This window comes from Pseudomonas sp. GW821-FHT11G12, from assembly GCF_058808055.1.
The window spans coordinates 1-226829 of record NZ_JBXARH010000011.1; the positions used below are offsets into that span (position 1 = coordinate 1).

The following is a 226829-nucleotide window of genomic DNA, read 5'->3' on the forward strand; positions in this document are numbered from 1 at the left end:
GCGGTAGTTCAGTCGGTTAGAATACCGGCCTGTCACGCCGGGGGTCGCGGGTTCGAGTCCCGTCCGCTGCGCCATATCTGTTTCAAGGACCACTGAACGCCTTGAAACACCGAAAGCAACCTTTGGTTGATTCGGAATCGATAGCAAAGACCCTGGTCGAAAGACCGGGGTTTTTTGTGTCTGAAATTTGACCTCTCCAAAACTCCTCTTTTTGTTGTCCAGCAACGAGCGCAGCTGTGGCTCGTTCGATGCCGCCGGACAGTCTCCGCTGCGTCCATGGGTCGCTGCGATGCGATGTCGCATTGATTTTTGATTCTTTAGTCAGATTTTTGTAACTGGTTGTTTGCTGCGAGCGCAGAAACCTTTAAAGTTAACCTTTCGGTCAGCTTTGCACTGTCATCACGTCCTTTGTTTAGCCAAAAAGGGCTTCTGCAAGACTCGAGATTCCCAGTAGATAACCAGAAGGGCGGATCCATAACCGCCCAGAGGATGATCCATGTCCAACCGTGAAATATCCCGGCGCTCGTTCCTTCAGGGCGGGCTGGTGGCGGGTGTGAGCGTTACGCTCACGCCGCTCAGCAGTCAGGCGCTGGCTGCCTTGATGGAAAACAGCGTGACCGTGCCGTCCGAGCAGTGGCTCGGCAACAACGGCAAGGCGCGCCAGCGTAACGATGCCTTGTCCAAGGTCTGCGGCAGCAAGGTGTTTGCCCGCGACATCCGCTCCAAGGACATGCCGGGCTGGCCCCAGCAGCAAGGCCACGCCATGTTGCTGAAAACCATCAAGGCCGACCGAATCTACGATGGCTATGACCTGTCGTGGCTCGGCGCCGATTTGCAGCCTGATCGCATCGTCACCGCTGCCGACCTGGACAAGGACGGCATCGTATTCCCGGAAGAGCACGCTCCGGATCCGTTGCTGCCTGAGGGCAAGGTGCCGATGTTCATCGGTCACCCGGTCGCGATCCTGATCTGGAACGATTTCGAGCGTTTCCGCCAGGCCAAAAACAAACTCAAATTCAATGACAAAGCGATTCGTTACGGTGCGAAAGTGCCGTTCTACGAAGGCGATCCCTATGGCAGTTTCCGCTACGTGCGCGTCGGCGGCCCGACCTCGGCAGATGAAGACGAGTTCGCCAGCCTCAAGGATTCGATCCTGTTTCCGATGCTGAAAAACCGTCGCCCGGTGTGGAATTCCCAGCCGAACCTGCACGGCAACCTGACCGAGCGCGGCCTGTTCTACGCCGATCGCATGAAGAAAGAGATCGACACCCCACCGGACAACTGGCTGGTGTTCGACGAGCGTTACAAGACCCCGTCGATCGAGCCTGCCGCGATGGAGCCGGACAACGGCAACGGCTGGTACGACCCTGCGACCAAGACCTTGCATTTCGTTGTCGCCACCCAGTGCCCGCTGGAGGCTGCAACCGAGACCGCGAAGATGATCTCGCCGTCGCGCTTCGGCCTAGCTAACCTGAACATGCACCCGGGTTACACCGTCGGTTACGGCTCCAAGGACCACAACATTTTCGTCTACTACGCGGCCCTGGCGGCGTTGTATGGCGCGGGTGTGCCGATTCGCCTGGCCAACGACCGCTACGAGCAGTTCCAGAGCGGCATCAAGCGTCACCCGTTCGACATTCGTTACCAGTTGGCGGTGGACAAGACCGACCACAGCTTCAAGATTTTCCGCGCCGAAATGAGCGTCGATGGTGGCGGTCGGATCAACTACAGCCCGTCGGTGGCTGCGGTTGGCGCAACGGCGGCTCAGTCGATCTACTACATGCCGCAGAACGATCTGCAAGTTACCGCCTATCACTCCCGCGGGGTTGAAGCGGGTTCGATGCGCGGCTACGGCACGCTGCAGAGCATGGCTTCCACCGAAATGATGGTCGACGAAATCGCCGACCGCCTCGGTGTCGACGCCATCGATCTGCGCCGCAAGAACGCGCTGCGTTCCGGGATGAAAAACACCCAGGGCGCGATCCCGGCCGGTGCGTTGCGCCTGCACGAGATTCTCGACAAGGCTTCGCTGCACGAAGTCTGGAAGAACCGCGACGCGATCAAGAAACAGCGTGAAGCGGCGGATCCGGACAACTGGTATGGCGTGGGTTTCGCCATTTGCCAGAAAGACTTCGGCACCGGTTCCGAAGCGCCGATGGCCAGTATCGAATTCACCGCTGAAGGGCGCATTTCCCTGCGCCATATCGGCATCGAGATTGGTACCGGCATGTCCACTTCGCAAGCCCTGGTGGTCGCTGATTTCCTCGGCAGCCCGGCGCACGACGTGAAGACCGGCGAGACCGAATGGAAGGAAATGCAGCTGGTCACCGCCGGCAACCCTTACATTATGAGTCAGGCCGAGCAGGACAACTTCCTGCGCAACCCCCGTTGGGTCGGCAAACTGGCGTCGGCCTCGTCCGCGACCAACTCCGCCTATTACTTCAGCCATGCCACCCGTGAAGCGGCGCGCGTGCTGTTCAACCACGGTTTGTGGCCGGCGGCGCTGGAGATCTGGCGTCAGGGCCCGTACGGCGGCCAGGCCAACCCCTATGTGGTGCGTCGCGAAGATGCGCATTGGGTCGACGGCAAACTCACCGCCAACGGCATGCAGCCGCTCAGCTTCGAGGAACTGGCCAAACGCGCTCACGAGCGCGGTCTGGTCACGGCTGCCACGGTTCATGGTTTCAACCGCTGGAGTTGGGCTGAGGCCGAATACAGCATCGACGGCGTGCGCGAGCGTCTGCCGCTCGACGGTCTGGCCGTGAAGTACGGTGATGGCGCCCCGAAAGCCAAGAAAGCGCAGATGACCAGCGACGGTTTCCATCTGCTGGATCGGCAGAACATCGCCTATCCGGTGGTTCAACTGAACAACGCCGCTGTGACTTACTACAGTCCGGTCGCAACGCTGGTCGAGTTGAAGGTCAACAAAGGTTCGGCAGAAGTCGAAGTGCTCAACCATCACTCGTGGCTGGAGTGCGGTCGGGTGCTGGTCGAAGAGTTGGTCCGTGGCCAGCTCGAAGGCGGGATCGCCATGGGCATCGGCCACGCCTTGATGGAAGAGATGCCGCTGTACGAAGGCGGGCCGGGGGAGGGTGACTGGAACTTCAACCGTTATCGCCTGCCGATGGCGCGCCATGTGGCGGTGTGGAAGCAGACGTCGGAAATCCTGCCGCCGCTGTCCCCGAGCGACCCGTCCAAAGGCATCGCCGAAGTGGTGATGATCCCGGTGGTCGGTGCCATCGGTAACGCCGTGGCCCACGCCATCGGTAAACGTGTTCGCGATCTGCCAATCACTGCTGCGCGCATCAAGGAGGCCCTCAATGGCTAACCGTCCGCTTCAACTGACCCTCAACGGTCAAACCGTCGGCCCGGTGGACATCCCTGATGACCTGCCGATGATCGATTACCTGCACGAATACAAAAACCTCACCGGTTCGCGCCTGGGCTGCGGCCAGGGCATCTGCCACGCCTGCGTGGTGATCGTCGACAACCCGGACGGCACCAGCGAAGAAGTGCGTACCTGCATCACCGGCGCGCATTACTTCGAGGGCAAGAAAGTCCGCACCATCGAAGGCCACGCCAAGCGTGACGAGCAAGGCCAGGTCACCGAGCTGAACCCGATCCAGCAGCGTTTCGTCGACGAATTCGCCTTCCAGTGCAGCTACTGCGCACCGGGCTTCGTCAACGCCGCGACCGTGCTGGTGGAAAAGCTGCAACGCCAGCCAATCGTCAAAAGCAAACTGGAACAAGTCATCGAGGACAGCCTCGGCCATCACGTCTGCCGTTGCACCGGGTACGTGCGTTACTACAACGCCACCCGCAACGTGCTGACCGATCTCGGCCTGGTCAAGGAGGGTTAAGCATGAAGCAATTACTGACCCGCCTGACCCTGGCGGTCGGGCTGGCTGTGCCTGTGTTGGCGGTGCACGCGGATGATCAGGTCAAGCGCGGCGAATACCTCGCCCGTGCGGCCGACTGCATGGCGTGCCACACGGCGCCCGGCGGCGCGCCGTTTGCTGGCGGCCTGCCGATCGTCTCGCCGTTCGGCACGATCTACGGCACCAACATCACGCCGAGCAAAGAGCACGGCATCGGTCTGTACAACGATGACGAGTTTTTCGCTGCGCTGACTGAAGGCAAGCGTCGTGATGGCGCCAACCTGTACCCGGCGATGCCGTACACCTCGTATCACTTGATGCCGCGTGCGGATTCGGATGCGATTCACGCGTATCTGAAAACCATCGAGCCGATCGAGCGCGCCGCGCCAGTGACGAGTCTGAGCTTTCCGTTCAACGTGCGTCCGGGTCTGATCGGCTGGAACATGATGTACGGCAAAGCCTTGAAGCTGGAGCCGGCCGAAGGCAAAAGCGACGCCTGGAAGCGCGGCCAGTACATGGTCGAAGTGCTCGGCCATTGCGGCGAATGCCATACACCACGCGGCTTGCCGGGTGCGATGCAACTGGACAAGCGCCTGACCGGCGGCATCCTCAACGGCTATCTGGCACCGAGCCTGCTGGCGACGGATCTGGCGGCACGCGGCTGGAACCATCAGGACCTGAGCACGTTCCTCAAGCACGGCATGAGCGCTCAGGGCACGATGTTCAACGAAATGTTCCCGGTGTTCCACAACAGCACCCAGGGCCTGAATGATCCGGATCTGGCGGCGATGGCAACATTCCTGCTCGGCGACAAGCCGCCAGCAGCGAAAGAGCTGGCCGAAGTGCCGGTGGAAAAACTCAGTGCCAGCGCTCAACGCGGTCGTCAGGAATACTTGAACGTCTGCGCCGGCTGTCACGCGGCTGGTGGCGAAGGCAAACCGCACATCGCGGTGGCCATGCGCGGCAACACCACGCTGCGTCTGGAAGACCCGCGCAACCTGTTGCGAGTGATCGAGGATGGCATCGGCGAACAGAAATTCGCCGGGTTCGAACACATGCAGCCGATGCCCGGTTTTGCCGACAAGCTCAGTGCCGAACAATTGACCGATCTGCTGAACTACCTGCGTCAGGGTTGGGGTGGTCAGTCTGCTGAATTGGCGGTGGGCGATGTGCAGAAGCTCAAGGCTGACGCACCGTCCATCGAGCACAAGGCGCACTGATCATGCAGCATCTCGATCTGCAGGTTGTGCGGCGGGCGCTGGAGTGGTCGATAGCGGGGCAGCGCATCTGGCTCTGCACCGTGCTGACCACCTACGGCTCGGCGCCTCGCGCGCCGGGTTCGCTGCTGGCGGTGAACGACGACGGACAGTGGATCGGGTCGCTGTCCGGTGGCTGCGTCGAGGAAGATTTTCTCGAGCGTGTCGCCGAAGGTGCATTTCTCGATGCGATCAACGTGGTGCGCTATGGCGAAGGTGACGATCCGCGCTCGCGGGTCAGCCTGCCGTGTGGCGGCATTCTCGATGTACTGGTAGAGAAATTTGACGCCGACTGCGATGTGCAGGCGCATCTGCGTGAGCTTGAATCGGCGTTGCTGGGTCAGCGCCGGTTGATTCGCGAGGTCGACCTGGCCACTGGCGCGCGCAGCGTGTTTGCAGATCGCGAGCAAGGTGCGCGGATCGAGCGTGAAATCGACCGGGTACGGATCCGTATCGGTGCTGCTCAGCGTTTGTTGCTGGCCGGCTATTCCAGCGTGGCGCAGGCGTGTGCGGAGTTCGCGGTGGGTCTCGGTTTCGAGGTGATTCTCTGCGACCCGCGTGAGGAGGTGCTGGAAGGTGTGGTGCTCAATGGCGTGGAGATTCGCCGGCAATTGCCGTCGGTGTTCATCGCCGATGGTGGTTGCCACCGTGATACGGCGGTGGTGGCGTTGACCCATGATCCGCGTATCGACGATCTGGCGATGATGGAGGCCGTGCGCACCGAGGCTTTCTATATTGGTGTAATGGGCTCGCAGCAGACGTCGCAGAAGCGCTTCGAGCGATTGCGCCGGATTGGCGGGTTGGGGGAGGGCGAGCTGGCGCGGATTCATGCGCCGATCGGCCTTAACCTCGGCAGCAAAACCCCCTCGGAAATTGCCTTGGCGGTACTGGCGGATATCCTGCGGATTCGTAGCGGGATTGCGCGAGACCAGCTGTAATCCGTTGTTGGATGTAAAAAGGGCCGCTTTTCAGCGGCCCTTTTTTTGCGCATTAGAAACCGAGCTTGTCGCGCAGTCCGTAATACCAGGCGCCCAGTGCGGCAAACGGTGTGCGCAGCAATTGCCCGCCGGGGAACGGGTAGTGCGGCAGGTCGGCAAACGCATCGAAGCGTTCGGCCTGTCCTCGCAGCGCCTCGGCCAGTACCTTGCCGGCCAGGTGCGTGTAGGTCACGCCATGGCCGCTGCAGCCTTGGGAGTAATAGATGTTGTCGCCCAGGCGTCCGACCTGAGGTAGGCGCGACAGGGTCAGCAGAAAATTGCCGGTCCAGGCGTAGTCGATTTTCACGTCCTTGAGTTGCGGGAAGGCCTTGAGCATTTTCGGGCGGATGATCGCTTCGATGTTCGCCGGATCCCGGGCGCCGTAAACCACGCCGCCGCCGAAGATCAGGCGCTTGTCGCCAGTAAGGCGGTAGTAATCGAGCAAGTAGTTGCAGTCTTCGACGCAGTAATCCTGCGGTAACAGGGTTTTGGCCAGTTCATCACCGAGCGGTTCGGTGGTGATGACTTGAGTGCCGCACGGCATCGATTTGGCTGCCAGTTCCGGCACCAGATTGCCGAGATAGGCGTTGCCGGCCACGATGATGAATTTGGCCCTGACCTTGCCCTGTGGCGTATGCACGACCGGGTTGGCGCCTCGTTCGATACGCACCGCAGGCGACTGCTCATAAATGGTGCCGCCGAGGGACTCCACGGCGGCGGCTTCGCCCAGCGCCAAGTTGAGCGGGTGGATGTGGCCGCCGCTCATGTCGAGCATGCCGCCGACGTATTGATCGCAGGCCACCACTTCGCGGATGCGGCGCTGATCGAGCAGTTCAAGCTGGGTGTGCCCGAAGCGTTCCCACAAGCGTTTCTGCGCTTCCAGGTGGCCCATCTGCTTGGCTGTGATTGCCGCGAATACACCGCCGTCCTTCAGGTCGCACTGGATGTTGTACTTGCTGACGCGATCACGAATGATCCGGCCGCCCTCGAATGCCATTTGCCCGAGCAATTGAGCCTGCTTTGGGCCAACGCTGCGCTCGATCACGTCAATGTCACGACTGTAGCTGTTGACGATTTGCCCGCCATTGCGCCCCGACGCGCCGAAACCGACTTTGGCGGCTTCCAGCACGGTCACGCGAAAACCGTTCTCCAGCAGGAACAGGGCCGAGGAAAGTCCCGTATAACCAGCGCCAATCACGCAGACATCCGTCTCCACATCATCTTGCAGGGCAGGGCGTGGTGGTACGGCGTTGGCCGACGCCGCGTAATAAGACTCTGGGTAAGGGGTGTTCGCCATCCTGCAGCCTCTGTTTAATATATTTTACGAGTGCGACGATCCTACCCGAGTTGAAAAACCTCCGCCAGCCACCGGGAAATCTTCTTGCGGCGGGGCGAAATTAAATATTTTGCATATTCATAGGGTTAGGTGAAAAAAAGGTGTTGACACCCCTCCGGAATTCCGTAGAATGCCGCCTCACAGCAGGCACGTAGCTCAGTTGGTTAGAGCACCACCTTGACATGGTGGGGGTCGTTGGTTCGAGTCCAATCGCGCCTACCAAACAAAATCCGCTCTGCTGGGCGGTCTAGAAGGGCTCACCGAAAGGTGGGCCCTTTTTTGTTGTCTGTCGTTTCTTCAGAACGTTCACAAAGTATCGGGTTCGTTCACACTGGGCAATGTGAACGCCTAAAGCGGATGATTTTGTGGCGGTTATACTTGATAACTGAATGTGCGATGTCATATCCGATATAAGCACATTGCCTCCACTCAGCATGCCTAGCTTGAGCCGGTATCCTCCGCATCTAGGTGAATGACACGGAACGCGGGAACATTCAGTAGGGCTTTTGGGATTTGTCCTACAGCCATTGCTCGAGCTTCCCGCTAGCGTCGACGCTGCCAAGCTACTGGCTGAGACTTTTCACAACGACTCAAGGATGATCAATGATTTCCTCTGCACGATTGGGTGACAAGCATGTCTGCCCAATGCCAGGTCATGGCACCACCCCGATTGCCTCAGCTAGTGGCGACGTGAATATCAACTTCATGGGTTCTGCACGTGTTGGCGATACCTGTGGGTGTGGCGCTGTTATCACTACCGGGTTTCCCTCGATTCAAGTGAACGGGCGGCCTATGGCCCATTAGGGCAGTCCCACAAGCCATGGCGGAACAATCATCACCGGATCAGGCGATGTCGGTGGTGGATTTGTAATGGGGGACGCAGGCGGTGCAACAATCATCAACTTCATGGCGCTGGGAGCTTTCCGGCCAGATGGCTCAGTGGACGATGAGAAGATGGCGACCTTATTATCTGACCCTAAGCTCAAGGAGAAAGCCTTAGCGGCGAACGCCTTGGTAGGCTCTAAAGCAGCCTCGGCGGAACCGAAAGCAAAGACACAGCCAGAGACTAAGCCCGCCGCTTGTAATGATCCAGACAGGATGGAAGAACCGGCGAGCTACATTGCTGGCGAGATGAATCGCAACATTCACGATCCGGCAGTCCTCAAGATGAAACAGCTGCTGAGCTACGACGTTGCAGCAGAGACCCGCAAACAAATGGACTTGCCTTGGTATGCACAGATTGGAACTACAAGCCCTCAAGCGATAGGGGCTGCAAATGGTGCGGCTGCTATGGCCATTTGGACGGAGCGAGTTGGACAGAATCGCCCTTGGGATCACAAACCTATCCTGCTCAAACTCTTTGGTGGGGTTTGGTACAAGCAAGGAGCCCACGACTACTTTTACGACATCTGGTCGAACGTCCACTACGGATATGTCGGTATGGCTGGCGGTCTGTCTGAAAGCGCTCTTTCAGACGGTGCGGGCGTTGAGCAATTTGCCTCGGACTCCATACGGAAGGCGAAAGAGAAGTTTGTAGAAGTGCTGACGCAACAGACGCCTGAAAAACCACTTCCCGGCCCACACCGCTCAGGGAATGTTGAGGGGCTACGCGCCTTTGATGATGCTCCTGACCGAATATCGATTCAGATAGGTGTGCAGCTTTTCAAGGAGCACCCAAATGGAGGCATCACAGCCAAAATGGTGATGGAAAAAGTTTTGGCAGTGGCACCAACGGAATGGGGAGACGGCATACGTGAGCATAAATGTGAAACCAACTAGATACCGGCGAATCTCTGTTGTCCTCTTCCTGATGCTCTCACCGTTTGCATTTTGGTATGTCGCAACGCCCACTGTAACAGTTCACTATTCAAAGGAAGCCACAGAGAATCTTGGAGTCGTTTGGAATACAGAGAACAGGATCTACAGAAGTGGTCGTGGAGGCCTGTACCCCGGCGAAACCTCAATGGACTTCGGCCACATATTTCCAGACGAAGGCTTTTTTATGGAGTTCTACTGGTGGGGGAAAAAGACTCGCAACCATTGCGTCAACATCACCCCAAAATGGCCGACGACGCATATCTACCTTGATGCGAACGGCGACATTGATAGAAGCGAAGACAGCGGCACGAATACTGATCGCTTGAAGCAGTGCATTACGGACAAGGCGAAACCATAAGCTGATATTTCCAGAACCTAACCCCGCCGTTTCGGGATGTTGCACAGTGTGGGAGCTGTCTGCGTGCCAATCTAAAAATCATTTGGTGGTCCGCCCACACCAAAGGACTGTCATCCTGCTCGGCGGTTAAACTGAAGGTGTGAGCGAGCGAAGTGAGTCTGCCGTAATCGCTCCAGCCAGTTCCTGGCCCCCGCCAAACACAGGACTTGATGCAGGCGAAAAAGATGGTGAGAGAGTTGGTCTCGATCTACAACCACGAGCGTCCGCACCTGTCTTTGAAATACAAAACGCCCGATGCAACGCATCGGGCGTTGGGGTGAAAAAGGTGTAAACCTATTTCAGGACTAGACACTGCGATTTGCAAAGCGCCGCCTCGAGCGTCAGCTCGGAGCACATCTTTATGTGCTCCACCGCCTTATTCGTTTTCATCATTTTGGTTGTCGGCCGCGGTAGGCGAGGCCGACGATTAGCGCATGGCTAGTATTTTTCTGGGCATGTGAAGCCCCAGCCATTTATGACCAAGTCCTTTATTTCTTCGCCGGTCGTCGAGATGACCAGGCACCTATTGTTTTTTTTGTAATTGAATTCGCAGTACTGCACCCCTTGTGTGCATCGCTCTACCTCTACCACGCCTCTTCTTTTGAGCAGGATCTCAGTGCCAATTAGCTCTGTCTCGTTTGTGATATATGGTTTCCAGCCATGATTGATCAGCTCTTTTCGAGCACTTAAAAAAGACATTCCCTTTGTGATGGGTACATCCGTTGCGTTTGCAAATGAGCTTACGCAGCAAAGGATCATGCAGGAAATACGATGTGGCTTCATTTCGTGACACCGCAAAACTTTCTATAGATGGTTGACGCCTCGTCATATGGCATACGCCGCTGGCTTGGTCGAGGGTAAGTGGAAATGCTTCCCTGCGCTCGACTGTCTTGTGTGTCGTGGTTTCGAGATCACCTTCGACGATTGGATCAATTGCATGGACAACTCGAAGTATTTCAGTAGCGGTCAAATCCTGAGTGTGGGGTATAAAGCCAGCTAAACCCATTGCTTCAATACCCTACGTCTTCCATGCAGGCAGCGCCATCTTCACTGCTTTGGCTCTTTGGTGGTTTCTTTCGAGCCGCTTGAGCTGGCTGAATCCTTGTCGGTTTCATGCGACTCGGCTCCGGAGTTTGACCCGGATGCTTCTTCACCTTTTTTGTCAGCCTTGTCTTCTTTGGAATCTGATCCACCTTGGTTCACTCCGGGAATGGCGGCAGGTGGTACGGCAGATCCGGCAATGGAGACGATAGGGCTCGCCGACAAAAGACCAGCAAAGGCTAGTGCTGCGATTTTTCTGTTCATCGACCAATCCTCAGTTCAGGGTATCTGCTTGTTGGAGGGGTGGGCGAGATGAGCGTGCGGCTTGGGTGACGGGCGGCTAAAAGGGTTTGCTTGCTGGCGATGGTTTTTCCACAAAGCCATACGGTGAGCCAGATCCTGGCAGACCATAAAAATAATGTGGATATTGAATGGCTTACGATTTTATTGAACCAACCGGTTATCAAAAATACGTTGTTACATAATGAAAATATCAGTAATATCCGCCCCGCGTTCACCACCACGGTTTATGCATTTTTAAATCCCAAGCTTCCATCAGCTGCTTGGGATTTTTTTTGCCTGCGATTTACCTCTCCCCAGGCTTTCGTCCTGCCGACTCCCTCAACCCGAGTGCCTTTCTGGCGCGGCATCGGGCAAGTCCACACTTTTTCGACTACTACTGTCTGGCCGATTTTTCATCTCAGTCTGACGGGGGTTCATCGATGCTGTTTCATTGGTTTCTTGCTGCGGTTCATCTGCTGGCATTTGCCCTGGGGTTCTGGGCCGTCCTGACACGCGGAACGGCATTCAGCCGCCTGGCTGCCGGGGCTGGTGAGGTTCGGCGGGTTCTGCTCGCTGACAACCTATGGGGGATATCTGCGCTGGTGCTGCTGATCACAGGTGGCATGCGAGCTTTTGGCGGTTATGAAAAGGGCGCCGATTACTATCTGCATCAGCCGCTGTTCCATTTGAAGATGACGCTGTTTGTGCTGATTCTGCTTCTGGAGCTCGCACCGATGATTACGTTGATCAAATGGCGCGTCGGTCAGGCGCGCGGAACGCCCCTCGACACTGGGCGGGCCAAGGTGTTTGCACGAATCAGTCATGCCGAAGCGCTGTTGCTGGTTCTGATGGTGATAGCAGCCACCGGGATGGCGCGTGGGGTGACGTTCGGCTAGGCGGGCGCGATTCCCTGCTTTTATTCGGAAACGTCCGACAGCCAGCCATTGAAATGATGGTTAGTATCGGTTGCGAAGAAGGGGGGAGGGAGTTGCAGCAGGAGGGGAAATAGCCTGCGCCGTCACCAATGAGGTGGGGGGATGGCAATACGGCGCTCGGATCTTTAGCCAGTCATTACGCGAAGGTGAACGGACTGGCTACTGACTGCGGCAGGGCTCAGGGGGTTTGTGGCTTGTCCGGTGCGGTCAGGCCAGCCTGAATGCGCTGGTAGATCTCTTCGCGGTGTACGGCAACGTTCTTTGGCGCGTTGATGCCGATGCGAACCTGTTGGCCGCTTACGCCGAGGATGGTGATCGTAATGTCATCACCAATGTTTATGCTTTCACCGACTTTGCGGGTGAGTATCAGCATGGTCTTCTCCTTGATTGCTTTGTAGGGCACCTGATTCAGACAGTGCAGAGGTCGGTGGTACGTATAGATTAGTGCGAAGTCTCACGGTTTGGGTGCCTCTTTCTGACGCGCAGATGCGGCATTAATTCCCAGCGCGTAACTATACAGGTGCTGCATTCATCAATCTCGTTGTTTTGTGCCCATTTTGCGGGGCTCTGAAAGTATTCGCGAATGTTAAGATCTCCCTTTCGAGAATTCAGAGGGAAGCGTTGTGCGCAAATTGGTCTGGGTAGTCGCAGCACTGGCATTGGCGGGATGTGGTGAAGGCAAGAGCGTGGATGCGCAAAAACCAAAATCGGTAGCGGTGGCAGCGCCGGCAGCCGTGTCCGGGCCGCAGTGGGATCTGGAGGTGCGCGGTGAAACGCCTCAGGCTGTCAGTGATCTTAGCGGGTGGTTGATCGAGCATGCGTTTATCGCCAATGTCATCAAGGATGCCAGCGGAAAAACCCGGATCCTGCTGGGGCCATTCAATTCCAAGGCCGAAGCCGATGCGAAACAGGCTGATGTGAATGCGGCGCTGATCAAGGCGAAAAAGCAGAACATCGAGACGCTGGTGATCGAACGTACCGCAGCGCAATAAGCATTCCTTTCAGCGGAGCTGACTAAAGGGAGTCCGGTGTGATTCGTTTTTACAGGAGTCACCGAAGATTCTCAGAAGGAGCTCCGCATGGCCTCCGCCAACCCCTACAAGTTGTTCGACGTCGTTTTACGTCACAAGCGTCAGCTGAGCCCGCATCTCATGCGGATTACGCTCGCCAGCCCGGCTGTTGCCGAGATGGCAACCTGGGCGCCTGATCAGCGCGTCAAACTGTTTTTCCCGGCTTCGGACGGTTCGCCAGCCCGGCTCTCTCAGGGTGAGGGTTGGTACGCTCGTTTCCGCTCAATGCTGGCGGATCGGCGCCCGGCGATGCGCACCTATACCATTCGTCATTTGCGTGCCGATCAGGGCGAAGTCGACATCGACTTTGTACTGCATGGCGAAACCGGGCCGGCTTCGCGCTGGGCTCTTCGGGCGCAGCCGGGCGAGTCGATGCAGATTCTGGCGCCCGATAGCCGGTTCTCGGCCGAAGAGGCGGGTGGCTTTGAATGGAAGCCTCCGCAAACCCTCCAGCAGCTTTTGCTGGTCGCCGACTCAACGGCATTGCCCGCCGCGATGGGGATTCTCGAGGAGTTGGCAGCGCTTGCACAACCACCCCAGACTCAAGTGTTCTTCGAGGTCGACAGTGCCCAGGATATGCTTGCAGTCCCGGACTGGCCTGGCCTTTCGGTGCAGTGGTTGATCCGAGAGCAGGCGGGAGCGACGGTTGCCGGGAAGCTGATGGTGGAGGCGGTGCGAAAGGCGGCGCTACCTGTCGATGCATCGATGGTCAATCAGGCTATAGAGCTGGCTGACGTCGATATCGATCAGGAGATTCTCTGGGAAATCGCCGAAACCGCCTCTGACGGTTTCTATGGCTGGGTCGCCGGTGAGTCCGCTGCGGTCATGAATTTGCGCAGATACCTGATCAAGGAGCGCGGTATTCCTCGCGAATCACTCAATCTGATGGGCTACTGGCGTTACAACAAGCCAGGCAGCTAACCACAAAAAAGGCCTCGAGCTTGCAGCACGAGGCCTTTTCTTTTGCGCGAACGATCAGCCGCAGGCTTTCATGTTCACCGGCCCGACAAACTCGTTGCCGCGACCCATCACGCACGCCACGCTCTGATTGCGCTGGCGCTCCCAGTCTTGCACCGGGTACGTCTTGTCCCACGCTTCATACAATTGGCGATCCTGCTTCGACAGGCGCAAGCCATATTGCTTGCTCATGTAGAAATAGGTGCGGGCGATCATGCCGCGAATCGAAGGACGGGGCATGACCTTTTTCGCCTTGAAGTCGATCTGGGTCAGGCAGGAGCCATATTGACCCTTTTCAACGGGTAGCCAGCCGTAACTGAAGTTGCTGCGATCACCATTGACCTCGCCGATGCTGGGTACCAGGTTGTGCAGGTCGGCTTCGGCTTTCTGGTAACTCGGGTCATAGCGCGTGCAATTCTTGCGTCCACCTTCCTGCCAGCACTGGCGCTGATGGCCGAACTCCCAGGCCGGGACAATGTGTTCCCACTCAATGCGGGAGGCGCGCTTGGCATTTTTACGCGGTACATAACCGCAAGCGGCCAGGTCGACCTTGTTGCCTGTGTATTTGCACCCGCAATAAAACTCGGTGGATTGTGGGGCGTACAGCTTCCAGGCGACCTTCTTGGCCTCGTTGAATGTGCGGGGCGCGCCAGCGTGGGCGCCTAGAGAAATGAACAGTAAAAGCAAAGCAAAAAAACGGACAATCATTGAGTCAATCTTCCTTCGGTACAACCCAGAAAATCTGCACGCCACCATCGTCTCGATAGGCGAGGGTGACGTTGTCGTTCTCGTCGATCTCTTCCAGCAGGCGCTCCCACTCATCCATCGGTTCATCCGGGAGACGGAAGATCAGAGCGGCTTTGGCTTTTTGTGCGGTGGGGGAGTTGATGATCTTTTGGACACGCATGCCCATGCGTTCGTAAGCATCGGGAGCATCAGAGGAAGTGGCCACGAGGTTATCCTTATTAAGCTGTACGTGCATACAGTATTTAACTGTAAGCATTTTCGCAACTGCTTAAAAATCAAGAAAATCCTCTGACAGCGGTTTTCCGGTTTTGATGTGGCTCATCCGAAATATTTGTTCAGGAAAGGTGTGAGGTCGGTGTAGGTAATTGCACCACCCGCCAGAGCGGCGAGTGGTGAGAGAAGTGCCCGGTCAGGATGAGACCGGGCGAGGGTGAATCAGTACTCCCAGAACATCCGTTGCAGCTCTTTGCTGTCGTTGGTTTTGGTCAGGGCGACCATCGCCAGGATGCGGGCCTTTTGTGGGTTCAGGTCATGAGCCACGACCCAGTCGTACTTGTCGTCAGGCTGTTCGGCGTTACGCAGAACGAAGCCGCCGGCATTGACGTGGGAAGAACGAATGATCTGAACGCCATCCTTGCGCAGGGCTTGCAGGGCCGGGACGACGCGAGAAGACACCGAGCCGTTGCCGGTGCCGGCGTGGATGATGGCTTTGGCGCCGGATTGAGCCAGGGCTTTGTAGGCGGTGTCGCCGACATTGCCGTAGGAATAGGCGATTTCTACGTCGGGAAGGCTCTTGATGTTCTTGATGTCAAATTCCGAATCCATGGTGTGGCGCTTGGCTGGCAAGCGGAACCAGTAGGACTTGCCTTCGACCACCATGCCCAGCGGGCCCCATGCGCTCTTGAACGCTTCGGTCTTGATGTTGATCATCTTGCTGACGTCGCGGCCGGACTGGATTTCATCGTTCATGGTTACCAGCACGCCCTTGCCGTGGGCTTCTTTGCTGCTGGCGACGGCGACTGCGTTGTACAGGTTGAGCATGCCGTCCGCCGACATGGCGGTGCCTGGGCGCATCGAGCCGACAACGATGATCGGCTTGTCGGTTTTCTCCACCAGGTTCAGGAAGTAGGCGGTTTCTTCCAGGGTGTCGGTGCCGTGGGTGATGACGATGCCATCGACGTCTTTGCTGTCGGCCAGTTCGGATACGCGGCGACCCAGTTGCAGCAGGTTTTCATTGGTGATGCTTTCCGACGCGATCTGCATGACTTGCTCGCCACGCACATTCGCCAGTTTGCTCAGCTCAGGGATGCCGGCGATCAATTGTTCGATACCAACCTTGGCGGCCTGATAGGTAGCGCTGTTGGCCGCACTGGCGCCAGCGCCGGCAATGGTGCCGCCTGTGGCAAGGACCACCACGTTGGCCAGTTTGGTCTGGGTTTCGACTTCTTTTGCCTGAAGGGCGGAGGGCAGGAGCAGCAACAGGGCCAAAGCGCCCGGAACCAATGTGTTGAAAGCAGATTTCATTATTTTTCTCTCTAGTAGTGAGACGGTGCTGGTGCAGGTTCATCTAGATGCGCCCCGGGCCGATCTGAATGCCAGGGGTGCAGGGAGGGAGCAGGATCTGTACCAGCCGTACTTTGCTTTAGAGAAATGTTTAACTTGATGATTTATATCAATATTTTATGAGTTGACGAGTTTCTGGCTGAATCGTTTATCCGGTATTCCGAACAAGGAAGGTTTTCGTGTTCGGCTCTCCGAAAAGGACTACGTCTTTTGCAGGGCAAGTGAGGTTGCCGGATTTGGATTCTCTGCTAAAGAAAGCTTCCCACAGGCCGATGGGTGTTAAAGGAATCTGGAATTGAGGGAGTTCACATGTCACTGACGATCGGTTTTTCAAACCCCGGTGCCGTCACCATCGGCGGCAAAACCGCAGCAACGATCAATGCGATGAGTGAAGCGCAAGCGGATGCTTCAACCGAGGCGCTGGGCACAGAAAAACCAGAGAGCAATCAGGTCAAGACCGGCGGTCCCGCACAAGAAGGCAGCAAGGCTGAAGGGGAAGGCGATAACCTGAGCCTCACCGTCAAGATGTTGCTGAAGCGGATGCAGGAATTACAGAAGCAATTGCAAGAGCAGCAACAGCGACTGGCCGCGGCACAAGCCGCGAGCTATCCGACTCCGGAAGCGAAGTCGCAGGCGGTCATGGCCGTTCAGGGGGAGATCGCTCAAACAAGCGGTGCGCTGTTGGAAGTCTCGGCTGCTCTGGTCAAGGAAATGTCCAAGGGTTCGTCTGGCGGCAACCTGGTCAACACCACGGCTTGAGCATTCAAGGGGCGAATATGCAGATTCGCCCTACAATCAAAACCGATTTCTGATTGTTGACAAATAGGGGCAGGGTTCGCATAGTTCGGTCTACGCAAACGTTTGCGCGGCCTTCGCGATGAGTTGAACTCGTCGTGGAACGCAGCGAAGCTTACGCCAGCGCAAGCGTTGCTCACAATAATCATAAGATCGGAGTGAACTCATGAAGCTGCCATTCGCTGGACGTCTTCTCGCTGTCGCCATGTTGGCTGCCGCATCCGCCGCACTGCCCGTCTCTTCGGCTTTCGCCGAGTCCCCGGAAAAACCAAAAGTCGCACTGGTCATGAAGTCCCTGGCCAACGAATTCTTCCTCACCATGGAAGACGGCGCCAAGGCTTACCAGAAAGAACACTCCGCCGATTTCGACCTGATCTCCAACGGCATCAAGGACGAAACTGACACAGCAGGCCAGACCCGCATCGTCGAGCAGATGATTCTGGCGAAGGTCAATGCACTGGTGATCGCGCCTTCTGACTCCAAGGCCATGGTGCCGGTGATCAAGAAAGCCGTCGATGCCGGTATCACTGTGATCAACATCGACAACCAACTCGATCCGGCTGTCATCAAAAGCAAAAATATCTCCGTACCGTTCGTAGGCCCGGATAACCGCAAGGGTGCACGTCTGGTGGGCGAGTACCTGGCCAAGCAACTGAAGGCCGGTGACGAAGTCGGCATCATCGAGGGCGTTTCCACAACGACCAACGCCCAGCAGCGTACCGCTGGTTTCAAGGATGCGATGGAAGCCGCGCAGATCAAGGTTGTTTCCCTGCAGTCCGGCGATTGGGAAATCGACAAGGGCAACAAAGTAGCCGCGTCGATTCTCAGCGAGTACCCGGACGTCAAGGCACTGCTGGCCGGTAACGACAGCATGGCCGTCGGCGCTGTTTCCGCTGTGCGTGCGGCCGGCAAGGCCGGGCAGGTACAAGTGGTCGGTTACGACAACATCAACGCCATCAAGCCGATGCTGCAGGATGGTCGTGTCCTGGCAACCGCCGATCAGTTCGCCGCCAAACAGGCCGTGTTCGGCATCGAGACCGCGTTGAAAATCATCAAGGGCGAGAAAGTCGACAGTGGCGCCAACGGCGTCATCGAAACCCCGGTCGAGCTGGTCACCAAGAAGTAGTCCTTCGGCGACACAATGGCGCTCGTCCGTCCGGGCGAGCGCATGGAGAGTTTTTATGTCAGTTTCCGCCCCGAACGCTGTCCTCTCGGTCAGCGGTATCGGTAAGACCTATGCGCAGCCGGTGCTCACCGGCATCGACTTGACGCTGATGCGCGGTGAAGTGCTGGCGCTGACCGGCGAGAATGGTGCCGGTAAAAGTACCCTGTCGAAGATCATTGGTGGCCTGGTAACCCCGACCACCGGGCAGATGCAGTTCCAGGGCAAGGAGTATCGCCCCGGTAGCCGTACCCAGGCCGAAGAGCTTGGCGTGCGTATGGTCATGCAAGAACTCAATCTGCTGCCGACCCTTTCGGTGGCGGAAAACCTGTTTCTCGACAACCTGCCGAGCAACGGCGGCTGGATCAGTCGCAAACAACTGCGCAAAGCTGCAATCGAGGCAATGGCTCAGGTCGGCCTGGATGCCATCGACCCGGACACGCTGGTCGGTGAGCTGGGCATCGGTCACCAGCAAATGGTCGAGATTGCGCGCAACCTGATCGGTGATTGCCATGTGCTGATCCTCGACGAGCCGACCGCGATGCTCACCGCTCGCGAAGTCGAAATGCTCTTCGAGCAGATCACCCGGCTGCAGGCGCGCGGCGTTGCGATCATCTACATCTCCCACCGCCTTGAAGAGCTGGCTCGCGTTGCGCAGCGTATCGCCGTGTTGCGTGACGGCAACCTTGTTTGCGTCGAGCCGATGGCCAACTACAACAGCGAGCAACTGGTCACCCTGATGGTCGGTCGCGAACTGGGCGAACACATGGACATGGGCCCGCGCAATATCGGTGCCCCAGCGCTGACGGTCAAAGGCCTCACTCGCTCCGACAAGGTGCGTGATGTGTCCTTCGAAGTGCGCGCGGGTGAGATTTTTGGCATTTCCGGATTGATCGGGGCGGGGCGCACGGAGCTGTTGCGCCTGATCTTCGGCGCCGATCTCGCCGACAGCGGAAGCGTTGCTCTCGGTTCGCCGGCGCAGGTAGTGAGTATCCGCTCGCCGGTCGACGCGGTGCGTAACGGCATTGCCCTGATCACTGAAGACCGAAAGGGTGAAGGCCTGCTACTGAGCCAGTCGATCAGCGCCAACATTGCTCTGGGCAATATGCCGGAAATTTCCAGCGGTGGTTTCGTCAACAATGGTGACGAAATCTCTCTGGCCAAACGGCAGATCGACGCCATGCGCATCCGCAGTTCGAGCCCGACTCAACTCGTATCCGAATTGTCCGGCGGCAACCAGCAGAAAGTGGTGATCGGCCGCTGGCTGGAGCGCGACTGTTCGGTGTTGTTGTTCGATGAGCCGACTCGCGGTATCGACGTCGGTGCCAAGTTCGACATTTATAACCTGCTCGGCGAGTTGACCCGGCAGGGCAAGGCGCTGGTGGTGGTCTCCAGCGACTTGCGCGAGTTGATGCTGATCTGCGACCGCATCGGGGTGCTGTCGGCGGGGCGTCTGATCGACACGTTCGAGCGTGACAGCTGGACCCAGGATGACTTGCTTGCCGCCGCGTTCGCCGGCTACCAAAAACGTGATGCGTTGCTCAACGAAGCAGCGCCTAGGGATCTCCCATGAAAACTGCATCTTCTGCCGGTAAACGTAGTGGCAACTTCTACGGCCTGGGTACTTACCTGGGCCTGGCCGGTGCCTTGCTGGCGATGGTTGCGCTGTTCTCGGTCATGAGCAGCCACTTCCTGTCGTACAACACCTTCAGCACCCTGGCCAACCAGATCCCCGACCTGATGGTGTTGGCGGTGGGCATGACGTTCGTGCTGATCATCGGCGGGATCGACCTGTCGGTGGGTTCGGTGCTGGCGCTTGCGGCATCGACCGTCAGCGTGGCGATTCTGGGCTGGGGCTGGAGTGTCTTGCCGGCTGCGCTGCTTGGCATGGCAGTGGCGGCACTGGCCGGCACGGTGACTGGCTCGATCACGGTCGCCTGGCGAATTCCGTCGTTTATCGTTTCGCTCGGTGTGCTGGAAATGGCCCGGGGCCTGGCCTATCAGATGACCGGTTCGCGTACCGCCTACATCGGTGATTCATTCGCCTGGCTGTCAAACCCGATTGCTTTCGGCATTTCGCCGTCGTTCATCATTGCCTTGCTGGTGATCTTCGTTGCTCAGGCGGTGTTGACCCGGACCGTGTTCGGTCGCTACCTGATCGGTATCGGTACCAATGAGGAAGCGGTGCGGCTGGCGGGCATCAACCCAAAACCGTACAAGATTCTGGTGTTCAGCCTGATGGGGCTGCTGGCCGGCATCGCGGCGCTGTTCCAGATTTCCCGTCTGGAAGCTGCCGACCCGAACGCCGGTTCAGGCCTTGAGCTGCAAGTCATCGCTGCTGTGGTGATTGGCGGTACCAGTCTGATGGGCGGCCGTGGTTCGGTCATCAGTACGTTCTTCGGCGTCTTGATCATCTCCGTGCTGGCGGCCGGTCTGGCGCAGATCGGCGCAACCGAGCCGACCAAGCGCATCATCACCGGCGCAGTGATCGTCATCGCGGTAGTGCTCGATACGTATCGTAGCCAACGCGCAAGCCGGCGGGGCTGAGACATGGCGACGATCAAGGATGTGGCGGCGCTTGCAGGGATTTCCTACACGACCGTCTCCCATGTTGTGAACAACACCCGGCCGGTGAGTCAGGAGGTGCGGCTGAAAGTCGAGGCGGCGATCAAGAGCCTCGACTATGTACCGAGCGCCGTCGCCCGATCGCTGAAGGCCAAGACGACTGCCACCATTGGCTTGCTCGTGCCCAACAGCCTCAACCCGTACTTTGCCGAACTGGCGCGCGGGATCGAGGATTACTGTGAGCGTAATGGCTACTGCGTGATTCTCTGCAACTCCGACGACAATCCGGAAAAACAGCGCAGCTATCTGCGGGTGTTGCTGGAGAAGCGTATCGATGGCTTGATCGTCGCCTCCGCTGGCGGTGACAGTGGTCTGGTGCAGGGGCTGGCCGGGGTGAAGACGCCGATGGTAATCGTTGACCGGGGTCTGGAAGGTGTGGACGCCGATCTCGTGCGCATCGACCATGAATATGGTGCCTATCTGGCAACGAGGCACCTGATCGAGCTTGGACATCGTGATATCGCCACCATTGGCGGTCCGGCGAGCACCAGTGTTGCGCAAATGCGTCAGGCCGGATTTTGCCGTGCCTTGAAAGAGGCGGGTATTGAAGTGCCGCCATCGCGGATGCTGGAAAGCGATTTCACCAGCACGGGCGGCTATAACGCAGCTGCGGCTCTGCTTGAGCGCAGCCCTCCGAGCGCAATCTTTGCCGGCAACGACATGATCGGCATTGGTGTGCTGCGGGCGGCTGCCGAGCGCAATGTGCGCGTGCCCGCGGAGTTGTCGGTGATCGGCTTCGACGATATCCAGATGAGCCGTTACGTGTATCCGGCGCTGACCACTGTTGGTCAGTCGATCCTGCAACTGGGAGAGATGGCGGCAGAAGTGTTGCTGCGAAGAATTGCTACCCCGGATCTGGCCACTGATCAGCGGATCGTGACCCCGAGTATTGTCTTGCGAGAGTCGACTGCGCCGCTGGCTGGCGTGTTTACCGAATATCGCTGAAACCGAATTGATGAGTAGTGATGTATGCCCGCAAATGTAGTGGTAATTGGCAGCCTGAACATGGACCTGGTCACCCGGGCGCCTCGTTTGCCCCGGGGGGGCGAGACACTGATCGGTCATTCGTTCGCCACTGTGTCGGGTGGCAAGGGTGCCAATCAGGCGGTGGCCGCTGCCCGGTTGGGCGCGCAGGTATCGATGATCGGTTGTGTCGGCAATGACGACTATGGCGTGCAATTGCGCGAGGCATTGCTGGCCGAGCAGATCGATTGCCAGGCGGTCAGCGTCGTCGAGGACTCCAGTGGCGTGGCGCTGATTGTGGTCGATGACAACAGTCAGAATGCGATCGTCATCGTCGCCGGGGCCAACGGCTCGATGACGCCAGCGGTGATCGACCAGTTCGACGCGGTGCTGCAGGCGGCGGATGTCATCATTTGTCAGCTGGAAATTCCCGATGCTACCGTCGGTCATGCGCTCAAGCGCGGTCGCGAACTGGGCAAGACAGTGATCCTGAACCCGGCCCCGGCCAGCCGTCCGCTACCGGCAGACTGGTTTGCCTCCATCGACTACCTGATTCCCAATGAAAGCGAGGCTGCCGCCCTCAGCGGTTTGCCGGTGGACTCGCTGCAAAGCGCTGAAAAAGCGGCTGCTCAGCTGATTTCCATGGGCGCCGGCAACGTAATCGTCACGCTGGGTGCTCAGGGAGCATTGTTCGCCAATGGTGCGGGTTACCAGCATTTTCCTGCACCCAAAGTGAAGGCGGTCGATACCACGGCTGCCGGGGATACCTTCGTCGGCGGTTTCGCGGCAGCGCTGGCCGCTGGCAAAACCGAAGCCGAGGCCATTCGTTTTGGTCAGATAGCTGCGGCGCTGTCGGTTACTCGAGCGGGTGCCCAGCCGTCCATTCCTACTTCATCTGACGTACAGGCGTTCAAACCCGCATGAAAAAGACTCCTTTGCTCAATATCGCGCTGTCCCGGCTTGTCGCCTCCCTTGGTCATGGCGACATGGTCGTGATCGGTGACGCCGGCTTGCCCGTGCCGCCGGGCGTCGAGTTGATCGACCTCGCGCTGACCCACGGTGTTCCGGATTTCGTCAGCACCTTGAAGGTCGTGCTCAGCGAAATGCAGGTGGAGAGTCATGTGCTCGCCCAGGAAATCTTCGACAAACAACCCACTGCGCTGGCTTCGCTGGACGCATTGAATGAAGAAGGTGCAATCGGGCGACGCGATCTGCTCAGTCACGAGCAATTCAAGGTTCTCAGCCGACAGGCGCGAGCGATTGTTCGTACAGGCGAATGTCAGCCGTACTGCAACATCGTGCTGGTGGCCGGGGTAACATTTTAATCGGGTTCAGTCCCTTTCAATTTCAAATGCACAAGGAATGCGCCATGCACCGCTATGCTCAAAAAATGCACCAACTGATCCGGAGTCTTCTGCTTTTGTCCGTGATAACCGCGACCGGCGCCCAGGCGGCGGAAAAGATCGATCTGATCATCGACACCGATCCGGGTGCCGATGATGTGGTGGCTCTGTTGTTTGCTCTGGCATCGCCAGAGGAACTGAATATTCGCGCGCTGACCACCGTGGCTGGCAACGTGCGTCTCGACAAGACCTCTCGCAATGCGCGACTGGCCCGTGAGTGGGCAGGGCGCGAAGAGGTGCCGGTCTACGCCGGCGCACCGAAACCGTTGATGCGCACGCCGATCTACGCCGAGAACATCCATGGCAAGGAAGGCCTGTCGGGTGTCACCGTGCACGAACCGAAAAAAGGCCTGGCTGAAGGCAATGCGGTCAACTACCTGATCGACACCCTGAAAAAAGCCAAGCCGCACAGCATCACCATTGCCATGCTTGGGCCACAAACCAACCTGGCACTGGCGCTGATCCAGGAGCCGGAAATCGTTCAGGGCATCAAGGAAGTGGTCATCATGGGCGGCGCCCATTTCAACGGCGGTAACATCACGCCAGTGGCCGAGTTCAACCTGTATGCCGATCCGCAAGCGGCTGAAGTCGTGCTCAAAAGCGGCGTGAAACTGACTTACCTGCCGCTGGATGTGACCCACAAGATCCTCACCAGCGATGCGCGCCTGAAGCAGATCGCGGCGCTGAACAACAATGCGAGCAAGATTGTCGGCGACATCCTCAACGAGTACATCAAGGGCGACATGGAGCACTACGGTATTCCGGGTGGCCCGGTGCACGACGCTACGGTCGTGGCTTACCTGCTCAAACCAGAGCTGTTCACCGGCCGTTCGGTGAACGTGGTGGTCGACAGTCGTGAAGGTCCGACCTTCGGGCAGACCATCGTCGACTGGTATGACGGCCTGAAAGCCCCGAAAAATGCCTTCTGGGTGGAAAATGGTGATGCTCAGGGCTTCTTCGATCTGTTGACCGAACGCCTGAAACGCCTGAAGTAAGCGACAGGCCCGCAGGTGCCAGCCTGCGGGCCTTTATTCTTTCTCGATGTCCGATGTGCCTTTGAAGTCATCCGGATACTTCTCGAACAGCTGTGCGATAAATGATTGCGCGGCTTGCGTTCCCAGTGTCTTGACCAGCAGGTCGATGCTGATCAATGCCAGTTCCTCCGGGCTGCCCGGACTGTAAGAACTGTGCCCTTGTGGCCAGTGGGCCTTGATGTCGGCTGAGATGCTTACGGTCGTCATGATGGGGCTCGGAAGGTCACGGGATTGGAGTCTTGAGTTAACCACTTTGTCCGGCGTTTGGCACTGCGACTTAGGCATGAGCGCAGGGCTATGCGACACTTGGTCGTCTCCGAAAAACCAAGGACTGAGCTGTGCAGATCGATTTGAATTCCCCCGGCGGCCTGACGCTGGACGCTGTGCGTCTGTTGCTGGCTTCAGCCCGTGACGACGAGCACACCCAGTTGCGTGTGACCAAGGGCGGCATTGCCTATATCTCTTCGGGCGTCACGGGTGGTCAGGATATCGACGGGCTGTCGTTTCGCCTGGAAACCTGGGCCAAGGGCTCGGGATACGTGGGCAACGTCGCGGCCAGCGACGAGGTCTGGGTGATGCAGATATTCAATGCGCTCAAGGACAACTGGCCGAACCCGCCCTATGACTACATTGACGTCTACTGAGCGCCGTTCATATTCAGTGACGATTGTGTGATGAAGTATCAGGCGTAGCTCAGGCAAACTCGCCGTTTTTCTGATCGTGGGGCAGGGGAGTGGCGCAAGTCATGAAACCAAACGCTGTATCGGCGGTCGCACGATGTTCGCTCAACTATTGAAAAAAGGAGGCTTCATGCCTTGGAAGCTCGCGTCACTGGGTACTCTGATGGCGGTTGCCATGCTGGCTGGCTGCAACACAACCTCCAGTGAGTCGCAGAAGGATCCCGTGGCGGCCGAAACCGGTCACAGTCGTTGCGAGGCAACAGCTGCAGAGTTCACCGTCGGCAAAAAGGCTTCGCCGGAATTGCTGGAGCAGGCGCGCAAAAAAGCCGGCGCGCAGAATGCCCGGTTCCTCAAGCCTGACGACATGATCACCCTGGAATACCGTTCTGATCGGCTGAACCTCAATACCGACAGCAATCTGGTGATTACCCGGGCCAGCTGCGGCTGAGTCGCACAGGCTTTTGTAGTGCCCATAAAAAACCCCGTCACATGGACGGGGTTTTTTTAGTGCGCCGAGAAATTACTCTGGGCGAACTTGTGCAGCTTGCATACCCTTTTGGCCTTTCTCAGCCACGAAGGAAACGGTCTGGCCTTCTTTCAGGCTTTTGAAACCGTCGGATTCGATAGCTTTGAAGTGTACGAACAGGTCGTCACCGCCACCTTGAGGAGTGATGAAGCCGAAGCCTTTTTCATCGTTGAACCATTTAACGGTGCCGGTTTGGCGATTAGACATGGTGTATCTCCAAGAAACATATATTTTCAGTAGTACTGTGCTGCTCAGGCCAACTGGGCACACCGGAGTATCATAGTCGAAATGTTCGCTTTGGTAGCCCCCCGGACGTGCTGTTTGCTTTCATATTGCGGATGTTTCGACATTCTGAATGGCTACAACCCCCGGTTTCAGCGGCTTTCAGCCGAAACGAAGGGGTGTAAAAAAAGCTATAAAACCTGCGTAAAATATCGGATTCAGGGTCATTTTGACCGATTCCGGCCTGCAGAGCGCCCGCAAATCCCTTCGTCACAGATTATTTCTGCACTCGGCAAACCGAGATTTCTTTCAGTGCGCGCTGGCCCAGCTCGCCGCTTGGCGGGGTGTTCTTGTCCATCAGTTGAGCGATTTCCTGGGAGGTGAATTTCTTCTCCAGAACGTCGGCACCGCAGGTGCAGTGCTGCTTGGCCACGGTCGGGTTGACGCTTTGGCTGGCGGCTTTGGTGCAGTCATTCATGTATTGCTCTTTCACGCCCGCAGGCCAGGCAGCCTGAGCGCTCAGCGGCAGCAGCATTGCCAGGGGAGCCGCGAAGGCGAAAAGTCGGATAAGGCGCATGTCTGAAACTCCTTGGTTTGAGTAATTCGGGGTAATTCTCAGCCCATTTGAGGTTAGTCGTACATCTCAAGTTCACCGCACCGTTAAAATGAGCAATCAGGGGCTGGCTCAATTCGTTCGCCGCTGTGACCGTTCATCTGTGCTAGGATGCCCGACTCGGGCGTTCGCAGGCTCCGGATGACCTTCAGTCCCGGAAGCGGCGGCGTACGAATACTCTGATTTGAATCCCAGTCACTCTGGTTCGGTTTTCCGGTTGGCCGCAAGGCTCCTGCCGCTGTAAGGCAGGCGTTCGTCATTGAATGGCCTGGATCGGATCTTGTACTGGCTCATCCCAACCCACGTGACCTTTGGTAGGGGTCACCACTAGGAGAGGAGGCGCCATGCCAACTATTACTCTTCCCGACGGCAGTCAACGTTCATTCGATCACCCTGTTTCCGTAGCCGAGGTCGCCGCCTCTATCGGTGCAGGCCTGGCCAAGGCCACCCTGGCCGGCAAGGTCAACGGCAAGCTGGTCGACGCCTGCGACATCATCGACAGCGACGCAACGCTGCAAATCATCACGCCAAAGGATGAAGAGGGGCTGGAGATCATTCGCCACTCTTGCGCCCACCTGGTTGGCCATGCGGTCAAGCAGTTGTACCCGACGGCCAAAATGGTCATCGGTCCGGTCATTGACGAAGGCTTCTATTACGACATCGCCTTCGAGCGTCCTTTTACGCCGGACGACATGGCGGCCATCGAACAGCGCATGCAACAGCTGATCGATACCGATTACGACGTCATCAAGAAAGTCACTCCGCGTGCCGAAGTGATCGAAGTGTTCAAGGCTCGCGGCGAAGACTACAAGCTGCGCCTGGTCGAGGACATGCCGAATGAGCAGGCCATGGGCCTGTACTATCACGAAGAATACGTCGACATGTGCCGCGGTCCGCACGTGCCGAACACCCGCTTCCTGAAGTCCTTCAAGTTGACCAAGCTGTCCGGCGCCTACTGGCGCGGTGATGCCAAGAACGAGCAATTGCAGCGCGTTTACGGCACCGCTTGGGCTGACAAGAAGCAGCTGGCTGCCTACATCCAGCGAATCGAAGAAGCTGAAAAGCGCGATCACCGCAAGATCGGCAAGCGCCTGGGCCTGTTCCACACCCAGGAAGAAGCGCCGGGCATGGTGTTCTGGCACCCGAATGGCTGGACTCTGTACCAGGTACTCGAGCAGTACATGCGCAAGGTGCAGCGCGACAACGGCTATCTCGAAATCAAGACGCCGCAAGTCGTTGACCGTAGCCTGTGGGAAAAGTCCGGGCACTGGGCCAACTACGCCGACAACATGTTCACCACTGAGTCGGAAAGCCGCGACTACGCGATCAAGCCAATGAACTGCCCTTGCCACGTGCAGGTGTTCAACCAGGGGCTGAAGAGCTACCGCGAACTGCCGATGCGTCTGGCCGAGTTCGGTGCCTGCCACCGTAACGAGCCGTCGGGTGCGCTGCACGGCATCATGCGTGTACGTGCATTTACCCAGGACGACGCCCACATTTTCTGCACCGAAGAGCAGATGCAGGCCGAATCTGCCGCGTTCATCAAGCTGACCATGGATGTTTACCGCGACTTCGGCTTCACCGACGTCGAGATGAAACTGTCCACTCGTCCGGAAAAACGCGTTGGTTCCGACGAGCTGTGGGATCGCGCCGAAGCTGCTTTGGCCGCGGCCCTTGATAGCGCGGGCCTTCCGTACGATCTGCAGCCGGGCGAGGGCGCATTCTATGGTCCGAAGATCGAATTCTCGCTGAAAGATTGCCTCGGTCGCGTGTGGCAATGTGGTACTTTGCAGCTCGATTTCAACCTGCCAGTGCGTCTTGGTGCCGAATACGTCTCCGAAGACAACAGCCGCAAGCATCCGGTCATGTTGCACCGTGCGATCCTCGGTTCGTTCGAGCGTTTCGTCGGGATTCTGATCGAGCACTACGAAGGTGCATTCCCTGCGTGGCTGGCGCCAACCCAGGCAGTGATCATGAATATCACTGATAAACAGGCAGATTTTGTTGCTCAGGTCGAAAAAACTCTCAACGAAAGCGGGTTTCGTGCCAAGTCTGACTTGAGAAATGAAAAGATCGGCTTTAAAATCCGCGAGCATACTTTGCTCAAGGTTCCATATCTCTTGGTTATTGGGGATAAGGAAGTCGAGATGCAGACTGTCGCTGTGCGTACTCGTGAAGGTGCTGACCTGGGCTCGATGCCCGTCGCCCAGTTCGCTGAGTTTCTCGCGCAAGCGGTTTCCCGGCGTGGTCGCCCAGATTCGGAGTAATTATTATTAAGCGTGAAATGAGACAAGATAAACGAGCTGCACCGAAAGCCCCGATCAACGAGAATATCTCGGCACGCGAGGTTCGGTTAATTGGCGCTGATGGCGAGCAGATTGGCATCGTCTCGATTGATGAAGCGCTTCGTATTGCTGAAGAAGCAAAGCTTGATCTGGTAGAAATCTCTGCAGACGCAGTCCCACCGGTTTGCCGTGTGATGGACTACGGCAAATCGATCTTCGAAAAGAAGAAGCAGATTGCTGCGGCGAAGAAGAACCAGAAGCAGATTCAGGTAAAAGAAATCAAGTTTCGTCCAGGGACGGAGGAAGGGGATTACCAGGTAAAACTGCGCAACCTGGTACGTTTCCTGAGTGACGGGGACAGGGCCAAGGTATCCTTGCGATTCCGCGGCCGTGAGATGGCCCACCAGGAGCTGGGGATGGAACTCCTCAAGCGGGTTGAAGCTGACCTGCTCGAGTACGGTTCGGTCGAACAGCATCCTAAGATGGAAGGACGCCAGCTGATCATGGTCATCGCCCCGAAAAAGAAGAAGTAATCAACAGGGCACGGCAGGCCTTCTGATTATGTTTATCAACTGAATGCGGAGTATCCGAACATGCCAAAGATGAAAACGAAAAGTGGTGCTGCTAAGCGGTTTCTGAAAACTGCTAACGGTATCAAGCACAAGCACGCTTTCAAGAGCCACATCCTGACTAAAATGTCGACCAAGCGTAAGCGTCAACTGCGCGGTAGCAGCTTGCTGCATCCGTCTGACGTGGCAAAAGTCGAGCGCATGCTGCGCCTTCGTTAATTTTAGTCAAGAATAGAGGAAGTAACTCATGGCTCGTGTAAAGCGTGGCGTCATTGCCCGTAAGCGTCACAAAAAAATTCTGAAACTTGCTAAAGGCTACTACGGTGCACGTTCGCGCGTATTCCGTGTTGCCAAGCAAGCGGTAATCAAGGCAGGCCAATACGCCTACCGTGACCGTCGTCAGAAAAAACGTCAGTTCCGCGCTCTGTGGATCGCTCGTATCAACGCTGGTGCTCGTGTTAACGGTCTGTCCTACAGCCGTTTCATCGCTGGCCTGAAAAAAGCGTCCATCGAGATCGACCGTAAGGTTCTGGCTGATCTGGCAGTGAACGAAAAAGCGGTGTTTGCCGCGATTGTCGAGAAAGCTAAAGCCACCTTGGCTTAAGTACCCCCGACAGTCACCCGGCTTCACCTCTGTGGGGTCAGGTGGTAAACGTCATAAATAGGGGAAGAGCCTTCAAGCTCTTCCCCTATTTTGTATCTGGAGTCTGTACATGGAAAACCTGGATGCGCTGGTCTCTCAAGCACTAGAGGCTGTGCAAAGCGCTGAAGATATCAATGCCCTGGAGCAAATCCGGGTTCAATACCTTGGCAAAAAGGGTGAATTGACTCAGGTGATGAAGACCCTGGGGAATTTGCCGGCAGAGGAGCGTCCGCAAGTCGGCGCCCTGATCAACGTTGCCAAGGAACGTGTCACAGGCGTTCTCAATGCGCGCATGGCTCTGTTTGAGGAAGCCGAACTGGCTGCCAAACTGTCCGCCGAGTCCATTGACGTAACCCTGCCGGGCCGTGGCCAGACCTCCGGTGGTCTGCATCCGGTAACCCGGACTCTGGAACGTATCGAACAGTTCTTCACCCGTATCGGCTACGGCATTGCCGAAGGTCCTGAGGTCGAAGACGATTATCACAACTTCGAGGCGCTCAACATCCCAGGCCATCACCCGGCCCGGTCGATGCACGACACCTTCTATTTCAATGCGAACATGCTGTTGCGCACCCATACCTCGCCGGTACAGGTCCGCACCATGGAATCGCAACAGCCGCCGATCCGCATCGTCTGCCCAGGCCGTGTGTATCGCAGCGACTCCGATATCACCCACTCGCCTATGTTCCACCAGGTCGAAGGCCTGCTGGTCGATCGCGACATCAATTTCGCCGACCTGAAAGGGACTATCGAAGAGTTCCTGCGGGTGTTCTTCGAAAAAGAACTGGCGGTGCGTTTCCGTCCTTCCTACTTCCCGTTCACCGAGCCATCCGCTGAAGTCGACATGGAATGCGTGATGTGCAGCGGTAAAGGTTGCCGCGTCTGCAAGCAGACCGGCTGGCTGGAAGTGATGGGCTGCGGCATGGTTCACCCGAATGTGCTGCGCATGTCCGGGATCGATCCGGAAGAGTTCTCGGGCTTTGCCTTCGGCATGGGCGTCGAGCGTCTGGCCATGCTGCGTTACGGCGTGAACGACTTGCGTCTGTTCTTCGACAACGACTTGCGGTTCCTCGCGCAATTTCGCTAGTCGTAACGAATTCTTAGGAGAGCAGGATGAAATTCAGTGAACAATGGCTGCGTGGCTGGGTTAGCCCGCAGGTAAATCGCGACGAGCTGGTTGCTCGTCTGTCGATGGCCGGTCTTGAGGTCGATAGCGTTACGCCGGCCGCCGGTGCATTCAGTGGTGTGGTGGTGGGCGAGGTACTGAGTACCGAGCAGCACCCTGACGCCGACAAGCTGCGTGTTTGCCAGGTCAGCAATGGCACGGAAACTTTCCAGGTCGTGTGCGGTGCGCCAAACGTGCGTCCGGGCCTGAAGATTCCGTTCGCCATGATCGGTGCCGAGCTGCCGGGCGATTTCAAGATCAAGAAAGCCAAGCTGCGTGGCGTCGAGTCCAACGGCATGCTGTGCTCGCAAACCGAGCTGCAGGTCGGTGAAGGTAATGACGGTCTGATGGAACTGCCGGCCGATGCGCCGGTGGGCGAAGATTTCCGTGTTTATCTGGATCTGGAAGACGCCAGCATCGAGGTCGACCTGACCCCGAACCGCGGCGACTGCCTGTCTCTGGCTGGTCTGGCTCGTGAAGTCGGTGCGTTGTACGACGCTCCGGTTACTCGCCCGGTGGTGATGAGCGTTCCGGCGGTGCACGATGAAGTGCGTTCGGTAGAAGTCCTGGCACCCGCTGCCTGCCCGCGTTATCTGGGCCGAGTCATTCGCAACGTGGACCTGTCCAAGCCTACGCCGCTGTGGATGGTTGAGCGTCTGCGTCGCGCCGAAGTTCGTAGCATTGACGCTGCGGTCGACATCACCAACTACGTGATGCTTGAACTGGGTCAACCGCTGCACGCATTCGACCTCGCTGAAATCAACGGCGGCATTCGTGTGCGCATGGCTGAGGAAGGCGAGAAGCTGGTATTGCTCGACGGTCAGGAAGTCAGCCTGCGTAGCGATACGCTGGTAATCGCCGACCACACTCGCGCTCTGGCGATTGCCGGTGTGATGGGTGGCGAGCACAGCGGCGTGTCCGCGACCACTCGTGACGTGTTCCTCGAAAGTGCATTCTTCGATCAGATCGCTGTGGCGGGCAAGGCTCGCTCTTACGGTCTGCACACTGATGCTTCGCACCGCTACGAGCGTGGCGTGGACTGGCAACTGGCCCGTGAAGCCATGGAGCGCGCCACTGGCCTGCTGCTGGAAATCACCGGTGGCGAAGCGGGTCCGATCATCGAGACCGTCATCGAGCAGCACTTGCCGTCGATCGCGCCGATCACTCTGCGCGCTCAGCGCATCACCCAGATGCTGGGCATGGAAATGGATTCGGCCGAAGTCGAGCGTCTGCTCAACGCTTTGGGCCTGAAAGTTTCCGCCGAGGGAGCAGGGCAGTGGCGCGTAGAAGTGCCAAGCCATCGCTTCGATATCAGCCTGGAAGTCGATCTGATCGAAGAGCTGGCGCGTCTGTACGGTTACAACCGTTTGCCGGTTCGTTATCCGCAAGCTCGTTTGGCGCCGCAGGCCAAGGCCGAAGCGCGTAGCGATCTGCCGGAGCTGCGCCGTCTGCTGGTCGCTCGTGGTTATCAGGAAGCGATCACTTACAGCTTCATCGATCCAAAACAGTTTGAGCTGTTCAACCCGGGTGTTGAACCACTGCTGTTGGCGAACCCGATCTCTAATGACATGGCTGCGATGCGTTCGTCGCTGTGGCCGGGTCTGGTCAAGGCGCTGCAGCACAACCTCAATCGTCAGCAGGATCGCGTCCGTCTGTTCGAGAGCGGTCTGCGCTTCGTCGGTCAGTTGGAAGGCCTGAAGCAAGAGCCGATGCTGGCCGGTGTCGTCTGCGGTAGCCGTCTGCCGGAAGGCTGGGCACAAGGTCGCGATACTGTGGACTTCTTCGACGTCAAGGCCGACGTGGAAGCGGTGCTGGGTTTTGCCGGTGCGCTGGATTCCTTCACTTTCACTCCGGGCAAGCACCCGGCGCTGCACCCGGGTCAAACCGCGCGCATCGAGCGTGAAGGGCGTGAAGTCGGCTTTATCGGTGCTATTCACCCTGAGCTGTCGAAATCCCTCGGTCTCGACCGTCCGGTCTTCGTTTTCGAGCTCGTTCTGGCTGAAGTGGCATTGGGCAAAATGCCTAAATTCCACGAGTTGTCGCGCTTTCCTGAAGTACGTCGTGACCTTGCACTGATTGCGCACAAAGACGTTGCAGCCTCGGCTGTACTGGACGTAATCCGTGAAAATGCAGGCGAATGGCTGACAGACCTCAGGCTATTTGACGTGTATCAGGGTAAAGGTATTGATCCTGATAGAAAAAGCCTTGCAGTCGGCTTGACCTGGCAGCATCCATCGCGCACTCTTAATGACGATGAGGTGAATTCGACGACGCAAAATATCCTCACCTCGCTCGAACAAAGGTTGAACGCCACGTTAAGGAAGTGACGTATGGGGGCTTTGACGAAAGCTGAGATGGCGGAACGTCTGTATGAAGAGCTGGGCCTGAACAAGCGGGAAGCCAAGGAATTGGTAGAACTGTTTTTCGAGGAAATCAGGCACGCTCTTGAAGACAACGAGCAGGTCAAATTGTCGGGTTTCGGCAATTTCGACCTTCGGGACAAACGCCAGCGGCCTGGCCGCAACCCGAAAACGGGGGAAGAAATCCCGATCACGGCTCGCCGTGTGGTCACCTTTCGTCCAGGGCAGAAGTTGAAAGCCCGAGTTGAGGCTTATGCTGGAACCAAGTCATAACGACGAACTACCCGTCATCCCGGGCAAACGCTACTTCACCATCGGTGAAGTCAGCGAGCTGTGTGCGGTAAAACCACACGTGCTGCGCTACTGGGAGCAGGAGTTTCCTCAGCTCAACCCCGTCAAACGCCGCGGAAACCGCCGGTATTATCAGCGCCAGGACGTGCTGATGATCCGGCAAATCCGCGCGCTCCTTTACGATCAAGGATTCACCATCGGCGGCGCACGTTTGCGACTGTCCGGTGATGAAGCCAAAGACGACACAACCCAATACAAGCAAATGATCCGCCAGATGATCGCCGAGCTCGAAGATGTTCTGGTGGTTCTCAAGAAATAATTTCCTGCTTTTAAATACTTCCAGTTTTCAAAAGCTTGCGATATATTCTTGAGCGTTCTTCGAGATGAGGAGCGAGTTTCACGCCTAGTCGGGGCGTAGCGCAGTCCGGTAGCGCACTAGCATGGGGTGCTAGGGGTCGAGTGTTCGAATCACTCCGTCCCGACCATATAATTCAATGACTTAGCCCAACTTTAGCGAGTTGGGCTTTTTCATGCGCAGTGACTTTTGTAGGGCGACCCAGTTTCCTCTTTAATAAAATCAGACACTCAAGCCGATCAGCCAGATCGGCTTTTTTGTGCCCCCACAAAACTAGCCAGTGATTTCACTGGCAGACACCCAGCGACGCTCCTCAGCCGCGACCCGAATCGCTGTCGCCAGTCGCTCCACTTCAAATGCCTCCTCGAAATCAGTCCCCGTTTGCCCATTCCCGGCCAACGCCATGATCAGTTCATGCACTTCCAGTGTTTTCAGCTCGTTGTAACCCAGCTGGTGCCCCGGCGCCGGGCTGAATGCTGCGTAGCCGGGCAAGTCCGGTCCGGCCAGTAAACGCTGGAAGCCGCCCTGGCCGGCGCGACACAGGCGTAGCTCGTTCAATCGCTCCTGATCGAACGCCAAGGTGCCTCGGGTGCCGCTGATCTCGAAGCTCAGATGATTCTTGTAGCCATGCTTGAGCCAACTGCTGCTGAAAGTGCCGTGCGCGCCGCTGGCAAAGCGCAACAGCGCTTGGGCCTGATCGTCGACCGCAATGCGGCGTTGTTCCTGGCTGCCGGGCGTGGCCGGGCGCTGGCGATGGACGGTCTGAGAGTCGGCGCACACCGCTTCGACATCGCCCAGCAGGTGGCGCGCCATGGCGAGCAGGTGACTGCCTAGATCCGCCAGGGCTCCACCGGCATGTTCGGGTTCGCAGCGCCACGACCAGGGGGAGGCTGGATCGGCCATGAAATCTTCGCTGAATTCACCTTGAAAGCTGATGATCTCGCCGAGTTCGCCACTCAGGATCAGCTCGCGTGCCAGGCCGATGATCGGATTGTGCTGGTAGTTGTAGCCGACCCGGGTGACGACGCCGGCGTGCTTCGCCGCCACGTGCATCGCATGAGCTTGTTCAAGATTCACCGCCAATGGCTTTTCGCAATACACCGGTTTGCCAGCGGCAAGCGCGGCCATGGCCATCGGGTAGTGCAGGTGATTGGGTGTAGTGATTGCGATCAGGTTGACCTTGGGGTCGTCGATCAATCGCTGCCAATCGCCATGGGCCTGATCGAAGCCCCAGGCGGTGGCGCAAGCTTGTGCGCGTGCGGGATCGGCGTCAGCCAGGGCGGCCAGGCGAAGGGTGAAGGGCAGTTCGAATGCCGCACTGACGTTGCGAAAGGCCAGGGCGTGTGCTCGCCCCATGAAACCCGTGCCGATAAGACCGATTCCGAGTTCACGCATGACAGGATCCTTTGAGTTCTTGTTTTCAGAGATCCTGTTTATAGAATAAAAATTCACTACGTTCAAATAATGGAATAAATATTTTGAATTTCCGCGCTCGGTGGAATGTCGGTTCTCCGGTCAGTCTTCAAACCCGACCTGCTCGTGAATCTCATCCACCTTCAACTCCAGTCGATAGGCCACGGCGATAAACAGCGCCTGGCAAAGGCACAGGGTCGCACTCAAGGAGCGGAACGCAAACGAGCTACCTTCATTGACCAGCAGCAAAGTGTTGGCGCGCTTGGCCAATGGCGAGAGATTGCTGTCAGTGATGATCAGGGTTTTCGCCTGATGGTGCTGGGCGATGCGCAGGCAGTGCTGGGTTTCCTTGCCGTACGGCGTGAAGCTGATGGCGATCACCAGGTCATTGGCGCGCACGCTGCGCATCTGCTCGCGATAACTGCCGCCGAGGCCCGAGACCAGGTGGATGCGCTTGTTGGTATGTTGCAGGTTGTAGACCAGATAGTCGGCCACCGCGAACGAGCGGCGCACGCCGACCACGTAGATATTGTCGGCATTGACCACCAGGTCCACGGCCTTCTCGAAGGCCTGGTCATCGAGTTCCTGCCCCAGTCGTTCGATGCCCGACAGGGTGGCGTCGATGCATTCGCGGGCCAGATCGCCGCCGCTGGCTTTCTGCGACTTGTTGGCGATCATGCTGCGAATGCGCTGTTGGTAGTTCTGCACCGGCGTGGCTTTGTGGGTGTACGCCTCGCGGAACAGCGCCTGCATTTCACTGAAACCGCTAAAACCGAAACGCTGGGAAAACCGCACGATGGCTGACGGGTGCACTTCGCACTCGCGGGCGATGTCGCTGATGCGGTCGACCATGATCCGATCGCTTTGCTGGCTCATGTAACTGGCGATGCGTTTGAGCTGGCGCGGCAGGCTTTCGTATTCGCGGGTGATGAGCTGCAGCAGGCGCTCGGCATTGATCGGGGGGCTGGCAAGATCGCTCTCGGGCGTGCTCTCGGCGGTAGCCGGCTGATCGGTGCGGGACATAGATAATCCTTCTGGCTTGTTCTTGGCTTGTACTTATAGCGACGGTGGTTCACCGCGTCCCAGGACAATAGGTTGGCTGTGCGCAGTCTACAGGCTAGGCCCGGACAAAATCTTGGGCTTGCGCCAGCGGGATGCCTGCTGAAACGATGCACTGCGTCTGGAGCGCCTGCACTGAAGTTTATTGGAAAAAATATTCCACGTGAAAAATAATTGGAATATTTATTGATTGTTCGATCCGGCTCGTTTTAGTCTGCATCCACCAAGAGTGTCCGGCGCCGTCATCGCCCCGGGTACAGGCTGATAAAAATAACAGGAGCCAGCATGGGCCAGACTCGTTTTGCCAGTGGACGTCAATTGGATCTGATTTGTCTCGGGCGCCTCGGCGTCGACCTCTATGCGCAGCAAGTCGGGGCACGGCTGGAGGATGTGAGCAGCTTCGCCAAATACCTCGGAGGCTCTTCCGCCAACATCGCGTTCGGCACCGCCCGGCTGGGGCTCAGGTCGGCGATGCTGAGCCGCACCGGCGACGATCACATGGGGCGTTTCCTGATCGAATCCCTGGCCCGTGAAGGTTGCGATGTCAGCGGCATCAAGGTCGATCCGGAGCGACTGACCGCCATGGTGCTGCTCGGTCTCAAGGATCGGGAAACCTTTCCCCTGGTCTTCTACCGTGAGAATTGCGCCGACATGGCGCTGCGGGCCGAAGATATCAGCGAAGCCTTTATCGCCTCCAGCAAGGCCTTGCTGATCACCGGCACCCATTTCTCCACCGACGGCGTCTACAAGGCGAGCATCCAGGCGCTGGACTACGCCGAAAAGCACAACGTCAAACGAGTGCTGGACATCGACTATCGCCCGGTTCTGTGGGGGCTTGCTGGCAAGGCGGATGGCGAAACCCGTTTCGTTGCCGATCAGAACGTCACTCACCATGTGCAGCAAATCCTCCCGCGCTTCGACCTTGTGGTCGGGACCGAAGAAGAGTTTCTGATGGCCGGCGGTTCAGAGGATTTGCTCACCGCGCTGCGCAATGTCCGACGGTTGAGCGCGGCGACCCTGGTGGTCAAGCTCGGTCCGCAAGGTTGTACGGTTATTCACGGAGAGATTCCGGTGCGTCTTGAAGACGGCGCGATTTATCCCGGTGTGCGGGTCGAGGTGCTGAACGTGCTGGGCGCCGGCGATGCGTTCATGTCGGGTTTCCTCAGCGGCTGGCTGGAGGACGCCAGCGACGAGCGTTGCTGCCAGTTGGCCAATGCCTGCGGTGGTCTGGTGGTATCGCGCCATGCCTGCGCGCCGGCGATGCCAACCCGTGCCGAGCTCGATTACCTGTTCAGCAGCCCGGTGCCGATTACCCGGCCGGATCAGGACGTCACCCTGCAACGCCTGCATCAGGTCACTGTGCCGCGCAAACAGTGGAAGCAACTGTTCATCTTTGCCTTCGACCATCGCGGGCAACTGGTGGAGCTGGCCCAGAAGGGGGGGCGCGACCTCGGCGCCATCGGCGAACTCAAGCAACTGTTCATCAAAGCCGTGGAGCGGGTCGAAAGCGATCTGCGCGAGCAGGGCATAGAAGCCGATGTCGGGCTGCTGGCTGATCAGCGTTTCGGCCAGGACTCGCTGAACGCCGCTACCGGTCGAGGCTGGTGGGTGGCGCGTCCGGTTGAAGTGCAGGGTTCGCGGCCGCTGGCCTTCGAACACGGGCGCTCGATCGGCAGCAACCTGATCGCCTGGCCGCAAGAACAAATCATCAAATGCCTGGTGCAATTCCACCCGGACGACGAGCCGATGCTGCGGCTGGAGCAGGAAGCGCAGATCAAGGCGCTGTATCAGGCATCGCAAGTCAGTGGTCATGAACTGCTACTGGAAATCATCCCGCCCAAGGATCACCCCTCACCGCATCCCGACGTGCTGTATCGCGCGCTCAAACGCCTCTACAACCTGGGCATCTACCCGGCGTGGTGGAAGATCGAAGCGCAAAGCGCCGAGGAATGGCAACAGCTCGACGAACTGATCCAGGCGCGCGATCCCTATTGCCGAGGTGTGGTGCTGCTGGGCCTGAATGCCCCGGCATCAGCGTTGGCCGAAGGCTTTCAACAGGCCAGTCAGAGCCAGACTTGCCGTGGGTTCGCCGTGGGTCGGACGATTTTTCAGGAGCCGAGCCGCGCCTGGCTGGCCGGGGAGATCGACGACGAGACGCTGATCCGCCAGGTACAGGGAACCTTCGTCGAGCTGATCGATGCCTGGCGCACGGCCCGGGCCTGAGCCGCAGTTGAACACTCTAGAAATAACAATAAAAGGTGCAGCCATGCCCGCTATCCGAATTGGCATCAACCCGATTTCCTGGAGCAACGACGACCTGCCGTCCCTCGGTGGTGAAACACCGCTGAGCACCGCCCTCAGCGAAGGCAAGGTCATCGGTTATGAAGGCTTCGAACTCAACGGCAAGTTTCCCAAGGACGCCAAAGGCGTTGGCGACGTGCTGCGCCCGTATGACCTGGCGTTGGTGTCCGGCTGGTATTCCAGTCGCCTGGCGCGCCGTTCGGTCGCCGAGGAAATCGACGCGATTGCCAGCCATGTCGAGTTGCTGGCGAAGAACGGCGCGAACGTGCTGGTTTACGGTGAAGTCGCCGATTCCATTCAGGGCCAGCGTATTCCGCTGGTCGAGCGCCCGCGTTTTCACACCGAACAGGCGTGGGAGCAGTATGCCGACAAGCTGACCGAACTGGCACGCTTCACCCTGTCCCAGGGCGTGCGTCTGGCGTATCACCACCATATGGGCGCCTACGTCGAATCACCGTCGGACATCGACACCCTGATGGCGCTGACCGGCAGTGAAGTCGGGCTGCTGTTCGATTCGGGCCATTGCTACATGGGCGGCGGTGAACCCTTGCAGGTGCTGCGCAAACACCTGTCGCGCATCTGCCACGTGCACTTCAAGGACGTGCGCAAACCGGTGGTGCAACTGGCGCGCAACAATCTGTGGAGCTTCCCCGACTGCATCATCAACGGCACGTTCACCGTGCCGGGGGATGGCGACATCGACTTCGCCGAACTGCTGGACGTGCTGCTGGCGGCCGATTACCACGGCTGGCTGGTGGTCGAAGCCGAGCAGGATCCGGCAGTGGCGCCGAGTTACGTCTACGCGAAAAAAGGCTTCGACACCTTGCGCGCGCTGCTCGACGAGAGGGCTGCACGATGAGCCTGCTGGTCAAAAGCAATGCCCGTGGCCGGACCATGGTCGAGCTGGCTGAAGGTGAGTTGCAATACGTCGGTTTCGCCGCCTACCGGTTGAGCCTGGGTGAAACCTTGCCTGTCGCGGCGGGCGACAAGGAGCTGTGCCTGGTGTTGCTCAGCGGTCGGGTCGGCATCCACGGCGAGGCACTGGGGCTGGGGACCTTCAACTGGGACAACCTCGGTGATCGCCAGTCGGTGTTCGAAGACAAATCCCCGTTCGCCGCGTACTTGCCACCCGGCAGTCAGGCGCAGGTGGTGGCATTGAGTGATGCGCAAGTGGCGGTTTGCGCGGCTCCCGGTTCGACCACCATGGGTCTCGGTCCGCGCCTGATCAGGCCTGAAACCATGAAGCGCAGCGTGCGCGGCAAGAGCGCCAATACCCGCTATGTCTGCGACATCCTGCCGGACAGCGAGCCGGCTCATTCGCTGCTGGTGGTGGAAGTGCGCACGCCGTCCGGGCACTCGTCGAGCTACCCGCCGCACAAGCACGACACCGACGACCTGCCACACCAAAGCTTTCTCGAAGAAACCTACTACCACCAGATCAACCCGCCCCAAGGCTTCGTGTTCCAGCGGGTCTACACCGACGACCGCAGCATCGATCAAACCATGGCCGTGGAAAACAGCGATCTGGTGGTCGTGCCCAAGGGCTATCACCCGGTCAGCGTGCCGTATGGCTACGAATCTTATTACCTGAACGTGATGGCAGGGCCGAAACGCGTCTGGCAGTTCCATAACGACCCGCAGCACAGCTGGCTGCTGGATCTCTGAATTCCAACTTTCGCACGGAGAACAAGAACAATGAGCGACGCCCCGGTCATAGGCCACTACATCGACGGTCAGGTGCAGGACAGCGGTAGCGAACGATTCAGCGATGTCTTCAATCCGGCCACCGGCGGCGTTCAGGCGCGGGTCGGGTTGGCCAGCCAGAAGACCGTGGACGCTGCCATCGCTTCGGCGCTGAAGGCATTCCCGGCCTGGTCCGAGCAATCGTCCCTGCGCCGTTCGCGGGTGATGTTCAAGTTCAAGGAATTGCTCGATCGTCATCACGACGAACTGGCCGAAATCATCAGTCGCGAACACGGCAAGGTGTTTTCCGACGCCAAGGGCGAAGTCACACGAGGCATTGAAATCGTCGAGTACGCCTGCGGTGCACCGAACCTGTTGAAGACCGAGTTCAGCGACAACATCGGCGGCGGCATCGACAACTGGAACCTGCGTCAGCCGCTCGGCGTCTGCGCCGGGGTCACGCCGTTCAACTTCCCGGTGATGGTGCCGCTGTGGATGATTCCGCTGGCGCTGGTCACCGGCAACTGCTTCATCCTCAAACCGTCCGAGCGCGATCCGTCCGCCAGTTTGCTGATGGCTCGCCTGTTGACCGAAGCCGGTTTGCCGGACGGTGTGTTCAACGTGGTCCAGGGCGACAAGGCGGCGGTCGACGCCTTGCTGCAGCACCCGGACATCGAGGCGATTTCGTTTGTCGGTTCGACGCCGATTGCCGAGTACATCCACCAGCAGGCAACCGCGCGCGGCAAGCGGGTGCAGGCGCTGGGCGGCGCGAAGAATCACATGATCGTCATGCCCGACGCGGATCTGGATCAAGCGGCGGATGCCTTGATCGGCGCCGCTTACGGATCGGCCGGTGAACGCTGCATGGCAATTTCAATTGCGGTTGCGGTCGGCGAAGTCGGCGATCAACTGATTGCCAAACTGTTGCCGCGCATCGATCAGTTGAAAGTCGGCAACGGTCTGCAAGGCGACAACGACATGGGCCCGCTGGTCTCCGCCGAACACAAGGCCAGGGTTGAAGGCTTTATCGATCAGGGCGTGGCCCAGGGCGCGCAGCTGATTGTCGATGGCCGCCACTTCAAGGTGCCGGGGGCCGAGGCGGGCTTTTTCGTCGGGGCGACGCTGTTCGATCACGTCACCACCGACATGAGCATCTATCAGCAGGAAATCTTCGGGCCGGTGCTGGGCATCGTCCGCGTGCCGGACTTCGCCAGTGCCGTGGCGCTGATCAACGCCCATGAATTCGGCAACGGCGTGTCGTGCTTCACCAGCGATGGCGGGATAGCCCGTGCCTTCGCCCGCACCATCAAGGTCGGCATGGTCGGCATCAACGTGCCCATTCCGGTGCCCATGGCCTGGCATTCGTTCGGTGGCTGGAAGCGCTCGCTGTTCGGCGATCACCATGCCTACGGGGAAGAAGGCATTCGTTTTTACAGTCGCTACAAAAGCGTGATGCAGCGCTGGCCCGACAGCATTGCCAAGGGCCCGGAATTCAGCATGCCGACGGCCAAATAATTCACCTGCGCGGAGAACAACAAGAATGAGTACTCCCCTGCGTTTTGCCCTGAACCGAATGGTCGCTCCACGTTTATCCCTGCCGGCGTTCATCGAATTGGCGGTGACCCTCAAGGCTGACGCCATCGAGATCCGCAACGACCTCAAAGGCGTCGAGATCGATGACGGCACCGCACCCGAACACGTGCGTGAGTTGTGCGCGGCCCATGGCATCAGCGTGCTGTCGATCAACGCGCTGTATCCGTTTGATGTGTGGAATGACGAGCGCCGCGCGCAGGCCTTGAAGCTGGCTGCCTATGCCCGCGATTGTGGTGCGCGGGGGCTGGTGATGTGCCCGTTGAACGATCGCGCCGATCCGCGCAGCGTGGCCGAGCGTGCGTCGGGCCTGCGCACCGCGTTGAGCGAGCTGGCGCCGATCCTGCGTGATCACGGCCTTCTGGGATTCATCGAGCCTCTGGGTTTCAAAGCCTGCTCGCTGCGCCGCAAACGCACGGCGGTGGAGGCGATCAAGGCGGTCGGCGGGCTGGATATGTTCCGCCTGGTGCATGACACCTTTCATCACCACCTGGCCGGCGAGCAAGAGTTTTTTCCCGAGCTGACCGGGCTGGTGCACATCTCCGGTGTCGAGGAGTCCGAGGCGCCGCTGGCGACCCTTTGCGATGGTCACCGGGTGCTGGTGGGGGCGGACGACATTCTCGGCAACGCGGCACAAATCAACAGCCTGCTCGCTGGCGGCTACAGCGGCTACCTGTCGTTTGAACCATTCGCCGACAGCGTCCATGGCCTGGCGGATATCCAGACGGCGATTGGCGCGAGCATGGACCACCTGAGCAACTCCCTGAGTTGACAGTGCCCCTCGCAGGGGGGGCGGATCTGAATTTGAAAGGTGCGGTTATGACCACAACAAGACTGACCATGGCTCAGGCCCTGGTGAAATTCCTCGACAACCAGTACATCGAGGTCGATGGCGTTCAGAGCAAGTTCGTCGCCGGGATCTTTACCATTTTCGGCCACGGCAACGTGCTGGGTCTGGGGCAGGCGCTGGAGCAGGACAGCGGTGACCTGATCGTCCATCAGGGCCGCAACGAACAAGGCATGGCCCATGCGGCGATCGGTTTTGCCAAGCAGCACCTGCGACGCAAGATCTACGCCTGCACCTCGTCCGTGGGGCCGGGTGCGGCGAACATGCTGACTGCTGCCGCCACCGCGACCGCCAACCGGATTCCCTTGCTGCTGTTGCCGGGTGATGTCTATGCCTGTCGTCAACCGGACCCGGTGTTGCAACAGATCGAGCAGTTCCACGACCTGAGTATCAGCACCAACGATGCGTTCAAGTCCGTGAGCAAATATTGGGATCGCATCAACCGCCCCGAGCAATTGATGAGCGCTGCGATCCACGCCATGCGCGTGCTCACCGACCCCGCCGAAACCGGTGCCGTGACCCTGGCCCTGCCGCAGGATGTGCAGGCCGAAGCCTACGATTATCCCGATTACTTCCTGCAAAAACGCGTGCACCGCATCGAGCGTCGTCCGGCCACTGAAGCGATGCTCGGCGATGCCGTGGCGCTGTTCAAAGGCAAGCGCAAACCGTTGATCATCTGTGGTGGCGGCGTCAAATATTCCGGCGCCAACGCGGCGTTGCAGGCGTTTGCCGAGCGTTTCGATATTCCTTTCGCTGAAACCCAGGCCGGCAAGAGTGCGGTGGTTTCCGGCCATCCGCTGAACGTCGGCGGCATTGGCGAAACCGGTTGCCTGGCGGCGAATCTGCTGGCCAAAGAGGCGGATCTGATCATCGGTGTTGGCACCCGCTACAGCGATTTCACCACCGCGTCGAAATCCTTGTTCCAGCACCCTGACGTGCAGTTTCTCAACCTCAATATCAGCCCGTGCGATGCCCTGAAACTCGATGGTGTGCAACTGCTGGCGGACGCCCGAACAGGTTTGTCGGCGCTGGCTGAAGCGCTGGGCGACTACCGTTCCGGCTGGGGCGATGACCCCCGTCAGGCGAGGGCGCAACTGGACGAGGAGGTGGATCGCCTTTATCAGATCGACTATCAGGCCCGGGATTTCCTCCCGGAAATCAACGACCACCTCGATTCGGCGGTGTTGCGCGAATTCATTGAGCTGACCGGCTCCTGTCTGACCCAGAGTCGCGTGCTCGGCGTGCTCAATGAAACCCTCGCCGATGACGCGGTCATCGTCGCCGCCGCCGGCAGCCTGCCCGGCGACTTGCAACGCAGCTGGCGCAGCAAGGGGGTGAACACCTATCACGTCGAGTACGGATATTCGTGCATGGGCTATGAGGTGAACGCTGCGCTGGGCGTGAAGCTCGCCGAGCCTGAGCGCGAGGTCTATGCGCTGGTGGGCGACGGCTCCTACATGATGCTGCACTCGGAGCTGGTCACCTCGATCCAGGAGCGGCGCAAGATCAACGTGGTGCTGTTCGACAACATGACCTTCGGCTGCATCAACAACCTGCAGATGGGCAACGGCATGGACAGCTTTGCCACCGAGTTCCGTTTCCGCAACCCGCAGACCGGCCAGCTCGACGGCGCTTTCGTGCCGGTGAATTTCGCCATGAGCGCGGCGGCCTACGGCTGCAAGACTTACAAGGTGAACACCGTTGAAGAGCTGCAGGCGGCGCTGGCCGATGCGCGCTTGCAGACGGTCTCGACCCTGATCGACATCAAGGTTCTGCCCAAGACCATGATTCACGGTTACCTGTCGTGGTGGCGGGTCGGCGTGGCGCAAGTCTCCACCAGCGCCCGTACCGAAGCGGTGGCCAAAACCCTGAACGAACGACTGGCCAAGGCCCGTCAGTACTGATTGCCCTTAATCGAACAACCACAAGGAATCCTTTCATGTCATTGTTTTCCCAAGCGTTGCGGCTAGGCGTCATCGGCACCGGTGCCATCGGCCAGGACCACATCCGTCGGTGCAGCCAGACCTTGCTCAACAGCCAGGTCGTCGCGGTTACCGACATCAATTTGCAGCAGGCGGCCAAGGTCGTGGCAGACCTGAAGCTGACCGCCGAGGTCTATCCCGACGGCCACGCGCTGATCCAGGCGCCGGACGTCGAGGCGATCCTCGTCACCTCCTGGGGCCCGAGTCACGAAGAGTTCGTGCTGGCCGCCATCGCGGCGGGCAAACCGGTGTTCTGCGAGAAGCCACTGGCGGTCACAGCCGAAGGTTGCCGCAAGATCGTCGAGGCCGAAGTGGCCCACGGCAAACGGCTGGTGCAGGTTGGTTTCATGCGTCCGTACGATGAAGGTTATCGCGCGTTGAAGTCGGTGATCGACAGCGGCCAGATCGGCGAACCGTTGATGCTGCACTGCGCCCACCGCAACCCGAGCGTGGGTGAAAACTACAAGACCGACATGGCGATCACCGACACGCTGATCCATGAACTGGACGTGCTGCGCTGGTTGCTCGACGACGATTACGTCTCGGTGCAGGTGGTGTTCCCGCGCAAGAGCAGCAAGGCCCTCGCGCATTTGAAAGATCCGCAGATCGTGCTGCTGGAAACCGCCAAGGGCACGCGTATCGACGTGGAGGTTTTCGTCAATTGTCAGTACGGCTATGACATTCAGTGCGAAGTGGTCGGGGAGACTGGCATCGCCAAACTGCCGGAGCCGTCCCAGGTGCAATTGCGCAGCGGGGCCAAGCTGTCCAACGCGATCTTGATGGACTGGAAGGATCGCTTTATCGCGGCCTATGACGTCGAGTTGCAGGCGTTCATCGATGGCGTGCGGGCAGGGCAGGTCGGTGGGCCGTCGGCGTGGGATGGGTTCGCCGCCGCTGTTGCCGCCGATGCGTGCATCGAAGCGCAGAACAGCGGCGCGATCGTCAACGTTGCACTGCCTGATCGCCCGAGGTTCTACGGTTAACGCTGCTCCCACAACCACCGCGTTTTCCCGAGACGCGGTGACATAACAATAAGAAGGAGTTCAGACATGCGCATCGGACTTGTCGGTTACGGCCATGGCGGCCGGTTTTTTCATGCTCCGCTGATCAGCAGCCTGCCGGCGGCGACGTTCGTCGGCGTGGTCACCCGTTCAGCGGAGCGCCGACAGTTGCTGGCAGCGGAACATCCGGGTGTGCCGGCCTTCGACAGCATCGGCCAGTTGGTGGAAGCCGGAATCGATGTGCTGGTGGTATCGACGCCTCTCAAGGGCCGGCCGGCACTGGTGCTCGACGGCATCGAACACGGCGTGGCGGTGGTCAGCGACAAGCCGTTCGCCGCCGATTGGCAGCAGGCGCAAACCCTGATCACCATGGCCGAGCGCCAAAGTGTGCGGCTCAGCGTCTATCAGAACCGACGCTGGGACTCGGACTTTCTAACCGTGCGCAAACTCATCGAATCCGGCGCGCTGGGCCAGGTCAGCCGTTTCGAATCGCGGATCGAGCGTTACTCGCCCTCGTCGGTTCACAACGGCAGCGGCGGTGGTTTTCTGCGCGATCTTGGCAGTCATCTGGTCGATCAGGCGCTGTTGCTGTTCGGCCCGGTGACACGGGTTTACGCCGAACTGGACTACCTGGAGAAAGACCAGGCGTTCGATCACGGCTTCTTCATGTCCCTGACCCATGCCAGCGGCGTAACCTCGCACCTGGGCGGCAGTTGCCTGGAAAACAGCCCCGGCCCGCGCTTTCGGGTGAGCGGCACGCTGGGTTGTTACAGCGTCGAGGGGCTCGATGGGCAGGAGGCCATGGCGCTGGCCGGGCTCTCGCCGAAAACCGAAGGCGAGCGCTGGGGCGTCGAGGAGCACCGGCGTTGGGGCTGGTTCGAGCACGGAGAAGAGCGCGAACGGGTTCCTTCCGAACGAGGATGCTGGAGTCAGTTCTATTTACAGCTACAAATCGCGTTGCAAAACGGTGGCCCACTGCCCGTGGACGCCCGTGATGCACTGGCGACAACCCGCGTGCTAGACGCTGCGCGCCTGAGTTTCAAACGTCATCAAGTGGTGGAGCTGAGTGAGTTTGCGAGCCATGGAATAAAATCATAATAAAATTCTAAAATTTGTTGATATGGAAAATATTTTCCAATAAAGTCGATTCCAGATTTACTGTCTCGCGATACGTTCCAACGCCTCGACTGCTTGTCCGCTTACTGAAATCGTCATGCCTCATCCATAAAACCAACAAGAATGTGGAGAAAGACTTTTCATGAAGACCAAGACCCGTTTTGCCTCACTGGCCTTGTCCCTGATGTTTGCCAGCGGTGCTGTGCTGGCCGATATGAAGATCGGTGTCAGCATGTCCCAGTTCGATGACACCTGGCTGACCTACCTGCGTGAATCCATGGACAAGAAAGCCAAGTCCTATCCCGACGGCGTCAAGCTGCAGTTCGAAGACGCCCGCAGCGACGTGGTCAAGCAATTGAGCCAGGTCGAAAGCTTCATCAGCCAGAAGGTCGACGCCATCGTGGTCAATCCGGTGGATACCGCCGCTACCAAGAAGATCACTGAAGCGGCGGTGAAGGCCGGGATTCCGCTGGTCTACGTCAACCGTCGTCCCGATGACTTGAACCTGCCCAAAGGTGTAGTAACCGTTGCTTCCAACGACCTGGAGGCCGGCGAGATGCAGATGCAGTACCTGGCCGACAAGATGGGCGGCAAGGGCGACATCGTGATTCTGCTGGGTGATCTGGCGAACAACTCCACCACCAATCGCACCAAGGGCGTCAAAGAGGTGCTGGCCAAATACCCGGACATCAAGGTCGAGCAGGAGCAGAGCGGCGTCTGGCTGCGGGATAAAGGCATGACGCTGGTCAACGACTGGTTGACCCAGGGCCGCAAGTTCGACGCGGTCGTCTCCAACAACGACGAAATGGCGATCGGTGCCGCGATGGCCCTGCAGCAGGCCGGCGTCGCAAAAGGCAGCGTGCTGATCGCGGGTGTCGACGGTACGCCGGATGGCTTGAATGCTGTGAAGAAGGGCTCGCTGGCCGCTTCCGTGTTCCAGGACGCCAAGGGTCAGGCCGACGGCTCCATCGATACCGCAGTGAGAATGGCGAAGAACGAGCCGGTCGAGCCGGCGGTCTGGGTGCCGTTTCGTCTGATCACGCCGCAAAACGTTGACCAGTTCAAATAGTCCGTCCGTTCAATAACAACAATAAGCCCGCAAGGTGGCGAACGCGACCTTGCTGATGGAGTACCTGATCATGTTCGCTTCAGCGACTGCTTCGAGCACCCCTTTGACGGGGAGCCCGCCCACTTCAATACCTGTCGAAGAGCCGTACTTGCTGGAGATCCTCAATGTCAGCAAGGGTTTCCCCGGTGTGGTGGCGTTGTCCGACGTGCAACTGCGGGTACGTCCCGGTTCCGTGCTGGCGCTCATGGGAGAAAACGGCGCGGGTAAATCCACCCTGATGAAAATCATCGCCGGCATCTACCAGCCAGACGCCGGCGAGCTGCGCCTTCGGGGCAAGCCGGTGGTGTTCGAAACGCCGCTGGCAGCGCTTCAGGCCGGGATCGCGATGATCCACCAGGAACTCAACCTGATGCCGCACATGAGCATCGCCGAAAACATCTGGATCGGCCGCGAGCAACTCAACGGCTTTCACATGATCGACCACCGGGAAATGCACCGCTGCACGGCGAAACTGCTGGAGCGTCTGCGGATCAATCTCGACCCTGAAGAGCAGGTCGGCAATCTGAGTATCGCCGAGCGGCAGATGGTCGAGATCGCCAAAGCCGTGTCCTACGACTCCGACATCCTGATCATGGACGAACCGACGTCGGCCATCACCGACAAGGAAGTCGCCCATCTGTTCTCGATCATTGCCGACCTGAAAAACCAGGGCAAAGGCATCATCTACATCACCCATAAAATGAACGAAGTGTTCGCGATCGCCGATGAAGTGGCGGTATTTCGCGACGGCGCCTATATCGGTCTGCAACGGGCTGATTCCATGGACAGCGACAGCCTGATTTCGATGATGGTCGGTCGCGAATTGAACCAGTTGTTTCCGGTGCGCGAAAAGCCGATTGGCGATCTGCTGCTGTCAGTGCGCGACCTCAAGCTGGATGGCATTTTCAAGGGTGTCTCCTTCGACCTGCACGCCGGGGAAATCCTTGGCATCGCCGGGTTGATGGGCTCCGGCCGGACCAACGTGGCCGAAGCGATCTTCGGCATCACGCCCAGCGATGGTGGCGAGATCCGTCTCGATGGCGAGGTGGTGCGCATCAGCGATCCGCACATGGCGATCGAGAAGGGCTTCGCGCTGTTGACCGAGGATCGCAAGCTCAGTGGTCTGTTCCCGTGCCTCTCGGTGCTGGAAAACATGGAAATGGCCGTCCTGCCGCACTACACCGGCCACGGATTCATCCAGCAAAAAGCCTTGCGCGCCTTGTGCGAAGACATGTGCAAGAAGCTGCGGGTTAAAACCCCGTCGCTGGAGCAGTGCATCGACACCCTGTCAGGTGGCAATCAGCAGAAAGCCTTGCTGGCCCGCTGGCTGATGACCAACCCGCGCATCCTGATTCTCGACGAGCCGACCCGTGGCATCGATGTAGGCGCCAAGGCCGAGATTTACCGGCTCATCGCCTACCTCGCCAGCGAAGGCATGGCGGTGATCATGATTTCTTCGGAGCTGCCGGAAGTGCTCGGCATGAGCGACCGGGTGATGGTCATGCACGAGGGCGACCTGATGGGCACCCTCGACCGCAGCGAGGCGACTCAGGAGCGGGTGATGCAACTGGCTTCGGGCCTGTCCTCGGTTCATTAATGGATGCCGGTGGTGGCCGAGGCCGCCGTCGATGATGCGATAGAAAGGTGAGTGGTTATGAACGCGATACTGGAAAACAAACCGGCCACGGCACCGGTCAAGAGTCGCCGGCGCTTTCCGACGGAACTGAGCATTTTCCTGGTGCTGATCGGCATCGGCCTGGTGTTCGAACTGTTCGGCTGGATCGTACGCGACCAGAGCTTTCTGATGAACTCCCAACGGCTGGTGCTGATGATTCTGCAAGTGTCGATCATCGGCCTGCTGGCGATTGGCGTGACCCAGGTGATCATCACCACCGGGATCGACCTGTCGTCGGGCTCGGTGCTCGCCTTGTCGGCGATGATCGCAGCCAGTCTGGCGCAGACATCGGATTTCGCCCGTGCGGTGTTCCCGTCACTGACCGATTTACCGGTCTGGATTCCCGTGATTGCCGGGCTCGGTGTCGGGTTGCTGGCGGGGGCGATCAACGGCAGCATCATCGCTATCACCGGGATTCCGCCGTTCATTGCCACGCTGGGCATGATGGTTTCGGCCCGTGGCCTAGCGCGTTACTACACCGAAGGCCAGCCGGTGAGCATGCTCTCGGATTCCTACACGGCCATCGGCCACGGCGCGATGCCGGTGATCATCTTTCTGGTGGTGGCAGTGATCTTCCACATTGCGCTGCGCTACACCAAATACGGGAAGTACACCTACGCCATCGGCGGCAACATGCAGGCGGCGCGTACGTCTGGTATCAACGTCAAGCGCCATCTGGTCATCGTCTACAGCATCGCCGGGTTGCTGGCGGGGTTGGCAGGCGTAGTGGCTTCGGCCCGAGCGGCCACCGGGCAGGCCGGGATGGGCATGTCCTATGAGCTGGATGCGATTGCTGCCGCGGTCATCGGTGGTACGAGTCTGGCAGGTGGGGTGGGGCGAATCACTGGCACGGTGATCGGCGCTCTGATTCTTGGGGTGATGGCCAGCGGTTTCACGTTCGTCGGGGTCGATGCCTACATTCAGGACATCATCAAGGGGCTGATCATCGTGGTCGCGGTGGTGATCGACCAATACCGCAACAAGCGCAAGCTCAAGCGCTGAAATTCGTCGCCCTGGCCTGCTAAAGCGGAATGAGCGTCGCACAAAAAATGCCGATCGGAGAGATCGGCTCTTTTGTGCCTGCGAAAACTGCTGAGGCGGTAAAGTCGTTCAGGGTTTCTTTTCTTCTACCCCATCCTTTGACCCGCTGGATGTTTGTGCATCCTTCTCTGTCTCGTGGGACTCTGCACCGGAGTTTGAACCCGAGGCCTCTTCACCTTTTTTGTCGGCCTTTTCTTCCTTGGATTCGGTGACGCCCTGGTTGACTCCGGGAATACCGGTGGGCGGGACGGTGCTTCCCGCCATCGCAAGCGGTGCGGTGGCAGATAAAAGACTTCCAAGCATAAGGGCTGCAATGGTTCTGTTCATCGTCGGCGCTTCCGCGTCAGGTGGACAGACGTTGCAAGAGCAGAGGCGGGTAAAGTGCCCGTCGGGTGACGGGCGGAATCTCGTATCTATTCGTTCACGGATGCCCGCTATAGATGTGGCTCAGTATGAACAGCTCGATGATCGCTACAAAGACGCAGAGCACGACAAATCCGCGGGTGAAGACTCTGCGAGGCTTTTGGCCGGACGTCTCGAAGCTGCCCGGGGTCGATAGCAGGTTTGAGAAAAACTCCAGTAACTCCATCCGTGTCTGTCCTTCGCTCGGTGCTTGTGTTGCGCTGTGGTGCGGTTTATCTCAACGGTACAGAGGATTGCGTCCATGCTTCACGGCTCGCGCAGCTGGCTCCATTCAATCCCAAACCGTCCCAGATACTTTCTCAATCGGTCCGCATCATTGGGCTGCGCCTTCGCCTGGCGGGACACGCCGAACAAGCGTCTGCCCGCATCCGACAAGCTATCTGACTCTCTGCACACTGCCAGTACGGCCTTCAATTGCAATCGGTCAAACAGGTCCATGCCTTCGGCGTCTCCCGGCAAATCGTCCGTCACTCCTGCCGGTTGCTTCAGTCCCCAGGCATAACGAAGTCGATCAATTTCTTCCTGCACTTGCGCTTCATCAATTCGGCCGCTGTCGGCCAGTGTTGCCATGCGTGTGATCGAGGCCGAAAGTTCGCGAAAGTTGCCCAGCCACGCCGCTTCGCGTGAACTGGCGAAGGCGAGATAGCGCCTGCGCGCTTCGAGGTTGAAACGTACCAACTGACCGTGCTCGCGTGCGTGGCGCTCGAGTTCGAAATCGATGTTGGGTTCGATGTCTTCTCGACGGCCGGCCAGGCCGGGCAGATCAAATGTCCAAAGATTGATTCGTGCGTACAGGTCTTCCCGGAACAGGCCTTCGGCGACCCGACTGCGCAGGTCGCGGTGAGTGCCGGCAATGATCAGGAAGTCACTGTCGACTTCCTTGTCCGAGCCGAGCGGGAAGAAGCGCTTCTCTTCAATGGCCTTGAGCAGCATGGCTTGTTCGTCTGCGCCCAGTTCGCCGATTTCGTCAAGAAACAACATACCGCCGTCGGCGGCGCGTAGCAGGCCGTCGCGGGCATTTTGCGCGCCGGTGAAGGCGCCTTTGACGTGGCCGAACAGGGCTGACATCGCGCCGTCGCCGCGCAGAGTGGCGCAGTTCACTTCAACGAAGCGTCCTTGCATTTGATGGCGGCCGCGCTTGAGCTCATAGATCCGTCGAGCGAGGAAGGATTTGCCGGCTCCGGTCGGGCCGATCAGCAACATTGGCGCTTTCGAGCGCACCGCGACGCGTTCGATCTGTTCGATGGAGCGGTTGAACGCGGCGTTGCGTGTGGCGATGCCGGATTTAAGAAACTCCAGGCTTTCGAGGCGTTTGTTGGTAAAGCGAGTGGCAATGCGATCGTAGCGCGACAGGTCGAGATCGATCAGCGCGTGAGTGCCGGTGGCCGGCTCATCTTCGCTCTTGCGGCGGGCGGGGGAGGTCTGGATCAGCCGTGCCGGCAGGTAGCGCGCCTCGGTCAGCAGGAACCAGCAGATCTGCGCCACATGGGTGCCGGTGGTGATGTGGACCAGATAGTCCTCGCGTTCGGTATCGAAGGTGTATTCGGTGGTGAAGTCGTGCAGCGCGCCATAAACCTCTTCGAAATCCCACGGGTTGCGCAGCGCCATCGGGTGCAGGCAGACCTCGGTTTCAGGCGATACCTGACTAATGTCTTCGCGAACTCGCTCGGCAAGGCTGGCGTCTCGGGCGTCTGTGCCGTGAATCAGTTCCAGTCGATGAATCAACACATCCGGCTGCTGGCACAGGCCCACGCTCGGGCGCCAGTGGTTCCAGCGATTGGCACCTTTACCCACGCGATCGAGGGTTGCTCCGATAAAACCGATGGCAACAGTGCGCTTGTTTTGCATGGCTATCTCAAAAGATAAAAGACGATATTCAATGATAGTGTTCTGCGAATCGGTTTGTCGTGCTTAACGTTATGAGATCATCGCAATAAAAATAAATATCTATATAAATCAAATAGTTAAATTATTTTCTGATGCTTTTTTCAAAGCTGGCACGGCGGCTGCAATACCTCTTGCAACGAACAGGACAACACAGCGAGACGCCACGATGGCCAATTTCAACCTCTTCAACACACAATCGAACAACCTGCCGGCGTGCGACACCTTGAATGCTTCTGGAGCGGCGGCCTATGCCTATACGCCCAAGCATCAATTGGCCCAGTTGGCAGTGACCGGTTGTCTGAACCAGACCTTTTACGCAACGGCTGAAAACCAGCTGGATCAGGTGTTGAAGCTGGTGGCTGAACTGGACAGCCGTTTTGTGGCCAACGCCGCAATATACGCCCGCAAAAAGGGCCATATGAAAGACATGCCGGCCTTGTTGTTGGCGGCGCTGACCGCCCAGCGTTCGGTGCTGGTACCGGAGGTGTTCGGAGGGATCGTCGACAGTGGCAAGATGCTGCGCAACTTCGTACAGATCCTGCGCAGTGGTGCCACGGGGCGCAAATCCCTCGGCTCGCAGCCCAAGCGGCTGGTGCAGAACTGGCTGAACAGCGCGACCGAGCGGCAACTGCTGCAAGCGTCGATCGGCAATCAGCCCTCGTTGGCGGACGTGGTGAAAATGGTTCATCCCAAACCGTCCGAAGCCTGGCGCGAAGCGTTCTTCGCCTGGCTGATCGGCAAACCAGTGGATGCGCAGGCGTTGCCGGAACTGACCCGCGATCTGCTGGCGTTCCGCAGTGGTGCAAGTGATCAGGTGCCAGAGGTGCCTTTTCAATTGCTCGGCAATGAAACCCTGAGCAAAGAGCAGTGGGCTGCTCAAGCGCGAAACATGGGCTGGCAGGGGCTTCGAATCAACCTCAACACCCTGGCGCGCCATGGTGCTTTTGAAGTGCCGGGTTGCACCGAATACGTGGCCGCGCGGTTGGCGGATCCCGAAGCAGTCGCCAGGGCGCGGGTGTACCCGTACCAGTTGCTGACGGCGTATCGAATGATCGGTGATGACATTCCGGCGCCGATACGCGAGGCGCTGCAAGATGCACTTGAGCTGTCGTTGACCAATGTGCCGAAGATTGAAGGCGCGGTGGTGGTCTGCCCGGACGTCTCCGGCTCGATGGGCAGCCCGTTGACCGGATACCGGCAGGGCGCGACCACGGCGGTGCGCTGCATCGATGTGGCGGCGTTGATCGCGGCAGCGGTGTTGCGCAAGCAGCCGGCTGCACGAGTGATGCCGTTCGAGGTCGACGTGGTGGATATCACGCTCAACCCGCGGGACAGTGTGATCAGCAATGCCGAAAAGCTTGCGGGCATTTTCGGTGGTGGAACCTGCTGTTCGGCGCCGCTGAAGAAGCTGGCGGACAGCAAGGCCAGGGTCGATACGCTGATCATGGTGTCGGACAACGAATCCTGGATCGATGCGCGACGTCGAGGGGCGAGTGAAACGATGCTGCAATGGGAGCGGATAAAGCGGCTCAACCCGCAAGCACGCCTGATCTGTATCGATCTGCAACCGGGTTGGGCGACACCGGCGGCGGATCGCGACGACATCCTGAATGTCGGCGGCTTCAGTGATGCGGTGTTTGATGTGATCGAGCAATTCACCGCCGGCCGGTACGGTGCGCAGCACTGGGTCGAAGCGATCGAACGTATGGAATGAAGCTGAATAATTGATTTGTCACGGGCACTGAATGCCGGTGGGACTACATCCAAGACGTCTCATCAAACCCTTGTCAGTGCGCGTGACGGCACGAATGCCGATGGCTGTACATCTGAGGCCGGCTAACCCCGGTGCGCGGTGACGCGCAACAGTCATCAACCTTTGTCGTGCCACCTTTTTCGAATTTGCCCGGCGAATGCCGGTGGAACTACAGGACGGCGTGGGGACGGGTTCGAATCCCGTCGACCGAAAGGTCGTAGCTCAGCGGTAGAGCGCGCTGCATGTTTCACCCAACCTTGTCGCCGAAGGCTGTGTAACCGCGCCGAATCATCGGCCAGACAATAAAGAATCGAGATGATGAAACAACACACTTACCAACTGCTGGAAGTTGCTAACGGCAAGCCGATCAAACTCTGGACCGAAGGCGTCCCGGTGGAAAACGAAGCCCGCGAGCAACTGATGAACACGGCGAAGATGCCATTCATCTTCAAGCATCTCGCCGTGATGCCGGATGTCCACTTGGGCAAGGGCTCGACCATCGGCAGCGTGATCCCCACTGTAGGCGCGATCATCCCGGCGGCGGTCGGAGTCGATATCGGATGCGGCATGATTGCTGCGCGAACTTCTCTGACAGCTGCTGATTTGCCCGACAACCTGCATGGCCTGCGCAGTGCGATCGAACAGGCGGTGCCCCATGGCCGCAGTTCGACCCGATCACGGCGGGACAAGGGCGCCTGGGACGAGATTCCGGTGCAGGCCGATCAGGCGTGGGCGGCGCTGCATCCACGGTTCAAGGCAATCACCGACAAGTACCCGAAACTGGCCAACACCAACAACCGTGGGCATCTCGGAACATTGGGCAGCGGCAACCACTTCATCGAAGTGTGTCTGGATGAGGCCAATCGGGTCTGGTTCATGTTGCACAGCGGCTCGCGGGGTGTCGGCAACGCCATCGGCAACCTGTTCATCCAGATGGCACAGGCGGATATGCGTCAGCACATCGCCAATCTGCCGGACCGTGACCTGGCCTACTTCGAAGAAGGCAGCCAGCACTTTGATGATTACGTGGAGGCGGTGGGCTGGGCCCAAGACTTCGCCAAGCAGAACCGCGCGTTGATGATGCAGGCCGTGATTCAGGCGACGCGACAGATTATCCGCAAGCCGTTCGAAGTGGCGCTGGAGGCGGTGAACTGCCATCACAACTACGTGCAGAAAGAACGGCATTTCGGCGAAGACATTCTGGTCACCCGCAAAGGCGCGGTATCGGCGAAGAAGGGCGAGTTGGGGATCATTCCCGGTTCGATGGGTGCCAAGAGCTTCATTGTGCGCGGTCTGGGCAACGAAGAATCGTTTTGCTCCTGCAGCCACGGTGCCGGTCGGACCATGAGCCGTACAAAGGCAAAAAACACCTTCACCGTTGAAGATCAGATTCGTGCCACCGCGCACGTTGAATGCCGCAAGGATGCTGCGGTGATCGATGAAATTCCGATGGCCTACAAGGACATCGACAAAGTCATGCACGCCCAGCGCGAGCTGGTGGAAGTGCTGCACACCTTGCGTCAGGTAGTGTGCGTCAAGGGATAGCGCGTGCCATGGCACGCTGGAACAAGGATTGAAAGACATGAAATTCGAAGAACGTCACCCGCTGTGCAGCGCCATGCGCGCCCGGGTGCTGGAAGAGCTGGCGCGCATAGAGCGCGAGCGTAATGTCACGGTGTTGTATGCCTGTGAATCGGGCAGTCGGGCTTGGGGATTCGCCTCGACCGACAGCGATTACGATGTGCGCTTTGTTTATGTGGAGAAACCCGAGTGGTTCGTCCAGGTCGACGCGCCACGGGACGTGATCGAGCGGCCGCTGGATGATGAACTCGACGTGAGTGGCTGGGAGCTGCGCAAAGCCCTCGGACTGTTGCGAAAGTCCAATCCGACCTTGCTGGAGTGGCTCGACTCACCACTGGTGTACCGCAGCGAAACCGCGGCGGTCTCTCAACTGAGGGCGCTTGCCGAGGCGTTTTACAGCCCGCCGGCCGCGCGCAATCACTACCTGTCGATGGCGAAGAAGAACTTCCGTGGTTATTTGCAGGGCGACAGCGTGAGGTTCAAAAAGTACTTCTACGTATTGCGGCCGCTGCTGGCCGTGCGCTGGATCGACCAGGGCCGTGGCCGGCCGCCGATGACATTTGCCGATCTACTGAGCACCGTCGATGACCAAGCGTTGCTCGACGAAGTCGATGAGCTGCTCGCACTCAAGCGCAATGCCGATGAGAGCGCCTACGGTCCTCGTCGCCCGGCGCTGCATCGATTCATCGCCGCTGAACTTGAGCGCGAAGTACCGACATTGGCCAGAACCCGGGAAGACTCCGGTCAGCTCGATCGATACCTCAGAGAAACCGTCGGGTTGTACGCATAAGGAAGAAAATGAAACAGGACGTGATTGAACTGGACGGCGCTATTGGTGGCGGCCAGGTGTTGCGCAGTGCCTTGAGCCTGTCGATGGTGACGGGACGGGCATTTCGCATCGAACGGATTCGTGCCAAACGTAGCCGTCCGGGTTTGTTGCGCCAGCACCTGACCGCCGTGATGGCGGCGGCACGGGTCTGCGGTGCAAGGACTCAAGGCGCAGAGTTGGGGTCGCAAGCGTTGAGCTTCGAGCCCGGGCCGATTCGCGGCGGCGAGTACCGCTTTGCCATTGGTACCGCCGGCAGTTGCACACTGGTGTTGCAGACCTTGCTGCCCGCGTTGTTGCGGGCGCCGCAAGCCAGTCGGATATGGATCAGCGGTGGCACCCATAATCCGTTGGCGCCACCGACCGATTTCCTCACCCGCAGCTGGTTGCCGTTGTTGCGACGCATGGGCGCCGAGGTTGATCTGAAGCTGCTTCGTCATGGATTCGTTCCTGCGGGTGGCGGCGAAATCGAGGCCACGGTGCAGCCGTCGAAACTGTCGGCGTTGCACGTCTGCGATCGCGGCTTGCCGCTTTCGCAAAAGGCGTTTGCGCTGTCGGCAGGTCTCGCTTCGGACATCGCCAGACGTGAGCTTCACCGTGTGGCCCGACGTTTGAATATGCCTCCAGCGGCGATGAATGCGATCAGCCTTGATCCGGAGTGCGGGCCGGGTAACGTGCTGTTGCTGGAATATGCGTTTGAACACGTCACGGAAGTATTCAGTGCGTTTGGCCAGGCTTCACTGCGCGCAGAGACTGTTGCGGACGTTGCGGTCAATCAGGCAGACGCTTGGTTGCGCAGTGGTGCGGCGGTGGCTGAGCACCTGGCCGATCAATTGTTGTTGCCGATGGCGCTGGCCGGATCTGGTTCGTTTACGACGCCCGGGATGACCGAACATTTGCACAGTAACATCGCAGTGATCGAGCGCTTTCTGCCAGTCTCCATTGAATGTCGTGAAGAAAGCACCGATCGGTTGAGGATCGAAGTCAGCACTCGGGATCAATAGGCGGCAAACTGCTGGCCCCCGAATGTTTCCGGCACCGGCAAACTCGCCTTTTTTCAAAAGGTTAGGCTGGCCCTATGCGGACGACTGTCATCACCGTTGCAACGCTTTCCCTGGCCCTCTTCGCGCTGGGCGCCCAGGCGAGGGAACTGAGCAAGAGCCATCGTTTTGCTTGTACCTGGGGTTCGGACATCGCAGCCGGCGCGCAGCAATCGAAGCTGTCGGGGATTTCCCTTTATGGCGCCCGCAAGCGCTTGCAGGTACGCAGGTTTCAGCAACCATGGATGCGCATGACTGCGATGGGCATCACCGAACAGACCTACAACAGTACCTCGCGCCTCAAGCCTGCAGCCGTCAAACAGACCTATTACGAACAATGCGTGAGACATGAACTGGCTCAGCGATAAACACTAAGCCCGACCTGAAGAGGTCGGGCTTTTTCATGTCCGGCGCAATGGCTGCATCACTTGTCGCTTTCGCAATTGACCATCCATGACACGCCAAAACGATCCACCAGCATGCCGAAACGCGCGGCCCAGAAGGTCGCTTCCAGTGGCATGTCTACTCGACCGTCTCTGGCCAGGGCATTGAAGACTCTTTCAGCCTCGGCGACGGTGTCGACGTTCAAGGACACCGAGCAACCGCTCATGCCCTGGGTCGGACGGTCGGGCGTGGTGTCCGATGCCATCAGCATCTGATCACCAACCTTCAGGCAGGTATGAATGATCAGATTGTGATGCTCTTTCGGAACATGCTCTGCGGCGGGCGTTTCGCCGAAAGTCATCATCGCTTCAAGCTTGCCTTGCAGGCATTGCTCGTAAAACGTGAAGGCCGCACGGCAATCGCCGTTGAAGATCAGGTACGGGTTGATTTTCATGGTGGTGCTCCCGAACAGGCAGTGAAACGCAGCGCGGCCGGGTGTGCCGAAGCTGCGTCATGGATTGACTCCATCCAGCAAAGCGTTAGATCGACGGATTGCCAGTCAGTGCTGCAATTATTTACGCCGGGATGACCGATGGTCTCTGTTTTCAGGAATCGCGCGCGCCTTGCAACAACGTTACGCCTGCGACGCGTGCGGCGGGCTTGGTTTGCATCAATGCATCGATCGCCTTGCGATAGTTTTGTCCGCCAAGTGCCATGCTGTTGTTGTGCGTCCCGCCGGGTACCAGCAGCAATCGTTTGGGTTGGCTGGCGGCCGCGAACAGTTGCTCGCTGAAGCGTGACGGCACAAACGCATCGGCCAGGCCGTGCACGACCAGCAATGGCATATGGATGTCGGCAATCTTGTCGATGGAGTCGAACTTCTGCGACAACAGCCAGCGAACGGGCAGGGACGTGTTGGCCACCGCAGCGGCGACGTCGGCCAGTGAGGTAAAGGTGGACTCAATCACCAGGCCGCGAACCGGCAACGGCGTATGGTTTCTGGCGGCGTCCCGGCCCAGCTCGGCAGCCAGGTCGATGGCGACCGCACCACCGAGGGAATGTCCGTAGATCAGGCGTTTGCTCGGGTCGGGTTGAAGTTGCCGGAAGCGTTCCCAGGCCACCCGTGCATCCTCATAAACGGTGCTTTCTGACGGCAAGTCACCATGACTCTGGCCAAAGCCTCGGTAATCGATGGCCAATACCGAATACCCCGCCGCGCGCAGCTGTTCAATGCGGAACAACTGCCCGGTCAGGTTCCAGCGCACGCCATGCAGATAAAGAATGGCCGGGGCATTGGCCCGTTCCGCCGGCCACCACCACGCATGAATGTTCTGCCCGGCCTTGAAGCTTTTGGGTTGCAGGTCAAGTTCCTGAACGCTGCCGGGCAAGCCGTGATACCAGCCGGCCGTGCCCGGTTCGATGCGAAACAGCAACTTGCGTTCGGTGTGTTCCAGTACGGCGCAACTCGCCGGCAGGCCGATGATCAGGGCGGCCATGCACGCAAACGCCAGGCGCCGGTGGCGAAGTCGGGTCATGAAGGCAAGGAACATTGAACGTTTCACCAGTGCGCGGACAAAGAAGGCTTTTTACCAGATGCCTTGGTCCGCGCGTGACATTTTCGATCGTCGTCCGCCTGCAATCATTACAAAACGATGCTGTGGCTCAAGCCACGTTCAGCACGATCTTGCCGATGTGATCACCGGCTTCCATGTGCGCATGGGCCTGGGCCGCGTCGGTGAGCGGGTAGACCTTGTCGATGATCGGCAGGCAGCGCCCGGCGGCCAGTACCGGCCAGACGTGCTCGCGCAATTGATCGGCGATGGCAGCCTTTTCCGCAGAAGTGCGTGCGCGCAACAAGGAACCAGTGACCACGGCACGCTTGCCGAGAATGGTCAGCAGATCGACATCGTTGGCACGGGCGCCGCCAAGAAAACCGAGCATCACCACGCGGCCATCCATTGCCAGTGCGCTGAGGTTGGCGTTCAGATACGAGCCGCCCATGATGTCGAGAATCACATTGACGCCCTGGCCGTTGGTTTTCTCGGCGATGACGGCAGCGAAATCCTGCTCGCGATAGTTGATCGGCTCACCGCCTAATTCACGGATGGCCTCACATTTATCGGTACTGCCGGCGGTGGCGAAGGCTTCGATGCCAAACTCGCGGCACAGCATCAGCGCGGTGGTGCCGATGCCACTGGTGCCACCGTGAATCAACACACGCTGCCCTCGAATCGCACCACCGAGACCGAACAGATTGGCCCATACCGTGAAAAAGGTTTCGGGGATTGCCGCGGCCTGAATCCAGTCCATCCCGTCGGGGATCGGCAGGGCCTGGCCCGCCGGCACCGTGCAGTATTCGGCATAACCGCCACCATTGGTCAGTGCGCAAACCCTGTCGCCCACGGCAAAAGTGCTGACACCTGCACCCAGCGCCACGACTTCACCGGCCACCTCCAGACCGGGGATCGGGTTCATCCCGGGTCTCATCGGGTACTTGCCTGCACGTTGCAAGGCGTCCGGCCGATTGATGCCGGCGGCGTGCACGCGGATCAGCAGTTCGCCCTGCGCGACGACCGGCAGCGGGACTCGTCTGGATTGCAGAACCTCGGGCCCGCCCGGTTCAGTGATTTCGATGCGGGTCATTTCAGTGGGCAACGTCATTTTCGATTCCTCTTAATACAAGTGATCAGTAGATGGGAGCGCACTCAGGGCGCAATGATTCCCGTCATTGGGCGCAGCAGCGTTGCGCGACGGAGGAGGGCAGCAGTTTTATGGCGTGCTCAAGTATCAGAGCGATCACAATGGCACCGCCGGCAATCACGAAGAGCAGCACGTGCTGTCCGCCCATGGCGTTGAACAGCGCCGAATAGGCGAATCCGGCCAGCGCCTGAAACGTGGCGAACGACACCGTGGCGCGGCTCCACGCCACCTGTTGGCGATGATGATCCGGCACCAGCTCATGCACCCGGGCCAACGCCAGCGGAACGATGCCCGGTGGAAACGAGCCGAGCACCACCGCCAGCAGCGCCAACGCCAGGAACGAATGCGAAATGGCCAGCAAACCAAGGGTGATCGCCTGGACCACCAGCACCAGACGAATGCCGGTTCGTGCGCCGAGATGATCGGCGAGAAAGCCATAACTCACCGGGCCGACGATGGCACCCAGACCGTACATGACCCAGATCAGCGCGCCGACGTGCGCCCCGGCGCCCAGTCCACGGGCGACGTAATCCACCAGAAAGACCATGGCCGGCACCAGCCCGGCGGCCATGAATGCGTACTGGGCAAACAGCAGATAAACAGCAGGCGGTGTCGGCTCGATCGGCTCCACCTGAGCCGTTGCGGTGGTTACATGGGGCAGCTCCGAGGGCCAGCCGAACCAGCTTAATGCCGTCAGCGCCAGCGACAGCACGCCCAATCCAAGCCAGGTCGCTTGCAGGCCCAGACTCAACAGCAGCGGAACGATCGTGCCCGAGCCGGCGATGCCCAGACCGATGCCGAGGAAAATCGCCCCACTGGCCAGGCCCTTGCGCGCGGCCGGTACATGGGGCAATACGGTCGAGGCAACCAGCACCATGATCGCGCCGCCCGCGATTCCGGACAGCAGACGCCAGCCGAAATACCAGCTCACCGACACGGGGTACGCACAGGCGAAAAACGCCACGGTCACCGCCAGCATCATCAGACGCAGAGCGTTTCTCTGGGTAAACCTGCGTGCCAGCGGGCGGCCGAGGAGGGCGCCGATCAGGTAACCGACCAGGTTGGCCGCGCCGAGATAGACCACATCATGGGCGGAAAACCACTGCGCCTGAATCAGCGAAGGGATCAGCGGCGTGTAGGCGAAACGCGCCAGACCGATGCTGACCAGGCTGGCGCAGAGTCCGGCGAAGATCGCCAGCCAGACACTCGTGTCCGGACGCTCGGGCAAAGTAGTTGAAGTGTGCATGACGGCAATCCTGTGAAAGGTTTATGGCGCCCAGCATATCGGCTATCTTTGCTGCGTTAATGCAGCGAGTTTGCGTTATGGTGATGCGTTTATGCATCAATGGAGAATGGTATGAACTGGGATGACGCGCGGGTGTTTCTTGCGGTCTGCCGCGAGTCGACATTGCGTGGCGCTGCGCGTGTACTGGGCGTGGATCAGGCGACGGTCGGGCGACGCATCACAGCACTGGAAAAGTCGCTGGGCGCGACCTTGTTTCTGCGCACCTCCGAGGGCTATGCACTGACGACAGTCGGTGAAGCCGCGCTCAAGTCGGTGGAAAAAATGGAGCATTCGGCGCTGGAGCTGGAGCGGCGTATCCAGGGCCTGGATGATCGCCTGACCGGCAGTGTGCGAATCAGCACCACCGATTCGCTGGCCATCGATTTCCTGATTCCGGCCATTGCGCAGTTGCACGAACAGCATCCGGACGTGCGCGTGCACCTGGACGCCTCCACGCAGATCCTCAGCCTGGCCAAACGTGAAGCGGACATCGCGGTGCGCAATACCCGCCCGGACAACCCGGACCTGATCGCCCGGCGCATCGCGCGCTGGCCGGTGGGGCTGTTTGCCTCGCAGAGCTATGTCGACAGCCATGGCGTGCCGGCGCCAGGCAGTGCGTTCGAGGGCCATGATCTGGTGGTGTACCAGCCGTATCTGCAAGGCAACAAAGACTTGACCCTGGTGACCGAACCCGTGACTCGCGGGCGTATCGTCGCCGGTCTGAGCTCCAGTCTGCTGGTACGACGCTCGATTGCCGCCGGACTGGGTGTAGGAGAAATCCCGGTCTACATGGGCGAACGCGACGGTCTGGTCAGGCTGTGGCCGGAACGCACGCGTCCGTTGCCTTATGAAGTGTGGCTGGTGACCCACGCGGATTTGCGCCATACCGCGCGGGTCAGGGCGGTGATCGAACACATTGTCGAAGCATTCGTGCTGGAGAATGAGTAGTTCATTGATGCTGTGTAGGACGGCTACATCAGCTGACGATCTTGCCTACAACAGCGCCAGAATCCGCTGGCTTGTGAGTTTTTTGGCCGGGTCCTATCGTTTCTCACACCCGGAGTGAGCAGGTGAAACCCTCCGAGGTGATCAATCCAGGGAAGTATTGATAAACGTCAGAGGTGCGGAATTGATTGCAAGGGAAGTCAGCCAATTTCAAGCAAGCGACATGGCCGGGCAAACGGATAGAACTGAGTCTATGACCTACATAACGCGAGACGAATTCAGCGCCAGGATCGAAGTCATCGAGACAAGAATCGATGCGCGGATCGAGTCCATGTCCGCAAAGATCGATGGCTTTCTGACCCAGCAGGCCGAGCGGGACCAGGCACGGCTGGAGGTCGAAAAAAGGCAGGAGCAGGCCCGGCTGGAGCAAAAACGATCCATGGAGGAAGCCCGGTTCGAGTGGGAGCGGTCTCAGGAGGCGGCGCGGCTGGAGCGGGAGCAGGCTCGGGAGGCGGTGCGGCTGGAGCGGGAGCGGTCTCAAGAGGTGGCGCGGCTGGAGCAGAAGCGAGAGCAGGAGGCTGCACGGCAGGGATGGGAGAAGGCTCAGGCGGTAGCGCGGCTGGAGCAGAAGCGAGAGCAGGAAACTGCACGGCAGCAGTGGGAGCAGTCTCAGGAGAAGTCGCGCCTTGAGCGGGAGGAGGCTCAGAAGAACGTTTGCCTTGAGCGCGAGCAGGCTCGGGAGAAGGTGCGTCAGGAGCGGGAGCTGGCTCTGGAAAAAATTCAGCTGGCGCATGAGCAGAATCTGGAAAACCTGCGGCAGGAGCGCTTGAAGGCTCGACTGGGGCATGAAAAGGTCTTGGAGACGGCCCGACAGGAGCGGGAAACGGCTAGGGTCGAGCGAGAGAAAGTCTACGAAAAAGTCAGACTGGAGCAAGAAAAGGCTCACCTGGAACGCGACCAACGTTACGCGGTCATCTCGGCTCGCATGGACAGGTCTCTGGAGCGAATTGACGAAGCAATCAGGCAGGTCTCGACGATCAAGGCGAATTACTGGGCGGCAACGGCCGTACATTTTCTCGGGATGGTTGCCATACTCGCGGGTTCTTACTACGCGAATCAGGCAAACGTGCTTGTAACGATGCAGACCACTCTGGCCATGATTCAATCGGTGAAAGAGGCTGGAAATTCTGCGCCGGCAGTGCTGATGACCCTGCCTGCAGAATGAAAAACGGCCTTCAACGAAGGCCGTTTTTTGTGAGCGATGAACACCAACGACTCATGGCATTTCCGGCAACTCCTGCGGCCGCAGATCAAACACCAGCACTTCGGCATCCTGACCATTGCTCAGGGTCAGTGCCTGTTCTTCACGAACCCGCACACCGTCGCCTTCCTTCAACTGCACGCCGTTCAGTTCAACGCTGCCGCGAGCAACATGAACATAGGCGTAGCGGTTTGCAGGCAGCTCGAGTGTGGCGCTTTCCTGGCCATCGAAAAGCCCGGCATACACGCGTGCATCCTGGCGCACTTTGAGCGAGCCGTGGGTGCCTTCGGGCGAGATGATCAGTTGCAGGCGACCGCGTTTTTTCTGCTCGCTGAAGTGCTCCTGTTGATAGCGTGGTTTGGCACCACTGACGTCCGGCACGATCCAGATCTGCAGGAAGTGCACAGGCTTGGTCGCCGAGTGGTTGAACTCGCTGTGGGCCACGCCGCTGCCAGCGCTCATCAGTTGCACATCGCCCGGGCGGATGACTGAGCCGGTGCCCAGGGTGTCCTTGTGTTCCAGCGCACCTTCGAGCACATAGGAGAAAATCTCCATGTCGCGGTGCGGGTGCTGGCCGAAGCCTTTGCCGGCGGCGACGCGGTCATCGTTGATCACCAGCAGGTCGGAGAAACCCTGCTCACGTGGGTCGCGATAACTGGCGAAAGAAAAGGTGTGGAAGGACTTCAACCAGCCATGATTGGCCAGACCACGGTCGGAAGCTTTGCGAAGGGTCAGCATGATGAAATCTCCTTTCAGGACGTTGATTCGTCCGAGTGAGGAGAAGGTTACTGGTTACTCTTGGGCGCAATAAGTAGATGAAAATTGAAATACTGTCCCCTCAGGGTTGACAGTTGTGTGAGTCAGTTCACGCATTCTTCTCCAACGTTTGCGCTGTACTTGGTCATAATGCGCAAACTTATAACCGTTCATTGATTTCAGTGATGTCTGCTCATGAAAACCGTGGCAATGGTGTTGTTTCCCGAGTTTCTTCTGCTCGATATGGCCGGGCCGCTGGAAGTGTTTTCGGTTGCCAACCGATACCTGAAGCCGGACGCCCATTATCAACTGACGCTTCTGGGCACTGAGCGTGGGCCGCTGCGTGCCTCCAACGGCGTACTGGTGCACACAGACCGGCACATCGACGAAGCCAGTGATCGCTATGACCTGCTGTTGGTGCCGGGCGGTCCCGGGGCCTACAACGAAAAATGCCCGCCGTTGCTGGCCTGGCTGCAAGGTGCGGTCGGCCGTGCCGAGCGCTACGGTTCGATTTGCACGGGGGCCTTTGTGTTGGGTTACGCCGGGTTGCTCGACGGTTATCGCGTGACCACCCACTGGAATTACACCGAACGCTTGATCAAGGGTTTTCCGAACGCGGATGTCGCTACCGACCAGATCTTTGTCGAGGACCGAAACCTGATCACGTCCGGCGGCGTCACGGCCGGCATCGATCTGGCACTGGCAGTGGTGGCCCGCGATCACGGCAAGAAACTCGCCCAGGACGTGGCCAAAGTGCTGTTGGTGGTGATGAAGCGCCAGGGCGGACAGGCGCAATTCAGTCCGCTGATGGCGGCGGTTTCGCCCCAGGAAACGCCCATCACCCGGGTACAGAATCACGTTCTGGAACACCTTGAAGAAAGCTTCACCATCGAACGCATGGCAAGCCTTGCGAACATGAGCGCTCGTCATTTCGCCCGGGTGTTCGCTCGCGAAGTCAACATGACGCCCATGGAGTTCCTGCAAAGTGCGCGCATCGATTGCGCTCGCAATCTGCTGGAAACCAGCGATCTGCCGTTGAAGACGGTGGCCTACAAAAGTGGTTTCGGCAGCGTGCGCCACATGCGTTTTCTGTTCGGCGAAAAGCTCGGGCTGACCCCGGCCCAGTATCGCGAACAGTTCAGCTAGAGCGATTCTGTCCGTTACACGCACCCGGATGTCCGTGCTGCGCCCCGTGTGACGGTTGTACCGTCATCGTGGCCTGCCAAGATAACGGACATGAACAGCCTCAACGAATTGAACTCGGCGTCGGTCCTGCATTTCGGCCCGTACGCGTTCCATTTGCGCCAACGGCTGATCCTCGAAGGGGATCGGCAACTGCGCATGGGCGGTCGTGCGCTGGACATTCTGCAAGTGTTGGTCGAGCGTGCCGGCCGGGTGGTCAGCAAAGAGCAATTGATCGCGCTGGTATGGCCAACGTCGGTGGTCGAGGAGATCAACCTGCGGGTGCACATCGCGGCATTGCGTCGAGCCCTCGGTGATGGCGAGAACGGACAGCGCTACATCGTCAACGTGCCGCAATGCGGGTACAGCTTCGTTGCACCGGTGCACGGCGACAGCGTTGCCCAGGTGGTGTTCGAAAGTCTGCAAGCTCCGCAGCACAATCTGCCCGCACGGCTGACGCCTGTCACCGGCCGCGATTCATTGGTCGGTGGTCTGGTGCGACAATTGCCGCTGTCCCGACTGATAACGGTGACGGGACCTGCCGGCGTCGGCAAGAGCACCGTGGCGCTGAGAGCGGCGGAGTTGTTGCTGCAGCATTTTCGCGATGGCGTCTGGCGGGTGGATTTATCCCTGATCGACGAGCAAACCTCACTCGTCGATCATCTTTTGCATACCCTCGATATCGATTTCACCACGCTGACGGCGCGCCATGCGTTGCTGGTGCTGGATAACTGCGACCCTCTGCACGAAGCCTGCCGGGGCTTGCTGGAGACTTTGCTCGACGCAGCGCCCCGTCTGTCGATCCTGGCCACCAGCCGCGAGCCGTTGCGTCTCGCCCTGGAAGTCCTCCAGCCATTGCCGCCTCTCACCATTCCTAAAACTTCGGCGCTCAACAGCGTCGATGAAGTCATAGGTTATTCGTCTGTGCAACTGTTTGTCAGTCGCGCCCGTGCCCGTCAACACGGCTTCTGTCTGCGTGAGCAGGATCTGGAAACGGTGCGCGATATCTGTCGACGACTCGACGGCCTTCCGCTGGCGATTGAACTCGCGGCGGCGCAGATCGACGCGCTGGCGCTGGTCGGGTTGCAGGCGCAGCTGGATAACGGCCTGCAAGTCTTGAGTCACGGCCGCCGGACCGCCGTGCCACGTCATCAGTCGATGATGGCCGCGCTGGACTGGAGTTATCAACGCTTGAGCGAGCACGAACAACGCGTGCTGCAGCGGTTATCGGTGTTCAAAATGGCGTTCACGCTGGATGCCGCCATCGGCGTGATCAGTTGCGTGCAACTGCCACCCTCGACGATGGTGGCTGTCGTTGAACAGTTGGCGGCCAAGTCGTTGCTGACGGTGGATCGATCCAGCGGAACGCTGCGCTATCGAATGCTCAACACCACGCGCCGTTATGCCCGTGAGCAACTAGAGCAGGGCGGCGAGTTGGGTGATGTCGAGCGTCGGCATGCGCGTTACCTGGGACGCACGCGATCGAGCTCACGCCCGCAACTGACTGCGCAATTCGTCGAGCAGTAAGCGCACCTTGCGCAAATCCGGGGTGGCGTAACCTTCGGTGAAGCGCTGGTAGACCGGTGTCAGTAACTCCAGTGCTTCGCGGTAGCGCGACTGGCGCTGCCACAACTGAGCCAGCGATGTCGCACTGCGCAGTTCCCAGGCCAGGGCGCCTTGCGTCTTCGCAATCACAAGCGATTGCTGCAAGGCGCTTTCGACGGTGTGATGGCAGGGCGATTCAGCGGCCAGCAATCGCTCGGCCCGAGCTCGCAGGATTTCCGCGGTGCTCCAGCCAGCCGCGCCGCTTTGTGCTCGTTCGAGCAATGCATCATCAACGAAACCGGTGTCCAGTGTGACCATGATTTCCCTGACCAGGCCGCTATCGGCGGGCGGTATCGCGGGAGCCTTGTCGGCGTCGATCACCTGCGCATAGTGCCGCGCCCACGTGTAGAACAGCAGCACCGAATGTTTCTGCGCCTGTTCGAGCAGCAGTTGCAGCAACGCGCGCGCGTTTTGCCCGTCGCCGTTGTAATGGGCGATCAGGCACGAGGCGAGTGCCAGGGTGTAGCAGATCGAGGTGCCGTGGTTGATCTGTACCGCGATGTCCAGCGCCTGCCGCGCCGTGCGCCAGGCCTGCTCGGGAAATCCTTGCAGCCACAACACCCGTGCGAGAACGGTCAGCGAAGCAACGCTCTGATCGTATTGCACGCCGAAACCGTGGGTGAAGCGGTTGAGGTGGCCGCTGTGGGCCATGCGCTGAATGACTTGTTCGGCATGGATTCGCGCCTGATGCTGATCGCCGGCGTAATGCAGGGCGAGCACCCGCAAACGGTGGGTGCTCAGGGACAACTGCGCATCGCCGTGCAGGCCGAGGCTTTCGAATTGCTCGCTCTGCTCCAGCGCCATCCGGTAATGCCCGCAACTGAGATTGACCGCCATGTGCCCGGACACCGCACGCAATTGCCCGGCCTTGTCGTCGTGCTGTTGCGCCAGCAGGCGGGCGCTGACGAAGGCTTCGATGGTTTCCGGTGTGCCGCCCCAGGTGTGGTAGCAGGCACTGCCGAGGGCCAGTTTCAAGGCGATTTCCAGTCGCGGGCAGGGCTCGTCGGATGACGCCAGCAACGCGAGTGCCCGGCGCACATGAACGCCGTACTCTTTGAGCAGGGACAACTCTTGCCACAACGGTGCCGAAGTCGCCGTCAGGCGCACGCCGAGCGGGCGCGAGCCTTCATCGTTCAGCGTCCACTCCAGCGCCGCCCGCAGGTCTTCGAGGCCACGGGCGTAGCGCTCGATCCACACCTCGGTCGGCGTGTTCTCCCAATCGGCCTGGGCCTGATGCATCAGCGCCAGGCAGCGCTCGGCATGGCGTTCGCGGGTTTCGCCGAGTTCGGCGGCCTGGTCGAGTTTTTCCAATGCATAGCGACGGGTGGTGTCGAGCAGGCGATAGAACACCTCTTCATCGCCGACCTCGACGTTGAGCAACGACTTGGCGACCAGTTGCGTGATCGAGGCGAAGACTTCACCGGGCTCGATGTGCTGGCCGACGATGACCGCTGCCGCAGATTCCAGCGTGAACGCGCCACTGAACACGCCCAGTCGGCGTAGACCGGCCTGTTCGCAGCCGTTGAGCAGGTTGAAGCTCCAGTCCAGCGTGGCACGCAAGGTTTCATGTCGGCCGAGGTGAGTCTGGTTGCCCGCCGGCAAGCTTCCCTGAAGCTGACTCAGCACACCGTCCAGCCCAAGGCTTGCCACCTGCGCGGCCGCCAGTTCCAGTGCCAGCGGGATGCCATCCAGCCGCCGACAGATTTCGACGATCGAGGGCAGATCGGCATTACCTGGCTCGAAATGTTCGTGGGCGGCCATTGCCCGTTCGACGAACAGCTGCAGCGCGGAAAATCCCATCGCCTGATCGCGGTCCAGCACCGCAATCGGCGGCGGACAGTCGAGGGATTCCAGACGCTGCACGTACTCGCCCTCGGCGCGCAGGCTTTCGCGGCTGGTGGCCAGGATGTGCACCTGCGGCGCGCCACGCAGAATGCTTTCGCTGAGCAGTGCTACGGCGTCGATCAAGTGCTCGCAGTTATCGATCACCAGCAGCATCTGGCGCTCGCGCAGGCTGTTGATCAGGCACGCCATCGGTTCACTGTCATGCAGCGAAAGGTCCAGCAGGGCGGCGAGATGCCAGCAGATCGAGCCGGGATCGTTGAGCGGTGCCAGATCCAGCAGACGGATACCGTCGCGATAACGGCCGATCAACTGTTCGGCGACGCGCAAGGCCACGGTGGTCTTGCCGATGCCGCCGGGGCCAACGAGGGTGATGCAGCGTTGGCGCGGCAGTTGCGTCATCAGGCTGTCGACCACCGGCTGACGGCCGATCATCCGCGTGCGGCGCAATGGCAGGTTGTGCCGACCGATGGGGTCGGTTGCGGGGCGTTGTTCGATGGATTGCAGCAGGATCGGCGCGACGAAACTGTAACCGCGCTGCGCCACCGTGACGATGTAGCGCTGCCCGGCCTGACCGTCGCCGAGTGCCTTGCGCAGGGCGGCCATGTGCACCCGCAGGTTGATGTCTTCCACCACGCTGTCCGGCCAGATTTCGGCGATCAATTGCTGCTTGCTCACGACCTCGCCGGCGTTGGCCAGCAGGATCAGCAGAATGTCCATGGCGCGGCGGCCCAGGCGCAAAGGCTGGTCGCCTTCAAGCACCAGCCGCTGGCCGGGGTGGATCCGATAGGGGCCAAATCCGATGGCCTGATTCGGGGAAAGACTCAACCGCCCACTCCTTCGATGTTTTTTATGATCCTGACCCGAACAGGGTGAAAAAACCGTGACGGGGTGGTCGGACAGCGACTCGATGGGCATGCAAGCCGTCTAATCCGCAGTATCCGAGCATATTCTTCAGGAATGGGCGTCAACGCAACTTGCTTGAAGACCTGACATTTGAGCGTCTGTCCGTGTCGGGTGCTGACATCACTGTATTTAAAGGCTGGAACCTGTGCCGGTTCGCCCGACAGCCGGGAAAAATTAACAACGATTAACTCGTCCGCGCCCGTTCTAGAGCCAAAACTCCAAGGCAATGGAGTGCATACGTCCGGAGGACGCTGCGATGAGCAAGGTAGTGGTGGTCTATCACAGTGGCTACGGGCACACCCGCGTCATGGCCCAGGCTGTGGCGCAGGGTGTGGAACGCCACCTGGGCAGCACCTGCCTGTTGCTGGCGGTGGAAGACGTGGAAGCCCACTGGGACGACCTGCACCGCGCCGACGCCATCATCTTCGGCGCACCGACCTACATGGGCAGCGCTTCGGCGGCGTTCAAGCAGTTCATGGAGGCCACGGCCTCGTTCTATCTTGCCCGGCCGTGGCGCAACAAACTCGCGGCGGGCTTCACCAATTCCGGCAGCCTGTGCGGTGACAAACTCAACACCCTGCTGCAAATGGCGGTGTTCGCCGCCCAGCATTCGATGATCTGGGTCGGGCTCGATCTGTTGCCGGCGCGTGCACATGCAGGTGCCTTCGATGGTCAATTGAATCGCCTCGGCAGCTCCCTTGGCGCCATGTCCCAATCCTCGGTCGAGCAACCGCCCGAACAGGCACCGCCGCTGGAAGACCAACAAACCGCCGCGCACCTGGGCGAGCGGGTGGCGCGGCTGGCTCAGCGGATGGCGCGGGAATGACACCGCCTCAGCGGTTTTTCATGACCTGACACCGCCAGGCAAACGGATTGATTCCTTCGCTGCGGGTGAAGATGTGACAGAAGTGCGCTTGATCGCAGAAGCCGCATTCCAGGCTGATCTGCGTCAGGCTGTGGTTGGTGTGCTGGATCAACAGCTTGGCCCGGGCGATCCGCTGGGTGCGGATCCAGTCTTGTGGCGAGAGCCCGGTGCTGCACTTGAACGCCCGGGAAAAGTGACTGCGTGACAATGAGCAGGCGCTCGCCAGTTCGGTGACTTCAAGGCTGTCACCCAGGCGTTCGAGGATGAGTTGTTTCACCAGCCGCTCGCGCTGCGGGCTGAGGCCGCCGGTGCTGGTTTTGCGGGGTTCGCTGGCAGGGGCGAGGGCGACGGTTTGCTGTGAGTGAGCCATGGCCAATGTCCGTGTCGAGGGGGGAAGGCACGGTCAGCGCTTTCCCTCAGGTCAATAAAACAACGCTGCGCAGAGGGATTCATTGTTTGGCGAGGGGCGAAGGCTGACGAGTTAAACGTTGTTAATTCCGCCGCCAAAGCTGATTTCGAAAGGTCGCCGATCAAGTAAAGTGCGTAGCACTTGCGCCTGGCCCAAAAGGAAAACACGCCCATGAACCGAAACGATCTGCGCCGCGTCGACATGAACCTGCTGGTGATTTTCGAAGCCCTGATGTTCGAAAAGAACCTGACCCGCGTCGCCGAAAAACTGTTCATGGGCCAACCGGCGGTGAGCGCGGCGCTGGGCCGCTTGCGCGATCTGTTCGACGATCCATTGCTGCTGCGCAACGGTCGCGGCATGGAGCCGACGGCGCGGGCGCTGGCGATCCTTCAGGAACTGCAACCGGCGATGGACGTGATCTCCGGCGCTGTCAGCCGGGCCAAGGAATTCGATCCGGCCACCAGTTGCGACGTGTTCCGCATCGGCCTGTCGGATGACGCCGAGTTCGGTCTGTTTCCACCGCTATTGCGCCAGTTGCAGGAAGAGGCGCCGGGGATTGTGGTCGTGGTGCGCCGCGCCAACTACCTGTTGATGCCGACGTTGCTGGCGTCCGGGGAAATCTCTGTCGGCGTGAGCTACACCACCGATCTGCCGGCCAACGCCAAGCGCAAGAAACTGCGCGACATTCCCTGCAAGGTTCTGCGCGGCGATAACCGCCCGGGCCCGCTGACCCTCGACGAATACTGCGAGCGACCTCATGCGATGGTGTCGTTCTCGGGTGACCTGAGTGGCAACATCGACGTGGATTTGGCCAAGGTTGGCCGCAGCCGTCGCGTGGTGCTTGGGGTTCCGCAGTTCAGCGGTTTGCGTGCGCTGCTGGCGGGTACCGAGATGATCGCGACCGTGCCGGATTACGCGGCGTGTGCATTGGTCGAAGGGTGTGCGTTGCGGGCTGAAGATCCGCCGTTTCCGATAGATGCGGCGCAATTGTCGATGGCCTGGAGCGGGGTGCATGACAACGACCCGGCGGAGAAATGGCTGCGGTCGCGGATCAGTCAGTTCATGTCGGTGACGCTGGATATTCCGGTTGCCTGATGCAGCACTGAGAAAACGGCCTGTGGGCCGTTTTGTATTCCTGCAGGAAAACGAGTTTGTACGTCAGAGAGGGCCAAAAACACCACGTTGACCAGTCGTCGCTACTGTCAAAGTTGACAGTGGCGCAATGCTCTCTCGATGGCGCTCCATGGTGCATGCCTGCTGCTGTTTCGACAGAAACATCTGTTCTCGGAAGGAGTGTCTGCCATGAAGAAAATGCCAGAAAAACAAAAGTCCAAAAAGAAAAAGCCAAAAAAACAGAATCCGTTTTTCTCTTTTTTCACGTCTTTTCCTGGTGGGACCCCTTACAAAAATCCTGACAACACTTTACTCAGAGGGCTCGATATGGGCGCTGACGGTCCGCCTGGAAGCCCTCTTGAAATAACCCACACACATAACGGCATTCTTAAAGTTCTGACGCCTCCCGGGAGTGTGTTCAATCCCAGTGGCAGATTCCTGTTACAAGTACTGAATCTTTTTGATGGGTCGCACACCTTCGGCTTGCGTGCAAACTCCAGTTCGTCGCCTTTCCACGAATGGTTATTGAATGTGGGTGCGGTCGAGACGTTGACGATCGATTCGCTGAAAGGCTTGAACAGCGGAGTGGAGATTCCCTCGGGCACCAGCACTTCCGAAAAGCTGTTTGCACTTAGTGGACAAGCAAGGGCGAGCGCCACCGTTGATTTGTACGACAACGGCATTCTTGTCGCAGGACCGATCGCCGTGGGTCCGCTTGGCAACTGGACCTATAACACCGGCCCTCAGACGCCAGGGCCTCATAGCTATACGGTCAGAGGAAAATACGACTCGGGCCCTGAGTCGACTCCGCCGAGAACATTGACTGTCAGCCTTCCACTCACTGTCGACACATCGCCGATGATCCTCGATGGGGTGATGATCCGGAGTAGTCACTGTCCGTATCCCAATGGCGTCCAACCACCGCGCAATTTTGAAGAGCGAAAAGCTACTGGAGGTGTCGAGCCTTATACCTACCGATCATCCAATACGGCTGTTGCGGTTGTGAGTCAACAGGCTGTAGTCGTGGGTATGAATAATGGTCGGGTCACGATTACGATCGAAGACCAGGTCGGTGCAAAGGTCAGTTTTGACGTAATAGTTTCAAATATTTACGACGTCACCATTTTTCATCGCACGGATTTGACCTACCCCGTTTACACGCAACAGTTGATCCAGAATAACTGGATTGGAATCACCCCGCAGATTCGCGCCGCCCTGCAGACCTGCTACAACCCTCCCTATTTCAATTGGACGGTAAACCCTGATCCTCGCGGTAACCGCGCCTGGACAGGCGTTACCAACGGGGCGTCGGGGGAGGTCTATGACATCATTCTCCGTCTTTTCACTTGGGACGATCAGATCGTGAATCATCCCCTTAGTGGACTTGGCTTCTGGCTGAAAAAGTAGGATTGGCTAACCTGCTGGGGGTACCGAGATGATCGGCACCGTGCCGGATTACGCGGCGTGTGCATTGGTCGAAGGCTGTGCGTTGCGGGCTGAGGATCCGCCGTTACCGATTGATGCGGCGCAACTGTCGATGGCGTGGAGCGGGGTGCATGACAACGACCCGGCGGAGAAATGGCTGCGGTCGCGGATCAGTCAGTTCATGTCGGTGACGCTGGATATTCCGGCGGTTTAGTGCGGTGTTGAAAGGTCTTTAGCGTTACTTCCGGTAAGCCACAACGCCTTGCGCCTTTGCCTACGTGTACGCCAGAATCCGCCGGCTTGTGCGCTTTTGGGGTGGGTCTTATCGTTTTCGGGTCGCTGACGAATCAGCGATCGGGTCTCGCAGCCCGCGATCTCTGGACGCACAACATCCTCCGGTTTTATGGCGGCTGTACGTGGGAGACCTTCGGGTCTGCCGGTTCTAGAGTCCCGGTCTGCGACCCGCGTATGGCTGCCACCCCTTCGTATCGCAGCGAATCGTGGCAGCTCAATGACTCTGGAGATGCAACCATGATCAAATCCACGCCAAACCCGCCTGAAACCGACACAACCTCGCCCTACGAAACCCTCGACTCCAAGAAATTCCACGAAGCCGCCGAGCGCGCCCTCGACCACTACCTCAATCCGCTGCTCTCCAGAAAACCGCTGCTCAAACCCAACACCCGCTACCTCATCGCCCCCGGTATCGACAGCGAAGAACTACTGGCCGACGCCTGCGAAACATTGACCTCGGCCAAAATCATGGCCACCGACTTCGCCGGGCTGGTGGATGGCTCGCATCGTCATGTGCTGTTGGGGATTGCGCAATTGATCATGTTGGGGGAACTGGCCGTGAATCGGACGCTGGATAACCTGGAAGTGGCCGCTGATTCGGCTGCTTGATCCGGTATTGATAAAACGGCCTGCGGGCCGTTTTTTGTGACTGGCCAAAACCTGCCACCTTGGCAAACCACCGCATTGACCATTCGTCGCTACTGTCAAAGTTGACAGTAGCGACACTCCTCTCGATTGGCGTTCGATGGCACATCCACCGGTCAAGCAGTTGCCGCGAACCCACGAAGGAGCCTTTTCCATGGCCATCCAGTCACCAAGCTTTGGCGCCACGAGTTTTCCCGGCGGAACCACCATCAACGATGGCGATAACATTCAATTCACGGACATTGAACTGTTCAGCAGCGATGGAACGGCTTTTCGCACCTACCAGATACTCGATAACGGTGTCGTTGTACGCGGAGGCGGATTTAATGGCTCTGGTGTTTTTCGCGAGCTGTTCTTGAGCCTGGCTTCGGGACCACATCACTTTGAATTGCGCGAGCACGCCAGTGCGTTACCTACTTCCGAATTGCGGTTCACCGTCAACGGTGTATTGAAGTCGCCACAAATCGACGAAGCGGAGACGAACAACAACGTGCTGGACTTGGTTGCACTGGGCTCGAAAGACGCAAACCATGCGTGCATGGGACTGGCTGGGGATTGAAGTGGGGCAACAGGTCTGGCTGCGTGTTTCGGGCTTCAAATCAGACGGCTCGATGCATAATCTGACGTTCTGGAATGGTGGAACTCACAAGACCAATGCGACGTGGATCAGTCAGGGTTACTGGATCAAACCATTCAGTAATGGCTATTTGGCAGTTTTGGGAAATGGCACCAGGCTGACCCTCGCATTCAAGGTGTCAATGGATAAAAGTGGCGAGGAAAGTGCAGCCACACCGTTCCCTGAAAGGGTTTATACGATCAGGACCGGAAGGCTAGAGATTGATCCCACGCCCATGATCCTCAACGGTATGGCCGTTTTTTCAAGATCCGGATGGGCGGACAGCGGTCGGGATTTTCCCGGTAACACTCAGACCCGGGTTCCGAGCAATGGCACTGCGCCTTACACCTTTGTTTCAAAAAATACTGCCATTGCGACGGTCGATAGTTCAGGCAAGGTCGAGGGCAAGGCAAACGGCGAGACAAAGATTGAAATCCAGGACGCGACAGGCGCTACGGCCAGCTATCCCGTTGAAGTCAGTCAAGTCTTCGAACTGGTCCACAATGGCGCTGCAGTTTCAGTACCAGCGGCAGTTGCCTGGATGTCCTCGATAGGCGGATCACCACTGACTTTGGCAGTCTGGAACCTCATGGTCTTCAAATATCCCAACTATCAAAGTTACTGCCCGCTGTTTTACAACGTGAGCAATATCATCAGTTGGGCAAAGGGTTGGGGGTGGTGGTCATGTCAGCCACAAGGCAGTGGGCAGGAAATCGCCGGGTACGCGCAAAGTAGCCATGGCGGGAATCAAGGGCCGGGGTTATTTGCGCAAGTGGGCGCTTCTACAGCCACGGCAATGTGTATTCGGCCATTGAACGGTTAGGTCGCTCGAGCGGAGCGTGCATGCTTGTTGATGGTGTTGAAGGGTGTGTCCGCCAAGTTACGCAACGCGCTCGATACCCTTGAGGCTGCGAAATCAGCTGACTGTTCCGATACTGATAAAACGGCCTGAGGGCCGTTTTTTGTGGGCGAATGAATTTGGATGCGATGAAAACCTGCCTTGACCACTCGTCGCTACTGTCAAAGTTGACAGTAGCGACGCTCCTCTCGATTGGCGTTCGATGGCACAGGCCAGTGGTGCCCGTCGAATCTCAAAGGAGCGTCAGCCATGAACTTCACCTATTGCACGACATATCCCGGTGGTGCACCCATTTCCAATCCTGGCACAACGCCCTCTACCGGTATCGAACTGGGCGGCAGTGGTACACCCATTACTCCATTTGTGATCACGGACAACCTCGCGGTGGTCGCCAATGGGTTGTATAACCCGAGCGGCGCATTCATTCAGCAGTTGGCGAATCTGAGCCCGGGGCCACATCGTTTTGAACTGCGGGAAAATGCCAGTCTTCCGGTGACTGACGTTTGGTTATTGACCGTGGGTGCGGTCGAAGACACTACGATTGACGCTATGAATGGCTACCCGAGCGGGGCCCCGATTTCGAACGGGGGCGAGACACTCGATCCAGGCGTGACGCTGACCGGTACAGCCGCCGCGGGCAGTCTTGTCGATGTATACAATGGCACGGTCTTCATCGGACAGGCGACCGCCAATCCTTCAGGTTCGTGGACGCTTATTCTCCCGAATCTGCCATTTGCGGTTTGCAGGTTCACCGCCAAGGTGGGCAGTGGGCAAAATTCAGTGCCTGTCTGGGTGTTGTACAAAAATTACCTGGAGGACTTTGAATCCTTCTCAAGCCTGTCCATGGGTGTCGGCGGTTTTAATGGCAACGCGTTCCTGGACATTATCTATTTCTCAGGTCCACCGGGATCTATGGTGGCAATCACTCAGGCTGTACCGGTCGAAGGCGCAATCACCGGGCAATCGCTGCAACCGTCTTATTTGAGAGAGGCCCCCTATTCCGGGTTGGTCGTCATCGATATTCGATTGAGAGCTCCGTGTTCACGCGTGCATTTTTGGAGTGGAGCCGTCAGTGCGCCTGCTTCGGTGGATTTTCATAACGCAGCAGGCGGGTTATTGGGTAGTCGATCTATTCCGCATACGCCTGTGGGTTCGATTCTCCATCTCACGGACTTCTCAGCCGCCGGTATCTCCAGAATTTCCCTCAAAACGACCGGTGGGGACTGGTGCAATTTCGACACCTTCACATTCCGACCCTGAACACGCCAAAGAGAGCACACCCATCCAATTTCCCCTCGATCAATCGTTGCACCATTGCCGGCAATGATTGATCAAGGATGGGCCCATGAACGCTGTACAACGCAATGACCAGGCGCAAAACCTCGGCCTGCTGTTCCTGCGGGTCTCCGGCGGATTGTTTCTGCTGTTCGTCCATGGCTTGCCCAAGCTGCTGGACTTCACCGTGCAACTGCAACTGATCGAAGACCCGTTCCACCTCGGCGCCCACCTCACTTTGATTCTGGCGATCTTCGCCGAAGTCCTCTGTCCGCTGCTGATCGTCGCCGGGGTGCTGGCGCGTCTGGCGTGCTTGCCTATTCTGTTTGTGCTGCTGGTGGCGCTGCTGATCGTGCATCCGCAATGGAGTGTGGCCGAAGGGCAGTTCGGCTGGTTGCTGTTGATCCTCTTCACCACTGTTCTGATCGCCGGGCCGGGACGGCTGGCGCTCAATGTTCGTTTGCCCGGAGTGCTCCGTTATGCCTGATTCCCAGATCCTGAAAACCCCGGGACCCGAAGAAACCGTGACGTTGATCGTCAAGCATCGGGTCAAGGCCGGTTTCGAACAACCGTACGAAGCCTGGCTGCGCAATATCGTCAGCGTGGCGGGGCGCGAAGAAGGGCACCTGGGCGTGGACGTGATGCGCAGCAAGCAGGGTGGTCTCGCGCTGTTCACCTGTGTGCTGCGTTATTGCTCGACCGAGGCGATGCAGCGCTGGCTCGATTCGCCGCAACGCCAGAAGCTGATCGATGAAGCGGCGCCGATGCTCGCCGACGGTGACCAGACCGAGGTCAATGCGGCCAACGAGTTCTGGTTCACGCCACTGGCCGATGCCGCCTCGCCGCCACCGCGCTGGAAGCAGGCTGTGGTGACGCTGTTCGTGATTCTGCCGCACACCTTGCTGGTGCCGCTGATCTGGGGGCCGCTGCTGCAACTCAATGCCTTCCTGTCCAACTACGTGGTCGCCACGTTCCTGATCACCCTGACCATCGTGCTGTCGGTGGTGTACGTCTGCATGCCGGCCGCGACCCGCCTGTTCGCACCGTGGCTGACAGCCAGTCAGCCCCATGAACACCTGGATTCCAACACCAACCCGCCGCGCTGAGCCGGCAGGTCTGGGCTTCGTTTCACTAATATCGAAGGAACTGCGATGAACGCCAACGCTGATCTGATTCTGTTCAATGGCCAATTTCATACCGTAGACCGCACAAAACCCCTCGCCAGTGCCGTGGCGATCAAGGACGGCCGCTTCGCCGTCGTCGGCAATGATGCGCAAGCCATGGCCCTGCGTGGCGCCGGCACCCAGGTCGTCGATCTCAAGGGCCGCTGCGTGATCCCCGGCCTCAACGACTCGCACTTGCACCTGATTCGTGGCGGTTTGAACTACAACCTCGAACTGCGCTGGGAAGGTGTACCGTCGCTGGCCGATGCGCTGCGCATGCTCAAGGATCAGGCCGACCGCACACCGACTCCGCAATGGGTGCGCGTGGTCGGTGGCTGGAACGAATTCCAGTTCGCCGAAAAACGCATGCCGACCCTCGAAGAAATCAACCAGGCGGCGCCGGATACCCCGGTGTTCATCCTGCACCTGTACGACCGTGCGTTGCTCAACCGCGCTGCGTTGCGCGTGGCCGGTTACACCCGCGACACACCGAACCCGCCGGGCGGCGAGATCGTGCGCGATGCCAACGGCAACCCGACCGGCATGCTGGTGGCGCGGCCGAACGCGATGATTCTGTACTCGACGCTGGCCAAGGGGCCGAAGCTGCCGCTGGAATATCAGGTCAACTCGACCCGCCAGTTCATGCGCGAGCTCAATCGCCTCGGCCTGACCAGCGCCATCGATGCCGGCGGTGGTTTCCAGAACTACCCGGACGATTATCAGGTGATCGAGCAGTTGGCCAAGGATGAGCAACTGACGGTGCGCATCGCCTACAACCTGTTCACCCAGAAGCCGAAAGAAGAGCTGACCGATTTCCAGAACTGGACCGGCAGCGTCAAGTTGCATCAGGGCGATGACTTCCTGCGCCACAACGGCGCTGGCGAGATGCTGGTGTTCTCGGCGGCTGACTTCGAAGACTTCCTCGAACCGCGCCCGGACCTGCCGCAGACCATGGAACAGGAGCTGGAGCCGGTGGTGCGCCACCTGGTCGAGCAACGCTGGCCGTTCCGTCTGCACGCCACCTATAACGAATCCATCAGCCGCATGCTCGACGTGTTCGAGAAGGTCAACCGCGACATTCCGTTCAACGGTTTGCCGTGGTTCTTCGACCACGCGGAAACCATCACCCCGCAGAACATCGAGCGGGTGAAAGCATTGGGTGGCGGTATTGCGATCCAGGATCGCATGGCGTTCCAGGGTGAGTACTTCGTCGACCGTTACGGCAAGCAGGCCGCCGAAGCCACGCCACCGATCAAACGCATGCTCGCCGAAGGCGTACCGGTCGGCGCGGGTACCGATGCCACGCGGGTGTCCAGCTACAACCCGTGGACTTCGCTGTACTGGATGGTCAGCGGTCGCACCGTTGGCGGTCTGGCGCTGTATGAAGAAGGTTTGCCGCGCGCCACCGCGCTGGAACTGTTCACCCACGGCAGCGCCTGGTTCTCGTCGGAACAGGGCAACAAGGGCCAGATCAAGGTCGGTCAACTGGCGGATCTGGCAGCGCTGAGCGCGGACTTCTTCCATGTCGAGGAAGAGGCGATCAAGTGGATCGAGTCGGTACTGACCGTGGTCGGCGGCAAGATCGTTTATTCCGCCGGCGACTTCGAAGACCTCGGTCCACGTGCATTGCCGGTGCTGCCGGACTGGTCGCCAGTGGTGAAAGTCCCTGGCCACTGGCGCCCGAATTCGCCGTTGCAGGCGCAGGTGCACCAGTGCAGCGGCCCGTGCGCCGTGCATACCCACAGCCATGAAAAAGCCCGGATGTCGAATGCGCCAGTCAGCGATTTCGCCGGTTTCTGGGGTGCGTTCGGCTGCTCCTGCTTCGCTTTCTGAGTCTTGCAATAAAGCGTCGGCCACCGGGGTCGGCGCTTCACCTCACCACCACCCGAGGAGTTTCAAATGAGCAACGTTCCTTACAAGCGCCTGAACAAAGACGATGCCGTGGTCCTGCTGGTCGACCACCAGACCGGCCTGATCTCGCTGGTGCAGGATTTCTCGCCGAACGAGTTCAAGAACAACGTGTTGGCGCTGGGCGACATCGCCAAGTTCTTCAAACTGCCAACCATCCTCACCACCAGTTTCGACGCCGGTCCAAACGGCCCGATCGTGCCTGAACTGCGCGAACAATTCCCGGACGCGCCGTTCATTCAGCGCCCAGGCCAGATCAACGCCTGGGACAACGAAGACTTCGTCAAGGCCATCAAGGCCACCGGCCGCAAGCAACTGATCATCGCCGGTGTGGTGACTGACGTCTGCGTGGCGTTCCCGACCCTGTCGGCGCTGGCTGAAGGTTTTGAAGTGTTTGTGGTGACCGACTCGTCCGGCACCTTCAACGAAACCGTGCAGCAAGCGGCGTGGGCGCGCATGTCGGCGGCCGGTGCTCAGCTGTTGAACTGGTTCTCCGTGGCTTGCGAGCTGCAGGGCGACTGGCGCAACGACATGGAAGGTTTGGCGAATCTGCTGTCGAATCGCCTGCCGAACTACCGCAACCTGATCAACAGCTACACCAAGTTCACTGCCAAGTAATGGGTTGAAGAAAAATGCCCGCTGAAGAGCGGGCATTTTTTTGTCTGTCGCAAAGGGCTCAGCGCTTTTGCAGCCACCCCAGAAACCCACCCTTGCGAACAGCCACAGGCTGGGCCATCAACGCCAGCCGACTGTTCTGCTGCCGTACCGCCTGCAACTTGTTCAATGCCTGGCCGACTTCGCCGCGCTGTTCCATGCACTGGCGGGTCAGGTTCTTGTCGAGCCGATAAATGATCGAAGACGTCAACGCCGTAAACGTTGCCTGCGAAGGCGTATCGGCCAGAATGCTCTGTTCTCCCATGACCTCACTCGGCCCCATGCGCCCGGCCTCGGTGAAACCATTGCCGTCCGGCACGCTGGCGCTGACCACGCCGGTGGCAATCACGAACAGGCTGTCCGGCACTTCATTCAGATCCAGCACAACCTGCCCGGAGCTGTACTGCTGCGCGACCATCGATTCGGCGAGGCGATCGCGTTCTTCATGGCTGAGCGAGCGGAAGATTTTCACTTCATCGAGCAAGGCGCGGGCGCGGGTCGAAGGTTCGATCACGCCGTCCGGGTGCCGCGAAATACCGGCCGCTTCGAGATGGCGGTGGGCGAGGTCGAACAGTTGATTGCGCACTTCAGCCTTTTTGCCCAGCTCGGCGATAAAACCGCTGGCCACGTATTCCGACATCTCTTCGCCGGCCTCTTTCAGCACCGCTTTCGGCGCGGGCGTCAGCAGCAGACTACTGCTGCCTTGCAAGGTGCGGTCGAGGGCATCGAGTACCCGGCGCGGGCGGATGTGGTTCGGCACCTTGATGCTGATCGACACGCCGTGCAGGTTGTTCGGGCGGCTGAGGTTGACGATCTTGGCCTTGGCCGCCACCGAGTTCGGCACCACGGCCAGGGTGCCGGCGCTGGTCAGCAGGTGCGTGGCGCGCCAGTCGATGTCGAGCACTTTGCCTTCGACGCCGTCGATCACCACGAAATCGTCGACCTGATACGGCTTGGTGGTGTTGAGCACGATGCCCGAGAACACGTCGCTCAAGGTGCTTTGCAGCGCCAGACCGACCACGATGGCGAACACCCCGGAAGTGGCGAGCAGGCCTTTCACCGGCAGCTCCAGCACATAACCGGCGGCCGCGACGATGGCCACCAGAAACACCAGCGCACCGATCACGTCCTGCAACAACCGGCCGCTGTGACCGATGCGGCGCATCAGAATCAGGCCGATCACTTCGGTCAGTGCTCGCGCGGCGTACAGCCACCAGAAAATTCCCAGCGCCGTCGCGCCCAGTTGCGCTACCTGATCATCGGCAAAGACTGGCGCCTGCAACGGGCTGACGCCGGCATTGATGATCAGCGCGCTGAAGGCCAGAAACAGCACCAGCCGCATACCGACCCGTTGCGCGCGATGCTTGAACGGCGCGAGGTGCCAGAGCAGGGCGTCGAGCACCAGCAGCAGGGCACTCCAGGACAGCAGGTGGGCAGAAAAAACGCTCATGAGGTGAACTCCGGCGGGCACAAAAGAAAACGCCACACCCGAAGGTGTGGCGAGTGGCTGGACTCAGTTCAGATGGGTCTTGAGTTCCGCCGCGGCCTGGCGCACGGCGGCTTTTACTTCCGGAATCTGATTCAGCGGGTTGAGCAGGCCGAAGTCATGAATCATCCCGTTGTAGCGCACCGAGGTCACCGGCACACCGGCCGCGTCGAGGTGGCGGGCGTAGCCTTCGCCTTCGTCACGCAGCACGTCGAACTCGGCGGTCTGCACCAGCGCGGCGGGCAGGCCCTTGAGCTGTTCGGCGCTGGCGTTGAGCGGCGAGGCATGGATCTGCGCACGCTCGGCCGGGTTGGTGGTGTAGCTGTCCCAGAACCACTGCATCATGCCCTTGGTCAGGAAGTGGCCCTCGGCGAACTGCTGGTACGAGCCGTTATCGAACCCGGCGTTGGTCACCGGCCACATCAGCAACTGGAAGCGCAGGGCCGGGGTTTTCTGTTCCTTGGCCATCAGCGCCACGACCGCCGCCATGTTGCCGCCGACGCTGTTGCCGGCCACCGCCAGACGCTTGCCGTCGACACCGATGTCCTTGCCGTGCTCGGCCACCCATTTCGTTGCGGCGTAGGCCTGATTGATCGCGGTCGGGTACTGCGCTTCCGGCGACGGCGTGTAATCGACGTACACCGCAACCGCGCCAGAGCCCACCACCAGATCACGAATCAGCCGTTGGTGCGTCGGGAAGTCGCCCAGCACCCAGCCGCCACCGTGGAAGAACATGAACACCGGCAGTTCGCCCTTGACCTTGGCCGGGCGCACCACTTTCAGGTTGATCGTCTGGCCATCGACCTTGATTGCCTTGTCGCTGACTTCCACGCCCGACAGGTCAACCTTCACCGAAGCCTGGGCGCCGGTCAGCACCGCACGGGCGTCTTTCGGGCTCAGTTGCTCAAGCGGTTTGCCACCGCCTGCGGCGAGGGCGTCGAGGAAGGCCTGGGTGGTGTGTTCGACGCCAGTGCTTTCGGCGGCGAACGCGTTGCCGATGGACAGGGCGAGGAGGGAAGCGGCGAGGGTTTTCTTGATGTTCATGTGCAATTCCTTTTTAAGTCGTTTGAGTTTTTGTATGCCTTGGGATCGGGCTGCTGTGGCGCTGGGCTTCAGGTCTCAGCAACACCGTGAGCACAGATTAATGAGGTGCCGGAAAGTGAAAAAGCGGCTATAAAGCGTTTAACTGTCAACCAGAGAGTGACAATGAACCCGTTCGAAGACATGCGTATTTTTTGCCAGGTGATGGACTCCGGCAGCTTCACGGCGGCGGCCGATCAGTTGGGCCTGTCCAAGCAGTTCGTCAGCCGTCGGTTGATGCAACTGGAGGAGCGCCTCGGCGTGCGTCTGCTCAACCGCTCGACCCGGCGCCTGGATGTGACGCCGCTGGGCCAGAGCTATTACGAATCGGCGCTGCGGCTGTTAAGCGAAGTTGAACAAGTGGAGCAGGGCATCGCCGGGCAGACCGCCGAACCGCGCGGGACGATTCGTGTCAGCGCGCCGCTGTCGTTTGCGGTGGCGCATCTGGGGTGTCTGCTGCCGCTGTTCTTGCAGCGTTATCGCGAGGTGACGGTGGAGGTCGATCTGAGTGACCGGCCGGTGGACTTGCTCGGCGAGGGCTACGACCTGGCGTTGCGCATCGGCGTGCTGGAAGACTCGACCCTGATCGCCCGACGCATCGCCGCCATCGAGCGGGTGTACTGCGCCAGCCCTGCGTATCTGGCCGAGCGCGGTATACCGGTCAAACCGGAAGACTTGCTCAGTCATGACTGCCTGCCTTACGGCCACGGGCGTTCGGTGCAGTGGAGGTTCAACGCGGGGCAGGGCAAGCCGCAGCTGGTGAATGTCACCGGGCGGATGCGGGTCAACAACGGCGAGTTGCTGCGGGATGCAGCGGTGGCGGGGATGGGGATTACCTACTTGCCGACGTTCATTGTCGGGGCCGCGCTGAAGGATGGGCGCCTGGTGCCGGTGCTGGATGATTTGCGTCCGGAGCCGTTGATCCTGTCGGCGGTGTATCCGCAGCATCGTCAGGCATCGCGGCCGGTGCAGGCGTTGATCGAGTTTTTGCGCGAGCGGCTGGATCAGCGTCAGGGGGTGTTGTAGCCCCAGCCGCTCGCACAATTTTCAGCGTTGCTCAGTTGGCGCGCTTGTCATCGCCTGGCTCGCCGCCAACGTGAACCCCGCGATCATCGCCGGGTTCGCCTGCGGCATGTACGCCATGGTCGTCACCGATTTCGCCCGCGCGGTGTACGCCGTGGTCATCACCGATTTCGCCTGCACGATGAACCCCATGGTCATCGCCGATTTCTCCGGCCCGATGAACGCCGTGATCGTCCCCAGCCTCGGCGTGGGTGCCGTTGCGTCCTGAAGAGGCGCTGTCGCCGGAATGGCCCGAACCATGGTCGCTGCCGCTGTGGCCACTGTTTCCACCGCCGCCGCTGCCACTGTTGCCTCCACTGCCGCTGCCACCGTGGCTACCGCCATTGCCGCCACTGCCACTGCCTCCGTTGCCGCCGCCCCCGCCGTTGCCACCACCGCCACCCCCATTTCCGCCTCCACCACCGCCACTACCTCCGCCGCCCCCACCACCGCTTCCTCCACCCCCACTGCCACCTTCCTTGGCCTGAACACTGGACACCCCGGACAGGTTGTCCGGGATCAATACGGTAGACGCCGACAGGACTGCGCCGATGGCCATTGCGAGCATGAGCTTTTGAATGTGCATATCGTTCTCCGTCTTTGTTGTCTTGATTGGGAACCTGGTTGTGCAGTGTTGCGCTTGAGTCGACCCGTTCCCGGGGTCAGTGAATGCTTGAAGCGAGTTCAAAGATCGGGATGTACATCAGGATCACGATCACCCCGATCAGCAGGCCGATGAAGGTCATGAGCAGCGGTTCGAACAGCCGCACGAACCACTCGATCCAGCGGCTGATTTCCTCGTCGTAGAAGTCGGCGCTGCGTTCCATCATTTGCCCGAGGTTGCCCGACTGCTCGCCGGCGCGCAGCAGGCGCAGAGACACGGGCGTCACCAGCCGATTGAGCTCCAGCGCGGTGGACAATGACTGTCCTTCGCGTACCCGTTCGCAGGCCTGGTCGAGTCGCGCCCGCGAGGCTACGGTGAGCAGGCCGCGCACCATGCCCATGGCGGTCACCAGCGGAATCCCGCCTTGCAGCAGAATCCCCAGTGATCGGTAAAATCGCGCCAGCTCATACATGAAGATCCGCTGGTGCACGGCGGGGAGTTTTTCCACCAGCCGATCCAGCCCACGGCGAAACGCCGGTTGTTTCTGCAACACGGCGAGGGCGGTGATGATTGCCGCCAGAATCCCGAAAAACTCACCCTGATGCGCGTGCAGGAACATGCCGCTGCTCATCAGAATCTGCGACAGCCACGGCAGGTTCGAGCCCAGTCCTTCGAACACCAGACTGAAGCGCGGCACCACGTAACCCATCAAAAACAGCACCACGCCACCGCCGACCACCAGCAACAGCAGCGGGTAGATCGAGGCGCTGACGATCTTCTGCCGCACCTCGTCCATGCGTTGGCGATAGCTGACATAACGACCCAGCGCATCGCCGACCGCGCCGGTCTTCTCGCTGGACTGCACCAGCGCCACGTACAGCGGCGGGAAAACCGCCGACAACTGGGCCAACGCCTGGGAGAACGATTTGCCTTCGTACAGCAGCCGCACCAGCTCAGTCAGGGTTTTTCGGGCGGCGGGCGCGGTTTCTTTTTCCGCCAGGCTTTCCAGTGCATCGATCAGCGGCAGGCCGGCGTTGAGCAGCGTGGTCAGCTCCTGGCTGAACAGCACCAGGTTGAAGGTCTCGCGTTGGCTCAGGCGCAGCGAACGCCAGTGCCGTTCGGCGTGCAGGCTGACCACGCGCAAGCCCTGATCTTCGGCGATGCGCCGCGCTTCGCTGTGACCGGGCGCTTCGATGTTCAGCGACACCACGCCGGCCTTGCCCACTGCCTTCAGATGAAAACGCATGCCGTGTGCTCCGCTCATTGCCAGTTGGTGACTTCGGCGTTTTCGCCTTCGCCGCCGGGCTGGCCGTCCTTGCCCATCGACAGCAAGTCGTACTCGGCGTTTTCACCGGGGTAGCGGTAGGTGTAGTTACGGCCCCACGGGTCCTGCGGCAGTTTTTTCTGCAAGTACGGGCCGGTCCATTTCGCCTCGTCGCTCGGTGCGGTCACCAGCGCCTGCAAGCCCTGTTCGGTGGACGGGTAGTGGCCGACTTCCAGCCGATACAAGTCCAGTGCCTTGCCCAGACCTTCGATCTGCGCCTTGGCGACTTTCACTTCGGAGCGCCCCAACTGGGCGAAATATTTGGGCGCGACGATCCCGGCCAGCAGGCCGAGCACTACCAGCACCACGAGCAATTCGAGCAGGGTGAAACCCTGTTGGGCGCGCGGACGAACATGCAGCTTCATGATGACCTCCGGTGAGTGGCAGCCGAGTCGCCTGAGGGCTTATGCAATTGCCATGCTCAGCCCCCGATAAATCCTGCGTGCGGGCTGAAGCCCTTGAAATACGGGCTTCTCGAGAGTCGGCACAGTGCTTGCGTACGGCTGATTCACGACAGGTCAGTGGGGCATTTCCCCCAATTTTTCGGGGCCTGTCAGGGGAGGCCCAATGCTCAATCCAATCTGCGCAGGACTGCTTGGCTGCATGCTGTTGACCGGCATCGCCGAGGCCGATGTATTTGTCTCCGTGGACGCCAAGGGCAGCTATGTGCTGTCCAACGTCCATCGCCCCGGACGCACCTACGAACGGGTGATTCACGAGGCACAAATGCCCGTGGTCAGCCTTGACCGGCAACCGCAATTGATCGCCAACCAGCCCTACGCGGAACTGGTGTCGGCGGCGGCCACGGCCAATCACTTGCCCGAAGCCTTGCTGCACGCGGTGATCAACGCCGAGTCGAACTACAACCCCGGCGCCACCTCGCCCAAAGGCGCCGGCGGGCTGATGCAACTGATGCCCGACACCGCCCGGGAGCTGGGGGTGACCGACGTCTACGACCCCCAGGCCAACATCCAGGGTGGGGCCCGGTATCTCAAGCGCCTGATGACCCTGTTCGACAACGATATCGCGCTCGCCGTGGCGGCCTACAACGCCGGCCCTGACGCGGTGTTGAGCCGTGGACGGGTGATCCCGCCGTTTGCCGAAACACAGCGTTATGTCCCCAGCGTCCTGCGCCAGTATCGGCGTCTGCAGGGGCTGGCAGCGGACGCACCGTTGTAAACCTTCAACCCGGTTTTCCCCACTTTCGGGGCAAATCCGCCGGGTCGGAAAAACGGGGAAACGGGTGGGGAATATCCCCCGGATTCTCAAATGATTTCTGTAACTGATTGAACAGCAACACGATTTTTTGTGGCATGCGGATTGCTCCGAGGGCTTTGTCGAGAATCATTCCCTGTGAGCACCCACTACGAGGTTTCCGATCATGGTTGGCATTCACCACGCACCGTCCCTGTTGAACTGGCTGCTGTTGCTGGCCTCGATGCTCAGCGTCGAACTGGCCAGTGCCGCCGTGCGCTGCGAACGCAATCTGGTGGCCAACGTCGTGGCCTTCGATCAGCCGCTGATGTTCAACCGCCTCGGTGCGCAGAACGTCAACGGCATGATGTTCGCCTTGCGCCGCGACGTGGTCGATGACCATGACCGGTCACTGGCACAGGGCGGTTCGGCGGTGCCGGGCAAAGTCTCGCTGCGCCCGGACAAGCGTCCACGGCCGCTGGTGCTGCGCGTGGCGGCGGGGGACTGCCTGACGATCAACCTGCAAAATCTTCTGGCGTATCAGGCCAACCCGAACCATCACTCCGAGCCTGAGGGTGAAGAGGAAAACGCCAACGTCGGCGAAGCCTTCAAGGCCGACGAGCAAGTCGCCGACCGGCATGTCGGTTTCCAGGTCAACGGCCTGCAAGCGGTGAACAGCATCGATGACATCGCCTCGTTCACCGGGCGCAACGCCAACAGTCTGGTCGCCCCCGGTGCCAGCCGTTCCTATCTGTTGTACGCCGAGCGCGAAGGGGCGTTCGATGTCAGCAGCCGTGGCGCGACGTTCGGCGGGGAGGGCGCGGCCGGCAACAATGCCAATGGTCTGTTTGCCCAAGTGGTGGTCGTGCCCAAGGGCGGCCGCACTTACCGCAACACCCTCACTGAAGAAGACATGCGCCTGGCCAGCACTGGCCGCACCCCCGCCGGACATCCCATCGTCGATTACCAGGCTCGTTACCCGCAGCGCGAGCCGTGGCTGCGCGAAGGCAAGGCCGGCATGCCAATCATCAGCATGGTCGACGGCAGCGAAATCATCTCCAGCGAAAGCGACGCCATCGTCATGGGCAGCAACCCCGACGGCAGCTTTCCGCCGATCACCTATCCGCTGGAATCGGTGGGCAAGCGCAACCCGGCGCTGCCCAACCGGCTGGAGCCGTTCCGCGATTTCGCCGCGCAGTTCCAGGACGAAACCGCCGTCACCCAGGCGTTCCCGGCGTACTTCGCTGACCCGGTGATGGGCCATGTGCTGGAGCCGACCCGCGACTCGTTCATGATCAACTACGGTGCCGGCGGAATGGGCGCCGAAGTGATCGCCAACCGATTGGGTGTGGGGCCGATGCACGATTGCCTGTCCTGCGCCTACGAAGAATTCTTCCTCAGCTCGCACACCGTCGGCGACGTGGCGATGCTGGTGGACGTGCCGGCCAACTCCGGGCTTGAGAACATCGCCCCCGGCCAGACGCCACGTGCCGATCAGGTCGGCGTCAAAGCGACGATGGCGCTGTATCCGTCAGAGCCGTCGAACGTTGCCCACAGCTACATCGGTGACTTCGTCAAATTCCGCAACACTCACAACGGTTACGAACACCACATCTTCCACTTGCACGGCCACCAATGGCTGTTCAACCCCAATGATGATAACTCCGATTACGTCGACGCTCAGGGCATCGGCCCGGGCGCCGGCTATACCTATGAAATCGCCAATGGCGGCTCGGGCAATCGCAACCGGGTGGCGGGCGATGCGATTTACCATTGCCACTTCTATCCGCACTTTGCCCAGGGCATGTGGGCCATGTGGCGGGTGCACGATGTGTTTGAAGAGGGCACCCGACTGGAGGTTTCCCAGCAGGGTGCCGATGGTTTCCACAGCGAACCCTATGCGCTGCGCAGTGGTAAACCCGCCGCCGGTGCCCGCGCCTTGCCGGACGGCGAAATCATTGCCGGCACGCCAATCCCCGCCATCGTGCCGCTGCCGGGCAAAGCCATGGCGCCGATGCCGGGCAAAGTCGTAGTGGTGCCGAAAATCGGCGAAACCCTGGTCGCCGGCAACGATGACGGCGATGACGGCGATGAGGGAGAAGAGGGCGACGATGATCACCACGGCGGCAACGCTGGCGCTCAGGCTGTTGGTTCTCTGGCCCTGGTGGATCGCAGCGAAGCCAACCGCAACGCCGACGGCAGCCTGAAAAATCCCGGCTATCCGTTCTGGATCGGCGGCATGGAAAGTTCGGTCGGGCAACGTCCGCCGACTCCACCGCTGGACATGCTCGACGCCGCCACCGCGCAATCGCTCAAAGCCAGCGGCAAGGCGCTGTGGGCCAACCTCGACCCGACGCAATCCGGCGGCTGGGACGGTGGTTTGCCGCGTCATGCACTGGACGGAAAGTCTGCTGGTGGCGAAGCGCTCACCGTGACCACGTCGCTGGATTTCTCCAAGGAAGTCACCCGCGCCAAACCGATTTATCTGCCCGAAGAGGGCACCGAAGTCGAACAGGCGGCGATGGCTTTCCACGCGAAAAAGGATCACCCAAGCTTCGCCTTGCTGCCCGGCAATCAAGTGGTGGCCAAGGCCTTCCGCACCAATGGTGCCTTGCCGATTGCTGGCGCGCCGTACTACGAACCGTGCATGGATGACCGTCAGAAACGTTTGACCAGCAGCGCCGGTACAGGCGAATTCAACAGCGGCGAGCGTCTCGATGGCATGTCCTTCGTCGGCGCCTCGACCTTCACCGCCGACCGGCCACGAGTCTACAAAGCCGCCAACATCCAGTTCGACGCGGTGTACAACAAGGTCGGTTATCACTTCCCGCAGGCGCGCATCCTGGCGCTGTGGGAAGACGCCTGGCCGGTGATCACCAAGCAGCGTCCGCCAGAGCCGCTGGTGATGCGCATGAACACCTTCGACTGCGTGCAATACCAGCAAACCAACCTGGTGCCGGCCGTCTACGAGATGGACGATTATCAGGTGCGCACCCCGACCGACGTGATCGGCCAGCACATTCACCTGCCGAAGTGGGACCTGACGGCGGCGGACGGTTCCTCCAACGGCTGGAACTACGAGGACGGCGTGCTTTCCCCCGGCGCCGTACAGGAACGTGTGCACGCGATCCGCGAGTTCAACCAGTGCGCCGGCACCGACCCGCGTGATGGCACCCCGGCCTGCCCGAAAGCCAAGGCGCACCCATTCTTCGGTCAGTACGGACGCAGCGACTGGATGGGCGCGCGCACGGCGATGCAGCGCTGGTTCGTCGACCCGGTGATCAACAGCAAAGGCGTGGATCGCGGCCTGGGCACGATCTTCACCCACGACCACCTCGGCCCATCGACGCACCAACAAATCGGCCTCTACGCCACCGTATTGGCTGAACCGGCCGGTTCCACCTGGTTCCACGCCGAAACCGGCGAGCCTTTGTACAGCGGCGCCCGGCAGGACGGCGGGCCGACGTCGTGGCAAGCGGTGATCAACACCGGCGACCTCGACGGCGACGGTTTGAACGACAGCTTCCGCGAGTTCTTCCTGGAGTACAGCGACTTCCAGCACGCCTATGAAGCCGGGGTGTATGTGGGCGCGGGGCCGAACGGCATCCCGAATGCGCAGGCGTTCCCGGCAACGGCCGACAGCTTCCGCTTTGCGATCAACCCGCCGGTGCGCAACAACGCCGGCAACCTGCTCGAAGCGGTGGTCGAGGCGCGCGGCGGGATCAAACCGGGCTGCCCGAGCCGGCCGTGCCCGCAGGCGATTTCCGTGGATGACCCCGGCATGTTCGTCGTCAACTACCGTAACGAACCGCTGGGCCTGCGGGTGTTCGACCCGAACAAGGTCGGCCCGGACGGCAAGCGCGGCATGCAGGCCGAGGGCCTCGGCGGTGACCTGGCGTACGCCATGCAGAGCCGCACCGACCGGGCGATCCCGGCGCTGAACCTGGCGCCGAACCAGATCAATTCGGCCACCGGGCCTACCGGCGGCACCACGCTGTTCCCGCCGCACATCAACAAGGGCGGCGCCGAACCGGGTGATCCGTTCACACCGATGCTGCGCACTTACACCGGGGACAACGTGCGGCTGCGGGTGCATGCCGGCGGCCACGAGGAAGAGCACAACGTCACCCTGCACGGCGTGAAATGGCTGCAAAGCGGTTCCGGGTTCGGCAACAGTTCGAACTCCGGGTGGCGCGCTTCGCAGATGGTCGGGATCTCCGAGCAGATGGGCTTCATCGCGCCGGTGTCAATGCTGTCGAGTTCGGCGGCGACCACCGGGGATTATCTGTACTCGATGGACGCCTCGATCGAAGGCTACTGGAACGGCATCTGGGGTGTGATGCGCAACTACACCGCGCAACGCAACGACCTGTTCGCGCTGCCGAACAACCCGAAACCCACCGGCATGCGCAACACCGTGGCGTTCGAAGGCAGTTGCCCACGGATCAGCGCCAACCCCAACGGCATCGGCACCCGGCCCACCGTGCAGCGCAACTATGAAGTGGTCGCGGCGCTGGCCAACGACATCCTGCGCAACCCGCTGGGGCTGACCATCGGCGACTCGGCCGGGCTCGGCCAGCATGTTGGCGGGCCGTTGAATCCGGCGGGCGGCACGCTGGTGTTCAACTCGCGGCCGGTGAGCATTCCGCAGGTGACGGTGACCGATCCAGAGGATGGCGAAACCATCACCATCGGCGGTCAGAGCGGGCCGATCCATGACCCGACCGCCATTCTGTACGTGCGCAAGGCGGATCTCGATCCGGCCACCGGCAAGCTCAAACCCGGGATCCCGGTGGAGCCGCTGGTGCTGCGCGCCGCTGCCGGGGACTGCATCAACATCACCCTGGAAAACCGCCTGCCAAGCGTCATGCCGGACCTGGCGCAGACCGCAATCCTGCAAGGCTTGGTCAAGCGTGATCGCAACGGTGGCGACGGTTCGACCACCTTCAACAACAACCTGTTGCGGCCGTCCAGCCACGTCGGACTGCACGCGCAACTACTGGCCTACGACATCACCAAATCCGACGGTGTGAACGTCGGCGCCAACCCGATCCAGACCGTGCCACCGCGTGTCGGTAGCACCGGTGCGTACCCGACCCGTACCTATCAGTACTACGCCGGGCACCTGGAGCGCGAAGGCAAACCGATCACCCAACTGGGGCGCAGCGTCGACAACATCAACGCCACAGCCGTGGAGTTCGGCGGCCTCAACTTCACCCCGGCGGACGTGATCAAACAACCGCAAAAAGGCCTGGGCGGGGCGATGAGCATCCTGCCGGCGGGCGCCACCTGGGTCGACGATGTACGCAAGGTCAGCGCCACGGTGACGGCGGCGGGGCAAACGGCTTATCGCGATTTTGCGATGGTCTGGCAGCGCGCCCTGAACCTGCGCTGGGCCAATGGCCGACCGGTGGAGGGCATTGCTTCCGAAGGTATGGGCGTGCCGAACGATCCGAAGGACAACGCCGGCATGGCCATCAACTACAAGGCCGAACCGATGTGGTACCGCTTCGGCCTGGCGCCGGATGCACCGTTCGGCCGTGCCGACGGCCACGGTTACGGCGACGTGCCCAACGCACACATGGCCTACAGCAACGCGCTGGTCGGCGGTGATCCGCAGACCCCGGTGTTCTACGCCAGGCCAGGGCAGCCGTTCCGCACCCACATCCTGATGCCGACCGGTGGCAGCCGTGGCTCGACCTTCCAGCTCGATGGGCATCTGTGGTCGGTCAACCCGTTCCAGTCGGAGAAGAGCGATGTCGGCGGCTACCCGATGAACACCCCCGGCGTGGGTTCGGTGAAGTTCGGCTACAACCCGATGTCGATGTACATCGGCGCCCGCGAGAGCGTGCTGCCGGCGGCGCACTTCAGCTTCATGTTGCCGAGCGCCGGCGGTGCCAATGCGATAGCGGGGGACTACCTGTTCCGCGACAACGCCTCGTTCGGCAACACGGCGGGGTTGTGGGGGTTGTTGCGGGTGACCAATGAGCCGGAACCGGTCCCTCAGGGCCAATAGCGGGAATGCAGTCGGGAATGTATTGGCAGGGGAGAGCGACATGAACAGGATCATCAACATCATCGGCGTCTGTCTTCTGGCGATGGCCGGGGCGTTGCTCACACTGAGCGAGATTGCCCTGGCGCAAACCGGACCCGGGCAGGTGCTGACCCGCGACGGCGTGTCGATTGCATTCAACCTGCAACCGCTGGCTCGCGACGGCAAATTGCGTGAAGGCGAGTTCGCCGACGTGCAGTTTCGCGTCACCGATGGCGCCTCCGGCCAGCCGCTGTCCGGCGTGGCGCCGGGAGCGTGGATCGATCCCGAAACCGTTGCCGCCGACCAGGCCCAGGGCCGCGACAAGAGCTGCAAATCCCGGGTCGGGACGTTCCTCAAATCCAACATCGGCGCGCGGCCGCTACTCGATCTCAACAGCTACTTCCTGCTGGTGATGAACCGCGATGCCAGCGTTTCGGTGATTGATCCGTCGGTGTCGGTCGGCGGCATCACCAGTACGTTGGCGCGGATCGAACTCAAGCAGCCGCCGATGGATTGGGTCACGCCCAGGGACAACAAACGGGTGTTCGTGTCGATGCCGACAGCAGGGGAGGTGGCGGTGATCGACAGCGAGCAATTCAAGGTGCTCGACTCGGTGGCCGCCGGCAGCCAACCGGTGCGGGTCGCGCTGCAACCGGACGAACGTCTGCTGTGGGTCGGCAACAATGCGGCGAAGGCCGAAGAGTCAGGGGTCACGGTGATCGACGCCCACAGCCTGAAACCGCTCAAACACTTGGCGACCGGTCGTGGGCACCACGAAATCACCTTCAGCAAGGACAGCCGCTTCGCCTTCGTCAGCAACCGTGACGACGGCACGTTGAGCGTCATCGACATCGCCAGCCTGAGCCTCCTGCAACAGATCAAAACCGGCTCCAGCCCGTTGTCGGTGGCGTATTCGCCGCTGTCCGGGGCGGTATATGTGGCCGATGGCAAGGACGGCACCGTCACGGTGATCGACAGCAACAGCCGCGCCGTGCGGCGGGTGATCAAGCTGCAACAGGGCCTTGGCCCGATGGGGTTCAGCGCCGATGGTCGCTTCGGTGTGGTGTTGAACACGGTGGAGAATCGCGCCACCGTCATCGATGCGGCCAATGATTCAGCGATCCATGATCTGGAAGTCTCGGCCGAACCCTATCAAGTGGTGTTCACCAAAGCCTATGCCTACGTGCGCGGGCTGGCGTCGCCGAAAGTCACCATGATCAACCTCGCCTCACTCGGCGAAGGGCGCCAGCCGATCAGCCAGGGTTTCGAGGCCGGGCCGCAGCCGCCACGGCTGGCCGGGAATTTGCCGCTGGCGGCGAGCCTCGCCGTGTCGCGGGACGATAACGCGGTGTTCGTGGTCAACCCGGTGGACAACACCACCTATTTCTACGCCGAAGGCATGAACGCGCCGATGTCCGGTTACCCCAATCGCGGGCAGGTTGCGCGTGCGGCGATGGTTGTCGACCGCAGCCTGCGCGAGGTGTCGCCGGGGCTGTACAGCGCCCGGGTGAAACTGCCGGCGGCGGGGCGTTTCGACGTGGCGTTCCTGCTCAATCAACCGAACATCATTCATTGCTTCAGCGCGCAGGTGGAGTCCGACGGCGCGGCTGAAAAACACGTCGGCCCGCCGAAAGTCGAGTTCCTGCCGGGCAAGACCGCCGTGGCGCTCAACGACCCGTACGTGGTGCGGTTCCGCATCGTCGAGGGCAAGCAAAAGGTGCAGCGCAGCGGCGTGAAAGACGTGCAGTTGCGCTACTTCCTCGCGCCGACATCGCGACCCCGTGAAGTCGCGGCGCTGGAAGTCGCCGACGGTGTGTACGAAGCCCCGGTGACCCTCGACCGCAGCGGCGCCTGGTACCTGCATGTGCGCGCGGCATCGCTGGGCGCGGGTTTCGACGACAAGACATTTGCCAGTGTCCGGGTGCTGCCCGGTCAGACTCAGTGACGAGGACAACGCCATGAACCGATTCGCATCATCCGGCCTGCTGACCTTGTGCCTGTTGGCCGCCGGCATCCATCAGGCCCGAGCCCATTCGGCGGACGAACACGCGGGGCACAAGGCACCGGCCGCCAGCACCCAGGAACACACCCAGGTCAAATTCGTCGACGTGCCGCTGCTCGACCAGAACGGCAAGACCGTGCGCCTGGAGCAGGATCTGGTGCACAACAAAATCGTCGTCATGAGTTTCATCTACACCAGCTGCACCACGGTTTGCCCGGTGGTCTCGTCGATCATGGGCAAGGTGCAGAAACAGCTGGGTTCGCGGGTCGGCGGCGAAGTGCAACTGGTGTCGATCAGCATCGACCCGCAGCACGACGACCCGAAACGGCTGCTGGATTACGCCCGCTCTTTCCAGCGTGGGCCGGGCTGGAGCTGGCTGACCGGTTCGCCGCAGTCGATCAACGCCACGCTCAAGGGCCTCGGTAGTTTCAGCGGTGACTTCAAGAACCACCAGCCGCTGATCCTCGTCGGTGACGGCAACAGCCGCCACTGGATGCGCTACTACGGTTTCACCGACCCGGCGTTGCTGGCCAAGGAAGTGGAAAAACTCAGCGGCCTGCGCACCCACGCCAAACACACTGCGATTGCCATGGAGCAACAGCCATGAGAATGCTCGACTGGATCTCCCTGACGATCTGTTTTCTGATTCTCGGCAACGTGGCGTTCGCTCACGAAGGCCATGCGCTTGAGGCCCCGGCGACGGTGGCCGCCGCGCCGGCCAAAGGTACTCATGACGCGAAAACCTGGTTCACCGACACGCCGTTGCTGGATCAACACGGCGTCACCCAGCGTTTCTACAGTGACGCGCTGCAAAACCGCGTGGTGCTGCTCAACGTCATCTTCACCAGCTGCAACGACGCCTGCCCATTGATCACCCGCAAGCTCAAGGAAGTCCGCGAGCTGCTGGGCGACAAGGCCGACGGCATCACTTTCATTTCCCTTACCAGTGATCCTCTGCGCGACACGCCGGCGGTGCTCAAGGCTTACACCTTGAAGCAGGGTGCCGATGACCCTCACTGGCTTTTCCTTACCGGCGACAAGGCGCAGATGGATCTGGTGCTCGGTCGCATCGGCCAGATCGTGCCGACGCCGGAGCAGCACTCGACCCAGTTGATCGTCGGCGATGTCGCCAATAAACGCTGGAGCAAGATCCGTCCCGACGCCCCGGCCGCCGCCATTGCCCAGCGCTTGCAACTGCTGACAATGCCCGTGGCCGGCCGCTGAGTCCGCGCCATGAACCTGCGCCGCGTTCTCGCCCTGATCCTGCTCGCTGGCGCCAGCCTCGGCGCGGCCGCGTTGCCACTGACCGCTGAAGAAAGCGCCGGCAAGCGCCTGTACCGCGAAGGCCTGTCGGCCAGCGGCGAGGCAATCATGGCGCGGGTCGGTGCGGCGGACGTGTTACTGCCGGCCACCCGCCTGCCGTGTGCCAACTGCCACGGCGCCGACGGTCTCGGCCGGCCCGAGGGCGGCGTGCGTCCACCGGAGCTGAACTGGTCGCGGCTGACCAGCCTCCACGGTCAGCAACAGATCAATGGCCGCAACTACCCGGCCTACACCGACAGCAGTCTGGCGCGGGTGATTCAGGAGGGGCGTGACCCCGGCAACAACCGGCTCGACCCGAGCATGCCGCGCTTTCTGCTGTCGACGAAGGACCAGCGCAACCTCACTGCCTATCTCAAACGCCTGGCCGATGATCGCGATCCGGGGCTCGATGACCAGACTTTGCACCTGGGCACTTTGCTGCCGAGCCAGGGGCCGCTGGCCGAGGAGGGCGCCACGGTGGCGGCGGTGCTCAACGGCAGCGTGGCGCGGATCAATCAGGCCGGGGGCATTCATGGCCGGCAGTTGCGCCTGACCGTGGTCGATCCCGGCCCGGACCGCGCCAGCGCCGAACAGGCTCTGCAACGGTTGATCGATGAGGAAAAGGTCTTTGCGCTGATCGCCCCGCTGGCCCCGGCGCTGGATAGCGAACTGGCGCCGCGTCTGGAGCAGGCCGGTCTGCCCCTGATCGGGCCGCTGTCCTTGATGGGCTCGGTGCAGGCCAGTGCGCAGATTTTCGAACCGCTGCCGGGATTGCGCGAGCAGTTGATCGCCCTGGCCGACTACGCCACCGCCAGCCTGAAAGTGCTGCAAGGGCCGACGCTGATCGCCTATCCCGACGACCCGACCCAGGTGCAGGCCGCCCAGGCGCTGGGGCAATACTTGCAGGATCACGGCTGGAAAAATGTCCGAATGCAGGCCTACGACCCGGCGGCGGATACCTTGCCGCTGGGCTCACGCTCAGTGTTCTACCTGGGCAGCGGCAGCGGTTTCAGTCGGCTGGCGACGGGGTTGCAGCATGCCGGGCAGGTGCCGTACCTGTTCGCGACGTCGGGCCAGGTGGCGGGCGACTTGCTGCAAGTGCCCGAGGGCTTTTCCCGGCGCGTATTCCTGGCCTATCCCTTTGTGCCCAGCGACTGGACTCAGGCCGGGCGCATGGCCCTGACCCTGCTGCGCGAACATCAGGGCCTCGGCGCGCAGCATGCGGTGCTGCAAGTCGGCGCCTATGCCTCGATGCTGTTGTTCAGCGAAGCCATGAAGCAGGCCGGGCGCGACGCCAGCCGCGAAAAGATGGTGGCGGCCCTCGAAGGCCTGCACGACTTCGACACCGGCCTGACCCCGCGCCTCAGCTTCGGCCCCGGCCGGCGATCGGGCTTGAGCGGGGCGCATGTGGTCACCGTGGACTTGCCCGATCAGCGTTTCTATCTGGTCGCGCCCTACAAACCGATTCTCGCGAGCCCCTGAACGGAGGCCTGGATCATGAAGCTCAAAAGCGTGTTGTGGCTGCTGGCATGCTGGTTGCCGATCGCGTTCGCCAATACGGAACCGGTGGCGGCGCGGGTCAACGGCGAGGTGATTTCCGAGTTTCGTCTGGAACGGTTTTTCGCCGAATACCTGGAAGACCGGGGCCGCGCCGTCGCGAGCATCCGCAGTCCAAAGGCCTATAAACAGCTGCGCCAGGCCGCGCTGGACACGCTGATCGACAAGGAACTGCTGTGGCAGGAGGCGCAAAAACGTGGCCTGAAGGTGGACGATCAAGCGGTGCAGCAACAGGTCGAACAGATTCGCGTCGCCATCGGCGGCAGAGACAACTTCCTGCGGCGCTTGCAGGATGCGGGGTTCGACGAAGCTTCGTTCACCGAGTACACCCGACGTGAACTGGCGGCGCAGCAGATGTTCGCCGCGTTGATCCGCGCCAACACCTTGCAGGCTCGGCATTTGCTGGTTCGGGTGGCGCCGGACGCCGATGCCGCCACAGACGCGGCGGCGCGTCTACGCTTGATGCAGATGCGCGCCTCTGTGATTGAGGGAGCAACGTTCGCCAGCGATGCCGTTCGCTCGCCATTCGGCTGGCATTTGATCTATTTGCAGAACCACTTGGAGGCAGCCGATGTCCCACAGATGCAGGGGCTTGCAACAGTCCGGGTACAGCGTGCCCGACAGCAACAGGTCCAGGCTCGTCGCCAGGTGCTCGCGCAATTGCGGGCGCAGAACAGGATCGAACGAATTGACGACGATTGAAGGTTCCCCCCCAATAGTGGGGAATGGCTTCGATGCCCATTCAGGTGCTTCCCCGTTTCTGGGGAACGGGGTACCGGGACGAGCGGGCATTGTCATCAAATTCAAGGACATGAAGACATCAATTTACCGGCACTCGGCCTGGCATGAAGTGTGCGTTACCTCTTGTGAGGCGCACTCCAGCAGGATCGGGCAGTTGATTTGAAAAGGCCGGATCTGTCGCTGCAAGGAGTAGACCTTGGTTAACAAAGTACTGGTTGTCGAAGACGAACAGCTGCTTGCACAGAACCTTCAGGATTATCTGTCGGCGCAAGGGCTGGATGTCCGGATTGCACATGACGGCGCAGACGGAATCGGCCAGGCCGAGACCTTCGCTCCCGACGTGCTGGTGTTCGATTACCGCTTGCCCGATATGGAAGGGTTCGAGGTGCTCGACGCGGTCCGCCAGAACAGGACGTGTCATTTCGTGCTGATAACGGGTCACCCGACCGCTGAAGTCTGTGAGCGGGCGCGGCAACTGGGGGTCAGTCACATCCTGTTCAAACCGTTTCCTTTGGCGGAACTTGCCCGAGCTGTCTGCGACCTTCTGGGGATCCAGCGCGAAGCGAAACCCGGTGCGAGCCCGTCCGAAGGGTTCGTCGAACGACGCCAGAGCAGGACCGAGAGCTTCCCGTTGCAGTTGTACGATGGCAGTTGGGTGCTGGCGGACCGCCGACGAAACCGGTCGGAGGCCATGGCACCGGACGACGATCAAATGCTCACCGGGGAGTAATGGCGCGATAGACGTTCCGGCACTCGCCGAACTCGCCTCCCGCGCCGTCAGGGCCTCAAGCCCCGGGTGTTGGAGAGCAAGCCATGGAACGTCTGTCCGTTGTCGTCGATGCGTTGCAGCCTGCGTGTGCCCCGACACGCTTCTCCAGTGAACAACTGGCCCAGGCCCGGGCGCGGGCCAGCACCTCCGGGGAACGGGTGCTCGACGCACTCAACGTCCTTTGCGAACTGGCGCCGATGCCGTTCATTGCCAGCCTCGGCGCCACCCTGCATTACCCGGTGCTCGACACCGACACCCTGTTTCTGGCGACCCCGGTGTTCGACCGGGTCACCCTCGCGCAATGCCTCAAACGTGAATTCATCCTGCTGCGGCACAACGATGAAGTCATCGGTGTGTTCGCTGACCCCTTCGACACTTCGCGCCTGGCCTGGATCGACGAATGCCTGCACGGCGCGCCGCTGTATCTGGTGCACGCCGACGACCTCAAGGCCTATCTGGCCCGCCACGAAGAAAGCTTCCACGCCGTCGAATCGCTCAACGCCCAGGCCGATGCCGGCAGCGAGGTCGACACCCTGCAAAGCCTGTCGCTGACCAGCATCAGCGAAGACTCGAGCGTGGTGGTGAAACTGGTCAACTCGACCCTCTACGACGCGCTGAAAATGCACGCCAGCGACATCCACCTCGGCACCACCGGCAACGGCCTGGTGATCAAGTACCGGATCGACGGCGTGCTCAACAACATCAGCAAGATCCAGGGCAGCGAGTTCGCCGAGCAGGTGATTTCCCGGGTCAAGGTCATGGCCGAACTGGACATCGGCGAAAAGCGCGTGCCTCAGGACGGACGCTTCAAGATCGGCATCAGCGGCCGGCAGATCGACTTTCGTGTCTCGATCATGCCGAGCATCTTCGGCGAAGACGCGGTGCTGCGGGTGCTCGACAAACAGGACCTGGCCGACAAGGTCTGCGGCGTGCAGCTGCAAGCACTGGGCTTCGAAGACGAAACCCTGCGCCAACTGCGCCGCCTCGCTGCCGAACCCTACGGCATGGTGCTGGTGACCGGCCCCACCGGCAGCGGCAAGACCACCACGCTGTACGCGATGATCACCGAGATCAACCACGGCGTGGACAAGATCATCACCATCGAAGACCCGGTGGAATATCAGTTGCCGGGCGTGCTGCAAATCCCGGTCAACGAGAAAAAAGGCCTGACCTTCGCCCGGGGCCTGCGCTCGATCCTGCGCCACGATCCGGACAAGATCATGGTCGGCGAGATCCGCGACCCGGACACCGCGCAGATCGCTGTGCAATCGGCGCTCACCGGGCACTTGGTGTTCACGACGATCCACGCCAACAACGTGTTTGACGTGATCGGCCGCTTCACCCAGATGGAAATCGACCCCTACAGCCTGGTCTCGGCGCTCAACGCGATTCTCGCGCAACGCCTGATCCGTCTGGTGTGCAGCAGTTGCAGCGCACCGGCCACCCCGAGCGATGAAGAACTGCGCGCTTCAGGCCTCGACCCGCACAAGGTCGGCCACTACCACTTCGTCCACGGCAAGGGCTGCGGCCATTGCCGGGGCAGCGGTTATCGCGGGCGCACGGCGATTGCCGAACTGCTGCACCTGGACGACGAGCTGCGGCAGATGATCGTCGAGCGCCAACCCATCACCCAGATCAAAGCCCTGGCCTGCGCCCGTGGTTTGCGCCTGTTGCGCGAATCGGCGCTGGAGCTGGTGGAGCACGGTCGGACCACGCTGGAGGAGATCAATCGTGTCACTTTTATCGCGTGATCAATTTGTCGCCGTGCTCGGTGCCAGCGGTGTCGGCCTCGGTCAGCGCCGGGGCAGCGACACCCTGTGGCTGGGCAGCGTCGGCTACATCGACGAAGGCTTCCACAGCTACACCGTGGCGCTGGACACCCTCGACCGTCTGCTCGGCGAACACGCTCGCGCAGGTTCCGAGCTGAGCGTGGTGATCTCCGGGCACTTCAGCCGTTTCTGCCTGGTACCGTGGAGCGAGCAGATCAGCACGCCCGAGGAACTGCGCGGCTTCGCCCAACTGTGTTTCGAAGACCTGTTCGGCGCCCCGACCCAACCCTGGAGCCTGGTGCTGTCGGCCGAGCCGGCCGGTCACGACCGGATCGCCAGCGCCTTGCCGCAGGATCTGCTGGAACGCCTGCGCACCCTGGTCAGCGGTCGCAACCTGCGTCTGCGTTCGGTGCAGCCGTACCTGATGAGCGCCTTCAACCGCTTCGACAAAAGCCTCGACGCCGGAGACTTCCTGTTTGTGGTCGCCGAGCCACAACGCAGCGTGCTGTTGCTGGCAAGGGAAGGACGCTGGGCATCGGTGCGCTCGGTGGGCGGCAGCGACAGTGACGCGGCATTGAGTGCCTTGATCGGTCGCGAACGGCAACTGCAAGCCTCCACCAGCGAACGCGCCTTCAACGTTTATCTGCACGCCCCGGCGCGCCTCGATGCGCAACCGGATGTGGCGGGGGTGCACTTGCGCACCCTCGAAGATGACTCGATGACCGTGCGTGACGCCTTGTACGTCATGTCCCGGGCGGTGGCCTGAGATGCGCGCCTTGAACCTCGACTTCCAGCCCCGTCCGCGTTCCGGCCCGTTGGGCTGGAGCCTGCTCGGTGGTGGCGTGATCCTCGCGCTGGTGTGCTTCGGCGTGCAGCAGCACCTCGGCGATCAGGCCGAACAGCAGCAAGGTCACTTGCAGCACACCCAGCGTCAGCTCACTGGGGACAGCGGTGCCAAGACCAGCCTGAGCCCGGCCGAGACCCGCGAGCAGGCGCAGAACCTTGCCGAAATGCGCAAGGTCTCGCAGCAACTGCGCCGCCCCTGGGAACGCCTGTTCGCCATGCTCGAAGCCATGCCGCGCGACGACATCGCGTTGCTGACCCTGACCCCGGATGCGCGCAAGGGGCAGGTGCGGATCAGCGCCGAGGCGCGGGATCTGCAAGCGATGCTGGATTTCCACAAACGGCTGGAGGCCAGTGACGAGCTGTCCGACGTGTCGCTGCTGAGCCATGAAATCGTCGTCAAATCGCCGGAGCAACCGGTGCAGTTCAACCTGTCGGCAACCTGGGAGATGGGCGATGCGAATCCCTAGACTGATCGTCCACGAATACCTGCAAGGCCTCGGCGTTCCGGGCCTGGCCGGGCTGGCGCTGCTGCTGGCGACGTTGATCTGGGCACTCGGCGGCTTGCTGCCGGGCTGGCAATCGCTGCAACAGCTCAGCCAGCAAACCCAGGAGGCCACCGAATACCTGGCCAAGGTCGAGGACGGCAGCATCGCGCCACCGGTGGTGCCGCAACGTCAGCTCGATGATTTCCGCAACAAGCTGCCGGCCCAGCCGCAAGCCACCGTCGCCATCGACCGTATCTACGCCTTGGCCGCGCAGGAGCACATCACTCTGGCGCGCGGCGAATACGCCCTTGGCGTCGATCCCAAGACCCATCTGGCGCGCTACCAGATCCTGTTGCCGGTGCGTGGCAGCTACCCGCAACTGCGCCGCTTCCTGCATGCCTTGCTCGGCCAGTTGCCGGCGGTGGTGGTGGAAGACGTCGAGTTTCAACGCAAGAAGATCGCCGACACCGACCTCTCCGGGCGGATCCGTATGACCCTTTACCTGTCGAGGTCGTGATGAACACCAAGCGCGTAACAGGGTGGGTGGCGTTCTTCGGTGTGGCGGCGGCACTGGCCTGGGTGCCCGAATATTTTTCGCCGAGCGACGACGCGGACGCCACTGATGTCGCCGTCTCGACTCCGGTCAAAGCCACCGCCCGTGGCGCCTTGCCGGCCAGCAGCGCCAAGGCTGGCGCAGTGCCGATCAAGGACCTGAGCCCGGCCGGCGACCTGTTTTCCGCCAAGTCCTGGAAGGCCGCGCCGACTCTGGCCACCGTCACCGAACAACCCGTGAACCTGACCCCGGTGGTGCAAGCCCCGAGCCTGCCACCGGTGCCGTTCCAGTTCGTCGGCCGCCTGCATGACCGCAGCGACCTGCAGGTGTTTTTGCAGGACGGCGAAAAAATCTACGTCGTGCGCAACGGGGATGTGATCGACGACACCTGGAAGATCACCGGCATTTCCGATCTGGAATTGAGCCTGGTCTACCTGCCTCTGCATTTGTCGCAGACCTTGTCTGTGGGGAGTACGCAATGAACAGATCCCGTTTGCTGATGAGCCTTGGCCTGTGCGCCGGGCTGGCTGCGTGCAGCACCGCGCAGGTTGCCAATAAGGAAGCCGCTGACCTGATCGAGCAGGGCCAGTACGAGGCGGGCCTGGCCCGGATCCAGGAAGGCTTGCGGGAAAACCCTCGCGACACCGAACTGCACCTGCTGCTCAACAGCGGCCGGGCCAAGGCGATCACCGCGTTGCTGACTTCCGGCGACACCGACCGTGCCCGCCGCGATTTCGCCAATGCACGCCTGGCCTACAGCCGCGTGCTGACCATCGAACCGAACAACCGCCGCGCCCAGGATGCCCTGCGCCAACTCGATTACCTGCGCAGCATGGACGAGAAGCTCGAACTGGCCCGTGGCGACCTGCGCCGGGGTGACATCTATGGCGCCGACCGCCAGGTCAAACAGATCCTCGAACTCGACCCGAAAAACGACGGTGCGCTGGAGCTGCAAGGCAACATCCGCCTGGTGCAGAGCCGCAACGTGATCCAGTACCCGCAACTGCGCACCCGGCTCGACCGCCCGGTGACCCTGGAATTTCGCGACGCCAACCTCAAGACCATTTTCGAAGTGCTGTCCCAGGTCGCCGGGCTGAATTTCATCTTCGACAAGGACCTGCGTCCTGACATGAAAGCCACGATCTTCGTGCGTGACGTGCGCATCGAAGACGCGGTGGCCTTGCTGCTGCAACAGAACCAGCTGCACCAGAAAGTGGTGAACGAAAACACCTTGCTGATCTACCCGGACTCGCCGCAGAAACTCAAGGACTATCAAGAGCTGGTGATGCGCACCTTCTACCTGACCAGCATCGACGCCAACACCGCGCTGAACATGATCAAGACCATGCTCAAGACCCGCGACGTGTTCGTCGATGAACGCCTGAACACCCTGACCATGCGCGACACCGAAGACGCGATCCGCATGGCCGAGAAACTCCTGCAATCCCAGGATCAGTCCAACCCCGAAGTGGTGCTGGAAGTGGAAGTGATGGAAGTCGCCACCCAGCGCATTCTCGATCTGGGCCTGCAATGGCCGAGTACCTTCGGCGTGCTCAACAGTGACGGTTCGCCCGTCACGCTGCTGGGCCAGCTCAAGGGCATCAACTCCGACCGCATCTCGATCGGGCCATCGCCGCAGGCCAAGATCAACGCACAGGACAACGACATCAACACCCTCGCCAGCCCGGTGATCCGCGTCAGCAACCGTGAGCAGGCGCGTATTCACATCGGTCAGCGCGTGCCGATCATCAGCGCCACCTCGGTGCCGTCCACGCAAGGGCCGGTGATCACCGAAAGCGTCACTTATCTGGATGTCGGTCTGAAGCTTGAAGTGACTCCAACGGTGCACCTGAACAACGAAGTGGCGATCAAGATCGCCCTGGAAGTGAGTAACGCCACGCCGCTGGAACCGACCCGCCAGGGCACGATCCCGGTGCAGGTCGATACCCGCAACGCCCAGACCTCACTGCGCCTGCACGACGGCGAAACGCAGATCCTTGCCGGGCTGGTGCGCAACGATCATGGCGCCACCGGCAACAAGATTCCTGGGCTTGGCGACATTCCTGGACTGGGCCGGTTGTTCGGCAGCAACAAGGACACCATCGGCAAATCGGAACTGGTGCTGTCGATCACCCCACGGATCGTGCGCAACCTGCCGTACCAGAGCCCATCGGACATGGAATTCCCGACCGGCACCGAAACCAGCATGCACATCCAGGCACCGGATCGCTCGCAGAATTTCGTGATGCCAACGCCTGCCGCGCAGCCTCGGGCCATCGGTGATGCCGCCGTGGCAACCACCCGTGTCACCGTCGAGAAGCCTTGATCATGAACGCCTCCCAGCGCGGTTTTACCTTGATCGAAGTCGTGGTGACGCTGGCCCTGATCGGCCTGCTGGCCGGCATGGCTGCGCCGCTGACCGAGACCCTGGTACGGCGTGGCAAAGAGCAGGAACTGCGCACCGCGCTGTATCAGATCCGCGATGGCATCGACGCCTACAAGCGTGCCTTCGATGCCGGCTACATCGAGAAGTCGCTGAACAGCAGCGGCTACCCGCCGAACCTCAAGGTGCTGGTCGAAGGCGTGCGCGACGTGCGCAGTGCCAAGGGTGCCAAGTTCTACTTTCTGCGCCGGATACCCCGCGATCCGCTGGTGCCGGCCAAACGTGACGACAACGGCGGTTGGGGCTTGCGGGCCTACGACAGTTCGGCCCAGAACCCGCGCGATGGCGAAGACGTGTTCGACGTCTACTCCCACGCCAAGGGCCGTGGCCTCAACGGCATCGCTTACCGCGAGTGGTGATTCTCATGCGCCGGGAAAAGGGTTTTACCTTGCTCGAACTGATGGTGGTGATGGCGATCATCGCGACCCTGATGACCATCGCCTTGCCGCGCTATTTCAACAGCCTCGAGGCCTCGAAAGAGACCACGTTGCACCAGAGCCTGTCGGCCATGCGCGAGGCGCTGGATCACTACTACGGCGACACCGGGCGTTATCCCGATTCCATCGAGCAACTGGTCGAACAGCGTTACCTGCGCAATGCGCCACTGGACCCGATCACCGAACGCAATGACCAGTGGGTGCTCGTTGCACCGCCGGAAGGTGTGGCGGGCGGCGTGGCGGATATCAAGAGCGGTGCTACCGGGAGGGCGCGTGATGGCAGCCAGTATTCCGAGTGGTAAGCGCGCGGAGCAGGGTGGGTTCACCTACCTGGGCGTGCTGTTCCTGATCGTGATCATGGGCATGGGCCTGGCCAGTGCCGGCGAGTTGTGGTCGACCGTGTCGCGCCGTGATCGCGAGAAGCAACTGCTGTGGGTCGGCACCCAGTACGCCCAGGCGCTGCGCAGCTACTACCGCAGTTCACCGGGGCTGGCGCAGTACCCGAAAGACCTGGCCGACCTGCTGCAGGACGAACGTTTTCCTGAGCCACGCCATCACCTGCGCCAGCTCTACCCGGACCCGATCGGCGGCGGCGAATGGGCGCTGCAACGGGGCTTCGACGGGCGCATCACCGGGATCAACAGTCCGTCTACCGAGGTGCCGTTGAAACAGGCGGACTTCCCGTCGCAGTGGTCGGATTTTGAAGGCATGCAGCGTTATTCGGACTGGCAGTTCGTGGCCGAGAAAGCCTTTCTCGATGGCACCGGCCCTGGCAACGGATCCCCGGTCAAAGGCCAGTCGGCCCTGCCGCAGGCATTGCAGCCATGAGCCGTCCGTGGTGGTGCGCGTTGATCCTCGCTGCTGTGGCGTGCTGCGCCAGCGCCGCCGAGGAAGACGAAATGATGGGCTTCATCGTCGACGACACGATCTCGCACATCGGCCACGACTTTTACTACTCGTTCAGCGAACGCCTGCGCGACACCAGCCCGATGGATTTCAACCTGGTGGTGCGCGAGCGCCCCGACGCGCGCTGGGGGAGCCTTGTGACCGTGGAATATCAGCAACGCCTGGTGTATCGGCGCTTCCTGCCGCCGAACACCGTAGAACTGAAGGACGAGGCCTACGAGGCCGCCGACTCGGTTCGACTGGAGGTCGTCCGGCGCAAGCTGGAAGCCTTGTTGCAGGACACCACCGACCTTGAGAAGGACGAACTATGAACACGACAACGTTCTCACGGCGCCGCGGATTCTGGATCTCGGGGTTGTTGATCGGGCTTGCCAGCGCCGCCGCCGTCCAGGCCACCGAGCTGGTCTACACACCGGTCAACCCGTCGTTCGGCGGCAACCCGCTCAACGGCACCTGGCTGCTCAACAACGCCCAGGCGCAAAACGATTACGACGATCCGGACCTCAAGAAACGTACGACGGTGGCCGGCACTTCGGCGCTCGAACGTTTCACCAGTCAATTGCAGTCACGGTTGCTGGGGCAACTGCTGGACAACATCTCCACCGGCAACACGGGGAGCCTGTCCACCGACGCTTTTATCGTCAACGTCGTCGATGACTCGGGGGCACTCACGATTGAAGTGACCGACCGAGCGAGCGGCGAGGTTTCTGAAATTCAGGTGAACGGCCTCAACCCATGACGGGATGACGGTTCCGGGGAGTGATGGACATGAAAAAAATAATAGCGCTAGGGCTGATGTTGGCGGCATTACAAGGGTGTGGTCTGCGTGAGCCGATGTCGGCCGAGCAGGACACCGACACTCCGACCCTGACCCCCAGGGCCTCGACCTACTACGACTTGCTGAAAATGCCTCGACCCAAGGGTCGCTTGATGGCGGTGGTGTACGGCTTCCGTGACCAGACCGGACAGTACAAACCGACCCCGGCCAGTTCGTTTTCCACCAGCGTCACCCAGGGCGCGGCGTCGATGTTGATGGATGCCTTGCAGGCCAGTGGCTGGTTTGTGGTGCTTGAGCGTGAAGGGCTGCAGAACCTGCTGACCGAACGCAAGATCATTCGTGCGTCGCAGAAAAAGCCGAATACGCCGGTGAACATCCAGGCTGAGCTGCCGCCGTTGCAGGCGGCGAACATGATGCTTGAGGGCGGGATCATCGCTTACGACACCAATGTGCGCAGTGGCGGGGAAGGGGCGCGGTATCTGGGGATTGATCTGTCCCGTGAGTACCGGGTGGATCAGGTGACTGTGAATTTGCGCGCGGTGGATGTGCGCAGCGGGCAGGTGTTGGCGAATGTGATGACCAGCAAGACGATTTATTCGGTGGCACGCAGTGCCGGGGTGTTCAAGTTTATCGAGTTCAAGAAGTTGCTTGAGGCTGAGGCGGGGTATACGACCAATGAGCCGGCTCAGTTGTGTGTGTTGTCGGCGATTGAGGCGGCGGTGGGGCATTTGCTGGCGCAGGGGATTGAGCGGCGGTTGTGGCAGGTCGCTGGGGATAATTCTTCGCCTGCGGGGGATGAGACTTTGAATCGGTATTTGACTCAGAACAAGGTGGATCCTGAGTCGGAGTGAACGTGGCGGCCTTTGGGCCGACCAGGTTCTCTGGGTGGTTTGGGTGAATATCCGTTTTTTTGGGTGTTGCCGCTGGCGGTTTCGCCCTTACGGCGAGTCCCTTTTGCAAACGCCCAAAAGGAACCAAAACGCTGGGCCCCGGCGTTCGGCCCCTCGCTGAGGCTCGGGGTTCCTTCGCTCCGGGATTCATCCGGGGGCATCGCCTCCGGTTTGCTTCGCTGCACCTCCTCTCGATGTGTTCGACTTCGTCGAACGGTCGCTGCGCTCCCACCCCCGGATAAATCCCTCCACTCAGCCTTCCGATGGGGCCGGCACGTCAAAAGCGGTACTCGAGCTAACGCTCTTTGTGTTGAGTGGTGAGAGGCGATAAGCAGAAAGCGGACTGCTTTTGCTTTGATCGTTCCCACGCTCCGCGTCCCATTCTCGAATGTTTAAAAGTTGTGTCTGTTTTAACGATCCTTCCCACAAGGTTTTCAGGTTGTCCGTCGGAAGCGCGGGCCCTAGCCTGTTTCGGTCGCTGCCAATTCAGCGATCGGGTCTGGAAACCCGGATATGTGAGAAAGCGAAATCGCTTTTCATAACGTATGCTTGCGCACCTTCATTGTGTGCACGCTGTTATGGCGGCTGTGCGCGGGAGACATTTATGTCTGCCGGGTCGCGTTCTCCCCGGATTTCCAGCCCGCGTACTGCTGCCACCCATTCTTCCTGGAAGTCGATTGAGCCGGCTGCAACCATCAATGAGGACGAAATGACCATGTTCAAACCAACACCCAACCCACCCGAAAACCAGGCCAGTCTCGAAACCGACCCAACCTCCCCATACACCTCCATCAACTCGAAAAAACTCCACGAAGCCGCCGAGCGCGCCTTGGACCATTACCTTTGCCCCGGCGCTCACATCATGGGCAGCGTCAACGAACCCGCCCCGATGTACCTCGCCAACCCGGCCTACAACACCGAATCCCTGCTCGCCAACGCCTGCGAGTCCCTGGGCTCCGCCAGCGAAATGCTCAACAACTTCGCCGCCACCCTCGACCCCGCCCACCGCAAGACCGCCCTGGGCATCGCGCAGATTGTCATGCTGGGTCAACTGGCAGTGAACCAGGCGCTAGATCACGTCGAGTTGAAAGTCTAATCAGCTCAGTATTCATAAATTGGCTGGCAATATTTTGCCTCCGAAGAAAAATCGCGCCTTCGAAGGAGGGCGCGATCTAAAGTCGGGCAGATTTTTTATTTATACAAGAAAACGCCCTGTTGGCATGGTTTCTCATTTCGAGCCTTTGTTTGTCCGAGTCGGGAGTGTTCAGACTTTGATGGGGCTCAATTCGGGGTTGCCTAATACGATAGCTTGATATTGCTCGGATCCGGGGGCGTAGCGCTGATCATATCGATTTTATCGTATGTAATAACTTCGTTTGCACCGCTTCTGTCTGTTGGCCTTTTAATTGATACGGAGTTTTGGTCTACCGAGACTATCTCTTCGTATCGATTAGTAAAACCTGTAGGGGAATCAAGCTTCCCTGCAAGGAATACCTTGTTCCCCACCCCAATGCCGTTCAGTTTTTTTTGTGCTGAAGTGCTATCCATGGTGTCGATTCCAATCTGGAGGATGAGGACATACGGTAAGTTTTTTAATGTTCAATGGAACCTGTCATAAATGACAGTGCATTAGAACTCTTCGGAATAAAGGGTTGCTGTTTGTTATGGTTTCATCACCTAAGGTGACTTCCCTTTGGCAAACGACGGGATGCCGGGTCCTTGCAAGGCTGCTCCCGGCATCGCGCAGATTGTCATATTGGGTGAGTTGGCAGTGAATCAGGCGCTGGATCACGTCGAGACTGAAAGTCTAAGCGTCCTTGCCACAGTTGATTCGGGCTACATAGAAAGAGCCGCGACCCCTTAAAAGGATCGCGGTTTTTTTAAGAGACAGACTTGGAGCTATTGATCAACTTCGTGTTTTGGACGTTTTGTTTCAAGCAGCGCATGTATCTCCGCCATCTCCTCTTCATGCGGAACACTTGGCCGTGGATCTTCAATTGAAGCTTGTATCTTGGCGCGGAACCAGAGGTCGTAGCGTGCCGCTACTGGGTTATTGGCAAACTCTGAAGTAGGTGGGTAGTAGTGAAAGTACAAGTTGCCTCCGATTAATCGCCTGATAGCCAAACCGTAAGGCACGATGCGCTTACCGCTGGCTGCGTTAATGGGTCCAAAGCCTAAACGTCACACGTCCGACGGCCAACCTTCAAAAGCAGTCAGACAATTCCGCGATTCTTTGCGAAATTCCCCAACTGTTTCACAACAAACTAAGCGCACAAAAAACCGCGATCCCCTTCTCCAAAGAACCGCGGTTTCTTAACACCCAACCCTTACTGCTGCAAAACCGTCGCCTGGTTAGCCGACCCAAACTGCTGAATCGTCGCGGTCTGCGTCATCCCGCTCTGATCCACGTTCGCAATGTTCCCGGTGCCGCCCTGGGTCACGTACGCCACGTTCATGGTGTCAGCCTGTTTCACGGTGATCATGTTGTCGCTGCCATACAGCTGCGCGGTGTAGGCCTGGTTGCCGGTGCCCGACTGATCAAACTCGGCACTGTTGCCCGAGCCATTCGAAGAACCCTGAATCAGGTTGGTCGTCCCGCGTTGGTCGGCGATGAGGATGTTGTCGCTGCCGTTCTGATCGAAGTACAGCTCGTTGTAGGAATCCGCCTGGCTGACCGTGGTCTTGTTGCCTGTGCCGGTCTGGTTGGTCGTCATGATGTGGCCGACGCCGTCCTGGGTGAAGCTGGCGATGTTGCCGTTACCCGCCTGATTGATCGTTGCACGCTGGTTGCTGCCGAACTGGCCGCCGTGTTGCGGGCCTTTCCAGTTGCTGGCGTAGACCTTGTTGTCGTTGCCCACGGAGGTGGCGTTGAGCGTGTGACCGTCGCCACTCTGGTAGGTGTAGTGCACGTTGCCGTTGCCGACTTGATAGAGCGACAGCGTCGAGTTGACCGACTCGAACTGGTCGGCGTAGATGGCGTTGGTGTTGCCGACCTGGGTGACGGCGGCGGTGTTGTTTTCGCCGAAGCTCTGGTCGACCACGGTTTCGTTGCTGTCGCCGTATTGGTTGACGGTGGCCTGGCTGGCCAGTTGCGTGTCTTGCCAGATTTCGCTGCCGTTGAGGTTGCCGAACTGGTTGATGGTGATGTTGCCGCCGGTGCCGTTGCGCTGATCGGCGTAGCCGTAGTTGTTTTCGCCGGCCTGGTTGATGCCGATCTGCCCGCCGTTGTGGGTGACCTGTTCGGCGGTGCCGTAGTTGGCGGTGCCGTATTGGGTGATCACCGAGCTGTTGCCGCTGCCTTCGTACAGTTGCTCGATGTTGGCTTCGTTGCTGTCGCCGAACTGGAAGGTCTTGCCTTCGCTGCCGTTCTGCGAGTCCTGGTAGACGAACGAAAAGTTGCCGGTACCTTGCTGCTGTTGCAGGGCCGTGTTGGGGGCGCCGAAGCCCAGCGACTGGCTGGCGTGGGTGGTGTTGAAGGCGCCGACCTGTTGTTGGGTGATGGTGCCATTGTCTTCGTAAAGTTGTTCGGCATAGGCGGCGTTGTAGTCGCCGACCGCGTCCTGGGTGATGACGCTGCTGGCGGTGTCTTGCACAGCGGCGGCGTCGTTGCCTTGGCCGAGTTGGGTCTGGGTGGCGCTGCTGAACGGGGCCTGGGTCTGCTTCACATTGGCGATGTTGGCAGTACCGACCTGGCTCTGAGTGGACAGGCTGTCGTCGGCCATGGCCTGGGCACTGATCATGACCAGGATGGCGGCGGTGAGGGGCGTCAGTTTGAACATGATGAACTCTCCGATGATTGCAGTGCTTAGCGATATTGCTTGACCGAAACGCTCATGCCGTTGCCCGACTGGGTCACGGCGCTTTGCAGCCCCGTGCCGGCCTGCTCGATGCTGGCGTCGTTGTTGTTGCCGTTTTGCGAAATCTGCGCGCGGTTGTGGCTGCCGTTTTGTGTGATGGACGCGGCGTTGCCGGAACCGTTTTGCGTGATCAACGCCATCAGGTCGCTGCCTTGCTGAAGGATGTACGCCTCTTGATTGCTGCCCGACTGCACGATCTTTCCAAGCAGCGACTGACCGTTCTGCGAGAGCAGCGCGAGGTTGGCCTGGCCGTTCTGGTCGATCAGGGCTTGCTGGCCCACCGGGGGCGGCAGTTCGCCGAGGTCGGCGGAGGGCGCCAGGTCGTCGTTTTCCATCAGGTCGTCGGCACGCACGCCCGCACTGCCGCACAGGGCGAGCAGGCAAAGCAGGGCGGCGGTCGGCGTGTTCATGGCGTTGTCCTGTGGTGTGTCGTGTTGCGCAAACCTGAAATCGTGGCTGAGACCGGCCCCACCCACTCCGCGCCAGGCGGTGTGGGGTGGGTGGGGCGTGGGCTCAGAGGGTGGTCACCGAGATGGTGCGTACGGTGCCCTGGGACGAACGGATGGTGGCGGTCGGGTTGGCCGATGGCACCACCGTCGTGTTGTTCAACGTCAGCCGCCAGCGTCCGGTGACCGGTACCGTCGTCGTGCCCAGGGTGACCAGCCCGGTCGGGGTGGTGACCTGCACGGTGATGGTGTTGCCGGTGGTCACCGACGAGGTGCCGGCGAAGTCCCAGTTGAAGCGGTTGCCGGAACGGGCCTGCACGGTCGAGGTGGTGATCGTGAAGGTTTCCGCTGCTGGCCGTGGCGACACTTGCACAGTGACCGTGGCCGGCGTCGACTGGGCGCCGAAGCTGTCCCGGGCGATGTAGGTGAAGGTCGTGGTGAAAGCGGTGGTCACGGTGGCCGGTGGGGTGTAGGTGATCACCGTGCCGTCAGTGCTGACGGTGCCGCGTCCTGCCGGCGGTTGGGTCAGGCTGGCGACGCCCAGCGGCGTGTTGCCTTCCGGATCGGTGTCGTTGGCCAGGACGTTGATCGGGATCGCCACACCCAATGTGGCGACACTGTCGGCGACGGCGGTCGGTGGCCGGTTCGGCGCGACGCTGAGGGTCACCGTGGCCGGGTTCACCGAGGCCAGGCCTTTGCTGTCCTGGGCCTTGTAGGTGAAGGTCGTGGTCAGCGGTGCGTTGACCACGGCTGGCGGGGTGTAAACCACCGAGGTGGTGCCGTTCAGGGCAACGGTGCCCTGGCCGGCCGCCGGTTGGGTCAGCGCGGTGATGGTCAGCGGTACGTTGCCGTCCGGGTCGTTGTCGTTGGTCAGCACGTTGAGGGTGATCGGCACGCCGAAGCTGGTGCTGCCGGTGTCGGCGCCGGACAGCGGTGCCTGGTTTTCACCGGTGTCCGGCGCGTTGCCGACGACTACGACCGGCTCGGTGTCGCTGCCGCCAGCGGCGGATTTGACCGTGACGGTGGCCGGCGGCTGGGTCAGTTCGGCGACGGTGATTTTTTGCAGGGTGCCGGTTTTCGACAGGCGTCCGTAACCTTGGGCAACCATGTCCGGCACGGCGACTTCATCAGTCGACGTGGCTTCGATCAGCAGGCTGTGGTTGGCCCAGCTGTAGCGGGCGGTCTGGATTTTCACCACGTCGGTGAGCTTGGCCGATACCGAAGTCGGGCGCGTTGTCCCGGCCGGGTTGGTTGCAGTCACGACGATCACCGATGGCAGGGTCCCGTTGCCCAGACGCTGGCCGAAGAACAGACCGTTGTTGTCACCCAACAGACTGGTCTGGCACGGCGTTTTCGGTGGACCGGGCAGCAGCGCCAGGGTTTCGCGGAAACACAGGGTCGAGCTGCTGTCAGCCTTGGCGAACACTTCGGTACGCACACCGGCCGACGTCCGGCGATAGGTGGCGCGATCGAGGGCGACGTGGGTCTGTTGACGGTTGTCGAGGACCTTGCCGGCGACGGTGAACAGGGTGGTCTGAATCGAGCCGGCGCCCGAGGGACCGTCGATCCGCACGAAGTTGGTGTTGAACGGGCTGCCGGTCACCGCTTCGGTGAGGTTCGGGTCACCGACGAAGGTTTCGATGCTGCCGGTGTCCGGATTCACTTCGGTGTACGGGCCGTTGATGCTGCGCAGGAACGGTCCGATGGCGCCGTTGAGCGCACCGCTGAAGTTGCCCGGAGCGCCGATGCCGACGTCCTTGGTGATGTTGATTGCCCGCCGGCCTGGCGTGGTGACGGTGACCGTTTCCACACCGTACGGGTGGGTGATGGTGTAAGTGCCAGCAACAGGCACGTTCACCCGGATGCGGATCCGCGCGAAGCTTTGCTGATCACCGTCCACCGGGTTTTCCGAGGCGAACGCTGCTTCGATCCCGGCGACATAGGCGTCCATACCAAAACCGGCGCCATTGTTGGGGATATTGGTTTCCGCCAGGAACCAGAACGCTTCCGGCGGCCAGTTGTCGGGGAACACCATCGGCAGCGTGTCGTCGAAAATCCCCGGTTCCGGCAGCAGGGTGCACATGTACGCCGGCGGGGTGGCGGCCGGCACTCGCGAACTGGCGGCGCGGGACTGGCAGAGCTCCATCGACAGCAGGTTGTTGTCCTGGTACCACATCGGGAATTTCCCGGTGGCAAAGGTGTAGGGGCCGGGATCGACGGCGGCCAGTTGCGCGAACGCACTGCCGGTCAGCGAGATTGTCAGCCCGAGCGCGTTGAGCGCGAAGCGTGGCCACTTGTTCATGATGCCTCCTGATGCGGATCTGGGCATGTGAGCGTTCATTGCACGATGACCACTTCTTCGGTATCGCTGCCGCCGTTGGACGACGTCACTCGCACCTTGGCCGGTGGGATCGGGGTGATCCCGGTGGTCAGGGTTTTCACTGCGCCGTCACCGCCCAGCGCACCGATGGCGGCGCCGCTGCCGGAGGTGGCGGTGAGCACTGGCGGCGAGGTTTCGTCACTGGTCGAGGCCACCAACGTCAGTTGTCCGGAGCTCAGGCTGTACTCGGCGCGCTGGATCACCACCAGGTCGGTCAGGGTCATGGGCAGGGTGGTCGGCGAGCTGGTCGCGATGGCCAGGTGGTTGTCGGCGGTCACTTGCAGCGTGGTCGGCAAGGTCGGGTTGACCTGCGATTGCGCGTACCAGCTGCCGGTGCTGTCGGCCTCTTTGAGGTTGAGCACCGGCGTGCTGCTGGTGACGGCGACGGTGGCCGGAGCAGGCGGGGCTTTGACGAATACGTCTTGTTGGGCGACCGGGGCGCTGTCGCCGGGTTTGCGCGAGTAGGTGCTGCGTTCGGTGATCAGCGGTGTTGGCCGAACCACCGTCGACAACTTGCCGGAGACGGCAAACACCGTGGTGCGCAGATCGATGCCGCCGGGGCCTTCAATGCGGATGAAGTTGGTGTTGAAAGGACTTCCGGTCACCGCTTCTTCAAGGTTCGGATCGCCGATGAATTGTTCGGCACCGCCCGCCGGATTGGTCTCGGTATACGGACCGTTGACGCTGCGCAGGAACGGCCCGACGTCACCCTTGAGCGCGCCGTCGTAGGTTTTCGGACTGCCGATGCCGATGTCGCGGGTCATGTTGATCGCGCGGCGACCGGGGGTGTCGACGGTGAACACTTCGACGCCGTACGGGTGAGTGATCACGTAGGTCCCGGCGGTGGGTACATCGACCCGGATGCGGATGCGGGCGAAGCTGATCTGGTCGCCTTCCACCGGATCACCGCCGCTGAACGCCGCTTCGATGGCCGAGCCGTAGGACAGGTTGATGCCCCGGGCCGCATCGACCACGGTGCCGTCGGCGGTGAACCAGAACGCTTCGTCGGGAAAGTTGCTCGGGAAGACGATCGGCTGGGCGTCGTCGAACACACCGGGGGTCGGAATCAGCGAGCACATGTACGAAGGGGCGCCGGGCGTGCTTGGCACGCGTGAGCTGAGCGCTTTGGACAGGCACAGGTCCAGCGTACGACCGTGGGTGTCCTGATACCAACTGGCAAATCCGCCGGTCGCCGGGGCATAGGGTCCGGGATCGACGGCGAACAGAGCGGCCTGGGCAATGCCCTGGGCCAAGGCGCTCACGACCAGGACGGTCGCGGTTTTGGACAGTAAAGGGTGCATGAGTTAATCCCTCTATCGAAGTGCCTGCCCCTTGGGGGTGGGTCAGTTGCAGAGGGGCTTTACAACTTCCATACCAACGGCCGTGCAACGGGCGGCAAAGGCCCGTGGCGTAAGGGTTGGCAAGTGAGGGTGGGGATTTTTTGCAGCGCGGGCATCGGGCGACAGTCCCCAGGATTGGGGATTGTGGGGCTCAGTCGGCAGAGCGGATTTACAGATCGATGATCGTGGGGCCGTTCACCCCCCGCATCCGGGCAATCACCCAACGGTGGGCTATAACCCTATAGGGACGTATCGGGAAGTCGCCGCCATGAACATGCAGTCAAAATCGCTACCGGTCGAGGAGAGCAGCCTGCGGCTGGGCTCGCGCAAGCAGCCGTTCAATCTGCTGCGCTGGTTTTCATTGATCAGCATGGCGGTGATCGGCACGGTGGCCGTGGCGCTCGGGACGGTGTCGACGCGATTCGTGATCGAAGAAAGCGTGCAGCGCGATGCCTTGCTGACCGCGCAGTTCATTCAGGCCATCGCGTCGGCGGAAGTGCGTCACGTCTCGATCCCCAATATCCGCACCATGGGCGAGTTGCTCGACCCGCGCCAGGACAACGATTTTCCCGACGTGGACCCAGCGGCCCGGGCCAATGCCCGAGGCGAGTTTCTCGATCACATTGCCCACTTGCCGGACGTGATTCTCGCCAACATTTATGCGCCGGATCGTCTGGTGATCTGGTCGACCAACCCGGCGCTGACCGGTACGCGGATTCACGCCGATGAAGACCTCGACCGGGCGTTCAATGAAAAGATTCCGGTCTCGGCCAGTTACCACGACGTCGACAAGGGTCGTGAAGAGCAGAAGTTCGTGGTGCCGCCGGAATACATCTTCATCGAGAACTACATTCCTTTGTTCGACGCCGATGGCAAGAACGTCACGGCGATGGTCGAGATCTACAAGGAGCCCAAAGACCTGATCGCCCGCATGGAGCGCGGTCTGACCCTGATCTGGCTGGCCACGGCGCTGGGCGGCGGGCTGATTTATCTGGGGCTGTACTGGATCGTGCGTCGGGCGGCGATCCTGTTGGCGGTCCAACAAAAGCAACTGATCGCCAACGAAACCTTCGTTGCGCTGGGCGAGATGTCCTCGGCGGTGGCGCACAGTTTGCGCAACCCTTTGGCGACCATCCGCTCCAGCGCCGAACTGGCCCTGGAATTCGACGCGGGGCCGGCGCAGAAGAACATCAAGGACATCATTGGCCAGGTCGATCGCATGTCGAAGTGGGTGCGCGAACTGCTGCAGTCGCTGCGACCGCTCAACGACGAACCGGAACCGGTGAACCTGGTGGCGGCGCTGCACGAGAGTCTGGTCGCGTTCGAGCAGCAGATCGCCAAAAACGCGGTAAACGTGGTGTTTCATCCGCAACAAACGCCGATGGTGCTGAGCCAACCGGTGCAACTCACGCAAATCCTCAACAGCCTGTTGGCCAACGCACTGGAGGCGATGGACAAGGGCGGCACGCTGACCATTACGCTTGAGCCAACGGACAGCCGAGGTGTCAGCGTCATGCTCAGTGACACCGGCAAAGGCATGAACGAAGAACAGCGCAGCATGGCGTTCCGGCCGTTTTTCACCACCAAGCAGGGTGGGCTCGGTGTGGGGCTGGTGCTGGTCAAACGGATCATGGAGCGCTTCGGCGGTGGTGTGACCCTGGACAGTCGTGAAGGCGAGGGCACCACCGTTCGTCTGGCGTTTCAGCTCATCCAGTAAATTGGGGTGAACTTCCCCCCAGGAGCGGGTGTCAGGCCCCGGTCACCGGGGAGTGGGGAATGCAACAGCGTCTGTAACGGCTTGTTTCAACGGGGATTAATACTTTGGCGAGGTAATTGCAAAACACCATCACCCCTTCCTTAGATGAGGCGGCTGGTGATGGACAGAGCAACGCGTTACCCCAACAAGTTATTCCTGCTGACGCCGTTAAGCGTCTTTCTGGCATTGACCCTTGGCACCATGACCGGGGTTCGAGCGAGCCCGATCGATGACGAGAACCAGCCGGAAGCTTCCGACCCGTCGGCGTACTACGACGAGCCGGCCGATGAACCGGCGGCCCTCAACGCCATCCTGACCATGCCCGAGGCCAACGAAGATTCCTTCGATCTGCCTGACGGGGTGAAAGGCACGCGCAACACCACGCGTTCGGAAAACATCCTGCCGCCCACCGTGCAGACCAGTTTCAATTACCCCACGAATGGCAAGCCGAGCCCGTTGTACGGCGCCCAGCCGTTCACTCAGCAAATCGTATTGTTCGAAGAATTCGGCCCGGAAAAACTCGACCCGACCACCCCGGCCGCGCCGTTGGGCTTTCCGCCCGCTGCCATCGGCCCGGCGCCGGCCCAGGACCCGAACAGCGTTGCCCGCAGCGCGCCACCCGGCACGGCGTTGGACGCGTTTTTGCGTCAACCGGGGCTGACACCGTTCCCGAGCCAGTTCTCCAACGTCGTCGACCGTAACCCGTGGCAGTCGCAGATCGAGTTGTTCCTCAACCGTCACATCGGCTCGTCCGCCGAAGGCCGGCCACCGGGAAAAGGCTGGGCTCACCAGCGCTGGAACGAGTTCTACCCGCAAGTCGCCTACAAGACCGTGCAGACCGGCGCGCGTCTGAACGGTGGCCTGCGTGACAGTCGGCAGATGCACGGTTATGCCGTCGGCGAATTCGGCCCCGGTGGTCTGTACCACAACGTCGCCGGCGTGCCGGCGACTGATGGCACGGCCAAAGGCGTCGATGCACGTTTCCACCCGGCGATGCCAGTGCAGAACCACAATTCGGTGTGGACCTTCGACGGCACGCTGCCGCCGAAACTGCTGATGGTGCGCTACGGCCAACCGGTGATGATGCGCCACTACAACGGCTTGCCGATCGATCCGTCAGCCAACCGCGGTTTCGGCCTGCACACCATCACCACCCACGAGCACAACGGCCACGCACCGGCGGAAAGCGACGGCTATGCCAATGCATTTTTCTTCCCCGGCCAGTATTACGACTATCGCTGGCCGATCCAGCTCGCCGGTTACGACAGCATCAACACCAAGGCTGAAGACCCGCGTGCGGCGTTCCCGTGTGCACCGGGGGAAACCCTGTGGGTCAACGACCTTGCACCTGCGAAGAAGACCTGCGACCACGGCACCATCAAGATCCGTGGCGACTGGCGCGAAACCATGAGCACCCACTGGTTCCACGACCACATGCTCGATTTCACCGCGCAGAACGTCTACAAGGGCAACGCGGCGATGATGAACTACTACAGCGCCCTGGATCGCGGCAATGAATCGGTGAACGACGGGGTCAACCTGCGTTTCCCCAGCGGCAGCGCCTTGCCGTGGGGTAACCGCGACTACGACGTCAACCTGGTGTTCGCCGACAAGGCCTGGGATCAGGAAGGCCAGTTGTGGTTCAACCCGTTCAACACCGATGGCTTCATCGGCGATCAGGTGCTGGTCAACTGGCAGTGGAAACCGACCCTCGACGTGCGTGCCCGCAGTTATCGGTTCCGCATCCTCAACGGTTCGGTCTCGCGCTACTTCAAACTCGCGCTGGTACGGGAAATCAAAGGCACCGGCGGTGAATTCCAGGGGCCGAAGAACTCCGGTGTTTCCTACAGCCGGGTGCCGTTCCACATGATCGCCAACGACGGCAACATCATGGAGCACAGCGTGCCGTTCGATGGCTCGATGGATCTGGATGCCGACGGCGACAAACAGAACCACAACGCGATCCTGCCGACCCAGGGCATCGCCGAGCGGTTCGACATCATCGTCAACTTCTCGAAAAACGGCATCAAGCCGGGCGACAAGCTGTTCTTCGTCAACCTCCAGGCCCAGGACGACGGCAAAGGCCCGAAAGAGACGATCTCGCTGTCCGACGTGCTGTCCGAGAAGTACCTGGCGGTGATCAAACAGACCAGCAAAGGCCCGCAATGGGACAGGGGTGATCCGGCAGTGGGCAAGGTCTTGCAGCTCAACGTCAAGCCTTTCACCGGGCAGGACCTGGCCATGGACCCGGCAGCCTACGAACCGGCCAAACCGGGCAAGGCTGAAGGTATGGTGATGATCCCGCTGAAGATCCACCGCGACAACGCCGCCGACAAGGCGCTGCTGGCCAACGCCCGTCACCGGACCTTCACCTTCGGCCGCAGCGACGGCACCGATGAAGCACCGTGGACAGTCAAGACCGATGGCGGCTTCGGCTTCCACATGGACCCACGCCGGTTGAACGCCTCGACCAAATTGGCCAGCGGCCCGACCGATGCCGGCACCGCCGGGTTCGGCACTCTGGAGGTGTGGAACATCAAGCTTGGCGGCAAGGGCTGGAGCCATCCGGTGCACGTGCACTTCGAGGAAGGGATCATCCTCAGCCGTGGCGGCAAGGCCCCGCCCGAGTGGGAAAAATGGGCGCGCAAGGACGTCTACCGCATCGGCTCGGAAGCCGACGGGCTGGACAGCGTGGAAATGGCGATCAACTTCCGCGAGTTTGCCGGGACCTACATGGAGCACTGTCACAACACCCAGCATGAGGACAACTCGATGCTGCTGCGTTGGGACCTCGAGAAACCCGGCCAACTGCAATTGATGCCGACACCGTTGCCGAGCTGGGATGGCGTGCGCTACGTCAACTCCGCCGCGCTGCCAACCTTCCGTACTGGCGATGGCTTCGGCCCGCAAGTGACCGTGAAGAAATGAAAAGGGAGGGAGCCGACATGACCCAGCCAACGCCGCGCTCCCGCGCCCTCGGCATGCACTTGATACTGGTGCTGGTCACCTGCCTGTTCGGCAGTCAGGTGCTCATCGCCCATCAAGCGCTGCCCGAAGGCGCCAGCGAATCCGCCACCCCGTGGGGTGGCGACTATTTCCCCAACACCCTGCTGACCGATCAGGACGGCAAGCAGGTGCATTTTTTCGATGACCTGATCAAAGACAAAGTGGTGGTGATCAACTTCATCTTCACTTCATGCAGCGACTCCTGCCCACTGGAAACCGCACGCCTGCGCCAGGTGCAGAAACTGCTGGGGGACCGGGTCGGGCAGGACATCTTTTTCTACTCGATCAGCATTGACCCGCTCAGCGACACCCCCGAAGTGCTCAAGGCTTATTCGCAACGGTTCAAGGTCGGCCCTGGCTGGAAATTCCTCACCGGCGAATTCGAAGATGTCACCGACCTGCGCAAGAAGCTCGGGTTGTTCATCGAAGGCGTCGACAACGGCCGCACCAAGGATCACAACCTGAGCCTGATCGTCGGCAACCAGAGCACCGGGCGCTGGATGAAGGCGTCGCCGTTCGAGAACCCATGGATCCTCGCCGATCAACTGGCCAACACCTTGCAGAACTGGAAACAGCCAAGCATCGAGGAAAGCTACGCCAATGCGCCGGAGATTCGCCCGCCCAGCAACGGCGAAGAACTGTTCCGCACCCGTTGCGCCTCGTGCCACAGCCTCGGCCCGCAGGACGGCGAAGGCATCGGCATGCGCAACATCGGCCCGGACCTGATCGGCGTGACCCGTCAGCGTGACCCGGCCTGGCTCAACCGCTGGATCCGCGAACCGGATCGGGTACTGGCGGAAAAGGACCCGATCGCACTGCAACTGTTCGAACAATACGAGCGGATTCCGATGCCCAATCTGCGCCTGGACGAGCTGTCGGCGCAGTCGATCATCGACTTTCTGCGCGATGAAACCGAGCGTCAGCACCCCACCACGCAGCCCTTGGCTGACGGGGCGTTGACGCCAATAAGTCCGGCCGTCAGCAGCGAAACGGTGAGTCGCATGCGCTAGCGGCTAAATAGCATCATTGAGTCCTGTATCACGGTCATTGCCACCTACACTCAGTCGTGAGGTGGCTGTAACCGGTTCGATACACAACGCCAGGGCACCCCCATGCAACGACTGGAAGAACAAAAAACACCTGCGCCGAACGTCGCGGCAGCAGCCATCAAGAGTTGGGGCGGACAGTTCAACCTGCTGCGCTGGTTCTCGCTGGCCAGTTTTTTCATCATCGCGGCGGTGGCGCTGGGGCTGGGCTATATCTCCACGCGTTTTGTGGTCACCGAGAGCGTGGAGCGCGATGCGTTGCTGACGGCGCAATTCGTCCAGGCCATCGGCGATGCGGAAATGCGTCATGCCGGCATCACCCCCCTGCGCACCATGGGCGAAATGCTTGATCCGCGTCAGGACGAAAATTTCCCCGACGTCGATCCGGTTGCCCATGGCGCGGCCCGGGCCGAGTTTCTCGATCATGTCGAACACTTGCCGGACATCCTGCTGGCGACGGTCTACGCCCTGGATCGCTCGGTGATCTGGTCGACCAACCCGGAGCTGATCGGCGTGAAATTCGAGGACGATGACGAGCTGGACGAATCGTTCGAAATGAAAGTGCCGGTCTCTTCCAGTTATCACAAGATCGACGACGAGAAACCCGAGCAGAAGCTGTCCCGCGAACCCAAATACCTGTTCATCGAGAACTACATCCCGATGTTCAACGCCGACAAAAGCAAAGTCATCGCCATGGTCGAGATCTACAAGGAACCGGCGGATCTGGTGGACCGCATCGATCGTGGTTTTGCTTCGATCTGGGCGGCGACGATCCTCGGTGGCGCGGCGATTTATCTGGGGCTGTTCTGGATCGTGCGCCGTGCCTCGACCTTGCTGCAGAGCCAGCAACAGCAACTGATCAGCAACGAAACCTTTGTCGCGTTGGGCGAGATGTCCTCGGCAGTGGCTCACAGCTTGCGCAACCCGTTGGCGACCATCCGTTCCAGCGCCGAACTGGCCCAGGAAGTGGCCAGCCAGAGCGCCCAGCGCAATATCGGTGACATCATCAGTCAGGTCGACCGCATGTCGCGCTGGGTGCGCGAGTTGCTGGTGTCGTTGCGGCCGATGAACGATGACGGTGAAGCGGTGGACCTGCTGGCGGCGGTCGAAGACACCCTGGGCGCGTTTGATGCGCTGATTCGGCGTAGCGGGGTCGACGTGCGATTCAACCCGCAGGACTGCCCGCCGGTCGTCAGCCAAAGGGTGCTGCTGACGCAGATTCTCAATAGCCTGTTTGCCAACGCCCTGGAAGCGATGCCCAAGGGCGGCGTGCTGAGTGTCGACATTGAGACACCCCATGCCGGCCAGGTGTGCATGACCCTGGGCGACACCGGCAAAGGCATGAGCGCGCAGCAGCAACAGCTGGTGTTCAAACCGTTTTTCACCACCAAGCAGGGCGGCCTCGGGGTTGGCCTGGCACTGGTCAAAAGAATCATGGAGCGTTTTCAGGGCTCGGTCGTGCTGACCAGCCGCGAGCAGGAAGGAACCCGCGTCAGTCTCAACTTTAAAGTGGCATCGGGAGGGGAATATGGAACACAGCATTCTGCTGGTCGAGGATGACGAACTGTTGGCCGACAATATTCAGACCTACCTGGAGCGCAAAGACTTCGAGGTGACGGTTTGCCATTCGGCTGAAGACGCGCTGGGGCAACTGGAAAGCTTCATGCCGGACATCGTGCTGACCGACAACTCGCTGCCGGGCATGAGCGGTCACGACCTGATCCAGAAGCTGCGCATCAGCGCGCCGGATCTGAAAGTGATCATGATGACCGGTTACGGCAATGTCGAAGATGCGGTGGTCGCGATGAAGGAGGGCGCCTTTCATTACGTCACCAAACCGGTCGCGTTGCCGGAGCTCAAACTGCTGCTGGACAAGGCTCTGGCCACCGAGCGGATGGAGCGCACGCTGTCGTTCTATCAGGAGCGCGAGGCGCAGAAATCCGGGGTGCAGGCGCTGATCGGTGAATCGGCGCCGATGCAGCATTTGAAAAACACCATCGGCCAGTTGCTCGAAGCCGAACGCCGCATGACCAACGGCGATCTGCCGCCGGTGCTGGTGGAAGGCGAGACCGGGACCGGCAAGGAACTGGTGGCGCGTGCGCTGCATTTCGACGGCGCGCGCAGCAAAGGCCCGTTCATTGAATTCAACTGCGCGTCGATCCCCGCCAACCTGGTGGAATCGGAGCTGTTCGGTCACGAGAAGGGCGCGTTCACCGATGCCAAGGATCGTCGCGTCGGGCTGGTGGAAGCGGCTGACGGCGGCACGCTGTTTCTCGACGAAATCGGCGAAATGGATCTGGTGCTGCAGGCCAAACTGCTGAAGCTGCTGGAAGATCGCACCATTCGCCGGGTCGGCTCGGTGAAGGAACGCAAGGTCAACCTGCGGGTGATCAGCGCCACCAACTGCAACCTCGAACAGATGGTGCAGCAGGGCAAGTTCCGCCGTGACCTGTTCTTCCGCCTGCGGATCATCTCGATCAAGGTGCCGCGCCTGTATGCCCGTGGCGACGACGCGCTGCTGTTGGCCCGGCATTTTCTCGCCAGCCACGGCAAGCGCTACGGCAAACCGAATCTGCATTTCAGCCAGCAGGCCGAAGAGCTGCTGCTCAATTACACCTGGCCGGGCAACGTGCGCGAACTGCGCAACATGCTCGAACAGACCGTGTTGCTGGCGCCGAACGACATCATCGCCGCGCACCAGTTGAACGTGTGCATGAGCCTGGTCGACGAGCCGCCGCTGCACCAGCATCACGAGGTACCGCACTTCGAACCGCGCCCGGCGAGCAACACCGAGTCGATGAACCTGCCGGAGGTCGAGCGCGACATGGTGCGCAAGATGCTCGACAAGACCGACTGGAACGTCACCAAGTCCGCCCGCCTACTGGGCCTGAGCCGCGACATGCTGCGTTACCGCATCGAAAAGCTCGGCCTGGCACGCCCGGACAAGCGTCAGTGGTAGACCGCGTTACTCCGTGGATTCGGCGGGCTCAGGCACTCCAGCAGGCACGTCGGGTCCAGCACCTCGTCATTGACGTAGATGCCGCGCTCGGCATCGTACGTGCGGATAAACACCCGCACCGTCGCATCGGCCACGGTCGGCAGTTGTGAGTCGTGGAAGTCGTGGCGATCGGGGATCACCACGAAATCCTGCGGCGTGGTGTCATCGAATGGCCGAGGCGGCTGGGCATTCAGCGACGGCGGCGCCGGGTGGGCGAAGGGCTGGTTCGGCCCGTAGTAATTGAAATTGCTGTCGAGGGCTTGCGCCTGTGTGGCGGCGAGCAGACAGGCGGATAACAGCAGCCGGTTGAACGTTTGCATGGCGGCACCTGTGGAAGCGGTTTTCCCCAAGGCTATTAACTATAGCCGCCCGTTGGCTTACAAGTTCGCAACAACCTGGATCGGCAGGCTCAACTAGACTCGGGCCGCTCAATCAAGAGCATCGTCCGGAGTGCGCCATGGAAGTGCCAAACAACAAGAACGCCATCGAAAGCAATCGTCAGGCGTGGAACGATTCAGCCCGTCATCATCAGGAATCGCCCGAGTGGCAGGCCTTGTTGACCGAGATCGCCCAGGCTGATTTCTCCTGCCTCGACTCAACCCTGCGCGGTTTGCTGGAGCAGGTCGGCGTCGATGGCAAGGACGTCGTGCAACTGGGTTGCAATAACGGCCGCGAGAGTCTCTCGCTGTTCGCGCTGGGTGCGCGAAGTGTCGTCGGGGTCGACCAGTCGGCGGCGTTTCTCGAACAGGCCCGGGAGCTCAACAGCCGCTCGCCGCACAAGGCCGAATTCGTCGAAACCGATATTCATCACCTGCCCGAAGCACTGCGCGGTCGCTTCGACGTGGCGCTGATCACCATCGGCGTCCTCAACTGGATGCCGGACATCGGCGAATTCTTCCGCCACGTCGCCTCGACCCTCAAACCGGGCGGGCAACTGGTGATCTACGAAACCCACCCGTTCCTGGAAATGGTCGATCCCGACGCCGAAGATCCGTTTCGCCTCGCGACCTCGTATTTCCGCGAAGAACCGTTCGTGCAAGAGGAACCGATTGTCTACGTCGGCAAGGTCGAACAACAGGCCGCGCCGTCGTACTGGTTCGTGCACAACCTCGGCGCCATCTTCACCGCCGCCCTCGAAGCGGGGCTGAACATCGCGCATTTCAAGGAATACCCGCATTCGAACCGGGAAGAGGCGTATGACCAGTACCTGAACCGCGAGGCGCAGATGCCGATGTGTTTTACGTTGGTGACTGTGAAGGGCGAGTAGCGTAACTCTCAGGAAGTTGAATGATTCAGCACATGCCCTGGTTGAGCACAGAGATCGATGCCAAGTGCATGAATAACTCTGAGCACAGTGTCAAAGCGGGGTTTGGCTCCCGGCGCGAAAGCTTTGTACAAGCTTTCGCGACCCATTCCCGAGTCCTTGGCTATTTGAGTCATGCCGCGTGCCTTGACCACATAGCCGATTGCACGAAGAAACTCCTCGTTGTCACCGTCGGCCAGCACTTGGGAAAGGTATTCGCTGATGGCTTCATCGCTGTCCAGCAATGCTGCCATATCAAAAGTTGTCAAAGTCTGGCTCATGGTTAAACCTCCTTTGCCATTTTTTTTGCACGTCTGATGTCCGCACTTTGTGATGATTTGTCCCCACCAGCCAGCAGGACAATGACAACACCACTACGCATCGTAAAGTAGACCCGATACCCGGCACCGACATCAACGCGCATTTCCGATACACCGTCACCTACCGGTTTGATGTCGCCTAGATTACCTGCTGACGCACGATCAATGCGACGGGCAATAGCAACCTTGGCTCGCACATCACGAATCGAGGTGTGCCATGCCATGAAAACTGCTGTTTGTTGTATGAAATAGTTCATGGCTCGACTGTATCCAATTGGATACGGTCGAGCAGTCAGTCAGTTCGTTTATCAGACTTGGATGTGTCGTCAGTGTCTGTAGGCAAGCAGGAACTGGTTTTGTAGGAGCTTACGCTGGCGTAGCTCCTACAGATCGCAGGAAAAAGCTGTCAAGCCTGCGCAGCCGCCGTCACCACTGGCCGTCCCGGTTTTCGCAGTGGTTCCAGCCGTGAACCTTCGTACTGCGTCTCGCGGAAGAACCGCCATTTTCCAAACAGGCCGTAGACGTGGGTGACGCGGCCCTGTTCGTGATAGCCCATGCGGATGTGCAGCTTCAGCGCCGGGATGTTGTGGGTTTCGCAGACGTCCACCACCTTGTGGCAACCCTGGGCGGCCATGGCTTGCCAGAGGGTGACTTGCACGTCCACCGACAGGCTGCTGCCGAAGTAGGCGCGGGTCATTTCGCCGCCGAACTCGAAGAACTCGCCGGGTTTGACCGGGAATTCGCAGCCGTAGTAATGGCGGTCGTGGTAGTTGCGGGTGCTGCCCCAGATGAAGCCCACTGCGTGGTCGTCTGCGTCGAGGTACATGTGCCCGGTGTGGCCTTCGGCCGCGAGTTCGGCCATGGTCTGCACGCGGTCACCGAAGTGTTTGGCGAAGGCACCGGTGTTGTGCGGCGTGATGTCGACTTTGCGCAGGCCTTCGTAAGGGCGCAGCTTGTGCGGCGGCACCGGGCTGATCAGGTCGCGCTCCATCCACAGCAGTTCCCAATGGAAGAACACGTAGCGTTTCCATAAGGTGCCGAAGGTGCGGCCCAGGCCTTTTTGCTTGATGCGTTCGCGCAGCTTTTCAATGACGCTCATATGCCCTCCGTGGCCGCAGCCCGGGTGTTTTTGGATGTCGCTCTGGTGGGTATAGATCAAGCCTGCAAGTTCATTTCGAAGTGCCATCTTCGAAAGTATTGCAAGTTGTGTAACTCAGTCGAGTGCCGCGGCACCGCGCAGAAAATCCTTGTTCAGGTCGGCATAGGAGACCCGTGGAACGCCCGCCAGCCGCTGCTCTAACACGCGGCTCAGGGACTCTCCAGGTTGCAGATACGCATCACCGAAATCAGCCCCGAGCTGATTCGGATGCGCGACGATTTCCAGCACACCGTCGGTCGGCGCGGGCTCGTTGCGCAGGTCGACCGGGGTGCAGACGTAGTCCGCCGTCGCACCGGCCAGCCCTTGCAAACGACGGTTGAGCAAGCCTTTGAATAGGCGTTTGGGCAGGCTGAGGTTTTGCCCCAGGTTACGTGCCAGTCGCACCGGTACGCCCTGGTGGGCGGCGAAGCGCGCGACGATCTCGCCGATCGGCCAGATGTTGTGCACGTGCTGATGGGAATCGATGTGGCTCGGGCGCACGCCATGATCGACACAACGTTGCCACTGCGCCTGCAATTCCTCCTGCACCGCTTCGCGATCCGCTCGACCGAGCCACAGGCTGTACCGCGTCAGGTTGAGGTCGAACACACCCTGGCTGTCGCAGAAGGTGGGGCGAGCGAGAATCGCCTGGCTCAGCGGCCGGCCATACGTCAGGTTGAAATGCAGGCCGATCCGCCCCTCCAGCAAGTGATGGCGGGCCATCGCGCAGGCGGCTTCGAACGCCGGCATGTTGGCCATGGCCGTGGCGGAACTGATGACCCCGGCCTGGAAGGCGCTGAAGATCACTGCATTTTCGTTCGGGGTCAGGCCGAAATCGTCAGCGTTGACTATGACTTGGCGAGGCATGTTCGCCCTCCGTGGTGATGGCGGCGGGTTTGCCGACGGGTTGGGCGATCGCCGTTTGCCGACGTGCTCGCCACTGCTGCAGTTTCGGTTTGAGCCGCTGCCAGACACGCAGCCCAAGCCCCAGCAACAGACCGCTCGGGCGCCAGGAGTAGAAGCTCCAGCGCCAGTGTTCCAGTTGCCCGGTCATGCGTTCGTGCAGTTGGTGACTGGAGTTTTCCAGGCTGACCCGCGAGGCATCGATCCAGCGCCAGTGATCGTCCAGGCCCCAGCGAATCCATTCCTCCAGCAACACCCGACCGCTGCCCAGATCGGCGTACTGCGGCAGGAAGGCGAGGTTGTAATCGTAGAGCCGGCCCTGTTCGAGCAAACCGAGTCGGTAGCTGATGCAGCGCCCGTCCAGCTCCAGCGTGACCACCCGCACCAAACCCTGTGCGGCGAGGGCGGTGAAGGCGCTTTCGATGCAGCGGCGGCTGCGTTCGCTGGCGAAGATGCCGACGCCTTCGTCGCCTTTCCAGCTCACCGCTTCGACTTCGCTGATGGCTTGCAACAGCGGGCCCATGGTCACGGCATCGGGAATGATCCGCCGCACGACAGCACCGCACGCAGCAATCCGTTTGCGCGCACGTCGCAGTTTGTAGCGCGGATCACCGGAGACTTCCTGAAGATCGGCGTCACTGATCAGGTGCACCGGCACCCGACAGCTCAAGCGCCGCTCGCCAGTTGAACTGCGCGCCATCCATTCGGTGAGGGCGCTTTCTTCACCCGCCGGCTCAGACAGTTCGTTGAGCTGCAGCAACGCGTGGGGGATGCGTTGGCGAATGAGCAACAACGCCTGACGCAGGCTGTCGGCCTCAAGCACGGACAGCAGCGCCAGGCGATCCGCCAGCGGATAACCGAGGTGATGCACCACGCCAAACGGTATCCCGGCAAAGCGTTCACGACTCGCCACCAACGGCAGGCACAGGCGCAATTCGTCCGCCTCCCAGCCCAGCAGAATGTGCAGATGCTCACTCGCGTCGAGTGTCTGCTCTGCCGCGATCAACCAGCCGAGGCTGTTGAACGGCGTGTGATCCGTCACCCGCAGGCGCAGCGCTTCATAGGCTGCTGCCGGGAAGTCGGGTGCGCACAACGAAGTGCGCCATTCGAATCGCGCCATAGGCTCAGGTCGCCGTTGCTGTGACGGAGGGACGGGAAGGTTTGCGCAGCGCATCCAGACGCGAGCCGCTGTAGCGGGTTTCGCGGTAGAAACGCCAGCGGGCGAACAGGGTGTAGACGTTCATGATCCGGCCCTGTTCGGTGTAGCCCATGCGCAGGTGCAGCTTGAGCGCCGGGATGTTGTGGAACTCGCAGACGTCCACCACTTTGTCGCAGCCCTGGGCGGCCATGGCTTTCCACAGTTCCAGTTGCAGGTCCACCGACAGTTCGGTGCCCCAATAGGAACGGGTCAGTTCGCCGCCGAATTCGAAGAACTCACCGGGTTTCACCGGGAACAGGCAGCCGTAGTAATGGCGGTCGAAATAGTCCCGGGCGCTGCCCCAGATGAAGGCCACCGCATCGCCGTGATCGTCGAGGTGCATGTGCCCGGTGTGACCTTCGTTGGCCAGCTCCGCCATGGTCCCGACGCGGTCGCCGAAGTAACGGGCGAAGGCACCGGCGTTGTCCGGCGTGATCTTCACCACCCGCAGCGGCGGGTAAGGCTTGAGGCTGTGGGGCGGCACCGGGCTGACCAGGTCGCGCTCCATCCACAACAGTTCCTGATGGGAAAAGAAATAGTGCTTCCACACCTTGGCCAACGTGGCACGCAGGCCTTTCTGTTTAATTTGCTCGCTGATTTTTTGCAGAATGCTCATGGTCGTTGCTCCTGATGACGAGTCATCGCGCGGCACAGGCCTGCGCGGCGGAACATCAACGGACGGTTCATCAAGCGTTCCAGCTCAGAGAAAACAGGGTTTGCCCCGGCAGCTCGAAACGCACACGACCGTCCTGGCAGCGGAAGGGCGCGTCGCGGCTGCGGTTGTCGGCGCCGAAATAGCGCAGGGCGCCGTTGTTCAACGGGCACTTGGCCCCGGCCAGATCGACACGCTGCAACCGCGTGCCCTTGTTGACGCCCAACAACCCGCGCTGATCGTCGCCGGCCATCGCCAGCACATCGACTTCGAATGCATCGTTTTCCAGCCACAACACGTTGTGCAGCCAGTGCTGCTGGATGAACTGCTGGGCCAGGCCCACCGGTTTCAGTTCGAAGTGTTGTTCATCCGCCGAGACGCGCAACATGCCTTTGGGGTATTCCGGTTCATCGGCGGCCTGGAACCAGTTGAGCATCGTCAGCAAGCCGTCCTGGGAGGCGTTGATCACCACCGAGGCCCACCACAGCGAGGTGTAATGGGTTTCCTGATCGTAGGGGCTCAGGCTTGAGCCGCTGGAGAGATTGGTCTGATCCAGGAGCAAGGCCTTGCGTGGCTGACCCTTGGCATCGAGGCCGACCAGATCGGCGGCGCGGCGCACGCTGTCGCGGTAGACGCGGGTGGCGAGCAGGTCGCGGATCATCCATTCGTGCCAGGCCAGCGCATCGACCTGATCAGCGGATTCGCCCAGCAGGCGTCGGGCCCAGTCGATACCGCGTTTGCTCGCCGCGTTGTCGGCGAACGGGCCGTTGACCAGCCGCGAACTGGCCGGCATCGCGATGCGCACGCCGGCCCTGGCATTGGCCGGATCGCTGCGTACCTGGCGGGCCATGCTGGTGAAGATCGAACGGTATTGCTCGTAGCTTGAATAGTTGAGATTGGGCTCGTCGGCAAAGCCGATGTAGTGCGTGCCTTTGCCGCCAAGCAGTCGCGTGCTCGCGAGCCAGGCGTCGAGGCCGTTGTTGCTTTGCACATCGGCGCGCAGATCAGCCTGGCGCTGGCTGCCGGCGAGCAGGGTGATGTCCTGGCGGATGCCGAAACGGTCCTGATAGACCTGACGAAACGCATCTTCGAACTGCGGTTTTTTCGCCGTCACATCGACGAAGCTGTAGTAACTGGCGGCCGTCGGTTTCAGTGCATCGAGCGCCGCATGACTGGCGGGCGGCGGCATCACGTAGGGCAGGGCGATGCCCAGGTCCGGCGTGCGGCCGAGGACTTTGTCGTGCAGGGTCAGTCGGGTCTGGCCATCGTCTTCGCGCAGCGGTTTGAGCTGTTGCGGATTTTGCGCGAACAGATTGGCCGTGCCATCGAGCCAGAACGCCGCTTTGCCGCTGCCTTGCAGACGCAGGCGCCAGACTTGTTCTCGATCGCTGACCGGCAGCGCGAGCTGATCGAATTGCCAATAGGCGCGATACGGTTTGAGCGCCAGCGACAGTTGTTGGCCGTCGCCGACCCGCTGCGCTTGCAGGGCGCTGACGCCACCGTGGAACTTGCCCGCGAGCACCGAGTGTTCACCCGGTGCAATCCTGAAATACAGCTCATCGCCGTCGCGGGTCTCAGCGCTGAAATGCACCTTGGCCGGGGCGAACAGCGCCACGGTGTTTTCGTCGTGCTCGACCCGGTAATTGCGGAAACTGTAGCCGGGGATTTCCAGTTGATAACTCGCCGCGCCCGGCGCCAACGGCCAGCTCTGGCTGCCACGGGCTTCGCTGGCCTTGATGAAGCGGTCGCCTTGCAATTGGCCCTGGCCGTCGAGCAGGTACAGGTGCTCTTCGTTGGCGTCCGCCTGCCACGCCGGCGCCCAGCGCACGGTCACGGTGTCGGGGCGATCCGCTTGCAGGTACAGGCTGCCGTCGCGAATGTCGCCCCAGCGCATCGACGCCGCGAAGGCGTCCAGCGACAGACCGAGTCCGAGCAGCAGGGCCAGGCTTTTCATGCCGCCTTCCGACGCTGCAACATCAGCCACATCGGCGTGATGTCAGCGGGCAGGATGATCAAGGTTTGCCAGAACGGCACGCCGCTCAACCGGCAGTACAACACCAGCATCGCCACGGTCACCGCCAGGTAGGCAATCGACGAGGCCGCTGCCGCGCCGACGATACCGTAGGCCGGGATCATCACCAGGTTCAGGGCCAGGTTGAGCAGGGCACCGAGGCCCATCAGTAGCGACACCGTGCCGGGGCGATTCTTGCCCAGCAGGTCGAGCCGCAGAATGCTCGCATAGCACAGGCCCAACAGGCCCGGCAGCAACGCCAGCAGCGCCGGATACGCCGGTTGGTAGGCGACGCCGAACAAGGTGACGATCAGCCATTCGCCGATCACCGCCATGGTCAGGCAGGCGCCGAGCATCACCGTCGCCGTCAGGCGCAGCGCCAGCGGGGTGACTTTGTCCATGCCTTCGTCCTGTTGCAGCAGGCGTTTCATCAGCGGCGTGGTCACGGCTTCGGGGACGATCAGCAACAGTTCGGCGGCGGCGCTGGCCATGGCGTAATGACCCAGCGCGGTACTGCCGAGCAGGGCGCCGATGAACAGATAATCGGAACGCAGGATCACTTGTTGGAACAGCAAGTCCGGATGGCTGCGGGCGCTGTAGCGCAACAGTTCGTTCTGGCTGGCGCGATCCCATTGCAGCTGCAACGGCTGTGCGCGCTTGAGCCAGACCCAACCGGCCAGCACCACCAGGCTGATCCCTGCCAGCCAACTGATCAGTGCGGCTTCCAGTGCCGCTTCCTTCCACATCCAGAACAGCGCGAGAAACAGCAACAGCGGCGCCAGGGATTCCACCAGACGCAAGGCATTGAACGCGACCACGCCGCCGGACGCATTGTGCAACGTCAGCAGGCCGCTCTTGAGCACGGTCAACGGCACGGCCAGCAGCAACAGCCAGGCCAGCAGGCCGAGTTGCACGGTCACGTCCAGTTCACTGCCGAACTCGCGCACCAGCGCCACCACCAGCAAGGTCAACAGACCCGCCAGCAAGCAGCCAAACACCAGTACTTGCGCGAGCAACAAACCCATCGGCCGCTGCTTGGCGGCCTGATAACCGACGGCGGAATTCAAGCCGCCACTGGTGGCCGCGCTGATCAGGTCGGGCAGGGTACTGAGCAGCGCGAACAGCCCGCGCTCACTGGGGCCGAGGATTCGCGCCAGCAACACATTCCTCAGCAGGCGCAGGGCAATCATCGCCAGTTTGGTGCCCATGCTCAGCGCCAGGTGCTTGAGGTAATTGCTTCGACTCATGGTCGCGCCCCGCGAAAGATCCGCCACGACAGCAGTTCCGGGTTGCGCGCAGTGCGCTGGCTGACCCCGAAGCGCGGCAGGTTCAGCGGATCACCCGCGCCGCGATAGATCCCGGTGCCGGTGCCGAGGGCGAACGGATAATCGTGGTTGGCAATCTGTTCGCGCACCCGTGCGTCGTTGTCGCCGTTGGGGTAGCAGTACACCGGCAGTGGCCGGTTGCAGCCATTGTGCAGGGCATCGCGGCTGCGACTGATTTCTTCGCTCAGGCGCACGTCGTCGAGTTGGGTCAGGATCGTGTGACTGGCGCCGTGAGGACCGAAACGCACCAGCCCTGAAGCTTCCATCGCCCGCACCTGATGCCAGTCCAGCGCCTGGGGTTGCGACTCTGGCGGGCATTCGTCGGTCAGGCGTTCGAGCATCAAAGGGTCAGAGTTTTTCAAACCTTGCAGATAGTGCAGCAACGTCAGGCTGCGACGATCCACATCGATGTCGTCCATCAGCACCGGCAGCGGGTGGTGAATCGCCTGCAAGCAGTCGATCAGGTGCATGCGCGGTTTTTCACCGTGGCTGCCCCACAGGGTTTCACCGATGCTTTCCCACCAGAAGCGCTGGCGGCTGCCGATGAAGTCGGTGGAGAGGAAAATGCTCGCCGGCACCTGATGTTTCTGCAGCAGCGGGAAGGCGTTGGCGGCGTTGTCGCGCCAGCCGTCATCGAAGGTCAGCGCCACTTGCGGGCGTTCGCTGCGCAGGGCGTTGGGCTGGAGGATTTCCATCAGCGGCACGCAATCGAAATGCTTGCGCAGCCACACCAGCAGATGCTCGAAGGCTTTCGGCCCGACGCACAGTTCGTTGCGATGCGGCAGGTCGGCGGCGCGGTCGTTGGACAGCACCCGGTGCAACATCAGGATCACCCCGGCGCCGTGCAACTGGTTTCGCCCCACGGACGAGTTGAGATAGAGCCAGCCACTGGTGCGTTTTATCAGTTGTTTGATCGCCATGGCTTGAGCCCTCTCAACGGTTTTGGTCAGGGTTCCACTGGGCGTAACGCTGGCCGCGCAGGAACTGCCACAGGCCGATGCTCATGCCGGCCAGTGTCACCAGCAGGAATGCCGCAAGGCGGAACGGTTTGGGTAAGCGGTGTTGCGAATCCAGCAGGCCGGCAATCGCGATGCCGTACCCAAGCAGTTGCATGATCAGGCTCAGGCGATAGAAACCGTGGTCGTCCCACAGCCAGAAATTGCTCAGCAGCAACGGCAGCAAAAGAATCGGTGCCAGACGCCGGATCAGTTTGTGGCTGATCAATGCAATCGAATACAGCCCGTGCTTGAACGGATTGAGCAGTTCGCTGCGCTGGGCCAGGCTTTGCAGGCCGCCGACGGTGACCCGCTGACGCCGACGGAACTGTTTGTCCGCTTCATCGACGCCGTGGTCGATCACTTGCGCTTCAGGCACGTAGACGATGCGTTTGAACTTCACCGGGGCGCAGGTGCTGATGAAGAAGTCGTCGTTGACCTCCGCCGGCACGTCCTCGAACAGTTCCCGGCGCAGGGCGAGCAACGCGCCATCGGCGGAGACCATGCAACCGGTGCGGTTCTCGACCCGGCGCAGCCAGCCTTCGTAATGTCGGTACAGGCTGTCGCCGACACTCAAGCCGCCGCCGGTGACCGGGATCACCATGTGCCCGGCGCAGGCGCCGACCTGCGGATCGCTGAGGGGCGCGAGCAGGTAGCCGAGGGTTTCCCGCGACCATTGGTTATCGGCGTCGGTGAACACCAGAATGTCCCCCGTGGCCAGCGCCGCGCCGGCATTGAGCGTCGCGGCTTTGCCCTGACGCGGCAGGTCGAGCACGGTGATTCGCGGGTCGACGACCTTGTGCGCGCACGCCACGGTGTCGTCGGTGGAGCCGTCGCTGGCCAGAATGATTTGCAGGGTAGCCGGCTGATAATCCTGGGACAGCAGCGAACGCAGCTTGTGTTCGATATGCCGCGCCTCGTTGTGCGCGGCGATCACGATGCTGATGTTCAGCGGCGGTGCCGGGCTGTGACGCCACGCCGGGAACAGCGGCGCCAGCAGCGTCAGCAGCAACGGGTAGCCGACATAGGCGTACACCGGCAGCAGCAGGCACATCCAGAAAATGAACTCAGCCACGGGCAGGCCTCCTGGCATTCCAATGACACAGACTGAGAATGAACGCCGCACCCGCCAGGTGCAGGCGTACCCAATGCAGCCCCCACAGTTGCAGGGTCAGGCCGAGGTCATGCTGTTGGCGACTCTGACGGATGCTGAGTACCAGCGCCGGTATCGTGGTCAGTGTCACCATGACGGCGGCGTGATGGGGGAAACCGTTGAGCAGCGCGGAAATCGCCAGCAGATCCAGCAGCCACGCGGCCAGCGACAGCAATGGAAAACGCAGCAATCGCAGGCTGAACCCGTGAGTGCGCAGCAGTTGCAGGTGACTGCCCTGGCGCCACATTTCCTTGCCCATCCATTCGCGCCAGTTCATTTCGTAGCCCCAGTGCAGCGCCACGCTTTCGTTGACCGACAGCAGCCGCGCGCCCTGTTCGCGCTGGCGCAGGGTGAACTCTTTGTCTTCGCCGGTGCGCAGGGTTTCGTTGAACCCGCCGACCTTGTCGAACCAGCGCCGACGCATCAGCAGGTTGGCACTGGGCAGCCAGTCCACGGCATGGGCGGCGTGGGAGATCGGCCGTTGGGTACGGCGTTGCCAGGCCACGGCGTACCACGGCGCGGCGGCGGGGGTGTGCAGGTCCAGCCCGAACACGTCGGCGTGGTTTTCGGCTTCGAGGGCGAACAGCCCGGTCAGCCAGTCTTCGGGCATTTCGATGTCGGCGTCGATGAACGCCAGCCATTCGCCGGTGGCGATGGCGGTACCGCGATTGCGCAAGGCGCCGATCAACACGCCTGGCACGACCAGCACTTGCGCACCGAACTGGCGAGCGATCTGAGGGCCGTCATCGCTGGAACCGTTATCGACCACGATCAGTTCACACTCGACATTGGCCGCGTGCGCGGCTTTTTGCGCGGCTAGCAGGGTACGGCCGATGTGGCGGCCCTCGTTGTACATCGGGATGACAACACTGATCCGGCTCATGCCCGGGCCTCCGTCAACGGTGCTTGCTCGGCTTTCAGGCGCAGGACACTGGTCAGCGCGAGCATGATCCACACGTACTTCTGATTCGGTGCACTGAGAAACATCAGGAACAGCGTCAGCGACAGGAAGCTCACGCCAAGGTGGGTCATCAGGTCCGCTTGTTCCCAGTCCCGTCGTTGCATCCAGGCGCGACGGGCGCGGATCAGGTTGTACAGGCCCAGGCTGAGCATGCCGACGAACAACAGGCCGGCGGGAACTCCCAGTTCGCTGAAGACTTCCAGGTAAGTGTTGTGGGCGCGGCGGTACAGGTCGCCGATCTTGCGGTTGGCGGAGAATGCCTTGGCGTAACCGGTGGTTGCGTAATGCAGCGGGAAGGTGCCAGGGCCGGAACCGAGCAGCGGATTCTCGCGGATCATCTGGCTGCCGACCACGATGTACGAGGCACGGCGACCGAGGGATTCGTCATCGTGGCCACGGGCACCGGCGCTCAATACGCTCAACGACTGGATGCGCGCGATGTAGCCGGCGGGCATTGCGTAGATCGCCAGTGGAATCACGATCGCCAGGCCGAGCATCGCGAAGCCGAGGTGACGCGGACGAATCCGCGACAGTTGCGCGCGGTAGTGCCAGCAACCGATCACCAGACTCAACGCCAGTACCACCAGCCCGGAACGGGATTCGGTCTTGGTCATGCCGCCGAGCAACAGCAGGCAGCACGCGCCCCAGAACAGCCGGTGCAGCAGGTTCGGGCCGCGAATCACCAGCAACAGACCCAGCGGCACGGCGAACGCGATCAGCAGGGCGAAGGCGTTCGGGTCTTCGAGCAGGCCGGCGGCGCGGCCCTGATCCTGGAATTTGGTCGAAAACATCGCCATGGCGCAGGTGGCGCTGACGCTCAGGGTCACCAGCCGGGCGAACAGGTCGAGGTTCAGTTCACGACCGATCAGCAAGGTGATGACGAACAGAATCAGGCCGACGCTGAGTTCGCGCAAATGCCCCAGCGACATGCCCAGGTCATCGGTGTTGAGCAGGCTCAGGAAGTACAGGACCATGAACCAGATCAGGTAACGCCAGATGTTGCTGCGCAGGCGTTCCGAAGGAATCTGGTGCATCGCCAGTTGCAGCATCAGGATCACCGCCAGCGACGCGCCGATGAGCTTGCTGCCCGACAGCGAACTGTCCTTGAAGAAACCCTCGAACGGCACCAGTGCAGCGATGCCGAGCAGCCCCCAGGTCGGCTTGCGGTAAAGCACCGCGAACCCCACCAGACCGAGCACCGCGCCCGGCGCCAGATAGGGCCATGGGCTGGCCAGCAAAGCGATGCAGACCAGACCCAGCAGACTGACGATCGAGAGCGGGAAAATCATGCGCGTGCCTCCCGTGCCGTGCGGATGTACAACTGCGACCAGCGCTCGGCCAGGGCCTTGAGGTCGTAGCGGTCCTGTTGCGTGCGTTTGGCGTTGTCGCGCAGTTTGCGCGCCAGCGCGGGTTGGCTCAGCAGCGTGTCGAGCTGGCGGGCGAGGGCGCTGCTGTCGGCCGGCGCGGCCAGTAGGCCGTTGTGCCGGTCTTCCAGCACATCGGGAATTCCGCCGACCGCGAACGCCACCACTGGCACCCCGGTCTGCATGGCCTCCAGCAGAATCATCGGCGTGCCCTCGGTGCGCGAGCTGATCACCAGCGCGTCGAGTTGCTGCCACCAGTGGCGCATGTCGGTCTGATAACCCGGCAGACGAATGCGCTGTTGCAGCCCGGCGGCGTCGATCCGCGCCTGAAGTGCCTCGCGCTCCGGGCCGTCACCGAGCATCACCGCGTCGAGTTGCGGATGTTGATGACACAGCGGGATCAGCGCATCGAGAAACAGGTCCGGACCTTTTTCGCTGCTCAGTCGTCCGACGTACCCGGCGAGCCAGCGCTGATGATCGACCTCCGGCATCCGTTCAGCGACCGCCGCCGGCAGGCCGTTGGGGATCACTTGCAGCTTTTCCGCACGGACGCTGGCCTGGCGGTGCAGCACCGCGATGCTTTCGGCCACGCACACCACTCGATCCACCGACGCGGTGCGGCACAGTTGCAGGCTCAGCCAGGTGTAGAACTTCTGCTTGCGGCTGCGCGGGGTGAAGCCGTGTTGAGTGATCACCAGCGGCAGCCGTAACAGCGTGGCGCCAACCCAGCCGAACAGCAGGCCTTTGAAATTGTGGGTGTTGATCAACGGACGTTCCGCCCGGCGCTGACGCAGATGCCCGAGCAATGCGCCGAGTCCGGCGCAACCTTGGGCATCGACGCCCGCCGCGCGAAAGCGCTCGATCAGTTCCGGCGGCGCATCGAGAAACAGCACCTGATGCTGCCCCGGTGTCGCCAGGCAATGATCCAGCAACATCCGCTCGGCCCCATAGAAGCCGCCACTGCTGAGCAAATGAATGATCGGCAGGGCGGCGTTCGGGGAGGACGGGGTGCTCAATTGCGCACCCAGTGCACGAAGCTTGGCACGGTCCAGTTCTTGTGCGGATTACCCGGCTGAGTGCTCTGGTCGTTGATCACCAGCAGCACCGGCAGGCCCAACTCGTGGCTGATTTGCGCCGGGTGTTTGAAGCGGTGATCGAAGAACTCACGCACGTAGACCAAGGCAATCGCCAGCAACAGACCGGTGAACAGGCCGAACGGAATGATCAGCAGCGGTTTGGGGAACGCCGCTTCGGTCGGTTCGAACGGCGGGCTCAGGACCCGGGCGTTGGACAGGTCGTCGTTCAGCGAACGGGTGGTGCTGCTTTCAGCAAAACGCTGGGCGTAGGTCGAGAACGCGGCGTGCAGGGCGTCGATTTCGGTGTCCATCTGCCGCAGCTTGCTCTGGGTCTGCTGCAACTCGTGGATCCGTGCCTTGAACTCGGCGATGCGCGCGGTTTTCTGATCGATCACCTGCTGGACCACGGCCAGGTCGTTGGTGCGCTCCTGAATGCGGTTGCTCACCACTTTGAGGAACTGCTGACGGGTGCGGGCAATCTGCTCCCGGGTCAACAACATCGGCTCGCTGCCAGGCTGGAACACCGCCAGATCGTTCATGTAGCGACTGACCTGGGTGGTCAGTTGCTCGCCCAGCTGTTTGATCTCCCGATCCTCGAACGCCACGTTGTCGACGGTGGTGGTGAAGGTGTAGGGGAAGGTGTAGTCGTTGAGCTTGTTGTTGCTGGCGGCAGCCAGGCTGGTTTTCAGGTACTCCAGCCAGCGTTGGCTTTGCAGCAAGCGATCCTGATACAGGTTCAGCGCCTGCTCTTCAGTGTTGATCGCGTTCAGGCGGAAGGTGATTTCTTCCTTCGGATCGGACGCGCCGACACTTTCAAGCAAGGCTTGCCGGTTGCCTTCCAGACCATCGAGACGCACCTGATACAGGTGTTTTTTCGATTCGTAGAACGACTGCGGCAGGTCGATCGATTGCAGCGCCTGACGGCTCACCAGATAGTTTTGCAGCAGGGCTGAAACGAACGTCGTGCCTTGATGCGGATCGGGGAAGCTGTAGACGATCGAGATCACGTTGGAGCCGGGCAGGGTCTCGATCTTCAGGCTGTCGATGGCCTGTTGCGTCAGCGCATCGAGGGCGGTGTCGCGCACCGGATCGGTTTCAAGGCCCAGCACGTTGCGCAGCGGGTTGATCAGGTACTGACGCAGCGGCGAGGTGATGTAGCGCTTGAACGGCTCGCCAATCAGCCGGGCGAAGACGCCGGGCGACGGGGTGTACTCACCCTTGTCCCGCAGTTCGCTGATGGTCTGACGGATCAGCGCCGGCGAGCGCAGGATATTGCTCTCGGTTTCCATGTCCGCCAGCGACGGCGGGATGAACGTGGCGTTGTCCACGGTCAGCGACGTGGTGGCGTCGCCCTGGGAGAGTTTTTTCGACTGCACGATCACCTGGGCGGTGATATCGAAGCTCTGTTTGAGCACCAGCGGCAGCACCAGCGCGATCACTGCAAAGATCAGGAAGACACGCTTCACCAGTTGCTTGTTGGCGAAGAAGATCCTGAAGAACTCATGCAGGTAGTTTTCCTTTGGATTCATGTCAGGTCACCCGAGAGTCAGTTGTTGTTGCTGCCTTTGTTGTCGACGCGATAGCCGAAGCTGAAACCCACGCCCTGGAACAGCACTACATCGGCCAGTTGCCTTGCGAGTTCGCCGGCGCTGGCCAGTTTGGTTTTCGGCACGTAGAGCATGTCGTCCGGTTGCAGGTAGGCGATCTGCGAGGCATCGCCGGACAGGGCTTTTTCGACGTCGTAACGCACGGCCTGCACCTGATTGCCATTGCGGCGCATGATCACCACGGAATCCAGGCGCGCCTTGACGTTGGTGCCACGGGCCAGGGTCAGCGCTTCAAGCACCGAGACCGGCCGACGGATCGGGTAGGAGCCGGGCTGGCCGACTTCACCCAGCACATAGATCTCGTTGCCGGCGGTGGACTTGAGCAGCACGTCCACGGTCATCCGTCCCGGCAGTTGCGCGTAGCGTTTGTTGAGGAAGGTTTCCAGTTGATTGACGGTCATGCCTTGCAGCGGCACGGCGCCGATTTCCGGGAAGCTCGCGTAGCCGTCGGTGCCCACGGTGATCTCGCGGCTCATGCCGGTGGCCGGGTGGTTGAGGGCGCTCTTGAGGTTCTGCTCGTTGGTCAGCGGGCTGATGATCTGCACGGTCAGTTGATTGCGATTGGGCTGGAACAGCTGCTTGCGTTGGTAGGCGCGCTGGATTTCCTGGCGCGCTTCGTCGCTGGTCAGCCCGGCGATTTTCACCGAGGTGTTGGCGCCCGGCAGTTCGATGGTGCCATCCGGCAGCACCAGCTGATTGCCGTTGAGCTGGCTGGCGGCGGTGAAGTTCAGACCGATCTGGTCACCCGACTGCACGCGGTAGGCGTCCGAACCGCTGGTGCTGATGTGGAAGATCACATCCAGCACATCCTGCGGGCGCAAGGTCTGTTCGACCTTGGGCATGTCGGTGGCCTGGGCGTTGGCCGGCGGGGCGGTGAGGATATTCACCGGCATGCTCTGGGTTTCCGAGTTGCTGGAGCAACCTGCAAGCGGCAGCATCAGCAGAACCAGTATCTTGGCGTTCATGGCGTCATCCCTCGCGTTTGCTTACAGGTTTTTGTAGAGCCATTTGGGCATGTAGTACTTGCGCCGGTTGAACACGCTGCCCACCACTTTCGCCCCGGCCTGGGTCAGCCGTTGCACCGCGGCCTGGGCGACTTCCCAGCGGGTGTCCTCGGCACGCACCACGAACACCACCCCGTCGACCTGCGTGCTGATGACCAGGGTGTCGGCGGCCGAATACACCGCATCGCCGTCGATCACCACGAAGCGGTACTGGCTCCCCAACTGATCGAGCAACGGGCTCAGACGCTCGGCGGTCAGGTGCTCCATGGTGCGGATCGGCCGGCCGTTGGGCAGCACGTGGAACGGCAGGCTCGACACCTGCACCACGCAGTCCTGCAACAGCGGCGGGCTATCCGGGTTGAACAGCAAGTCACGCAGGCCGCGCTCCTTGCTCAGGCTCAGTTGCTGGGTGAGGTTACCGGCCGACTGGCTGGCATCGACGTAGAGCACCAGGCCGCTGCTCATCTGCGCCAGTTGACTGGCCAGGGCCAGCGCGCTGGTGGTCGTGCCGGCACCGGGGTTGGCGGCGGTCAGGAACAGGATCCGCAGATCCAGGTCCAGCACGGTCGAGGTCAGGTTCGACTCGCTGGGGCTGGCAATGCTCAGGCTTTTGTTGGTTGAACCGTCCATTAGCTTGCTCCGTGGCCGCTGAATACTTTGAAAGGGGTTTTCAACAGAATCTTCAGATCAAGCAAAAGGCTCTGCTCGGCGATGTAGCTGAGGTCCAACTCAACGCGCTGGTCGAAGTCGATGTTGCTGCGTCCGGAGATCTGCCACAGGCCGGTCATGCCGGGGTAGATCGCCAGGCGCGCGAGGTGACTGTCCTTGTAGCGGTAGGCGTTGAACGAGGTCGGACGAGGGCCGACCAGGCGCATGTCGCCGGTCACCACGTTGATCAGGTTGGGCAGTTCGTCAAGGCTGGTGCGCCGCAGGAAACCGCCGATCCGGGTGATGCGCGGGTCCTTGTCGATCTTGAAATCGATGGCATCGGCACCGTGCTTGTTGAGGTGGCGCAGCGATTCTTTCAGCTCTTCGGCGTTGGCGACCATGGTGCGGAACTTGAACATGCCGAACTTGCGGCCGCGATAGCCGGTGCGTTTCTGCACGAACATCACCGGGCCCTTGCTGGTGAACTTGATGGCAAGTGCCAGACCGATCAGCAGCGGAGAGATCATCACCAGAATGACCAACGCGCCGAAGCACGCCACCACCCGATTGGTGCGGGACAGTTGCCATGGTCGACCGCCTTCGCGACCGGTCACCCAGCCCTGGCCCTGGCGGTGAATCGCCGCGTCGAGGCGCATTCGCTGTTCCGGATCCATGCGTTTGTCTCGAACCAATTGTTGGATCGGTACACCTTTCTCATGTCCAGTCATGCAGTCCTCCGCTGATGTTCAGCCGCGAGCGGCGCGTGGGCGATAGGCCGTGGGGTAGTAGTTGCGATACCAGGCGATGAAACGCCCCAGTCCTTCATCCAGCTCGATCCGGGGCTGGAACCCGGTGGCCTGGGCCAGATCATCGGTGTCGGCACAGGTGTTGAGCACGTCGCCCGGTTGCAGGGGCAAGAGCTCGACCACGGCTTTCTGACCGAGGTGCTTTTCCATCAGCGCCAGGTAGGTTTTCAGTTCCACCGGGTGGTGGCCGCCAATGTTGAACAGGCACCACGGGGCCATGCTGCTGCCCGCGTCGGGGTGCTCGCGGTCCCATTCCGGATGGTTGTGTGGCGGATGGTCGGTGAGGCGCGCGATGCTTTCGACGATGTCGTCGATGTAGGTGAAATCACGCTGGTGCCGACCGTAGTTGAACAGCTTCAGTGGCGTGCCTTCGGTGATGGCCCGGGCGAACTGGATCGGCGACATGTCTGGCCGGCCCCATGGCCCGTACACCGTGAAAAAGCGCAGCCCGGTGCAAGGAATCCCGAACAGGTGGCTGTAACTGTGAGCCATCAGCTCGTTGGCTTTCTTGGTAGCGGCGTACAGCGACAGCGGGTGATTGACGCCGTCGTGCACCGAGTACGGAATGTGCTGGTTGGCGCCGTACACCGAACTCGACGAGGCATAGATCAAGTGTTCAACCGGGTGATGCCGGCAGCTTTCCAGAATGTTCAGGAAGCCACTGAGATTGCTGTCCATGTAGGCCCGTGGATTTTCCAGCGAGTAACGCACCCCGGCCTGCGCCGCGAGGTGGATCACCACTTGCGGGCATTCACGGACGAAGAGGGCGTCGACGGCGGCGGCATCGGCCAGGTCAACCCGGGCGATCTGGAAATCACCGACCTGGTCGCGCACCCATTGCACGCGATCCAGTTTGAGCTGCGGGTCGTAGTAGCCGTTGAAGTTGTCGAGGCCAACCACCTGATGCCCGTCGCGCAACAGTCGCAACGCGCAATGGGCACCAATGAACCCGGCCGCACCGGTGACGAGGATTTTCATGGGCGCAACCCGTCGGGCGAAATGTGTCGCAGACCGATGCCGCTGTAGTGCAGGCCGGCGGCCGCCACTTGTTCCGGGTTGTAGAGGTTGCGTCCGTCGATGATCACTTTGGAGCGCAGCTTGTCGGCCAGCAGCTCGAAATCCACCACGCGGAAATTCTTCCACTCGGTGCAGATCACCAGTGCGTCGGCGTCTTCCAGGGTGTCGTCGCGGGTGGCGCACAGGTGCAGGTCATCGCGGTAACCGTAAATGCGCCGGCACTCGGACATCGCTTCCGGATCGTAGGCCTGGACGCTGGCGCCTTCGGCCCACAGCGCATCCATCAGATAGCGGCTGGGGGCTTCGCGCATGTCATCGGTATTTGGCTTGAACGCCAGACCCCAGACGGCAATGGATTTGCCGGCCAGACCTTGCGGGAATTGCGCCTTGAGTTTGCTGAACAGGATGTGCCGCTGCGTGTCGTTGACGTCGGTGACACTGCGCAGCAGTTTCAGCGGCATGCCGTTGTGCTCGGCGGTGTGCAGCAGGGCGCGCAGATCCTTGGGAAAGCACGAGCCACCGAAGCCGCAGCCGGGGTAGATGAAGTGATAGCCGATGCGCGGGTCGGAACCGATGCCCTTGCGCACCGCTTCGATGTCGGCGCCCAGCAGCTCGGTGAGATTGGCCAGCTCGTTCATGAAGCTGATGCGGGTGGCGAGCATCGCATTGGCCGCGTACTTGGTCAGCTCGGCGCTGCGGTTGTCCATGAACATCAGTTTTTCGTGGTTGCGGCAGAACGGCGCGTACAACTCGCTCATCTGCGCCCGTGCTTCATCGTCCTGAGTGCCGACGATGATCCGGTCGGGGCGCATGCAGTCGGCGAGGGCGCTGCCCTCCTTGAGGAATTCGGGGTTGGACACGATCCGCACGTTCAGGCCGCTTTTGCCGCGCCGGTGCAATTCATCGCTGGCGGTCTTCAGCACCTGGTCCGCCGTGCCGACCGGCACCGTGGATTTGATGATCAGCGTGCGATCGGCCTCCATGAAACTTGCGATCTGCCGCGCCACGTTGAGCACGTGACTCAGGTCGGCGGAACCGTCTTCGTCGGCCGGGGTGCCCACCGCGATGAAGATCAACTCGGCGTGTTCTACGGCATCGCTGGCCTGGGTGGTGAACAGCAGGCGCCCGGCCTTGATGTTTTCTTCCAAAGTTGCCGATAGACCCGGTTCACTGATCGGCGGAACTGCCTGTTGCAGTTGTTTAATCTTGTTCGGGTCAATATCGACGCACAACACACGATGTCCGACATCGGCGAGTGCCGCAGCTTGAATCAGGCCAACATAGCCCGTACCAAATACGCTCACGTCCATATTGGCGTGCCTCGTAAGACGGTGGAGGAAGATCGAATTGGAACTGTCAAAAGGGGTATAGCGCAGCGTTGGCAAACCATGTCAGCAAAATGACATGTTGCATGTGTATAACACCCCCATTTTTGGGGGCGATTGGCCATCAAGTACTTGCTATATCTGGATTTGTCCCGTCCTTGACATGTTTTTCACATTTCAAAGAAAACGATAAACGGTCGTAGGCCACAAAATACAAGGCCTGTAACGACTTGGGTGTGTCAGTTTTGAGTCAATGTTTTTTTGACGCTTTTGGCCAAAGTCCGACAGTTCTTGCGCTTTGATGGCCCGCTGCTAGTGTCAGAAAATGGCCGACAAGCGATTGACCATGCCCCGTCGCAAGCGCCCCGGAATCGCCATGTTTCGATATTTGAAAGAACTGCTTTTAATTATTTATCTACTGCTTTATTCCGAATATTACCTTGAGCGTTTAAGCGCCATGGGTATCGGCCCGGCAGTACTTCTTTTTGGCGCGATGTTTTTGGCGCTGACTTTCGCATTATTACTAACGGCCTATATACGTCAGACTTTCATTCGGCACTTGTTCGCATTAACGATGTTTATTTCGGCGGTTTTTTTTGATGTGTATACCCGCGTCACCACCGATTACCTGACGTACAGCAGCTTCGTCTCGCTGGTGTATTCCGGTGGTTTCATTCAGGAAGCGGCCTACCAGTACCGGGACGCGATCGTCCACGGGGCGCTCAATGGCCTGCTGCTGTTGGTCGGCATCGGCCTCAAGCCACGGCATTCGATCCCCGTGCCAAATGCCTGGCGGATCGCGGCGCCGTTGTGCGGCGTACTGCTGCTGAGTGCGGTGTTGTTCATGCGGGCCGGGGAGGGTGCGCGTGGATTGCCGATCATGTACACGCCGCTGGCCTACCTCAACCTGTTCGGCTATGAGGCGCTGCACAACACCGTCGGCCCCCGTGAGCCGGTGACCCTGGCGCGCAACGGGCCTGCGGTGGGCCACGACATCGTGCTGATCATCGACGAAAGCATTTCCGGCAATTACCTGGACATCAACGCGCCGTTCGGCGTGCACAGCAACCTCAAGCAGGCGCCTGCGGGCGTCGACATTTTCAACTACGGCTATGCGGCGTCCATCGCCAATTGCAGTGCCGACACCAACGTCACCCTGCGCTACGGCGGCACCCGCGCCGATTACATGCGCATCAACACCACGCTGCCGTCGATCTGGCAGTACGCCAAAAAGGCCGGCCTGCGCACCGTCTACATCGACGCCCAGCGCACCGGCGGTAACCTGCAGAACCTGATGACCGACACCGAGAAAAAGGACATCGACGAATTCGTGCAATTCGACCAGACCAGCGTCCGTGACCGCGACATGGCCGCCGCTGGCAAACTGATCGAATTGCTCAACGACGACAAACCGGAGCTGGTGGTGATCAACAAGGTCGGCGCGCATTTCCCGGTGCACGACAAATACCCCGATGCGTTCATGGCCTACCGCCCGACCTTGCCGCGCGGCCAGTTCACGGAAGTCGCCGACACCGGCAAGCGCGACGGTTTCAACGGCCAGCCCGATGACTGGGTGCTGTACCGCAATGCCTACAAGAACACGGTGCTGTGGAATGTCGGCGAGTTTTTCTCGCGAGTGTTTGCCCAGGCCAACCTGAACAACGCGCTGCTGATCTACACCTCGGACCACGGCCAGGACCTGCACGAACGCGGCAACCCGGGGCTCAACACCCATTGCGGCGGCGACCCGGTGGAGGAAGAGGGATTGGTGCCGCTGGTGGTGATTCAGGGCGATCAATTGCACACGCTCGACTGGTCGGCCCAACTGGCGGCCAACAAGGATCGCTCCAGTCACTACAACATCTTCCCGACCCTGTTGCAGTTGATGGGCTATGACCTCGCGGGGATCGAGTCGGTCTACGGCAAACCGCTGAGCGTGCCGACGGCAGATGATTTCACCTTCAACTACCGCTTCAATGCGCGGTTGGGGGCCAAGCCCGAGTGGAAACACATCGACCTGAACAGCATCGTCACGCCGGGTGAGGCGCCAACCAGCGTTGCCGCCGGACAGTAACCCTGCGCCATCCGCTATCCTTGCCCCACACGGATCGATCGGATGGCGGCATGCTGCAGGTTCAAAACGTCTTCAAGAGCTATCTCACCCCTCAAGGCCCGTTGCCCGTATTGCAAGGCATCGACCTGACGCTCAAACCCGGCAGCAGTCTGGCGCTGATGGGCGAGTCGGGCAGCGGCAAAAGCACGCTGCTGCATCTGATCGCCGGCCTGGATAAAGTCGACAGCGGCAGCATCCATAGCGGTGAACATCGACTCGACGTCATGAACGAGGCGCAACTGGCCAACTGGCGGCGCACGGAAATCGGTCTGGTGTTCCAGCAGTACAACCTGATTGGCAGCCTGCGGGTCGAGGACAACCTGGCGTTTCAGGCGCGGCTCGCCGGGCGGCATGACCCGCGCTGGCAGAACCATCTGGTGCAGCGTCTGGGCCTGGGCGATCTGCTCAAGCGTTATCCCGAACAACTCTCCGGCGGTCAGCAGCAACGTGTTGCACTCGGCCGGGCATTGGCGTCTCGGCCCAAGCTGTTGCTGGCCGACGAACCCACCGGCAGCCTCGACGAAGCAACCAGCGACGAGGTGCTGCGTCTGTTGCTGGAATTGCTCGACGACACGCCGACCACTTTGCTGATGGTCACTCACAGTCAGCGCGTGGCGGCGCGACTGGCGGAGCGGGTGGTGCTGTCCAGCGGTCGTCTGACGTGAGGGTTTTTCGGCAAACGTTGATCGCGTTGCTCAGTCACTGGCGGCGGCATCCGGTGCAGTTTTTCAGCGTGCTGACCGGATTGTGGCTGGCCACCAGCCTGTTGACAGGTGTCGAGGCGCTCAACAGTCAGGCGCGGGACAGTTACGCCCGCGCCAGCCAGATGATTGGCGGCGAACCCCAGGCCAGCCTGAGCATGCCGAATGGCGCGACGTTTTCCCAGCAATGGTTTGTCGATCTGCGCCGTCAGGGCTGGCCGGTATCGCCGGTGCTGCAAGGCCGGTTGATCCTCAAGGGGCACGAATCCCAGCGCCTGCAACTGATGGGCATCGAGCCGGTGTCCCTGCCGGCCGACAGTGCGGTGGCGGGGCAGGCGATGCCGATCGAACGCATCGTCGATTTCTTCAGCCCGCCGGGCAGCACCTGGATTTCTCCCGAGACCTTGCAGGCGTTGAACCTGGTCGAGGGCGCTACAGCGCAAACCGAAACCGGCCAGACGTTGCCACCGTTGAGGGCGCAAACGGACATGGCTCCCGGTGTGCTGTTGGTAGACATTGGCGTCGCTCAGCGTGTGCTTGAACAACCCGATCAATTGTCGCGGCTGCTGTTGCCGAAGGACTTTCACGCCGACATGCCGGCGGCGTTCAAAGGCCAGTTGCAGCTCAAGAGCAGCGGTGAAGAAAACAATCTGGCGCGGCTGACCGAAAGCTTTCACCTCAACCTCGATGCCCTGGGATTTCTCTCGTTTGTCGTTGGTCTGTTCATCGTCCATGCCGCCATCGGCCTCGCGCTGGAACAGCGCCGTGGGCTGTTGCGCACATTGCGCGCCTGCGGTGTCAGCGCGCGGATGCTGATCACTTGCCTGATCGTCGAACTCGGTGCGCTGGCGTTGATCGGCGGCCTGTTCGGCGTCGTCAGCGGTTACTGGCTGGCGAGCGTGCTGCTGCCGGATGTCGCCGCCAGCCTGCGCGGGTTGTACGGCGCGGAAGTGGCGGGGCAGTTGCGCCTGAGTTCGTGGTGGTGGTTCAGCGGTATCGGCTTGAGCCTGCTCGGCGCGTTGCTGGCCGGGGCCAACAGTTTGCTGCGGGCGGCGCGGCTGCCGTTGCTGGCGGTGGCCGATCCGCAAGCCTGGCATGAACAGCATGCGCGCTGGTTGCGCCGGCAGGGCTGGGTGGCCGGGGTGTTTGCCGCGATTGCGTTGATCGCGCTGCTGTTGGGCAACAGTCTGGCCAGTGGTTTTGTGTTGATGGCGGGGTTGCTGCTCGGCGCGGCGCTGGCGTTGCCGGTGGTGCTCAGTGCGCTGTTGAACGGCTTGCTCGGGCGCAGTCGTTCGGTGCTGGGGCAGTGGTTTCTCGCCGACTGCCGACAGCAATTGCCGGCGCTGAGTCTGGCGCTGATGGCGTTGCTGTTGGCGATGGCGGCAAACATCGGTGCCGGCAGCATGACCGCCGGTTTCCGCCAGACCTTCAACGACTGGCTCGAACAACGCCTCACTGCCGAGCTCTATCTGAACCCGAACAATTCGGCACAGGCGCGCGAACTCTACAGCTGGCTGAAACAGCAACCGAGCGTCGCGGCGGTCCTGCCCACCTGGCAGGTTTCGGTGACGTTGCAAGGCTGGCCGACGGAGGTGTTCGGCATCATCGATCATCCGCACTATCGCCAGCACTGGCCGCTGCTCGAAGCCCGGGGCGACGATCCTTGGACGGCGCTGGCTACGGACGATGCGGTGATGCTCAGCGAACAACTCGCCCGCCGGCTCAAGGTGCGGCCGGGCGATCACCTGACGATTCCCACGCCGGGTCTGCCGTGGTCGCCGCGCATCGTCGGGATCTACGCCGACTACGGCAATCCCAAGGGGCATGTGCTGGTCAACAGCAATCACCTGTTGCGCAGTTGGCCGCAACTGACGCCAAACCGTTTCAACCTGCGTATCGAACCGCCAAAAATCCCCGTACTGCTGAGCGCCTTGCAGGCACGTTTCCAGCTCGACGACAGCCGCATCGTCGATCAGGCGCGGCTCAAGGGCTGGTCGGTGCAGGTTTTTGAGCGAACCTTCGCCGCGACGGCCGCGCTCAACAGCCTGACGCTTGCCGTCGCGGGGGTGGCGCTGTTCATCAGCCTGCTGACCCAGAGCCAGAGCCGCCTCGGCCAACTGGCGCCGCTGTGGGCCCTGGGGGTGACGCGACGGCAGTTGATGCTGCTCAATCTCGGCCAGACCTGGCTGCTGGCTGTGCTGACGCTGGTGCTGGCCTTGCCGTTGGGCATCGGGTTGGCGTGGTGTCTGGATGCGGTGATCAACGTCCAGGCCTTTGGCTGGCGTCTGCCGTTGCGGGTGTTTCCGTGGCAGTTGTTGCAACTGACCGGGCTGGCCTTGCTGGCGACGTTGCTGGCCTCGGCGTGGCCGATGTATTCGCTGTACCGCACGCAACCGGCGGACTTGTTGAGGACGTTTGCCCATGAGGATTAGCTTCGTCGTGGTGTTTCTGGCGCTGATGCTCAGTGGCTGTGACAACCCGGCACCGGAACAGAAGGGCTTCGCCGGAATGGGTGCCCAGGCGCAGGCCTTCACACCGGTAGTACCGGGGCGGGTGTTCAGCTTTCCGGCGGATCATGGCGCCCATGACGGTTTTCGCATCGAGTGGTGGTATGTGACGGCCAATCTCAAGGATGCCCAGGGCAATGATTTCGGCGTGCAGTGGACCTTGTTTCGCAGCGCCCTGAACGCCTCGCCGGAACAACCGGGCTGGGCCAACCAAACGATCTGGCTTGGCCATGCGGCGGTGACGTCGGTCAATGTCCATCACGCCGCCGAGCGTTATGCCCGTGGCGGCGTCGGGCAGGCCGGGGTGCATGCCGCGCCATTTGAGGCGTGGATCGATGACTGGCGTTTCGTCAGTCAGGCGAGCGATCCGTTGGGCGACATGCAGCTCAGCGCAAAGGACAAAAACTTCAGCTACCAACTGCGCCTGACCTCCAGCCGCCCGCTGGTGCTGCAAGGCGATCACGGCTTCAGTCAGAAATCCGAACAGGGCCAGGCGTCGTATTACTACAGCCAGCCGTTTTTCCAGGCCAGCGGCACCCTGCAAATCGACGGCAACACCTACACCGTCAACGGCCCGGCCTGGCTCGACCGCGAGTGGAGCAGCCAACCGCTGACCGCTAACCAGACCGGTTGGGACTGGTTCTCCCTGCATCTGGACGACGGCGCGCACGTCATGCTCTACCGCATGCGCCAGAAGGAAGGCGCGCCGTACTTGACCGGCACCTGGATTGCCGCCGATGGCCAGACCGAAACGCTGCACGCCGCGCAGATCAAACTGACCCCGCAGGACACCGCGAAGGTTGCTGGCCGTTCGATGCCGGTGCGTTGGTCGATCGGGATTCCGGAAAAAAATCTGCAGATCACCCTCGATGCAATCAACCCGGACGCCTGGATGAACCTGCGCATCCCATACTGGGAGGGGCCGGTGCGGTTGAGCGGCAGTCAGGGCGGGCAGGGTTATCTGGAGATGACCGGGTACTGATTCGCCCTGTGCGAGGAGCAACGGCCGATCAGCGTCTATGCTCCTTCGCACGCACGGCGCTGAAACCGATTCGGCGCGGTGTGCTGCCATTCATCACAGGGAAAGTACCGCTTATGAAGCTCCAAGCACTGACGCACGCCATCGCACTTGCCACTGTCCTGTCCGCCACCAGCCTCACGGCATTGGCCGCCGACATTCCACTGTCCGCAGCGGTCGAGGCCGACCAGGTCACCACCAAAGTATTGGCGGTCGACCCGGCCAATCATCAGGTTGTCCTTGAAGGCGCGGAAGGTCGCCAGGTGCACATTCAGCTCAGCGACAAGGCGAAAAACCTCGGCAACCTGAAGGTTGGCGACAAGGTCGACATCCAGGTTACACATTCGATCGCCGCTTTCCTGGACACCGACGTGGATAAAGGTCTGCCTGGCTCCACCGAGCGTACCGGTGAGCTGCGCAATGCCGTGGGCAGCAGCAACCCCGGTGGCGAGGCGTTCCGTCAGATTCAGGTGCAACTGAAAATCACCAGAATTGATTTGAAGAAAAAGCAGGTCACTCTGGAAAACCCTTCGGGCCAATCGAAAACCCTCAACGTCGAAAAGCCTGAAATCCAAGCCAAGCTCAAAGATCTGAAAGTCGGACAGAGCGTTGTGGTCACTTACACCGATGTATTAAAAGTGACCAGTGCACATGAAAGCTGAGTATTAACTCTACAGATTGACTGTTCTTGTACAAATAGTTGTATGAGAACAGTCATATGAAATGTTTGAGTGGGAGAATTCTGAAAGTTTGTCGGGAAATATCGATGATCAATATTCGTTAACGTTTTAGTACATAAAATTCATTATCAATTAGCACGACATATCCGCCAACTTCCATTAAAATCCCTCCCGTTCGCCCAGTGTCAGGGCTCTTTACCGGTGCATGGATTGCCAGGCCATTACACTGGGCGAACACCTCCTCCAGAGAGATGGCTAAAGAATTCAGATAAAAAAAGGGCGACTGTGAAGTCGCCCTTTTTTATTGTTCTCAGGATTTGGCAGGTCGCATGCCTTGCTGCATCTGAATACGCTTGAGTGTTTGCTGGTACATGGTGGTGCGGCGGTGGTTCTTGGCGTAGCCACCGGCGGCGGCCACGGTGCCTGCCTGGATGTGATCCAGGTAGCGGAAGATCGTACGCGGCGAAAGAAATCTGATGCCGTAGCCGAGGCTGCTTAATCGATCCTGCAGCGTGTATCCCGGGACCCGGTCGTCCATCGAAAAATGCAGCCCGTGCGCCTTGATCAACCGTGCATTCCACAAGGTGCAGAAGCTTTTCAGGTGGGTTTCCCGGTAGGGTTTTGGCTCCCGGGAACGCAGGCCCAACTGAAGTTTTGCCCGCCGGAAATAGTGTTTGAAATAACGCGAAGACAAGCGCCAGGTGTCTCTTAGAACACCCCGATCAAGCTGTTCGACACAACCGACTGCTGCTGTATCCAAAGATTGCATACACTCGTTGATCATCATTGAAAAGACAGTGCTGTCGAACACGAAAGTGTCGGTGTGCAGCAGAAACAGGTAATCGGTTTCAACTTTCGCAAGTGCCAGATCAAGTGCCTTGCCATGAGCAATATGTCCGGGTTCCTTAGCCGGCGAGGGGCGCTCGATCAAGTTGATCCAGTCAAGGGAACGCAAGTAAGTCAGACTTTCGTCCGCAGAATCGTTGTCCACCACCCACACCGGAATCTGATGATCCTTGACGTATTGCTGGAGAAACTCCAGGCACATCCGGGTTATTTCCGGGGTTTTGTAATTGACCAATACAAGACTGAACGCGGGCTGTTGTGCCGAGGGGAAATCAAACGCTCTCATGGTCAGGGCTCACATCAAGTTGAAGGGTTTTGCATGCGGCAATCGATGCTCGCAACCCGCTGCTTTGTGGCCCGGATGGTAGGGACGCAACCTTAGTTCAAGCTTAATTTTGGAGCGGTCGGGTTCAGTCGACTTGTTACGGCGTGCGACGCAAGCGCAGGCCGCGCACACGGCGACTTTCCACGGTAAGATGCGCCGCCATTTTCAGATCAAGGAAGACAACGGCCCGCGCCGTTTGCCACGGATGAAACCACTTTCCCTCTACCACCCGGCCCTCTACTGGCTGCGCGTGTGGCAAAAAAGACTGTTCCGCCACATCGCCTGGCACTGTTCGAGTAAACGCTACGCACGACCTGCCGCGACGTCCGAGCGCTTGCCGTATCGCTACCTCAAACACACCTCCAAACTGATTCGCAAACTCGGCGACTCCGACCTTGCGCTGCAACACAACAAAGTCATCAACCTCAAACTCGCCGTCGCCGCCATCGACGGCGTCACCATCGCCCCTGGCGAATATTTCTCCTTCTGCCGCCTCGTCGGCCGCCCGACCCGCCAACGCGGCTACGTCGAAGGCATGGAACTGTCCTTCGGCCAGGCCCGCACCGGCATCGGCGGCGGCATCTGCCAACTCAGCAACCTCATCCACTGGATGGCCATTCACTCACCCCTGGTCGTCATCGAACGCGCCAACCACAGCTTCGACCCCTTCCCGGACGACGGCCGCGTCCTGCCGTTCGGCTCCGGCGCGGCGATCTTCTACAACTACATCGATCTGGTGCTGCACAACCCGACGGATCGGAGCTTTCAGCTGAAGTTGAAGGTGGGGGAGACGCAACTGGAAGGGGAGTTGTTGTGTGATCGGGAACGGGCGTATCGGTATCACGTGTTTGAGTTGGGGCATCGGTTTGTGCGGGAGGGGGAGCGGGTGTTTCGGGAGAATGAGATTTGGCGGGAGGTGAGGGAGAAGGGGCAGGTGGGGGCTTTGGTGGAGAGGGAGCGGTTGTATGGGAATCGGGTGGTGGTTAAGTATGAGGTTGGGGAAGGCGCTTTTGAGGTGACGTAAATCTATTGGCTGGTTGTTGTTTTTTTCAATTTTATCGATTCACAAGGACGTTTCAATGAACCGCTGTTTCAAGACTTTCATCCCGGTCGGTGTGGTGCTTTTTACTCTGTTCAGCACAGGCAACACATGGGCACAGGAACCGCGAGCGCTGTACGACGCGATGAAGGGTGGGGTCTGTTCGCCTAACTCGGAGCGCTTGCACGAAGACGCGGTAAAGGGTGATCTGCAAGCACAACTGGAATTTGGCAAAGCCATTCAGCAGAACCTTTGCGGGGTGGTAGAGCAATTCTCGCCCGGCATGCCTGAAGAGTGGTTTCGCAAACCTGCAGAACAGGGAAATGCCGAGGCACAAGCCGAACTCGCCCACGAACTGAGTTCGGACTGGAGTGTAGAAGGTGAAGACGCCGGGGTTTACTGGAGTCTGAAAGCTGCGGAGCAGGGCAATGCGAAAGCGCAATTCCATCTGGCGCAGATTTATCATCGTGGTGGCCGCTCGATAAAAAATCTCAAGGATATGGACAAGGCTATGGCCTACTACAACCAGTCCGCCGAGGGCGGTTATCCCGATGCCTACATGCTATTGGCGATGATCTACCAAGAAGGGGATGGGGTCCCACAGGATGACGTAGCGGCAGCCAAATGGCTCCGTAAGTTCGCCGAGACGGGGAATGCTTCTGGGCAGTTTGATTTTGCAGAAATCCTGGCTGCCGGGCGAGGTGTTGAAAAAGATGAAGTCAGTGCCTTCGATTGGTTTAGCAAGTCGGCTGCCCAAGGAAATAAGTACGCCCAATATGAGATGGCGCAGATGCTCGAACAGGGCCGTGGAACGAAGCGCAATGAACGGGAAGCGGCCAATTTCTATCGCAAGGCGGCTGATGCCAAATATGGCAAAGCTCAATTGGCGTTGGGGAACATGTACGCGCAGGGCAGAGGTGGGTTGAGCAAGAGCAAAACCAAGGCGAAATTCTGGATGCTCAAGGCGATTGAAAGCTCGGCACCTGGGGCTCAGGAAGCGTTAAACAAGCTTTGACGTGGCTAGCAACAAGGGGCGATTGAAGTCGCCCCTTGTTGTACATCAGACTTCCTGTTTCCAGGCTGAAAGGGTGATCACAGTTCCCTCTTCTTTTCGATTGTTGATCTCGATTTTGTAGGTCCCGCCACCGATATACCCCTCAACAAGTGCTTTTCTCTCGGTGCCGCTGATCTCGGAGTCTTTGGCTTGTTGCTTGTAAAATTCCAACACGCTTGCGTACTCGGTGTAGGTCTGCAGAATGACCTCGAACTCATGTCGTGGCCGGCCGGCTATTTGATCCCAGTCGCCATCCATAGGGGCGCCTACCATGCCGGGCGTTATGAATTTTCCGTGTGCTCCAGCACCGATCAAATGAGCTTGTTCTGGAAGCAAGGGAAGCATGAATTCGGGAAAATCTGACGGAAGCTGTGAGGCGCTCCACGCCGCCTTTTTCGGATCTGTGGAAACGTATTCCACGGTCGCAATTTTCTGCACATTAGCGCGTGTTTCAGGATCGTCGCTCTCGGCAAGGATGGCTTGCATGGGCGGCAACTGCTTACTCCAGGTAACAAGAGGCGCAGCATCATCTTTTTTCGCGCCTTTCGACTGGAAGATAGTCAGCACAGTGTCCGTTAGGTCATTACAGCTCAACGACTCTTCTCGGGACTTTACAGTGCAGTGTCCGTTTACCAACCCGACCGCAACCAGTTGACCTTTTTCATCCAGCAACAAGGCAGCCCGTTCGACACCGTTATTACGGTCATTCATGGCTGTAATCATCTTTTTCCCAGCGGGAACACCCTCTTCAAAAGACGAAATTTCTGAATCTAGGGATTCAAGGACCTGCTGCACGATCATGGTGTTGTCGTTTGTGTAGCTACCGGTCGCATAGCCAAAAAAATTAACCAGCGAAGTTCGGATCGCGGGATCCTGATTGAGTTTCGGGGGAGTGGGTGCTGCGGGATCATTTGTCAGCAACAACGCAACGGTGCCGTCGGGACGTTTTTCTGAGCGTAGTGACAGGGCGGTTGCGTTCAGGGAAAGAGTCAAGGCGAGGATGAGGGTTAGGGAGCGCGTTAGGTGTGGCAAGAGACAGTCCTTTGTGTTGGTTGTAAATCAGATTGTGAGGTTGGTTTTATGAGGGGGGTTAATGAAACGAAAAATAAATCTGTCGCCTTTGGTTATATGTTCCCTTTGATTATAGGTCTGTTTGGTGAACTCAGTTGCGAAAGTAGAGTTCGTCGATCTGCCGTCGTCGAATCGACAAATATTCTTCCCAGACTGTCGGAAAGTCTTCGTCGCGGGTGAAGGGGAAGGTCAGGTAGATGTGTTTCCCGCTAACGCTCAAATACTGCCTGGTCCGTTTGAATGCGGGCTGCTCGTGAACTGATACAGTCTCATCATAACCATCGTGGCGCTGCTGGATACTGATCCGGTGCGGAGCAATCATTCCTCGTGAAAAGTCGATGACCCAACTACTGTCCACGGCAGTGGTGAGGTAACCGTAGACGCCATTGTCAGATAAGCGAATACACGATCTTGCGTGTACGCCCTCGTCATCGTTTACAAGTACAACTTGGTCGTTGAAATAATTGATGCGATTTTGATTTGGGCCTGTTAGCAGAAGACCCCAACCCTCTGCTCCCATATGGAACTCACCTGTATTGTTAAATTCTGCAATCCAGTCATTCGGTAGGGTGATTTTATGGCAGTTCATGTTGAGTTTTTAGTAAGTTTAGTGGTCGGGCGGGTAGTGAGTGGATGTGTTGTTCAAAGCTATGGAAACTGATTCCTGGAGATCTGTTTTAGTGATAATACGGACGGATTTATTCTCTTGAACGAAAACAAATCTATCCTTTTGATTTTTTTTGGGTCTGTGGATTTGTTAAAGTTTTTCAATGTCTATAGCGCAGCCATTGTTTTTTAATCTTTGAAGCTCTTGCTCAAAGGAATACTTCGATGAGGTTTCGTTTTTTTTGTCGTATTCTTTTCTTAGTAGTCTAAATAGGGTGCTGACATTGTTTTTTGCTTTTTTGTCAAGGCTTTCAATTAGGTCGTATTTCTCGTCTGAAAGAAAGCTTATTCTGTTTTTTAGGATGTAGTATGCGGCTATATTTGAGAGCAGGCCCGTTGCATCCTCGTAATTCTCGCTTAGATACTTTGCGTAGTCTTCAAATATTTTTGTCAAAAGGCTCTGAGGCGTTTTTTGATTTTTTAAAACACTGCACATTTCCTGCCAATTGCTGACATAGAGGTGGTCACCCCAATCGGAACCTCTAGCGAAATAAATCCCTTCACCTTTGAAAAACTCGGAAATTTCATGCTGATCCAAGGCGGTTTCAAATGTGGTTTTCATTGAAGCTTTTCCCAATCTTCGAAGTTTTTCAGCAGCGTTCCAATATATCTGTTGTGGGTGATGCTTTCTGAGCCGATCAGGACTAAAAAGTGACTGAAAAGGGGATGCCCATTCGCTTAGTCCCCTTTGGCTTATAGATCCCAGCACCCCAAAAAAATCAGAGGTTATCTATGTTGGCTGGACCTCCGTCGTTGATGAGCTTGCTCATCCGGCGATTATAAAGCTCCAACTCTTGAGGATTGTTGTTAGTCGTGACTGTTTTTCTAAGAAAGCTCATAACAAGAGAGATTTTCTGTTTGTAACTATCAGTACTGTCTCGCACAAGATCAAATCCATCTTTTGACAAGAAAGGATGCTTGTTTCTTAGATAGTAATAACAACCGATGTTTTCAAGTAGGTCGTTGGCATCATTTTTTGTAGGCTCAATGGAGTTTAAGAACTCGCTGAAAGCATCCCTCAATATTTCCGTCGAGTTGTTAAGGGGGGTCAAATAGCCGCAAAGTCCCTGCCAATTTATGATGTGCAGCTGAGTTCCCCAATCCGGATCTGGTGTAAAGTACTGGCCATTTCCTCTGAAATAATCAGGGAATTCATTTTTTTTAGAAGCTATTTCAAAGTTGCTTGTCATTGGAGTTGTTCCCAGTCGTCGAATTGGCTTAGAAGTTTATTCATGTCAGCGCCGTGATTGATTTTCTCAGAGCCAATGAGGGCTGCTTCTTTTGTACCACTCTTCGTCTCGCCCCCAGGAACCCACTCTTTAGGATAAGCACCTGCTTCATTGCCGTTCGGTATCTCGTACTTGAATCGTGGATCGTCAGGTTTTATTTTTACTAAGTAAATTTTAGCTGACGATAGATCGTTTGAACCAAGATTTAGTTCTCGATTTAGAACTTCCCAGTCACCACCACTCGCTTTGTATTTTGCAACCACACTATCCATTTCGGAGGGCAGACCTACAAATTTTCTAGGGGGAAAGGTCGGATACGAGGAACGCTCAATCCACTGGTCAATAACAACAAATGAACCACCTTGTTGCCTGAGTGCTTCCTCGTGAAGGTTTACATATTGCTCCGGCAAATATTCACGTGCGCTTCCAGGTCGATTGCCTCGCTCTAAATTGATAACGTCATCATACTCAGATTGACTCATCGGGATTCGATCAGGTTTTGTTGCATTTGCTGTGTTGCTTGGTGGCTTGCAATCAGCACCAGGGCAGTTGTCTAACCCCAGCGGATCCACCCACCCCGTAGGGTTCGGTACGTACTGGTAGTTATTCAACCCACCCGCAAGCTTGATCGGATCCGGCGTCAGATACCGCGCTGTGTTCGGATTATAGTAGCGGTGCCGGTTGTAATGTAACCCCGTCTCAGTGTCGAAATACTGGCCCTGAAAGCGCAGCGGGTTGTCGATTTCGCTGACATCTAGTGCCGTAAGGTTGCCATAGGCACGGTATTTAGCCGACCACATGATCTCGCCGCTGTAGTCGGTGAGTTCCTGCGGTGTGCCGAGGTGGTCGAGTTGATAGTAGAACGGCGTGGCCTTTAGTGGACCCTCGCCGTCGAATGAAAAGGGGACAGATTTATTTTCTTTAATTACACTTTTAGTTCTTTTAGTTTCAACGAAAAATAAATCTGTCCCCTTTGGTTGCTTTATTTATTTATGGCTTGGTACTTTTTAAGGCAGTTTAGTAATGTTTTCATAAAGTTGCGTTTGTTGGATGGTGGGGCAGGGAAGTATGTTGTCATGTCTGAAAAGATTCGATTGAAGCTTTCGTTTTTTTCTAGATAGAATGTAAGTGAGTCTATATACCATTGCTGTTCGCTTGCTATTCGGCTTGTGAAGTCTGGCATGATAAAAGCGTCGAAAAGCTTAGTAAGCTCTAATTCGTTGTTTATGTCTGTACTTGCTATCTGTTCTTCTGCTTCAACATTTTGATTGCTATCCACGTCAAAGGCGAAAAGTAGAGACGGCAAAATATCCAGGGTTGGTTGTAGTTTCATTGTTCGTACTTCGGGTAAGAGGTTTTTGGTAGGCCGTTTGTGTCAAGGATTGTAACGGCTTTTGTTTGCTGTTTGTATTTTGTTCCACCTTTTTTATAGCCCTCGCCAATTATTCCACCCATGCTCATAGGGCGTTCGGCTAATGCTTTATTTCCCGTGTTCTTAAAAATTCGCATTGCGCGTGTAATTGCTGCTAATTGAGCTTTGTGACTTGTGTAGCGAGTTGAGTTAGGCTTGACTATCTTCCCGCTTTGATAGGTTTCCACAATTCCGGTAGTAGGGTTTTTCCCCGTTGTCGCCCTTTCCAATTGCGAGTTGGTGGTAGTTTGCGCACCATGTTTTTCGAGGAAATGATAGTTAGGCGAAAGACTTTCCATGGCTACTAGTTCTTTGTATGCCATTGCTTCCGTCAGCTCATGAATTCGAGCTTGTCGTTCCGCACGTGACATTTGTGGTGGGTTAGGTTCCCCACTGTTAACGACAGCCTTTTTCGTTGGATCACTGCCATTCTCTGATGGGGTCCCTCCGTTGCTATCGGGACATCCATTCAACCCCAATGGATCCACCCACCCCGTAGGGTTAGGCACGTACTGGTAGTTATTCAACCCACCCGCAAGCTTGATCGGATCCGGTGTCAGAAACCGCCCTGTTCCCGGATTGTAGTAGCGGTGCCGGTTGTAATGTAACCCTGTCTCCGCATCGAAATACTGACCCTGGAATCGCAACGGGTTATCGATTTCACTGACGTCCAGCGCAACGAGGTTGCCGTACGCGCGGTACTTCGCGGACCACATGATCTCGCCACTGTAGTCAGTGAGTTCCTGCGGTGTGCCCAGATGATCGAGCTGGTAGTAGAACGGCGTTGCCTTGCGCGGGCCTTCGCCATCAAGCATCGCCAGTGGACGGAAGCTGCCGGGTTCGTAGATGTAGGTTCGATAACGGTTTTCACCGCTTTCGGCGATCAGGCGTTCGCCTTGCCACAAGAATTCGGTGGTATGGCCGTCGATGGTTTTTTCGATGCGGCGACCGAATGCGTCGTACTTGTAGGACGCGGTGTTGCCATCCGGCAGGCTCGCGCCGATCAGTCGATGCTGACAGTCGTAGCGGTATTCAGTGACGAGTTTCTGTCCGGTGCCACGGCGTTCGCGGATCAGGTTGCCATAAGCGTCGTAGTCGTAGTGGCGGTCGCCCTGCATCAGCAGACGGTTGCCTTTGACGTTGGCGAGGTTGGCTGTGCCTTCGTTGTTCTGGCCTAACAGGTTGCCGGCCGGGTCGTGGGCGAAGGTTTCCGGTGTCGCGCCACGTACGCTGGTCAAGCGATCCAGCGGGTCGTAGTGGAAGCTGCGGTTGCCCTTGCGGCTGTCGTCGATGCCGGCGAGGTTGCCGTTGGCGTCGTAGTTATAGCGACGCTGGAACAGGTTTTTTTCACGCTGGCTGACGCTGTGCGCTTGCAGGCGACCTTGTTCGTCGTACTGGTATTGGCTGAGCAACAGGCCTTGCTGGCGCTGCTGTTCGCGACCGGCGCTGAACTGGTGGCTGGTCAGGCGTGAGCCGTTGAGGTCGATGCTGCTCAGACGTCCGCCGGACAAATGGCGGTAGTCGAGTGTGCTGCCGTCGGGGAGGCGGCAGTGACTCAGTTGTCCGACGCTGTCGTATTCGTAGCGCGTGGTGCCCCAGCCCTGATGCTCGGTGATCAGACGATCCTGCACGTCATATTCGTACGCGAGCGGCCAGTGGCCGTCGTCGACATTCACCAGACGACCCAGAGCGTCGTAGCTGTAATGGATCTCTTCGCCATCGGCGAGGGTTTTCACCAAAAGTCGCCCGGCAGCATCACGCTGATACTCGGTCATCAGTTCGCTGCCGTCGTCGCCGAATTCGGTTTTTTTCAGCAACTGGCCGTTGAGGTCGTATTCGTAGGCGGTACGGCGGCCGTCGAAACCAGTTTCTTGCTGGATCAGGCCGTTCGAGTAGTAGTCGAGTTTGTAATGCTCGCCGCGTTCGTTTTCGATTTCAGTGAGCAGCAGGCCCGAGTTGTCGTAGCGATAGCGCAACTGGCTGCCGTCGGGGTTGATGCGTCGGCTGACCAGATGCAGGTTGTCAGCATATTCGTAGCGGGTGATGCGGCCGAGTTCGTCGCGTTCGGCGGTGACACGCCCATACGGGTTGTAGGTGAAGGTACGGGTCGCGCCACCGGGGAGGGTGACTTGGTTCAGGCGATCTACGGCGTCCCACTGATATTGGGTAATGGCACCGAATTCGTCTTGACGGGTGATTTGCCGGCCAAGCGCATCGTATCGGTACTTGCATTGGCCGCCATCTGGTAAGCGTTCTTCCAGCAACTGTCCGAGGTTGTTCCAGCCCAGTTGATGACGGCTGCCATCGGAGTGGCGAATCTCTACCAGTCGGCCCTGTCTGTCGTAGCTGTAGTGGGTTTCGTTGCCATTGGGATCGGTTTGTTGGGTGATGTCGCCCTGACGATTGCGCTCGTATTTCCAGCGGGCTTTGCCCCGCTGAACGTCAATGAGCTGGCCGTTGAAATAGTTATAACGGGTCGGAACTCCCTCGGGCGGTATCACCGCAATCAAGCGTCCTGCGTCGCTGTACTGATATTCGGTGATCGCGCCCATCGGGTCTTTTACTGCGATCAGACGACCTTGATCATCATAAGAGTTTTGCGTTTCGCCGCCGTCGGGTGCGGTCTCACTGATAAGGCGCGCATTCTCATCATGCACATAGACTTGATTGCTGCCGTCCGAGTTGTAAGCGGTGACTGAGCCTTTGTCATCCCATTCGTAGCGCGCTTCCAATTGCGAGTAGTTAGCCCAGTGACGAACGCAGCGGGAGAGTTTGCCTTCTCGCTCCCATTCCCAGAAGAAACTGGCACCACCGGCAAGTTGCCGCTCCACAATGACGTGTTGCTCGTTGTAGCGGTAGTGCTCGGCTTCACCCTCAGCATTGATCGCCGACACGAGTTGATTTCGAGCGTTGTAGCGGTAGGTGACCATCGTCTGGATGGTCAGCCATGGATCTTGGCGCTCACCGCGATCGTTATATTCAGCACGTTGTTGCTGTTGGTCGACTGCCACAATGTGGCGATCGTCGTAGCGAAGCAACAGGGAACGTCCGGCACCGTTGTCGATACGCTGAATGCGATCAACAAAGTCATAACTCAGGTGCAGGCGGTTTTCATAGGCGTCACTGATGGTTGTCAGTCGTCCGGCACGGAAATGGTAAAAGCGTGTTTTGGGTCCGGACTGGGTCAGAACGAGTTCACCGGGTGCGTCGCCCAGGAAGATTGCTGCTTGCGCAAGGCTATTCGTAATAGCCGGTCGTTGTTCCGTCGGCATAGGGAACCGAGTCCGACGATTCTCGTTATCTATCCACAAAACACCTTCGTCGTCGAGTTGCAAACGATGTGAAAGCGAGTGGCTCCAGCCATGACCGAGACGGCTGTCTATTTCAACCGCACTGCTGCGATACAGACGGGTCCATTCCAAAGCCAGCGAACCAATAAGTTCACCGTCGGTTAGGGTAAGTAATTCCTCACCGGTTACCATCGAAATTGGGTCATCTTTAACGCACGTTTCGCTGGAGCACTTGGAGGGTTGATCAGCCGGGTTTTTCGACTGATCTGGAGCGTTGTCGACCTTTTCTACTTGCTCTGCTCGAGAGTCAGGTTCATTTTTTCTACGGGCCTGAACCTGCGCATCGGATTCAACTTTTCCACCGCTGACAGGATGTTTCTGCTGAGGTGCTTTCGCGGTTTCAGCAGGTTTGGGGCTGGCAATCTGAACATCGGCCTTACGCGCCGGGTTGAACGCCGCATCACCATTAAGCAGCAAAGGCTTTGACGCCTCGGTATGCGGTGTCGCCTTGGATTTGCTGACTTTCATCAGCATGCCCGTGAAATCTTCAATCAGCTTCACGACTTTGCCGCTGGCTTGCACGCCTTTGATGGCTTTCGTGCCGACACGCACCGCCAGACCGAGACCGCCAGTCAGGACGACGCCGACCAGAATGTTCAGCAGGAACTCCGTGCTCATCTGAGCCAGAACTTCGGTGCAGGTTTGCGGCGGCAGCATTTTCACCCAGGCCACGATGGCAGCGACGTAGATCCACATCAGTGGTTCGTCGCTGGCAATCAGCAGGGCAGTGTGAATGGCCTCTGCGGAGGCGTCATAAATCTTCTTGATCTGTTCTTCGGTGAAGAAGTTTTTCAGTTTCTCGTAGTTCTCACGAGGGTGCGCAACCAGGTCATAGAGGCTTTTGATATCGCCCCACAAACCCATGATCGCTTTCAGAAAACCTTCCCACGCCGCTTCCAGTTCTTGCAGGGCACGCCCGCCCAGCGAGGCATCGGTGTGCGCTTGCCAGAGCGGCAGGAAACTGGTGCTCCACTCCGTCTGTAACCAGCCTCCAAGTTCGCCGATTACCCCCTGATAGGAGTTGAACAGACTATCGATCTGGGCAGGCGTAGGGTTGGGGAAGAAGGTGATCTTGTATTGTTGGTTCGGTGTAAGGCCCGAGACTTCGAGGATGCCGGTCGCATCGATGGTTTTGTTGATCGCTGGCCCCACTTCGTTTTTACCAACGAAGCGACCATCGACCACAGGCGTCAGACGTACCGGCGTATTGCCGATCGGCACAAAGCGAGCGGATTCGAAACTGTGTACGAGCACGAGCTTGCCGTTGGCCGGGCAGTTGGCATAAAGGGTATTTTCCTTTTTGCTGTCCTTATCCGCCGTGCCGACTTCGTCACCGACCTTGAACTGCTGCTCTGCGTCCAGAATACCGCCGTACCAGGCTTCGGCATGCTCGCGATAATCCTTCAGACACTTCTTGAAGTCGCTGATGATGGCCTGAGCGTCAGGTTGTTTTGCGTTGAGGCTGCCAACAATCCCGCCCATCAAAATGCTCATACAGCCACCTCACTTTCCAGATGGGCCTTCAGCAGGCCGGTAAAATTTTCTTCCGTGAGTGGCGTGCGTTTTACGAAGCGCGCCACTTTCTTTTGCAGGTTTGATTCCGGGAACGAAAAGTACAGGTCGGCATGTTCGTCCAGCAGCCACTGCATCATGTTGCCGATCACGGTCGACGGGTTTTCGGCCATCAAACTGTCCAGCAGATCTTTCGGCACCTCCCACCACGGCCAATCCCTCGCCTTCGGCACCACCCTCGGTCCGACTTCCAGGCTGCGGCCATTGACCAGATACCGCTCAAACACCGGCAGCACCTCCCCAGCGCTCTCACCCAGCCCTTCAAGAATCGGATACATATGCCGCCCATCCCAGAACCGGAAAAACACCTCGGTCCCGTCCGGCATTTTCACTTGGGTCAGGCTGCGCAGGTGTTCGAAGACTTCGTTGGGTTCCGAGCGGGAGACCGCCAGCCAGCCCCAGTCGAGGGCGTCGGTTTCGTTGATCCAGGGCAGGAAAGCCGAGTTGGCCTTGAGTTCGGCGACGTAGGGCATCACCGGTTGCCAGGTGGAGTAGGGCGTTCCACCCCAGACGGGAATGGCCTGGACGGACGGTTCGCTCTGATACAAGGCTTTGAGCGCTTCGGCATCGCTGGCGGCGCTGACGATCAGGTACAGGCGTTCGTTCGCCTTGAGCGGGTGCGCGGAGAGCCAGGCCTGGGGAGTGATTTTTTCAGATGCCACAACAACCGTCCTTGATGGGTGAGCCTATTGGCTCATGTCCGCTTCAATGTTTTCTTCGTAACCCGAAAGCTCGTGCAGAACGCTTTCGTTTCCCGAGTATTTTTCTTTCAACTGCTTGAGCTGCTGATCTGTTCCCTTGCAGTACTTGTTTGCATTGCTGACGAGCTGATTGATGTTGTCAGGGTCGGCCGGGTCATACTCGGGAATATCACCGCGAAGCGAGTCACAGTTGTTTCTCTTGATTACGTAGCTGGAGACGTCGTCGGGTACGGCGCTGCGACGCTCAGCTGCGGAGGCGGTCTGCGGTTGAGTCAGCAAGACACCCGATAAACAGCATGACAAAACGCGCAGATTGACTCGGCCTCTGAGCGCTATGAGATTTGTTCGCGTATGGCGCCCGCAAGTCAGATCGCGCATGCCCCTGCCTTACACTTCTCACACTCTTCACAAAACGGCGCATTACGCTTGAGGGTGTTGATCTGCGCCGGTGTCAGCACGGCACCCGCCTTATCGGCATCGGCCTGTTTCAGTACGCCCGGCATCAACGGCGCCGCACCGGTGCCGCTCCCCGGCCCACCGCCGGAGTTGATGTTGATCGCCGGCCCGCTCATGGTTACGCCGCCGCCATCGATCTTGATGAAGCTGCCACCCCCGACCAACGTCAGTTCAGCGCCAGCCTCCAGCACCACCTTCATCCCGCTGCTCAGGTGAATTTCCTGGCCGGCGTCGATGAATTGTCCGGTGCCGATCTTGATGTGCTGGTTCACGCCCACGGTCAGGTGGTCGTTGGCTCGTGTTTCGACTTTGCGGTCTTCGTAAACCGTGTGGTGTTCTTCAGCCTTGAACTCGCTGTAGCTGTTCTTTTCCACGACGTCGTGGCGTTCGTTGCCGACGCGGATTTTCTGGTCGTGTTCGATGTTTTCGTCCCAGTCGCGCTGGGCGTGGAGGAAGATCTGTTCCTGGCCTTTCTTGTCTTCGATGCGCAGTTCGTTGAAGCCACCGCCGCCCATCGAGCTCAGGGTCTTGAAAGTGGTGCGCGTCTTGTTCGCCGGCAGGGCGTACGGGACGGTGTTTTCCTTGTGGTACAGGCAGCCGCTGATCAGCGGTTGGTCGGGGTCGCCTTCGAGGAAGGTGACCAGCACTTCCATGCCGATGCGCGGAATGGCGATGCCCCCGTACTGGGCGCCGGCCCAGGCGCTGGAGACGCGCAACCAGCAGCTGGTCTTGTCGTCGGCGAGGCCGTCGCGGTCCCAGTGGAACTGGACTTTGACGCGGCCGTATTCGTCGCAGTGGATTTCCTGGCCTTTGGGGCCGGTGACCACGGCGCTCTGGCTGCCGAGGATGCGCGGTTTCGGGTGGCGCAGGGGCGGCCGGTTCGGCACGTCCCACGGGGTGGCCTGGAAGCGGTTGCGGTAGCCCTGATGGAAATCGTCTTTCAGCGCGGTGGTGTCGCTGGTCACCGATTCTTCCAGCACTTGCGGCTGCTTGCCTTCGTGCAGGACTTCGGTGAGCAGCCACAGGTCGTTCCACTTGGCCTTCGGGTGTTCTTTCAGCGCGAGGAAATGGCCGCTGACCAGCAGCGGCTGGTCGCTCTTGCCTTCGGCGAGCTGGAAGTCGCTGCGATGGCGTTCGAGGGCGCGTTTGGCCAGGTGTTTGCCACGCTCGCGGTCGACGAAACGGCCGGGGTAGTCATAATCCTCGAGGTCGGGCAGGGCGTCGCCACGGTTTTCGCTTTCGAGGGTGATGCGCGGTTTTTCGAAGTCGTAATCGCGGCGGGTGGTGCGGCTTGTACGGGTTTCCAGGCGCAGGTCGAAGCGCTTGATCACCGGGTCGCTGGCGACCATGCCGGAGTCCTGCTGATAGGCCACCGGCGCCAGTTTGTGGAACACCGTCTGGTCGTCGCCGAACACCAGTTTGTGCGCCGTGGCGCTGTGCTGGAAGTGGTAGTGAATGCCTTCTTCTTCGCACAGGCGCTGGATGAAATGCAGGTCCGATTCGTCGTACTGCACGCAGTAGATGCGCTCGGGGTAGATCGAACCGGTCTGGAATTCATAGGCGTTGCCCTGGATGCCATGTTCTTCGAGGACCTTGCCGATGATTTTCGGCACGCTGAGGTTCTGGAAGATCCGCTGGTTGATCCGGTGCGCCAGGTACGCCAGTTGCGGGCGCAGGGTCACGGAGTAGCGCGTCAGGCGCTTGCCGGAATCGCCTTGCGCGGCGCGGTAGATCAGGCCGTGGATGCCGCTGCCGTCGGGCGACAGCTGCAGAAAGGCCGGTTTGTGCAGCAGGGTTTCGAGGTCCAGCGACGGCTGCTCACTGACCAGCTCCACCTCGAACACAAAAGGTTGGCTGATGGCTTCCCGACCGGTGAGGGTAAACACCTGAAAGTCGTTGGAAAGACCTTCGATGGTCAGGGCAAAGTGAGTTTCATTGGCCGGCGCGAACATCCCTTGTTCCTCGTGCTGTACAGCGGCGTTCGTCGATGACCGCCAGGCGGATCAACGCACGCGAAATTCTGGAGGGCGTAAACAACATCGACCAGCAGAGCTGGCCGATGCTTGAAACGATCAGCCGTAATTAAACGACTGGAGCACGCCAGTCATCGGAACCCGAAGTACCGGATACTTCGTGGGTCCAGGTGATTTTGCGGTAGGTGAACTGCACTTCTTCCAGGTGGGTGAAGTGCGCGTTGCCTGGATCCTGGCAGTTGTGCATTTTGTTGTTGATGGCGACGATGATCGCGTCTTCCAGTTTGGTGGTGTAGTAGTGCTCTTGGGTGCCTTGCGCCGAAGTGCGGTACCACTGGATAACGATTTCGCTCATGCGCTCGCCGGAGGTCAGAGCGGCTTGCAGCAGAGGCGAAGCCTTGTCGTAGACCTTGGTGATCACAACTGGCTTGTGAACGCGCTGACCGGTTGGCTGACCGGATTGCGGGTCACGCGGGATGATCACGTCGTGGGTGAAAGCCTGAACCATAACCTGGTCTTCGTGGCCTTCCTGGTAGGTGTTGCCAACGGAGTCGGCGGTGAAGGCGCCGGCAGTGATCAGGCCTTGTTTTTCGCCGGTAACCGACATGTACGCTGGTGTTGCCATGGGATGCTCTCCTTGCGGATAAAGTTAGGGTGCCCGGGAGGCGAAATCGCCCGGTGGGTGCCAAAGCTATATCAAGGACCGTGCCAGCTTTACCAAAGTCTCCGTGATACGGGGGCGAAACTGCTGTTAAGTGCATGTTTCAAGATGTTTCATGCCAAATTAAGGCCAAAAGTGCGCAACTTCTTGCGCAGTACTGCGCAAGAAGTTGCGCACTCGGCTACAGGCGACGGTACTCGGGGGCTGTAGCGATATCGGGCGGCGATTTTGCGAATCAAGTGCGCAAGAAGTTGCGCACCATGGCACATGGCTATTGTGTCGCCAGGTCATCTAAAACCGAAATGGCCAATCCATCGCCCCTTTTTGCCATTGCGTCACTGGCACGCCGCCCTCCGATTGCTTGAAAGTCCCTATCCAGAGCCCACCCCGTTTAACACCGGAAGGCTTGAGCGCGGCAAACCGTCTTATAAATGAAACACCGCCCTCAGCTATACTCCCCCGCAATTTCGATCTGGCCCCGAGGACTGACTGTGAAGAACTGGACGTTGCGCCAACGCATTTTGGCGAGCTTTGCGGTGATTATCGCCATCATGTTGCTGATGGTGGTCGTCTCGTATTCTCGGCTGTTGAAGATCGAAGCCAGTGAAAACAGCGTCCGTGACGACGCGATTCCCGGCGTCTATTACAGCTCGATGATCCGCGGCGCGTGGGTCGACAGCTATCTGCAGACCCAGGAGTTGCTGGGGCTGAAAGAAGGGCAGGGCGTCAGCAGTGAAGACGCGGCGGACTACCAGTCCTTCGAGAAACGTCTCCAGGAGCAGATGGCCAACTACCGCAACACCGTGACCACCGACGAGGACCGGATCGAGTTCGCCGCGTTTGAAAAGGATCACGACAACTACATGAAGATCCAGGACGCCGTGCTGGATCTGCACAAGCGCAATCTGGAAGCCGATGCGGTCAAGCTGTTCAACGAGAAGCTGACCCCGGCCTGGGTTGGCGGCCGGATGAAACTCAACGACATCATCGGCGAGAACAAGAAAGTCGCCGACCAGGCCATGGCCAACATCGACGACGCGGTGGCGGCAGCCAAGGTCAGCATGTTTGTCTCGCTGCTGGTGGCCGTGCTGGCTGCCGGTTTCTGCGGTCTGTTGCTGATGCGCGCGATCATGGCGCCGATGAACCGCATCGTGCAGATCCTCGAAGTCATGCGTACTGGCGACCTGAGCAGCCGCTTGAACCTTGAGCGCAAGGATGAGTTCGGCGCCGTGGAAACCGGCTTCAACGACATGATGACCGAGCTCACCTCGCTGGTGTCCCAGGCCCAGCGCTCGTCGGTGCAGGTCACCACGTCGGTGACAGAGATCGCCGCCACCTCCAAGCAACAACAGGCGACCGCCACCGAAACCGCTGCCACCACGACCGAAATCGGCGCGACGTCTCGCGAGATCGCGGCGACCTCCCGTGACCTCGTGCGCACCATGACCGAAGTGTCCACCGCCGCCGATCAGGCCTCGGTACTCGCCGGTTCCGGCCAACAAGGCCTGGCGCGCATGGAAGACACCATGCACTCGGTGATGGGCGCTGCGGACTTGGTGAACGCCAAACTGGCGATCCTCAACGAGAAGGCCGGCAACATCAATCAGGTAGTTGTCACCATCGTCAAGGTCGCCGACCAGACCAACCTGTTGTCCCTGAACGCCGCGATCGAAGCGGAGAAGGCCGGTGAGTACGGTCGCGGTTTCGCCGTGGTCGCCACCGAAGTGCGGCGTCTGGCGGATCAGACGGCTGTCGCTACTTATGACATCGAACAGATGGTTCGCGAGATCCAGTCGGCGGTGTCGGCCGGGGTGATGGGCATGGACAAGTTCTCCGAGGAAGTGCGTCGCGGCATGTCCGAGGTCCAGCAAGTGGGCGAGCAGCTCTCGCAGATCATCCATCAGGTGCAGGCGCTGGCGCCGCGGGTGTTGATGGTCAACGAAGGCATGCAGGCCCAGGCCACCGGCGCCGAGCAGATCAACCATGCGCTGGTGCAACTGGGTGATGCCAGCAGCCAGACCGTCGAGTCGTTGCGTCAGGCCAGTTTCGCCATCGACGAACTGAGTCAGGTGGCCGTGGGCCTGCGCAGCGGCGTTTCGCGATTCAAAGTCTGATGAGCGAAATCACCGCCAAACGCAGCGCTGCACCGGTGGCGAAGCAGGCGTTGTTCCTGCTGTTTCGCATCGGCAGCGAACGCTACGCCCTGCGTGCCACGGAAGTGGCCGAAGTGCTACCGCGCCTGCCGTTGAAGCCGATTGCCCGGGCGCCGCACTGGGTGGCGGGGGTGTTTGCCTATCGCGGTTCGGTGGTGCCGGTGATCGATCTCAGCGCCCTGACGTTCGGTCACCCAGCCGAGGCGCGCACCAGCACACGGCTGGTGCTGGTGCATTACCGCGCGGATGATTCGCAACCCTCGCAATGGCTCGGGCTGATCCTCGAGCAGGCCACCGACACCCTGCGTTGCAACCCGGATGATTTCCAGCCGTACGGCCTCGACAATCGTCAGGCGCCGTACCTGGGCCCGGTGCGCGAAGACGCTCGCGGGCTGGTGCAATGGGTTCGGGTCAATGACCTGCTGGACGAAACGGTGCGCCCGCTGTTGTTCCCGACGCCGCCGCTGGATCCGGCGCGGCTTGAGGAGCAGCCATGAGCAGCGACCAGCGCTTCTTCGATTTCCTCAAGGAACGCATCGGTCTCGACGTTGCTTCGGTAGGCCCGGCGATCATCGAGCGGGCGGTGCGCCAGCGCATCATCCTGTCGCAGATGGTCACGGCCGATGAGTACTGGCAAGCGCTGCAAGGCTCAAGGGACGAACAGCAAGCGCTGATCGAGGCGGTGATCGTCCCCGAGACCTGGTTTTTCCGTTACCCGGAATCCTTCGCCACCCTGGGCAAACTGGCGCGCAAGCGCCTGGCCGAGCTGAACAACATGCGTGCGCTGCGCATTCTCAGCCTGCCGTGCTCCACCGGTGAAGAACCTTATTCGATTGCCATGGCGTTGCTCGATGCGGGCCTCAAGCCCCATCAGTTCAAGGTCGATGGCATGGATGTCAGCCCCTTGTCGGTGGACAAGGCGCAACGGGCGCTGTACGGCAAGAACTCGTTTCGCGGCCAGGAACTGGCGTTCCGCGAACGGCATTTCATGCCGGAGGACGAAGGCTATCGCCTGAATGAATACGTGCGCGAACAGGTGCGTTTGCAGGTCGGCAATGTGCTGGATCCGACGCTGTTGGCCAGCGAGCCACCGTTCGATTTCGTGTTCTGTCGCAACCTGCTGATCTATTTCGATCAACCGACCCAGCAACAGGTGTTCGCCGTACTCAAGCGCCTGACCCATGTGGATGGCGTACTGTTTATCGGCCCGGCTGAGGGCAGCCTGCTCGGACGGCTGGGCATGCGCTCGATCGGGATTCCGCAGTCTTTCGCGTTCAGTCGCCACAGCGACCCGCAACCCGAACCATTGCCAATGCCGGTCGCCATCCCGACACCGTTGCCCGTGCGCCAGCCGGTGCGCAGCGCGCCTCCGCCGCCCGTGCGCAACCGGCCGTTTGCCGCGGTGACACCGTTGCCCGCCACCGTCAAAAGCCCGAATCCCGACGCCACGACCCTGCTGGCCAACATCGCTGCCCTGGCCAACGAAGGCAAAAGCGCCGAAGCCCGCGCTGCGTGCGAACAGTATTTGCGCAGCCATGAGCCGGTGGCCCAGGTGTTTTACTGGCTTGGCCTGCTCAGCGATGTTGCCGGCAGTGCTCTCGAAGCCCAGGGTTTTTACCGCAAGGCTTTGTACCTCGAGCCGCAACACGCCGAAGCCTTGATGCACCTGGCCGGGTTGCTGCAGGCCCAGGGCGACACGGCCGGTGCCAGACGATTGCAGGAGCGCGCCGCCCGCAGCGGCCGCACCGCCGACAGTGAGCGTAAATGATGATCCCGTCCGACACCTTGAACGTCACCCACGAAGACGCCCGGGCCATCGACGATTGCTGGAATCGCATCGGCATCCACGGCGACAAGTCCTGCCCGCTGCTGGAAGAACACATTCACTGCCGCAATTGCTCGGTGTATTCCGCCGCCGCCACGCGCCTGCTCGACCGCTATGCGCTGCAGCAGGACGAACGCGATCCGGTGGCGATCCAGGTTGAGACCGAGCTGAAAACCCGTTCGCTGCTGATGTTCCGCCTCGGCGAAGAATGGCTCGGCCTGGCCACCCGCAGTCTGGTGGAGGTCGCGCCGTTGCAGGCGATTCACTCTCTGCCGCATCAGCGCTCCCGGGCCTTGCTCGGCGTGGCGAACGTGCGCGGTGCGCTGGTGGCGTGCCTGTCGTTGGTCGAACTGCTCGACCTCGACAGCAACGCCGCCCCAGCGACGGGCGCACGGATCATGCCGCGCATGCTGATCATCGCGGCCCAGGGCGGGCCGGTGGTGGTGCCGGTGGACGAAGTCGACGGGATTCACGCCATCGACAAGCGAATCCTCGATGCCGCATCGCGTTCCGGGGCGCAGGCCAGTGCGAAATACACCCGAGGCGTGCTGCCTTTCAAAGGTCGCAGCCTGCGTTGGCTGGATGAAGAACAGCTGCTGTCCGCCGTGACCCGGAGCCTCACATGACCCCCGAGCAAATGCGCGACGCCTCCCTGCTGGAGCTGTTCAGCCTCGAAGCCGAGGCCCAGACCCTGGTGCTCAGCGCCGGGCTGCTGGCGCTGGAACGCAATCCGACCCAGGCCGATCAGCTCGAGTCGTGCATGCGGGCGGCGCATTCGTTGAAAGGTGCGGCGCGGATTGTCGGCATCGACAGCGGCGTCAGCGTCGCCCACGTGATGGAAGACTGTCTGGTCAGTGCGCAGGAAGGGCGGCTGTTCCTGCGCCCGGAACATATCGACGCGCTGTTGCAGGGCACTGACTTGCTGATGCGCATTGCCACGCCAGCCAACGGCCCGCAACCGGCGGACATCGAGGCTTACGTGGCGTTGATGGGCAGTTTGCTCGATCCGGTTGCGCCGGCAGTGGTACCCGTCGCTCCGAGCGCGCCGCCGATGGCCGAGTTGCAGCTTCAGCCACCCCCAGTAGTTGAGCCGACGCCGGTTGAAATCCCCGTCGAAACTGCCGAGCCAGAACCCGCACCGCGCAAGAGCAAACGCACCACCGAAGGCGGCGAACGGGTGCTGCGGGTCACCGCCGAACGCCTGAACAGCCTGCTCGATCTGTCGAGCAAATCCCTGGTGGAAACCCAGCGTCTGAAGCCGCACCTGGCCACGATGCAACGCCTTAAGCGCATGCAGAACAATGGTCTGCGGGCGCTGGAAAGTCTTAACGTTCACCTCAAGGAACATGCCCTGAGCCTTGAGGCCCAGGAAGCGCTGGAAGATGCGCGGCGTTTGCTTGCCGAATCCCAACAGTTGCTGGCAGAGAAAAACGCCGAACTCGACGAGTTTGCCTGGCAGGCGAGTCAGCGCGCGCAAGTGCTCTACGACACCGCGCTGGCCTGCCGCATGCGTCCGTTCGCCGATGTGCTGTCGGGTCAGGTGCGGATGGTACGGGACCTCGGTCGCAGCCTCGGCAAGCAGGTTCGGCTGGAGATCGAAGGCGAGAAAACCCAGGTCGACCGCGATGTGTTGGAAAAGCTCGAAGCACCGTTGACGCACCTGCTGCGCAACGCGGTCGATCACGGCATTGAAACGCCGGAAGAGCGCCTGCTCAAAGGCAAGTCCGAAGAAGGGCTGATCCGCCTGCGCGCCTCACACCAGGCCGGGCTGCTGGTGCTGGAACTGAGCGATGATGGCAACGGCGTGGACCTGGAAAAGGTCCGCCGCAGTATCGTCGAACGCCAGTTGTCGCCCGCCGAAACCGCCGCCCAGTTGAGCGAAGAAGAACTGCTGACCTTCCTGTTCCTGCCGGGCTTCAGCCTGCGCGACAAGGTCACCGAAGTGTCCGGCCGTGGCGTCGGCCTCGATGCCGTTCAGCACATGGTCCGCCAGTTGCGCGGCGCGGTGGTGCTGGAGCAGACGGCAGGCGAGGGCAGCCGCTTCCATCTCGAAGTGCCGCTGACCCTGTCGGTGGTGCGCAGTCTGGTGGTGGAGGTCGGCGATGAGGCCTACGCCTTCCCGCTGGCCCACATCGAGCGCATGTGCGACCTGGCACCGGACGACATCGTGCAGGTCGAAGGCCGCCAGCATTTCTGGCACGAGGGCCGCCATGTCGGGCTCGTCGCGGCCAGTCAGTTATTGCAGCGTCCGGCCAGCCAGAACAGCGGCGATACCCTGAAAGTCGTGGTGATCCGCGAGCGCGACGCGATCTATGGTGTAGCGGTCGAGCGTTTCATCGGCGAGCGCACGCTGGTGGTGCTGCCGCTGGACGAGCGACTGGGCAAGGTGCAGGACATTTCCGCCGGCGCTCTGCTCGACGATGGCTCGGTGGTGCTGATCGTCGATGTCGAAGACATGCTGCGTTCGGTGGACAAACTACTCAACACCGGGCGTCTGGAGCGCATTGCCCGCCACGGCCATCAGGCCGCAGAAGCGGCGCGCAAGCGGATTCTGGTGGTCGACGATTCGCTGACCGTGCGCGAATTGCAACGCAAACTGCTGCTCAATCGCGGCTATGACGTGGCCGTTGCGGTGGACGGCATGGACGGCTGGAACGCCCTGCGCTCCGAGGACTTTGACCTGTTGATCACCGACATCGACATGCCGCGCATGGACGGCATCGAATTGGTCTCGCTGTTGCGCCGCGACAACCGTCTGCAATCGCTGCCGGTGATGGTGGTGTCCTACAAGGATCGCGAGGAAGACCGGCGCCGTGGACTGGACGCCGGAGCCGACTATTATTTAGCCAAGGCCAGTTTTCATGACGACGCCCTGCTCGACGCGGTGGTTGAGCTCATCGGAGGAGCGCGGGCATGAAAATCGCAATCGTCAACGACATGCCTTTGGCGGTGGAGGCCCTGCGCCGGGCGCTGGCCTTCGAGCCGGCGCATCAGGTGGTGTGGGTCGCCAGCAATGGCGCCGAAGCGGTGCGCCTGTGCGCGGAAAACACCCCGGACCTGATCCTGATGGATCTGATCATGCCGGTGATGGATGGCGTCGAGGCCACCCGGCGCATCATGGCCGAGAGCCCGTGCGCGATTGTCATCGTTACCGTTGACCGCCAGCAGAACGTGCACCGGGTGTTTGAAGCCATGGGCCACGGCGCGCTGGATGTGGTCGACACCCCGGCCCTTGGCGCCGGCAACGCCCAGCAGGCGGCCGCGCCGCTGTTGCGCAAGATTCTGAATATCGGCTGGCTGATCGGCGAGAAAACCGCTCGCGCCCGCCCGGCCCAGACGACACCGCGCAGTTCCGGGTCGTGCCAGCGGCTGGTGGCGATCGGTTCGTCAGCCGGTGGACCGGCGGCGCTGGAGGTTTTGCTCAAAGGCCTGCCGCGCAACTTTTCCGCGGCCATCGTGCTGGTGCAGCATGTCGATCAGGTGTTCGCCGCCGGCATGGCCGAATGGCTGGCCAGCGCCAGCGGCCTGGACGTGCGCCTGGCCCGGGAAGGCGAGCCGCCGCAGGCCGGCGCGGTGTTGCTGGCCGGCACCAATCATCACATCCGATTACTCAAGAACGGCACGCTGGCCTACACCGCCGAGCCGGTCAACGAAATCTACCGCCCCTCGATCGACGTGTTTTTCGAAAGCGTCGCCAACTACTGGAACGGTGACGCAGTAGGGGTTTTATTGACCGGGATGGGACGCGACGGGGCGCAAGGGCTTAAGCTCATGCGCCAACAGGGTTACCTGACCATCGCGCAGGATCAGCAAAGCAGTGCGGTGTACGGCATGCCCAAGGCCGCCGCGGCCATTGATGCAGCCGTAGAAATCCGTCCACTGGAAAAGATAGCGCCACGATTGCTGGAGATTTTCCCCAAATGAACACGTCCATCCGCAATCCTGGCCCCCGCAGCACTCAGGTGACCGCCCATGAATGACTTACAGATCGATGACATCAAAACCGACGAGAACGCCGCCATGGTGTTGTTGGTGGACGATCAGGCGATGATCGGCGAAGCCGTGCGCCGTGGGCTGTCGAATGAAGAGAACATCGACTTCCACTTCTGCTCCGACCCGCATCAGGCCGTGGCTCACGCGGTACGGATCAAACCCACGGTGATCCTGCAGGATCTGGTGATGCCCGGCCTCGACGGACTGAGCCTGGTGCGCGAATACCGCAATCACCCGGCGACCAAGGATATTCCGATCATCGTCCTGTCGACCAAGGAAGACCCGCTGATCAAGAGCGCGGCGTTTTCGGCCGGGGCCAACGATTACTTGGTGAAGTTGCCGGACAACATCGAGCTGGTGGCGCGCATCCGCTATCACTCGCGCTCCTACATGACCCTGCTGCAACGGGACGCGGCCTATCGCGCGTTGCGGGTCAGCCAGCAGCAATTGCTCGACACCAACCTCGTCCTGCAACGGCTGATGAACTCCGACGGCCTGACCGGGCTGTCCAACCGCCGGCACTTCGACGAATACCTGGAGCTGGAATGGCGCCGCTCGCTGCGTGACCAGAGTCAGTTGTCGCTGCTGATGATCGACGTCGACTACTTCAAGTCCTACAACGACACGTTCGGCCACGTCGAAGGCGACGAAGCCCTGCGCAAGGTCGCCACGGCGATCCGCGAGGCCAGCGCCCGGCCGTCCGACCTGCCGGCGCGTTATGGCGGTGAAGAGTTTGCGCTGGTGCTGCCCAACACCTCGCCGGGCGGGGCGCGACTGGTGGCGGAGAAGCTGCGCCAGACCGTGGCGGCACTGAAGATTCCGCACAATGCTCCGGTCGAAGGGTCGAGTCTGACCATCAGCATCGGCCTGGCGACGATGGTGCCGGAGGCGGGCAGCGACTGCCGGTTGCTGATCTCGGCGGCGGACCGTGGTTTGTATCTGGCGAAGAACAATGGGCGCAATCAGGTGAGGATCGAATGAACCATCGGGTTCATTCGCCTCAAGAGCCGCCAGACGGGCTGCCGTGACAGCTTGATTACGTTATACTCGCCGGCTTTCAAAAGTTCGCCAACGAGTGCTGCCCGTCATGGAAATCAACCCGATCCTGAACACCATCAAGGACCTGTCCGAGCGCTCCGAAACTATTCGGGGGTATCTTTGACTACGATCAAAAGCATGAGCGTCTGATCGAAGTCAATCGCGAGCTTGAAGATCCTGCAGTCTGGAACAAACCTGAATACGCCCAGGAACTGGGCCGCGAGCGCGCTGCGCTGGCGCAGATCGTCGACACCCTCGACGAACTGAACGGTGGCCTGGCCGATTGCCGCGAGCTGCTGGACATGGCCGTTGAAGAGAACGACGAGGGCGCGGTCAACGACGTCGTCGAAGTCCTTCAAGGTCTGGAAGAGTCCCTGTCCAAGCTCGAATTCCGCCGTATGTTCAGCCACGAGATGGACCCGAACAACGCCTACCTGGACATCCAGGCCGGTTCCGGCGGCACCGAAGCCCAGGACTGGGCCAACATCCTGCTGCGTATGTACCTGCGCTGGGCCGACAAACGCGGTTTCGACGCGACCATCATGGAGCTGTCGGCCGGTGAAGTCGCCGGGATCAAGGGCGCTACCGTGCACATCAAGGGCGAATACGCCTTTGGCTGGCTGCGGACCGAGATCGGCGTGCACCGTCTGGTGCGCAAGAGCCCGTTCGACTCCGGCAACCGTCGCCACACCTCGTTCTCCGCGGTGTTCGTCTCGCCAGAGATCGACGACAAGGTGGAAATCGAAATCAACCCGGCAGACCTGCGGATCGACACCTATCGTTCCTCCGGTGCCGGTGGTCAGCACGTAAACACCACCGACTCGGCCGTACGTATCACCCACGTACCGACCAACACCGTGGTCAGCTGCCAGAACGAACGTTCCCAGCACGCGAACAAGGACACCGCCATGAAAATGCTGCGGGCCAAGTTGTACGAGCAGGAAATGCAGAAGCGCAACGCGGCGTCCCAGGCGCTGGAAGACACCAAGTCGGATATCGGCTGGGGTCACCAGATCCGTTCGTACGTGCTCGATGCGTCGCGGATCAAGGATCTGCGCACCAACATCGAACGCAGCGACTGCGACAAGGTGCTCGACGGCGACATCGACGAATACCTGGAAGCCAGCCTGAAATCGGGGCTGTAAGCTTTCACCCGACCTCAAGTCCCCCGCCATCGGCGGGGGCAACGAACCTGTGATGGAATATTTAAAGACATGAGCGACCAACAACTCGATCCGCAAGCCCTGCAACAGGAAGAAAACTCCCTGATCGCCCTGCGCAAGGAAAAGCTTGCTGCCGAGCGCGCCAAGGGCAATGCCTTCCCGAACGACTTCCGCCGCGAAAACTACTGCGAAGCACTGCAGAAACAGTACGCGGACAAGACCAAGGAAGAGCTGGCAGAGGCTGCGATCCCGGTCAAGGTTGCGGGTCGCATCATGCTCAACCGTGGCTCGTTCATGGTGATCCAGGACATGACCGGTCGCATCCAGGTCTACGTCAACCGCAAGACCCTGTCCGAAGACACCCTGGCCGCGGTGAAAACCTGGGACATGGGCGACATCATCGCCGCCGAAGGCACCCTGGCCCGTTCCGGCAAGGGCGACCTGTACGTCGAGATGACCAGTGTGCGCCTGCTGACCAAATCCCTGCGCCCGCTGCCGGACAAGCACCACGGCCTGACCGACACCGAACAGCGCTACCGTCAGCGCTACGTTGACCTGATCGTCAACGAAGACGTGCGTCAGACCTTCCGCGTGCGTTCGCAAGTGATCGCGCACATCCGCAGCTTCCTGATGAAGCGCGACTTCCTCGAAGTCGAAACGCCGATGCTGCAGACCATCCCTGGCGGCGCCGCGGCCAAGCCGTTCGAAACCCACCACAACGCGCTGGACATGGAAATGTTCCTGCGTATCGCCCCAGAGCTGTACCTCAAGCGTCTGGTGGTTGGTGGCTTCGAAAAAGTGTTCGAGATCAACCGCAACTTCCGTAACGAAGGCGTTTCGACTCGTCACAACCCTGAATTCACCATGTTGGAGTTCTACCAGGCTTACGCCGACTACGAAGACAACATGGACCTGACCGAAGAACTGTTCCGTGAACTGGCGCAGCTGGTTCTGGGCAGCACCGACGTGCCGTACGGCGACAAGGTGTTCCACTTCGGCGAGCCGTTCGTGCGCCTGTCGGTGTTCGACTCGATCCTCAAGTACAACCCCGAGCTGACCGCCGATGACCTGAACGACATCGACAAGGCTCGCGCCATCGCCAAGAAGGCCGGTGCCAAGGTGCTGGGTTTCGAAGGTCTGGGCAAACTGCAGGTGATGATTTTCGAAGAACTGGTCGAGCACAAGTTGGAGCAGCCGCACTTCATCACTCAGTACCCGTTCGAAGTGTCACCGCTGGCCCGTCGCAACGATGACAACCCGAACGTCACCGACCGCTTCGAGCTGTTTATCGGCGGCCGTGAAATCGCCAACGCCTACTCCGAGTTGAACGACGCGGAAGACCAGGCCGAGCGCTTCATGGCGCAGGTGGCCGACAAGGACGCCGGCGACGACGAAGCCATGCACTACGACGCCGACTTCGTTCGCGCGCTGGAGTACGGCATGCCGCCAACGGCCGGTGAAGGTATCGGCATCGACCGTCTGGTGATGCTGCTGACCAACTCCCCGTCGATCCGCGACGTGATCCTGTTCCCGCACATGCGGCCACAAGCGTAAGTGTTTCAATAAAAAAGCCGCCTGAAATGGGCGGCTTTTTATTGCCTGTCTGGTACAAACGTATCAAATGGTTAATTTTGAAGAAAACAACAGAGGTATGCCTGTCGTGATCGGTGCAATGGCTCAAGAGGGTGCAGCGGGAATCGCCACTGCGGTCGCTGAAAGTGTTCAGTACCAGGGCCGCAAGGCCAGCCGACAGGGCAGCGAGCAGCGTCGGCAGGACATTCTCGACGCGGCGATGCGCATTGTCGTGCGCGACGGCGTGCGTGCCGTGCGCCACCGTGCGGTGGCGGCCGAAGCCGGTGTGCCGTTGTCGGCGACCACCTATTACTTCAAGGACATCGATGACCTGCTCACCGATACCTTCGCCCAATACGTTGAACGCAGCGCGGCCTACATGGCCAAGTTGTGGATCAACAACGAAGGCCTGCTGCGCGAAATGGTGGTCAGCGGCGACGGCAGCCCGGAGTCGCGCTCGCAGCTGGCGGACGATATCGCCCGGTTGATGGCTGACTACGTGCACCGGCAACTGGTCAATCGCCGCGAGCACTTGATGGCCGAACAGGCTTTTCGTCAGGAAGCGCTGCTCAACCCGCGTCTGGCGGTATTGGTGCGCTCCCACCAGCAGATTCTGTTGCAGGGCACCTGCCAGTTGTTCCAGGTGCTGGGCTCACGCGAGCCGCAGCAGGATGCCAAGGTGTTGACGGCGATTATCGGACGGATGGAATATCAGGGCCTGCTCAACGACGCCGAGCCTTTGGCCGAAGAGGACATGCTCGGCATTCTGACCCGCTATATGCACCTGGTGCTGGCGTCGATGTAACGCTCCCACAGGTCCGGTGGCGAGTTCGGTTCATAGGGAGTGTTGAATGAAAGCCTGGCGTGGCGCGTTGATCGCGCTGTCGTTCCTGCTGCTCAGCGGTTGTCTGGTGACCTTCAAGGAGCCGCTGCCCGCCAGTGAGCCGGCGCCCAAGGGCCTGCTCGGCCAATGGTCGAGCACCAACGCCTGGGGCGAGCCGATGAACCTGGAACTGACGCGCCTGGGCAACGACCGCTATCAGGCGGTTGCGTACTTCAAGGCCAGACCCCGCGAGCGCGAAGCCTATCCATTCACCGTGTCACGCCATGGCAACCGCTGGTATCTGTCGGCGAAGGTGCCGGCGCAGTATGGCGGGCACTTCACCATCGCCGGTTTCGAGATTACCGATAAGCACGAACTGGTGATCTACAACCTCGATCTCGAACAGATCAACCAGGCCATCGCGCAGAAAAGCCTCGACGGCCAGGGCTTCCAGACCGATGACGGCGAGGGCGTGCAAGTCGACAGCACTCTCGAAAAGGTCTTTGCTTACCTCGACGACCCGGCCAATTCCGACGTTTTCGTCGAAGCGGCGCGCTACCAGCATCAGGCCAAGGCCAAATAATTCAGTTCGTCACGTTTTCTACAGGAGTTTCGGGTGGACGATTACCAGCAGACGATACGCACGCTGTCCGATCGCATTGTGCTGGCGCAGACGCCGATTCGCGTCCTTGACGCAGTCAAGTGGGACGAGAACATCCGCAAGGGTTTTCTCAAGGCCAAGGGCAAGGAATTGCCGGCGGTGGATCGCGACTACTACCTCAACCGGCCGCTGTCTTTCGATTCGAGCAAGGTGAAGCTGGAATTCCAGAACATCGAGCGCGACATCACCCGCCAGCTCGGCCAGTTCAACCCGGTCGGCCAGATCATGCGCCGCATGTGCAAGGAATACCGGATGGTGGTGCGCATGCTCGAAGCGCGCGGCACCGAGGATTTCGGCCTGATTTCCCAGGAACTGTACGGCGCCGCGTCCGATGCGTTCCACGCCGGTGACCCGACCCTGGCCGACCTTGGCCTGATGATGTCGGACTACCTGAACAACATCGACGGCCGTGGCGACCTGAAGGACGAACCGAAGATCCTCACCGCCAAGGATGCCGTGCACCTGCTGCAAACCCGCCTGAACAAGGTGTTCGGCGAGGCCGAGGAAACCATCCGCGTGTTCGAGTCCGACGGGATCGTCGCCGACGCGGCGGCGGGCGCCGACTATATCAAGATCCGCACCGACGCGATGTTCAACGACCGCGACGTGCGCGCGCTGGAAGTCCACGAAGGCCTGGTGCACGTCGGCACCACGCTCAACGGTCTGAACCAGCCGATCTGCACCTTCCTGTCCAAAGGCCCGCCCTCGTCGACCGTGACTCAGGAAGGCCTGGCGATCCTGATGGAAATCATCACCTTCGCCTCCTACCCGAGCCGCTTGCGCAAACTGACCAACCGCACCCGCGCCATTCATATGGTCGAGGAGGGCGCGGACTTCCTGCAGATCTTCGAGTTCTTCCGCGAGCAGGGCTTTGAAATGGCCGAAAGCTATGGCAATGCCAGTCGGGTTTTCCGGGGATCGACGCCGACCGGTCTGCCATTCACCAAAGACTTGTCCTACCTCAAGGGCTTCATCATGGTTTACAACTACATTCAGTTGGCCGTGCGCAAGGGCAAGCTTGAGCAGATCCCGCTGTTGTTCTGCGGCAAGACAACCCTTGAGGACATGCGAACCCTGCGTCAGCTGGTGGACGAAGGCCTGGTGGTACCGCCGAAGTATTTGCCGGACCAGTTCCGCGACATGAACGCGTTGTCGGCGTGGATGTGCTTCTCCAACTTCCTCAATCACTTGAGCCTGGACCGGATCGAGGCCGATTACTCGAACATCCTGTAGCCCCCTTGAACGTTCCCACGCGCTGCGTGGGAACCCGAATTTCGCGAGGTTTCAACGGATGAGAATCCTCGGCATCTTCTGCCTGCTCCTGACCCTCGGCGGTTGCAGCTCTTTGCTGTTCTACCCCGAGCCGGGTCAGATCTTCACGCCGGAAAAGGCCAAGCTCGAATACCGCACCGTCACCCTGACCACCGCCGACGGCCTCAAGCTGAACGCCTGGTGGCTGCCGGCCAAACCCGGTGTCGAGGTCAAGGGCACGGTCCTGCACCTGCACGGCAACGGCGGCAACCTGCCGATGCACCTGGGCGGGAGCTGGTGGTTGCCGAAAAACGGCTATCAAGTGCTGCTGGTGGACTATCGCGGTTACGGCTTGTCCGAGGGCGAGCCGAGTCTGCCGGCGATCTATCAGGACATCGACGCCGCGTTCGCCTGGCTGGACAAGGCGCCGGAAGTCAAAGGCAAACCGCTGGTGTTGCTGGGCCAGAGCCTCGGCGGCTCGATGGCCGTGCATTGGCTGGTACAACATCCGGAAAGACAAAAGCAACTCAAGGCGCTGGTGCTCGACGGTGTGCCCGCCAGTTATCGCAGCGTCGGCCAATACGCCCTCAGCACTTCATGGATGACCTGGCCGTTCCAGGTGCCGCTGTCGTGGCTGGTGCCGGACGGTGACAGCGCGATCAACGCGATGCCGCAACTCAACGGCGTGCCGAAACTGATCTTCCACAGCCTCGACGATCCGCTGGTGCCCCTTTCCAACGGCATCCGTCTGTATCAAGCTGCGCCGCCGCCTCGCGTGCTGCAACTGACTCGCGGCGGCCATGTGCAGACCTTCGGCGATCCGGTGTGGCGTCAGGTGATGCTGCGCTACCTCGACGATCCCGAGCACTTCAACGGCCTGCGCCGCCTCGGCGAAGTCCCGAATTATCCGCCTCCCCAGAATTCTGAAGCTGAACCACCAGAGAGTCCGCAATGAGTGAAGAACGTAACGCCATCCCGCTGATCATCACCGGTATCTGCAGCATCCTCGGCACTGTTGGTGCCCTGTGGTACTACGGTTACCTGCACTTCGCCAAACCCGAGGATGCGTTGCTGCTCAACGAATTCACCATGCTCAAGACCATTCCCGGCGAAGACTACAAAGTCTCTCTGGACCCGGCGCCGCAAGTGGCGCAATGCATCGATGGCGTGCTGGTGCTGTTCGACACCGAACAGAAAGGCCTGACCGGGGTGCTGATCAACGGCCAGAAAAAGGCTGTGCGCTGCATGGGCCAGGAGACCCCGCAGAAGCTGGAAGAGTAAGCCTGCGGCAAACAAAAGCCCCGCCTGATCATTCAGGCGGGGCTTTTTCGTTACCGCTTGACGCTTAGTTCGAGCTGACAGCCGAACGCGGAATCACCGGCTGGTTGTCGTTGGAAATGGTCACTTCCACCCGACGGTTCATCGCACGGCCCGAGACGCTGCCGTTATCCGCCACCGGGTATTCCTTGCCATAACCCTGCACCACGATGCGCGACGGATCGACGCCCATTTTGATCAGCGCCACCTGCACCGAAGTCGCACGACGCTCGGACAGCGACTGGTTGTAGTTCGCCGCGCCAGTGCTGTCGGTGTAGCCCTCGACGATCACTTTGCGATCAGGGTTTTCCTGAAGGAATTGCGCCAGTTTGTTGATGTTCACCAGGCCGCTGGATTTCAGGTCAGCCTTGTTGGTGGCGAACAGCACGTCACCGAAGGTCACCAGCGTACCGCGATCGGTCTGCTTGGCGTTGAGGCTGTCCTGCAACTGCTTGATCTGTTGATCGCGGGCATCCAGACGTGCCTGGGCACGTTGGGCGGAGGCGTTCTTCAGGTTGTTTTCAGCGGTGCGCAGGGCGATGGTCTGCTTGGCCACTTCCACGCGCTGGTTGGTCAGGTAGGCCAGTTGGTCAACCTTGGCCGCGTTTTCCTTGTCCAGATAGGCCTTGTCAGCCTTGTCCAGGTAATCGCTGGCGTCCTTGGTTTCCAGTGCGGCCACTTTGCTCGCCTGCGGGTTGGCCTGCAGACCGGCGTAGTTGGTGCGCGCCTGTTCCAGGTTCGGGTTCGGCGGCGTCGAGCAGGCAGCTAGGGCAACACTTGCGGCCAGCAGAGCGGGGATCATCAGTTGTTTACGCATAATCGTTCGTCCTTTCTATCGGTAAGAGATTCAGCCTTGCAGTCGGGATGCGCGCTTATTGCACGGTGCGCTGACTTTCCTGACGCAGTTCCTGAACACCTTTCTGGGCATCCTTCACAGCGAGTTCAGCTTTCGCCGCCTGAGCTTTGCGTTCTGCTACGCGAGCGTCCCACTCGGCTTGCTCGGACAGCTTGCGAGCCTCGTCATACTTCTTGTCGTGCATGGCGATTTCGGCTTGTTTGAGCTTGTCCTGTGCCTGCTTCATTTCCACGGCGGCGAATTCGGTACCACCGGCACTGACCGCGCTGTTGACCGCCGATTGGGTGACGGCGTACTGCTCGGTCGGTGGATTGCCGGCGCAACCGGCCAGCACGAAGCTGGTGCCGATGGCGAGAGCGGCCAGTTTCAGACCGCGCAGGTGGGAGAACGAGGTTTGGGTCTTCATGGTCTTCAACTCCATTGGTTAACTCCTTGAAAGCTTCGAAATCCATCCTGGTAGCGGAGCCGCAACCGTCATGTGCAAGTGCGTTTTGAAACGCTCGTTCCAGGCGTGGTTACCTGTTCCGACCGAAGGCTTTTTTTAAAAGTTCAGAAAAGATGGCTCATCGCCAAAAAATATTCTGACCGAATGGACAAGGCTCTAAACCGGGAACTTTGGACGTGCGCAGCGGTATCCCCGGGCCTTTTCAGGCTCGGGGACAGGGCTGTTCAAGGGAGAGGAGAGGCAGGAAAAATCAGTGTTTCTGCTTACCGACGGCGGCCGATAAATCGTGCAGATGACGCCGCGACAACGCGAGAAAACGCGGCGTCGGGCCGACGTCTTCATACAGCGGATCACCTTCCTCATCGGTCGCGACCACGGTCGAACCTTTCACATACGGCAGGCTCGCTTCGAACTCTTCGAGGGCGGCGCCGATCAGCTCGCCGAGCAGTTCTTCGGCGTGGCGTTTGGGGTACATCTCGGCGATCGCGGCCAGCCGTGCGGCCGCTTCCACATCCAGATGAATCGTATAGCCGGTCTCGGTCAGACGACCCTTGGCGGTTTCTTCCCAATGCTGGGCGAGTTCACGGATTTTCATAATGACCTCATGTCGCACCTGCTCGTGGCAGGTCTGGGTGAGTGTCCGCCGTCAGCCGGCGGCAAGCCGTTGTGGGGCTTACTGTTGAGACTAGCTTCAAGCCTCAAGGTTTAAAGTCCCTTCGTCGTCTGCTTGTAAGAAGCGTCCCAGAGCGGCACTCTCTGTTCATCCACTCACTTGCGATCCGTCACCGATTACTGCTGGAGAGATGCTGATGACCGATATTGATGCACGCTTGCGCGAAGACGTTCACCTGCTCGGTGAGCTGTTGGGCAACACCATTCGTGACCAGTACGGCGAGGCGTTTCTCGACAAGATCGAGCAGATTCGCAAGGGCGCCAAGGCTGACCGACGCGGCTCGATGGATGCGGAGCTCAGCGCCAGCCTTAATCAGTTGAGCGAAGACGAGTTGCTCCCGGTGGCGCGGGCGTTCAACCAGTTTCTCAACCTGGCGAACATCGCCGAGCAGTACCAGCTCATTCATCGCCGCGAAGAGTCGCAGGCCGCACCGTTCGAGTCCCGGGTGCTGCCGGAATTGCTCGCCCGCCTGCGTGAAGAAGGGCACAGCGCCGATTCCCTCGCCCGACAGTTGTCGCGACTGGAAATCGAGCTGGTGCTGACCGCGCACCCGACCGAAGTGGCCCGGCGCACGCTGATCCAGAAGTACGACGCGATCGCCGCGCAACTGGCGGCCCAGGATCACCGCGACCTGACCAGCGCCGAGCGCGAGCAGATCCAGAACACCCTGCAACGTTTGATCGCCGAAGCCTGGCACACCGAAGAAATCCGCCGCACCCGGCCGACCCCGGTGGACGAGGCCAAGTGGGGTTTTGCAGTGATCGAGCACTCGCTGTGGCAGGCGATTCCCAACCATATGCGCAAGGCCGATCAGGCACTGTTCGCCGCCACGGGCCTGCGTTTGCCGCTGGAGGCTGCGCCGATCCGCTTCGCTTCGTGGATGGGCGGCGACCGTGACGGCAACCCGAACGTGACCGCTGCCGTGACCCGCGAAGTACTGTTGCTGGCGCGCTGGATGGCAGCAGATTTGTATTTGCGCGATGTCGATCACCTGGCGGCTGAACTGTCGATGCAACAGGCCAGCGAATCGCTCAAGGCCAAGGCCGGCGACAGCGCCGAACCCTATCGCGCCGTGCTCAAGCAATTGCGCGAGCGCCTGCGCGCCACGCGCAACTGGGCCCATGCATCTTTGGCGGCGACCACTCCGGCACCGGCCGATGTGTTGCACAACAACCGCGACCTGCTCGATCCGCTGGAGCTGTGCTACCACTCGCTGCACGAGTGCGGCATGGGCGTGATCGCCGACGGGCCGTTGCTCGATTGCTTGCGCCGGGCCGTGACCTTCGGCCTGTTCCTGGTGCGCCTCGATGTGCGTCAGGATTCGTCGCGACACAGCGCGGCCATGACCGAAATCACCGATTACCTCGGCCTCGGTCGCTATGAAGACTGGGACGAAGAACAACGCATCAGCTTCCTGACCCGCGAACTGCAAAATCGTCGGCCGTTGCTGCCGGCGCATTTCAAACCCTCGGCGGACACTGCCGAAGTGCTCGCCACCTGCAAGGAAATCGCTGCCGCGCCGGGCGCTTCGCTGGGCTCCTACGTGATCTCCATGGCCGGCGCTGCCTCCGATGTATTGGCGGTGCAACTGCTGCTCAAAGAGTCTGGCGTACTGCGGCCAATGCGCGTGGTGCCGCTGTTCGAAACCCTCGCCGACCTCGACAACGCCGGCCCGGTGATCGAGCGCCTGTTGCTGCTGCCGGGTTATCGCGCGCGCCTGCAAGGCCCGCAGGAAGTGATGATCGGCTATTCCGACTCGGCCAAGGATGCCGGCACCACCGCGGCGGCCTGGGCGCAATATCGGGCGCAGGAGCGGCTGGTGGAAATCTGTCGCGAGCAGCAAGTCGAACTGCTGCTGTTCCACGGTCGCGGTGGCACCGTGGGCCGTGGCGGCGGCCCGGCTCACGCGGCGATCCTGTCGCAGCCGCCGGGTTCGGTGGCCGGGCGTTTCCGCACCACCGAGCAGGGGGAAATGATTCGATTCAAATTCGGCCTGCCTGACATCGCCGAACAAAACCTCAATCTCTATCTGGCTGCCGTGCTCGAAGCGACCTTGCTGCCACCGCCGCCACCGACGCCGGAATGGCGACATCTGATGGACGAATTGGCCGCCGACGGTGTCGCCGCTTACCGTGCCGTGGTGCGGGAAAACCCACAATTCGTCGAGTATTTCCGCCAGTCAACGCCAGAGCAGGAGTTGGGACGTTTGCCGTTGGGCAGCCGTCCAGCCAAGCGCCGCGCCGGTGGTATCGAAAGCCTGCGGGCGATTCCGTGGATCTTCGGCTGGACCCAGACCCGCCTGATGCTGCCGGCCTGGCTCGGCTGGGAAACCGCGTTGAGCAAGGCGCTGGCGCGTGGCGAAGGCGAATTGCTGGGGCAGATGCGCGAGCAGTGGCCGTTTTTCCGTACGCGCATCGACATGCTGGAGATGGTGCTGGCCAAGGCTGACGCCGACATTGCGCTGTCCTACGACGAGCGACTGGTTGAGTCGGACTTGTTACCTTTGGGTGTGCACTTACGCGACCTATTGTCGCAGGCATGTTCCGTGGTCCTCGGCCTGACCGGTCAGTCGCAACTGCTGGCACATAGCCCGGACACCCTCGAATTCATCCGTCTGCGCAACACCTATCTCGACCCGCTGCATCTATTGCAGGCTGAGCTGCTGGCGCGTTCGCGGCAGCAGAATGTCGAGCAGGGCAGCCCGGTGGAACAGGCGTTGCTGGTGTCTGTGGCGGGGATTGCCGCCGGTTTGCGAAATACCGGCTAAGGTTTTCTGCGTGGGGCGGGGCACCCGGGGCAAGCGTCGGGTGCCGTTTATCGATCGTGGGGAAAATGCGGTCAGGCGACAGTTAGTGATGGGGTTGCGACTTGGGGAACCGCGTCGCAAGGTCGCGGCAGGCGCCGGTTTCTCCGACTTTTGGCGTCTTGTGTGGGCGCAGCCTGCTGTGTATCTTGGTCAGCCTCTGGCCGTTTGGGCGGTCACGACCCTATTTCCAGGATTTCGCCCCATGAGGCGAATCCGTTGTTTTGCAAAAGCTTTTTATAAAAAAATTGAGGAGCACATCTAATGCGCGTCATTCTGCTGGGAGCTCCCGGGGCCGGTAAAGGTACTCAGGCTAAGTTCATCACCGAGAAATTCGGCATCCCGCAAATCTCCACCGGCGACATGCTGCGTGCTGCGGTCAAGGCCGGCACTCCGCTGGGCGTTCAAGCCAAGAGCATCATGGATGCCGGCGGCCTGGTGTCGGATGACCTGATCATCGCACTGGTCAAGGACCGCATCGCTCAGTCTGACTGCGCCAACGGTTTCCTGTTCGACGGTTTCCCGCGCACCATTCCTCAGGCTGAAGCGCTGGTGACTGCCGGTGTCGAGCTGGATGCCGTGGTTGAAATCGCTGTTGAAGACGAAGAGATCGTTCAGCGTATCGCCGGTCGTCGCGTTCACGAGGCCAGCGGTCGCGTGTACCACATCGTCTACAACCCGCCGAAAATTGCCGGTAAAGACGACATCACCGGTGAAGAGCTGGTGCAGCGCAAGGACGACACCGAAGAAACCGTGCGTCATCGCCTGTCGGTCTACCACTCGCAGACCAAGCCGCTGGTGGATTTCTACCAGAAGCTGTCGGCTGCCAACGGCAAGCCGAAGTACAGCCACATCCCGGGTGTCGGTTCGGTTGAAGCGATCACTGCCAAGGTTCTTGAAGCGCTGAGCTGAAAAACCTGATCCGCTGCATCATCCACGGCCCGCTTGCGGGCCGTAGTTGTTTATACTGGCGCACTTTTTCCCCACCTGATTTACGGACACATCGATGAGCACCTTGCTGGCCCTGGACACCGCGACTGAAGCTTGCTCCGTTGCCTTGCTGCATGACGGCAAGGTCACGAGCCATTACGAGGTGATCCCGCGCCTGCACGCGCAGAAACTGCTGCCGATGATCCAGCAACTGCTGGCCGACGCCGGCACCACGCTGCAAGCCGTGGACGCTATCGCCTACGGTCGTGGCCCGGGCGCTTTCACCGGTGTGCGCATCGCCATCGGCGTGGTGCAAGGCCTGGCGTTTGCGCTGGATCGCCCTGTGTTGCCGGTGTCGAATCTGGCGGTGCTGGCGCAACGTGCTTATCGCGAACACGGCGTGAGCCAGGTCGCGGCGGCCATCGATGCGCGCATGGATGAAGTGTATTGGGGCTGCTATCGCGAGACGGCCGGGGAGATGCGTCTGGTCGGCACCGAAGCGGTGTTGCCGCCGGAAGTCGCCGCGCTGCCGGACGATGCGACTGGCGACTGGTTCGGTGCCGGCACCGGTTGGGGCTACGGCGAGCGCATCGCGGTCAATCTGAGCGGTTCCGACGCGGGCATGCTGCCCCATGCCGAAGACCTGCTGACGCTGGCCCGCTTCGCCTGGGCGCGCGGTGAGTCGATCCCGGCAGACGACGCCCAGCCGGTTTACCTGCGCGATAAAGTGGCCACCCCGAAAGCCCGCTGAAGACAATCTCCCTGTGGCACCCGCCACAGGGTTCCGCCAGCTCCTGCCAATCGTCAGTTTCCAACGCCCCGCTTTAAACCTTTTGTCTTTTATGTGTTCTAGTTATCACTCGGCGATTTGCTAAGTCGGTCAGGTGCCGCTAAATTGCCATCATCGATACCGAGCATGACTTTATGCGTATAGACGGCGTTTCCACTCAGTCCTACCCCATCAAGCGCAAGCCTCGCAAAGGCAATCCGGCGCTGGATGAGTCCGTCGAGGATATCGACGGCGAGCTGGAATTCCCCACCGAGGCGCAACTGGCCGCCCGTGCTGCCAAAAACGCTGCGCAACGCCTGAGCAATCTGCCCGCCCGCCAACAAGACATGATTTATCACCGTGCGATGAAGAAAAGCGTGGCCATGGCCTTGGCCAGCTACCTGAGCACCGCCGGTTTTGTCGATTGGGACGCAGACGTGCTGGGCCTCGACCTTTACATCTGATGGATCTGCCTTACTACCTCGGCTGCCCGTCCTGGAGTGAAAACGCCTGGCGCGAGTATCTGTATCCGGTAGAGGCCAAGACCTCTGATTTCCTCGGTCTCTATTCGCAAGTGTTCAACGCCGTGGAAGGCAACACGACCTTCTATGCCAGCCCCTCGCCGGCCACCGTGCAGCGTTGGGCCGAGGTCATGCCCGAGCACTTTCGCTTCACCGCAAAATTCCCCGGCGACATCAGCCACAGCGGCGATCTGCGCGATCAACTGACCGCCGCCGAAACCTTTATCCGGTTACTCAGCCCTCTCGGCGAGCGTGTGTCGCCGCTGTGGCTGCAACTGTCGAAGAGCTTCACTCCGCAACGTCTGCCAGAGCTCGCAGCCTTCATCGACGCGTTTGATCGGCCATTGGCGGTGGAAGTGCGGCACGAACAGTTCTTCGCCAAGGGCGAAAGTGAACGCCTGCTCAATCGTCTGCTGCTGGATCGCGGGGTGGAGCGCATCTGCCTCGATCCGCGCGCGTTGTTCAGTTGTCTGTCCACCGAGTCTTCGGTGATCCACGCCCAATCGAAAAAGCCCCGGGTGCCAACCCGTCCGGCAGCGTTCACCCAGTTTCCGCAGGTGCGCTTCATCGGCCATCCCGAGCTTGAAGCCAACGACCCGTTCCTGGTGCCGTGGGTGGCGAAAATCGCCGAATGGATCGAAGAAGGGCGCACGCCGTACATCTTCCTGCACACCGCCGATAACCTTCTGGCGGCGAAGCTCGCGCAACGTTTCCATGCACAACTGATGCAACGTTTGCCTGGCCTGCCGTCCCTGCCTGAGCTATACAGAGAGCCCGCTGCCGAGCAACTTGGCCTGCTCTGAGGCGGATTCTTTTTCCTGCCCAGGAGCCTGCCGATGGACGCCCAAGCCCGCAAAGAACAAGCCCGTAAAGCCGAAGCCTTCAAAGCCCTGCATGAACGTCCCGGGATTTTCGTGATTCCCAATCCGTGGGACGCAGGTTCGGCGAAGATGCTCGCCAGCCTGGGCTACCAGGCGTTGGCGACCACCAGTGCCGGTTATGCGTTTTCCCAAGGCAAACCCGATGGCGCTTTGGGGCTCGAACAGACTCTGGACAATGTTCGGGCAATTGCCGCAGCCACGGATCTGCCGGTGGCGGTGGACCTGGAAAACGGTTTTGCCGACGCGCCGGCTGAATCGGCACAAAGTCTGCTTCGCGCAGCTGAAGCGGGTGCGGTGGGTGGTTCGATCGAAGATGCCACTGGCCGACCGGACGCGCCGATCTACTGTTTCGAACACGCCGTGGCACGGATCGAAGCCGCGGTTGCAGCGGTGCGCACGCTGCCGTTTCCCTTCACCCTGACGGCTCGCGCGGAAAACTACCTGCATGGCAATCCGGACATCAACGACACCATTCGCCGTTTGCAGGCCTTTGCCGAGGTTGGCGCCGATGTGCTCTACGCTCCGGGTCTGAGGACGGCTGAAGAGGTCCTGGCGGTGGTGCGCGCAGTCGCGCCGAAACCGGTCAACGTATTGATGTCCGGTGGCCTGAAACTGACCGTGCAGCAGCTGGAAGAAATGGGTGTGAAGCGGATCAGCACCGGCTCGGCGCTGGCTCTGGCGGCGTTTGGCGAGTTTTTCCGGGCTGCCGAGGAAATCCAGCAATCGGGCACGTTCGGTTTCACCTCGCGTTCGATGCCGTACGCCAAGGCCAATCAGTTTTTCAAAGGCTAAGGAGAGGCGGGATCAGGCGGCGATGCGCAGGTTCTGCTGAACGATCGGGCGCACCCAGCCGTTATCGAAGTCCAGGGCTTTCTGCTGTTCGACGATTTCTTCCGGCGGGAACGGCGGGTAAGGCTGCAGCAGATCCAGGTCGAACTCGGCAATCGGCAGGTACAACGGCTTTTTCTGCGGGGCAGGGCCCGGTTCCGGAATCGGCTGGCCGTTGTTGATCACGACCGGACGAACCCAGCTGCTGTCGAAATCCTGCTGCTTTTGCTGAGTCTTGATGGCTTCAGGCGGGAACGGAGGGTACGGCTCGGCCAGTGTCATGTCGATTTCGGCAATCGGCAGGAACAGCGGCTCAGGCGGGCGAACCGGGGTTTCCACCACGTTGCATTCGCGCTGGTCGATGATGTGGGCGTGCAGTTCACTGCCGACGGTTGGTTCTTCAGGGCTATCGAGATCAACCGGTGGGAATGTGCCGCAGGCGGGCACCACATCACTCGACTGCTCGGCCATCGCCTGGGCAAAGAAATCCTGCCACAGGTGACTGACGCCGCTCAGTGCTTGAGTGTTTTGACGGCTGAAATCGCCATGGGGCGAGATGTAGCCAATCGATGTGGGAAGAATGCCTGACATTTTTTTCGGTTGACGCTCAGCTCTGGCAAAATGCGCGTTGATTGGGTTATCGGCGGTTTTTGCCGATCCTTAACTTTTTTGAGCGTGTTTTCCATGATTGAGCAACCCGCGGCCTGCCGCATCCATGTCGAAGCCCTCGGCCCGACGTTCGAAGCGCAGGCCGAGCAGTGGGCGCAGCGCCTGAATCTGCCATTGCAGGTGGCCGACGGCGAGTTCGCCTTGCAGGTCGGCGAGCAGGGTTTGCAACTGCAACAACTGGGGCCGGATGCGCCGGGGCCGGTGAGGGTCGACTTCGTCGAGGGTGGCGCGGCCCATCGTCGGTTGTACGGCGGCGGCAGCGGTCAGATGATCGCCAAGGCGGTCGGCATCGCCCAGGGTGTGCGTCCGCGGGTGCTGGATGCCACGGCGGGGCTCGGGAAAGATGCGTTCGTGCTGGCGAGCCTGGGCTGCGAGATGAGCCTGATCGAGCGCCAGCCGCTGATCGGCGCCTTGCTGGAGGATGGCCTGGCCCGCGCGGCGGAAGATTTCGACGTGGCGCCGATCGTGGCGCGGATGACGCTGCTCAAGGGCAACTCCATCGACGTGATGCGTAACTGGGAGGGCGAGCCACCGCAGGTGATCTACCTCGACCCGATGTTCCCGCACCGTGAGAAAACCGCATTGGTGAAGAAGGAAATGCGCCTGTTCCGTCCGCTGGTGGGCGATGATCCGGATGCGCCGGCCCTGCTGGAAGCGGCGTTGGCGCTGGCCACGCACCGGGTAGTGGTCAAGCGCCCGCGCAAGGCGCCGTGCATCGAAGGGCCGAAGCCGAGTCATGCGCTGGACGGCAAGTCCAGTCGCTATGACATTTACCCGAAGAAAGCGCTCAAGGCCTGAGTCGCCGCATAAGAAAATCCCACGCATGGCGTGGGATTTTTGTTTTCAGGGGCGATAGGCCCGCATGAACAGCTCGACCACTTCCTGCACATGGCTTTCCGCTGCCTCGCCCGTCAGTGGTTCACCGCAGCCGTACAGCAGCCGGAAATTCCCCGCGCCCTTGATCAGGCAGAAGAAGTGCTCGGCGGCGTTGTGCGGGTTGTCGATGCTCAGCACGCCGGTTTCATGAATCCGCCGCAGCAAGCGCTCCATGCCTTGCACCATGCGCTGGGGACCGGCCTCGAAGAAGATCAGCGACAGCTTCGGATCCTGACTGCCCAACGCCATGATCAGGCGATGCAGGTTCACCGACTCGTTGCTGTTGATCAGGTGATGAAAGCCTCTGGCAATGTTCAGCAACACATTTTCCACCGCGATGCCATCCGGCAATTCGAAGAACAGCGGCGGCAATTGCTCCTCGCATTTGGCGACGACGGCGGCAGAAAACAGCGTTTCCTTGTCATTGAAATGGCTGTAGACCGTCAGCTTCGACACGCCAGCCTCGGCGGCCACCGCGTCCATGCTGGTGTTGGCATAGCCGTGACTCAGGAACAGGATTTTCGCCGCTTCGAGAATCGCCTGGCGCTTGGCCGGATCCTTCGGGCGGCCGGGGCCGTTTGGAGCTGAAAGATTGTTCGACATTCTTCGCTTTTAATACTGGACTGGTGAGTTTGCTATTAATAACATACCGGTCAGTATAATTATTCCAAGCCTCCTTAGCGAAAGGTCCTTCACCATGTTCCGCCATGCGTTGTCCTTTGCGGTGCCAGTCACTCTGGCGTTCTTATTGTCGGCATGTGGCAAGGAAGAGGTGACGCAAGTCAGCGTGCGACCGGCCATGGTGGTGCAGCCAGAGCCTTCGGCGCAGGCGATGGAAAGTTATCCGGGCGAGGTTCGTGCCCGGTATGAACCGGATCTGGCGTTCCGTATCGGTGGCAAAGTCAGCCGACGACTGGTCGAGGAAGGCCAGCGCGTGAAGGCTGATCAGCCGCTGGCCGAACTCGATCCGCAGGACGTGCGCCTGCAACTGGAAGCCACCCGCGCCCAGGTCACTGCCGCCGAAGCCAATCTGAATCTGGTGCGCGCCGAGCGTGACCGCTACAAGACTCTGATGGAACGGCAGATGGTCAGCCGCTCGGCCTACGACAATGCCGAAAACCTCTACCGCTCCGGCGAAGCCCGCCTCAAACAGATCAAAGCCGAATTCAACGTCTCGACCAATCAGGCCAGTTACGCCGTGCTGCGTGCGCCACAGGATGGCGTGGTCGCCAAACGCTCGGTAGAGGTCGGACAAGTGGTCGCCGCCGGGCAGACCGTTTTCACCCTCGCCACCGATGGTGAGCGTGAAGTACTGATCAGCCTGCCGGAACAGAGCTTCGGTCGCTTCAAGGTCGGCCAGCCAGTGTCGGTGGAGCTGTGGACTCAACAGAACCAGCGCTTCGCCGGGCAGATCCGCGAGCTGTCACCGGCCGCCGATCCGAAATCCCGTACCTTCGCCGCGCGCATTTCATTCACCGCCGGCAAAGTCCCGGCAGAACTCGGCCAGAGCGCCCGGGTATTCGTGCAGACCGCCGACGTAATCCCGCTGTCGGTGCCGCTCTCGGCCCTGACCGCCGAAAACGGCGCGACCTATGTCTGGGTCGTCAGCGCCAACAACACCTTGAAAAAGACGCCCGTGCGCATCGGTCCGTTCGGTGAGAAAACCGTGCCGGTGCTCGAAGGCCTCAACGCCAGCGACTGGGTAGTGGCCGCCGGCGTGCATGTGCTGCTGGAAGGGCAGCAGGTGCGTCCCGTGGATCGCTCCAACCGTGTGGTCAATCTGGCGGACAAGGAGTAAGGCCCGATGCGCTTCAACCTTTCCGAATGGGCGCTGCGTAATCGCCAGATCGTACTGTTCCTGATGCTTCTGCTGGCCATCGTCGGCGCCTTGTCCTACACCAAGCTGGGGCAGAGCGAAGACCCGCCGTTCACCTTCAAGGCCATGGTCATCCAGACCCGCTGGCCGGGCGCCACGGCACAGGAAGTCTCGCGTCAGGTCACCGAGCGCATCGAAAAGAAACTGATGGAAACCGGCGAGTACGAACGCATTGTCTCGTTCTCCCGTCCCGGCGAATCCCAGGTCACGTTCATTGCCCGCGACTCGATGCATTCGGTGGAAATTCCGGACCTCTGGTATCAGGTGCGCAAGAAGGTCAGCGACATCCGCCAGACCCTCCCGCCGGGGATTCAGGGCCCCTTTTTCAACGATGAGTTCGGCACCACGTTCGGCAATATCTATGCGCTGACCGGCGACGGTTTCGACTACGCCGTGCTCAAGGATTATGCCGACCGCATCCAGATCCAGCTGCAGCGGGTCAAGGATGTGGGCAAGGTCGATCTGCTCGGGCTGCAGGACGAGAAGATCTGGGTCGAGCTGTCCAACGTCAAACTAGCCACGCTCGGCCTGCCGCTGGCAGCCGTTCAGCAGGCGCTTGAAGAGCAGAACGCAGTGTCCACCGCCGGGTTCTTTGAAACCGGCAGCGAACGATTGCAGCTACGGGTCTCGGGGAATTTTCAGACAGTCGACGAGATCAGGAACTTCCCGATCCGCGTCGGTGATCGTACGTTCCGTATCTCTGATGTCGCTGATGTGCGGCGCGGTTTCAACGATCCGCCGGCACCGCGCATGCGCTTCATGGGCGAAGACGCGATCGGGCTTGCGGTGGCGATGAAGGACGGCGGCGACATTCTGGTGCTGGGCAAGGCCCTGGAAGTCGAATTCTCCCGCATCCAGAAAAACCTGCCGGCCGGCATGCAGTTGCGCAAGGTGTCCGATCAGCCGGCGGCGGTGAAAAGTGGCGTCGGTGAGTTCGTTCAAGTGTTGGTTGAAGCGCTGGCCATCGTGTTGCTGGTGAGTTTCTTCTCCCTCGGCGTGCGCACCGGCATGGTGGTGGCGCTGACCATTCCGCTGGTGCTGGCGATGACGTTCGCCTGCATGTATTACCTCGGTATCGGCCTGCACAAGATTTCCCTCGGTGCGCTGGTGCTGGCGCTGGGCTTGCTGGTGGACGACGCGATCATTGCCGTGGAAATGATGGCGATCAAAATGGAGCAGGGTTTCGACCGGATCAAGGCGGCCAGTTACGCCTGGACCAGCACTGCATTCCCGATGCTCACCGGCACGCTGATCACTGCCGCAGGCTTCCTGCCGATTGCCACCGCGCAGTCCGGCACCGGTGAATACACCCGCTCGATCTTCCAGGTTGTCACCATCGCGTTGCTCGCTTCCTGGGTGGCGGCGGTGATGTTTGTGCCGTACCTCGGGGAAAAACTCCTGCCGGATCTGGCGAAAATTCACGCCGCCAAACACGGTTCGGGGGACGGACATCCGGACCCTTATGCCACACCGTTTTACCAGCGGGTTCGACGGCTGGTGGAATGGTGCGTGCGTCGGCGCAAAACGGTGATCGTGCTGACGGTGGGGCTGTTCGTCGCCTCGGTGATGCTGTTCAAGTTCGTCCCGCAGCAGTTCTTCCCGGCCTCCAACCGGCTGGAGCTGATGGTCGATCTGAAACTGGCCGAAGGCGCTTCGCTGGCCAACACCACCGCCGAGGTCAAGCGACTGGAAGCGATGCTCAAGGATCACGCCGGCATCGACAATTACGTGGCCTACGTCGGCACCGGATCGCCGCGTTTCTACCTGCCGCTGGATCAACAACTGCCGGCGGCGAGCTTTGCCCAGTTCGTCGTGCTGGCGAAAACCATCGAGGAGCGTGAGGCGCTGCGTACGTGGCTGATCGATACCTTGAACGAACAATTCCCGGCCCTGCGCTCGCGGGTCACGCGGCTGGAAAACGGCCCGCCGGTCGGTTATCCGGTGCAGTTCCGTGTCACCGGCGAGCACATCGAAGAAGTCCGGGCCCTGGCGCGGAAAGTCGCGGCCAAGGTTCGCGAGAATCCACATGTGGTGAACGTGCATCTGGACTGGGAAGAGCCGAGCAAGGTCGTGTACCTGAACATCGATCAGGATCGCGCCCGGGCACTGGGTGTGAGCACGGCGAATCTGGCGAAATTCCTCCAGAGTTCGCTGACCGGTTCCAGCGTCAGCCAGTACCGCGAAGACAACGAGTTGATCGAAATCCTCCTGCGCGGCACCGTGCATGAACGCACCGAACTGTCGCTGCTGCCGAGTCTGGCGGTGCCGACCGACAACGGTCGCAGCGTTGCGCTGTCGCAGATTGCCACGCTGGAATATGGCTTCGAGGAAGGCATCATCTGGCACCGCAACCGGCTGCCGACCGTGACCGTGCGTGCGGACATTTACGGCAAGGAGCAGCCGGCGTCGCTGGTCAAACAGATCATGCCGACACTTGATCCGATTCGGGCTGAGTTGCCTGACGGTTACCTGTTGGATGTCGGCGGTACCGTCGAGGATTCCGAGCGTGGGCAGAAGTCGGTGAATGCCGGTGTGCCGATGTTCATTGTCGTGGTGCTGACGTTGCTGATGGTGCAGCTGCGCAGTTTCTCGCGCACGGCGATGGTGTTTCTGACGGCGCCGCTGGGGTTGATCGGGGTGACGCTGTTTCTGTTGGTGTTCCGTCAGCCGTTCGGGTTTGTGGCGATGCTCGGGACGATTGCGCTGTCGGGGATGATCATGCGCAACTCGGTGATTCTGGTGGATCAGATCGAGCAGGATATCGCGGCGGGGCTCAGGCCTTGGCAGGCGATCATCGAAGCGACGGTGCGGCGGTTCCGGCCGATTGTGTTGACGGCGCTGGCGGCGGTGCTGGCGATGATTCCGTTGTCGCGCAGTGTGTTTTTCGGGCCGATGGCGGTGGCGATCATGGGGGGGTTGATTGTGGCGACGGCTCTGACGCTTTTGTTTTTGCCGGCGTTGTATGCGGCTTGGTTCCGGGTTCGTCGGGACGGGTGATTTGGTTTGTTGAGCGTGGCGGCCTGCGGGCCGGCCAGGCTCTGGGTGTTCTTTGTGAATATCCGTTGCTTCGGGTGCTGCCGCTGGCGGTTCCGCTCTTACAGCGGCTCACTTTTTCAAACGCCAAAAAGTAAGCAAAAGGCTGGGCCCCGGCGTTCGGCACCTCGCTTTGGCTCGGTGTTCCTTCGTTCCGGGATTCATCCGGGGGCATCGCCTCCGGTTTGCTTCGCTGCACCTCCTCTCGATGTGTTCGACTGCGTCGAACGGCGCTTCGCGCCTACCCCCGGATAAATCCCTCCACTCAGCCTGCCGAAGGGGCCGGCACGTCAAGAGCGGTACTCGAGCTAACGCTCATTGTGTTTGAGTGGTTGTGGGTTGTGGGGGCTCCTACAGCTTTTTCAGAATTCTCTGATATTGAGGACGTCCGGTCTTGGGTGTTGTACTCGATCCTCTGTTTTTATGAGTGATCGAGAGGTTTTTTGTGAAGAAGCCGCCGGTATTGAAAGGACGGTCCGATCCGGTATTCGATTTGTTGGCGCGGGCGCCTCACAAGCAGCATCTGGTGGATTATCTGGCGCTGCTCAAGCCTCTTGATGATCGGGGGCGTTATTTGCCTTTTGAGGATTTGCGCTATCGCTGGGCGCCGGGGCTGGATGCTCGTTTGTGTTGGGCGTTGGTGAAGAGGGCGAGGGCTGCGCAGTACGTCAATCTCCTGCCGTTGGGCGAGCCGCCGCAGTGGGGCAAGTATTTGCTGACGCCATCGGCACGGAAAACCCTTTCGGCCGTCGATCTGCAGACGACTTCCGCTTCGCTGGAATGCATGACCGGGCAGATTGGCGAACGGTCGCATTTCAGTTATTTGCTCAATGATCTGATCGAAGACGAAGTGATCGCCAGCAGCCAGTTGGAAGGTGCGGCCACGACCACGCGAGTTGCCAAGGACATGCTCAAGTATCAACGGCAGCCGCGCACACCGGATGAGCGCATGGTCATGGGCAATTACAGGATGATGAATTTCGCCTGGGAAAACCGTTACCAACCCTTGAGCGTCGACTTGATCGCGGCAATGCATCGGGTGGGCGTCGAGGGGATCGATGACGCGCAATACAGTCCCGGTTTTTTCAGGACGAACGATGAAGTGGTGGTACAGGATGGCGAGGGCAACACGGTGCATACACCGCCGCCGGCTGTCGGGCTGGTGATGCGTTTGCAGAGGCTTGTACGCTGGATCAATCAGCCACTCGGTTCACCTCAAGAAAGGGACTACCTGCACCCGTTGATCAAGGCGATCACGCTGCATTTTTCTCTGGGCTACGAACATCCGTTTCGCGATGGCAACGGACGGGTCGCGAGGGCGCTGTTCTACTGGTTCATGTTCAAGCACGAGTTTTCGGCATTTCGCTACATTGCGATCAGTCCTTTGCTGCGCAACGCACCGGTGAAGTACGGGCGGTCGTATTTGCACAGCGAGGCCGATGAGCTGGATCTGACGTATTTCATCGAGTTTCAGTGTTCGGTGATTCAGCGTGCAGTCAGTCGCTTCACGGATGTCTACCGCAAAAGCCTGGCGTACACGGAAGACTTTGAGCGGTGGCTGATGGCGTCGGGTTTTTTCGAGCGGCTGACGCAAAAGCAGCGGGCGCTGTATCAGGTGGCCAAGAGTGGAGTGGCGAAGGAATTTACGGCGAGCAACGTGGGGGAGCACTTGGGCTGTTCTTGCAGCACGTCGATGTCAGCCCTGAATGGGCTGGTCGAGTTGCAGGTCTTCGAGAAAAGGAAAATGGGCAGCGAGTGGGTGTTCTTTTTACGCAGTCCAGCCAGAGAGTTAAAGGACGGGAGCGAGTTGTCTCGCTCCCGTGCAGCGTCGGCCTAGAGGCTGCCAAACACCTTCTTCGCCAGACTCGTCGCCGCAGCGGCCGGGTTCTTGCGAATGGTTTCTTCCTGTTTGCCGATCATTTCGAACAGGCCGTTCAGTGCCTGTTCGGTGACGTAGTTTTCGACATTGGCGCTTTTTGCATCCACTACGCCCAACGTTGCAGCCTGGCCGGCGAAGGCGTTGTATTTCTGCGCTACGCCGACTTTGTCGGTCGCCTGTTTGACGATCGGCAGGAACTTGGCGCGGATCTGCTCGCGGCTGGATTTGTCCAGGTACTGCGTCGCGGAGTCGTTGCCACCGCTGAGGATGCCTTTGGCGTCGGCTACGCTCATTTTCTTCACGGCATCGACCAGGATCGGCTGGGCCTGGGTCACGGCGGTTTCCGCGGCCTTGTTCATGGCGGTTTCCAGTTCATCGACCTGGGCGCCCATGCCGAACGCTTTCATCTTGCCGGCGACTTTGCCGAGTTTGCCCGGCAGCTCGATTTTCACGTCCGGGTTATTGCTGAAGCCGCCCGGCGTGCCGAGTTGTTTGACGGCGAGTTGCGCACCTTGGGTCAGGGCGTCCTTGAGGCCGCCGGTGGCGTCGCCTTGCGACAGGTCGCTCAGTGACAGGGCCATAGCGTTGGCGGAGATCATCAGGCCCGCGCACAGGCCGGCGAAGCGAAGGGTTGGACGGAGCATGAAAGCTTCCTTGTTCAAAAGAATTAGCGGGCGGCGTCGACGCGGATCTTCAGCGGCTGCGGATCCTTGCCATCAAGCTGCACGGCATGGTTTTCGGTGGTGATGAACATCAGCTCGCCGTTGACTTCGATGCGTGCGCTGACCGAATAGCGGTGACCGGGTTTGACCTGGGCCGGATCGTAGCTCAAGTGGAACGGCAGCGGCACCTGGCCTTTGACCGGGCCTTTCTGTTCGTCGAGCACTACCGCCGGAGCATCGGCCAGCGAGACGTCCTGCAGGCTTACGCTCAAGGTTGCGCTCGGTGGCAGGGCGATGCGTTGCAGGTAGAACACTTCACCGTCGAGGCTGGCTTTGCCGGCTGGCGAGGTCGATTGGCAGGCGCTGAGCAATGTGGCGGCGGCCAGCAGGGATAGTTTTTTCATCGGAAATCTCCGTATCGACGGCGCCAGAAGAAGCCTGGCGCCTGTAGGAATTTAGTCGCTCTGCGCAGGGGCGGCGGGCTGATCGGCTGCATCTTCACTGCGATGCAACGCCACCTGACGAATCGACAAACGAATCTCCGCCGGCAATACCCGTTTGGCTGCGCCTTCGGCCAGTTCGCCGAGCAGTTCGTGATAGCTCAATTTGCCTGCTTCGTCGCGACGCAACACGTCGAGGTCGAGCATGGTCTGGATGAAGTGGCGGAACAGGCTCTTGTCGAAGAACTCCGGTGCGTTCAGGCCATGCAGGATCGACAGGCGTTGGGCCATGACCGTGCACAGGTCTTCCAGCTCTTCGGCGCTGATGGTGTTCTGGCCTGCGTTGAGCAGCAACGACACGGTCATGTAGAAGCGTTGCAGAGTCTGGGCGATGCTCTTCGACAGCAGGGTCAGCAGCACGAAATGCCGCGAACTCGGTGCCGGGCGCAGGTACACGTCTTTTTCGAAGCGCAGCAGGCCTTGTTCGACGAACGCTTCCAGCCACTGATCGATCACCGCGTCCAGTTCGTCCAGGGTCCAGCGGATGAACAGCTCCGATTGCAGGTACGGATACAGGGCGCGGGTGTAGCGCAGGATCTGTTCGCGGCTCATGCGCGAGGCGCTCTGGAAGAAGCTCGCCAGCAGCGCCGGCAGGGCGAAGATGTGCAGCACGTTGTTGCGGTAGTAAGTCATCAGGACGGCGTTCTGCTCGTCCAGATACAGAATCTTGCCCAGCGCATCATTCTGCTCGGACAGCAGGTCCATGTCCTTCACGTGTTCGATCAGCGCCCGGCCATCGCCCTCCGGCAACGTGGTATGCGGCGAGTACGGGACTTTGCGCAGCAGCGCCAGGTACAGATCCAGCACCCGCGCCATGGCCCGATCGTCGAGCGCCAGCCGGGTGGTCGACAGCAGCGCCAGCGCCACCAGATTCACCGGGTTGATCGCCGCCGCTTCGTTCAGATGCTGCGCGACTTTCTCGCCGAGGCGATTGGTGGTTTCGTTGAGCCACGCCGGTTTGTACTGCGGGCCGAGTTCCTGCTGACGCCAGCCCGGTTGTTCGCTGTCGAGGAATTCCGCGAGCTTGATCGGTTCGCCGAAGTTCACCGCCACCTGGCCGAAGCGCTGCTTGAGCGCGCCGATGACTTTGAAGATGTCGAAAATCGACTCTTTCTTCTTGCTCGCACCGCGCAGTTCGCCGAGGTAGGTACGACCTTCAAGTACGCGCTCGTAACCGATGTACACCGGCACGAACACGATCGGCATCCGCGACGAACGCAGGAAACTGCGCATGGTGATCGCCAGCATCCCGGTTTTCGGTTGCAGCATGCGGCCGGTACGCGAGCGGCCACCTTCGACGAAGTACTCGACCGGGAAACCTTTGGTGAACAGGGTGTGCAGGTATTCGTTGAACACCGAGGTGTACAGCGGGTTGCCCTTGAACGTGCGGCGCATGAAGAACGCACCGCCACGGCGCAGCAGGCTGCCGATCACCGGCATGTTGAGGTTGATCCCGGCGGCAATGTGCGGAGGGGTCAGGCCGTTGCGAAACAGCAAGTACGACAGCAGCAGATAGTCGATGTGGCTGCGATGGCACGGCACGTAGATCACTTCGTGACCCTGGGCGACCTTCTGCACGCCTTCGATGTGGTTGACCTTGATCCCGTCGTAAATCTTGTTCCAGAACCAGCTCAGCACCACTTCCAGAAAACGGATCGCGGTGTAGGTGTAGTCCGAGGCGATCTCGTTGCCATAGCGCAGGGCCTGGGCCTTGGCTTTTTCCGGGGAGATGTTTTCGCGTTCGGCTTCGTCGAGGATCGCTTGCTTGACCAGTGGCTGGTTGAGCAGGCCCTTGACCAGGTTACGGCGGTGGGAAATGTCCGGGCCGATCACCGCAGCCTTGAGATTGCGAAAGTGCACCCGCAGGATTCGCTGGGCCATGCGCACGGTGCGCTCGTGGCCCTTGTTGTGTTCGATCAGTTCGCGCAGATGGATCGGTGCGGAGAATTGCACGCGGGTCTTGCGGCCCAGAATCATGATGCTCAGCAGGCGACGCAGGCGCCCGGTGACGGCCCAGCTGTCGGCGAACAGCAATTTCCACGGGCTGTTCTCGCTGTCCGGCGACTGGCCCCAGAACACGCTGACCGGAATGATCTGCGCGTCTTCGGCGGCATTCTGGCTGAGGGCGCTGACCAGTCGGGTCAGGGTCGGCGGCGCACCGCGCTTGTCCTGGCGGCCGAGCCAGTCCGGGTCCGGCGTCAGGTAGAAGAACGCCGCCGGCTCCAGCAGATTTCCGACTGACACCGGCAGCACCGGGCGCGGCAAACCGGCCTTGGTGCATTCGGTGTCGACCACCGCCAGATCAGTCAGCGATGGGTTTTGCAGGACGTAGAACACCGGACGACTGCGGTCGAGGTTGAGGGTGAACGACGACTGGTTGATCGTCTCGGAGCGAACCCAGAGATACAACAGTCGGCGCAAGGTGCCAAACACAAGACGGCGGAACGGGGAACGGGTCATACGGCTTCTGCATGAGTGGATAAACCGAGCGTTTGCTCGGGCGGTCGACAGTTTGCCGGATTACTCGAAAATCGGCAAAAAAGCGGCGAAGTAATCTCCTGTTGAGAGTTTTGTCGCCTGTCATATACTCGGCGCTCTGTCGCCGGGGCCCTTTTATGGACGTCGGACGCAGGCTGACGTTCCGCAAAGGCTTTCCTGCGAAAAGCCTGTTCAATAATAAAAAAGGAGTATGAACAGATGGCAACACGTGAAACCGGCAACGTGAAGTGGTTCAACGACGCCAAGGGCTACGGCTTCATTCAGCGCGAAGACGGGGTGGACGTGTTCGTGCACTACCGTGCGATCCGCGGTGAAGGCCACCGTTCGCTGACCGAGGGTCAGCAGGTTGAATACGCGGTGGTGGAAGGGCAGAAGGGCTTGCAGGCCGAGGATGTTGTAGGCCTGTAATGATCGTTCCCACGCTCTGCGTCCGCCGTGGGTCGCAGAGCGTGGGAGTGTTCAGCGTCAGGCAGTTTTCCAGGTGATCTCTTCTTCACCGTCTTCGCTGATGCGAATCCAGCGATCCGCCGTTTCCTCACCTTCTTCCTCGACCCACGTCCCCGGCGCGCAGCGCACTTCGACGTTCAGCGCGGCAAAGGCTGCGCGGGCGCAGGCGATGTCGTCGTCCCATGGGGTCGCATCGCTTTCCAGGTACAGGCTGTTCCACTTGCCCACGGCTTTTGGCAGCCAGGTCACCGGGATGTTGCCGGCCTTGCACTTGTAGGTCTGACCTTTCTGTACCCAGTCGCTGCACGGGCCAAGGGCGGCGCCCAGCCAGGCGGAAATGGCCTTGTGGTCGACGTCGGCGTCTTTCAGGTAAATCTCGATGTCCGGTTGGCGCATGGATATCCTCACTGCGGGTCTGAAAAATCCATTCGCGGATTTAGCCGGCCCCGGGTCGTTGCCCGGGACCAAAAGTTATTGAAGAACGAAATAATCGTAGCGCATCGACACGGTGGTCACGAACGGCTCGGGCTGCTCAATCACCGCCGCGCGGCGTTCGGCACTGGCGCGCCAGCCGTGGGGCGTCATCGCCAGCAGGTTGGCGCGATCCTCTGGCTTGTCCAGCGTCAGTTTGAATTCGAGGGTTTCACTGTGCGCCAGCGCCATGCCTTCCGGCACCAGGGCCAGGTGCTTGTCGTCGGTGTACTCGCGCACTTCGTCGTACAGGCGCTCGCGCAGTTCCATCAGATGGCCGCTGGTCGGGCCGACTTTCATCAGGCCGCCGCCGACGCTGAGCAGACGCTTGGCTTCTTCCCAATCCAGTGGACTGAAGACGCTGGCCAGAAACTGGCAACTGCCGGAGGCCAAAGGCACCCGGGCCATGCTGGCGATCAACCAGGTCAGCGCCGGATTGCGTTTGCAGGCGCGTTTGACCGCTTCCTTCGAAATATCCAGCGCGTAACCGTCAGCATCCGGCAAGGCCTCGGCGATCTGCGCGGTGTAATAACCCTCGCCACAACCGATATCGACCCAGCGGGCCGGCGCATAACTCGTCGCCAGTTCCGCCAGACGCTTGGCTACCGGCGCATAGTGGCCGGCGTTCAGGAAGTCGCGGCGGGCCTCGACCATGGCCTGATTGTCGCCAGGGTCGCGGCTGTTCTTGTGCTGCACCGGCAGCAGGTTCAGGTAACCCTGGCGCGCACGGTCGAAGCGGTGGCCGACGGGGCAGACCACGCCATTGTCCACCGCGTTCAGCGGTTCACTGCAGATCGGGCACGCGAGCATCAGGCGAGCAACTTGATCAGGGTCTGGTAGTAGATCTCGGTCAGCACGTCGAGATCGGCCGCCAGTACGCGCTCGTTGACCTGGTGGATGGTCGCGTTGACCGGGCCCAGTTCAACCACCTGCGTGCCCATGGTCGCGATGAAACGGCCATCGGAGGTGCCGCCGCTGGTGGACGCCTTGGTCTCGCGACCGGTGATCTGCTTGATGCTCGACGACACCGCGTCGAGCAGCGCGCCCGGTTCGGTGAGGAACGGCAGACCGGACAGCGCCCAGTCGATGTGCCAGTCCAGGCCGTGCTTGTCGAGGATGTCGGCGACGCGTTTCTGCAGGCCTTCGACCGTCGATTCGGTGGAGAAGCGGAAGTTGAACAACGCCACCAGATCGCCCGGAATCACGTTGGTCGCGCCGGTGCCGGAGTTGACGTTGGAAATCTGGAAACTGGTCGGCGGGAAGAAGTCGTTGCCGTGATCCCAATGCTCGGCGGCCAGCTCGGCCAGAGCCGGGGCAGCGAGGTGGATCGGGTTCTTCGCCAGGTGCGGATAGGCCACGTGCCCCTGCACGCCGCGCACGGTCAGTTTGGCGCCGAGGGAGCCGCGACGACCGTTCTTCACCACGTCGCCCACCAGGGTAGTGCTCGATGGCTCGCCGACGATGCACCAGTCCAGACGCTCGTTACGTGCGGCCAGACGCTCGACCACAGCCTTGGTGCCGTGATGCGCCGGGCCTTCTTCGTCGCTGGTGATCAGGAACGCAACCTTGCCCTTGTGATCCGGGTAGTCGGCGACGAAGCGCTCGGCGGCTACAGTCATGGATGCCAGGCTGCCTTTCATGTCCGCCGCGCCACGGCCGCAGAGCATGCCGTGCTCGTCGATCACTGCGTTGAACGGGTCGATCTGCCACGCCGTCACCGGACCGGTCGGCACCACGTCGGTGTGACCAGCGAAGCACAGCACCGGGCCGTCGTGTTTGCCGTGGATCGCCCAGAAGTTATCCACATCTTCAATGCGCATCGGCTCCAGGGTGAAACCGGCATCGCCCAGGCGCTGCATCATCTGCTTCTGGCAATCGGCGTCGACCGGCGTCACGGACGGACGGCGAATCAGGTCGATGGCGAGTTGGAGGGTCGGCGAAAGGTCGGCGTGGGCCGTCATGGAAAACTCCGGATGCTTGAAATTGGGCAAGGGCCAATGGGGGAGCCAGCCTGCTGGCGATGGCGGTGTGTCAGTCAACATAAAGGCTGATTGTTACATTGCCATCGCGAGTCAGCTCGCTCCCACAGGGTTGGATATCACGCCAAGCCCCGCAAAATGGCGGTTATCTTAAAGCAAAACGGCGACCATTGGCCGCCGTTTAGTGCATCGCAGAGGATTTAGACGGCCGGTGCCGGTTCAGGCGTCGGCGCCGGTTTCGGCAGCGACGACAGGAACGCCATGATCAGCGCCGCCACGTACGGCAGCGACTGCACCAGCAGCATGGTCACCCAGAAGCGCATGTCGTTGCTCGGCAGGCCCTGCACCAGGAAGATCCCCAGCGCCGCGCCCCACAACAGCAGCATGATGAACAGCTCTTCCCGGGCCTCGGAAATCGCCACCCAGAAGCCGTGGTTGTCAGCGTTTTTCGGCGTACGGAAGAACGGAATGCTGCTGGTGAAGAAGCCGTACAGCACCGCTTTAGCGATGGTGTGCGACAACGCCAGACCGGCCAGTGCCGCGCAGAACGCATCCTTCAGGTTCACGCCCACGGCGCGACGGTAGAGGAAGATGATCTTGCCGACCTTGAACACAAACAGCGCCAGTGGCGGGATTGCGAAAATCAGCAGCGGCGGATCGACCCGTTGCGGCACGATGATCATTGCCGCCGACCACAACAGCGCGCCGACAGTGAAGAAGATGTTCATGCCGTCCGCCACCCACGGCAGCCAACCCGCGAGGAAGTGGTAACGCTGGCCACGGGTCAGCTCGGTGTCCTTGCCGCGCAGCAGGCTGCCGGTGTGACGCTTGATGATCTGGATTGCACCGTAGGCCCAGCGGAAACGCTGCTTCTTGAAGTCGATGAAGGTGTCCGGCATCAGACCCTTGCCGTAACTGTCGTGGTAATACGCCGCCGACAGGCCTTTCTCGAATACCCGCAGACCGAGCTCTGCGTCTTCACAGATACACCAGTCGGCCCAGCCCAGTTCTTCGAGCACCGAGCGACGGGTCATGGTCATGGTGCCGTGCTGGATGATCGCGTCGCGGTCGTTGCGGGTCACCATGCCGATGTGGAAGAAGCCTTTGTATTCGGCGTAGCAGAGTTTCTTGAAGGTGGTTTCGTTCTGGTCGCGATAGTCCTGCGGCGACTGTACCACGGCGATTTTCGGGTCGGCGAAGTGCGGCACCATGTGCTTGAGCCAGTTCGGGTGCACGCAGTAGTCGGAGTCGATCACCGCGATCACTTCGGCGTCCTTGGCGGTGTGCGGAATCAGGTAGTTCAGCGCACCACCCTTGAAACCGGCCAGGGGCGAGACGTGGAAGAACTTGAAGCGCGGGCCGAGGGTTTCGCAGTAGTCGCGCACCGGTTCCCAGACCACCGGATCCTTGGTGTTGTTGTCGATGATCAGGACTTCGAAGTCCGGGTAATCGAGGTTGGCCAGGGCGTCGAGGGTCTGTTTGACCATCTCCGGCGGCTCGTTGTAGCAAGGCACGTGGATCGAGACTTTCGGGCGGTAGTCGGAATCGCCGACCACCGGCAGGAATTCACGGCGACGCTTGTGAATCCACACGGCCTCGGCCAGTTCGTGGGCTTCGGTCAGCAGCACGATGAACACCCCGAGCGCACCAAGCGCCAGCAGGAAACCCACCGTCAGGCTGAACCACGTGCTGTATTGCTGGCTGTAGTCGTAGCCGATCCACACCAGCACCGAACCGCACAGGAACGCGATAAAGGTCAGGAACGTACGGCCGCGCTGGCGCAGGGCCGAGCCGTCGATCATCAGCAGGGTCAGCGACAACAGCGCCAGCACCACCGAACCGATGGCCAGCACGCGCCATTGCGGGATCGCCACGACCGGGCCTTCGAAGTTGAATTTCTGCTGGCGCGCGGCGTTGAACACGCCCCAGTAAGCGCCGACCGAACCTTCGTCGCTGGCCTTCCACGGCTGGTCAAACGCTTCGATCACGAAGTAGTTGAAGCCCTGGCGGTTGAGTTTGTTGACCAGCGTGCGCAGGTAGATCGCCTGATCTGCCGGCGACGCATCGGCGCCACCGCGCATGCGGCCGTTGCTCGGCCAGCCCACTTCGGACAGCAGCAGCGGTTTTTTCGGGAACATCTTTTTCAGGTCGCGGGCGCGATCGAAAACGAACTGCCCGGCCTTGTCCACCGGAATGAATTCCCAGTAGGGCAGAACGTGCGCGGCGATCAGGTCGACGTGCCTGGCCAGCTCCGGGTGCTCTTCCCAGACGTGCCACTGTTCGGAGGTGGTCACCGGCACTTTCACTGCTGCACGTACGCGGTCGAGCAGCACGCTCAGTTGTTCGGCGGTGATTTCCTTGCGGAAGATCGCTTCGTTGCCGACCACCACGCGAACCACGCTGCGCGAGGTATTGGCCAGTTCGATGGCGCGGGTGATTTCGCGCTCGTTGCGTTCCTGGTCCGGGCTGATCCAGATCCCCAGGGTCACGCGCAGGCCGAACTCTTCAGCCAGTTTCGGGATGTCCTGCAGGGAACCGTCGACCGAGTAGATGCGGATGTTGTCCGTCAGCTTGCTCATGATCTCCAGGTCGCGGCGCATTTCGTCGTCAGTCGGATACTGATCCTTCTGCGGGAACTGTCCTTGCTGGAACGGTGAATAGGAGAAGCCGGAGATCTGCTCCGGCCAGTTCGGCGCGGAGACGGGGCGGTTGATCAGCGCCCAGAAACCGGTGAACAGGGCGGCGATTGCCAGAACCACCACCAGGTTGAGTCCAAATTTACGCGATGACATAGCTGTGTCGGGTTCCAAGGTCTGTGGAACGAAGGGTCGGCTGGTTGACGCCTGAGGGCGCGCATCCTACACCGGCAGTTCGCCGAGTCCTACAACAGACAGGGAAATGCCGGACGTTGGGCAATCCAACCCGACTTAAGTTCTTTCGTTTCAGCATGTAAGGCAAATCTTTGTTACGTGCAGCTTTAATTAAAGCAGGCAGGTTCACCGTTCATAGCGCAAAGATGCTCTTGGCCGCCGACGGCCCTATAATGCGCGCCGGTTTTTGGGGTAATGGTCATGAGTACAGAAGATCCGCGGTTTGCAGGCATCGCCCGTTTGTATGGCGTTGAGGGGATGGCGCGTTTGCGCGCCGCCCACGTGGCGATTGTCGGCGTTGGCGGCGTCGGTTCCTGGGCGGCGGAAGCCATGGCCCGTTGCGGGGTGGGCGAGATTTCGCTGTTCGACCTCGACGATGTCTGCGTGAGCAACGCCAACCGGCAGCTGCACGCGCTGGACAGCACGGTCGGCAAACCCAAGGTCGAGGTGATGGCCGAGCGTCTGCGCGGGATCAACCCGGACTGCAAGGTGCACGCCGTGGCGGACTTCGTCACCCGCGACACCATGGCCGAATACATCACGCCGAACATCGACTGCGTGATCGACTGCATCGATGCGGTCAACGCCAAGGCGGCGCTGATTGCCTGGTGCAAGCGCCGCAAGATCCAGATCATCACCACCGGCGGTGCCGGCGGGCAGATCGATCCGACGTTGATTCAGGTCTGCGACCTCAACCGCACCTTCAACGATCCACTGGCCTCGAAAGTGCGCTCGACATTGCGCCGCGATTACGGCTTCTCGCGCACCGTGACCCGTCACTACAGCGTGCCGTGCGTGTTCTCCACCGAACAGCTGCGTTATCCGAAACCGGACGGCAGCATCTGCCTGCAAAAGAGTTTTGTCGGCGACGGCGTGAAGCTGGACTGCGCCGGTGGGTTTGGCGCGGTGATGATGGTGACGGCGACGTTCGGCATGGTCGCGGCGACCAAGGCGGTGGACAAGATTGTGGCGGGCGTCCGGCGCCCGGCGGATCGGGTCAAGCCTCAGGCCTGAAGCAGAGGGCTGCGTAGCAGCCCTTTTAGCGGGCCAGCTCGTTCATTCGCTGCAACACGGCATTCAGGCCATTGCTGCGCGACGGCGACAACTGCCGCGACAGCCCCAGCTGATTGAACCAGTCCGGCAGATCGACCTGCTGCAACTCGCCGGCGGTCAGACCGTTGACCCGCAGCAGCAACAACGCCACCAACCCGCGAATCATCCGCGCATCGCTGCTCGCCGCGAACTGCCAGTGACCGTCGCGTAACTCGCCGACCAGCCACACCTGGCTTTCGCAGCCATGCACCCGGTTGGCATCACACTTGTCCGCATCGCTCAACGGCGGCAGACGATCCCCAAACTGCATCAGCAGCCGCGCACGTTGTTCCCAACCGGCGGCGTTCTGAAATGTTTGCAGGGCTTCGGTGGCCTCGACCGGCAGGCTCATCGCAACAACTCCAGTGCCTGATCCAGCGCTTCAAAGAACCGCTCCAGATCCTCGGAATCGTTGTACAGCGCCAGCGACACACGAATCGCGCCGGCCAGCTCAAAGCGTTTGAGCAGCGGCATCGCACAGTGGTGCCCGGCACGTACGGCAATGCCCTGTTCAGTCAGCAAATGCGCCAGATCGGCGTTATGCACGCCTTCGACGACAAAACTGGCCAGCGCCAGTTGTGGCTTGCCCAGCAGACGGATGCCATTGCGGGCAGCGAGGCCACGCAACAGGTAATCGTGCAGCGCGGCTTCGTGGGCGGATACGGCGTCCAGATCCAGACCGGCGAGGTAGTCGAGGGTCGCGCCAAGGCCGATCACGCTGGCAATCGGCGGTGTGCCCGCCTCGAAGCCCAGCGGGGCAGGGCGGAAGCGCGCGTCGTGGTAATTGGCTTCCAGCACCATCTCGCCACCGAACTGCCACGGGCGCAGTTGCTCGAGCGCTTCGTTGCGCCCGAACAGCACGCCAAGGCCATCGGGACCGTACAGCTTGTGGCTGGAAAATACGTAAAAGTCGCAACCCAGGGCCTGCACGTCATGCCGGCCGTGAACCACGCCTTGAGCGCCATCGACCACGGTCAGCGCGTTCTGCGCCTTGGCCATCGCCAGCAATGCAGGCAAGGGTTGCCAGGCTCCGAGCACGTTGGACAACTGGCTGACCGCCAGCAACCGGGTACGCGGGCCGATCAGGTGCACGGCGGCGGTGAGGTCGATCACCCCGTCATCGTCCAGCGGCAGGATCACCAGTTTGAGGTCGCGACGTTGTGCCAGTTGCTGCCAAGGCAGCAGGTTGGCGTGATGCTCCAGGGCGCTGATGACAATTTCATCGCCCGGATGGAAAAGATGTTCCAGGCCGTAAGCCAGGAGATTCAGCGCGCTGGTGGCGCCGTGGGTGAAGATGATCTGCCCGCTGTCACCGGCATTCAGCCACTGGGCAACCTTCAGGCGACTGTCCTCGAACGCCTGCGTGGCATGGGCGCCGGGCAGATGCTGGGCACGATGCACGTTGGCCGCGCCGTTGGCGTAGTAATGCGCCAGCGCGTCAAGCAGGGCCTGGGGTTTTTGCGTGGTGGCGGCGTTGTCCAGATAGGTCTGGTCTTGCCGTTGCAGGGCGGCGATGGCCGGGAAATCGGCGCGCCAGGGGGAGGGAATCATCATGCTTTCGAGCCCTGGTGAACTTGGGCGGGTGTACGCCAAACCCTGTGGAAGCGAGCAAGCCCGCTCCCACAGAAGGATTACGCGGCGCTTAGTTGTGAGCGTGCAGCGCTTCGTTCAGTTCGATCGCCGATTTGTGGGTCTTGCATTCCACGGCACCGGTTTCCGAATTGCGACGGAACAGCAGGTCGGTCTGACCGGCCAGTTCACGGGCCTTGACCACTTTGACCAGGTTGTTGTGCTCGTCCAGCAGCGCCACCTTGGTGCCGGCGGTCACGTACAGGCCCGACTCGACGGTGTTGCGGTCGCCCAACGGGATACCGATACCGGCGTTGGCGCCGATCAGGCAGCCTTCGCCGACCTTGATCACGATGTTACCGCCGCCCGACAGGGTGCCCATGGTCGAGCAGCCGCCGCCCAGGTCCGAACCCTTGCCGACGAACACGCCAGCGGAGACGCGGCCTTCGATCATGCCCGGGCCTTCGGTACCGGCGTTGAAGTTGATGAAACCTTCGTGCATCACGGTGGTGCCTTCGCCCACGTAGGCGCCCAGACGCAGACGTGCGGCGTCAGCGATACGCACGCCGGCCGGAACCACGTAGTCGGTCATTTTCGGGAACTTGTCCACCGAGAACACTTCCAGCAGCTCGCCGCGCAGACGGGCTTCGAGTTGCAGCTCGGCCAGTTCGCTCAGGTCGATCGCGCCCTGGCTGGTCCAGGCAACGTTTGGCAGCAGCGGGAAGATCCCGGCCAGGCTCACGCCGTGCGGCTTGACCAGACGATGGGACAGCAGGTGCAGCTTGAGGTAAGCCTCAGGCGTGGAAGTCAGTTGCGCGTCTTCGGCCAGCAGGGTGGCGACCAGCGGCTTGTGGCTTTCGGCCAGGCGGGTCAGCAGCTTGCCTTGTACCGCGTCGATGCCTTTCACGGCTTCAGCCAGTTGGGCGGCTTGTGCGGTGGTGAAGGTGATGGCCTGGTTGCCTTCGGTGTAACCGAGGATCGGTGCAACAGCGGCGACCAGCTCGGCCGAAGGATTGAGCAGCGGCTGAGCGTAGAACACTTCCAGCCATGCGCCTTGACGGTTCTGGGTGCCGACGCCGAAGGCAATACTGAACAGGGAATTGGACATGTGAATACCTCTGCAAAAAGTGACGGGCTGCTTACTTGAGGGCGGCCGCGTAGATATCTGGCTTGAAGCCAATCAGGGTTCGGTCACCGAGATCGAGCACCGGGCGCTTGATCATCGAGGGTTGAGCGAGCATCAGTTCGATGGCTTTCGACTGGTCGAGATCGGCTTTGCGTTCGTCGTCGAGTTTGCGAAAGGTCGTGCCTGCGCGGTTCAACACCGTTTGCCAGCCGTGTTCGTCACACCATTGGGTCAGGTGTTCACGGTCGATGCCGGCAGTTTTGTAGTCGTGGAAGTCGTAGCTGACAGCGTGTTCATCGAGCCAGGTGCGCGCCTTTTTCATGGTGTCGCAGGCTTTGATGCCGAAAAGGTGCAACGTTTTGCTTGAAACGGTCAAGGAATCGCCCCCTTTACAGGTGCTGGAGAAAAATGGTGTCGGATTATGCCATGACCAAACCGTTTCGCGGCGGCCGAGGTTGATTTCCCGGACGGGGGCTGCGACATAGGTGCAACGGTCAGCCACAGCCTAAGCGGCTAATATGGCAGTTCAACGCTGTCGATTGTCTGAGATTTCCGCTTTATGCAAACCGCTTATACGGTCCTGATCCTGCTGATGCTGGTCAGTGTTTCGCGTCTGGTCGGACGGGTCATCCCGTTGCCGCTGCCGCTGGTACAGATCGCCGCCGGGGCTTTGCTGGCCTGGCCGACTCTCGGCCTGCACGTGGCTCTGGATCCCGAGCTGTTCCTGTTTCTGTTCCTGCCGCCGCTGCTGTTTTCCGATGGCTGGCGCATGCCCAAGCGCGAATTGTGGCGTCTGCGCGGGCCGGTGCTGACGCTGGCGGTCGGGTTGGTGCTGTTTACCGTGGTAGGTGCCGGCTACTTCATTCACTGGCTGCTGCCGACGATTCCATTGCCGGTGGCGTTCGCGCTGGCGGCGGTGTTGTCGCCGACCGACGCCGTGGCGGTGTCGGCGATTTCGCAGAACCGCTTGCCGACGCCGCTGATGCACATGCTGCAAGGCGAAGCGCTGATGAACGATGCCTCGGGCCTGGTGACGTTCAAGTTCGCCCTGGTGGCGGCGGTCACCGGTGCGTTTTCCTTGGCCAACGCCAGTCTGACGTTCGTGCTGGTGGCGGTCGGCGGGCTCGCAGTCGGTGTGGCATTGAGTTGGTTGGTGGGGCGGCTGCGGGCATGGATGATCGCTCGGGGCTGGGACGATCCGGCGACCCATGTGGTGTTCATGTTGCTGCTGCCGTTTGCCGCTTACGTGTTGGCCGAGCGACTCGGCGCCTCGGGCATTCTTTCGGCGGTGGCGGCGGGGATGATGCAGAGCTGGCTCGACCTGCTGCCGCGCCAGACCAGCACCCGTTTGCTCAACCGCAGCGTCTGGTCGTTGCTTGAATTCGCCTTCAACGGTTTGATTTTCCTGCTGCTCGGCCTGCAATTGCCGGACATCATCAAGGCTGTGGTCAGCCACGAAACGTCATTGTGGCCGACGCTGTTCTACCGCTGCCTCGACGTGGTGGCGATTTTCCTGGCGCTGGTGCTGTTGCGCTTTATCTGGGTGCAGAGCATCTGGCGCCTGTCGGTGTTGCTGCGTCGCTTGCGCGGCAAGGGTGAATTGACACAAGTGCCGACGGCCCGGTCCTGCTGGCTGCTGACCGTCGGCGGTGTGCGCGGTGCGGTGACCCTGGCGGGCGTGATGTCGGTGCCGATGCTGATGGGCAGCGAGGCGTTTCCCGAGCGTGATTTGCTGATCTTCATCGCCGCCGGGGTGATTCTGATGTCGCTGGTTGCAGCCTGCATCGCCTTGCCGTTGCTGCTGCGCGGAATCCAGAAAAGCCCCGACGACAAACGCCGCCAGGAAGTCCGTGACGCCTGGCGCAAGACCGCCGAAGCGGCGATCCACGCGCTGGAAGTCGAGGAGGTCAACCCACAGGATGCTGCGCAAGCGGCACTGTCGGCGGAGCTCAAGGCGCGGATCATGTCCGAGTATCGCCATCAACTGGAGGTGTTCAACGATTCGGCTGAAGCCCAGGCGCTGGCATTCCAGATGGATCTGCTTGAGCGCCGCTTGCGTCTCAAGGCGCTGCGCGCGCAACGCCTTGAGTTGTACAGCCTCAGCCGTCAGCACCAGATTGGCGATGACGTGCTGCGTGAAGTGTTGGGCGAGCTGGATTTGAGTGAGGCGAATCTGGGGCAGGTCAAATAGGAAAAGCGTTACTTGGGATAGAGCAATCTCATCAGACGTTTGTCTTTCTTGCTGATCTTGCGGTTGATCGGCACCTCCCAGTTACCCACTGTCAATGTGTTTGCCACCGGGTGATGCATGATCGATTTTCGGTCGTAGGAGGTATAGATCGCGTCCAGTGTGTCGAAGGATGCGAACAGGTTCCTGTCGACCTGTTCCTCGGTCAGCGGGTTCATTTCACGGTTCTTGTAGAACTCGTACACCTTCGGCTTATCCCACGGAATATTGGCCTTGGGGTGTTGATGTTCGTGCATTGCACCCAGTGCGTGGCCGAATTCGTGGATCACGATCACCTCAAAGTCTTCATGTTCCGGTTTGACCCCCAGGTTCATGGTGGGATGGTCGGGGTGGATCAACAGCGCATCGGTGCCCAGCATCGAGCTGTTGTCATTGTTCTTTGTTGCAATACGTATGTCGCCTTTCAAATCGTCGACAAATTCAAACTTCAGGTTGATGTACGGCAGCCATTGCCTGGCCGCAGCGATAATCCTGTTCTTGTGATCGGTATCGGGTGAATCCATGAAAGCCACTTTCAAGGTTCGGCCGTTGGCCCATAGCTTTGAATAGTCAATGACGGAACGTTTGCGTCGGGTGCCAGTATTTGCGCCTGCATTGGTGGGGTTTTCATTGATGGCCGCCGTGTACGCAGCTTGATCATCGGGCCATTGAATAAGTTGGCAATCCAGCAGGTTGTTCATGTTCACTTCTTCCTTGAAGTTAAAGTCTTGAGTTCGTTTTAGGCGCAGAGATATGCGCGGCTCAAGACTAACGTCTGGCCGGACGGCAAGTGGGGTAAATAGTTGGAGGATCTGTAACTTGTTGTATGAGGCGCCCGTGCCGGATTGCCCGGCGCGGGCGTTCAGGCATTACTTGTGGCGCAGGACGAAATCGCGGATGCGTTCGGCCGCTTCCACGCATTCCGCCAGCGGCGCAACCAGCGCCATGCGTACACGACCGGCACCGGGGTTGACCCCGTCGACATCCCGGGACAGGTACGAACCCGGCACCACGGTCACGTGTTCTTCGGCAAACAGGTCCCGGCAGAACGCTGCGTCATCGCCTTGCACGTTCGGCCACAGGTAGAAGCTGCCGTCCGGACGCTGCACATCCATCACTGGGCTCAGGATCGCCAGCACGGCGTCGAACTTCTCGCGATACAGCGCACGGTTGGCGCGTACATGCACTTCATCGTTCCACGCGGCAACGCTGGCCAGTTGCGTCTGAACCGGCATCGCGCAGCCGTGGTAAGTGCGATACAGCAGGAAGCCCTTGAGGATATCGGCGTCGCCGGCAACGAAACCGGAGCGCAGGCCCGGTAGATTCGAACGCTTGGACAGACTGTGGAACACCACGCAACGCTTGAAGTCCTTGCGACCCAGTTCGGCGCAAGCGCTGAGCAGGCCCGGCGGTGGGGTCTGTTCGTCGAAGTACAGCTCGCTGTAGCACTCGTCGGCGGCGATCACGAAGTCGAATTCGTCGGCCAGGGCGATCAGTTTTTTCAGGACGTCGACCGGAATCAGCGCGCCGGTCGGGTTGCCTGGCGAGCACAGGAACAGGATCTGGCAGCGTTTCCAGATCTCCGGCGACACCGCGTCGAAGTCCGGGTTGAAGCCGTTTTCATCCAGGCATGGCAGGTAGTGCGGCTTGGCGCCGGCGAGAAACGCCGCACCTTCGTAGATCTGATAGAACGGGTTCGGGCTGACCACCAGCGCGTCGTCACCACGGTTGACCACGGTCTGGGTGAAGGCGAACAGCGCTTCACGGGTGCCGTTGACCGGCAGCACATTGCGCGCCGGATCGATCCAGCCGCTCGGCACGTTGAAGCGACGCTCGCACCAGGCGGCAATGGCTTCGCGCAGGGCCGGAATGCCGAGGGTGGTCGGATACACCGCCATCTGGTCCAGGTTGTTGGCCAGCGCCTCGGCGACAAAGCTTGGCGAACGGTGTTTCGGCTCGCCGATGGACAGCGCGATCGGGCGCTTGTCCGGGTTCGGCGTGACGCTGCCGAGCAGGGCGCGGAGCTTCTCGAACGGGTAGGGCTGCAACTGGGTCAGAGCGTTGTTCATCGGTGCTGGGTCTCGTGCAAAGCGGTTGAATCCGGGCGCTCAGTCAAATGCTGATACGCGACAGTTTGATATCGGGTTCCTGATTGACGCTGAGCTGCTCGACGATGGCATCCTGCAAACGGCTGCACAGCAGCGGGTCGGACAGCGGCTGATTGTGGGCGTCGGTGATGAAGAACACGTCTTCCACCCGCTCGCCCAGGGTGGCGATCTTGGCGTTCTGCAGCGACAGATCGAACTCCAGGAAAATCCCGCCGATCCGTGCCAGCAGGCCTGGACGGTCGGGTGCGGTGAGTTCCAGCACCGTCACCGGACGCTGGGCGTCGTTGTGGATCGTCACTTGTGGTGCGAACGCAAAGTGCTTGAGCTGGCGCGGCACCCGACGCTGGATGATGGTCGGGTAATCGTCCGGGTTGCGCAGGGCTTCGGTCAGGCCGTCGCGAATCTGTTTGACCCGGGTCGGATTGTCGCCGATGGATTCGCCTTCGGTGTCGAGCACGATGTAGGTGTCGAGGGTGAACTGGCTGCTGGAGGTGATGACCCGGGCGTCGTGAATGTTCAGGTTGAGCTGGTCCATCGCGGCCACGGTCACAGCAAAGAAATCGTGCTGGTCCGGCGCATAAATGAAGATCTGCGTGCCACCCTCGAATTCGCGCTGGGTGGTTTCCTTGATCAGCACCAGCGGCCCGCCGTCGGCCGGCTGCTGGAGAATCGCATCGCTGTGCCAGGCCACGTCGCCAGCGGTGTGGCGCAGGAAATAGTCATCGCCCAGTTGCGCCCACAACTGCTCGACATCGTCCGGATCGGTGCCGCCGCGCACCAGAATATCCAGCGCTGCGCTCTGGGTCTGGCGGATCTGTTCTTCGCGATCCACCGGGTTTTCCAGGCCGCGGCGTAGGGCGCGCTTGGTCTCGGTGTAAAGCTGGCGCAACAGGCTGGCGCGCCAGGAGTTCCACAGGGTCGGGTTGGTCGCGTTGATGTCGGCCACGGTCAGCACGTACAGGTAATCCAGTCGGGTTTCATCACCGACCGCCAGGGCGAAGTCGTGGATCACCTGCGGGTCGGACAAGTCCTTGCGCTGGGCGGTGGTCGACATCACCAGGTGGTTTTGCACCAGCCAGACGATCAGGCGGCTGTCCCACACCGGCAGTTGGTGGCGCTGACAGAACGCCTCGGCATCGACCGCGCCGATCTCCGAGTGGTCGCCATGCCGGCCCTTGCCGATGTCGTGATACAGGCCTGCCATGTAGATGAGTTCGGGCTTGGGCAACTTGGCCATGAGCTTGGCGGCCAGCGGGAATTTTTCCGACACCTGGGTGTACTGCAATTTACGCAGGTGCTTGATCAGATTCAGCGTGTGCGCGTCAACCGTATAAATGTGGAACAGGTCGTGCTGCATCTGCCCGACGATGAAGCCGAACTCCGGCAGGTAGCGCCCGAGAATGCCGTAGCGGTTCATTCGCCGCAGGTTGCGGTGGATGCCGATCTTGCACTTGAACAGTTCGATGAACAGGCTGGTATTGCGGATGTCGTTGCGGAAGTTGTCGTCGATCAGGTGACGGTTTTCCCGCAGCAGACGAATGGTGTCGGCGCGCACGCCTTTGATTTCCGGCTGCTGGGCCATCAGCACGAAAATCTCGAGCATGGCGAACGGTGTACGGCGGAACACGTTGTCGTTGCGTGCTTCGATGTAACCGTCGTGCAACTGGAAGCGCGAGTTGATCGGCTGCGGTGGCGCTTCGTCTTCCGGGGCGAGGATGACTTCCTCGAAGTGCTGGATGATCAGGTCGCTGAGCTGGGCGATGCTCATCACCACGCGGAAATACTGCTGCATGAAGTTTTCGACGGCCTGCTTGGCATCGTCACCTTCAAACCCCAGCAGCCCCGCAATGGTGCGTTGATGATCGAACAGCAGGCGGTCTTCGGAGCGCCCGGCCAGCATGTGCAGGGCATAGCGCACTTTCCACAGGAATTCCTGAGACGACGCCAGCAGGGCGTTTTCGCTCTCGACCAGGAAGCCTTCGCCTGCCAGGGCGCGCAGGTTCAGGGTGCCGTACTGGCGACGGGCAACCCACAGAATCGTCTGAATATCCCGTAGTCCGCCGGGCGAGCCTTTGACGTTGGGTTCCAGGTTGTATTCGGTGTCGTTGTACTTGTGGTGGCGGGCCTTCTGCTCGGCGCGCTTGGCCAGGAAGAACTCCTTGGCCGGCCACATGTGGGCGGTGCTGGTGACATCGAGCATGCGCTGGCGCAGACGCTCGGGGCCGCAGATGGTGCGGCTTTCCATCAGGTTGGTGACCACCGTCAGGTCGGCGCGGGCCTCTTCGGCGCACTCGTCCACCGAACGAACGCTCTGACCGACTTCCAGGCCGATGTCCCACAACAGTGTGAGAAAACGCTCGATGGAATCGCGGAAGATTTCGTGATCGGCGCTGTCCAGCAGGATCAGCAGGTCGATATCGGAATAGGGGTGCAACTCACCGCGACCGTAGCCGCCGACCGCGACCAGCGCGATGTCGGCGTCTTCGCTCCAGTTGAACTGGTCCCAGGCCTTTTGCAGGATGTTGTCGACGAACCAGGCGCGATCCTCGATCAGCCGCCGGATGTCGCGGCCGCTGCGAAAACGTGCATCGAGCACTTCGCGGGCCTGGCGGATCGCCTTCTTGAAGGCGGCGATAGGGCTCGCTTTCAGGGCCAGTTCAGCCTGGAACTGGCCGCGGTCGAAGAGTTCGGGATCCACCTGCGGCATCGATTGGCTTTCCTTCTATAGGCTGGGAGCGGTGTCGGGATCAGGCCGATACGCGCGGGATCGTGTCATCGCTGCGCAGGGTGAAGATCTCATAGCCGGTGTCGGTGACAAGCAAAGTGTGTTCCCACTGTGCCGACAGCTTGCGATCTTTGGTGATCGCGGTCCAGCCGTCGCCCAGTACCTTGGTGTCGGCCTTGCCCTGGTTGATCATCGGTTCGATGGTGAAGGTCATCCCGGCCTTCAGTTCCATGCCGGTGCCGGCGCGGCCGTAGTGCAGGATCTGCGGCTCTTCGTGGAACACCTTGCCGATGCCGTGACCGCAGAACTCGCGCACTACGGAGAAGCCGTTCTTTTCAGCGTGCTTCTGGATGATCTCGCCGATGTCGCCGAGACGGCAGCCGGGTTTGACGATCTCGATCGCCTTGTACATGCATTCCTGGGTGACCTGGGACAGGCGCTCGGCCCAGACCGGCACGGTGCCGACGTGGAACATGCGGCTGGTGTCGCCGTGGTAGCCGTCCTTGATTACGGTGACATCGATGTTCAGGGTGTCGCCGTTTTTCAGTGGCTTGTCGTTCGGGATGCCGTGGCAGACCACGTGGTTGATCGAGGTGCAGATCGACTTCGGGTAGCCCTTGTAGTTGAGCGGGGCAGGGATGGCCTTCTGCACGTCGACGATGTAGTCGTGGCAGATCTGGTTCAGCTCATCGGTGGTCACGCCCGGCTTGACGTGTTCGGCAATCATTTCCAGCACATCGGCGGCCAGTTTGCCGGCGACACGCATGGCGGCGATGTCCTCGGGGGTTTTGAGGGTGACGGTCATACAGGCTCTCTCTGCGCTCGGCGGCGCTTGTTGATACGGGCAGGGCGACGGTTTTCGCCTGGTGGCCCTGAAAAACGCGATTCTAACAGACCAAAGGCGCAAATCCGCGCCTGCGTGCATCGCTTCGACCTATACAATAGTGCGCGGCAGGGCGATTCCAAGGGGCTGGCGCCCATGTCCCTGACGCGATTACAGATTCCGGGTTCCGTTTGCGCCCTTCCTGTGATATAAAATGCGCCGCTTTCCGGGGATAGCTCCGGGAGCATTAACCCACACACGTGTCGACACGATGACCTGGGTGCCTTTGATCCTCGGATCAGGGGTTGGTCATTGGGATACGTGGAGGCCCAACCCGACTTATCAAGGAACTATCATGTCCCAAGTCAACATGCGCGATATGCTGAAGGCCGGTGTGCACTTCGGTCACCAAACCCGTTACTGGAACCCGAAAATGGGTAAATACATTTTCGGCGCGCGTAACAAGATTCACATCATCAACCTTGAAAAAACCCTGCCAATGTTCAACGAAGCTCTGACTTTCGTAGAGCGTCTGGCCCAGGGCAAAAACAAGATTCTGTTCGTCGGCACCAAGCGTTCCGCTGGCAAGATCGTTGCTGAAGAAGCAGCACGTTGCGGTTCGCCGTACGTCGATCACCGCTGGTTGGGCGGCATGCTGACCAACTTCAAAACCATCCGTGCTTCCATCAAGCGTCTGCGTGACCTTGAAGTACAAGCCGAAGACGGTACTTTCGCCAAGCTGACCAAGAAAGAAGCGCTGATGCGCTCCCGTGATCTTGAGAAGCTGGATCGCTCCCTGGGCGGCATCAAGGACATGGGCGGTCTGCCAGACGCACTGTTCGTGATCGACGTTGACCACGAGCGCATCGCGATCACCGAAGCCAACAAGCTGGGCATCCCGGTCATCGGCGTTGTCGATACCAACAGCAGCCCGGAAGGCGTTGACTACATCATCCCAGGCAACGATGACGCAATCCGCGCTATCCAGCTGTACATGGGTTCGATGGCTGACGCAGTAATCCGCGGTCGCAACAACGTTGCTGGCGGTACTGTTGAGTTCGCAGCTGAAGAAACTCAGGCTGCAGCTGAGTAATTGACGCCCTGGCGTTGACTCAGTAAGCAAAAAGGGGGCTTGGCCCCCTTTTTGCCACCTCGAAAACCAACTTGTCGGCAGCGCAGCTACAGCATTTGTAACGTGCAGCGGCTACAAGGTGGCTCGGGAAGAATTGAACGCCCGTTCGATCGGGTGGAATGGTTGAA

202 protein-coding genes, 2 tRNA genes and 4 pseudogenes are annotated in these 226829 nt (G+C 60.3%); 125 read left to right on the plus strand and 83 right to left on the minus strand.

The window, feature by feature from the left end:
* Positions 1 to 496 precede the first annotated feature (496 nt).
* The 4 genes from AC1RR7_RS26190 to AC1RR7_RS26205 are packed head-to-tail and all read left to right on the plus strand — an operon-like array spanning position 497 to position 6072.
* A complete protein-coding gene (locus tag AC1RR7_RS26190; RefSeq protein WP_119427449.1) occupies positions 497 to 3328 on the plus strand; it encodes a xanthine dehydrogenase family protein molybdopterin-binding subunit in 2832 nt (943 codons plus the stop codon).
* A complete protein-coding gene (locus AC1RR7_RS26195) occupies positions 3321 to 3860 on the plus strand; it encodes a (2Fe-2S)-binding protein (RefSeq protein ID WP_096821208.1) in 540 nt (179 codons plus the stop codon). The genes AC1RR7_RS26190 and AC1RR7_RS26195 overlap by 8 nt, the downstream gene beginning before the upstream one ends.
* Positions 3861 to 3862: 2 nt before the next feature.
* Positions 3863 to 5098 carry a c-type cytochrome gene (locus AC1RR7_RS26200; protein ID WP_102621538.1) on the plus strand — a complete coding sequence of 412 codons (1236 nt, stop codon included), beginning with the start codon at positions 3863 to 3865 and terminating at the stop codon, positions 5096 to 5098.
* Between the two features lie 2 nt (positions 5099 to 5100).
* Positions 5101 to 6072, plus strand: a complete 972-nt coding sequence (locus AC1RR7_RS26205) for an XdhC family protein (protein ID WP_273539242.1) — start codon at positions 5101 to 5103, stop codon at positions 6070 to 6072.
* Positions 6073 to 6124: 52 nt separating this feature from the next.
* Here AC1RR7_RS26205 and AC1RR7_RS26210 read toward each other — a convergent pair whose 3' ends face one another.
* Positions 6125 to 7408, minus strand: a complete 1284-nt coding sequence (locus tag AC1RR7_RS26210) for an NAD(P)/FAD-dependent oxidoreductase (protein WP_273539243.1) — start codon at positions 7406 to 7408, stop codon at positions 6125 to 6127.
* A gap of 184 nt (positions 7409 to 7592) precedes the next feature.
* On the opposite strand from AC1RR7_RS26210, the gene AC1RR7_RS26215 reads away from it, so the two are divergent.
* The 4 genes and pseudogenes from AC1RR7_RS26215 to AC1RR7_RS26230 all read left to right on the plus strand — a co-directional run.
* A tRNA-Val gene (locus tag AC1RR7_RS26215) sits at positions 7593 to 7669 on the plus strand.
* A gap of 381 nt (positions 7670 to 8050) precedes the next feature.
* A pseudogene (locus AC1RR7_RS26220) lies at positions 8051 to 9226 on the plus strand (polymorphic toxin type 44 domain-containing protein).
* A gap of 184 nt (positions 9227 to 9410) precedes the next feature.
* Complete coding sequence (locus AC1RR7_RS26225; protein WP_493158720.1) at positions 9411 to 9623, plus strand: hypothetical protein; 213 nt, start codon at positions 9411 to 9413, stop codon at positions 9621 to 9623.
* A 203-nt stretch (positions 9624 to 9826) separates the two neighbouring features.
* A pseudogene (locus AC1RR7_RS26230) lies at positions 9827 to 9971 on the plus strand (integrase core domain-containing protein); the annotation flags it as partial.
* A gap of 738 nt (positions 9972 to 10709) precedes the next feature.
* On the opposite strand, the gene AC1RR7_RS26235 reads toward AC1RR7_RS26230, so the two are convergent.
* Complete coding sequence (locus AC1RR7_RS26235; protein WP_096821263.1) at positions 10710 to 10967, minus strand: hypothetical protein; 258 nt, start codon at positions 10965 to 10967, stop codon at positions 10710 to 10712.
* A gap of 458 nt (positions 10968 to 11425) precedes the next feature.
* Here AC1RR7_RS26235 and AC1RR7_RS26240 point away from each other — a divergent pair, with 458 nt between their 5' ends.
* Complete coding sequence (locus AC1RR7_RS26240; protein ID WP_102621543.1) at positions 11426 to 11881, plus strand: DUF2214 family protein; 456 nt, start codon at positions 11426 to 11428, stop codon at positions 11879 to 11881.
* A 217-nt stretch (positions 11882 to 12098) separates the two neighbouring features.
* Here AC1RR7_RS26240 and csrA read toward each other — a convergent pair whose 3' ends face one another.
* On the minus strand, positions 12099 to 12293 hold the full coding sequence (gene csrA / locus AC1RR7_RS26245; protein ID WP_003179932.1) for a carbon storage regulator CsrA: 195 nt from the start codon (positions 12291 to 12293) through the stop codon (positions 12099 to 12101).
* Between the two features lie 250 nt (positions 12294 to 12543).
* Here csrA and AC1RR7_RS26250 point away from each other — a divergent pair, with 250 nt between their 5' ends.
* Positions 12544 to 12912, plus strand: coding sequence for a penicillin-binding protein activator LpoB (locus tag AC1RR7_RS26250; RefSeq protein WP_102621544.1), 369 nt, complete (start codon positions 12544 to 12546; stop codon positions 12910 to 12912).
* 87 nt (positions 12913 to 12999) lie between these two features.
* The gene (locus tag AC1RR7_RS26255) at positions 13000 to 13911 is read left to right on the plus strand and encodes a siderophore-interacting protein (RefSeq protein ID WP_273538188.1); all 912 of its coding nucleotides are present in this window, start codon (positions 13000 to 13002) and stop codon (positions 13909 to 13911) included.
* A gap of 54 nt (positions 13912 to 13965) precedes the next feature.
* Here the strand turns inward: AC1RR7_RS26255 and AC1RR7_RS26260 are convergent, their stop codons facing one another.
* The 3 genes from AC1RR7_RS26260 to AC1RR7_RS26270 all read right to left on the minus strand — a co-directional run bounded on the left by AC1RR7_RS26260 (position 13966) and on the right by AC1RR7_RS26270 (position 16218).
* A complete protein-coding gene (locus AC1RR7_RS26260) occupies positions 13966 to 14655 on the minus strand; it encodes an endonuclease (protein WP_493158721.1) in 690 nt (229 codons plus the stop codon).
* Positions 14656 to 14659: 4 nt separating this feature from the next.
* On the minus strand, positions 14660 to 14950 hold the full coding sequence (locus AC1RR7_RS26265; RefSeq protein ID WP_096821268.1) for a DUF1654 domain-containing protein: 291 nt from the start codon (positions 14948 to 14950) through the stop codon (positions 14660 to 14662).
* A gap of 179 nt (positions 14951 to 15129) precedes the next feature.
* Positions 15130 to 16218, minus strand: coding sequence for an asparaginase (locus tag AC1RR7_RS26270; RefSeq protein ID WP_096821269.1), 1089 nt, complete (start codon positions 16216 to 16218; stop codon positions 15130 to 15132).
* 348 nt (positions 16219 to 16566) lie between these two features.
* Between AC1RR7_RS26270 and AC1RR7_RS26275 the strand changes: the two genes are divergently transcribed.
* From AC1RR7_RS26275 to AC1RR7_RS26310, 8 genes are all read left to right on the plus strand, one after another.
* Positions 16567 to 17016, plus strand: coding sequence for a hypothetical protein (locus AC1RR7_RS26275; RefSeq protein ID WP_102621546.1), 450 nt, complete (start codon positions 16567 to 16569; stop codon positions 17014 to 17016).
* 202 nt (positions 17017 to 17218) lie between these two features.
* On the plus strand, positions 17219 to 18178 hold the full coding sequence (locus tag AC1RR7_RS26280; protein WP_085712021.1) for a sugar ABC transporter substrate-binding protein: 960 nt from the start codon (positions 17219 to 17221) through the stop codon (positions 18176 to 18178).
* Between the two features lie 55 nt (positions 18179 to 18233).
* Positions 18234 to 19787, plus strand: coding sequence for a sugar ABC transporter ATP-binding protein (locus tag AC1RR7_RS26285; RefSeq protein ID WP_085732496.1), 1554 nt, complete (start codon positions 18234 to 18236; stop codon positions 19785 to 19787).
* The gene (locus AC1RR7_RS26290) at positions 19784 to 20761 is read left to right on the plus strand and encodes an ABC transporter permease (RefSeq protein ID WP_102621547.1); all 978 of its coding nucleotides are present in this window, start codon (positions 19784 to 19786) and stop codon (positions 20759 to 20761) included. Before AC1RR7_RS26285 ends, AC1RR7_RS26290 begins: the two co-directional genes overlap by 4 nt.
* Before the next feature lie 3 nt (positions 20762 to 20764).
* Positions 20765 to 21784 carry a LacI family DNA-binding transcriptional regulator gene (locus tag AC1RR7_RS26295; RefSeq protein WP_102621548.1) on the plus strand — a complete coding sequence of 340 codons (1020 nt, stop codon included), beginning with the start codon at positions 20765 to 20767 and terminating at the stop codon, positions 21782 to 21784.
* Positions 21785 to 21808: 24 nt separating this feature from the next.
* Positions 21809 to 22726 (plus strand): ribokinase, encoded by a 918-nt coding sequence (gene rbsK, locus AC1RR7_RS26300; RefSeq protein ID WP_102621549.1) that lies wholly within the window; start codon positions 21809 to 21811, stop codon positions 22724 to 22726.
* On the plus strand, positions 22723 to 23127 hold the full coding sequence (rbsD, locus tag AC1RR7_RS26305; RefSeq protein ID WP_096821273.1) for a D-ribose pyranase: 405 nt from the start codon (positions 22723 to 22725) through the stop codon (positions 23125 to 23127). The genes rbsK and rbsD overlap by 4 nt, the downstream gene beginning before the upstream one ends.
* Before the next feature lie 44 nt (positions 23128 to 23171).
* Positions 23172 to 24200, plus strand: coding sequence for a nucleoside hydrolase (locus AC1RR7_RS26310; RefSeq protein WP_096821274.1), 1029 nt, complete (start codon positions 23172 to 23174; stop codon positions 24198 to 24200).
* A 33-nt stretch (positions 24201 to 24233) separates the two neighbouring features.
* Here AC1RR7_RS26310 and AC1RR7_RS26315 read toward each other — a convergent pair whose 3' ends face one another.
* Positions 24234 to 24446, minus strand: a complete 213-nt coding sequence (locus AC1RR7_RS26315; RefSeq protein WP_085712027.1) for a hypothetical protein — start codon at positions 24444 to 24446, stop codon at positions 24234 to 24236.
* A 131-nt stretch (positions 24447 to 24577) separates the two neighbouring features.
* On the opposite strand from AC1RR7_RS26315, the gene AC1RR7_RS26320 reads away from it, so the two are divergent.
* Both AC1RR7_RS26320 and AC1RR7_RS26325 read left to right on the plus strand, forming a co-directional pair.
* Complete coding sequence (locus tag AC1RR7_RS26320) at positions 24578 to 24883, plus strand: hypothetical protein (RefSeq protein ID WP_102621550.1); 306 nt, start codon at positions 24578 to 24580, stop codon at positions 24881 to 24883.
* Between the two features lie 166 nt (positions 24884 to 25049).
* Positions 25050 to 25367, plus strand: coding sequence for an I78 family peptidase inhibitor (locus AC1RR7_RS26325; protein ID WP_102621551.1), 318 nt, complete (start codon positions 25050 to 25052; stop codon positions 25365 to 25367).
* Between the two features lie 72 nt (positions 25368 to 25439).
* Here AC1RR7_RS26325 and AC1RR7_RS26330 read toward each other — a convergent pair whose 3' ends face one another.
* Both AC1RR7_RS26330 and AC1RR7_RS26335 read right to left on the minus strand, forming a co-directional pair.
* The gene (locus tag AC1RR7_RS26330) at positions 25440 to 25652 is read right to left on the minus strand and encodes a cold-shock protein (protein WP_003179963.1); all 213 of its coding nucleotides are present in this window, start codon (positions 25650 to 25652) and stop codon (positions 25440 to 25442) included.
* A 292-nt stretch (positions 25653 to 25944) separates the two neighbouring features.
* Positions 25945 to 26244: a hypothetical protein gene (locus AC1RR7_RS26335; RefSeq protein ID WP_096821277.1), complete on the minus strand. Its 300-nt coding sequence runs from the start codon at positions 26242 to 26244 to the stop codon at positions 25945 to 25947.
* A 380-nt stretch (positions 26245 to 26624) separates the two neighbouring features.
* Here AC1RR7_RS26335 and thrS point away from each other — a divergent pair, with 380 nt between their 5' ends.
* The 9 genes from thrS to AC1RR7_RS26380 all read left to right on the plus strand — a co-directional run bounded on the left by thrS (position 26625) and on the right by AC1RR7_RS26380 (position 34078).
* Positions 26625 to 28547 (plus strand): threonine--tRNA ligase, encoded by a 1923-nt coding sequence (thrS, locus tag AC1RR7_RS26340; RefSeq protein WP_096821278.1) that lies wholly within the window; start codon positions 26625 to 26627, stop codon positions 28545 to 28547.
* Positions 28547 to 29098 (plus strand): translation initiation factor IF-3, encoded by a 552-nt coding sequence (infC, locus tag AC1RR7_RS26345; protein ID WP_170929410.1) that lies wholly within the window; start codon positions 28547 to 28549, stop codon positions 29096 to 29098. The genes thrS and infC overlap by 1 nt, the downstream gene beginning before the upstream one ends.
* Positions 29099 to 29158: 60 nt before the next feature.
* A complete protein-coding gene (rpmI, locus tag AC1RR7_RS26350; RefSeq protein ID WP_002553160.1) occupies positions 29159 to 29353 on the plus strand; it encodes a 50S ribosomal protein L35 in 195 nt (64 codons plus the stop codon).
* Positions 29354 to 29381: 28 nt separating this feature from the next.
* Complete coding sequence (rplT, locus tag AC1RR7_RS26355; protein ID WP_007913489.1) at positions 29382 to 29738, plus strand: 50S ribosomal protein L20; 357 nt, start codon at positions 29382 to 29384, stop codon at positions 29736 to 29738.
* Positions 29739 to 29847: 109 nt separating this feature from the next.
* Positions 29848 to 30864 (plus strand): phenylalanine--tRNA ligase subunit alpha, encoded by a 1017-nt coding sequence (gene pheS, locus AC1RR7_RS26360; protein ID WP_085712031.1) that lies wholly within the window; start codon positions 29848 to 29850, stop codon positions 30862 to 30864.
* Between the two features lie 26 nt (positions 30865 to 30890).
* Positions 30891 to 33269 carry a phenylalanine--tRNA ligase subunit beta gene (gene pheT / locus AC1RR7_RS26365; RefSeq protein WP_493158722.1) on the plus strand — a complete coding sequence of 793 codons (2379 nt, stop codon included), beginning with the start codon at positions 30891 to 30893 and terminating at the stop codon, positions 33267 to 33269.
* 3 nt (positions 33270 to 33272) lie between these two features.
* Complete coding sequence (gene ihfA, locus AC1RR7_RS26370) at positions 33273 to 33575, plus strand: integration host factor subunit alpha (RefSeq protein WP_002553164.1); 303 nt, start codon at positions 33273 to 33275, stop codon at positions 33573 to 33575.
* Complete coding sequence (locus tag AC1RR7_RS26375; RefSeq protein ID WP_003179985.1) at positions 33556 to 33912, plus strand: MerR family transcriptional regulator; 357 nt, start codon at positions 33556 to 33558, stop codon at positions 33910 to 33912. Before ihfA ends, AC1RR7_RS26375 begins: the two co-directional genes overlap by 20 nt.
* Before the next feature lie 89 nt (positions 33913 to 34001).
* Positions 34002 to 34078 (plus strand) — tRNA-Pro (locus AC1RR7_RS26380).
* A 143-nt stretch (positions 34079 to 34221) separates the two neighbouring features.
* Here AC1RR7_RS26380 and AC1RR7_RS26385 read toward each other — a convergent pair.
* Both AC1RR7_RS26385 and AC1RR7_RS26390 read right to left on the minus strand, forming a co-directional pair.
* Positions 34222 to 35343: a Gfo/Idh/MocA family protein gene (locus AC1RR7_RS26385; RefSeq protein WP_493158723.1), complete on the minus strand. Its 1122-nt coding sequence runs from the start codon at positions 35341 to 35343 to the stop codon at positions 34222 to 34224.
* Between the two features lie 120 nt (positions 35344 to 35463).
* Positions 35464 to 36384, minus strand: coding sequence for a MurR/RpiR family transcriptional regulator (locus tag AC1RR7_RS26390; protein WP_102621554.1), 921 nt, complete (start codon positions 36382 to 36384; stop codon positions 35464 to 35466).
* 321 nt (positions 36385 to 36705) lie between these two features.
* Here AC1RR7_RS26390 and AC1RR7_RS26395 point away from each other — a divergent pair, with 321 nt between their 5' ends.
* The 11 genes from AC1RR7_RS26395 (at position 36706) to AC1RR7_RS26445 (ending at position 50725) form a co-directional block, all read left to right on the plus strand.
* Positions 36706 to 38643, plus strand: a complete 1938-nt coding sequence (locus tag AC1RR7_RS26395; RefSeq protein ID WP_493158724.1) for a bifunctional 5-dehydro-2-deoxygluconokinase/5-dehydro-2-deoxyphosphogluconate aldolase — start codon at positions 36706 to 36708, stop codon at positions 38641 to 38643.
* Between the two features lie 43 nt (positions 38644 to 38686).
* Positions 38687 to 39580, plus strand: a complete 894-nt coding sequence (iolE, locus tag AC1RR7_RS26400; protein ID WP_493158725.1) for a myo-inosose-2 dehydratase — start codon at positions 38687 to 38689, stop codon at positions 39578 to 39580.
* Positions 39577 to 40386 carry a 5-deoxy-glucuronate isomerase gene (gene iolB, locus AC1RR7_RS26405; protein ID WP_493158726.1) on the plus strand — a complete coding sequence of 270 codons (810 nt, stop codon included), beginning with the start codon at positions 39577 to 39579 and terminating at the stop codon, positions 40384 to 40386. The genes iolE and iolB overlap by 4 nt, the downstream gene beginning before the upstream one ends.
* A 30-nt stretch (positions 40387 to 40416) precedes the next feature.
* Entirely contained in the window at positions 40417 to 41919 is a 1503-nt protein-coding gene (locus tag AC1RR7_RS26410) for a CoA-acylating methylmalonate-semialdehyde dehydrogenase (protein ID WP_493158727.1), read from the plus strand.
* Positions 41920 to 41944: 25 nt separating this feature from the next.
* Entirely contained in the window at positions 41945 to 42766 is an 822-nt protein-coding gene (locus AC1RR7_RS26415; RefSeq protein ID WP_493066658.1) for a TIM barrel protein, read from the plus strand.
* A gap of 47 nt (positions 42767 to 42813) precedes the next feature.
* Positions 42814 to 44745, plus strand: a complete 1932-nt coding sequence (gene iolD, locus AC1RR7_RS26420) for a 3D-(3,5/4)-trihydroxycyclohexane-1,2-dione acylhydrolase (decyclizing) (protein WP_493158728.1) — start codon at positions 42814 to 42816, stop codon at positions 44743 to 44745.
* 35 nt (positions 44746 to 44780) lie between these two features.
* Positions 44781 to 45806, plus strand: coding sequence for a bifunctional inositol 2-dehydrogenase/D-chiro-inositol 1-dehydrogenase (iolG, locus tag AC1RR7_RS26425; protein WP_493158729.1), 1026 nt, complete (start codon positions 44781 to 44783; stop codon positions 45804 to 45806).
* Between the two features lie 66 nt (positions 45807 to 45872).
* Positions 45873 to 46922, plus strand: coding sequence for a Gfo/Idh/MocA family protein (locus AC1RR7_RS26430; RefSeq protein WP_493158730.1), 1050 nt, complete (start codon positions 45873 to 45875; stop codon positions 46920 to 46922).
* Between the two features lie 160 nt (positions 46923 to 47082).
* A complete protein-coding gene (locus AC1RR7_RS26435; RefSeq protein ID WP_085732515.1) occupies positions 47083 to 48009 on the plus strand; it encodes a sugar ABC transporter substrate-binding protein in 927 nt (308 codons plus the stop codon).
* A 70-nt stretch (positions 48010 to 48079) separates the two neighbouring features.
* Complete coding sequence (locus AC1RR7_RS26440; RefSeq protein ID WP_493158731.1) at positions 48080 to 49645, plus strand: sugar ABC transporter ATP-binding protein; 1566 nt, start codon at positions 48080 to 48082, stop codon at positions 49643 to 49645.
* 57 nt (positions 49646 to 49702) lie between these two features.
* Positions 49703 to 50725, plus strand: coding sequence for an ABC transporter permease (locus AC1RR7_RS26445; protein WP_007956055.1), 1023 nt, complete (start codon positions 49703 to 49705; stop codon positions 50723 to 50725).
* 108 nt (positions 50726 to 50833) lie between these two features.
* Here the strand turns inward: AC1RR7_RS26445 and AC1RR7_RS26450 are convergent, their stop codons facing one another.
* Both AC1RR7_RS26450 and rtcR read right to left on the minus strand, forming a co-directional pair.
* Positions 50834 to 51091, minus strand: coding sequence for a hypothetical protein (locus AC1RR7_RS26450; RefSeq protein WP_493158732.1), 258 nt, complete (start codon positions 51089 to 51091; stop codon positions 50834 to 50836).
* Positions 51092 to 51433: 342 nt separating this feature from the next.
* Positions 51434 to 53035 (minus strand): RNA repair transcriptional activator RtcR, encoded by a 1602-nt coding sequence (gene rtcR, locus AC1RR7_RS26455; protein ID WP_493158733.1) that lies wholly within the window; start codon positions 53033 to 53035, stop codon positions 51434 to 51436.
* 205 nt (positions 53036 to 53240) lie between these two features.
* On the opposite strand from rtcR, the gene AC1RR7_RS26460 reads away from it, so the two are divergent.
* The 5 genes from AC1RR7_RS26460 to AC1RR7_RS26480 all read left to right on the plus strand — a co-directional run bounded on the left by AC1RR7_RS26460 (position 53241) and on the right by AC1RR7_RS26480 (position 58642).
* Complete coding sequence (locus AC1RR7_RS26460) at positions 53241 to 54788, plus strand: vWA domain-containing protein (RefSeq protein WP_493158734.1); 1548 nt, start codon at positions 53241 to 53243, stop codon at positions 54786 to 54788.
* Positions 54789 to 55145: 357 nt separating this feature from the next.
* The gene (locus AC1RR7_RS26465; protein ID WP_102621585.1) at positions 55146 to 56372 is read left to right on the plus strand and encodes an RtcB family protein; all 1227 of its coding nucleotides are present in this window, start codon (positions 55146 to 55148) and stop codon (positions 56370 to 56372) included.
* Between the two features lie 37 nt (positions 56373 to 56409).
* Complete coding sequence (locus tag AC1RR7_RS26470) at positions 56410 to 57198, plus strand: nucleotidyltransferase domain-containing protein (RefSeq protein WP_493158735.1); 789 nt, start codon at positions 56410 to 56412, stop codon at positions 57196 to 57198.
* 8 nt (positions 57199 to 57206) lie between these two features.
* Positions 57207 to 58238 (plus strand): RNA 3'-terminal phosphate cyclase, encoded by a 1032-nt coding sequence (gene rtcA, locus AC1RR7_RS26475; RefSeq protein ID WP_493158736.1) that lies wholly within the window; start codon positions 57207 to 57209, stop codon positions 58236 to 58238.
* Between the two features lie 74 nt (positions 58239 to 58312).
* Positions 58313 to 58642, plus strand: coding sequence for a hypothetical protein (locus AC1RR7_RS26480; RefSeq protein WP_096821286.1), 330 nt, complete (start codon positions 58313 to 58315; stop codon positions 58640 to 58642).
* A 56-nt stretch (positions 58643 to 58698) separates the two neighbouring features.
* Here AC1RR7_RS26480 and AC1RR7_RS26485 read toward each other — a convergent pair whose 3' ends face one another.
* The 4 genes from AC1RR7_RS26485 to AC1RR7_RS26500 all read right to left on the minus strand — a co-directional run bounded on the left by AC1RR7_RS26485 (position 58699) and on the right by AC1RR7_RS26500 (position 62604).
* Positions 58699 to 59112 (minus strand): VOC family protein, encoded by a 414-nt coding sequence (locus AC1RR7_RS26485; RefSeq protein WP_096821287.1) that lies wholly within the window; start codon positions 59110 to 59112, stop codon positions 58699 to 58701.
* Positions 59113 to 59263: 151 nt separating this feature from the next.
* The gene (locus AC1RR7_RS26490) at positions 59264 to 60208 is read right to left on the minus strand and encodes an alpha/beta hydrolase (RefSeq protein ID WP_493158737.1); all 945 of its coding nucleotides are present in this window, start codon (positions 60206 to 60208) and stop codon (positions 59264 to 59266) included.
* A 112-nt stretch (positions 60209 to 60320) separates the two neighbouring features.
* Positions 60321 to 61319 (minus strand): NAD(P)H-quinone oxidoreductase, encoded by a 999-nt coding sequence (locus AC1RR7_RS26495; protein ID WP_493072810.1) that lies wholly within the window; start codon positions 61317 to 61319, stop codon positions 60321 to 60323.
* Positions 61320 to 61383: 64 nt separating this feature from the next.
* Positions 61384 to 62604, minus strand: a complete 1221-nt coding sequence (locus AC1RR7_RS26500) for a YbfB/YjiJ family MFS transporter (protein WP_493158738.1) — start codon at positions 62602 to 62604, stop codon at positions 61384 to 61386.
* Positions 62605 to 62715: 111 nt separating this feature from the next.
* On the opposite strand from AC1RR7_RS26500, the gene AC1RR7_RS26505 reads away from it, so the two are divergent.
* Positions 62716 to 63591, plus strand: a complete 876-nt coding sequence (locus AC1RR7_RS26505; RefSeq protein ID WP_493158739.1) for a LysR family transcriptional regulator — start codon at positions 62716 to 62718, stop codon at positions 63589 to 63591.
* 250 nt (positions 63592 to 63841) lie between these two features.
* Positions 63842 to 64813, plus strand: a complete 972-nt coding sequence (locus AC1RR7_RS26510; RefSeq protein WP_493158740.1) for a hypothetical protein — start codon at positions 63842 to 63844, stop codon at positions 64811 to 64813.
* Between the two features lie 51 nt (positions 64814 to 64864).
* Here the strand turns inward: AC1RR7_RS26510 and AC1RR7_RS26515 are convergent, their stop codons facing one another.
* Entirely contained in the window at positions 64865 to 65587 is a 723-nt protein-coding gene (locus AC1RR7_RS26515) for a pirin family protein (protein ID WP_102621571.1), read from the minus strand.
* A 213-nt stretch (positions 65588 to 65800) separates the two neighbouring features.
* On the opposite strand from AC1RR7_RS26515, the gene AC1RR7_RS26520 reads away from it, so the two are divergent.
* On the plus strand, positions 65801 to 66751 hold the full coding sequence (locus AC1RR7_RS26520; RefSeq protein WP_192560326.1) for a GlxA family transcriptional regulator: 951 nt from the start codon (positions 65801 to 65803) through the stop codon (positions 66749 to 66751).
* 90 nt (positions 66752 to 66841) lie between these two features.
* A complete protein-coding gene (locus AC1RR7_RS26525; RefSeq protein ID WP_493158741.1) occupies positions 66842 to 68314 on the plus strand; it encodes an ATP-binding protein in 1473 nt (490 codons plus the stop codon).
* On the opposite strand, the gene AC1RR7_RS26530 is transcribed toward AC1RR7_RS26525, so the two are convergent.
* A complete protein-coding gene (locus tag AC1RR7_RS26530) occupies positions 68276 to 71062 on the minus strand; it encodes an ATP-binding protein (RefSeq protein WP_493158742.1) in 2787 nt (928 codons plus the stop codon). The genes AC1RR7_RS26525 and AC1RR7_RS26530 overlap by 39 nt on opposite strands.
* Positions 71063 to 71396: 334 nt before the next feature.
* On the opposite strand from AC1RR7_RS26530, the gene AC1RR7_RS26535 reads away from it, so the two are divergent.
* The gene (locus tag AC1RR7_RS26535; protein WP_493158743.1) at positions 71397 to 71966 is read left to right on the plus strand and encodes a flavodoxin family protein; all 570 of its coding nucleotides are present in this window, start codon (positions 71397 to 71399) and stop codon (positions 71964 to 71966) included.
* Positions 71967 to 71973: 7 nt separating this feature from the next.
* On the opposite strand, the gene AC1RR7_RS26540 is transcribed toward AC1RR7_RS26535, so the two are convergent.
* On the minus strand, positions 71974 to 72375 hold the full coding sequence (locus AC1RR7_RS26540) for a helix-turn-helix domain-containing protein (protein ID WP_085712050.1): 402 nt from the start codon (positions 72373 to 72375) through the stop codon (positions 71974 to 71976).
* 210 nt (positions 72376 to 72585) lie between these two features.
* On the opposite strand from AC1RR7_RS26540, the gene AC1RR7_RS26545 reads away from it, so the two are divergent.
* From AC1RR7_RS26545 to ycaC, 11 genes and pseudogenes are all read left to right on the plus strand, one after another.
* Entirely contained in the window at positions 72586 to 73509 is a 924-nt protein-coding gene (locus AC1RR7_RS26545) for a LysR family transcriptional regulator (RefSeq protein WP_493066673.1), read from the plus strand.
* 207 nt (positions 73510 to 73716) lie between these two features.
* On the plus strand, positions 73717 to 74934 hold the full coding sequence (locus AC1RR7_RS26550) for an immunoglobulin-like domain-containing protein (RefSeq protein WP_493158744.1): 1218 nt from the start codon (positions 73717 to 73719) through the stop codon (positions 74932 to 74934).
* 19 nt (positions 74935 to 74953) lie between these two features.
* Positions 74954 to 75166 (plus strand): annotated as a pseudogene (locus AC1RR7_RS26555) (LysR family transcriptional regulator); the annotation flags it as partial.
* A 317-nt stretch (positions 75167 to 75483) separates the two neighbouring features.
* Positions 75484 to 75855, plus strand: a complete 372-nt coding sequence (locus tag AC1RR7_RS26560; protein ID WP_493158745.1) for a DUF6124 family protein — start codon at positions 75484 to 75486, stop codon at positions 75853 to 75855.
* 190 nt (positions 75856 to 76045) lie between these two features.
* Positions 76046 to 76450 carry a hypothetical protein gene (locus AC1RR7_RS26565; RefSeq protein ID WP_493158746.1) on the plus strand — a complete coding sequence of 135 codons (405 nt, stop codon included), beginning with the start codon at positions 76046 to 76048 and terminating at the stop codon, positions 76448 to 76450.
* Positions 76422 to 77330 carry an immunoglobulin-like domain-containing protein gene (locus AC1RR7_RS26570; protein ID WP_493158747.1) on the plus strand — a complete coding sequence of 303 codons (909 nt, stop codon included), beginning with the start codon at positions 76422 to 76424 and terminating at the stop codon, positions 77328 to 77330. Before AC1RR7_RS26565 ends, AC1RR7_RS26570 begins: the two co-directional genes overlap by 29 nt.
* A 285-nt stretch (positions 77331 to 77615) precedes the next feature.
* Positions 77616 to 78626 (plus strand): hypothetical protein, encoded by a 1011-nt coding sequence (locus AC1RR7_RS26575; protein WP_493158748.1) that lies wholly within the window; start codon positions 77616 to 77618, stop codon positions 78624 to 78626.
* An 85-nt stretch (positions 78627 to 78711) separates the two neighbouring features.
* Complete coding sequence (locus tag AC1RR7_RS26580) at positions 78712 to 79128, plus strand: DoxX family protein (RefSeq protein ID WP_493158749.1); 417 nt, start codon at positions 78712 to 78714, stop codon at positions 79126 to 79128.
* Complete coding sequence (locus AC1RR7_RS26585) at positions 79121 to 79747, plus strand: antibiotic biosynthesis monooxygenase (protein ID WP_493158750.1); 627 nt, start codon at positions 79121 to 79123, stop codon at positions 79745 to 79747. The genes AC1RR7_RS26580 and AC1RR7_RS26585 overlap by 8 nt, the downstream gene beginning before the upstream one ends.
* Positions 79748 to 79792: 45 nt before the next feature.
* Complete coding sequence (locus AC1RR7_RS26590) at positions 79793 to 81637, plus strand: amidohydrolase (RefSeq protein ID WP_102621580.1); 1845 nt, start codon at positions 79793 to 79795, stop codon at positions 81635 to 81637.
* 66 nt (positions 81638 to 81703) lie between these two features.
* Positions 81704 to 82330 carry an isochorismate family cysteine hydrolase YcaC gene (gene ycaC / locus AC1RR7_RS26595; RefSeq protein WP_096821302.1) on the plus strand — a complete coding sequence of 209 codons (627 nt, stop codon included), beginning with the start codon at positions 81704 to 81706 and terminating at the stop codon, positions 82328 to 82330.
* A gap of 58 nt (positions 82331 to 82388) precedes the next feature.
* On the opposite strand, the gene AC1RR7_RS26600 is transcribed toward ycaC, so the two are convergent.
* Positions 82389 to 83816, minus strand: coding sequence for a mechanosensitive ion channel domain-containing protein (locus AC1RR7_RS26600; protein WP_493158751.1), 1428 nt, complete (start codon positions 83814 to 83816; stop codon positions 82389 to 82391).
* Positions 83817 to 83879: 63 nt separating this feature from the next.
* Positions 83880 to 84896, minus strand: coding sequence for an alpha/beta hydrolase (locus AC1RR7_RS26605; RefSeq protein WP_493158752.1), 1017 nt, complete (start codon positions 84894 to 84896; stop codon positions 83880 to 83882).
* Between the two features lie 162 nt (positions 84897 to 85058).
* Here AC1RR7_RS26605 and AC1RR7_RS26610 point away from each other — a divergent pair, with 162 nt between their 5' ends.
* A complete protein-coding gene (locus AC1RR7_RS26610; RefSeq protein ID WP_273539054.1) occupies positions 85059 to 85958 on the plus strand; it encodes a LysR family transcriptional regulator in 900 nt (299 codons plus the stop codon).
* A gap of 31 nt (positions 85959 to 85989) precedes the next feature.
* Here the strand turns inward: AC1RR7_RS26610 and AC1RR7_RS26615 are convergent, their stop codons facing one another.
* The 3 genes from AC1RR7_RS26615 to gspG all read right to left on the minus strand — a co-directional run bounded on the left by AC1RR7_RS26615 (position 85990) and on the right by gspG (position 88287).
* Entirely contained in the window at positions 85990 to 86580 is a 591-nt protein-coding gene (locus AC1RR7_RS26615; protein ID WP_493158753.1) for a hypothetical protein, read from the minus strand.
* A gap of 76 nt (positions 86581 to 86656) precedes the next feature.
* Positions 86657 to 87844: a type II secretion system F family protein gene (locus tag AC1RR7_RS26620; protein ID WP_096821308.1), complete on the minus strand. Its 1188-nt coding sequence runs from the start codon at positions 87842 to 87844 to the stop codon at positions 86657 to 86659.
* 14 nt (positions 87845 to 87858) lie between these two features.
* On the minus strand, positions 87859 to 88287 hold the full coding sequence (gspG, locus tag AC1RR7_RS26625) for a type II secretion system major pseudopilin GspG (protein ID WP_102622369.1): 429 nt from the start codon (positions 88285 to 88287) through the stop codon (positions 87859 to 87861).
* A 202-nt stretch (positions 88288 to 88489) separates the two neighbouring features.
* Between gspG and AC1RR7_RS26630 the strand changes: the two genes are divergently transcribed.
* Positions 88490 to 89101 carry a lytic transglycosylase domain-containing protein gene (locus tag AC1RR7_RS26630; protein ID WP_249484031.1) on the plus strand — a complete coding sequence of 204 codons (612 nt, stop codon included), beginning with the start codon at positions 88490 to 88492 and terminating at the stop codon, positions 89099 to 89101.
* Between the two features lie 4 nt (positions 89102 to 89105).
* Here AC1RR7_RS26630 and AC1RR7_RS26635 read toward each other — a convergent pair whose 3' ends face one another.
* Positions 89106 to 89270 (minus strand): hypothetical protein, encoded by a 165-nt coding sequence (locus AC1RR7_RS26635; RefSeq protein ID WP_493072795.1) that lies wholly within the window; start codon positions 89268 to 89270, stop codon positions 89106 to 89108.
* A gap of 33 nt (positions 89271 to 89303) precedes the next feature.
* Between AC1RR7_RS26635 and mnxG the strand changes: the two genes are divergently transcribed.
* From mnxG to AC1RR7_RS26735, 20 genes are all read left to right on the plus strand, one after another.
* Positions 89304 to 95132, plus strand: coding sequence for a manganese-oxidizing multicopper oxidase MnxG (gene mnxG, locus AC1RR7_RS26640; protein WP_493158754.1), 5829 nt, complete (start codon positions 89304 to 89306; stop codon positions 95130 to 95132).
* A 40-nt stretch (positions 95133 to 95172) separates the two neighbouring features.
* Entirely contained in the window at positions 95173 to 97095 is a 1923-nt protein-coding gene (locus AC1RR7_RS26645) for a YncE family protein (RefSeq protein WP_493158755.1), read from the plus strand.
* A 13-nt stretch (positions 97096 to 97108) separates the two neighbouring features.
* Positions 97109 to 97759 (plus strand): SCO family protein, encoded by a 651-nt coding sequence (locus AC1RR7_RS26650; protein ID WP_493158756.1) that lies wholly within the window; start codon positions 97109 to 97111, stop codon positions 97757 to 97759.
* Positions 97756 to 98376, plus strand: a complete 621-nt coding sequence (locus tag AC1RR7_RS26655; RefSeq protein WP_493158757.1) for an SCO family protein — start codon at positions 97756 to 97758, stop codon at positions 98374 to 98376. Before AC1RR7_RS26650 ends, AC1RR7_RS26655 begins: the two co-directional genes overlap by 4 nt.
* Positions 98377 to 98385: 9 nt before the next feature.
* The gene (locus AC1RR7_RS26660; RefSeq protein WP_493158758.1) at positions 98386 to 99936 is read left to right on the plus strand and encodes an ABC transporter substrate-binding protein; all 1551 of its coding nucleotides are present in this window, start codon (positions 98386 to 98388) and stop codon (positions 99934 to 99936) included.
* A 15-nt stretch (positions 99937 to 99951) separates the two neighbouring features.
* The gene (locus tag AC1RR7_RS26665; RefSeq protein ID WP_493158759.1) at positions 99952 to 100713 is read left to right on the plus strand and encodes a SurA N-terminal domain-containing protein; all 762 of its coding nucleotides are present in this window, start codon (positions 99952 to 99954) and stop codon (positions 100711 to 100713) included.
* A 235-nt stretch (positions 100714 to 100948) separates the two neighbouring features.
* Positions 100949 to 101482, plus strand: a complete 534-nt coding sequence (locus AC1RR7_RS26670) for a response regulator (RefSeq protein WP_102622377.1) — start codon at positions 100949 to 100951, stop codon at positions 101480 to 101482.
* Between the two features lie 83 nt (positions 101483 to 101565).
* Entirely contained in the window at positions 101566 to 103272 is a 1707-nt protein-coding gene (locus AC1RR7_RS26675; RefSeq protein WP_493158760.1) for a GspE/PulE family protein, read from the plus strand.
* The gene (locus tag AC1RR7_RS26680) at positions 103253 to 104056 is read left to right on the plus strand and encodes a hypothetical protein (RefSeq protein WP_493158761.1); all 804 of its coding nucleotides are present in this window, start codon (positions 103253 to 103255) and stop codon (positions 104054 to 104056) included. The genes AC1RR7_RS26675 and AC1RR7_RS26680 overlap by 20 nt, the downstream gene beginning before the upstream one ends.
* A gap of 1 nt (position 104057) precedes the next feature.
* Entirely contained in the window at positions 104058 to 104603 is a 546-nt protein-coding gene (locus AC1RR7_RS26685; RefSeq protein WP_102622380.1) for a PilN domain-containing protein, read from the plus strand.
* Positions 104590 to 105138: a GspMb/PilO family protein gene (locus tag AC1RR7_RS26690; protein WP_493158762.1), complete on the plus strand. Its 549-nt coding sequence runs from the start codon at positions 104590 to 104592 to the stop codon at positions 105136 to 105138. The genes AC1RR7_RS26685 and AC1RR7_RS26690 overlap by 14 nt, the downstream gene beginning before the upstream one ends.
* Positions 105138 to 105656: a hypothetical protein gene (locus AC1RR7_RS26695; RefSeq protein ID WP_493158763.1), complete on the plus strand. Its 519-nt coding sequence runs from the start codon at positions 105138 to 105140 to the stop codon at positions 105654 to 105656. Before AC1RR7_RS26690 ends, AC1RR7_RS26695 begins: the two co-directional genes overlap by 1 nt.
* Positions 105653 to 107500 (plus strand): secretin GspD/PilQ domain-containing protein, encoded by a 1848-nt coding sequence (locus AC1RR7_RS26700; RefSeq protein ID WP_192560349.1) that lies wholly within the window; start codon positions 105653 to 105655, stop codon positions 107498 to 107500. The genes AC1RR7_RS26695 and AC1RR7_RS26700 overlap by 4 nt, the downstream gene beginning before the upstream one ends.
* A gap of 2 nt (positions 107501 to 107502) precedes the next feature.
* A complete protein-coding gene (locus AC1RR7_RS26705) occupies positions 107503 to 107976 on the plus strand; it encodes a type II secretion system protein (protein WP_085733232.1) in 474 nt (157 codons plus the stop codon).
* A gap of 5 nt (positions 107977 to 107981) precedes the next feature.
* On the plus strand, positions 107982 to 108356 hold the full coding sequence (locus AC1RR7_RS26710) for a type II secretion system protein (RefSeq protein WP_096821322.1): 375 nt from the start codon (positions 107982 to 107984) through the stop codon (positions 108354 to 108356).
* Positions 108331 to 108882, plus strand: coding sequence for a type II secretion system protein (locus AC1RR7_RS26715; protein ID WP_096821323.1), 552 nt, complete (start codon positions 108331 to 108333; stop codon positions 108880 to 108882). Before AC1RR7_RS26710 ends, AC1RR7_RS26715 begins: the two co-directional genes overlap by 26 nt.
* Positions 108879 to 109271: a curli production assembly/transport protein CsgE gene (csgE, locus tag AC1RR7_RS26720; RefSeq protein WP_096821324.1), complete on the plus strand. Its 393-nt coding sequence runs from the start codon at positions 108879 to 108881 to the stop codon at positions 109269 to 109271. Before AC1RR7_RS26715 ends, csgE begins: the two co-directional genes overlap by 4 nt.
* Positions 109268 to 109699, plus strand: coding sequence for a curli assembly protein CsgF (locus AC1RR7_RS26725; protein WP_102622383.1), 432 nt, complete (start codon positions 109268 to 109270; stop codon positions 109697 to 109699). Before csgE ends, AC1RR7_RS26725 begins: the two co-directional genes overlap by 4 nt.
* Before the next feature lie 29 nt (positions 109700 to 109728).
* Positions 109729 to 110589 (plus strand): CsgG/HfaB family protein, encoded by an 861-nt coding sequence (locus AC1RR7_RS26730; RefSeq protein ID WP_096821326.1) that lies wholly within the window; start codon positions 109729 to 109731, stop codon positions 110587 to 110589.
* A gap of 754 nt (positions 110590 to 111343) precedes the next feature.
* Entirely contained in the window at positions 111344 to 111724 is a 381-nt protein-coding gene (locus tag AC1RR7_RS26735; RefSeq protein ID WP_273537137.1) for a DUF6124 family protein, read from the plus strand.
* An 803-nt stretch (positions 111725 to 112527) separates the two neighbouring features.
* On the opposite strand, the gene relB is transcribed toward AC1RR7_RS26735, so the two are convergent.
* The 5 genes from relB to AC1RR7_RS26760 form a co-directional block, all read right to left on the minus strand.
* A complete protein-coding gene (gene relB / locus AC1RR7_RS26740) occupies positions 112528 to 112722 on the minus strand; it encodes a type II toxin-antitoxin system RelB family antitoxin (RefSeq protein WP_493158764.1) in 195 nt (64 codons plus the stop codon).
* Between the two features lie 233 nt (positions 112723 to 112955).
* Complete coding sequence (locus tag AC1RR7_RS26745; protein WP_493158765.1) at positions 112956 to 114407, minus strand: curlin; 1452 nt, start codon at positions 114405 to 114407, stop codon at positions 112956 to 112958.
* A gap of 26 nt (positions 114408 to 114433) precedes the next feature.
* Positions 114434 to 114895, minus strand: coding sequence for a curlin (locus tag AC1RR7_RS26750; protein WP_096821330.1), 462 nt, complete (start codon positions 114893 to 114895; stop codon positions 114434 to 114436).
* A gap of 103 nt (positions 114896 to 114998) precedes the next feature.
* Positions 114999 to 117233 carry an Ig-like domain-containing protein gene (locus AC1RR7_RS26755; RefSeq protein ID WP_493158766.1) on the minus strand — a complete coding sequence of 745 codons (2235 nt, stop codon included), beginning with the start codon at positions 117231 to 117233 and terminating at the stop codon, positions 114999 to 115001.
* A 35-nt stretch (positions 117234 to 117268) separates the two neighbouring features.
* Positions 117269 to 118612 (minus strand): hypothetical protein, encoded by a 1344-nt coding sequence (locus AC1RR7_RS26760; RefSeq protein ID WP_102622388.1) that lies wholly within the window; start codon positions 118610 to 118612, stop codon positions 117269 to 117271.
* A gap of 307 nt (positions 118613 to 118919) precedes the next feature.
* Here AC1RR7_RS26760 and AC1RR7_RS26765 point away from each other — a divergent pair, with 307 nt between their 5' ends.
* From AC1RR7_RS26765 to AC1RR7_RS26785, 5 genes are all read left to right on the plus strand, one after another.
* Complete coding sequence (locus AC1RR7_RS26765) at positions 118920 to 120368, plus strand: sensor histidine kinase (protein ID WP_096821333.1); 1449 nt, start codon at positions 118920 to 118922, stop codon at positions 120366 to 120368.
* Between the two features lie 159 nt (positions 120369 to 120527).
* Complete coding sequence (locus AC1RR7_RS26770; RefSeq protein ID WP_273537133.1) at positions 120528 to 123335, plus strand: multicopper oxidase domain-containing protein; 2808 nt, start codon at positions 120528 to 120530, stop codon at positions 123333 to 123335.
* 17 nt (positions 123336 to 123352) lie between these two features.
* On the plus strand, positions 123353 to 124423 hold the full coding sequence (locus AC1RR7_RS26775; RefSeq protein ID WP_273537134.1) for an SCO family protein: 1071 nt from the start codon (positions 123353 to 123355) through the stop codon (positions 124421 to 124423).
* A 102-nt stretch (positions 124424 to 124525) separates the two neighbouring features.
* Positions 124526 to 126019 (plus strand): sensor histidine kinase, encoded by a 1494-nt coding sequence (locus tag AC1RR7_RS26780; protein ID WP_102622391.1) that lies wholly within the window; start codon positions 124526 to 124528, stop codon positions 126017 to 126019.
* Complete coding sequence (locus tag AC1RR7_RS26785) at positions 125988 to 127418, plus strand: sigma-54-dependent transcriptional regulator (protein WP_096821337.1); 1431 nt, start codon at positions 125988 to 125990, stop codon at positions 127416 to 127418. The genes AC1RR7_RS26780 and AC1RR7_RS26785 overlap by 32 nt, the downstream gene beginning before the upstream one ends.
* Here AC1RR7_RS26785 and AC1RR7_RS26790 read toward each other — a convergent pair.
* Complete coding sequence (locus AC1RR7_RS26790) at positions 127409 to 127777, minus strand: hypothetical protein (RefSeq protein WP_096821338.1); 369 nt, start codon at positions 127775 to 127777, stop codon at positions 127409 to 127411. The two genes, AC1RR7_RS26785 and AC1RR7_RS26790, sit on opposite strands and share 10 nt — an antisense overlap.
* 137 nt (positions 127778 to 127914) lie before the next feature.
* Between AC1RR7_RS26790 and AC1RR7_RS26795 the strand changes: the two genes are divergently transcribed.
* Complete coding sequence (locus tag AC1RR7_RS26795; protein ID WP_493158767.1) at positions 127915 to 128724, plus strand: class I SAM-dependent methyltransferase; 810 nt, start codon at positions 127915 to 127917, stop codon at positions 128722 to 128724.
* Between the two features lie 8 nt (positions 128725 to 128732).
* On the opposite strand, the gene AC1RR7_RS26800 is transcribed toward AC1RR7_RS26795, so the two are convergent.
* The 19 genes from AC1RR7_RS26800 to AC1RR7_RS26890 form a co-directional block, all read right to left on the minus strand.
* Positions 128733 to 129041, minus strand: coding sequence for an addiction module antidote protein (locus AC1RR7_RS26800; protein WP_102622394.1), 309 nt, complete (start codon positions 129039 to 129041; stop codon positions 128733 to 128735).
* Positions 129042 to 129043: 2 nt separating this feature from the next.
* Positions 129044 to 129337 carry a type II toxin-antitoxin system RelE/ParE family toxin gene (locus AC1RR7_RS26805; protein ID WP_102622395.1) on the minus strand — a complete coding sequence of 98 codons (294 nt, stop codon included), beginning with the start codon at positions 129335 to 129337 and terminating at the stop codon, positions 129044 to 129046.
* Positions 129338 to 129486: 149 nt separating this feature from the next.
* Positions 129487 to 130179, minus strand: a complete 693-nt coding sequence (locus AC1RR7_RS26810) for an N-acetyltransferase (protein WP_273537476.1) — start codon at positions 130177 to 130179, stop codon at positions 129487 to 129489.
* A gap of 114 nt (positions 130180 to 130293) precedes the next feature.
* Positions 130294 to 131085, minus strand: coding sequence for a ChbG/HpnK family deacetylase (locus tag AC1RR7_RS26815; protein WP_273537475.1), 792 nt, complete (start codon positions 131083 to 131085; stop codon positions 130294 to 130296).
* Positions 131057 to 132241, minus strand: a complete 1185-nt coding sequence (locus AC1RR7_RS26820; protein ID WP_493158768.1) for a GNAT family N-acetyltransferase — start codon at positions 132239 to 132241, stop codon at positions 131057 to 131059. Before AC1RR7_RS26820 ends, AC1RR7_RS26815 begins: the two co-directional genes overlap by 29 nt.
* A gap of 4 nt (positions 132242 to 132245) precedes the next feature.
* Positions 132246 to 132935 (minus strand): GNAT family N-acetyltransferase, encoded by a 690-nt coding sequence (locus tag AC1RR7_RS26825; RefSeq protein ID WP_102622398.1) that lies wholly within the window; start codon positions 132933 to 132935, stop codon positions 132246 to 132248.
* Positions 132936 to 133005: 70 nt separating this feature from the next.
* On the minus strand, positions 133006 to 134925 hold the full coding sequence (locus tag AC1RR7_RS26830; protein ID WP_493158769.1) for a hypothetical protein: 1920 nt from the start codon (positions 134923 to 134925) through the stop codon (positions 133006 to 133008).
* Positions 134922 to 136229, minus strand: a complete 1308-nt coding sequence (locus AC1RR7_RS26835; protein ID WP_102622412.1) for a lipopolysaccharide biosynthesis protein — start codon at positions 136227 to 136229, stop codon at positions 134922 to 134924. The genes AC1RR7_RS26830 and AC1RR7_RS26835 overlap by 4 nt, the downstream gene beginning before the upstream one ends.
* Positions 136226 to 137227 carry a polysaccharide deacetylase family protein gene (locus tag AC1RR7_RS26840; RefSeq protein ID WP_102622400.1) on the minus strand — a complete coding sequence of 334 codons (1002 nt, stop codon included), beginning with the start codon at positions 137225 to 137227 and terminating at the stop codon, positions 136226 to 136228. The genes AC1RR7_RS26835 and AC1RR7_RS26840 overlap by 4 nt, the downstream gene beginning before the upstream one ends.
* Before the next feature lie 13 nt (positions 137228 to 137240).
* Positions 137241 to 138377: a glycosyltransferase gene (locus AC1RR7_RS26845; protein ID WP_102622401.1), complete on the minus strand. Its 1137-nt coding sequence runs from the start codon at positions 138375 to 138377 to the stop codon at positions 137241 to 137243.
* Positions 138370 to 139338, minus strand: coding sequence for a glycosyltransferase (locus tag AC1RR7_RS26850; protein WP_096821347.1), 969 nt, complete (start codon positions 139336 to 139338; stop codon positions 138370 to 138372). The genes AC1RR7_RS26845 and AC1RR7_RS26850 overlap by 8 nt, the downstream gene beginning before the upstream one ends.
* On the minus strand, positions 139335 to 140705 hold the full coding sequence (locus AC1RR7_RS26855) for an O-antigen ligase family protein (RefSeq protein WP_493158770.1): 1371 nt from the start codon (positions 140703 to 140705) through the stop codon (positions 139335 to 139337). The genes AC1RR7_RS26850 and AC1RR7_RS26855 overlap by 4 nt, the downstream gene beginning before the upstream one ends.
* Positions 140702 to 141796: a glycosyltransferase family 4 protein gene (locus AC1RR7_RS26860; RefSeq protein WP_493066704.1), complete on the minus strand. Its 1095-nt coding sequence runs from the start codon at positions 141794 to 141796 to the stop codon at positions 140702 to 140704. Before AC1RR7_RS26860 ends, AC1RR7_RS26855 begins: the two co-directional genes overlap by 4 nt.
* The gene (locus AC1RR7_RS26865; RefSeq protein ID WP_096821350.1) at positions 141793 to 143385 is read right to left on the minus strand and encodes a GumC family protein; all 1593 of its coding nucleotides are present in this window, start codon (positions 143383 to 143385) and stop codon (positions 141793 to 141795) included. Before AC1RR7_RS26865 ends, AC1RR7_RS26860 begins: the two co-directional genes overlap by 4 nt.
* Before the next feature lie 17 nt (positions 143386 to 143402).
* Positions 143403 to 144428 carry a polysaccharide biosynthesis/export family protein gene (locus tag AC1RR7_RS26870; protein WP_096821351.1) on the minus strand — a complete coding sequence of 342 codons (1026 nt, stop codon included), beginning with the start codon at positions 144426 to 144428 and terminating at the stop codon, positions 143403 to 143405.
* A gap of 21 nt (positions 144429 to 144449) precedes the next feature.
* Entirely contained in the window at positions 144450 to 145097 is a 648-nt protein-coding gene (locus AC1RR7_RS26875; RefSeq protein WP_096821352.1) for a CpsD/CapB family tyrosine-protein kinase, read from the minus strand.
* Complete coding sequence (locus AC1RR7_RS26880) at positions 145097 to 145843, minus strand: sugar transferase (RefSeq protein WP_096821353.1); 747 nt, start codon at positions 145841 to 145843, stop codon at positions 145097 to 145099. Before AC1RR7_RS26880 ends, AC1RR7_RS26875 begins: the two co-directional genes overlap by 1 nt.
* A gap of 18 nt (positions 145844 to 145861) precedes the next feature.
* Entirely contained in the window at positions 145862 to 146899 is a 1038-nt protein-coding gene (locus AC1RR7_RS26885; RefSeq protein ID WP_493158771.1) for an NAD-dependent epimerase, read from the minus strand.
* On the minus strand, positions 146896 to 148248 hold the full coding sequence (locus AC1RR7_RS26890) for a UDP-glucose dehydrogenase family protein (protein ID WP_096821355.1): 1353 nt from the start codon (positions 148246 to 148248) through the stop codon (positions 146896 to 146898). Before AC1RR7_RS26890 ends, AC1RR7_RS26885 begins: the two co-directional genes overlap by 4 nt.
* A 391-nt stretch (positions 148249 to 148639) precedes the next feature.
* Here AC1RR7_RS26890 and AC1RR7_RS26895 point away from each other — a divergent pair, with 391 nt between their 5' ends.
* The 5 genes from AC1RR7_RS26895 to AC1RR7_RS26915 all read left to right on the plus strand — a co-directional run bounded on the left by AC1RR7_RS26895 (position 148640) and on the right by AC1RR7_RS26915 (position 155264).
* Positions 148640 to 150337, plus strand: a complete 1698-nt coding sequence (locus AC1RR7_RS26895; protein WP_493158772.1) for a sulfatase-like hydrolase/transferase — start codon at positions 148640 to 148642, stop codon at positions 150335 to 150337.
* 50 nt (positions 150338 to 150387) lie between these two features.
* Entirely contained in the window at positions 150388 to 151041 is a 654-nt protein-coding gene (locus tag AC1RR7_RS26900; RefSeq protein WP_493158773.1) for an ABC transporter ATP-binding protein, read from the plus strand.
* Positions 151038 to 153509: an FtsX-like permease family protein gene (locus AC1RR7_RS26905; RefSeq protein WP_493158774.1), complete on the plus strand. Its 2472-nt coding sequence runs from the start codon at positions 151038 to 151040 to the stop codon at positions 153507 to 153509. The genes AC1RR7_RS26900 and AC1RR7_RS26905 overlap by 4 nt, the downstream gene beginning before the upstream one ends.
* Complete coding sequence (locus AC1RR7_RS26910; RefSeq protein WP_493066710.1) at positions 153499 to 154566, plus strand: lipocalin-like domain-containing protein; 1068 nt, start codon at positions 153499 to 153501, stop codon at positions 154564 to 154566. The genes AC1RR7_RS26905 and AC1RR7_RS26910 overlap by 11 nt, the downstream gene beginning before the upstream one ends.
* A gap of 113 nt (positions 154567 to 154679) precedes the next feature.
* Entirely contained in the window at positions 154680 to 155264 is a 585-nt protein-coding gene (locus tag AC1RR7_RS26915) for a hypothetical protein (protein ID WP_096821360.1), read from the plus strand.
* Positions 155265 to 155592: 328 nt separating this feature from the next.
* Here AC1RR7_RS26915 and AC1RR7_RS26920 read toward each other — a convergent pair whose 3' ends face one another.
* Positions 155593 to 156414 (minus strand): glycosyltransferase family 2 protein, encoded by an 822-nt coding sequence (locus AC1RR7_RS26920; protein ID WP_102622409.1) that lies wholly within the window; start codon positions 156412 to 156414, stop codon positions 155593 to 155595.
* A 244-nt stretch (positions 156415 to 156658) separates the two neighbouring features.
* Between AC1RR7_RS26920 and AC1RR7_RS26925 the strand changes: the two genes are divergently transcribed.
* Together AC1RR7_RS26925 and AC1RR7_RS26930 are read left to right on the plus strand one after the other, a co-directional pair.
* The gene (locus AC1RR7_RS26925) at positions 156659 to 157477 is read left to right on the plus strand and encodes a VanW family protein (protein WP_493158794.1); all 819 of its coding nucleotides are present in this window, start codon (positions 156659 to 156661) and stop codon (positions 157475 to 157477) included.
* 55 nt (positions 157478 to 157532) lie between these two features.
* Complete coding sequence (locus AC1RR7_RS26930) at positions 157533 to 158507, plus strand: tetratricopeptide repeat protein (RefSeq protein WP_102622795.1); 975 nt, start codon at positions 157533 to 157535, stop codon at positions 158505 to 158507.
* A gap of 45 nt (positions 158508 to 158552) precedes the next feature.
* On the opposite strand, the gene AC1RR7_RS26935 is transcribed toward AC1RR7_RS26930, so the two are convergent.
* The 11 genes and pseudogenes from AC1RR7_RS26935 to AC1RR7_RS26985 form a co-directional block, all read right to left on the minus strand.
* The gene (locus tag AC1RR7_RS26935) at positions 158553 to 159578 is read right to left on the minus strand and encodes a hypothetical protein (RefSeq protein WP_273535257.1); all 1026 of its coding nucleotides are present in this window, start codon (positions 159576 to 159578) and stop codon (positions 158553 to 158555) included.
* Positions 159579 to 159708: 130 nt separating this feature from the next.
* Positions 159709 to 160206: a hypothetical protein gene (locus AC1RR7_RS26940; RefSeq protein ID WP_493158775.1), complete on the minus strand. Its 498-nt coding sequence runs from the start codon at positions 160204 to 160206 to the stop codon at positions 159709 to 159711.
* Between the two features lie 168 nt (positions 160207 to 160374).
* On the minus strand, positions 160375 to 160845 hold the full coding sequence (locus tag AC1RR7_RS26945) for a hypothetical protein (RefSeq protein ID WP_493158776.1): 471 nt from the start codon (positions 160843 to 160845) through the stop codon (positions 160375 to 160377).
* 157 nt (positions 160846 to 161002) lie between these two features.
* A complete protein-coding gene (locus AC1RR7_RS26950) occupies positions 161003 to 161473 on the minus strand; it encodes a hypothetical protein (RefSeq protein ID WP_493158777.1) in 471 nt (156 codons plus the stop codon).
* Positions 161470 to 162405: pseudogene (locus tag AC1RR7_RS26955) on the minus strand (RHS repeat domain-containing protein); the annotation flags it as partial. The gene AC1RR7_RS26950 and the pseudogene AC1RR7_RS26955, both read right to left, overlap by 4 nt.
* A gap of 89 nt (positions 162406 to 162494) precedes the next feature.
* Positions 162495 to 162845: a hypothetical protein gene (locus AC1RR7_RS26960; RefSeq protein WP_493158778.1), complete on the minus strand. Its 351-nt coding sequence runs from the start codon at positions 162843 to 162845 to the stop codon at positions 162495 to 162497.
* Positions 162842 to 167767, minus strand: coding sequence for an RHS repeat-associated core domain-containing protein (locus tag AC1RR7_RS26965; RefSeq protein WP_493158779.1), 4926 nt, complete (start codon positions 167765 to 167767; stop codon positions 162842 to 162844). Before AC1RR7_RS26965 ends, AC1RR7_RS26960 begins: the two co-directional genes overlap by 4 nt.
* Positions 167764 to 168507 carry a DUF4123 domain-containing protein gene (locus AC1RR7_RS26970; protein ID WP_493158780.1) on the minus strand — a complete coding sequence of 248 codons (744 nt, stop codon included), beginning with the start codon at positions 168505 to 168507 and terminating at the stop codon, positions 167764 to 167766. Before AC1RR7_RS26970 ends, AC1RR7_RS26965 begins: the two co-directional genes overlap by 4 nt.
* A 24-nt stretch (positions 168508 to 168531) precedes the next feature.
* Positions 168532 to 168924, minus strand: a complete 393-nt coding sequence (locus tag AC1RR7_RS26975; RefSeq protein ID WP_493158781.1) for a hypothetical protein — start codon at positions 168922 to 168924, stop codon at positions 168532 to 168534.
* Complete coding sequence (locus AC1RR7_RS26980; RefSeq protein ID WP_493158782.1) at positions 168912 to 170954, minus strand: type VI secretion system Vgr family protein; 2043 nt, start codon at positions 170952 to 170954, stop codon at positions 168912 to 168914. The genes AC1RR7_RS26975 and AC1RR7_RS26980 overlap by 13 nt, the downstream gene beginning before the upstream one ends.
* Before the next feature lie 130 nt (positions 170955 to 171084).
* Entirely contained in the window at positions 171085 to 171600 is a 516-nt protein-coding gene (locus AC1RR7_RS26985) for an Hcp family type VI secretion system effector (RefSeq protein ID WP_007949952.1), read from the minus strand.
* A 527-nt stretch (positions 171601 to 172127) separates the two neighbouring features.
* Here AC1RR7_RS26985 and AC1RR7_RS26990 point away from each other — a divergent pair.
* The 14 genes from AC1RR7_RS26990 to AC1RR7_RS27055 all read left to right on the plus strand — a co-directional run bounded on the left by AC1RR7_RS26990 (position 172128) and on the right by AC1RR7_RS27055 (position 187396).
* Positions 172128 to 173750, plus strand: a complete 1623-nt coding sequence (locus AC1RR7_RS26990) for a methyl-accepting chemotaxis protein (RefSeq protein ID WP_096819669.1) — start codon at positions 172128 to 172130, stop codon at positions 173748 to 173750.
* The gene (locus tag AC1RR7_RS26995) at positions 173750 to 174286 is read left to right on the plus strand and encodes a chemotaxis protein CheW (RefSeq protein ID WP_096819668.1); all 537 of its coding nucleotides are present in this window, start codon (positions 173750 to 173752) and stop codon (positions 174284 to 174286) included. The genes AC1RR7_RS26990 and AC1RR7_RS26995 overlap by 1 nt, the downstream gene beginning before the upstream one ends.
* Complete coding sequence (locus AC1RR7_RS27000) at positions 174283 to 175557, plus strand: CheR family methyltransferase (protein ID WP_273539127.1); 1275 nt, start codon at positions 174283 to 174285, stop codon at positions 175555 to 175557. The genes AC1RR7_RS26995 and AC1RR7_RS27000 overlap by 4 nt, the downstream gene beginning before the upstream one ends.
* The gene (locus AC1RR7_RS27005) at positions 175557 to 176240 is read left to right on the plus strand and encodes a chemotaxis protein CheW (RefSeq protein WP_493158795.1); all 684 of its coding nucleotides are present in this window, start codon (positions 175557 to 175559) and stop codon (positions 176238 to 176240) included. Before AC1RR7_RS27000 ends, AC1RR7_RS27005 begins: the two co-directional genes overlap by 1 nt.
* The gene (locus tag AC1RR7_RS27010; RefSeq protein WP_493158783.1) at positions 176237 to 178531 is read left to right on the plus strand and encodes a hybrid sensor histidine kinase/response regulator; all 2295 of its coding nucleotides are present in this window, start codon (positions 176237 to 176239) and stop codon (positions 178529 to 178531) included. The genes AC1RR7_RS27005 and AC1RR7_RS27010 overlap by 4 nt, the downstream gene beginning before the upstream one ends.
* Complete coding sequence (locus AC1RR7_RS27015) at positions 178528 to 179538, plus strand: chemotaxis response regulator protein-glutamate methylesterase (RefSeq protein ID WP_096819665.1); 1011 nt, start codon at positions 178528 to 178530, stop codon at positions 179536 to 179538. Before AC1RR7_RS27010 ends, AC1RR7_RS27015 begins: the two co-directional genes overlap by 4 nt.
* Positions 179539 to 179586: 48 nt before the next feature.
* On the plus strand, positions 179587 to 180588 hold the full coding sequence (locus tag AC1RR7_RS27020; RefSeq protein WP_096819664.1) for a response regulator: 1002 nt from the start codon (positions 179587 to 179589) through the stop codon (positions 180586 to 180588).
* A gap of 106 nt (positions 180589 to 180694) precedes the next feature.
* Positions 180695 to 181790, plus strand: a protein-coding gene (gene prfB / locus AC1RR7_RS27025) for a peptide chain release factor 2 (RefSeq protein WP_102621447.1) whose coding sequence is annotated in 2 segments (ribosomal slippage) — positions 180695 to 180766 and positions 180768 to 181790 — 1095 coding nt in all. Because the reading frame shifts where the segments join, the coding sequence is not laid out codon by codon here.
* Between the two features lie 69 nt (positions 181791 to 181859).
* Entirely contained in the window at positions 181860 to 183362 is a 1503-nt protein-coding gene (lysS, locus tag AC1RR7_RS27030) for a lysine--tRNA ligase (protein ID WP_096819662.1), read from the plus strand.
* A gap of 118 nt (positions 183363 to 183480) precedes the next feature.
* Positions 183481 to 184185, plus strand: coding sequence for a TetR/AcrR family transcriptional regulator (locus AC1RR7_RS27035; RefSeq protein ID WP_096819676.1), 705 nt, complete (start codon positions 183481 to 183483; stop codon positions 184183 to 184185).
* Between the two features lie 46 nt (positions 184186 to 184231).
* Positions 184232 to 184786 (plus strand): hypothetical protein, encoded by a 555-nt coding sequence (locus AC1RR7_RS27040; RefSeq protein WP_192559889.1) that lies wholly within the window; start codon positions 184232 to 184234, stop codon positions 184784 to 184786.
* Positions 184787 to 184819: 33 nt separating this feature from the next.
* On the plus strand, positions 184820 to 186097 hold the full coding sequence (locus AC1RR7_RS27045) for a flavohemoglobin expression-modulating QEGLA motif protein (protein ID WP_102621445.1): 1278 nt from the start codon (positions 184820 to 184822) through the stop codon (positions 186095 to 186097).
* 58 nt (positions 186098 to 186155) lie between these two features.
* Positions 186156 to 187070 (plus strand): alpha/beta hydrolase, encoded by a 915-nt coding sequence (locus AC1RR7_RS27050; protein ID WP_102621444.1) that lies wholly within the window; start codon positions 186156 to 186158, stop codon positions 187068 to 187070.
* A complete protein-coding gene (locus AC1RR7_RS27055; RefSeq protein ID WP_096819658.1) occupies positions 187067 to 187396 on the plus strand; it encodes a PA3694 family proteiin in 330 nt (109 codons plus the stop codon). Before AC1RR7_RS27050 ends, AC1RR7_RS27055 begins: the two co-directional genes overlap by 4 nt.
* Before the next feature lie 64 nt (positions 187397 to 187460).
* Here the strand turns inward: AC1RR7_RS27055 and lptF are convergent, their stop codons facing one another.
* The 3 genes from lptF to AC1RR7_RS27070 all read right to left on the minus strand — a co-directional run bounded on the left by lptF (position 187461) and on the right by AC1RR7_RS27070 (position 189328).
* Entirely contained in the window at positions 187461 to 188249 is a 789-nt protein-coding gene (gene lptF, locus AC1RR7_RS27060) for a lipotoxin F family OmpA-related lipoprotein LptF (protein ID WP_096819657.1), read from the minus strand.
* A gap of 55 nt (positions 188250 to 188304) precedes the next feature.
* Positions 188305 to 188709 (minus strand): DUF4398 domain-containing protein, encoded by a 405-nt coding sequence (locus tag AC1RR7_RS27065; protein ID WP_493065348.1) that lies wholly within the window; start codon positions 188707 to 188709, stop codon positions 188305 to 188307.
* Positions 188710 to 188983: 274 nt separating this feature from the next.
* Entirely contained in the window at positions 188984 to 189328 is a 345-nt protein-coding gene (locus AC1RR7_RS27070) for a pilin assembly protein (RefSeq protein WP_096819655.1), read from the minus strand.
* Between the two features lie 214 nt (positions 189329 to 189542).
* Between AC1RR7_RS27070 and ppc the strand changes: the two genes are divergently transcribed.
* The 6 genes from ppc (at position 189543) to AC1RR7_RS27100 (ending at position 196102) form a co-directional block, all read left to right on the plus strand.
* Positions 189543 to 192173, plus strand: coding sequence for a phosphoenolpyruvate carboxylase (gene ppc, locus AC1RR7_RS27075; RefSeq protein ID WP_102621453.1), 2631 nt, complete (start codon positions 189543 to 189545; stop codon positions 192171 to 192173).
* A gap of 300 nt (positions 192174 to 192473) precedes the next feature.
* Positions 192474 to 193121: an adenylate kinase gene (gene adk / locus AC1RR7_RS27080; RefSeq protein ID WP_192559892.1), complete on the plus strand. Its 648-nt coding sequence runs from the start codon at positions 192474 to 192476 to the stop codon at positions 193119 to 193121.
* Positions 193122 to 193215: 94 nt separating this feature from the next.
* Positions 193216 to 193890 (plus strand): tRNA (adenosine(37)-N6)-threonylcarbamoyltransferase complex dimerization subunit type 1 TsaB, encoded by a 675-nt coding sequence (gene tsaB / locus AC1RR7_RS27085; RefSeq protein ID WP_493158784.1) that lies wholly within the window; start codon positions 193216 to 193218, stop codon positions 193888 to 193890.
* Between the two features lie 173 nt (positions 193891 to 194063).
* The gene (locus AC1RR7_RS27090) at positions 194064 to 194372 is read left to right on the plus strand and encodes a hypothetical protein (RefSeq protein ID WP_102621442.1); all 309 of its coding nucleotides are present in this window, start codon (positions 194064 to 194066) and stop codon (positions 194370 to 194372) included.
* A complete protein-coding gene (locus AC1RR7_RS27095) occupies positions 194372 to 195232 on the plus strand; it encodes a DUF72 domain-containing protein (protein WP_493158785.1) in 861 nt (286 codons plus the stop codon). The genes AC1RR7_RS27090 and AC1RR7_RS27095 overlap by 1 nt, the downstream gene beginning before the upstream one ends.
* Positions 195233 to 195265: 33 nt before the next feature.
* Positions 195266 to 196102, plus strand: a complete 837-nt coding sequence (locus AC1RR7_RS27100; RefSeq protein WP_102621440.1) for an isocitrate lyase/PEP mutase family protein — start codon at positions 195266 to 195268, stop codon at positions 196100 to 196102.
* 12 nt (positions 196103 to 196114) lie between these two features.
* Here the strand turns inward: AC1RR7_RS27100 and AC1RR7_RS27105 are convergent, their stop codons facing one another.
* Positions 196115 to 196729, minus strand: a complete 615-nt coding sequence (locus AC1RR7_RS27105; RefSeq protein ID WP_102621439.1) for an energy transducer TonB — start codon at positions 196727 to 196729, stop codon at positions 196115 to 196117.
* A 93-nt stretch (positions 196730 to 196822) separates the two neighbouring features.
* Here AC1RR7_RS27105 and AC1RR7_RS27110 point away from each other — a divergent pair, with 93 nt between their 5' ends.
* On the plus strand, positions 196823 to 197605 hold the full coding sequence (locus AC1RR7_RS27110) for a class I SAM-dependent methyltransferase (RefSeq protein ID WP_085712818.1): 783 nt from the start codon (positions 196823 to 196825) through the stop codon (positions 197603 to 197605).
* Positions 197606 to 197650: 45 nt separating this feature from the next.
* On the opposite strand, the gene AC1RR7_RS27115 is transcribed toward AC1RR7_RS27110, so the two are convergent.
* Positions 197651 to 198286: a TetR/AcrR family transcriptional regulator gene (locus AC1RR7_RS27115; protein WP_102621438.1), complete on the minus strand. Its 636-nt coding sequence runs from the start codon at positions 198284 to 198286 to the stop codon at positions 197651 to 197653.
* A 94-nt stretch (positions 198287 to 198380) separates the two neighbouring features.
* Between AC1RR7_RS27115 and AC1RR7_RS27120 the strand changes: the two genes are divergently transcribed.
* The 3 genes from AC1RR7_RS27120 to AC1RR7_RS27130 all read left to right on the plus strand — a co-directional run bounded on the left by AC1RR7_RS27120 (position 198381) and on the right by AC1RR7_RS27130 (position 204429).
* Positions 198381 to 199481 (plus strand): efflux RND transporter periplasmic adaptor subunit, encoded by a 1101-nt coding sequence (locus AC1RR7_RS27120; RefSeq protein WP_096819646.1) that lies wholly within the window; start codon positions 198381 to 198383, stop codon positions 199479 to 199481.
* A 6-nt stretch (positions 199482 to 199487) separates the two neighbouring features.
* On the plus strand, positions 199488 to 202556 hold the full coding sequence (locus AC1RR7_RS27125) for an efflux RND transporter permease subunit (RefSeq protein WP_493071651.1): 3069 nt from the start codon (positions 199488 to 199490) through the stop codon (positions 202554 to 202556).
* Between the two features lie 481 nt (positions 202557 to 203037).
* Entirely contained in the window at positions 203038 to 204429 is a 1392-nt protein-coding gene (locus AC1RR7_RS27130) for a Fic family protein (RefSeq protein ID WP_273538765.1), read from the plus strand.
* Here the strand turns inward: AC1RR7_RS27130 and AC1RR7_RS27135 are convergent.
* The 3 genes from AC1RR7_RS27135 to plsB are packed head-to-tail and all read right to left on the minus strand — an operon-like array spanning position 204426 to position 208093.
* A complete protein-coding gene (locus tag AC1RR7_RS27135; protein ID WP_096819643.1) occupies positions 204426 to 205115 on the minus strand; it encodes a DUF4197 domain-containing protein in 690 nt (229 codons plus the stop codon). The genes AC1RR7_RS27130 and AC1RR7_RS27135 overlap by 4 nt on opposite strands.
* 23 nt (positions 205116 to 205138) lie before the next feature.
* A complete protein-coding gene (locus AC1RR7_RS27140) occupies positions 205139 to 205537 on the minus strand; it encodes a YbaY family lipoprotein (protein WP_096819642.1) in 399 nt (132 codons plus the stop codon).
* A 51-nt stretch (positions 205538 to 205588) separates the two neighbouring features.
* Positions 205589 to 208093, minus strand: coding sequence for a glycerol-3-phosphate 1-O-acyltransferase PlsB (gene plsB, locus AC1RR7_RS27145; RefSeq protein WP_102621434.1), 2505 nt, complete (start codon positions 208091 to 208093; stop codon positions 205589 to 205591).
* A 237-nt stretch (positions 208094 to 208330) separates the two neighbouring features.
* Between plsB and AC1RR7_RS27150 the strand changes: the two genes are divergently transcribed.
* Positions 208331 to 208540, plus strand: a complete 210-nt coding sequence (locus tag AC1RR7_RS27150) for a cold shock domain-containing protein (RefSeq protein WP_007954750.1) — start codon at positions 208331 to 208333, stop codon at positions 208538 to 208540.
* A 57-nt stretch (positions 208541 to 208597) separates the two neighbouring features.
* On the opposite strand, the gene AC1RR7_RS27155 is transcribed toward AC1RR7_RS27150, so the two are convergent.
* The 4 genes from AC1RR7_RS27155 to AC1RR7_RS27170 form a co-directional block, all read right to left on the minus strand.
* Positions 208598 to 208975, minus strand: a complete 378-nt coding sequence (locus AC1RR7_RS27155; RefSeq protein WP_085605197.1) for a hypothetical protein — start codon at positions 208973 to 208975, stop codon at positions 208598 to 208600.
* Positions 208976 to 209050: 75 nt separating this feature from the next.
* Positions 209051 to 209860 carry a putative RNA methyltransferase gene (locus tag AC1RR7_RS27160; protein WP_493158786.1) on the minus strand — a complete coding sequence of 270 codons (810 nt, stop codon included), beginning with the start codon at positions 209858 to 209860 and terminating at the stop codon, positions 209051 to 209053.
* Positions 209860 to 211011 (minus strand): succinyl-diaminopimelate desuccinylase, encoded by a 1152-nt coding sequence (gene dapE / locus AC1RR7_RS27165; protein ID WP_096819639.1) that lies wholly within the window; start codon positions 211009 to 211011, stop codon positions 209860 to 209862. The genes AC1RR7_RS27160 and dapE overlap by 1 nt, the downstream gene beginning before the upstream one ends.
* 218 nt (positions 211012 to 211229) lie before the next feature.
* Positions 211230 to 213821: a glycosyltransferase gene (locus AC1RR7_RS27170; RefSeq protein WP_493158787.1), complete on the minus strand. Its 2592-nt coding sequence runs from the start codon at positions 213819 to 213821 to the stop codon at positions 211230 to 211232.
* Between the two features lie 273 nt (positions 213822 to 214094).
* Between AC1RR7_RS27170 and tcdA the strand changes: the two genes are divergently transcribed.
* Positions 214095 to 214913, plus strand: a complete 819-nt coding sequence (gene tcdA, locus AC1RR7_RS27175) for a tRNA cyclic N6-threonylcarbamoyladenosine(37) synthase TcdA (protein ID WP_096819637.1) — start codon at positions 214095 to 214097, stop codon at positions 214911 to 214913.
* A 25-nt stretch (positions 214914 to 214938) separates the two neighbouring features.
* On the opposite strand, the gene AC1RR7_RS27180 is transcribed toward tcdA, so the two are convergent.
* The 4 genes from AC1RR7_RS27180 to AC1RR7_RS27195 form a co-directional block, all read right to left on the minus strand.
* Positions 214939 to 215343, minus strand: a complete 405-nt coding sequence (locus AC1RR7_RS27180) for a SufE family protein (RefSeq protein WP_096819636.1) — start codon at positions 215341 to 215343, stop codon at positions 214939 to 214941.
* Positions 215340 to 216545, minus strand: a complete 1206-nt coding sequence (locus AC1RR7_RS27185) for an aminotransferase class V-fold PLP-dependent enzyme (protein WP_096819635.1) — start codon at positions 216543 to 216545, stop codon at positions 215340 to 215342. The genes AC1RR7_RS27180 and AC1RR7_RS27185 overlap by 4 nt, the downstream gene beginning before the upstream one ends.
* Before the next feature lie 88 nt (positions 216546 to 216633).
* On the minus strand, positions 216634 to 217668 hold the full coding sequence (gene dapD, locus AC1RR7_RS27190) for a 2,3,4,5-tetrahydropyridine-2,6-dicarboxylate N-succinyltransferase (RefSeq protein WP_007954762.1): 1035 nt from the start codon (positions 217666 to 217668) through the stop codon (positions 216634 to 216636).
* A gap of 31 nt (positions 217669 to 217699) precedes the next feature.
* Positions 217700 to 218062, minus strand: a complete 363-nt coding sequence (locus AC1RR7_RS27195; protein WP_003222107.1) for an ArsC family reductase — start codon at positions 218060 to 218062, stop codon at positions 217700 to 217702.
* A 183-nt stretch (positions 218063 to 218245) separates the two neighbouring features.
* Between AC1RR7_RS27195 and AC1RR7_RS27200 the strand changes: the two genes are divergently transcribed.
* A complete protein-coding gene (locus AC1RR7_RS27200; RefSeq protein ID WP_085729801.1) occupies positions 218246 to 219877 on the plus strand; it encodes a Na+/H+ antiporter in 1632 nt (543 codons plus the stop codon).
* Positions 219878 to 219885: 8 nt separating this feature from the next.
* On the opposite strand, the gene AC1RR7_RS27205 is transcribed toward AC1RR7_RS27200, so the two are convergent.
* From AC1RR7_RS27205 to map, 4 genes are all read right to left on the minus strand, one after another.
* Positions 219886 to 220614, minus strand: a complete 729-nt coding sequence (locus tag AC1RR7_RS27205; RefSeq protein ID WP_493158788.1) for a M12 family metallopeptidase — start codon at positions 220612 to 220614, stop codon at positions 219886 to 219888.
* Between the two features lie 168 nt (positions 220615 to 220782).
* Positions 220783 to 221982 (minus strand): succinyldiaminopimelate transaminase, encoded by a 1200-nt coding sequence (gene dapC, locus AC1RR7_RS27210; RefSeq protein WP_493158789.1) that lies wholly within the window; start codon positions 221980 to 221982, stop codon positions 220783 to 220785.
* Positions 221983 to 222025: 43 nt separating this feature from the next.
* A complete protein-coding gene (locus AC1RR7_RS27215) occupies positions 222026 to 224728 on the minus strand; it encodes a [protein-PII] uridylyltransferase (RefSeq protein WP_096819630.1) in 2703 nt (900 codons plus the stop codon).
* Positions 224729 to 224768: 40 nt separating this feature from the next.
* The gene (map, locus tag AC1RR7_RS27220; protein WP_096819629.1) at positions 224769 to 225551 is read right to left on the minus strand and encodes a type I methionyl aminopeptidase; all 783 of its coding nucleotides are present in this window, start codon (positions 225549 to 225551) and stop codon (positions 224769 to 224771) included.
* A 373-nt stretch (positions 225552 to 225924) separates the two neighbouring features.
* Here map and rpsB point away from each other — a divergent pair, with 373 nt between their 5' ends.
* Positions 225925 to 226662 (plus strand): 30S ribosomal protein S2, encoded by a 738-nt coding sequence (gene rpsB, locus AC1RR7_RS27225; RefSeq protein WP_003222119.1) that lies wholly within the window; start codon positions 225925 to 225927, stop codon positions 226660 to 226662.
* Positions 226663 to 226829 lie beyond the last annotated feature (167 nt).

Excerpts from the sequence above, each read along its gene's own strand:
- AC1RR7_RS26190 (WP_119427449.1), top strand. The coding sequence starts at position 497 with ATGTCCAACCGTGAAATATCCCGGCGCTCGTTCCTTCAGGGCGGGCTG.
- AC1RR7_RS26195 (WP_096821208.1), top strand. The coding sequence starts at position 3,321 with ATGGCTAACCGTCCGCTTCAACTGACCCTCAACGGTCAAACCGTCGGC.
- AC1RR7_RS26200 (WP_102621538.1), top strand. The coding sequence starts at position 3,863 with ATGAAGCAATTACTGACCCGCCTGACCCTGGCGGTCGGGCTGGCTGTG.
- AC1RR7_RS26205 (WP_273539242.1), top strand. The coding sequence starts at position 5,101 with ATGCAGCATCTCGATCTGCAGGTTGTGCGGCGGGCGCTGGAGTGGTCG.
- AC1RR7_RS26210 (WP_273539243.1), bottom strand. The coding sequence starts at position 7,408 with ATGGCGAACACCCCTTACCCAGAGTCTTATTACGCGGCGTCGGCCAAC.
- AC1RR7_RS26225 (WP_493158720.1), top strand. The coding sequence starts at position 9,411 with ATGGACTTCGGCCACATATTTCCAGACGAAGGCTTTTTTATGGAGTTC.
- AC1RR7_RS26235 (WP_096821263.1), bottom strand. The coding sequence starts at position 10,967 with ATGAACAGAAAAATCGCAGCACTAGCCTTTGCTGGTCTTTTGTCGGCG.
- AC1RR7_RS26240 (WP_102621543.1), top strand. The coding sequence starts at position 11,426 with ATGCTGTTTCATTGGTTTCTTGCTGCGGTTCATCTGCTGGCATTTGCC.
- csrA (WP_003179932.1), bottom strand. The coding sequence starts at position 12,293 with ATGCTGATACTCACCCGCAAAGTCGGTGAAAGCATAAACATTGGTGAT.
- AC1RR7_RS26255 (WP_273538188.1), top strand. The coding sequence starts at position 13,000 with ATGGCCTCCGCCAACCCCTACAAGTTGTTCGACGTCGTTTTACGTCAC.
- AC1RR7_RS26260 (WP_493158721.1), bottom strand. The coding sequence starts at position 14,655 with ATGATTGTCCGTTTTTTTGCTTTGCTTTTACTGTTCATTTCTCTAGGC.
- AC1RR7_RS26265 (WP_096821268.1), bottom strand. The coding sequence starts at position 14,950 with ATGCTTACAGTTAAATACTGTATGCACGTACAGCTTAATAAGGATAAC.
- AC1RR7_RS26270 (WP_096821269.1), bottom strand. The coding sequence starts at position 16,218 with ATGAAATCTGCTTTCAACACATTGGTTCCGGGCGCTTTGGCCCTGTTG.
- AC1RR7_RS26275 (WP_102621546.1), top strand. The coding sequence starts at position 16,567 with ATGTCACTGACGATCGGTTTTTCAAACCCCGGTGCCGTCACCATCGGC.
- AC1RR7_RS26280 (WP_085712021.1), top strand. The coding sequence starts at position 17,219 with ATGAAGCTGCCATTCGCTGGACGTCTTCTCGCTGTCGCCATGTTGGCT.
- AC1RR7_RS26285 (WP_085732496.1), top strand. The coding sequence starts at position 18,234 with ATGTCAGTTTCCGCCCCGAACGCTGTCCTCTCGGTCAGCGGTATCGGT.
- AC1RR7_RS26290 (WP_102621547.1), top strand. The coding sequence starts at position 19,784 with ATGAAAACTGCATCTTCTGCCGGTAAACGTAGTGGCAACTTCTACGGC.
- AC1RR7_RS26295 (WP_102621548.1), top strand. The coding sequence starts at position 20,765 with ATGGCGACGATCAAGGATGTGGCGGCGCTTGCAGGGATTTCCTACACG.
- rbsK (WP_102621549.1), top strand. The coding sequence starts at position 21,809 with ATGCCCGCAAATGTAGTGGTAATTGGCAGCCTGAACATGGACCTGGTC.
- rbsD (WP_096821273.1), top strand. The coding sequence starts at position 22,723 with ATGAAAAAGACTCCTTTGCTCAATATCGCGCTGTCCCGGCTTGTCGCC.
- AC1RR7_RS26310 (WP_096821274.1), top strand. The coding sequence starts at position 23,172 with ATGCACCGCTATGCTCAAAAAATGCACCAACTGATCCGGAGTCTTCTG.
- AC1RR7_RS26315 (WP_085712027.1), bottom strand. The coding sequence starts at position 24,446 with ATGACGACCGTAAGCATCTCAGCCGACATCAAGGCCCACTGGCCACAA.
- AC1RR7_RS26325 (WP_102621551.1), top strand. The coding sequence starts at position 25,050 with ATGCCTTGGAAGCTCGCGTCACTGGGTACTCTGATGGCGGTTGCCATG.
- AC1RR7_RS26330 (WP_003179963.1), bottom strand. The coding sequence starts at position 25,652 with ATGTCTAATCGCCAAACCGGCACCGTTAAATGGTTCAACGATGAAAAA.
- AC1RR7_RS26335 (WP_096821277.1), bottom strand. The coding sequence starts at position 26,244 with ATGCGCCTTATCCGACTTTTCGCCTTCGCGGCTCCCCTGGCAATGCTG.
- thrS (WP_096821278.1), top strand. The coding sequence starts at position 26,625 with ATGCCAACTATTACTCTTCCCGACGGCAGTCAACGTTCATTCGATCAC.
- rpmI (WP_002553160.1), top strand. The coding sequence starts at position 29,159 with ATGCCAAAGATGAAAACGAAAAGTGGTGCTGCTAAGCGGTTTCTGAAA.
- rplT (WP_007913489.1), top strand. The coding sequence starts at position 29,382 with ATGGCTCGTGTAAAGCGTGGCGTCATTGCCCGTAAGCGTCACAAAAAA.
- pheS (WP_085712031.1), top strand. The coding sequence starts at position 29,848 with ATGGAAAACCTGGATGCGCTGGTCTCTCAAGCACTAGAGGCTGTGCAA.
- pheT (WP_493158722.1), top strand. The coding sequence starts at position 30,891 with ATGAAATTCAGTGAACAATGGCTGCGTGGCTGGGTTAGCCCGCAGGTA.
- ihfA (WP_002553164.1), top strand. The coding sequence starts at position 33,273 with ATGGGGGCTTTGACGAAAGCTGAGATGGCGGAACGTCTGTATGAAGAG.
- AC1RR7_RS26375 (WP_003179985.1), top strand. The coding sequence starts at position 33,556 with ATGCTGGAACCAAGTCATAACGACGAACTACCCGTCATCCCGGGCAAA.
- AC1RR7_RS26385 (WP_493158723.1), bottom strand. The coding sequence starts at position 35,343 with ATGCGTGAACTCGGAATCGGTCTTATCGGCACGGGTTTCATGGGGCGA.
- AC1RR7_RS26390 (WP_102621554.1), bottom strand. The coding sequence starts at position 36,384 with ATGTCCCGCACCGATCAGCCGGCTACCGCCGAGAGCACGCCCGAGAGC.
- AC1RR7_RS26395 (WP_493158724.1), top strand. The coding sequence starts at position 36,706 with ATGGGCCAGACTCGTTTTGCCAGTGGACGTCAATTGGATCTGATTTGT.
- iolE (WP_493158725.1), top strand. The coding sequence starts at position 38,687 with ATGCCCGCTATCCGAATTGGCATCAACCCGATTTCCTGGAGCAACGAC.
- iolB (WP_493158726.1), top strand. The coding sequence starts at position 39,577 with ATGAGCCTGCTGGTCAAAAGCAATGCCCGTGGCCGGACCATGGTCGAG.
- AC1RR7_RS26410 (WP_493158727.1), top strand. The coding sequence starts at position 40,417 with ATGAGCGACGCCCCGGTCATAGGCCACTACATCGACGGTCAGGTGCAG.
- AC1RR7_RS26415 (WP_493066658.1), top strand. The coding sequence starts at position 41,945 with ATGAGTACTCCCCTGCGTTTTGCCCTGAACCGAATGGTCGCTCCACGT.
- iolD (WP_493158728.1), top strand. The coding sequence starts at position 42,814 with ATGACCACAACAAGACTGACCATGGCTCAGGCCCTGGTGAAATTCCTC.
- iolG (WP_493158729.1), top strand. The coding sequence starts at position 44,781 with ATGTCATTGTTTTCCCAAGCGTTGCGGCTAGGCGTCATCGGCACCGGT.
- AC1RR7_RS26430 (WP_493158730.1), top strand. The coding sequence starts at position 45,873 with ATGCGCATCGGACTTGTCGGTTACGGCCATGGCGGCCGGTTTTTTCAT.
- AC1RR7_RS26435 (WP_085732515.1), top strand. The coding sequence starts at position 47,083 with ATGAAGACCAAGACCCGTTTTGCCTCACTGGCCTTGTCCCTGATGTTT.
- AC1RR7_RS26440 (WP_493158731.1), top strand. The coding sequence starts at position 48,080 with ATGTTCGCTTCAGCGACTGCTTCGAGCACCCCTTTGACGGGGAGCCCG.
- AC1RR7_RS26445 (WP_007956055.1), top strand. The coding sequence starts at position 49,703 with ATGAACGCGATACTGGAAAACAAACCGGCCACGGCACCGGTCAAGAGT.
- AC1RR7_RS26450 (WP_493158732.1), bottom strand. The coding sequence starts at position 51,091 with ATGAACAGAACCATTGCAGCCCTTATGCTTGGAAGTCTTTTATCTGCC.
- rtcR (WP_493158733.1), bottom strand. The coding sequence starts at position 53,035 with ATGCAAAACAAGCGCACTGTTGCCATCGGTTTTATCGGAGCAACCCTC.
- AC1RR7_RS26460 (WP_493158734.1), top strand. The coding sequence starts at position 53,241 with ATGGCCAATTTCAACCTCTTCAACACACAATCGAACAACCTGCCGGCG.
- AC1RR7_RS26465 (WP_102621585.1), top strand. The coding sequence starts at position 55,146 with ATGAAACAACACACTTACCAACTGCTGGAAGTTGCTAACGGCAAGCCG.
- AC1RR7_RS26470 (WP_493158735.1), top strand. The coding sequence starts at position 56,410 with ATGAAATTCGAAGAACGTCACCCGCTGTGCAGCGCCATGCGCGCCCGG.
- rtcA (WP_493158736.1), top strand. The coding sequence starts at position 57,207 with ATGAAACAGGACGTGATTGAACTGGACGGCGCTATTGGTGGCGGCCAG.
- AC1RR7_RS26480 (WP_096821286.1), top strand. The coding sequence starts at position 58,313 with ATGCGGACGACTGTCATCACCGTTGCAACGCTTTCCCTGGCCCTCTTC.
- AC1RR7_RS26485 (WP_096821287.1), bottom strand. The coding sequence starts at position 59,112 with ATGAAAATCAACCCGTACCTGATCTTCAACGGCGATTGCCGTGCGGCC.
- AC1RR7_RS26490 (WP_493158737.1), bottom strand. The coding sequence starts at position 60,208 with ATGTTCCTTGCCTTCATGACCCGACTTCGCCACCGGCGCCTGGCGTTT.
- AC1RR7_RS26495 (WP_493072810.1), bottom strand. The coding sequence starts at position 61,319 with ATGACGTTGCCCACTGAAATGACCCGCATCGAAATCACTGAACCGGGC.
- AC1RR7_RS26500 (WP_493158738.1), bottom strand. The coding sequence starts at position 62,604 with ATGCACACTTCAACTACTTTGCCCGAGCGTCCGGACACGAGTGTCTGG.
- AC1RR7_RS26505 (WP_493158739.1), top strand. The coding sequence starts at position 62,716 with ATGAACTGGGATGACGCGCGGGTGTTTCTTGCGGTCTGCCGCGAGTCG.
- AC1RR7_RS26510 (WP_493158740.1), top strand. The coding sequence starts at position 63,842 with ATGACCTACATAACGCGAGACGAATTCAGCGCCAGGATCGAAGTCATC.
- AC1RR7_RS26515 (WP_102621571.1), bottom strand. The coding sequence starts at position 65,587 with ATGCTGACCCTTCGCAAAGCTTCCGACCGTGGTCTGGCCAATCATGGC.
- AC1RR7_RS26520 (WP_192560326.1), top strand. The coding sequence starts at position 65,801 with ATGAAAACCGTGGCAATGGTGTTGTTTCCCGAGTTTCTTCTGCTCGAT.
- AC1RR7_RS26525 (WP_493158741.1), top strand. The coding sequence starts at position 66,842 with ATGAACAGCCTCAACGAATTGAACTCGGCGTCGGTCCTGCATTTCGGC.
- AC1RR7_RS26535 (WP_493158743.1), top strand. The coding sequence starts at position 71,397 with ATGAGCAAGGTAGTGGTGGTCTATCACAGTGGCTACGGGCACACCCGC.
- AC1RR7_RS26540 (WP_085712050.1), bottom strand. The coding sequence starts at position 72,375 with ATGGCTCACTCACAGCAAACCGTCGCCCTCGCCCCTGCCAGCGAACCC.
- AC1RR7_RS26545 (WP_493066673.1), top strand. The coding sequence starts at position 72,586 with ATGAACCGAAACGATCTGCGCCGCGTCGACATGAACCTGCTGGTGATT.
- AC1RR7_RS26550 (WP_493158744.1), top strand. The coding sequence starts at position 73,717 with ATGAAGAAAATGCCAGAAAAACAAAAGTCCAAAAAGAAAAAGCCAAAA.
- AC1RR7_RS26560 (WP_493158745.1), top strand. The coding sequence starts at position 75,484 with ATGATCAAATCCACGCCAAACCCGCCTGAAACCGACACAACCTCGCCC.
- AC1RR7_RS26565 (WP_493158746.1), top strand. The coding sequence starts at position 76,046 with ATGGCCATCCAGTCACCAAGCTTTGGCGCCACGAGTTTTCCCGGCGGA.
- AC1RR7_RS26570 (WP_493158747.1), top strand. The coding sequence starts at position 76,422 with ATGCGTGCATGGGACTGGCTGGGGATTGAAGTGGGGCAACAGGTCTGG.
- AC1RR7_RS26575 (WP_493158748.1), top strand. The coding sequence starts at position 77,616 with ATGAACTTCACCTATTGCACGACATATCCCGGTGGTGCACCCATTTCC.
- AC1RR7_RS26580 (WP_493158749.1), top strand. The coding sequence starts at position 78,712 with ATGAACGCTGTACAACGCAATGACCAGGCGCAAAACCTCGGCCTGCTG.
- AC1RR7_RS26585 (WP_493158750.1), top strand. The coding sequence starts at position 79,121 with ATGCCTGATTCCCAGATCCTGAAAACCCCGGGACCCGAAGAAACCGTG.
- AC1RR7_RS26590 (WP_102621580.1), top strand. The coding sequence starts at position 79,793 with ATGAACGCCAACGCTGATCTGATTCTGTTCAATGGCCAATTTCATACC.
- ycaC (WP_096821302.1), top strand. The coding sequence starts at position 81,704 with ATGAGCAACGTTCCTTACAAGCGCCTGAACAAAGACGATGCCGTGGTC.
- AC1RR7_RS26600 (WP_493158751.1), bottom strand. The coding sequence starts at position 83,816 with ATGAGCGTTTTTTCTGCCCACCTGCTGTCCTGGAGTGCCCTGCTGCTG.
- AC1RR7_RS26605 (WP_493158752.1), bottom strand. The coding sequence starts at position 84,896 with ATGAACATCAAGAAAACCCTCGCCGCTTCCCTCCTCGCCCTGTCCATC.
- AC1RR7_RS26610 (WP_273539054.1), top strand. The coding sequence starts at position 85,059 with ATGAACCCGTTCGAAGACATGCGTATTTTTTGCCAGGTGATGGACTCC.
- AC1RR7_RS26615 (WP_493158753.1), bottom strand. The coding sequence starts at position 86,580 with ATGCACATTCAAAAGCTCATGCTCGCAATGGCCATCGGCGCAGTCCTG.
- AC1RR7_RS26620 (WP_096821308.1), bottom strand. The coding sequence starts at position 87,844 with ATGCGTTTTCATCTGAAGGCAGTGGGCAAGGCCGGCGTGGTGTCGCTG.
- gspG (WP_102622369.1), bottom strand. The coding sequence starts at position 88,287 with ATGAAGCTGCATGTTCGTCCGCGCGCCCAACAGGGTTTCACCCTGCTC.
- AC1RR7_RS26630 (WP_249484031.1), top strand. The coding sequence starts at position 88,490 with ATGCTCAATCCAATCTGCGCAGGACTGCTTGGCTGCATGCTGTTGACC.
- AC1RR7_RS26635 (WP_493072795.1), bottom strand. The coding sequence starts at position 89,270 with ATGATTCTCGACAAAGCCCTCGGAGCAATCCGCATGCCACAAAAAATC.
- mnxG (WP_493158754.1), top strand. The coding sequence starts at position 89,304 with ATGGTTGGCATTCACCACGCACCGTCCCTGTTGAACTGGCTGCTGTTG.
- AC1RR7_RS26645 (WP_493158755.1), top strand. The coding sequence starts at position 95,173 with ATGAACAGGATCATCAACATCATCGGCGTCTGTCTTCTGGCGATGGCC.
- AC1RR7_RS26650 (WP_493158756.1), top strand. The coding sequence starts at position 97,109 with ATGAACCGATTCGCATCATCCGGCCTGCTGACCTTGTGCCTGTTGGCC.
- AC1RR7_RS26655 (WP_493158757.1), top strand. The coding sequence starts at position 97,756 with ATGAGAATGCTCGACTGGATCTCCCTGACGATCTGTTTTCTGATTCTC.
- AC1RR7_RS26660 (WP_493158758.1), top strand. The coding sequence starts at position 98,386 with ATGAACCTGCGCCGCGTTCTCGCCCTGATCCTGCTCGCTGGCGCCAGC.
- AC1RR7_RS26665 (WP_493158759.1), top strand. The coding sequence starts at position 99,952 with ATGAAGCTCAAAAGCGTGTTGTGGCTGCTGGCATGCTGGTTGCCGATC.
- AC1RR7_RS26675 (WP_493158760.1), top strand. The coding sequence starts at position 101,566 with ATGGAACGTCTGTCCGTTGTCGTCGATGCGTTGCAGCCTGCGTGTGCC.
- AC1RR7_RS26685 (WP_102622380.1), top strand. The coding sequence starts at position 104,058 with ATGCGCGCCTTGAACCTCGACTTCCAGCCCCGTCCGCGTTCCGGCCCG.
- AC1RR7_RS26690 (WP_493158762.1), top strand. The coding sequence starts at position 104,590 with ATGCGAATCCCTAGACTGATCGTCCACGAATACCTGCAAGGCCTCGGC.
- AC1RR7_RS26695 (WP_493158763.1), top strand. The coding sequence starts at position 105,138 with ATGAACACCAAGCGCGTAACAGGGTGGGTGGCGTTCTTCGGTGTGGCG.
- AC1RR7_RS26700 (WP_192560349.1), top strand. The coding sequence starts at position 105,653 with ATGAACAGATCCCGTTTGCTGATGAGCCTTGGCCTGTGCGCCGGGCTG.
- AC1RR7_RS26705 (WP_085733232.1), top strand. The coding sequence starts at position 107,503 with ATGAACGCCTCCCAGCGCGGTTTTACCTTGATCGAAGTCGTGGTGACG.
- AC1RR7_RS26710 (WP_096821322.1), top strand. The coding sequence starts at position 107,982 with ATGCGCCGGGAAAAGGGTTTTACCTTGCTCGAACTGATGGTGGTGATG.
- AC1RR7_RS26715 (WP_096821323.1), top strand. The coding sequence starts at position 108,331 with ATGGCAGCCAGTATTCCGAGTGGTAAGCGCGCGGAGCAGGGTGGGTTC.
- csgE (WP_096821324.1), top strand. The coding sequence starts at position 108,879 with ATGAGCCGTCCGTGGTGGTGCGCGTTGATCCTCGCTGCTGTGGCGTGC.
- AC1RR7_RS26725 (WP_102622383.1), top strand. The coding sequence starts at position 109,268 with ATGAACACGACAACGTTCTCACGGCGCCGCGGATTCTGGATCTCGGGG.
- AC1RR7_RS26730 (WP_096821326.1), top strand. The coding sequence starts at position 109,729 with ATGAAAAAAATAATAGCGCTAGGGCTGATGTTGGCGGCATTACAAGGG.
- AC1RR7_RS26735 (WP_273537137.1), top strand. The coding sequence starts at position 111,344 with ATGTTCAAACCAACACCCAACCCACCCGAAAACCAGGCCAGTCTCGAA.
- AC1RR7_RS26745 (WP_493158765.1), bottom strand. The coding sequence starts at position 114,407 with ATGTTCAAACTGACGCCCCTCACCGCCGCCATCCTGGTCATGATCAGT.
- AC1RR7_RS26750 (WP_096821330.1), bottom strand. The coding sequence starts at position 114,895 with ATGAACACGCCGACCGCCGCCCTGCTTTGCCTGCTCGCCCTGTGCGGC.
- AC1RR7_RS26755 (WP_493158766.1), bottom strand. The coding sequence starts at position 117,233 with ATGAACAAGTGGCCACGCTTCGCGCTCAACGCGCTCGGGCTGACAATC.
- AC1RR7_RS26760 (WP_102622388.1), bottom strand. The coding sequence starts at position 118,612 with ATGCACCCTTTACTGTCCAAAACCGCGACCGTCCTGGTCGTGAGCGCC.
- AC1RR7_RS26765 (WP_096821333.1), top strand. The coding sequence starts at position 118,920 with ATGAACATGCAGTCAAAATCGCTACCGGTCGAGGAGAGCAGCCTGCGG.
- AC1RR7_RS26770 (WP_273537133.1), top strand. The coding sequence starts at position 120,528 with ATGGACAGAGCAACGCGTTACCCCAACAAGTTATTCCTGCTGACGCCG.
- AC1RR7_RS26775 (WP_273537134.1), top strand. The coding sequence starts at position 123,353 with ATGACCCAGCCAACGCCGCGCTCCCGCGCCCTCGGCATGCACTTGATA.
- AC1RR7_RS26780 (WP_102622391.1), top strand. The coding sequence starts at position 124,526 with ATGCAACGACTGGAAGAACAAAAAACACCTGCGCCGAACGTCGCGGCA.
- AC1RR7_RS26785 (WP_096821337.1), top strand. The coding sequence starts at position 125,988 with ATGGAACACAGCATTCTGCTGGTCGAGGATGACGAACTGTTGGCCGAC.
- AC1RR7_RS26790 (WP_096821338.1), bottom strand. The coding sequence starts at position 127,777 with ATGCAAACGTTCAACCGGCTGCTGTTATCCGCCTGTCTGCTCGCCGCC.
- AC1RR7_RS26795 (WP_493158767.1), top strand. The coding sequence starts at position 127,915 with ATGGAAGTGCCAAACAACAAGAACGCCATCGAAAGCAATCGTCAGGCG.
- AC1RR7_RS26800 (WP_102622394.1), bottom strand. The coding sequence starts at position 129,041 with ATGAGCCAGACTTTGACAACTTTTGATATGGCAGCATTGCTGGACAGC.
- AC1RR7_RS26805 (WP_102622395.1), bottom strand. The coding sequence starts at position 129,337 with ATGAACTATTTCATACAACAAACAGCAGTTTTCATGGCATGGCACACC.
- AC1RR7_RS26810 (WP_273537476.1), bottom strand. The coding sequence starts at position 130,179 with ATGAGCGTCATTGAAAAGCTGCGCGAACGCATCAAGCAAAAAGGCCTG.
- AC1RR7_RS26815 (WP_273537475.1), bottom strand. The coding sequence starts at position 131,085 with ATGCCTCGCCAAGTCATAGTCAACGCTGACGATTTCGGCCTGACCCCG.
- AC1RR7_RS26820 (WP_493158768.1), bottom strand. The coding sequence starts at position 132,241 with ATGGCGCGATTCGAATGGCGCACTTCGTTGTGCGCACCCGACTTCCCG.
- AC1RR7_RS26825 (WP_102622398.1), bottom strand. The coding sequence starts at position 132,935 with ATGAGCATTCTGCAAAAAATCAGCGAGCAAATTAAACAGAAAGGCCTG.
- AC1RR7_RS26830 (WP_493158769.1), bottom strand. The coding sequence starts at position 134,925 with ATGAAAAGCCTGGCCCTGCTGCTCGGACTCGGTCTGTCGCTGGACGCC.
- AC1RR7_RS26835 (WP_102622412.1), bottom strand. The coding sequence starts at position 136,229 with ATGAGTCGAAGCAATTACCTCAAGCACCTGGCGCTGAGCATGGGCACC.
- AC1RR7_RS26840 (WP_102622400.1), bottom strand. The coding sequence starts at position 137,227 with ATGGCGATCAAACAACTGATAAAACGCACCAGTGGCTGGCTCTATCTC.
- AC1RR7_RS26850 (WP_096821347.1), bottom strand. The coding sequence starts at position 139,338 with ATGAGCCGGATCAGTGTTGTCATCCCGATGTACAACGAGGGCCGCCAC.
- AC1RR7_RS26855 (WP_493158770.1), bottom strand. The coding sequence starts at position 140,705 with ATGATTTTCCCGCTCTCGATCGTCAGTCTGCTGGGTCTGGTCTGCATC.
- AC1RR7_RS26865 (WP_096821350.1), bottom strand. The coding sequence starts at position 143,385 with ATGAATCCAAAGGAAAACTACCTGCATGAGTTCTTCAGGATCTTCTTC.
- AC1RR7_RS26870 (WP_096821351.1), bottom strand. The coding sequence starts at position 144,428 with ATGAACGCCAAGATACTGGTTCTGCTGATGCTGCCGCTTGCAGGTTGC.
- AC1RR7_RS26875 (WP_096821352.1), bottom strand. The coding sequence starts at position 145,097 with ATGGACGGTTCAACCAACAAAAGCCTGAGCATTGCCAGCCCCAGCGAG.
- AC1RR7_RS26880 (WP_096821353.1), bottom strand. The coding sequence starts at position 145,843 with ATGACTGGACATGAGAAAGGTGTACCGATCCAACAATTGGTTCGAGAC.
- AC1RR7_RS26885 (WP_493158771.1), bottom strand. The coding sequence starts at position 146,899 with ATGAAAATCCTCGTCACCGGTGCGGCCGGGTTCATTGGTGCCCATTGC.
- AC1RR7_RS26890 (WP_096821355.1), bottom strand. The coding sequence starts at position 148,248 with ATGGACGTGAGCGTATTTGGTACGGGCTATGTTGGCCTGATTCAAGCT.
- AC1RR7_RS26895 (WP_493158772.1), top strand. The coding sequence starts at position 148,640 with ATGTTTCGATATTTGAAAGAACTGCTTTTAATTATTTATCTACTGCTT.
- AC1RR7_RS26900 (WP_493158773.1), top strand. The coding sequence starts at position 150,388 with ATGCTGCAGGTTCAAAACGTCTTCAAGAGCTATCTCACCCCTCAAGGC.
- AC1RR7_RS26910 (WP_493066710.1), top strand. The coding sequence starts at position 153,499 with ATGAGGATTAGCTTCGTCGTGGTGTTTCTGGCGCTGATGCTCAGTGGC.
- AC1RR7_RS26915 (WP_096821360.1), top strand. The coding sequence starts at position 154,680 with ATGAAGCTCCAAGCACTGACGCACGCCATCGCACTTGCCACTGTCCTG.
- AC1RR7_RS26920 (WP_102622409.1), bottom strand. The coding sequence starts at position 156,414 with ATGAGAGCGTTTGATTTCCCCTCGGCACAACAGCCCGCGTTCAGTCTT.
- AC1RR7_RS26925 (WP_493158794.1), top strand. The coding sequence starts at position 156,659 with ATGAAACCACTTTCCCTCTACCACCCGGCCCTCTACTGGCTGCGCGTG.
- AC1RR7_RS26930 (WP_102622795.1), top strand. The coding sequence starts at position 157,533 with ATGAACCGCTGTTTCAAGACTTTCATCCCGGTCGGTGTGGTGCTTTTT.
- AC1RR7_RS26940 (WP_493158775.1), bottom strand. The coding sequence starts at position 160,206 with ATGAACTGCCATAAAATCACCCTACCGAATGACTGGATTGCAGAATTT.
- AC1RR7_RS26945 (WP_493158776.1), bottom strand. The coding sequence starts at position 160,845 with ATGAAAACCACATTTGAAACCGCCTTGGATCAGCATGAAATTTCCGAG.
- AC1RR7_RS26950 (WP_493158777.1), bottom strand. The coding sequence starts at position 161,473 with ATGACAAGCAACTTTGAAATAGCTTCTAAAAAAAATGAATTCCCTGAT.
- AC1RR7_RS26960 (WP_493158778.1), bottom strand. The coding sequence starts at position 162,845 with ATGAAACTACAACCAACCCTGGATATTTTGCCGTCTCTACTTTTCGCC.
- AC1RR7_RS26965 (WP_493158779.1), bottom strand. The coding sequence starts at position 167,767 with ATGAGCATTTTGATGGGCGGGATTGTTGGCAGCCTCAACGCAAAACAA.
- AC1RR7_RS26975 (WP_493158781.1), bottom strand. The coding sequence starts at position 168,924 with ATGCGCGATCTGACTTGCGGGCGCCATACGCGAACAAATCTCATAGCG.
- AC1RR7_RS26980 (WP_493158782.1), bottom strand. The coding sequence starts at position 170,954 with ATGTTCGCGCCGGCCAATGAAACTCACTTTGCCCTGACCATCGAAGGT.
- AC1RR7_RS26985 (WP_007949952.1), bottom strand. The coding sequence starts at position 171,600 with ATGGCAACACCAGCGTACATGTCGGTTACCGGCGAAAAACAAGGCCTG.
- AC1RR7_RS26995 (WP_096819668.1), top strand. The coding sequence starts at position 173,750 with ATGAGCGAAATCACCGCCAAACGCAGCGCTGCACCGGTGGCGAAGCAG.
- AC1RR7_RS27000 (WP_273539127.1), top strand. The coding sequence starts at position 174,283 with ATGAGCAGCGACCAGCGCTTCTTCGATTTCCTCAAGGAACGCATCGGT.
- AC1RR7_RS27005 (WP_493158795.1), top strand. The coding sequence starts at position 175,557 with ATGATCCCGTCCGACACCTTGAACGTCACCCACGAAGACGCCCGGGCC.
- AC1RR7_RS27010 (WP_493158783.1), top strand. The coding sequence starts at position 176,237 with ATGACCCCCGAGCAAATGCGCGACGCCTCCCTGCTGGAGCTGTTCAGC.
- AC1RR7_RS27015 (WP_096819665.1), top strand. The coding sequence starts at position 178,528 with ATGAAAATCGCAATCGTCAACGACATGCCTTTGGCGGTGGAGGCCCTG.
- AC1RR7_RS27020 (WP_096819664.1), top strand. The coding sequence starts at position 179,587 with ATGAATGACTTACAGATCGATGACATCAAAACCGACGAGAACGCCGCC.
- lysS (WP_096819662.1), top strand. The coding sequence starts at position 181,860 with ATGAGCGACCAACAACTCGATCCGCAAGCCCTGCAACAGGAAGAAAAC.
- AC1RR7_RS27035 (WP_096819676.1), top strand. The coding sequence starts at position 183,481 with ATGGCTCAAGAGGGTGCAGCGGGAATCGCCACTGCGGTCGCTGAAAGT.
- AC1RR7_RS27040 (WP_192559889.1), top strand. The coding sequence starts at position 184,232 with ATGAAAGCCTGGCGTGGCGCGTTGATCGCGCTGTCGTTCCTGCTGCTC.
- AC1RR7_RS27050 (WP_102621444.1), top strand. The coding sequence starts at position 186,156 with ATGAGAATCCTCGGCATCTTCTGCCTGCTCCTGACCCTCGGCGGTTGC.
- AC1RR7_RS27055 (WP_096819658.1), top strand. The coding sequence starts at position 187,067 with ATGAGTGAAGAACGTAACGCCATCCCGCTGATCATCACCGGTATCTGC.
- lptF (WP_096819657.1), bottom strand. The coding sequence starts at position 188,249 with ATGCGTAAACAACTGATGATCCCCGCTCTGCTGGCCGCAAGTGTTGCC.
- AC1RR7_RS27065 (WP_493065348.1), bottom strand. The coding sequence starts at position 188,709 with ATGGAGTTGAAGACCATGAAGACCCAAACCTCGTTCTCCCACCTGCGC.
- AC1RR7_RS27070 (WP_096819655.1), bottom strand. The coding sequence starts at position 189,328 with ATGAAAATCCGTGAACTCGCCCAGCATTGGGAAGAAACCGCCAAGGGT.
- ppc (WP_102621453.1), top strand. The coding sequence starts at position 189,543 with ATGACCGATATTGATGCACGCTTGCGCGAAGACGTTCACCTGCTCGGT.
- adk (WP_192559892.1), top strand. The coding sequence starts at position 192,474 with ATGCGCGTCATTCTGCTGGGAGCTCCCGGGGCCGGTAAAGGTACTCAG.
- tsaB (WP_493158784.1), top strand. The coding sequence starts at position 193,216 with ATGAGCACCTTGCTGGCCCTGGACACCGCGACTGAAGCTTGCTCCGTT.
- AC1RR7_RS27090 (WP_102621442.1), top strand. The coding sequence starts at position 194,064 with ATGCGTATAGACGGCGTTTCCACTCAGTCCTACCCCATCAAGCGCAAG.
- AC1RR7_RS27095 (WP_493158785.1), top strand. The coding sequence starts at position 194,372 with ATGGATCTGCCTTACTACCTCGGCTGCCCGTCCTGGAGTGAAAACGCC.
- AC1RR7_RS27100 (WP_102621440.1), top strand. The coding sequence starts at position 195,266 with ATGGACGCCCAAGCCCGCAAAGAACAAGCCCGTAAAGCCGAAGCCTTC.
- AC1RR7_RS27105 (WP_102621439.1), bottom strand. The coding sequence starts at position 196,729 with ATGTCAGGCATTCTTCCCACATCGATTGGCTACATCTCGCCCCATGGC.
- AC1RR7_RS27110 (WP_085712818.1), top strand. The coding sequence starts at position 196,823 with ATGATTGAGCAACCCGCGGCCTGCCGCATCCATGTCGAAGCCCTCGGC.
- AC1RR7_RS27115 (WP_102621438.1), bottom strand. The coding sequence starts at position 198,286 with ATGTCGAACAATCTTTCAGCTCCAAACGGCCCCGGCCGCCCGAAGGAT.
- AC1RR7_RS27120 (WP_096819646.1), top strand. The coding sequence starts at position 198,381 with ATGTTCCGCCATGCGTTGTCCTTTGCGGTGCCAGTCACTCTGGCGTTC.
- AC1RR7_RS27125 (WP_493071651.1), top strand. The coding sequence starts at position 199,488 with ATGCGCTTCAACCTTTCCGAATGGGCGCTGCGTAATCGCCAGATCGTA.
- AC1RR7_RS27135 (WP_096819643.1), bottom strand. The coding sequence starts at position 205,115 with ATGCTCCGTCCAACCCTTCGCTTCGCCGGCCTGTGCGCGGGCCTGATG.
- AC1RR7_RS27140 (WP_096819642.1), bottom strand. The coding sequence starts at position 205,537 with ATGAAAAAACTATCCCTGCTGGCCGCCGCCACATTGCTCAGCGCCTGC.
- plsB (WP_102621434.1), bottom strand. The coding sequence starts at position 208,093 with ATGACCCGTTCCCCGTTCCGCCGTCTTGTGTTTGGCACCTTGCGCCGA.
- AC1RR7_RS27150 (WP_007954750.1), top strand. The coding sequence starts at position 208,331 with ATGGCAACACGTGAAACCGGCAACGTGAAGTGGTTCAACGACGCCAAG.
- AC1RR7_RS27155 (WP_085605197.1), bottom strand. The coding sequence starts at position 208,975 with ATGCGCCAACCGGACATCGAGATTTACCTGAAAGACGCCGACGTCGAC.
- AC1RR7_RS27160 (WP_493158786.1), bottom strand. The coding sequence starts at position 209,860 with ATGCTCGCGTGCCCGATCTGCAGTGAACCGCTGAACGCGGTGGACAAT.
- dapE (WP_096819639.1), bottom strand. The coding sequence starts at position 211,011 with ATGACGGCCCACGCCGACCTTTCGCCGACCCTCCAACTCGCCATCGAC.
- AC1RR7_RS27170 (WP_493158787.1), bottom strand. The coding sequence starts at position 213,821 with ATGTCATCGCGTAAATTTGGACTCAACCTGGTGGTGGTTCTGGCAATC.
- tcdA (WP_096819637.1), top strand. The coding sequence starts at position 214,095 with ATGGTCATGAGTACAGAAGATCCGCGGTTTGCAGGCATCGCCCGTTTG.
- AC1RR7_RS27180 (WP_096819636.1), bottom strand. The coding sequence starts at position 215,343 with ATGAGCCTGCCGGTCGAGGCCACCGAAGCCCTGCAAACATTTCAGAAC.
- AC1RR7_RS27185 (WP_096819635.1), bottom strand. The coding sequence starts at position 216,545 with ATGATGATTCCCTCCCCCTGGCGCGCCGATTTCCCGGCCATCGCCGCC.
- dapD (WP_007954762.1), bottom strand. The coding sequence starts at position 217,668 with ATGTCCAATTCCCTGTTCAGTATTGCCTTCGGCGTCGGCACCCAGAAC.
- AC1RR7_RS27200 (WP_085729801.1), top strand. The coding sequence starts at position 218,246 with ATGCAAACCGCTTATACGGTCCTGATCCTGCTGATGCTGGTCAGTGTT.
- AC1RR7_RS27205 (WP_493158788.1), bottom strand. The coding sequence starts at position 220,614 with ATGAACAACCTGCTGGATTGCCAACTTATTCAATGGCCCGATGATCAA.
- dapC (WP_493158789.1), bottom strand. The coding sequence starts at position 221,982 with ATGAACAACGCTCTGACCCAGTTGCAGCCCTACCCGTTCGAGAAGCTC.
- AC1RR7_RS27215 (WP_096819630.1), bottom strand. The coding sequence starts at position 224,728 with ATGCCGCAGGTGGATCCCGAACTCTTCGACCGCGGCCAGTTCCAGGCT.
- map (WP_096819629.1), bottom strand. The coding sequence starts at position 225,551 with ATGACCGTCACCCTCAAAACCCCCGAGGACATCGCCGCCATGCGTGTC.
- rpsB (WP_003222119.1), top strand. The coding sequence starts at position 225,925 with ATGTCCCAAGTCAACATGCGCGATATGCTGAAGGCCGGTGTGCACTTC.